The organism is Stenotrophomonas sp. As-7 (assembly GCF_030291015.1).
In the GTDB taxonomy this organism is placed as follows: domain Bacteria; phylum Pseudomonadota; class Gammaproteobacteria; order Xanthomonadales; family Xanthomonadaceae; genus Stenotrophomonas; species Stenotrophomonas lactitubi.
On the sequence record NZ_CP127405.1, the window covers coordinates 2,691,079 to 2,919,335 of the forward strand.

Annotated in this window: 212 protein-coding genes, 7 tRNA genes and 1 pseudogene (2 of these 220 only partly in view); 111 read left to right on the forward strand and 109 right to left on the reverse strand. The window is 66.5% G+C overall.

Annotation, left to right across the window (positions count from 1 at the left end):
• On the forward strand, positions 1-248 hold the 3' portion of the coding sequence (locus QP457_RS12330) for a PAS sensor domain-containing protein (RefSeq protein ID WP_032128130.1). The gene continues 181 nt to the left of window position 1, outside the view; only the last 248 of its 429 coding nucleotides appear in the window; the start codon falls outside the window, past its left edge; its stop codon occupies positions 246-248.
• Positions 245-1,780, forward strand: a complete 1,536-nt coding sequence (locus QP457_RS12335) for a sulfite reductase flavoprotein subunit alpha (protein ID WP_205404310.1) — start codon at positions 245-247, stop codon at positions 1,778-1,780. The genes QP457_RS12330 and QP457_RS12335 overlap by 4 nt, the downstream gene beginning before the upstream one ends.
• Before the next feature lie 151 nt (positions 1,781-1,931).
• Here the strand turns inward: QP457_RS12335 and QP457_RS12340 are convergent, their stop codons facing one another.
• The 19 genes from QP457_RS12340 to moaA form a co-directional block, all read right to left on the reverse strand.
• On the reverse strand, positions 1,932-2,600 hold the full coding sequence (locus QP457_RS12340; RefSeq protein WP_205404311.1) for an ATP-binding cassette domain-containing protein: 669 nt from the start codon (positions 2,598-2,600) through the stop codon (positions 1,932-1,934).
• Positions 2,590-3,273 (reverse strand): molybdate ABC transporter permease subunit, encoded by a 684-nt coding sequence (gene modB / locus QP457_RS12345; RefSeq protein WP_205404312.1) that lies wholly within the window; start codon positions 3,271-3,273, stop codon positions 2,590-2,592. The genes QP457_RS12340 and modB overlap by 11 nt, the downstream gene beginning before the upstream one ends.
• A 3-nt stretch (positions 3,274-3,276) precedes the next feature.
• Positions 3,277-4,020 (reverse strand): molybdate ABC transporter substrate-binding protein, encoded by a 744-nt coding sequence (gene modA, locus QP457_RS12350; protein ID WP_205404313.1) that lies wholly within the window; start codon positions 4,018-4,020, stop codon positions 3,277-3,279.
• A gap of 20 nt (positions 4,021-4,040) precedes the next feature.
• Complete coding sequence (locus QP457_RS12355) at positions 4,041-4,817, reverse strand: helix-turn-helix domain-containing protein (protein ID WP_089235841.1); 777 nt, start codon at positions 4,815-4,817, stop codon at positions 4,041-4,043.
• An 11-nt stretch (positions 4,818-4,828) separates the two neighbouring features.
• Positions 4,829-6,043, reverse strand: coding sequence for a coproporphyrinogen III oxidase (locus QP457_RS12360; protein WP_205404314.1), 1,215 nt, complete (start codon positions 6,041-6,043; stop codon positions 4,829-4,831).
• Between the two features lie 97 nt (positions 6,044-6,140).
• Entirely contained in the window at positions 6,141-7,472 is a 1,332-nt protein-coding gene (locus QP457_RS12365; protein WP_205404315.1) for a nitrate/nitrite transporter, read from the reverse strand.
• Positions 7,473-7,496: 24 nt separating this feature from the next.
• Complete coding sequence (locus QP457_RS12370; RefSeq protein WP_205404316.1) at positions 7,497-8,396, reverse strand: peptidylprolyl isomerase; 900 nt, start codon at positions 8,394-8,396, stop codon at positions 7,497-7,499.
• 3 nt (positions 8,397-8,399) lie between these two features.
• Positions 8,400-9,107 carry a respiratory nitrate reductase subunit gamma gene (narI, locus tag QP457_RS12375; RefSeq protein ID WP_205404317.1) on the reverse strand — a complete coding sequence of 236 codons (708 nt, stop codon included), beginning with the start codon at positions 9,105-9,107 and terminating at the stop codon, positions 8,400-8,402.
• A complete protein-coding gene (gene narJ, locus QP457_RS12380; protein WP_205404318.1) occupies positions 9,104-9,784 on the reverse strand; it encodes a nitrate reductase molybdenum cofactor assembly chaperone in 681 nt (226 codons plus the stop codon). Before narJ ends, narI begins: the two co-directional genes overlap by 4 nt.
• Positions 9,784-11,328 (reverse strand): nitrate reductase subunit beta, encoded by a 1,545-nt coding sequence (gene narH / locus QP457_RS12385; protein ID WP_089235846.1) that lies wholly within the window; start codon positions 11,326-11,328, stop codon positions 9,784-9,786. The genes narJ and narH overlap by 1 nt, the downstream gene beginning before the upstream one ends.
• Positions 11,328-15,071: a nitrate reductase subunit alpha gene (locus QP457_RS12390; RefSeq protein WP_205404319.1), complete on the reverse strand. Its 3,744-nt coding sequence runs from the start codon at positions 15,069-15,071 to the stop codon at positions 11,328-11,330. Before QP457_RS12390 ends, narH begins: the two co-directional genes overlap by 1 nt.
• 69 nt (positions 15,072-15,140) lie before the next feature.
• A complete protein-coding gene (locus QP457_RS12395) occupies positions 15,141-16,559 on the reverse strand; it encodes a NarK family nitrate/nitrite MFS transporter (RefSeq protein ID WP_205404320.1) in 1,419 nt (472 codons plus the stop codon).
• A gap of 144 nt (positions 16,560-16,703) precedes the next feature.
• Positions 16,704-17,069 (reverse strand): hypothetical protein, encoded by a 366-nt coding sequence (locus QP457_RS12400; protein ID WP_205404321.1) that lies wholly within the window; start codon positions 17,067-17,069, stop codon positions 16,704-16,706.
• Positions 17,066-17,563, reverse strand: a complete 498-nt coding sequence (locus tag QP457_RS12405; RefSeq protein WP_240196429.1) for a molybdenum cofactor guanylyltransferase — start codon at positions 17,561-17,563, stop codon at positions 17,066-17,068. Before QP457_RS12405 ends, QP457_RS12400 begins: the two co-directional genes overlap by 4 nt.
• 144 nt (positions 17,564-17,707) lie before the next feature.
• Positions 17,708-18,187 (reverse strand): molybdenum cofactor biosynthesis protein MoaE, encoded by a 480-nt coding sequence (locus QP457_RS12410; protein WP_205404322.1) that lies wholly within the window; start codon positions 18,185-18,187, stop codon positions 17,708-17,710.
• Between the two features lie 3 nt (positions 18,188-18,190).
• The gene (locus QP457_RS12415) at positions 18,191-18,451 is read right to left on the reverse strand and encodes a MoaD/ThiS family protein (protein ID WP_049463966.1); all 261 of its coding nucleotides are present in this window, start codon (positions 18,449-18,451) and stop codon (positions 18,191-18,193) included.
• Positions 18,451-19,704 carry a gephyrin-like molybdotransferase Glp gene (gene glp, locus QP457_RS12420; protein WP_205404323.1) on the reverse strand — a complete coding sequence of 418 codons (1,254 nt, stop codon included), beginning with the start codon at positions 19,702-19,704 and terminating at the stop codon, positions 18,451-18,453. Before glp ends, QP457_RS12415 begins: the two co-directional genes overlap by 1 nt.
• Positions 19,701-20,699: a bifunctional molybdenum cofactor biosynthesis protein MoaC/MoaB gene (moaCB, locus tag QP457_RS12425; protein WP_205404324.1), complete on the reverse strand. Its 999-nt coding sequence runs from the start codon at positions 20,697-20,699 to the stop codon at positions 19,701-19,703. Before moaCB ends, glp begins: the two co-directional genes overlap by 4 nt.
• An 8-nt stretch (positions 20,700-20,707) precedes the next feature.
• The gene (moaA, locus tag QP457_RS12430) at positions 20,708-21,688 is read right to left on the reverse strand and encodes a GTP 3',8-cyclase MoaA (RefSeq protein WP_100552695.1); all 981 of its coding nucleotides are present in this window, start codon (positions 21,686-21,688) and stop codon (positions 20,708-20,710) included.
• A 194-nt stretch (positions 21,689-21,882) separates the two neighbouring features.
• On the opposite strand from moaA, the gene QP457_RS12435 reads away from it, so the two are divergent.
• Positions 21,883-22,287 carry a ribonucleotide reductase subunit alpha gene (locus QP457_RS12435; RefSeq protein ID WP_089235854.1) on the forward strand — a complete coding sequence of 135 codons (405 nt, stop codon included), beginning with the start codon at positions 21,883-21,885 and terminating at the stop codon, positions 22,285-22,287.
• On the opposite strand, the gene QP457_RS12440 is transcribed toward QP457_RS12435, so the two are convergent.
• Entirely contained in the window at positions 22,281-22,610 is a 330-nt protein-coding gene (locus QP457_RS12440; RefSeq protein ID WP_089235855.1) for a hypothetical protein, read from the reverse strand. The genes QP457_RS12435 and QP457_RS12440 overlap by 7 nt on opposite strands.
• Positions 22,611-23,170: 560 nt before the next feature.
• On the opposite strand from QP457_RS12440, the gene QP457_RS12445 reads away from it, so the two are divergent.
• Positions 23,171-23,545 (forward strand): hypothetical protein, encoded by a 375-nt coding sequence (locus tag QP457_RS12445; protein ID WP_205404325.1) that lies wholly within the window; start codon positions 23,171-23,173, stop codon positions 23,543-23,545.
• Positions 23,546-23,671: 126 nt separating this feature from the next.
• Here QP457_RS12445 and QP457_RS12450 read toward each other — a convergent pair whose 3' ends face one another.
• Positions 23,672-23,983, reverse strand: coding sequence for a hypothetical protein (locus QP457_RS12450; RefSeq protein WP_205404326.1), 312 nt, complete (start codon positions 23,981-23,983; stop codon positions 23,672-23,674).
• 28 nt (positions 23,984-24,011) lie between these two features.
• Positions 24,012-24,200 carry a hypothetical protein gene (locus tag QP457_RS12455; RefSeq protein ID WP_205404327.1) on the reverse strand — a complete coding sequence of 63 codons (189 nt, stop codon included), beginning with the start codon at positions 24,198-24,200 and terminating at the stop codon, positions 24,012-24,014.
• 553 nt (positions 24,201-24,753) lie between these two features.
• On the opposite strand from QP457_RS12455, the gene QP457_RS12460 reads away from it, so the two are divergent.
• The 3 genes from QP457_RS12460 (at position 24,754) to QP457_RS12470 (ending at position 26,429) form a co-directional block, all read left to right on the forward strand.
• Positions 24,754-25,374 (forward strand): hypothetical protein, encoded by a 621-nt coding sequence (locus QP457_RS12460; protein ID WP_240196401.1) that lies wholly within the window; start codon positions 24,754-24,756, stop codon positions 25,372-25,374.
• A gap of 117 nt (positions 25,375-25,491) precedes the next feature.
• A complete protein-coding gene (locus QP457_RS12465) occupies positions 25,492-25,860 on the forward strand; it encodes a hypothetical protein (RefSeq protein WP_240196402.1) in 369 nt (122 codons plus the stop codon).
• 38 nt (positions 25,861-25,898) lie between these two features.
• Positions 25,899-26,429, forward strand: a complete 531-nt coding sequence (locus tag QP457_RS12470; RefSeq protein ID WP_205404420.1) for a nuclear transport factor 2 family protein — start codon at positions 25,899-25,901, stop codon at positions 26,427-26,429.
• A 23-nt stretch (positions 26,430-26,452) separates the two neighbouring features.
• Here the strand turns inward: QP457_RS12470 and QP457_RS12475 are convergent, their stop codons facing one another.
• Positions 26,453-27,268, reverse strand: a complete 816-nt coding sequence (locus QP457_RS12475; RefSeq protein WP_205404329.1) for a helix-turn-helix transcriptional regulator — start codon at positions 27,266-27,268, stop codon at positions 26,453-26,455.
• 77 nt (positions 27,269-27,345) lie between these two features.
• Between QP457_RS12475 and QP457_RS12480 the strand changes: the two genes are divergently transcribed.
• From QP457_RS12480 to QP457_RS12500, 5 genes are all read left to right on the forward strand, one after another.
• On the forward strand, positions 27,346-29,280 hold the full coding sequence (locus QP457_RS12480; protein ID WP_205404330.1) for an FUSC family protein: 1,935 nt from the start codon (positions 27,346-27,348) through the stop codon (positions 29,278-29,280).
• Positions 29,281-29,284: 4 nt separating this feature from the next.
• On the forward strand, positions 29,285-29,500 hold the full coding sequence (locus tag QP457_RS12485) for a DUF1656 domain-containing protein (protein WP_205404331.1): 216 nt from the start codon (positions 29,285-29,287) through the stop codon (positions 29,498-29,500).
• Positions 29,497-30,381: a biotin/lipoyl-binding protein gene (locus tag QP457_RS12490; protein ID WP_205404332.1), complete on the forward strand. Its 885-nt coding sequence runs from the start codon at positions 29,497-29,499 to the stop codon at positions 30,379-30,381. The genes QP457_RS12485 and QP457_RS12490 overlap by 4 nt, the downstream gene beginning before the upstream one ends.
• Complete coding sequence (locus tag QP457_RS12495; RefSeq protein ID WP_286040601.1) at positions 30,378-31,826, forward strand: efflux transporter outer membrane subunit; 1,449 nt, start codon at positions 30,378-30,380, stop codon at positions 31,824-31,826. Before QP457_RS12490 ends, QP457_RS12495 begins: the two co-directional genes overlap by 4 nt.
• Before the next feature lie 110 nt (positions 31,827-31,936).
• Positions 31,937-32,233: a hypothetical protein gene (locus tag QP457_RS12500; protein WP_108266058.1), complete on the forward strand. Its 297-nt coding sequence runs from the start codon at positions 31,937-31,939 to the stop codon at positions 32,231-32,233.
• Positions 32,234-32,276: 43 nt separating this feature from the next.
• Here QP457_RS12500 and QP457_RS12505 read toward each other — a convergent pair whose 3' ends face one another.
• The 4 genes from QP457_RS12505 to QP457_RS12520 are packed head-to-tail and all read right to left on the reverse strand — an operon-like array spanning position 32,277 to position 34,486.
• Positions 32,277-32,816, reverse strand: a complete 540-nt coding sequence (locus QP457_RS12505) for a GNAT family N-acetyltransferase (protein ID WP_205404333.1) — start codon at positions 32,814-32,816, stop codon at positions 32,277-32,279.
• Positions 32,817-32,829: 13 nt separating this feature from the next.
• Positions 32,830-33,363 carry a tail fiber protein gene (locus QP457_RS12510; protein ID WP_100552708.1) on the reverse strand — a complete coding sequence of 178 codons (534 nt, stop codon included), beginning with the start codon at positions 33,361-33,363 and terminating at the stop codon, positions 32,830-32,832.
• A gap of 37 nt (positions 33,364-33,400) precedes the next feature.
• Complete coding sequence (locus QP457_RS12515; protein ID WP_205404334.1) at positions 33,401-33,931, reverse strand: tail fiber protein; 531 nt, start codon at positions 33,929-33,931, stop codon at positions 33,401-33,403.
• A gap of 30 nt (positions 33,932-33,961) precedes the next feature.
• Positions 33,962-34,486: a tail fiber protein gene (locus QP457_RS12520; RefSeq protein WP_205404335.1), complete on the reverse strand. Its 525-nt coding sequence runs from the start codon at positions 34,484-34,486 to the stop codon at positions 33,962-33,964.
• A 296-nt stretch (positions 34,487-34,782) separates the two neighbouring features.
• On the opposite strand from QP457_RS12520, the gene QP457_RS12525 reads away from it, so the two are divergent.
• Positions 34,783-39,855 (forward strand): putative Ig domain-containing protein, encoded by a 5,073-nt coding sequence (locus QP457_RS12525; RefSeq protein ID WP_205404336.1) that lies wholly within the window; start codon positions 34,783-34,785, stop codon positions 39,853-39,855.
• Between the two features lie 117 nt (positions 39,856-39,972).
• Here the strand turns inward: QP457_RS12525 and QP457_RS12530 are convergent, their stop codons facing one another.
• Positions 39,973-40,890: a M14 family metallocarboxypeptidase gene (locus QP457_RS12530; protein WP_205404337.1), complete on the reverse strand. Its 918-nt coding sequence runs from the start codon at positions 40,888-40,890 to the stop codon at positions 39,973-39,975.
• Positions 40,891-41,034: 144 nt separating this feature from the next.
• Between QP457_RS12530 and QP457_RS12535 the strand changes: the two genes are divergently transcribed.
• From QP457_RS12535 to QP457_RS12560, 6 genes are all read left to right on the forward strand, one after another.
• Complete coding sequence (locus QP457_RS12535) at positions 41,035-41,688, forward strand: DUF3348 family protein (protein WP_205404338.1); 654 nt, start codon at positions 41,035-41,037, stop codon at positions 41,686-41,688.
• A 10-nt stretch (positions 41,689-41,698) separates the two neighbouring features.
• Entirely contained in the window at positions 41,699-43,963 is a 2,265-nt protein-coding gene (locus tag QP457_RS12540; RefSeq protein ID WP_205404339.1) for a DUF802 domain-containing protein, read from the forward strand.
• Positions 43,960-44,619: an OmpA family protein gene (locus QP457_RS12545; protein WP_180167278.1), complete on the forward strand. Its 660-nt coding sequence runs from the start codon at positions 43,960-43,962 to the stop codon at positions 44,617-44,619. The genes QP457_RS12540 and QP457_RS12545 overlap by 4 nt, the downstream gene beginning before the upstream one ends.
• Positions 44,609-44,986 (forward strand): DUF2894 domain-containing protein, encoded by a 378-nt coding sequence (locus tag QP457_RS12550; protein WP_205404340.1) that lies wholly within the window; start codon positions 44,609-44,611, stop codon positions 44,984-44,986. The genes QP457_RS12545 and QP457_RS12550 overlap by 11 nt, the downstream gene beginning before the upstream one ends.
• Before the next feature lie 374 nt (positions 44,987-45,360).
• Positions 45,361-47,661, forward strand: a complete 2,301-nt coding sequence (locus tag QP457_RS12555; RefSeq protein ID WP_205404341.1) for a TonB-dependent receptor — start codon at positions 45,361-45,363, stop codon at positions 47,659-47,661.
• Between the two features lie 22 nt (positions 47,662-47,683).
• Complete coding sequence (locus tag QP457_RS12560) at positions 47,684-49,168, forward strand: esterase-like activity of phytase family protein (protein WP_205404342.1); 1,485 nt, start codon at positions 47,684-47,686, stop codon at positions 49,166-49,168.
• 97 nt (positions 49,169-49,265) lie between these two features.
• Here the strand turns inward: QP457_RS12560 and QP457_RS12565 are convergent, their stop codons facing one another.
• The 9 genes from QP457_RS12565 to QP457_RS12605 all read right to left on the reverse strand — a co-directional run bounded on the left by QP457_RS12565 (position 49,266) and on the right by QP457_RS12605 (position 60,372).
• Positions 49,266-50,030 carry a 2,3-dihydro-2,3-dihydroxybenzoate dehydrogenase gene (locus tag QP457_RS12565; protein WP_205404343.1) on the reverse strand — a complete coding sequence of 255 codons (765 nt, stop codon included), beginning with the start codon at positions 50,028-50,030 and terminating at the stop codon, positions 49,266-49,268.
• Positions 50,021-53,899, reverse strand: a complete 3,879-nt coding sequence (locus tag QP457_RS12570) for a non-ribosomal peptide synthetase (RefSeq protein ID WP_205404344.1) — start codon at positions 53,897-53,899, stop codon at positions 50,021-50,023. The genes QP457_RS12565 and QP457_RS12570 overlap by 10 nt, the downstream gene beginning before the upstream one ends.
• Positions 53,896-54,153: a phosphopantetheine-binding protein gene (locus QP457_RS12575; protein WP_099818699.1), complete on the reverse strand. Its 258-nt coding sequence runs from the start codon at positions 54,151-54,153 to the stop codon at positions 53,896-53,898. Before QP457_RS12575 ends, QP457_RS12570 begins: the two co-directional genes overlap by 4 nt.
• Positions 54,153-54,785, reverse strand: coding sequence for an isochorismatase family protein (locus QP457_RS12580; RefSeq protein ID WP_205404345.1), 633 nt, complete (start codon positions 54,783-54,785; stop codon positions 54,153-54,155). Before QP457_RS12580 ends, QP457_RS12575 begins: the two co-directional genes overlap by 1 nt.
• Complete coding sequence (locus tag QP457_RS12585) at positions 54,785-56,437, reverse strand: AMP-binding protein (protein WP_205404346.1); 1,653 nt, start codon at positions 56,435-56,437, stop codon at positions 54,785-54,787. The genes QP457_RS12580 and QP457_RS12585 overlap by 1 nt, the downstream gene beginning before the upstream one ends.
• Complete coding sequence (locus tag QP457_RS12590) at positions 56,434-57,627, reverse strand: isochorismate synthase (protein ID WP_205404347.1); 1,194 nt, start codon at positions 57,625-57,627, stop codon at positions 56,434-56,436. The genes QP457_RS12585 and QP457_RS12590 overlap by 4 nt, the downstream gene beginning before the upstream one ends.
• Positions 57,624-58,820 (reverse strand): MFS transporter, encoded by a 1,197-nt coding sequence (locus tag QP457_RS12595; RefSeq protein ID WP_205404348.1) that lies wholly within the window; start codon positions 58,818-58,820, stop codon positions 57,624-57,626. The genes QP457_RS12590 and QP457_RS12595 overlap by 4 nt, the downstream gene beginning before the upstream one ends.
• A 152-nt stretch (positions 58,821-58,972) precedes the next feature.
• On the reverse strand, positions 58,973-59,302 hold the full coding sequence (locus tag QP457_RS12600) for a DUF3817 domain-containing protein (RefSeq protein ID WP_230109969.1): 330 nt from the start codon (positions 59,300-59,302) through the stop codon (positions 58,973-58,975).
• Positions 59,303-59,436: 134 nt separating this feature from the next.
• On the reverse strand, positions 59,437-60,372 hold the full coding sequence (locus tag QP457_RS12605; protein WP_205404349.1) for a TIGR03571 family LLM class oxidoreductase: 936 nt from the start codon (positions 60,370-60,372) through the stop codon (positions 59,437-59,439).
• Between the two features lie 54 nt (positions 60,373-60,426).
• On the opposite strand from QP457_RS12605, the gene QP457_RS12610 reads away from it, so the two are divergent.
• The 5 genes from QP457_RS12610 to QP457_RS12630 all read left to right on the forward strand — a co-directional run bounded on the left by QP457_RS12610 (position 60,427) and on the right by QP457_RS12630 (position 64,289).
• Entirely contained in the window at positions 60,427-60,906 is a 480-nt protein-coding gene (locus QP457_RS12610) for a GNAT family N-acetyltransferase (protein WP_205404350.1), read from the forward strand.
• Positions 60,907-61,004: 98 nt separating this feature from the next.
• Positions 61,005-62,528 carry a thioredoxin family protein gene (locus QP457_RS12615; RefSeq protein ID WP_205404351.1) on the forward strand — a complete coding sequence of 508 codons (1,524 nt, stop codon included), beginning with the start codon at positions 61,005-61,007 and terminating at the stop codon, positions 62,526-62,528.
• Between the two features lie 221 nt (positions 62,529-62,749).
• A complete protein-coding gene (locus QP457_RS12620) occupies positions 62,750-63,379 on the forward strand; it encodes a superoxide dismutase (protein WP_180167292.1) in 630 nt (209 codons plus the stop codon).
• On the forward strand, positions 63,376-63,951 hold the full coding sequence (locus tag QP457_RS12625) for a flavin reductase family protein (protein WP_100552729.1): 576 nt from the start codon (positions 63,376-63,378) through the stop codon (positions 63,949-63,951). Before QP457_RS12620 ends, QP457_RS12625 begins: the two co-directional genes overlap by 4 nt.
• A complete protein-coding gene (locus tag QP457_RS12630; protein WP_205404352.1) occupies positions 63,951-64,289 on the forward strand; it encodes a tetratricopeptide repeat protein in 339 nt (112 codons plus the stop codon). The genes QP457_RS12625 and QP457_RS12630 overlap by 1 nt, the downstream gene beginning before the upstream one ends.
• Before the next feature lie 4 nt (positions 64,290-64,293).
• Here QP457_RS12630 and QP457_RS12635 read toward each other — a convergent pair whose 3' ends face one another.
• Both QP457_RS12635 and QP457_RS12640 read right to left on the reverse strand, forming a co-directional pair.
• Positions 64,294-65,442, reverse strand: a complete 1,149-nt coding sequence (locus tag QP457_RS12635; protein WP_100552731.1) for an acyl-CoA desaturase — start codon at positions 65,440-65,442, stop codon at positions 64,294-64,296.
• 13 nt (positions 65,443-65,455) lie between these two features.
• On the reverse strand, positions 65,456-66,565 hold the full coding sequence (locus QP457_RS12640; protein WP_205404353.1) for a ferredoxin reductase: 1,110 nt from the start codon (positions 66,563-66,565) through the stop codon (positions 65,456-65,458).
• A gap of 53 nt (positions 66,566-66,618) precedes the next feature.
• Between QP457_RS12640 and fabR the strand changes: the two genes are divergently transcribed.
• The 3 genes from fabR (at position 66,619) to QP457_RS12655 (ending at position 70,157) form a co-directional block, all read left to right on the forward strand.
• Positions 66,619-67,275 (forward strand): HTH-type transcriptional repressor FabR, encoded by a 657-nt coding sequence (gene fabR / locus QP457_RS12645; RefSeq protein WP_033831321.1) that lies wholly within the window; start codon positions 66,619-66,621, stop codon positions 67,273-67,275.
• Positions 67,276-67,471: 196 nt separating this feature from the next.
• Positions 67,472-69,631, forward strand: coding sequence for a TonB-dependent receptor (locus QP457_RS12650; protein ID WP_205404354.1), 2,160 nt, complete (start codon positions 67,472-67,474; stop codon positions 69,629-69,631).
• Positions 69,621-70,157 (forward strand): thioredoxin-like domain-containing protein, encoded by a 537-nt coding sequence (locus QP457_RS12655; protein WP_205404355.1) that lies wholly within the window; start codon positions 69,621-69,623, stop codon positions 70,155-70,157. The genes QP457_RS12650 and QP457_RS12655 overlap by 11 nt, the downstream gene beginning before the upstream one ends.
• 150 nt (positions 70,158-70,307) lie before the next feature.
• Here the strand turns inward: QP457_RS12655 and mntR are convergent, their stop codons facing one another.
• Complete coding sequence (mntR, locus tag QP457_RS12660) at positions 70,308-70,772, reverse strand: manganese-binding transcriptional regulator MntR (protein WP_099818714.1); 465 nt, start codon at positions 70,770-70,772, stop codon at positions 70,308-70,310.
• Between the two features lie 116 nt (positions 70,773-70,888).
• On the opposite strand from mntR, the gene QP457_RS12665 reads away from it, so the two are divergent.
• Positions 70,889-72,220 carry an Nramp family divalent metal transporter gene (locus tag QP457_RS12665; protein ID WP_205404356.1) on the forward strand — a complete coding sequence of 444 codons (1,332 nt, stop codon included), beginning with the start codon at positions 70,889-70,891 and terminating at the stop codon, positions 72,218-72,220.
• A gap of 89 nt (positions 72,221-72,309) precedes the next feature.
• Here QP457_RS12665 and QP457_RS12670 read toward each other — a convergent pair whose 3' ends face one another.
• The 4 genes from QP457_RS12670 to QP457_RS12685 all read right to left on the reverse strand — a co-directional run bounded on the left by QP457_RS12670 (position 72,310) and on the right by QP457_RS12685 (position 76,579).
• Positions 72,310-72,636 carry a thioredoxin family protein gene (locus tag QP457_RS12670; protein WP_089235895.1) on the reverse strand — a complete coding sequence of 109 codons (327 nt, stop codon included), beginning with the start codon at positions 72,634-72,636 and terminating at the stop codon, positions 72,310-72,312.
• Positions 72,608-73,087 (reverse strand): flavodoxin, encoded by a 480-nt coding sequence (locus QP457_RS12675; protein ID WP_240196432.1) that lies wholly within the window; start codon positions 73,085-73,087, stop codon positions 72,608-72,610. Before QP457_RS12675 ends, QP457_RS12670 begins: the two co-directional genes overlap by 29 nt.
• A 13-nt stretch (positions 73,088-73,100) precedes the next feature.
• Positions 73,101-74,141, reverse strand: coding sequence for a ribonucleotide-diphosphate reductase subunit beta (locus QP457_RS12680; RefSeq protein WP_025878567.1), 1,041 nt, complete (start codon positions 74,139-74,141; stop codon positions 73,101-73,103).
• Between the two features lie 110 nt (positions 74,142-74,251).
• On the reverse strand, positions 74,252-76,579 hold the full coding sequence (locus tag QP457_RS12685; protein ID WP_240196433.1) for a ribonucleoside-diphosphate reductase subunit alpha: 2,328 nt from the start codon (positions 76,577-76,579) through the stop codon (positions 74,252-74,254).
• Positions 76,580-77,060: 481 nt separating this feature from the next.
• On the opposite strand from QP457_RS12685, the gene QP457_RS12690 reads away from it, so the two are divergent.
• The 3 genes from QP457_RS12690 (at position 77,061) to QP457_RS12700 (ending at position 81,203) form a co-directional block, all read left to right on the forward strand.
• Complete coding sequence (locus QP457_RS12690) at positions 77,061-78,038, forward strand: zinc-binding dehydrogenase (protein ID WP_205404359.1); 978 nt, start codon at positions 77,061-77,063, stop codon at positions 78,036-78,038.
• A gap of 87 nt (positions 78,039-78,125) precedes the next feature.
• Positions 78,126-78,410, forward strand: coding sequence for a hypothetical protein (locus QP457_RS12695; RefSeq protein ID WP_286040602.1), 285 nt, complete (start codon positions 78,126-78,128; stop codon positions 78,408-78,410).
• 171 nt (positions 78,411-78,581) lie between these two features.
• Positions 78,582-81,203: a TonB-dependent receptor gene (locus QP457_RS12700; protein ID WP_286040603.1), complete on the forward strand. Its 2,622-nt coding sequence runs from the start codon at positions 78,582-78,584 to the stop codon at positions 81,201-81,203.
• Between the two features lie 98 nt (positions 81,204-81,301).
• Here the strand turns inward: QP457_RS12700 and betT are convergent, their stop codons facing one another.
• Positions 81,302-83,281, reverse strand: a complete 1,980-nt coding sequence (gene betT / locus QP457_RS12705; protein ID WP_099818721.1) for a choline BCCT transporter BetT — start codon at positions 83,279-83,281, stop codon at positions 81,302-81,304.
• A gap of 152 nt (positions 83,282-83,433) precedes the next feature.
• Positions 83,434-83,814, reverse strand: coding sequence for a VOC family protein (locus tag QP457_RS12710; protein ID WP_100552740.1), 381 nt, complete (start codon positions 83,812-83,814; stop codon positions 83,434-83,436).
• A gap of 136 nt (positions 83,815-83,950) precedes the next feature.
• Between QP457_RS12710 and QP457_RS12715 the strand changes: the two genes are divergently transcribed.
• Together QP457_RS12715 and QP457_RS12720 are read left to right on the forward strand one after the other, a co-directional pair.
• Positions 83,951-84,469 (forward strand): sigma-70 family RNA polymerase sigma factor, encoded by a 519-nt coding sequence (locus tag QP457_RS12715; RefSeq protein WP_180167306.1) that lies wholly within the window; start codon positions 83,951-83,953, stop codon positions 84,467-84,469.
• Positions 84,466-85,413 (forward strand): FecR domain-containing protein, encoded by a 948-nt coding sequence (locus QP457_RS12720; protein ID WP_205404362.1) that lies wholly within the window; start codon positions 84,466-84,468, stop codon positions 85,411-85,413. The genes QP457_RS12715 and QP457_RS12720 overlap by 4 nt, the downstream gene beginning before the upstream one ends.
• A 157-nt stretch (positions 85,414-85,570) precedes the next feature.
• Here the strand turns inward: QP457_RS12720 and QP457_RS12725 are convergent, their stop codons facing one another.
• The 3 genes from QP457_RS12725 to QP457_RS12735 form a co-directional block, all read right to left on the reverse strand.
• Positions 85,571-86,329: a DNA adenine methylase gene (locus tag QP457_RS12725; protein WP_180167690.1), complete on the reverse strand. Its 759-nt coding sequence runs from the start codon at positions 86,327-86,329 to the stop codon at positions 85,571-85,573.
• A 147-nt stretch (positions 86,330-86,476) separates the two neighbouring features.
• Positions 86,477-87,592 carry a tail fiber domain-containing protein gene (locus QP457_RS12730; RefSeq protein ID WP_180167691.1) on the reverse strand — a complete coding sequence of 372 codons (1,116 nt, stop codon included), beginning with the start codon at positions 87,590-87,592 and terminating at the stop codon, positions 86,477-86,479.
• Positions 87,593-87,597: 5 nt separating this feature from the next.
• Complete coding sequence (locus tag QP457_RS12735; RefSeq protein WP_205404364.1) at positions 87,598-89,568, reverse strand: hypothetical protein; 1,971 nt, start codon at positions 89,566-89,568, stop codon at positions 87,598-87,600.
• Here QP457_RS12735 and QP457_RS12740 point away from each other — a divergent pair.
• From QP457_RS12740 to QP457_RS12825, 18 genes are all read left to right on the forward strand, one after another.
• Positions 89,567-89,797 carry a hypothetical protein gene (locus tag QP457_RS12740; protein WP_205404365.1) on the forward strand — a complete coding sequence of 77 codons (231 nt, stop codon included), beginning with the start codon at positions 89,567-89,569 and terminating at the stop codon, positions 89,795-89,797. The genes QP457_RS12735 and QP457_RS12740 overlap by 2 nt on opposite strands.
• A gap of 15 nt (positions 89,798-89,812) precedes the next feature.
• Complete coding sequence (locus QP457_RS12745; protein WP_205404366.1) at positions 89,813-90,736, forward strand: hypothetical protein; 924 nt, start codon at positions 89,813-89,815, stop codon at positions 90,734-90,736.
• A 41-nt stretch (positions 90,737-90,777) separates the two neighbouring features.
• A complete protein-coding gene (locus QP457_RS12750; protein ID WP_286040604.1) occupies positions 90,778-92,544 on the forward strand; it encodes a hypothetical protein in 1,767 nt (588 codons plus the stop codon).
• A complete protein-coding gene (locus tag QP457_RS12755) occupies positions 92,541-93,716 on the forward strand; it encodes an AAA family ATPase (protein ID WP_205404368.1) in 1,176 nt (391 codons plus the stop codon). The genes QP457_RS12750 and QP457_RS12755 overlap by 4 nt, the downstream gene beginning before the upstream one ends.
• Positions 93,717-93,718: 2 nt before the next feature.
• Complete coding sequence (locus tag QP457_RS12760) at positions 93,719-93,961, forward strand: hypothetical protein (protein ID WP_205404369.1); 243 nt, start codon at positions 93,719-93,721, stop codon at positions 93,959-93,961.
• A complete protein-coding gene (locus QP457_RS12765) occupies positions 93,961-94,257 on the forward strand; it encodes a hypothetical protein (protein WP_205404370.1) in 297 nt (98 codons plus the stop codon). Before QP457_RS12760 ends, QP457_RS12765 begins: the two co-directional genes overlap by 1 nt.
• A gap of 7 nt (positions 94,258-94,264) precedes the next feature.
• Positions 94,265-94,648: a hypothetical protein gene (locus QP457_RS12770; protein WP_205404371.1), complete on the forward strand. Its 384-nt coding sequence runs from the start codon at positions 94,265-94,267 to the stop codon at positions 94,646-94,648.
• A complete protein-coding gene (locus QP457_RS12775; RefSeq protein ID WP_205404372.1) occupies positions 94,638-94,946 on the forward strand; it encodes a hypothetical protein in 309 nt (102 codons plus the stop codon). The genes QP457_RS12770 and QP457_RS12775 overlap by 11 nt, the downstream gene beginning before the upstream one ends.
• Positions 94,943-95,425, forward strand: coding sequence for a hypothetical protein (locus QP457_RS12780; RefSeq protein ID WP_205404373.1), 483 nt, complete (start codon positions 94,943-94,945; stop codon positions 95,423-95,425). Before QP457_RS12775 ends, QP457_RS12780 begins: the two co-directional genes overlap by 4 nt.
• A 250-nt stretch (positions 95,426-95,675) precedes the next feature.
• Entirely contained in the window at positions 95,676-96,299 is a 624-nt protein-coding gene (locus tag QP457_RS12785; RefSeq protein ID WP_205404374.1) for a DUF3164 family protein, read from the forward strand.
• Entirely contained in the window at positions 96,292-96,591 is a 300-nt protein-coding gene (locus QP457_RS12790) for a hypothetical protein (protein ID WP_205404375.1), read from the forward strand. The genes QP457_RS12785 and QP457_RS12790 overlap by 8 nt, the downstream gene beginning before the upstream one ends.
• Positions 96,581-96,772, forward strand: a complete 192-nt coding sequence (locus QP457_RS12795; RefSeq protein ID WP_205404376.1) for a hypothetical protein — start codon at positions 96,581-96,583, stop codon at positions 96,770-96,772. Before QP457_RS12790 ends, QP457_RS12795 begins: the two co-directional genes overlap by 11 nt.
• Before the next feature lie 23 nt (positions 96,773-96,795).
• Positions 96,796-97,227 (forward strand): hypothetical protein, encoded by a 432-nt coding sequence (locus QP457_RS12800; RefSeq protein WP_240196403.1) that lies wholly within the window; start codon positions 96,796-96,798, stop codon positions 97,225-97,227.
• Positions 97,227-97,613 (forward strand): DUF2528 family protein, encoded by a 387-nt coding sequence (locus tag QP457_RS12805; protein ID WP_205404377.1) that lies wholly within the window; start codon positions 97,227-97,229, stop codon positions 97,611-97,613. Before QP457_RS12800 ends, QP457_RS12805 begins: the two co-directional genes overlap by 1 nt.
• Positions 97,613-98,515 (forward strand): recombination-associated protein RdgC, encoded by a 903-nt coding sequence (locus tag QP457_RS12810; protein ID WP_205404378.1) that lies wholly within the window; start codon positions 97,613-97,615, stop codon positions 98,513-98,515. Before QP457_RS12805 ends, QP457_RS12810 begins: the two co-directional genes overlap by 1 nt.
• A 3-nt stretch (positions 98,516-98,518) precedes the next feature.
• Entirely contained in the window at positions 98,519-98,986 is a 468-nt protein-coding gene (locus tag QP457_RS12815; RefSeq protein WP_205404379.1) for a regulatory protein GemA, read from the forward strand.
• Complete coding sequence (locus QP457_RS12820; protein ID WP_205404380.1) at positions 98,983-99,339, forward strand: Mor transcription activator family protein; 357 nt, start codon at positions 98,983-98,985, stop codon at positions 99,337-99,339. Before QP457_RS12815 ends, QP457_RS12820 begins: the two co-directional genes overlap by 4 nt.
• Before the next feature lie 145 nt (positions 99,340-99,484).
• The gene (locus QP457_RS12825; protein WP_205404381.1) at positions 99,485-102,445 is read left to right on the forward strand and encodes a TonB-dependent receptor; all 2,961 of its coding nucleotides are present in this window, start codon (positions 99,485-99,487) and stop codon (positions 102,443-102,445) included.
• A 103-nt stretch (positions 102,446-102,548) separates the two neighbouring features.
• Here the strand turns inward: QP457_RS12825 and QP457_RS12830 are convergent, their stop codons facing one another.
• Together QP457_RS12830 and QP457_RS12835 are read right to left on the reverse strand one after the other, a co-directional pair.
• On the reverse strand, positions 102,549-102,872 hold the full coding sequence (locus QP457_RS12830) for a multidrug efflux SMR transporter (protein WP_108268048.1): 324 nt from the start codon (positions 102,870-102,872) through the stop codon (positions 102,549-102,551).
• Entirely contained in the window at positions 102,872-103,225 is a 354-nt protein-coding gene (locus tag QP457_RS12835) for an SMR family transporter (protein ID WP_032975306.1), read from the reverse strand. The genes QP457_RS12830 and QP457_RS12835 overlap by 1 nt, the downstream gene beginning before the upstream one ends.
• Before the next feature lie 159 nt (positions 103,226-103,384).
• Between QP457_RS12835 and QP457_RS12840 the strand changes: the two genes are divergently transcribed.
• Positions 103,385-104,236 (forward strand): LysR family transcriptional regulator, encoded by an 852-nt coding sequence (locus tag QP457_RS12840; protein WP_033831329.1) that lies wholly within the window; start codon positions 103,385-103,387, stop codon positions 104,234-104,236.
• Between the two features lie 95 nt (positions 104,237-104,331).
• Here QP457_RS12840 and QP457_RS12845 read toward each other — a convergent pair whose 3' ends face one another.
• Positions 104,332-105,252 carry a M14 family metallocarboxypeptidase gene (locus tag QP457_RS12845; RefSeq protein WP_205404382.1) on the reverse strand — a complete coding sequence of 307 codons (921 nt, stop codon included), beginning with the start codon at positions 105,250-105,252 and terminating at the stop codon, positions 104,332-104,334.
• A 131-nt stretch (positions 105,253-105,383) separates the two neighbouring features.
• Here QP457_RS12845 and QP457_RS12850 point away from each other — a divergent pair, with 131 nt between their 5' ends.
• The 3 genes from QP457_RS12850 (at position 105,384) to QP457_RS12860 (ending at position 110,104) form a co-directional block, all read left to right on the forward strand.
• Positions 105,384-107,465, forward strand: a complete 2,082-nt coding sequence (locus QP457_RS12850; protein WP_205404383.1) for a TonB-dependent siderophore receptor — start codon at positions 105,384-105,386, stop codon at positions 107,463-107,465.
• Positions 107,466-107,528: 63 nt separating this feature from the next.
• On the forward strand, positions 107,529-109,295 hold the full coding sequence (locus tag QP457_RS12855) for a chloride channel protein (RefSeq protein ID WP_240196404.1): 1,767 nt from the start codon (positions 107,529-107,531) through the stop codon (positions 109,293-109,295).
• A 92-nt stretch (positions 109,296-109,387) separates the two neighbouring features.
• On the forward strand, positions 109,388-110,104 hold the full coding sequence (locus QP457_RS12860) for an MgtC/SapB family protein (RefSeq protein WP_205404385.1): 717 nt from the start codon (positions 109,388-109,390) through the stop codon (positions 110,102-110,104).
• Between the two features lie 43 nt (positions 110,105-110,147).
• On the opposite strand, the gene QP457_RS12865 is transcribed toward QP457_RS12860, so the two are convergent.
• Positions 110,148-110,552, reverse strand: a complete 405-nt coding sequence (locus QP457_RS12865; RefSeq protein ID WP_205404386.1) for a MerR family transcriptional regulator — start codon at positions 110,550-110,552, stop codon at positions 110,148-110,150.
• Positions 110,553-110,616: 64 nt separating this feature from the next.
• On the opposite strand from QP457_RS12865, the gene QP457_RS12870 reads away from it, so the two are divergent.
• Positions 110,617-111,444, forward strand: coding sequence for a class I SAM-dependent methyltransferase (locus QP457_RS12870; RefSeq protein WP_205404387.1), 828 nt, complete (start codon positions 110,617-110,619; stop codon positions 111,442-111,444).
• Positions 111,445-111,528: 84 nt separating this feature from the next.
• On the opposite strand, the gene QP457_RS12875 is transcribed toward QP457_RS12870, so the two are convergent.
• The 4 genes from QP457_RS12875 to QP457_RS12890 all read right to left on the reverse strand — a co-directional run bounded on the left by QP457_RS12875 (position 111,529) and on the right by QP457_RS12890 (position 119,155).
• A complete protein-coding gene (locus tag QP457_RS12875) occupies positions 111,529-111,819 on the reverse strand; it encodes a hypothetical protein (RefSeq protein ID WP_170929478.1) in 291 nt (96 codons plus the stop codon).
• 121 nt (positions 111,820-111,940) lie between these two features.
• Positions 111,941-112,777 (reverse strand): OmpA family protein, encoded by an 837-nt coding sequence (locus tag QP457_RS12880; protein WP_100552751.1) that lies wholly within the window; start codon positions 112,775-112,777, stop codon positions 111,941-111,943.
• Between the two features lie 62 nt (positions 112,778-112,839).
• Positions 112,840-117,411, reverse strand: a complete 4,572-nt coding sequence (locus QP457_RS12885; RefSeq protein ID WP_205404388.1) for a YadA-like family protein — start codon at positions 117,409-117,411, stop codon at positions 112,840-112,842.
• Positions 117,412-118,174: 763 nt separating this feature from the next.
• Positions 118,175-119,155 carry a helix-turn-helix domain-containing protein gene (locus tag QP457_RS12890; protein WP_180167317.1) on the reverse strand — a complete coding sequence of 327 codons (981 nt, stop codon included), beginning with the start codon at positions 119,153-119,155 and terminating at the stop codon, positions 118,175-118,177.
• 691 nt (positions 119,156-119,846) lie between these two features.
• Between QP457_RS12890 and QP457_RS12895 the strand changes: the two genes are divergently transcribed.
• The 13 genes from QP457_RS12895 (at position 119,847) to QP457_RS12955 (ending at position 132,435) form a co-directional block, all read left to right on the forward strand.
• Positions 119,847-120,029: a Flp family type IVb pilin gene (locus QP457_RS12895; RefSeq protein WP_025878547.1), complete on the forward strand. Its 183-nt coding sequence runs from the start codon at positions 119,847-119,849 to the stop codon at positions 120,027-120,029.
• 100 nt (positions 120,030-120,129) lie between these two features.
• Positions 120,130-120,675 carry a prepilin peptidase gene (locus tag QP457_RS12900; protein ID WP_205404389.1) on the forward strand — a complete coding sequence of 182 codons (546 nt, stop codon included), beginning with the start codon at positions 120,130-120,132 and terminating at the stop codon, positions 120,673-120,675.
• The gene (locus QP457_RS12905) at positions 120,672-121,145 is read left to right on the forward strand and encodes a TadE/TadG family type IV pilus assembly protein (protein WP_205404390.1); all 474 of its coding nucleotides are present in this window, start codon (positions 120,672-120,674) and stop codon (positions 121,143-121,145) included. Before QP457_RS12900 ends, QP457_RS12905 begins: the two co-directional genes overlap by 4 nt.
• A 24-nt stretch (positions 121,146-121,169) precedes the next feature.
• Positions 121,170-122,228: a Flp pilus assembly protein CpaB gene (gene cpaB / locus QP457_RS12910; RefSeq protein WP_205404391.1), complete on the forward strand. Its 1,059-nt coding sequence runs from the start codon at positions 121,170-121,172 to the stop codon at positions 122,226-122,228.
• An 18-nt stretch (positions 122,229-122,246) separates the two neighbouring features.
• Positions 122,247-123,605 (forward strand): type II and III secretion system protein family protein, encoded by a 1,359-nt coding sequence (locus tag QP457_RS12915; protein WP_205404392.1) that lies wholly within the window; start codon positions 122,247-122,249, stop codon positions 123,603-123,605.
• A 28-nt stretch (positions 123,606-123,633) separates the two neighbouring features.
• A complete protein-coding gene (locus QP457_RS12920) occupies positions 123,634-124,890 on the forward strand; it encodes a fimbrial protein (RefSeq protein WP_205404393.1) in 1,257 nt (418 codons plus the stop codon).
• A complete protein-coding gene (locus QP457_RS12925; protein WP_180167321.1) occupies positions 124,875-126,224 on the forward strand; it encodes a CpaF family protein in 1,350 nt (449 codons plus the stop codon). Before QP457_RS12920 ends, QP457_RS12925 begins: the two co-directional genes overlap by 16 nt.
• Positions 126,225-126,226: 2 nt before the next feature.
• The gene (locus QP457_RS12930) at positions 126,227-127,171 is read left to right on the forward strand and encodes a type II secretion system F family protein (RefSeq protein WP_100552757.1); all 945 of its coding nucleotides are present in this window, start codon (positions 126,227-126,229) and stop codon (positions 127,169-127,171) included.
• Between the two features lie 28 nt (positions 127,172-127,199).
• Positions 127,200-128,129, forward strand: a complete 930-nt coding sequence (locus QP457_RS12935; RefSeq protein WP_180167323.1) for a type II secretion system F family protein — start codon at positions 127,200-127,202, stop codon at positions 128,127-128,129.
• A gap of 5 nt (positions 128,130-128,134) precedes the next feature.
• Positions 128,135-129,019, forward strand: a complete 885-nt coding sequence (locus QP457_RS12940) for a tetratricopeptide repeat protein (protein WP_205404394.1) — start codon at positions 128,135-128,137, stop codon at positions 129,017-129,019.
• Positions 129,016-129,471, forward strand: a complete 456-nt coding sequence (locus QP457_RS12945) for a DUF3613 domain-containing protein (protein ID WP_180167325.1) — start codon at positions 129,016-129,018, stop codon at positions 129,469-129,471. The genes QP457_RS12940 and QP457_RS12945 overlap by 4 nt, the downstream gene beginning before the upstream one ends.
• 8 nt (positions 129,472-129,479) lie before the next feature.
• Entirely contained in the window at positions 129,480-131,630 is a 2,151-nt protein-coding gene (locus tag QP457_RS12950; protein ID WP_205404395.1) for a TadG family pilus assembly protein, read from the forward strand.
• A 100-nt stretch (positions 131,631-131,730) separates the two neighbouring features.
• A complete protein-coding gene (locus QP457_RS12955) occupies positions 131,731-132,435 on the forward strand; it encodes a DUF2968 domain-containing protein (RefSeq protein WP_180167327.1) in 705 nt (234 codons plus the stop codon).
• Positions 132,436-132,491: 56 nt separating this feature from the next.
• Here the strand turns inward: QP457_RS12955 and QP457_RS12960 are convergent, their stop codons facing one another.
• Positions 132,492-132,881: a DUF4124 domain-containing protein gene (locus QP457_RS12960; protein ID WP_205404396.1), complete on the reverse strand. Its 390-nt coding sequence runs from the start codon at positions 132,879-132,881 to the stop codon at positions 132,492-132,494.
• Between the two features lie 192 nt (positions 132,882-133,073).
• Between QP457_RS12960 and QP457_RS12965 the strand changes: the two genes are divergently transcribed.
• On the forward strand, positions 133,074-133,898 hold the full coding sequence (locus QP457_RS12965) for an alpha/beta hydrolase (RefSeq protein ID WP_205404397.1): 825 nt from the start codon (positions 133,074-133,076) through the stop codon (positions 133,896-133,898).
• 123 nt (positions 133,899-134,021) lie between these two features.
• On the opposite strand, the gene QP457_RS12970 is transcribed toward QP457_RS12965, so the two are convergent.
• The 7 genes from QP457_RS12970 to QP457_RS13000 all read right to left on the reverse strand — a co-directional run bounded on the left by QP457_RS12970 (position 134,022) and on the right by QP457_RS13000 (position 140,805).
• The gene (locus QP457_RS12970; protein WP_205404398.1) at positions 134,022-135,668 is read right to left on the reverse strand and encodes an MFS transporter; all 1,647 of its coding nucleotides are present in this window, start codon (positions 135,666-135,668) and stop codon (positions 134,022-134,024) included.
• Positions 135,662-136,945 (reverse strand): alginate export family protein, encoded by a 1,284-nt coding sequence (locus QP457_RS12975; protein ID WP_205404399.1) that lies wholly within the window; start codon positions 136,943-136,945, stop codon positions 135,662-135,664. Before QP457_RS12975 ends, QP457_RS12970 begins: the two co-directional genes overlap by 7 nt.
• Positions 136,924-138,771: an amidohydrolase gene (locus QP457_RS12980; protein WP_180167470.1), complete on the reverse strand. Its 1,848-nt coding sequence runs from the start codon at positions 138,769-138,771 to the stop codon at positions 136,924-136,926. The genes QP457_RS12975 and QP457_RS12980 overlap by 22 nt, the downstream gene beginning before the upstream one ends.
• A gap of 119 nt (positions 138,772-138,890) precedes the next feature.
• Positions 138,891-139,316 carry a DoxX family membrane protein gene (locus QP457_RS12985; protein WP_180167332.1) on the reverse strand — a complete coding sequence of 142 codons (426 nt, stop codon included), beginning with the start codon at positions 139,314-139,316 and terminating at the stop codon, positions 138,891-138,893.
• A gap of 2 nt (positions 139,317-139,318) precedes the next feature.
• Complete coding sequence (locus QP457_RS12990; protein WP_205404400.1) at positions 139,319-139,981, reverse strand: hydrolase; 663 nt, start codon at positions 139,979-139,981, stop codon at positions 139,319-139,321.
• Positions 139,978-140,358, reverse strand: coding sequence for an AraC family transcriptional regulator (locus QP457_RS12995; protein WP_240196406.1), 381 nt, complete (start codon positions 140,356-140,358; stop codon positions 139,978-139,980). Before QP457_RS12995 ends, QP457_RS12990 begins: the two co-directional genes overlap by 4 nt.
• Before the next feature lie 114 nt (positions 140,359-140,472).
• On the reverse strand, positions 140,473-140,805 hold the full coding sequence (locus tag QP457_RS13000) for a hypothetical protein (protein WP_205404401.1): 333 nt from the start codon (positions 140,803-140,805) through the stop codon (positions 140,473-140,475).
• A gap of 96 nt (positions 140,806-140,901) precedes the next feature.
• On the opposite strand from QP457_RS13000, the gene QP457_RS13005 reads away from it, so the two are divergent.
• Together QP457_RS13005 and QP457_RS13010 are read left to right on the forward strand one after the other, a co-directional pair.
• Positions 140,902-143,934: a sensor histidine kinase gene (locus QP457_RS13005; RefSeq protein ID WP_205404402.1), complete on the forward strand. Its 3,033-nt coding sequence runs from the start codon at positions 140,902-140,904 to the stop codon at positions 143,932-143,934.
• Positions 143,927-144,580 carry a response regulator transcription factor gene (locus QP457_RS13010; protein ID WP_180167336.1) on the forward strand — a complete coding sequence of 218 codons (654 nt, stop codon included), beginning with the start codon at positions 143,927-143,929 and terminating at the stop codon, positions 144,578-144,580. Before QP457_RS13005 ends, QP457_RS13010 begins: the two co-directional genes overlap by 8 nt.
• A gap of 548 nt (positions 144,581-145,128) precedes the next feature.
• Here QP457_RS13010 and QP457_RS13015 read toward each other — a convergent pair.
• Positions 145,129-146,325, reverse strand: a complete 1,197-nt coding sequence (locus tag QP457_RS13015) for an MFS transporter (protein ID WP_205404475.1) — start codon at positions 146,323-146,325, stop codon at positions 145,129-145,131.
• Between the two features lie 93 nt (positions 146,326-146,418).
• Here QP457_RS13015 and QP457_RS13020 point away from each other — a divergent pair, with 93 nt between their 5' ends.
• The gene (locus tag QP457_RS13020; RefSeq protein WP_100552775.1) at positions 146,419-147,348 is read left to right on the forward strand and encodes a LysR family transcriptional regulator; all 930 of its coding nucleotides are present in this window, start codon (positions 146,419-146,421) and stop codon (positions 147,346-147,348) included.
• Between the two features lie 32 nt (positions 147,349-147,380).
• Here the strand turns inward: QP457_RS13020 and QP457_RS13025 are convergent, their stop codons facing one another.
• Together QP457_RS13025 and QP457_RS13030 are read right to left on the reverse strand one after the other, a co-directional pair.
• Positions 147,381-148,829: an amidohydrolase family protein gene (locus QP457_RS13025; protein ID WP_205404474.1), complete on the reverse strand. Its 1,449-nt coding sequence runs from the start codon at positions 148,827-148,829 to the stop codon at positions 147,381-147,383.
• 50 nt (positions 148,830-148,879) lie between these two features.
• Complete coding sequence (locus QP457_RS13030; RefSeq protein WP_205404473.1) at positions 148,880-149,581, reverse strand: ankyrin repeat domain-containing protein; 702 nt, start codon at positions 149,579-149,581, stop codon at positions 148,880-148,882.
• A gap of 94 nt (positions 149,582-149,675) precedes the next feature.
• Between QP457_RS13030 and QP457_RS13035 the strand changes: the two genes are divergently transcribed.
• Complete coding sequence (locus QP457_RS13035; protein ID WP_205404472.1) at positions 149,676-150,557, forward strand: LysR substrate-binding domain-containing protein; 882 nt, start codon at positions 149,676-149,678, stop codon at positions 150,555-150,557.
• Positions 150,558-151,146: 589 nt separating this feature from the next.
• Here the strand turns inward: QP457_RS13035 and QP457_RS13040 are convergent.
• Positions 151,147-152,307, reverse strand: a complete 1,161-nt coding sequence (locus tag QP457_RS13040) for an amidohydrolase family protein (RefSeq protein WP_205404471.1) — start codon at positions 152,305-152,307, stop codon at positions 151,147-151,149.
• A gap of 184 nt (positions 152,308-152,491) precedes the next feature.
• On the opposite strand from QP457_RS13040, the gene QP457_RS13045 reads away from it, so the two are divergent.
• Positions 152,492-153,133 carry a hypothetical protein gene (locus QP457_RS13045; protein WP_205404470.1) on the forward strand — a complete coding sequence of 214 codons (642 nt, stop codon included), beginning with the start codon at positions 152,492-152,494 and terminating at the stop codon, positions 153,131-153,133.
• Between the two features lie 27 nt (positions 153,134-153,160).
• Here QP457_RS13045 and QP457_RS13050 read toward each other — a convergent pair whose 3' ends face one another.
• Both QP457_RS13050 and QP457_RS13055 read right to left on the reverse strand, forming a co-directional pair.
• Positions 153,161-153,793, reverse strand: coding sequence for a hypothetical protein (locus tag QP457_RS13050; RefSeq protein ID WP_205404469.1), 633 nt, complete (start codon positions 153,791-153,793; stop codon positions 153,161-153,163).
• 111 nt (positions 153,794-153,904) lie between these two features.
• Positions 153,905-156,631: a TonB-dependent receptor gene (locus QP457_RS13055; protein WP_205404468.1), complete on the reverse strand. Its 2,727-nt coding sequence runs from the start codon at positions 156,629-156,631 to the stop codon at positions 153,905-153,907.
• A 219-nt stretch (positions 156,632-156,850) separates the two neighbouring features.
• Here QP457_RS13055 and QP457_RS13060 point away from each other — a divergent pair, with 219 nt between their 5' ends.
• Entirely contained in the window at positions 156,851-157,456 is a 606-nt protein-coding gene (locus QP457_RS13060) for a GNAT family protein (protein WP_205404467.1), read from the forward strand.
• Here QP457_RS13060 and QP457_RS13065 read toward each other — a convergent pair.
• Complete coding sequence (locus tag QP457_RS13065; RefSeq protein WP_205404466.1) at positions 157,453-158,217, reverse strand: CDP-diacylglycerol diphosphatase; 765 nt, start codon at positions 158,215-158,217, stop codon at positions 157,453-157,455. The genes QP457_RS13060 and QP457_RS13065 overlap by 4 nt on opposite strands.
• Positions 158,218-158,295: 78 nt before the next feature.
• Positions 158,296-158,958, reverse strand: a complete 663-nt coding sequence (locus QP457_RS13070) for a decarboxylase (protein WP_205404465.1) — start codon at positions 158,956-158,958, stop codon at positions 158,296-158,298.
• A gap of 168 nt (positions 158,959-159,126) precedes the next feature.
• On the opposite strand from QP457_RS13070, the gene QP457_RS13075 reads away from it, so the two are divergent.
• Positions 159,127-159,420, forward strand: a complete 294-nt coding sequence (locus tag QP457_RS13075; protein ID WP_025878511.1) for a hypothetical protein — start codon at positions 159,127-159,129, stop codon at positions 159,418-159,420.
• Between the two features lie 49 nt (positions 159,421-159,469).
• Here QP457_RS13075 and QP457_RS13080 read toward each other — a convergent pair whose 3' ends face one another.
• From QP457_RS13080 to QP457_RS13115, 8 genes are all read right to left on the reverse strand, one after another.
• The gene (locus tag QP457_RS13080) at positions 159,470-160,336 is read right to left on the reverse strand and encodes a hypothetical protein (protein WP_205404464.1); all 867 of its coding nucleotides are present in this window, start codon (positions 160,334-160,336) and stop codon (positions 159,470-159,472) included.
• A gap of 128 nt (positions 160,337-160,464) precedes the next feature.
• Positions 160,465-161,070: an SMI1/KNR4 family protein gene (locus QP457_RS13085; protein ID WP_205404463.1), complete on the reverse strand. Its 606-nt coding sequence runs from the start codon at positions 161,068-161,070 to the stop codon at positions 160,465-160,467.
• 92 nt (positions 161,071-161,162) lie between these two features.
• Complete coding sequence (gene dld / locus QP457_RS13090; protein ID WP_205404462.1) at positions 161,163-162,869, reverse strand: D-lactate dehydrogenase; 1,707 nt, start codon at positions 162,867-162,869, stop codon at positions 161,163-161,165.
• Positions 162,866-164,005, reverse strand: coding sequence for an FMN-dependent L-lactate dehydrogenase LldD (lldD, locus tag QP457_RS13095; RefSeq protein ID WP_100552785.1), 1,140 nt, complete (start codon positions 164,003-164,005; stop codon positions 162,866-162,868). The genes dld and lldD overlap by 4 nt, the downstream gene beginning before the upstream one ends.
• A gap of 4 nt (positions 164,006-164,009) precedes the next feature.
• Positions 164,010-164,774, reverse strand: coding sequence for a transcriptional regulator LldR (gene lldR, locus QP457_RS13100; protein ID WP_180167350.1), 765 nt, complete (start codon positions 164,772-164,774; stop codon positions 164,010-164,012).
• Between the two features lie 52 nt (positions 164,775-164,826).
• Entirely contained in the window at positions 164,827-166,485 is a 1,659-nt protein-coding gene (lldP, locus tag QP457_RS13105; protein WP_205404461.1) for an L-lactate permease, read from the reverse strand.
• Between the two features lie 178 nt (positions 166,486-166,663).
• Entirely contained in the window at positions 166,664-167,113 is a 450-nt protein-coding gene (locus QP457_RS13110; RefSeq protein WP_100460309.1) for an MgtC/SapB family protein, read from the reverse strand.
• A gap of 147 nt (positions 167,114-167,260) precedes the next feature.
• Positions 167,261-168,019: an SDR family NAD(P)-dependent oxidoreductase gene (locus tag QP457_RS13115; protein ID WP_205404460.1), complete on the reverse strand. Its 759-nt coding sequence runs from the start codon at positions 168,017-168,019 to the stop codon at positions 167,261-167,263.
• 127 nt (positions 168,020-168,146) lie between these two features.
• On the opposite strand from QP457_RS13115, the gene QP457_RS13120 reads away from it, so the two are divergent.
• The gene (locus tag QP457_RS13120; protein WP_205404459.1) at positions 168,147-168,479 is read left to right on the forward strand and encodes a hypothetical protein; all 333 of its coding nucleotides are present in this window, start codon (positions 168,147-168,149) and stop codon (positions 168,477-168,479) included.
• A 91-nt stretch (positions 168,480-168,570) separates the two neighbouring features.
• Positions 168,571-169,524 carry an AraC family transcriptional regulator gene (locus QP457_RS13125; protein WP_205404458.1) on the forward strand — a complete coding sequence of 318 codons (954 nt, stop codon included), beginning with the start codon at positions 168,571-168,573 and terminating at the stop codon, positions 169,522-169,524.
• 91 nt (positions 169,525-169,615) lie between these two features.
• Here the strand turns inward: QP457_RS13125 and QP457_RS13130 are convergent, their stop codons facing one another.
• The 3 genes from QP457_RS13130 to QP457_RS13140 all read right to left on the reverse strand — a co-directional run bounded on the left by QP457_RS13130 (position 169,616) and on the right by QP457_RS13140 (position 173,473).
• Positions 169,616-171,526 carry a CocE/NonD family hydrolase gene (locus QP457_RS13130; protein ID WP_205404457.1) on the reverse strand — a complete coding sequence of 637 codons (1,911 nt, stop codon included), beginning with the start codon at positions 171,524-171,526 and terminating at the stop codon, positions 169,616-169,618.
• Positions 171,527-171,728: 202 nt separating this feature from the next.
• Positions 171,729-172,115: a DUF4440 domain-containing protein gene (locus QP457_RS13135; protein WP_205404456.1), complete on the reverse strand. Its 387-nt coding sequence runs from the start codon at positions 172,113-172,115 to the stop codon at positions 171,729-171,731.
• Positions 172,115-173,473, reverse strand: coding sequence for an MFS transporter (locus QP457_RS13140; RefSeq protein ID WP_205404455.1), 1,359 nt, complete (start codon positions 173,471-173,473; stop codon positions 172,115-172,117). The genes QP457_RS13135 and QP457_RS13140 overlap by 1 nt, the downstream gene beginning before the upstream one ends.
• Before the next feature lie 105 nt (positions 173,474-173,578).
• Between QP457_RS13140 and QP457_RS13145 the strand changes: the two genes are divergently transcribed.
• On the forward strand, positions 173,579-174,484 hold the full coding sequence (locus QP457_RS13145; protein ID WP_205404454.1) for a LysR family transcriptional regulator: 906 nt from the start codon (positions 173,579-173,581) through the stop codon (positions 174,482-174,484).
• A gap of 102 nt (positions 174,485-174,586) precedes the next feature.
• Here QP457_RS13145 and QP457_RS13150 read toward each other — a convergent pair whose 3' ends face one another.
• On the reverse strand, positions 174,587-177,382 hold the full coding sequence (locus QP457_RS13150; protein WP_205404453.1) for a glycoside hydrolase family 3 C-terminal domain-containing protein: 2,796 nt from the start codon (positions 177,380-177,382) through the stop codon (positions 174,587-174,589).
• Positions 177,383-177,718: 336 nt separating this feature from the next.
• On the opposite strand from QP457_RS13150, the gene QP457_RS13155 reads away from it, so the two are divergent.
• Together QP457_RS13155 and QP457_RS13160 are read left to right on the forward strand one after the other, a co-directional pair.
• A complete protein-coding gene (locus tag QP457_RS13155; RefSeq protein WP_099821515.1) occupies positions 177,719-178,153 on the forward strand; it encodes a glyoxalase in 435 nt (144 codons plus the stop codon).
• A 124-nt stretch (positions 178,154-178,277) separates the two neighbouring features.
• Complete coding sequence (locus tag QP457_RS13160; RefSeq protein ID WP_205404452.1) at positions 178,278-178,982, forward strand: AraC family transcriptional regulator; 705 nt, start codon at positions 178,278-178,280, stop codon at positions 178,980-178,982.
• An 8-nt stretch (positions 178,983-178,990) separates the two neighbouring features.
• On the opposite strand, the gene QP457_RS13165 is transcribed toward QP457_RS13160, so the two are convergent.
• On the reverse strand, positions 178,991-179,869 hold the full coding sequence (locus QP457_RS13165; protein ID WP_240196437.1) for a sterol desaturase family protein: 879 nt from the start codon (positions 179,867-179,869) through the stop codon (positions 178,991-178,993).
• A 106-nt stretch (positions 179,870-179,975) separates the two neighbouring features.
• Between QP457_RS13165 and QP457_RS13170 the strand changes: the two genes are divergently transcribed.
• The 7 genes from QP457_RS13170 to QP457_RS13200 all read left to right on the forward strand — a co-directional run bounded on the left by QP457_RS13170 (position 179,976) and on the right by QP457_RS13200 (position 188,767).
• A complete protein-coding gene (locus QP457_RS13170) occupies positions 179,976-180,926 on the forward strand; it encodes a LysR family transcriptional regulator (protein WP_205404451.1) in 951 nt (316 codons plus the stop codon).
• 92 nt (positions 180,927-181,018) lie between these two features.
• Complete coding sequence (locus QP457_RS13175) at positions 181,019-181,669, forward strand: DsbA family protein (RefSeq protein WP_205404450.1); 651 nt, start codon at positions 181,019-181,021, stop codon at positions 181,667-181,669.
• 36 nt (positions 181,670-181,705) lie between these two features.
• Positions 181,706-182,713, forward strand: a complete 1,008-nt coding sequence (locus QP457_RS13180; RefSeq protein ID WP_205404449.1) for a cyclase family protein — start codon at positions 181,706-181,708, stop codon at positions 182,711-182,713.
• A gap of 315 nt (positions 182,714-183,028) precedes the next feature.
• On the forward strand, positions 183,029-183,643 hold the full coding sequence (imuA, locus tag QP457_RS13185; RefSeq protein WP_205404448.1) for a translesion DNA synthesis-associated protein ImuA: 615 nt from the start codon (positions 183,029-183,031) through the stop codon (positions 183,641-183,643).
• A 9-nt stretch (positions 183,644-183,652) separates the two neighbouring features.
• A complete protein-coding gene (locus QP457_RS13190) occupies positions 183,653-185,062 on the forward strand; it encodes a DNA polymerase Y family protein (RefSeq protein ID WP_205404447.1) in 1,410 nt (469 codons plus the stop codon).
• Between the two features lie 5 nt (positions 185,063-185,067).
• Positions 185,068-188,178 carry an error-prone DNA polymerase gene (locus QP457_RS13195; RefSeq protein ID WP_205404446.1) on the forward strand — a complete coding sequence of 1,037 codons (3,111 nt, stop codon included), beginning with the start codon at positions 185,068-185,070 and terminating at the stop codon, positions 188,176-188,178.
• A gap of 82 nt (positions 188,179-188,260) precedes the next feature.
• Complete coding sequence (locus QP457_RS13200) at positions 188,261-188,767, forward strand: hypothetical protein (RefSeq protein ID WP_205404445.1); 507 nt, start codon at positions 188,261-188,263, stop codon at positions 188,765-188,767.
• Between the two features lie 10 nt (positions 188,768-188,777).
• Here the strand turns inward: QP457_RS13200 and ptsJ are convergent, their stop codons facing one another.
• Positions 188,778-190,061, reverse strand: coding sequence for a transcriptional regulator PtsJ (gene ptsJ / locus QP457_RS13205; RefSeq protein WP_205404444.1), 1,284 nt, complete (start codon positions 190,059-190,061; stop codon positions 188,778-188,780).
• Between the two features lie 75 nt (positions 190,062-190,136).
• Here ptsJ and QP457_RS13210 point away from each other — a divergent pair, with 75 nt between their 5' ends.
• The 10 genes from QP457_RS13210 to QP457_RS13255 all read left to right on the forward strand — a co-directional run bounded on the left by QP457_RS13210 (position 190,137) and on the right by QP457_RS13255 (position 198,579).
• On the forward strand, positions 190,137-190,910 hold the full coding sequence (locus tag QP457_RS13210; RefSeq protein ID WP_205404443.1) for a YggS family pyridoxal phosphate-dependent enzyme: 774 nt from the start codon (positions 190,137-190,139) through the stop codon (positions 190,908-190,910).
• Positions 190,907-191,620 (forward strand): glutamine amidotransferase, encoded by a 714-nt coding sequence (locus QP457_RS13215; protein WP_205404442.1) that lies wholly within the window; start codon positions 190,907-190,909, stop codon positions 191,618-191,620. The genes QP457_RS13210 and QP457_RS13215 overlap by 4 nt, the downstream gene beginning before the upstream one ends.
• Complete coding sequence (locus QP457_RS13220) at positions 191,605-191,829, forward strand: hypothetical protein (protein ID WP_032975245.1); 225 nt, start codon at positions 191,605-191,607, stop codon at positions 191,827-191,829. The genes QP457_RS13215 and QP457_RS13220 overlap by 16 nt, the downstream gene beginning before the upstream one ends.
• Positions 191,830-191,897: 68 nt before the next feature.
• On the forward strand, positions 191,898-192,425 hold the full coding sequence (locus QP457_RS13225) for a hypothetical protein (RefSeq protein WP_205404441.1): 528 nt from the start codon (positions 191,898-191,900) through the stop codon (positions 192,423-192,425).
• On the forward strand, positions 192,422-192,961 hold the full coding sequence (locus QP457_RS13230; RefSeq protein ID WP_099784561.1) for a hypothetical protein: 540 nt from the start codon (positions 192,422-192,424) through the stop codon (positions 192,959-192,961). The genes QP457_RS13225 and QP457_RS13230 overlap by 4 nt, the downstream gene beginning before the upstream one ends.
• Positions 192,962-193,102: 141 nt before the next feature.
• Positions 193,103-193,612, forward strand: a complete 510-nt coding sequence (locus QP457_RS13235; protein ID WP_205404440.1) for an RNA polymerase sigma factor — start codon at positions 193,103-193,105, stop codon at positions 193,610-193,612.
• On the forward strand, positions 193,609-194,532 hold the full coding sequence (locus QP457_RS13240; protein ID WP_205404439.1) for a FecR domain-containing protein: 924 nt from the start codon (positions 193,609-193,611) through the stop codon (positions 194,530-194,532). Before QP457_RS13235 ends, QP457_RS13240 begins: the two co-directional genes overlap by 4 nt.
• A gap of 79 nt (positions 194,533-194,611) precedes the next feature.
• Positions 194,612-197,086: a TonB-dependent receptor gene (locus QP457_RS13245; protein WP_205404476.1), complete on the forward strand. Its 2,475-nt coding sequence runs from the start codon at positions 194,612-194,614 to the stop codon at positions 197,084-197,086.
• Positions 197,073-197,873 (forward strand): ChaN family lipoprotein, encoded by an 801-nt coding sequence (locus QP457_RS13250; RefSeq protein WP_205404438.1) that lies wholly within the window; start codon positions 197,073-197,075, stop codon positions 197,871-197,873. Before QP457_RS13245 ends, QP457_RS13250 begins: the two co-directional genes overlap by 14 nt.
• On the forward strand, positions 197,866-198,579 hold the full coding sequence (locus QP457_RS13255) for an energy transducer TonB (RefSeq protein ID WP_205404437.1): 714 nt from the start codon (positions 197,866-197,868) through the stop codon (positions 198,577-198,579). Before QP457_RS13250 ends, QP457_RS13255 begins: the two co-directional genes overlap by 8 nt.
• On the opposite strand, the gene QP457_RS13260 is transcribed toward QP457_RS13255, so the two are convergent.
• The 8 genes from QP457_RS13260 to QP457_RS13295 all read right to left on the reverse strand — a co-directional run bounded on the left by QP457_RS13260 (position 198,576) and on the right by QP457_RS13295 (position 208,588).
• Complete coding sequence (locus QP457_RS13260) at positions 198,576-199,010, reverse strand: RidA family protein (protein WP_049464364.1); 435 nt, start codon at positions 199,008-199,010, stop codon at positions 198,576-198,578. The genes QP457_RS13255 and QP457_RS13260 overlap by 4 nt on opposite strands.
• Positions 199,011-199,124: 114 nt before the next feature.
• The gene (locus QP457_RS13265) at positions 199,125-200,027 is read right to left on the reverse strand and encodes a cation diffusion facilitator family transporter (protein ID WP_205404436.1); all 903 of its coding nucleotides are present in this window, start codon (positions 200,025-200,027) and stop codon (positions 199,125-199,127) included.
• A gap of 28 nt (positions 200,028-200,055) precedes the next feature.
• Entirely contained in the window at positions 200,056-202,344 is a 2,289-nt protein-coding gene (locus QP457_RS13270; RefSeq protein ID WP_205404435.1) for an Orn/Lys/Arg decarboxylase N-terminal domain-containing protein, read from the reverse strand.
• A 20-nt stretch (positions 202,345-202,364) separates the two neighbouring features.
• Positions 202,365-203,717, reverse strand: a complete 1,353-nt coding sequence (gene adiC / locus QP457_RS13275) for an arginine/agmatine antiporter (RefSeq protein ID WP_205404434.1) — start codon at positions 203,715-203,717, stop codon at positions 202,365-202,367.
• Between the two features lie 78 nt (positions 203,718-203,795).
• The gene (locus QP457_RS13280; RefSeq protein WP_205404433.1) at positions 203,796-205,238 is read right to left on the reverse strand and encodes a DcaP family trimeric outer membrane transporter; all 1,443 of its coding nucleotides are present in this window, start codon (positions 205,236-205,238) and stop codon (positions 203,796-203,798) included.
• Between the two features lie 520 nt (positions 205,239-205,758).
• Positions 205,759-206,601: a thiol:disulfide interchange protein DsbG gene (gene dsbG, locus QP457_RS13285; RefSeq protein WP_180167381.1), complete on the reverse strand. Its 843-nt coding sequence runs from the start codon at positions 206,599-206,601 to the stop codon at positions 205,759-205,761.
• A 30-nt stretch (positions 206,602-206,631) separates the two neighbouring features.
• Complete coding sequence (locus QP457_RS13290) at positions 206,632-207,435, reverse strand: TlpA disulfide reductase family protein (RefSeq protein WP_205404432.1); 804 nt, start codon at positions 207,433-207,435, stop codon at positions 206,632-206,634.
• An 85-nt stretch (positions 207,436-207,520) separates the two neighbouring features.
• Positions 207,521-208,588: a helix-turn-helix domain-containing protein gene (locus QP457_RS13295; RefSeq protein WP_180167383.1), complete on the reverse strand. Its 1,068-nt coding sequence runs from the start codon at positions 208,586-208,588 to the stop codon at positions 207,521-207,523.
• Between the two features lie 183 nt (positions 208,589-208,771).
• On the opposite strand from QP457_RS13295, the gene QP457_RS13300 reads away from it, so the two are divergent.
• From QP457_RS13300 to QP457_RS13330, 7 genes are all read left to right on the forward strand, one after another.
• Entirely contained in the window at positions 208,772-209,170 is a 399-nt protein-coding gene (locus QP457_RS13300; protein ID WP_205404431.1) for a heavy metal-responsive transcriptional regulator, read from the forward strand.
• 143 nt (positions 209,171-209,313) lie between these two features.
• Positions 209,314-209,389 (forward strand) — tRNA-Ala (locus QP457_RS13305).
• A 53-nt stretch (positions 209,390-209,442) separates the two neighbouring features.
• Positions 209,443-209,518 (forward strand) — tRNA-Glu (locus QP457_RS13310).
• Positions 209,519-209,701: 183 nt separating this feature from the next.
• Positions 209,702-209,777, forward strand: a tRNA-Ala gene (locus QP457_RS13315).
• 49 nt (positions 209,778-209,826) lie between these two features.
• A tRNA-Glu gene (locus tag QP457_RS13320) sits at positions 209,827-209,902 on the forward strand.
• 44 nt (positions 209,903-209,946) lie between these two features.
• Positions 209,947-210,022 (forward strand) — tRNA-Ala (locus QP457_RS13325).
• A gap of 49 nt (positions 210,023-210,071) precedes the next feature.
• Positions 210,072-210,147: transfer RNA gene (locus QP457_RS13330), tRNA-Glu, on the forward strand.
• 63 nt (positions 210,148-210,210) lie between these two features.
• Here the strand turns inward: QP457_RS13330 and QP457_RS13335 are convergent.
• Positions 210,211-210,627 (reverse strand): GNAT family N-acetyltransferase, encoded by a 417-nt coding sequence (locus QP457_RS13335; RefSeq protein ID WP_100552850.1) that lies wholly within the window; start codon positions 210,625-210,627, stop codon positions 210,211-210,213.
• 78 nt (positions 210,628-210,705) lie between these two features.
• Between QP457_RS13335 and QP457_RS13340 the strand changes: the two genes are divergently transcribed.
• On the forward strand, positions 210,706-211,662 hold the full coding sequence (locus QP457_RS13340; RefSeq protein ID WP_205404430.1) for an SOS response-associated peptidase family protein: 957 nt from the start codon (positions 210,706-210,708) through the stop codon (positions 211,660-211,662).
• Positions 211,663-211,671: 9 nt separating this feature from the next.
• Here the strand turns inward: QP457_RS13340 and QP457_RS13345 are convergent, their stop codons facing one another.
• Positions 211,672-212,052 (reverse strand): response regulator, encoded by a 381-nt coding sequence (locus tag QP457_RS13345; RefSeq protein WP_205404429.1) that lies wholly within the window; start codon positions 212,050-212,052, stop codon positions 211,672-211,674.
• Positions 212,053-212,192: 140 nt separating this feature from the next.
• Between QP457_RS13345 and QP457_RS13350 the strand changes: the two genes are divergently transcribed.
• Together QP457_RS13350 and QP457_RS13355 are read left to right on the forward strand one after the other, a co-directional pair.
• Positions 212,193-212,278: transfer RNA gene (locus tag QP457_RS13350), tRNA-Leu, on the forward strand.
• An 81-nt stretch (positions 212,279-212,359) separates the two neighbouring features.
• Complete coding sequence (locus QP457_RS13355; RefSeq protein ID WP_205404428.1) at positions 212,360-212,926, forward strand: GNAT family protein; 567 nt, start codon at positions 212,360-212,362, stop codon at positions 212,924-212,926.
• Positions 212,927-212,944: 18 nt separating this feature from the next.
• On the opposite strand, the gene QP457_RS13360 is transcribed toward QP457_RS13355, so the two are convergent.
• Both QP457_RS13360 and QP457_RS13365 read right to left on the reverse strand, forming a co-directional pair.
• Entirely contained in the window at positions 212,945-214,786 is a 1,842-nt protein-coding gene (locus QP457_RS13360) for a methyl-accepting chemotaxis protein (protein WP_205404427.1), read from the reverse strand.
• A 254-nt stretch (positions 214,787-215,040) separates the two neighbouring features.
• The gene (locus QP457_RS13365) at positions 215,041-215,334 is read right to left on the reverse strand and encodes a hypothetical protein (RefSeq protein ID WP_205404426.1); all 294 of its coding nucleotides are present in this window, start codon (positions 215,332-215,334) and stop codon (positions 215,041-215,043) included.
• A 160-nt stretch (positions 215,335-215,494) separates the two neighbouring features.
• Here QP457_RS13365 and QP457_RS13370 point away from each other — a divergent pair, with 160 nt between their 5' ends.
• Complete coding sequence (locus tag QP457_RS13370; RefSeq protein WP_180167389.1) at positions 215,495-216,583, forward strand: DUF5694 domain-containing protein; 1,089 nt, start codon at positions 215,495-215,497, stop codon at positions 216,581-216,583.
• Between the two features lie 57 nt (positions 216,584-216,640).
• On the forward strand, positions 216,641-217,600 hold the full coding sequence (locus QP457_RS13375) for a right-handed parallel beta-helix repeat-containing protein (protein WP_205404425.1): 960 nt from the start codon (positions 216,641-216,643) through the stop codon (positions 217,598-217,600).
• Here QP457_RS13375 and QP457_RS13380 read toward each other — a convergent pair.
• The 10 genes and pseudogenes from QP457_RS13380 to phaE form a co-directional block, all read right to left on the reverse strand.
• Complete coding sequence (locus QP457_RS13380; RefSeq protein WP_240196434.1) at positions 217,546-217,854, reverse strand: hypothetical protein; 309 nt, start codon at positions 217,852-217,854, stop codon at positions 217,546-217,548. The genes QP457_RS13375 and QP457_RS13380 overlap by 55 nt on opposite strands.
• A 62-nt stretch (positions 217,855-217,916) precedes the next feature.
• The gene (locus QP457_RS13385) at positions 217,917-220,118 is read right to left on the reverse strand and encodes a PAS domain S-box protein (RefSeq protein WP_205404424.1); all 2,202 of its coding nucleotides are present in this window, start codon (positions 220,116-220,118) and stop codon (positions 217,917-217,919) included.
• A 203-nt stretch (positions 220,119-220,321) separates the two neighbouring features.
• A complete protein-coding gene (locus QP457_RS13390) occupies positions 220,322-222,715 on the reverse strand; it encodes a Tex family protein (RefSeq protein ID WP_205404423.1) in 2,394 nt (797 codons plus the stop codon).
• Positions 222,716-222,922: 207 nt separating this feature from the next.
• Positions 222,923-223,138: a hypothetical protein gene (locus QP457_RS13395; RefSeq protein WP_025879252.1), complete on the reverse strand. Its 216-nt coding sequence runs from the start codon at positions 223,136-223,138 to the stop codon at positions 222,923-222,925.
• A 410-nt stretch (positions 223,139-223,548) separates the two neighbouring features.
• Positions 223,549-224,471: pseudogene (locus QP457_RS13400) on the reverse strand (IS110 family transposase).
• Between the two features lie 654 nt (positions 224,472-225,125).
• Positions 225,126-225,578, reverse strand: a complete 453-nt coding sequence (locus QP457_RS13405; protein ID WP_100552859.1) for a hypothetical protein — start codon at positions 225,576-225,578, stop codon at positions 225,126-225,128.
• Positions 225,575-225,778 (reverse strand): PspC domain-containing protein, encoded by a 204-nt coding sequence (locus QP457_RS13410; protein ID WP_089235996.1) that lies wholly within the window; start codon positions 225,776-225,778, stop codon positions 225,575-225,577. Before QP457_RS13410 ends, QP457_RS13405 begins: the two co-directional genes overlap by 4 nt.
• Positions 225,779-225,828: 50 nt before the next feature.
• Entirely contained in the window at positions 225,829-226,197 is a 369-nt protein-coding gene (locus tag QP457_RS13415) for a YfeK family protein (protein WP_205405849.1), read from the reverse strand.
• Positions 226,194-227,261 carry a class III poly(R)-hydroxyalkanoic acid synthase subunit PhaC gene (locus QP457_RS13420; RefSeq protein WP_100552861.1) on the reverse strand — a complete coding sequence of 356 codons (1,068 nt, stop codon included), beginning with the start codon at positions 227,259-227,261 and terminating at the stop codon, positions 226,194-226,196. Before QP457_RS13420 ends, QP457_RS13415 begins: the two co-directional genes overlap by 4 nt.
• Positions 227,262-227,264: 3 nt before the next feature.
• A protein-coding gene (phaE, locus tag QP457_RS13425) for a class III poly(R)-hydroxyalkanoic acid synthase subunit PhaE (RefSeq protein ID WP_205405857.1) crosses the window boundary here: on the reverse strand, positions 227,265-228,257 show its 3' portion. It continues 66 nt past the right edge of the window; only the last 993 of its 1,059 coding nucleotides appear in the window; the start codon falls outside the window, past its right edge; it ends in the stop codon at positions 227,265-227,267.

Here is a 228,257-nt window from a genome sequence, read left to right on the forward strand (position 1 = left end):
CCAAGGCCGTCTACAAGGACATGTGGGACACCATCAAGGCCGGCAAGACCTGGACCGGCATCGTGCCGAACCTGGGCAAGGGCGGCGTGCTCTACGTGGTCGACACCACCGTGCAGCCGCTGTTCGATGCCGAGGGCAACATCACCTCGTACATCAGCATCCGCCGCGTGGTGAACGACCTGATGCAGAACTACGACCTGGTCGAGTTCAGCAAGGAAAAGTTCGACGACTTCTACGAGGCTGCGTGAACGCCATTCCCACACGCACGCCCATCAGCCGGCTGCTGGTGGGTTTCGCCTCCGAGTCCGGCAACGCCCGCGCCCTGGCCCAGCGCCTGGGCGCGGACCCGGACCTGCAGCCGCATGGGCCGCAGGTCCTGCCGTTCAATGACATCGATGTGGCCAGCCTCGGCCACGGCGATGTGCTGCTGGCCATCTCCAGCTCGTTCGGCGACGGCGAGCCGCCGGCCAATGGCGAGAGCTTCTTCGAGTCGCTGCGCCAGGCGCCCGCCCTGCCCGGACTGCGCTATGCGGTGTTCGGCCTGGGGGATACCGGCTACCCCAGCTTCTGCGGCTTCACCAAGGCGCTGGATGCAGCACTGAGCGAGCGTCAGGCGCAACCGCTGCTGCACCGTGTCGACGCTGATCTGGGCTACGAGCAGTTCTTCCAGCAGTGGCGCCCGGTGTTGGGTCAGGTACTGGAGGGCGATGCGGCTGCGGGCCAGGATCTGCGCCTGCAGGTGAAGGCCTATGGCGAAGACAATGCCTTCAACGCCCGCATCGTCGAACGGCGACGTCTGAGCCATGGTGACCCTGCGGCCTGGCACCTGCAGCTGGACATCGCCGGCAGCGGCATGGTCTACCGGGCCGGCGACACCCTGCATCTGGTTCCGGAAAACGATCCCGCATTGCTGCAGGCACTGGCCAGCTGGTTGGGTGATTCCGGCGCCGTCGACGCCCTGCGCGACCGCGAGCTGCGCCTGCTCAGCAAGGGCGTGCTGCGCGAGCTGGCAAAGCTGGGCGGCAGCGACGTACTGAAGGGCCTGCTGAAGATCAGCCAGAAGCGTGAACTGGACGCCTACCTGCATGGCCTGGACCTGCTGGATGTGCTGCAGGACCACGCCAGCCCAGGCAGCGTACCACTGGCCCGCCTGCGTGAACTCCTGTCACCACGCCTGCCCCGCGCCTATTCCATCGCCTCGCATCCGCACGACGATCAGCTGAGCCTGTGCGTGCGCGAAGTGCGCTACACCCTGCGTGGCCGCGAACGATTCGGCACTGCCACCGGCAGCCTGCTGCACGGCGGCGACACAGCCCGCGTGTACTGCCGCTCCAATCCGGGTTTCCACCTGCCCGACAGCGGCAACGCGCCCCTGCTGCTGATCGGCACCGGTACCGGCATCGCGCCGCTGATGGGCCTGATGCAGGAACTGCAGGCTACCGGCGATGCACGCGAGGTCCATCTGGTGTTCGGCGAAAAGCATCGCGAGCACGACTTCCTGTACCGCGAGCAGCTGCAGGACTGGCAGGCGCGTGGCGTACTGGCTGGCCTGCACACCGCGTTTTCGCGCGATGCGGCGCAGAAGGTCTATGTGCAGCATGTGCTGCAGCAGCAGGCCGCGCAGATGCAGGATGTCCTGGCCCGTGGCGGCCACATCTACCTGTGTGGCAACAAGAGCCACCTGGAAGGCGCGGTGCGTGCAGCCATCGACGCGATCGGCGGTGAAGGCCATTGGGACACTCTGCGCGGCGAGGGCCGCACCCACTGCGAGCTGTATTGAGGCGCCTCGCCCAGGGGTAGAGCCGGCCGCTGGCCGGCTGCTCTTGGCGCTACGAAGCAGCCGGCCAGCGGCCAGCACTACCGCCGCTCCGGCGCATGAATATGCAACGCGCCAGGGTCTGCCGGGCATGGCCCGGCACTACCATCACAGGTCAGCCGCCGACGATGCGCCCGTCCACTACCCGTGCCACCTGCTGGCCGAACACCGCTACGTCCTGCGGATCGTGGCTGATCAGCAACAGCGGAATACCGGTTTCATCCAGCACGGTTTCCAGCTCCTGACGCAGGTGCTGGCGCAGGTCGTGATCGAGCGCTGCGAACGGTTCGTCCAGCAACAGCGCCTGCGGCCGCGTCACCAGCGCACGCGCCAACGCCGTACGCTGGCGCTGGCCACCGGATACCTGTGACGGCAGCAGATCCGCCACATGCTCGATGCGGAACGCCTGCAACCACTGCTCCACTGCATCGACGCGAGTGCTGCGCTGCGGATTCAACCAGCCCCGCTGCAGCCCGAACGCCACGTTCTGGCGCACGCTCAGGTGCGGGAACAGCGCGTAATCCTGGAACACATATCCCAGGCGACGACGCTGCGGCGGCAGGTCAATCCCTGCACCTGCATCGAACAACGTCTGCCCGTGCAGGCGCACATGTCCGTGCTCCGGGCGCAACAGACCGGCCACCGCTTTCAGCGTCAGGCTCTTGCCGGCGCCGGAAGGCCCGAACAGCACCACCTGCCGCTGCGTGCACTGCAGTACCACGTCCAGTTCGAAGGTCTGGCCGGATGCCTGCAATCGCCGCTGTACCTGCAGGTCAAGCCACATCGCGCAGCTCCCGGCGGCGCCCGCCCACCAGCCGTGCGGCCAGCAGCAGGATCACGATGCATACCACCGACGTCAGGATCACCAGCGCATTGGCCTTGCCATCCTGCCCCGCCTGCACCGCTTCATAGATGGCGATCGACAAGGTCTGCGTACGGTCGGGAATGCTGCCGGCCACCATCAGCGTGGCGCCGAACTCACCCATCGCCCGTGCGAACGCCAGCAGCAGGCCGGCCAGAATCCCGCGCCAGGCCAGCGGCAGGGTGATGCGGAAGAACACCGCGGCTTCGGAAACACCCAGCGTGCGTGCAGCCTGCTCCAACTGACCATCAACTTCTTCGAATGCGGCGCGCGCCGGCTTGAACACCAGCGGCAACGACGCTACCGCAGCAGCGATCACCGCCGCCTGCCAAGTAAATACCAGATTGATACCGAACCACGATTGCAGCCAGGCACCGATCGGGCCATTGCGCCCGATCAGCACCAGCAGGTAGTAGCCCAGCACCGTGGGTGGCAACACCATCGGCAGGGTCAGTATCGAATCCAGCAGTTCCCGGCCGGGAAAGCGCCGTCGCGCCAGCAGCGCGCCAAGTGCCACGCCTGCCACAAGATTGATCGCGGTGGCCCAGCCGGCCACCTTCAACGACAATCCCAGTGCGCTCCAGTCCAGGTCCATCCGTCAGGGCTTGCCGAACCCGTGCTTCTGCAGGATCGCCTGGCCCTGCGCCGAACGCACGAACGCCGCGAAGCGCTTGGCTTCCACCGGCTGCGTGCTGGCCTGCACCACCGCGAGCGGATAGGCGATGCGCCCGGCAACCGGAACGTCGAACGCGCGCCGCACGCGATCCGGCATCGCCTGCGCGTCGGTAGCGTAGACAAAGCCCGCATCCACCTCGCCCCGTGCCACGTAATCCAGCGACTGCCGCACGTTCTGCGTACTGATCACCTTGCCCTGCACGGCCGGCCACAGCTTTGCGGCCTGCAGCGCACCCTGCGCGTAGCGGCCCACCGGCACGCTGTCCGGGTTGCCCAGTGCGATGCGCTGGACCCCGGCACCCGCCAGATCGGTCAGTGCGCGCGGCGGCGCCTTCGCCTGTGGCGGCACCACCACCCACAGCGCGTTCACTGCGAAGACCGCACGCGTACCCGCTGCCAGCAGCTTCTGCTGCGCCGCCTGGTCCATCGTTGTTTCATCGGCCGAGGCGAACACATCCACCGGCGCGCCCCGCGCGATCTGCTGCAGCAGCACGCCGGAGGCAGCAAAGTTGAAGTCGACCTTGCTGCCCGGGTTTGCCTTCTCGTAGGCGGCGCCCAGCTCGCGGAAGCTCTCGGTCAGGCTGGATGCCGCCGACACGGTCAGGTTGCCGGCCCACGCAGGCAGCGTGACCAGCAGACCCAGAAACACCATTGCGCATCGCTTCATCGTCGGCTCCCTGGCCAGGTTCAATCGGGGTCGTTCTCATCTGCAACGGCCAGCGCCGCCAGCCGGTCGGGTTGCAACAGCAGGATCTCGCGCTGCTTCACCGCAATCACGCCGTCATCGCTCAGCCGCCGCAGCACGCGACTGGCCGTCTCCGGCGCCATCCGCAGATAGTTGGCGATCTCGGTGCGGGCCATGGTCAGGTTGAAGCGGGTCGCGGAAAAACCACGCCGTGCATAACGGGCCGACATATCCAGCAGGAACGCGGCCATCCGCTCTTCGGTGCGGTGGTTGGCCGCCAGCGTGGCAACCTTGCCGATCTCCGCACTGAGCAGGCTGAACAGCTTCGCCTGCAGCCCCGGCATGCGGGTGGCCAGCAGGCTCAGCTTGGGGAACGAAATACGGCACAGGTGCACCGTATCCAGAGCCACCGCATTGCAGGGGAAGCGCGAGCCATGAATCGCGTTGAGCCCGATCACCTCGCCCGGCAGCGCAAAGCCCAGCACCTGCTCGTTGCCTTGGCTGTCATCGACGAAGGTCTTTACCATGCCTGCGCGCACCGCCGCGATGGAATCGAAAGCCTCTCCCGCGCGGAAAATGTAGTCGCCCGCATGGAACGGCCCTACATGGTCAACCAGCACATGCAGCTCGCCCAGCGCCGTCTTGTCATAGCCCTGCGACATGCACGCATCGGAGAAGGCACAGGTGCTGCAGAAATGCAGCGCATCGCCATCATCGGCGGCGGCGGGATTCGGCGTGGTGCGGCCGGGTCTGGCCTGGGAAGGCGGAGTCGAAGACATCGGGACAGCACTCAAGCGATGGCGGCCGCCGGCCGGAAGCATGCGGCCATCATACGCCACAGCAACCGCCCTTCCTCGGCCAGGCGCAGCACGCGGCCGTCCCAACGCGCCCAGCCACGCGCGAGCAGCGGTGCGAGTGCGGGCAGGGTCTCGGCGAAGCATTCATCGAACGGAACATCATTGCGCCACTCGAAGGCGGCAGCATCCAGCGCATGGTCGCAGGCGATGCTCTGCGCGACCTCGGCAGCCAGGCGTTCCCCCTCGGACAGGATCAGGCCCGCGGCAACGCCCACATGCCCCGCCTGCAGGCGGGCCTGCCAGCGCGCCAGGTCATCCTCCGTCCGGTAGAACACCTCACCGATCTGGCTGCACGCCGCCAGGCCGATGCCGATGAAATCGCTGCGATCGCGGCGCGGCACGCCGGCCAGATCGCAATGACGCTGACCGTCGCCCGGGCCATTCGGGTCCGGCAGGTCGCCGCGCTGGTGATGGTCGCCACCGATACCCACATAGCCCGCCTCGCGCAGCAATCGCCACGCCTGCAGCCAGCGTTCCGATGAGGGATGCTCAGGCAGCACGCACGGCGCCGGCAGCAGCACGCGCTCGGGCGCAGCTGCCAGCACGGCCTGCAATCGCCCGATGAATCCCGCATCCTCCGCCGCAGGCACACGCAACTGGTAGTAGCGCGCGGTAAAGCCCGCGTCGCGCGCCTGCGCCAGCAGTCCCGGGCCAGGTGCATCGGCGCGATCGATCACGTTCAGCCGGGTGCAGCCCACCGCGCGCAGTTCTGCCGGCGCCACGGCGCTGCCGGCATCCAGCCGCACCTCCACCTGCGGCCGGGCCACGGTGCGCAGGTGCCGCGGCACTGCATCCAGCAACTGCCCCAGCAGCGACGGCGGCAGTGCTTCGGCAAGGCCCAGCTGCAGCACCATCGCCACCACCTCACGGTCCTCGGCCAGAGCATCAGCCTGCAGGCGCAACGCGGCCAGCAACGTGTCCAGATAGCGTTCGGCCGGCACGTCGCGGCCCATGCGGCCGGTCTGGAAACCCAGCGTCAGCCCACGCGGAATCAGGTGCTCGTTGCTGGCGCGCACGGCGGCACGCCAGCCGCTTTCACCGAAGCCGGCACTGAACTGGTCGGGCGGCGGAAACAGCACGTGGCGGGGTTGCCGCAGCAATGCCGCCTGCAGCGCCGTGTCCTCGCTCGCATCAACATGGAAGCTCATGACGGTCATCCTCGCGCGTTCCTCTTCGCACAGCCCTGATCGAAATCAAGCGTGATGCATTGCCCTGAGGTTGCCGGCCAGCGGCCGGCACTACCGTTCAGGTGCCGCGCGCACGATCGACCGCCGCCGCATCGATGGCCTCCGGCAGGTCGGTCTCGCGATCGATCTGCGGGAAGTGTCGACGCTCCATCCGGCGGATGGCGAAGTGCATCCACGCCAGCGCGGCGGATACCACCACGAACAGCAGCATGAAACAGCTGCTCCAGATACCCAGCGCATCGTTCAACGCACCGAACACGATCGGCAGGATGAAGCCACCCAAGCCACCGATCATGCCCACCACGCCACCCACCGCCCCCACGTGCCGGGGGTAATACACCGGGATGTGCTTGTAGACCGCAGCCTTGCCCAGCGACATGAAGAAGCCCAGCACGAACACCAGCACGGTGAACATCACCACGCCGATGGCCAGGTGGAAGTGGATCGGACCATGGATGCCCTTCACCACGTACTCGGTATCCGGGTAGGCCAGCAGGAACGTACAGATGGCCGACACACCGAAGGTCCAGTACATCACCCGGCGCGCCCCCATCCGGTCCGACATCCAGCCGCCCACCACGCGGAACAGGCTGGCCGGGATCGAATAGCACGCCGCCAGCATGCCGGCGGTGCCGACGTCCATGCCGTACGCGCCCACCAGGTAATGCGGCAGCCACAGCGCCAGTGCCACGAAGCCACCGAACACGAAGAAGTAATACATCGAGAACCGCCACACCTGCAGATTCTTCAACGGTGCCATCTGCTCGGCGAACGGCACCGGCTTCACCCCGTCACGGCGGCGCTGCTCCAGCGAGGGGTCTTCCTTGCTGAACAGGAAAAACAGCACCGCCGTGATCGCCAGTGCCACCGCCCACACCTTGGCGACCATCATCCAGCCCGCCGCCACCATCACCATCGGTGCCAGCAGCTTGGTGACCGCCGCACCGATGTTGCCGGCACCGAAGATGCCCAGCGCCGTGCCCTGCTTGCTGGCCGGGAAGAACTTGGACACGTAGGCCACGCCCACCGAGAAATTGCCACCGGCGATGCCCACGCACAGCGCGGCGAACAGGAATTGCGGGTAGGTGTGCGCATGGGTCAGCATCCAGGTGGCGACCGCGCCACACAGCATCACCAGCGCCATCACCTTGCGGCCACCGAACTGGTCGGACCAGATGCCCAGGAACACACGGCTGACCGAGCCGGTCAGCACCGGGGTGGCGATCAGCAGGCCGAACTGGGTGTCGGTCAGGCCCAGCTGCTCGCTGATCTGGATACCGATGATGGAAAAGATCATCCACACCGCAAAGCACACGGTGAACGCGAACGTGCTCAGCCACAGCGCACGCTGCTGCTGCCCGGCACTGGCGGGGGCAAGGGCCTGGTTCATGCAACCTCCTTCCTCAAGAGTGGGTCAGCCGATTTCGGCTTCGGCTTCGATCTCATCCAGCCCGCGTACCGGGTAGCGCCCCTGCAGCTGCAGCAGGTAGGCCTGCACTTCGCGTTGGCGCACCTGCAGCTCCAGGTAGTCACGGATCTGCGGCAGCACTGCGTCGAACGGCAGCGGCTGCCCCTCCTCGCGCCCATCGATGCTGACCACGTGGTAGCCCCAGCGTGATTCCACCGGGAAGCCGGCCAGGCCCTCGCGCAGGCGGAACACCTGGCGATCGAACTCCGGCGTGGTCTGCCCACGCTGCAGCCAACCCAGGTCACCGCCCTCGCTGCTCGACGGGCAGCGCGAATGGCGCAGTGCGAAGTCGGCGAACAGGTGCGGCGCTTCCTTCAATTCATTGGCCAAGCGCTCGCCCTCGGTACGCGCCTCCAAGCGCCCAGCCACATCATCGGCCGGCGCGGCCAGCAGGATATGGCGCAGGCGTACGCGGTCCGGCGAGCGGAATCGTTCCGGGTTCTGTTCGAAATAGCGTCGGCAGTCCTGGTCGGTCGGCACCCGGTCTTCAATCGCGTCTTCCAGCAGTTGCTGGATCAGCACCTCCTCATCGCTGACCCGGCCGCCGGCTGGCGCCAGCAGGCCCAGGCGCTGTGCTTCCAATCGCAGCAGTTCACGCACGACCAGTGCGCGTGCCGCCTCGGCACGCGACTGTTCCGGGCGCAGCGCCCGATGGTGCTGCATCTCGCGAGCGATGTCGGCCTCGCTGATCGCCGTGTCCTCCACGAACAACCTGCACGGTGCCGGTTGCCCAAGCGAGCGCGGACCCTGCTCTGCCCCGTCATGCTGGTGCTGGTGGGCCTCGGCCGGAACAGGCTGGGTGGAATCGATCACGGTGATCGGCAGGAACTTCGGCAGGCTGCCCATGGCTTACTCCCGCGGTCCGTAACGCAGCGCCGCCTGGCGACGGCGCACCACCTGGTATGGCCGCCACAGATAGCTGACCGGAATGCTCCAGACGTGCACCAGACGGGTGAACGGCGCGATCAGGAACAGGGTGAGGCCCAGGAAGATGTGCATCTTGTAGACCCAGCTGACGCCCTCGATGTAGTCAGCGGCACCGGCACGGAAGGTCACGATGTGCTGCGCCCACTCGGCCAGCTGCACCATTACCCCACCGTCCAGATGTCCGGCCGACACCCGGATGCTGTACAGGCCAAGACAGAGCTGGGCGAACAGCAGCACCAGCACCAGGGTGTCACCGAAGCTGCCGGTGGCGCGCACGCGGGCGTTGGTCAGGCGGCGCACCAGCAGGATGCTGATGCCGATGAAGCACAGTGCACCGAACACGCCGCCCACCACCATCGCCAGCATCTGCTTCTGCGAGGAGGTGATGAAGTGCTCGTACACCGCGTGTGGGGTCAGCAGGCCCACCAGATGACCACCCAGGATGGCCAGGATGCCGATGTGGAAGCAGTTGCTGCCGATCCGCATGCCCTTGTCCGACAGCATCTGGCTGGATCCGGTGCGCCAGGTGTACATGGCCTTGTCATAGCGCGCCCAGCTGCCGATCAGCAGCACAGCCACGGCGATGTATGGGTAGTACTGGAAAGCGAATTGATGCAGGTAGTAGTTCATGGCTGGACCTCTCGATGCACAGGGCGGGCCGGTGAGCGTGTCGGTGGCTTGCAGTCTTCGGCAGGAGCTTCGGCGCCGAAACGCACGGCTTCCTCTTCCCACAGCTTGTCCATCGCCTCGGCCGTATCGTCGCGGGGCTCTTCGCTGGCGCGTTGCCGCAGCGCCTCCAGGTTGACCTTGCCGTCGCCGGCCTCCACCAGGATCTCCAGCAGCGGCACATGTGGCAGCTCGCGCTCGGCGGCGCGCGCGGCCAGCATCCCGGCGATATGGCCGATGTGGTGCAGCCATTCGCGTGCTTCGCTCTGCGGCTGGTGGGCCAGGAACTCCAGCAGCAGCGGCAGGTAGTCCGGCAGTTCGCGTGCATCCAGCTCGAAGCCGTGCTTGCGGTAGGTTTCCACCAGATCGACCATGGCCTGGCCACGGTCACGCGATTCGCCGTGAATGTGTTCGAACAGCAGCAGGCTCATCGAACGGCCGCGGTCGAAGGTTGCCAGCCACGCGGCCTGCGCATCCAGCGGATCGCTGTCCAGCAACTGCTGCACGAAGCCGCGCAGCTGCCTGCGCCGCGGCGGCGTCAGTGCCACCTCGTCACAGGCCGCCAGCAGTTCCCCGCCGTGCTGCCACAGTTCCTCGCGGGGGTAATCCAGCAGCACCCCCACCAGCTTCAGAACGCTCATCAGACCACCTCCTTGCGGCGGTGGTTGGGCCCGTTGTTCACCACGAAGCTGGTGCTCTTGCGCTGGCCGAACAGGTCGGCCGGGCTGTCGCCGTTGCAGCCGTTGCCGAAGGTGAAGCCGCAGCCGCCGCGTTCGCCGAAGGCGTCGTTGGCGTACTCGCGGTGAGCGCTGGGAATCACGAAACGGTCCTCGTAGTTGGCAATGGCCAGGTAGCGGTACATCTCTTCAACCTGCGCCACGGTCAGTCCGGCCTGGTCCAGCACCGCGGTATCTTCAACGCCGTCCACGTTCTTGGCCCGGCGCCAGGCACGCATCGCCATCAGGCGTTCCAGCGCCCGCACCACCGGTGCCTCGTCACCGGCCGTCAGCATGTTGGCCAGGTAGCGCACCGGAATGCGCAGCGAGGCCACGTCCGGCAGCTCGCCGCTCATGCCGATGCGGCCACGTTCGGCGGCCGACTGGATCGGCGACAACGGCGGCACATACCAGACCATCGGCAGCGTGCGGTACTCCGGGTGCAGTGGCAGCGCCAGCTTCCAGTCGATGGCCATCTTGTACACCGGCGACTGCTTGGCCGATTCCAGCCAGCTGTCCGGAATGCCTTCCGCGCGTGCGGCGGCAATCACCGCCGGGTCATGCGGGTCCAGGAAGATGTCCAGGTGAGCCTGGTACAGGTCCTTTTCGGCGGCCACCGATGCGGCTTCGGCAATGCGGTCGGCGTCGTACAGCATCACGCCCAGGTAGCGGATGCGGCCGACACAGGTTTCCGAACATACCGTCGGCTCGCCCATCTCGATGCGCGGGTAGCAGAAGATGCACTTCTCCGACTTGCCGCTCTTCCAGTTGTAATAGATCTTCTTGTACGGGCACGCAGACACGCACATGCGCCAGCCACGGCACTTGTCCTGGTCGATCAGCACGATGCCGTCTTCCTCGCGCTTGTAGATCGCGCCCGATGGGCACGCCGACACGCACGCCGGGTTCAGGCAGTGCTCGCACAGGCGCGGCAGGTACATCATGAAGGTCTTTTCGAAGGCGCCGTAGATTTCCTTCTGCACTTCATTGAAGTTGTAGTCGCGCGAGCGCTTGCTGAACTCCGAGCCCAGGATCTCTTCCCAGTTCGGGCCCCACTCGATCTTCTGCATGCGCTCGCCACTGATCAGCGAGCGCGGCCGTGCGGTCGGTTGGTGCTGGCTGTCCTTGGCGGTGTGCAGGTTCTGGTAGTCGAAGTCGAACGGCTCGTAGTAGTCGTCGATCTGCGGCAGGTCCGGGTTGGCGAAGATCTTGGCCAGCATCCGCCAGCGCCCCCCTGCGCGCGGCACCAGCTTGCCGCTGCCGGTACGCACCCAGCCGCCGTTCCACTTCTCCTGGTTCTCCCATTCCTTCGGATAGCCGATGCCCGGCTTGGTTTCAACGTTGTTGAACCAGGCGTACTCAACACCCTCGCGCGAGGTCCAGACGTTCTTGCAGGTGATCGAGCAGGTGTGGCAGCCGATGCACTTGTCCAGGTTCAGCACCATCGCGATCTGTGCACGGACCTTCATCACACCACCTCCTTGGCAATTGCAGGAACACTTTCACCATCCAGCCAATCCACCTTGTCCATCTTGCGCACGATCACGAACTCGTCGCGGTTGGTGCCGCAGGTGCCGTAGTAGTTGAAACCGTAGGCCAGCTGCGCGTAGCCACCAATCATGTGGGTCGGCTTGAGCACGATGCGGGTCACCGAGTTATGGATGCCGCCGCGGGTACCGGAAATCTCCGAGCCTGGCACGTTGATGATGCGTTCCTGGGCGTGGTACATCATCGCCATGCCCGGCATCACGCGCTGGCTGACCACCGCTCGCGCGGCGATCGCGCCGTTGACGTTGAACAGCTCGATCCAGTCGTTGTCGACGATGCCTGCACTGCGCGCGTCGTCCTCGCTGATCCACACGATCGGACCACCGCGCGACAGCGTCTGCATGATCAGGTTGTCGCTGTACGTGCTGTGGATGCCCCACTTCTGGTGCGGGGTGATCCAGTTCAGCACGATCTCTTTGTTGCCGTTCGAGCGCTGGTTGAGCAGCGGCTCGATGGTGCGGGTGTTGACCGGCGGCCGGTAGCTCATGAAGGCCTCGCCGAAATCGATCATCCACTCATGGTCCTGGTAGAACTGCTGGCGGCCGGTCACCGTGCGCCACGGAATCAGCTCGTGCACATTGGTGTAGCCGGCGTTGTAGCTGACGTTGTCGTCTTCCAGCCCGGACCAGATCGGTGAAGAGATGATCTTGCGCGGCTGCGCCTGGATGTCACGGAAGCGGATCGCCTCGTGTTCCTTACCGACCGCCAGATGGGTGTGCTCGCGGCCGGTGAAGCTGCCCAGCGACGCCCACGCCTTCACCGCCACATGGCCATTGGTTTCCGGGGCCAGGTGCAGGATCACCTCGGCCGCATCAATGGCGGTCGAGATGGCCGGCCGGCCCTGGCTGACGCCCTCCTCGTGCACGGTATGGTTCAACTTGCCGAGGAATTCCACCTCGTGCTTGGTATCCCAGTTCATGCCCTTGCCGCCATTGCCGTGCTTGTCCAGCAGCGGCCCCAGCGAGGTGAACTTGCGATACAGGTTCGGGTAGTCGCGCTCCACCACCGTCATCGACGGCATGGTCTGGCCGGGGATGGCCTCGCATTCGCCCTTCTTCCAGTCGGCCACGCCGAACGGCATGCCCAGCTCGTTGGGGGTGTCGTGCAGGGTCGGCACCAGCACCAGGTCCTTCTCCACGCCCAGCACGCCGGGCGCCATCTCGCTCACGGTGCGCGCAACCTCCTTGAAGATGTCCCAGTCACTGCGCGATTCCCACGCCGGGTCCACCGCCTTCGACAGCGGATGGATGAACGGATGCATGTCCGAGGTGTTGAGATCGTCCTTCTCGTACCAGGTGGCCGTTGGCAGCACGATGTCCGAATACAGCGCAGTAGTGCACATGCGGAAGTCCAGCGTCACCAGCAGGTCGAGCTTGCCTTCCGGCGCCTCGTCGCGCCACTTCACTTCCTCCGGCTTCACCGCGCCCATCTCGCCCAGGTCCTTGCCCTGCAGACCGTGGCGGGTACCCAGCAGGTGCCGCAGCATGTACTCGTGGCCCTTGCCCGACGAACCCAGCAGGTTCGAGCGCCAGATGAACATCATCCGCGGGTGGTTCTGCTGCGCGTCCGGATCGGCAAAGGCGAAGTCCAGGGAACCGTCCTTGAACTTGCCCAATGCGTAATCGGCAGGGGCCACACCAGCCGCTTCGGCCTCGCGCACCAGCTGCAGCGGATTGCGATCCAGCTGCGGCGCGCTGGGCAACCAGCCCATGCGCACGGCACGCAGGTTCAGGTCGGCCAGGCTGCCGCTGTACTTGCTGGCGTCGGCCAGCGGTGACAGCAGCTCGTCCACCTGCAGCTTCTCGTAGCGCCACTGCCCCGTGTTGAAGTAGAAGAACGACGTGCCGTTCATATGGCGCGGCGGCTTGCTCCAGTCCAGGCCGAAGGCGAGCGGTTGCCAGCCGGTCTGCGGGCGCAGCTTTTCCTGGCCCACGTAGTGCGCCCAGCCGCCACCGGTCTGGCCCACGCAACCGCACATGATCAGCATGTTGATCAGGCCGCGGTAGTTCATGTCGTTGTGGAACCAGTGGTTCATGCCTGCGCCGACGATGATCATCGAACGGCCATGGGTCTTATCGGCGGTACGCGCGAACTCGCGGGCGATCTCGATCACCTCGCCACGCGGCACGCCGGTGATGCGTTCCTGCCAGGCCGGCGTGCCCGGCACGTTCTCATCGAAGCTCGTGGCGACATTGGCGCCGCCGAAACCGCGGTCCACGCCGTACTGCGCCAGCAGCAGGTCATAGACCGTCGCCACCAGCGTCTCGCTGCCATCGGCCGTGGCCAGGCGGCGCACGGGGATGTTGCGGTCCAGTACTTCCTCGGCCGGGGCGGCGGTCCAGCCGTCACTCTCGATGCCACCGAAATACGGGAAGCTGACCGCCTCGATGCCATCGTTGGCGTCGGACAGGCTCAGCCGGAGGTGCGTCTCCGCACCGTTGCTGGCCTTCTCCTCGATGTTCCAGCGCCCCTTCTCGCCCCAGCGGAAACCGATCGAACCGTTCGGCACCACGATCTGGCCACTGGTCTCGTCGTAAGCGAGGGTCTTCCAGTCCGGGTTGTTGGCCTCGCCCAATCCACCCAGCTCGCTGGCGCGCAGGAAACGCCCGGCCACCAGCCGGCCATCGGCGCGACGCTCCAGGCGCACCAGCATCGGCATGTCCGAGTACTGGCGGCAGTAGTCCTGGAAGTACTGCGACGGCGAATCCACATGGAACTCGCGCAGGATCACGTGGCCGAAGGCGAACGCCAGCGCGGCGTCAGTGCCCTGCTTGGGGTGCAGCCAGTGATCGGTCAGCTTGGCCAGCTCGGAATAGTCCGGGCAGATCGAGACCGTCTTGGTGCCGTTGTAGCGTGCCTCGGTGAAGAAGTGCGCATCGGGTGTACGCGTCTGCGGCACGTTCGAGCCCCAGGCGATGATGTAGCGGCTGTTGTACCAGTCCGCCGATTCGGGTACGTCGGTCTGCTCGCCCCAGATCTGCGGCGAGGCCGGCGGCAGATCGCAGTACCAGTCATAGAAGGACAGGCAGGCACCGCCCAGCAGCGACAGGTAACGCGCACCGGCGGCGTAGGACACCATCGACATCGCCGGAATCGGCGAGAAACCGACCACGCGATCCGGTCCGTACTGCTTCACCGTGTACAGGTTGGAGGCCGCGATGATCTCGTTGGCCTCTTCCCAGTTCAGCCGCACGAAACCGCCCATGCCGCGCCGGGTCTTGTACGAGCGTGCCTTTTCCTTGTCCTCCACGATGCTGGCCCACGCATCCACCGGCCCCTGGGTCCTGCGCGCTTCGCGCCACAGGCGCAGCAGCGTGCCGCGGATCAGCGGATACTTCAGGCGGTTGGCGCTGTACAGGTACCAGGAATAGCTGGCGCCACGCGGGCAGCCACGCGGTTCGTGGTTGGGCAGGTCCGGGCGCGTGCGCGGGTAATCGGTCTGCTGGGTTTCCCAGGTCACCAGGCCATTCTTGACGTAAATCTTCCAACTGCACGAACCGGTGCAGTTCACACCGTGGGTGGAACGCACGATCTTGTCGTACTGCCAGCGCTGGCGATAACTGTTCTCCCAGTCACGGCCTTCGCTCTTGGCAAACCCATGGCCATCGGCAAAGGGCTGGGGGTCACGCTTGAAGAACTGCAAGCGATCAAGGAAATAACTCATCGGGGGTCTCCCTTTGCGGACATCTGCATCGTGGCTGTGTGTGTCATCTGGCTGCGGTGCGTTTTCATGTCAGCAGGGCGTCTCTGCGCCGCGCCGGTAGTACCACCACCAGGTCACGGCCAGGCAGGTGACATAGAAAACGACGAACCCGTACAGCGCCATGTCGGGGCTGCCGGTCAACGTGATCGAAGAGCCATAGCTCTTGGGAATGAAGAAGCCGCCGTAGGCACCGATCGCACCGGAGAAGCCCACGACCGCGGCCGACTCGATGCTGGCCTGGTGCGCCGACGCGGCCTTGCCCTCAGCATTGGCCCCTGCCGACAGGCGCTCATGCAGCGTGCGGAAGATCACCGGGATCATGCGGAAGGTGGTGCCGTTGCCGATGCCGCTGAGCACGAACAGCGCCATGAAGCTGAAGAGGAAGCCGTAGAAATTGCCACCCTGGCCATCGCTGGGCAGGAAATGCAGCACGCCGAACACCGCCGCGATCATCAGCGCGAACACCCAGAACGTCAGCCGCGCACCACCCCAGCGGTCGGCCATGCTGCCGCCCACCGAGCGCATCAGCGCACCCAGCAGGGGGCCGATGAAGGCGTAGGCCAGCGGGTTCACGGCGGGGAACTGGCTCTTCACCAGCATCGGGAAGCCGGCCGAAAAACCGATGTAGGAACCGAAGGTGCCGATGTACAACCAGCACATCAGCCAGTTGTGCTTGCGGCGGAAGATCACCGCCTGTTCGGCGAACGAGGACCGGGCGCTGGTCAGGTCGTTCATGCCGAACCAGGCCGCCACCGCGCAGATCGCAATGGCCGGCACCCAGATGAAACCGGCATTCTGCAGGTACAACGGCGCGCCGCCCTCCACCACCGGTTGCGGCGCACCACCGAGGGCACCAAACACACCCGCCGTGATCACCAGCGGAATCACCGCCTGTGCCACCGACACGCCGACATTGCCCAGGCCGGCATTCAGGCCCAGCGCCAGTCCCTGCTTCTGCTTGGGATAGAAGAAGGAAATGTTGGACATCGACGAGGAGAAGTTCGCCCCACCAAAGCCACACAGGATCGCGATCACCACGAACACCCAGTAGGGCGTCGCCGGGTTCTGCACCGCAAAGCCAAGCCAGATCGTCGGTACCAGCAGTGATGCGGTGGACAGCGCCGTCCAGCGGCGACCGCCAAAGATCGGAATCACGAACGAATAGAAGATGCGCAGCGTCGCGCCGGACAGGCTGGGCAGTGCCACCAGCCAGAACAACTGATCGGTGCTGAAGCCGAAGCCGATCTTCGGCAGGCTGATGGTCACCGCCGAGAACAGTACCCAGACCGAGAAGGCCAGCAGCAGCGAGGGAATGGAGATGACCAGGTTGCGGGTGGCGACCCGCTTGCCGGTGCGCTCCCAATAGCCGGGATCTTCCGGCGTCCAGTCGCTGATGACGCGACCAGGACTGGCAGTGCTGCGGACAACAGGATCGCTACCGACGGTCATACATGGCTCCAAGGCTGTGGAATGACGTGGGTACTGCTTTCAAGTTGTAACCCGTCGTCATGCAGCCATTAGGCCGTGCAGCAGCAACGACGGGGTTGATCTGGATCAATCAGGCGCGGGTTTCCCCCTCGCCCCTGACAAATGTCAAACCGATGATGCGGAACTGCGGCGGGTCACCCCGCGCTGGCGCACGCTGTCGCGCACATCCACATCGAACTGCAGCTGCAGCGTGGTGCCGTCGTCCAGGTACAGCGCAAAGGCCAGGCCATCACGGCACGGCAGGCGCCCGGCCAGGTCCTCCACGGAAGACCGGGGCAGTACCAGCCGGCAATCGGTGCCGCTGTCGAGCAGCACGGCCGATTCGCCACCATGCAGCGAAACAGCCGTACCCCAGCCGCCACTGCCGCCGAACCGGGTCAGGTTCTCCACCGTCTCACCGGCCAGCAGCTGCGCCAGTTCGGCTTCGTCCAGGCGCAGGCGCATTGTCTGTTCTTGCAACTGCACCTTCATGAGGCAACGTCCTCCCATTGGGTGGGGGTATTGCAGTTGACCAGGGCGCTTTCATCAGCGTGGGCCAGGCGCAGGGTCTGCGCGTCCAGCCGGTGTTGCAGGGCCTGCAGGGAACGCGGACCCAGGGGATCGTGGATCATGTTTTCGAGGATCGTGCGACTTTCATTGTCCACATTAAACAGCATCGGAAGCGGATGCCCGTCAAAGATCGTGCAAGCGCTGCGATGCCCGTCACGCAATTGCTGCAGCAGATCCGGGGTCAGCCGGGGCGTATCCACCGGCACCACCCAGGCGGGGCCATCGGGCATCTGCATTGCCACGCTGAACAGGCCGCCCAGCGGCCCGCACCGTGTGATCTGGTCAGGCACGCCGCCGAAGGCCGGATAGCGCCCGCTCACCCAGACGCGGTCTGCCCCGGCCAGCCGCAACGTGCCGCGCATGTGCTCCAGCAGCGTGCGCCCCTGCCAGGGCAGCAGCGCCTTGTCGCGGCCCATGCGACTGGACAGGCCACCGGCCAGCACGATGCCGGCGATGGTCGTGTTCACGCGGAAAACCCCAGTAGAGCCACGCCATGCGTGGCTGCTTCTGCCGGGCGCGCGGAGAAGGCCCCATCCGCGCACGGCGTGGATCTACTGGGGTCAATGGTGGTGCTCATGTGCCGGTTCACTGTCGGCGTGGCACAGGGTGCAGCCTTCGCTCCATTCACTGTCGCCGTCCTCGTAGTGTTCCTGCTTCCAGATCGGGCATTGGTGTTTCACCGCCTCGATCAGCTGCCGGCACGCCCTGAACGCTTCATCACGGTGCGGGCTGCCTGCGGCCACCACCACCGCCACATCGCCAATGCCCAGGCGCCCCTTGGCATGTGCCACGTACAACTTCAGCTTCGGCCCGAACGTCGCCTCGATCTCCGCCGCCAAGCGCTGGATCTCATTCAGCACCAACGGTTCGAACAGGTCATAGGTGATGCCGGTCACCGGCCGCCCCACATTGAAGTCGCGTACCTTGCCGATGAACACATCGATGCCGCCGAATGCCGGGTCGGACACCGCTGCGATGCCTTCGGCCGGATCGATGGCGCGCTGCGCGCGGTCCACCACTTTCGCAGTCACGTCGCTCATGGCTCAGCCCCCACTCACCGGCGGCAGGATCGCCACCTTGCCATCGGCGGGCAACGCTTCGTGGTCACGCAGCACGCGCTGCTGGTCGGCGAAGGCCGAATAGTCCAGCAACCCGGCGCGGAAACCGGGAAAGCGCACCGGCAACAGTTCACGCAACGCCTGGCGAAGATCGGCCACGGTGCCACCGGCCACCTCCAGCGCGATCTCGCGGCTGGCATCCAGATCGGAAAACGCACCGAACAGCTGCAGATTCACCTGTTTCATCATGATTCCTGGTTAGCCAGCTGCAGCGGGTCCTGATGGCCCCAGCCCTGCACGCGCACCGGTGTGCCGGCCGTGGCCAGGTCACCCTCGCCCTCCAGCACCACCCAGGCATTGGCCTGCAGCATGGATTTCAAACGGAACGATTCCTGGCCCGCCAGCACGCGTGCACTCAAGCGCCCCTGCGCGTCCACTTCCACCCGCGCCCGCGCGTGGAAGCGCAGGCCCGGCGGCTTGCGCACGTCGGCCTGCAACGGCAGCTGCAGCAGCGGCTCGGCGGCAAGGCCCAGCAGGCGCCGCAGCACCGGTTCAACGAAGAAGCGCTGCCCCACCGCCGCCGACACCGGGTTGCCCGGCAAACCGAAATACAGCGCGCCATTGGGCAGCACTGCAAACAACAGCGGCTTGCCCGGGCGGATCGCCACCTTATGGAACACGATCCGGGCGCCACGCGCGCGCAGCGCATCGGGAATGAAATCGTAGCGGCCGGCCGACACCGCGCCGGTACTCACCAGCACCTGTGCCCCTGCCGCCAGCGCGTCATCCAGCACTGCATCAAAGGCAGCCACCTCATCGCCCACCGTGCCCTGCCACACCACGTCGGCACCGGCGGCCTGCAGGCGGCCGATCAGATAGGGCCGATTGCTGTCACGGATCTGTCCGGAGTCCAGCGCCTGCGCCGCTTCGGTCACCAGCTCCTTGCCGGTGGCAATGACAGCGACCTTCGGCCGTGCCACCACCGCCACCTCGGCCACGCCGATCGCATGCAGCAGGGTGCGTGCATTGATGTCCAGCGCCTGCCCGGCCTGCAGCACGCGCTCGCCCTCTTCCACATCCTGTCCACGCAGGCGCACGTTCTGGCCAGGCTTCACCGCGCTCTTCAACGCAATGCGGGTCGGCCGGCCATCCTCGCTGGCGAGGATCTCCACGTTCTCGATCGGCACCACCGTATCCAGCCCGACCGGCATGCGCGCGCCGGTCATGATTTCCCATGCGCCCTCGCCGCCCTCGGCACCGGCATCGCCTGCGGCCTGCCAGCCCTGCACCGCAAACGCGGTACCGCTTTCGAAGGGCGTGCCATTGGCGCGCAGCGCGAAGCCGTCCATCGCCGAATTGTCGAACGGCGGCAGCGACTGCCCGCTGATGATGTCCGTGGCCAGGATGCGACCACCCGCCTCATGCAGTGTCAGGCGCTCGGCCGGCAGCGGTGTGGCCGCCTCCATCAGGTGCTGCAGCGCTTCGCTGTAGGCGATCATGCGTGGCCACCGCCATCGACCATCGCCAGCGCGTGGCCCAGCACAGGCGCCAGAATGTCCAGGCACTGCGCAGCCGCGCGCGGGCTGCCCGGCAGTGCAAATACCAGCATGTCATCCAGCTGCACCACCTCGGCACGGCTCAGCCAGGCCATCGGCGTGTGCTGCGCACTCAACGCGCGCACCATCTGCGCCAGGCCGTGCACCGGTCGCGCGTTCAACGAACGCAGCGCTTCCGGGGTCAGGTCGCGCGGGCCAAGCCCGGTGCCGCCGGTACACAGGCACAGGCGTACGCCCTCGCCCGCCAGCGCGCGCAGGCGGCCCGCAAGCGGTTCGACGCCATCGGGCAGTACCTCGGCAGCCACTACCTCGCCACCGAGCGACTGCAGCCCGCTCACCAGCTTCGGGCCGGACTCGTCGGCATAGGTGCCCTCGCTCGCGCGATCGCTCAGGGTGATCACCGCACAGGCCGCACCGTTGAGGCCCTTGGGCGGGCGCGGCCGGAAGCGCTCGCGCTCACCCTCGTCAATGCCATCCGGATGCAGCCACAGGCCGCGCTTGCCGCCTTCCTTGAACAGCAGGCGGATGCCCTCGATACGCAGCGCCGGCTCCACCGGCTTGCTCAGGTCGTACAGGGTCAGCAGTGCGGCGTTCACCCCGGCCAGTGCTTCCATCTCCACACCGGTGCGGGCCTCGCTGGCACACTCGCACCACACGCGGATCGACTGCCGTTCCGGCACCGGCGCGCAGTACACCTGCACCAGCTCCAGCGGCAGCGGGTGGCACAACGGCATCAACATCGAGGCCATCTTTGCGCCCTGCAGGCCGGCAATCTCGGCCATCACCAGCGCATCGCCCTTGGGCAGGCGGCGCTCGACAATCAGCGGGTAGGCCACCGGTCCGGCATTCAGCTCGCCCACCGCCACCGCGCGGCGGCGGGTAACGCGCTTGTCGCGCACATCGGCCATGTGGAAGGCCGCGTTCAATTCACCACTCATCGTGCTCCTCATCCTCCGATCGACGCCAGATGCGGGGTCAACCCGGTCTGGCCCTGGTGCAATCCGTGCCCGGCCGCTTTCAGGCCAAGCTGTGTGGTGATGCGTGCCAGCAGCGCGTCCTGGTCGTCGTCGCTCTGCAGCAGCGGGCGCAGCGGCACGCCGAATTCGCCGAACAGGCACAGCCGCAGATCGCCCTTGGCGGTCACCCGCAGGCGGTTGCAGCCCTTGCAGAAGTCACGCGAATACGGGGCGATGATGCCCACCGTGCCGCGATGCTGCGGGTGGCTGAATTCACGCGCCGGGCCGGCATCGGCCGCGCGCGGGCGCTCGTGCCAACCGGCGGCATGCAGCTGGTCGATCACGTGTTCGGCACGCAGGTGGTGCCGCTGGAAATAGGCTTCGTTGTCGCCAGTACGCATCAGTTCGATGAAGCGCACGCTGAAGGGACGGTCGCGCAGGAAGTCCATCCACTTCGGCAGCTCGTCGTCGTTCAGGCCGCGCAGCAGCACTGCATTGAGCTTGATGGCGGGCAGGCCCAGTGCCTGCGCCATCTCCAGCCCCTGCTGGATTTCCGGCAGGCGGTCGTGGCCGGTGATGGTGCTGAAGCGCTCGCGCTGCAGGCTGTCCATGCTCACGTTCAGCGCGGTCAGGCCGGCGCGGTGCCAGCCCGGCAGGCGACGCGGCAGCAGCGTGCCGTTGGTGGTGATGGCCACCTTGCGGATGCCCGGCACGGCCGCCACCGTGGCGATGATTTCGTCCAGGTCCTTGCGCAGGCTGGGCTCACCACCGGTAAGACGGATCTTGGTCATCCCCAGCATGGCAAACGCGCGCACCAGGCGCGCGATCTCGTCCACCGCCAGGAAGCGCGGGCGGCCATCGGCCTGGTAGCCATCGGGCAGGCAGTAGCTGCAACGGAAGTTGCAGGCCTCGGTCAACGACAGGCGCAGGTAGGGAAAGCTGCGCCCGAATCCGTCGGTGAGTTGGCTCATGGCTGGTCCACCTTGTTGTTCCACCGTCTTGCCTGTGCCCGGAACGGCCCGGATACCCTCGCCTGCTGAGACTGACGCCAGCCTACGCGGCAGGCATTGGCAACGGGATGACTTAAATCAATCGCCGCCGGCCACGCCGCGCGGGCGTTGTGGCAGCATGCGGCTTTCCGTGCCGTGTGCGTGTGACAGCCATCATGATGATGAACGATTTCCAGCAATTGCTGCAGGCCGCCGGCGAACAGGCCGAACCGCAACGCCTGCTGTTCGTATTCGCCCGCGCCGACCTGCCCGAATCGCCCACCGACGACCAGCGTGACCGGCATGACCGCCGCGAAGGCGGCACCCTGTCGCCGGTGCTGTGCGTGGACAAGCTGCCGGCCGAGGTGCCCAGCTTCCAGGCGTTGGCCAGCGAGTCCACCACCACCGGTGTGGAGTGGGACATGGTGTTCGTGGCGGCAATGGATGGACGTGCGGGCTTCGCACCCACCACCGACGAGGCCACGCGCCCGCTGCGGCTGATGGTCAACGCCATCAACGACGGCCAGATCGGCCGCTTCGCCGCCTTCGACCGCAGCGGTGAGCCGATCCAGTTCTATTGAGCCACCAGCTGCAGGGTCAGGAAGAAGATCACCAGCACCGTGTTCAGGCCCCAGGCCACGGTCAGCCCGCGCGCAGCAACGCCCAGGTTCGGGGTGCGCGCGGTAGGTGCTGCGCGCCAGACCGCGGGGATGATCCAGCCGGTATAGAGCAGCAGTACGGCGAACACCGCCAGCACCAGCGTGGTGCGCTGGTTGGCCAGGGCCCAGAGGGCAACGGCCCAGAGAATGTTGCTGGGGATGACCCCCTGCAGCCAGAAGACGTTCCAGAGGCGTGAACGGCCTTGGGTGTCGGGCGTGGGGTGCAGAGACGCGGTGGCTGTCATAAGTCTCCTTGGTGTTTAGGAAACGTGCTGGGCAAGCCTGCGCCCGGTGGCTGGGAACGTCAAGGCACGACGGAATCGGTAGCGCCGGGCCGTGCCCGGCGGAATGCATCCGGGTTCACTGTGATGTCGCCTTCGCCCCGGCCGCCCTGCTCTCTTCATGCCCACAACCACGACACCTGTCGCAGATTGCCTGGTCACGGTGGACCATCGCGGCAGCCAGCGCTGCCGGTACTTAACAGCGTGGTTCAATGCCGAAAGCGTCTTCAATCGCGAGCTATTTACAACTCGTCTGATTGGCATTGCACAGCGACGCGGGCTCAGATGGCGTGCCACCGAAAACGGGTGGCCGGGTTTCGAATCCCGTGTTGGCGTTGAGTGATTGCGCTTGCCAGCCGGCGTCTACATTCCGTGGCGCCGGCTGGCAATCCGTCTGCCGGCTATGGCGGGCGGTGCGTGGGGGCGTTCGCGCCCACCGGCTTGACGTCAACCCGGATTCGAACCACGTACCGTCCGCCACCTCTTGTGTGGCGGCTACCGATTGCCTTGCACGGAGCCTCGCCATGAACGGATCTGATCTTCCCCACCTGCACGCCTACCGTGACCCGGCCAATGCCGATGACCTGGCAGAGGCTGTGCCCTGCGCGGATGCGAATACCCTGATTGCCAACCTGAAGCGTATCGGCAAAGGCGCTGCGGCCGACGGGCAGCCCTGGCCGGAGCGGCATCAGTTGCCGGGGCGCTGCATGGCGCTGGCCGATGCCGATTGCGCATTGGCCGGGTTGCGGGTGGTGCAGGAGGTGCTGCTGGCGGCGGAGCGGACCCGGCAGAACGGCGAGCCCGAGGACTACGTGGGCGACCGGGTGATGGAAGGGCTGATGTTGGCGTGCCTGGCGTTGAGTGCGCAAGCTGTGGGGCGATTGCAGGTGGAGCGTTGAACGGGACTCGCTTGGAATGCACCTTGTGCCTCCAGGCTCAGCAGCGAACGGCAAAAAGCCCACCGGTACTGCAGCCCCATTTTGTCTCGCGTTTTCCTCCGTTTCAACAACAGCGTTGCCCCACGCTCACTCGCTTGCCGCCCTCTTTCCGGATAGAGCAACCAGGAAGATCAGAACAAGTGCGATGCACACTGCCACGTTGAATAAGAGGATGGGGCGTATGGCGAGGTAGAGCTCACCGACTCCCAAGGCATAAGAACCATGATTGGACTGCGAGCCCAGCGCTCTGGCAATGATCTGAATCCACACAAGCGAAGCTATCTGGACCGCAATGATTCCAATCGCGGAGAAGAGCCTTCTGGTGGGAGTTCTACCAACCATTGCGAAATACGCGAGCACCAAGAGGGCCGCATAGAAAACAACCAACATCCAAGTCATCCCACCTCCCCTGCGGAAACTTCAGCGCTCACGCACCCAGTGCTCGCCGGACATTGGCCAGACCTTCTCTGGCGCGATGAAACCGTTTGCTGCGCCTTGGCAAGCCACGGTCAACACCTCTTTCCACCGCCGGCATGAATCCATGCACGCCGATGTAGCGATCATACGATCCATTGGCGCTGACACGATGTTCGATCGTCAGCTGATGCTCCAACATCATGGGCGATCTGTACTGACGGAAACGGAGCCGTCCTCCCCCATCCAGACGTTCACATACGAATCTGGCGGAGGTATGCGATTGATCGACGATCCCGCAGGAAGAATCTCCCAGTTGGTGATCGAGCCGCAGACTGTTCTATGAATCAACCTGCGACCATCCAACCCCCGTCTGGCGAGCTCGGCAACAACCACTTCAGGAGGGTGGCGATCAAAGCCCTTGTAGGCAGTGCAGGTCTTTCCCGTCTGACCCATGGGGTACGTTGAACTCTCCACCTCGTCCCGGCACCCCGGCTGGGCCAGGACGAGCAGGAGGGTGATCAGTAGCCGAATGCATCGCATTGCCTGCCGCTCCTTCGAAGCGTACATCCCACACTGGACAGCCCTCTCTGGACGACATTCCGTGCGGATGAAGACGGATTCCCCATATAGGCACGAGTATAGACAACGGAAGCGGTTGCCGATCCTGTTCGGGGTCAGATCCTCTTTCCAAAATGTGCCCCACCCAATATCCGTGATAGCGTGCGCCATCACAGTTTCCAACAGGTGCAAGGATGCGCAGCAGGATTGGATATGCCCTGGTCATCACCTCCGCTTTCCTGGCGGCGGACGCGACGGCAGCACAGCCGGCCGCAACTCCCAGCGATCGGGCCCAGGACTTCGTGCAGACACAGGCGATTTCGGCGCGCTGCCAGAAAATTCTGCCGGGCCTGAAACTACAGTTGCAGGACGGCCGCGAACGGTGGCTGTCGACCTTCGAGCCCGCGCAGCTTCAGGTGGCACAGACGTACGCCGCCAGCAAGGAGGGGAAGAAGCTCGAGAAGGACGTAGAACGTGACGCCTCCCGTGCTTTCGGCCGCAATACGCTGTCTGCCGCCGCGACCTGCATCAGCCTGCTGGGCGAGTATTCGCCGGCCCATCCGCTGCCGACAGGCTCGGCAATGCCAGCCGAGAGAGTGCAACATTACATGTTCCATTTCGCGCCGATGGCACTGGCAAGGCTGCAATGCGCGCGTCTGGACGGGATCGATGTGGCAACGCAGGCGGACGGCACAGAAACCTGGCAATACCGGGCCTGCGGCCGAGTGGAGACCGTGCGCATGGTGCCGGCCGCGCAATCGTGGTCGATGACCGATGCGGATCGAAACCGTCTTTTCGAGGCATTGACCCGGTAGGTCGCGAGGCAAGGCATGGCAGCAATGACGTTCCGACAACTCGCCAGAAGCAGCATGAGACCGCCCATCCTCTTCGCACTCTGCTTGATACTCACCTCCTGCGATCTGGATCTGGTGATGGACAGCTCCTACGCCACGAAGCAGGAAGCCGTCGATGCCGAGATGATTACCAAGGGCTGGATTCCCGCGTGGGTGCCCGAGGAGGCGACCGACCTGCGCGAGGTGCACGACCTCGATTCAAACGTGAGCGCGCTTGCCTTCAGCAAACCACGCAGCAAGCAGTTGTTGTTGCCGCCCGGTTGCCGGCCCGTCAACCACAGCGCTACCCAGCCGGCGCTGTTCAATCGAAGCTGGTGGCCGAGTGAGACCGCTCTGAAGCGCTCCTATACCTTCTTTCGTTGCGAGCCCGAATTCGGCAAGTCGATCTTCGTCGCAACAAGCAGCACAGGCAATCGCGTGCTCTTCTGGCGCACGTACGCTCGCTGATGCGCATGCCCGCCCTCCCCTTCAACCCGACACTACAGATGCACATTCCAGGAACGGTCCTCACCACCCTCGCCCTTTGCCTGTTGCCCTGCCTTCCGGCCTACGCAGAGCAAAGTACGCCTGCCGATGTGCAAGCGATCGAACAGGTGATCGAGTCCTTCCGCACCTCGCTGATCAACAAGGACAAACCGACGTACATGAGCTTGTTCTTCTCGGATAGACCGGAAGACATCGGCTGGCAGTTCGTGTCCGAAGACCGGCGATTGGCAGACATCCGCACGGCCAAGCCCGATGCGATCAAGGCACGAAAGATCCCATCGAACAACTTCATTTCGCTCATCGATGAGGCCGTGGCCACTGCAGAGCCACGAGAGGATAAGTTCTTCAACACGAAGATCGAAACAGACGGCGATGTGGCATCGGTGTCGTTCGACTACAGCTTCCACGCCAATGGTGTGAAAGGAAACTGGGGCAGGGAAATGTGGCAGCTGGTCCGCACCGAGCAGGGCTGGAAGATCTTTTCAGTGATCTATTCGATACGCGACAAACGCAGCTCCGCGGAGAGCTGATACTTCCTTTCAGCCAATCAACGTCAATCGCCACGAGCAGCAGAATCCTGATTCCGCAGCCGCGCGGCAAAGTACCGCGTAGGCGACTGCCCCAGCGCTTTCTTGAACATCGTGATGAACGCTGTCACCGACTCGTAGCCCAGGCTTTCAGAAACCCGCTGCACCGACGCGCCACCTGCAAGCTCGCGAATCGCAACGAGCAGATGCAGCTGTTGCCGCCAGCGCCCGAACGATAGACCGGTTTCCCGATCAATCAGGCGTGTCAACGTGCGCTCGCCCAGCGCCAGGCGTTTGGCCCATTCACTGATGGTGCTGCGGTCCGCCGGATTGGCCGACAGCGCCGCAGCCAGCGCACGGATCTTGGGGTGATCGCTCACCGGCAGGTACAACCGCTCGGCCGGCATCTGCACCAGTTCGTCCAGCAGCACCCGCGCCAGCCGCTCGACGTGCCCGCCGCGCGGGTAGTCCTGCGGCACATCGGCCAGGTGCAGGATCATCTCGCGCACCATCGGTGAGATCGACAGCGTCACGCAGTGCAGCGGCAGGCCGACGACGCCCGGCTCGACGAACAGATAGCAGAGGCGCGCGTTCGCCGTGGCGCGATTGCTGTGCGGCATGCTGCCGGGAATCCACACGCCGCACTGCGGCGGCACGATCCACAAGGCATTGGCCACCTCGCAGGTCACCGCGCCATGAAGCGCCAGGATCAGTTGTCCCTTGCGGTGGTCGTGCACCGGAATCTCGGCATCGTGGTCGGCCACCTGCAGACGGCTGGCCACTGCCGGCCGATCCGTCGCGTCCGGGTCCAGATCAAAGCCAGGCAGCGAGATGCGAGTCATTCTCAATGACCAGATTCAGCGATAGGCTGGCATTCTAGCGAAATTCGGCTGCAGGCCTCGCTGAATACGATGGCGGCATGCAGATTCCCGCCCCCACCCGCCCCTGGCTTTCGCGCCCCAGTGCGCTGCTGACGTCGCCCGCATTGAAGGTCGACCGCGAAGCGGTGCTGTTCTCGCTCAAGTGCCTGCTCGCCGCGATCCTCGGGCTGTATGTCTCACTGCGCATCGGCCTGACCCGCCCTTTCTGGGTGATCGGCACGGTCTACCTGGTGTCGCAGCCGTTCTCCGGCGCAACGCTCAGCCGGGGCCTGTTCCGCCTGCTGGGCACCGTCGGCGGCGCGGTTGCTACGGTGCTGCTGGTGCCCCGGTTCGCCAACGCGCCTTTGGTACTGAGCGTGGTGCTGGCGGCCTGGATGGGCCTGTGCCTGTACCTGGCCATGCTCGACCGCACACCGCGTGCGTATGCCTTCCTGCTGGCCGGGTACACCACCAGCCTGATCGGTTTCCCGGCGGTGATGGTGCCCGGTGAAGTCTTCACCATTGCCATCACCCGTGTGCAGGAGATCTCGATCGGCATTCTTGCGGCAACGCTGGTCCACGGGCTGGTGCTGCCACGCCGGGTCTCGCCGCGTGTGCACGCGCGTGTGGCGTCGATCCTCGGCGATGCGGAACGCTGGACGCAGGACATGCGCGCAGGCGCCAGGGACACGGTACTGGCGGAGGACCGCTCCAAAGTAGCCGCGGACCTGCTCGAACTGCACACGCTGTCCATCCACCTGCCGTTCGACAGCGCGCACGGCGTTGCCCAGGTGCAGATCCTGCGCGCACTGCATGACCGGATGCTCGATGTGCTGATGCTGTCCAGCGCGGTGGATGAATCGATGGCCCAGCTGCGCGCGCAGCCTGCTGGCACGGCAGCATGGCCGGACGTGCTGCGTGCAGCGCTTTGCAGACGTCAGGCCGAACTCGATGCTGCGCATCACGACTGCCGGCTGCTGGAAGATCAGCTGCATGCCGCCCGCCCGGACTGGCGCCGGCGTGTGCCCGTGCACCTCGCCAGCAAGGCGAACGGCCATGTGCTGCATCGTGATCACCGGGTCGCCCTGCGCAGCGCTTTGGGTGCCTTCGTCGGCATCGTACTGAGCTGCGCGCTGTGGATCGCTACCGCGTGGTCCGATGGTGCAACCGCCGTCTCCATCATCGGCACCGCCTGCGTGTTGTTCGGGACCGCCGAGGCACCTGCGGGGCATGTCATGCGTTACCTGATCGGGTCGACCATCGGCGTGGTCATTGGGCTGTTCTACGCACTGGTGATCTTTCCGGGCCTGTCCGATTTCGTCGGCCTGGCCATGGCGCTGGCGCCCGCGCTGCTGGTGTGTGGCTCGTTCCTCGCCCGCCCACCGTTCATCATGGCGGCGTTGGGCGTAGTGCTCACCTTCCCGCTCATTGCAGGATTGGGCGCGACCAATGCCAGCAACATCGTGGGTGCGCTCAACAGCGGCGTCGCGCTGTTCGTCGGCACGGCGGCGGCGCTGTGCAGCATGTCGCTGTTGCAGACCCTGGACAGCAATCGCAGCCGCGCGCGCCTGCAGGATGTGATCAGGCGGGACATCGCGCGTCGGGCGGCCGGGCAGGTGCGAAATGCCAGCGACTGGACCAGCCGCATGGTGGATCGGCTTGCGCTGCTTGCTCCTCGCCTGCGCGGCCGTGCGGATGCGGCCCGCACATTGCGGACGATGTTTGCAGACATGCGCGCGGCCAGTGCTGTGGCCGAACTGCGTGTGATCGGCAGGACGCTCAAGGACCGGAGCAGCCGCGAGTGTCATGCGCTGCTGATGCACAGAGCCACCGCCCACTTCCGCGCTCCCACTCCGCGCATGGTGAATGCGCCGCTGCTGGAATCGCTCGAGAACACACGCTACGCCATCCTCGCTGGCAACCCACCCGAAACCGAGCGCGTTCTCGCGCTGCTCTCCGGCCTGCGCCGCGACCTGCTCGTTCATGAGGACTGATGCGATGTTCTCCGATATCTCCATCGATGGCGTCTTCGTTCCCGGCCTGCTGGCGGTGGCGCTCATCGCGCTGGCCCTGTCGATGATGGCCTCGCGGCTGCTGGCAAGCCTCGGCATGTACCGCCTGTTCGCCTATCGCCCGCTGGTGGGCCTTTCGTTGTTCGTGATCTTGGCAGAGCTGTTGATCCAGCTCGCGCCCCTGTTAGAGAAACTGAAATGAAACACGTGCTGAGTGTCCTTGGCCGCTGGAGCGCAACGCTCTGCCTGTTCGCCGTCGCGGTCATCGCTGCCCTGTCCCTCTGGAACCGATACGAAACGCAGCCCTGGACGCGCGATGGCCGGGTACGCGCGGATGTGATCCGCGTGGCATCGGACATGGGCGGACTGGTGACCCAGGTGCTGGTGCAGGACAACCAGCGGGTGAAAGCCGGGCAGCTGTTGCTGGTGCTGGACCAGCCGCGCTACGCCGCTGCGCTGGAGAGGGCCGATGCCGCTGTGAGCAGCGCGCAGGCCACGCTCACCCTCGCCCGCCGTGAATCGAAACGGGATCTGGCGCTGGGCAACCTGGTCGCCTCGGAGACACGCGAGCGCAATACGGCCAAGGTTGATACCGAAGTTGCCGGTCTGGCGCAGGCCCGCGCGGAGCGGCGGGTGGCACTGTTGAACGTGCAGCGCACCGAAGTGCGCGCCAGCGCCGATGGCACCGTCACCAATCTCGACCTGCACCCGGGTGACTTCCTGCAGCCGGGCGCGCAGGCTCTGGCCCTGATCGACAGCAGCAGCCTGAGGATCGAAGGCTATTTCGAAGAAACCAAGCTCAACTGCATCAACGAGGGCGATGCCGCGGTCGCCCACCTGATGGGCGATGGTCGCGACGTGCGTGGGCATGTGGAGAGCATCGCCGCCGGTATCGCCGACGACCAGCGCTCGAGCACCCACAACCTGCTGCCGTCGGTCGCGTCGACCTATACCTGGGTGCGGCTGGCGCAGCGGATACCCGTCCGCATCCGCCTGGATGACGTTGCACCGGCTACCCGCCTGATTGTCGGCAGAACCGCCAGCGTGACCATCACTCCGCGCGCGCAGGGGGCCTGCAAGTGATCGGCAAAGCATCGCGCACAGGTGTGCTCGCCTGTGCACTGTCGCTGGCGGGCTGCGTGTCCGGCCCCGACTACACACTTCCGGCCAACGCTGTCGCCGCCGCCCCGGCGGCCCGCCGCGCATTCGTATCGGGGCACGAGGCTGCCTACATACAGGCCGAGCCGCCGGACCGCTGGTGGCAGCTGTACGACGATCCACGGCTCGATGCCTACGTCAGCGAAGCGCTGCGGGCCAACACCGACCTGCGCGCGGCCGACGCCAACCTGCGGCGCGCCACGGCGATGGTGCTGCAGGTCCGGGCCGAGGGCTCGGTAGGCACCGACGCCGACGCATCGGCCACGCTGGCCCGCGCCGGGGGATACACCTCGCCCTCCTCGCCACCGCAGGTGTACGCGCTCGGCATCCACCTGTCCTACCCGCTGGATCTGGCCGGTGGCATCCGCCGCGCCATCGAGGCCGCCAGTGCGGATGCAGAGGCCGTCGCTGCAGCGCGCGACCAGGTTCGGGTGGTTGTCGCCGCTACCGTCACCCGCGCGTATGTCGGCATCTGTTCGACCAACCTCACCCTGGCGGCGACGCAGCGTGTGCTCGATACGCAGCGCGCCACGTTGGACGCCACCACCCGCTTGGCCAACGGCGGACGCGGAACCGAATTCGACGTGAGCCGGGCGCGCGCGGCGGTCAACCGCAGCGCCGCGGCGGTGCCGCATCTGGTTGCCGAGCGGCAGGCAGCCCTGTTCGAACTGGCAGCGCTGATGGGCCGACTACCAGCGGACTACCCGCAGGACGTCGCCAACTGCCAACAACCGCCGCGCCTGCAGCAGCTGATTCCTGTCGGCGATGGCAGCCAGCTGATCCAGCGTCGCCCGGATATCCGTGCGGCGGAGCGTAGCCTGGCGGCCGCCACTGCAATGATCGGCGTGGAAACGGCGGCGCTGTATCCACAGGTGAGTATCGGCGCGTCCGCTGGCATGGCAGGTTCATTCAAGAAGCTGCTGGGCAGCGACAGCATCGGCGCGTCCATCGGACCGCTGCTGTCGTGGCGCTGGCCGAACCGCCGCACAACCCACGCACGGATCGACGCTGCCGGAGCCAACGCCGATGCTGCATTGGCATCGTTCGATGGCGCGGTGTTGGACGCGTTGCGGCAGACCGAAACCGCGCTGTCGGCGTATGCACAGGAGATCGATCGCGAGCGCAGCCTTGCCCTGGCCCGCGACGACGCGGCACGTGCGAGCGACCAGGCCGGGCAACTGTACCGGTTCGGCAGGATCGGCTTCCTCGATGTGCTGTCTGCCGAGGCCGCGCTCGCCGATGCAGAATCCGCACTCGCAGCGTCGCGTGCGCAGCGGGTGGACCGTCAGGTAGATCTGTTCCTGGCGCTGGGCGGGGGTTGGGCCGAGGCAGGCAATCGGACACTCGCCTCGGGTCGTACACAGGACTGATGGACCAGCGGTTCACGTGCGGCCAACCATGCCTGCCGGAAACTTCCGCAACACACTTGCATCGAGCGTACCGCGCGGCGACGATGCGGTTCGGTTTAGGGGAACCCTGCATGGAACTGCTGACGCTCGACCATTTCGCCCGCCACGTCGATCAGACCTTCTCGGCGGTCATCAACGACGGCGAGGTTCCGTTTGTGCTTGTGGAGGCGCGAGCGTTGAATCCATCGCAACTGCCGCCGGGCGCGGCGCGTGTGCCGTTTTCGCTGTTGTTCCGCAACGGCTCGGCCTTCCTGTTCCCGCAGCAGATCTATCAGATGCGCCATGCCGACATCGGTGAGGTGGGCATATTCCTGGTGCCGGTCGCGCGTGAGCAGGCCGGATTCCTGTATCAGGCGATCTTCAACTGAGAATGTGAGCCCGCGGCCAGGCTTGCGGCGGCGTGTCGCCGGCTCAGCCCGGTGCCCAACGCAGCAGCAGATGCGAGCCTTGATCGTGGATCAGGGCAAAGCCCGCACGCCGGTACAGGCGCTGCGCAGCGACGTTGTCAGCCTGCACGTGCAGGGTCACGCCGCGACCCAGCGCGGCGGCCTCGCCCTGGCTGTGAGCAATCAGGGCCGCGGCCACACCGTGACCGCGCTCACCGGGAAACAAGCAGATATCGACGATCAGGTGATCCGGCGCACTGCGCTGCAGGTAGTAACGGCCCACCACCACGCCGTGGCGTTCGATGGCCAGGAAATCAGAGTCGCTGTAGTGCGCCTGGTAGTGCTGGTGCTGCAGTGCGAACTGGCTATCCAGAAACGCGCGCTTGCTCGCTTCGGGCCAAGGCACTGCCGCCAGTTCCTCCGCGCGGGTGCTGGCGTACAGTTCGCGCAGCCAGCTCAGGTCATCGTCGCACAGCGGCCGCAAAGCGTACCCGCGCTCGCCAAGGAGCGCGGGGACGGCCAGGCGGTCGTCGCGGCCCGCCGGAAACGAAGTGAGCTGCGACATCGCTTGCATGTTGTCAGCCAAAGCTGGGGAACACCCCCTCCAACGCGATGCAGAAGTTCGTCGCGAGGTAGGGCTGGCGGTTTTCGTGGGGCTGGCCGCCGCCAGACGGACCGATCATTTTGGGACTGAACTGTGCGTTGGCGGTGGCGCTGGGCACGAACGGTGCACCTGAGGTCGGCAGACCCAGGTAGTTGCCCGCGACCGGGGTGCCGGTGCGCTTGGTCTGGTCAGGCTGGTTGTAGATCGTCAGGGAGTGGCTGTGCGACGGCATCTCCACAGTGTTCAACGTCACCGAATTGCTGCCATAGGCCTCGCCGATGGTGTGCGGGGTCAGGCCAGGGCCCTGGCCCTGTTCGGTAGCCGCGCGGTTGACGAAGTTGGGCAGCTGGAAATTCGTTCGTCCGTCGCCACCATACTGGGTGCCCAGCAGCGAAAACAGAGCAGTGTTCTGCTGGATCGGCAGGGTGACGCCGTTGCAGCTTGCCCAGCCACGCGGCGGGAAGTTGAAGCCGAAGATCTGGATTTCGCCGATGAAGGGTTCGGTCATGGTCGTGTCCTGGAAGCGGGTATGCGCGGGTGACGACTCAGCTCTGCGACGGGAAGATGCCCGCCCACGCGATGCAGAACTGCACCGTGAGCGTAGGCATCTGGTTGTCGTGCGGCTGGTTGCCACCCATGCTGACAACTGCATTGGGCGACATGACCGCAGCATTGGCGCCGGTGATATCGGTGACATACATGGTCTCGCCCGACAGCGCCGCCGGCAGCACGGTAGCGCCAACCGCACCGGTGGTTGCCAAGGCCGTGGTGGCCATCAGCGACGGGGTATGCTGGGGCAACTGCGTCTGCAGCAGGGTGACACTTTCGCTGCCCGCCTTCTGCCCCATTACGTAGGCGCTCAATCCCGGACCGCGGCCTTGATGGATCGGCACGCAGCCGCGCAGGTCGGGCACACCAAAAGTGGTGGCGCCGTTACCGCCGTACGTGGTGCCGATCAAGGTGTACAGCACTTCGTACTCGGCGATCGATTGAAGCGAACCGTCGCATGCGAACCAGCCGTTGGGCACGCGCGCAAAACCGAACATCCGGATTTCTCCGATGTAAGGGGTGCTCATGGGGAACTCCTGTAATGGGCTTCGGAAGAATCAGTTGCGCGACGGGAAAATGCCGTTCAGTGCGATCACGAAATTGATCACGGTGTAGGGCTGCAGGTTCGCGTGCGGCTGGTTGCCACCGCCCGGCCCCACGCCATTCAGCGGAACCAGGGTGCCGTTGGCAGGTCCGAAGATTGCACTGCCGCTGGTGCCATACAGGCCGCCGGTAGGATTGCGCGCCGTACCTGCAGTGGTGGTGCCATTGACCACCGGGCTGTGGGCCGGAACCTGGGTGGGCAGCAGGGTAACGCTCTCCACGCCGCCCACTTCCCCTTGGATGTAAGGCGCAGGATTCCAGCCCCCATCCGCCGAAGGACCGGCGCCCACCGGGGTACGCGATTGCAGATTGGGCAAGGCGAACGTGGTTCTGCCGTCACCGCCGTACATGGTCCCCAGCAGAGAAAACAGCGCCTGATTCTGGGCAATGGAAAGCAACTGTCCGTTGCAAACGGCAAATCCCTTGGGCGCGAACGCGAACCCCGTGAGCATTATCTGCCCGAGGAATACCTGGGTCATACCTTTTCCCCCGAAAGGTTGGTGGCACGGACGTCATGTCCGCTGCCGCCGCTACTCTCGCTCACTCTCCACACGCCGTACAAGCGAAATCTTTGTGCGAATGCAATATTAACCATTCATGAATATATAGGCACTTTCTTTTTCACGCTGAATCCTGCTTGAATGATTGGCAGCAGTTCGCAAGGGGTGCGGTACCGGGTCCAGCCCGGTGTCCGCGGACAGGGGTAAGGTCTCGCCGTTCTGGCTCTATGTCCCTGGGGACGGTCGAGCCCGTGCGGTGCCAACAGGGGCAGAACATGCATCAGTCATCAGCGCAACGCGTGGAGACGCCGCGTGCGCGTTCGCACGCTTTCTTTTCATCGTTCTGCTCCTGGTTCGTCGTCGCGCTGTTGTGCGCGGGCAGCCTGTGGCCGCAGTTGGCGACGGCAGCCTCATCGACGTTCTGCCCGACGCTGAGCATGTCGGTGGCCAACGGTGGCTCGCAGACAATCGACATCAACCACTGTCACGGCGGCTTTGGTATCGCCGCAGGCACGGCAGCAACTCCGCACGGCAGCCGCACGGTAGGTTTGCAGTCGGGTGCCAACCTGCCGCTGACCTACACCCACAACGGCGACAGTGCCTCCACCGATACCTTCGTCATCCAGGACGACTTCGGCGGTGACATCACTGTCACCGTAACGATCGCTCCGGCGTCGGCCATCACCCTAGTCGCCACGCCCGCGGTCAACCTGACGGTGGGCGTGCCTTTCAGTACCAGCCTCAGTGCAAGTGGTGGCACCGGCCCCTATACCTACAGCCTGGACAGCGGCTCCATTCCGCCGGGGCTGAGCCTGAGCGGAAACACCATCAGCGGTACCCCGACCCAGCGCGGCGCCTACGCCTTCACCATCCGCGCCACCGACAGCGCCTCTGCCAGCGGCGTGCGCAGCTTCAGTGGTTCGGCAGCCAACCCGACCCTTACCATCGCGCCGGCGACGCCCTCTGCGGCGCAGGGCCTTGCCTACTCGGTGACCTTCACTGCCAGCGGTGGCGTGCCCGGCTACACGTTCGCGTATGAAAACGGCACCCTGCCGCCCGGCCTGAGCCTGAGCGGCGCGACCCTGAGCGGCACGCCCACCACCCAGGGCAGCTATACCTTCGGCATCCGCGTCACTGACAGCAGCACCGGCACCGGCAGCTATGCCGAGGTCAAATCCGTGACCCTGCAGGTGCTTGCGCCGCCGACCATCTCGATCAGCCCGGCCACCATTCCGGGCGCAACCGTCGCCGTGGCCTACAGCCAGACCCTCAGCGCCAGCGGCGGCACTGCGCCGTATGGCTTCGCCATCACCGCAGGTGCCCTGCCCGCAGGGCTGAGCCTCAACACCAGCACCGGCGCACTGACCGGTACGCCGTCCGCCGCCGGCGCCTTCAACTTCACCGTGACCGCGACTGACGCCAACAGCTTCACCGGAAGCCGCGCCTACACCCTGGTGGTGGCACCGCCGGTGATCGTGATCGCGCCGACCACGCTGCCCAATGGCACCGTCGCGGTGGCTTACAACCAGACTGTCAGTGCCAGCGGCGGCATCGCGACGTACGGCTATGCGATCACCGCAGGCGCATTGCCAGCAGGCTTGTCGCTCAATGGCAGCAGCGGCGTCATCAGTGGTACACCGACTGCCGGTGGCACCTTCAACTTCACCGTGACCGCCACCGGCAGCAGCACCGGCACGGGTGCGCCGCACACCGGCTCCCGGGCCTATGCGCTGGTGATTGCTCCGCCGACCGTCACTCTGCCGGCAACTACCCTGGCCAACGGCACCCAGGGTGTGGCCTATAGCGCCATGTTGAACCCGGCCAGCGGCGGCGCGGGGGCGTACAGCTATGCAGTGACCGCCGGGGCGCTGCCACCGGGCGTCGCGCTGAACGCTTCCTCGGGTGCGCTGACAGGCACGCCGACGGCAGCGGGCATCTTCAATTTCGCGGTAACCGCCACCGACAGCAGCACCGGCAGCGGGCCCTACAGCTCGGCGCCACGTGGCTATTCGCTGCAGATCCTCAACAGCCCGCCGGTGGCCAACCCGGTGTCGGCGAGCGTGGCCTACAACAGCAGCGCCAATCCGATCACACTGAACATCACTGGCGGCGTGCCGACCTCGGTGGCCATCGGCACTGCGGCGGCTCACGGCAGTGCCATCGCCAGCGGCACCACCGTCACCTACCAGCCCACCGCGGGTTACGCGGGCCCGGACAGCTTTACCTACACCGCAACAAACAGCGCCGGCACCTCGGCGCCCGCAACGGTCAGCATCACGGTCGGCAACCCGACCATCACCGTGACTGCGGGCGGCCCGATGAGCGCGCAGGTCGGCGCCAGCTACAGCCAGACCTTCACCTGGAATGGTGGCACCGCACCCTACGGCAGCTTCGCTGTCACCGGCCTGCCGGCGGGCGTGAGCATCAGCGGCACCACCGCCAACAGCGTGACCGTAAGCGGCACGGTGACCGCGGCCGGCAGCTTCAACCTCGTTGCCACTGCCACCGACAGCAGTACCGGCAACGGGCCGTTCACGACCGGCCAGAGCTTCACGCTGACCGTTGGCGCGCCGACCCTGGGCATGACCCCGGCGCCGGGCAACCTGCCGATGAACTACGGCGTGGCCACCACCATCAATTTCGCCAGCAGCGGCGGCATCGCGCCGTACAGCTACGCACTGGTCGCCGGCTCGCTGCCGGTGGGGGTCACCCTGACGTCGGCCGGTGTGCTCAGCGGTACGCCGACCGTCCCGGGCAACTACAACATCGCCGTGCGCACCACCGACTCCAGCACCGGCGCGGGAGCGCCGTTCTCGCTGCAGCAGAACTACACCATCGTGGTCGCCACGCCGGCAATCGCCATCGATCCGCCCAGCCTGCCCAACGGCAGCGTAGGGGTGGCCTACAACGCGCAGTTGAGTTCCAGCGGCGGCGTTGCGCCATACAGCTACGCGCTGCTCAGTGGTGCGCTGCCGATCGGCATGTCCTTCACCTCCGCCGGCGCACTGACGGGCATCCCCCGATCGGATGGCAACTTCAGCATCACGGTGCGCTCCACCGATTCCAACGGCCAGACCGCCAGCCGCGTGTACACCTTCACGATCACTCCGGCGACCGTGGTACTGACACCCGCCACCCTGCCCAGCGGCACGGTGGGCACGGCCTATTCGCAGAGCCTGAGCAGCAGCGGTGGCATCGCGCCGTATACCTATGCGATCGCCTCCGGTGCCCTGCCCCCCGGCATTTCCTTCAGTTCGGCGGGTGTGTTCAGCGGTACGCCGACCACGGCCGGCAGCTATACCGCAGTGGTGCGTTCCACCGACGACGCCGGCTACAACGCCACCCAGAGCTACAGCATCGTCATCGCCGACGCGGTGCCGGTGGCAGTGGATGACAGCGCCACCACGCCATCGCAGCAACCGGTGACGATTCCGGTAACGGCGAACGACGGCGGAGTGATCACCTCGATCGCCGTGGCAGGCGCGCCGGCACATGGCACCGCCACCGTCAGCGGCGTGACGGTTGTCTACACGCCAACGGGCACCTACTTCGGCGCGGACAGCTTCACCTACACCGCCACCGGCCCAGGCGGCACCTCGGCCCCGGCCACGGTGTCGATCACCGTCAACGCGCTGCCGGTGCCTGCGGGGCAGCCGCGCGCGGCTGTCGCCACCGTGGCAGGACAGCCGGTGACCATCGACACCACGGTGGGTGCCACCGGCGGTCCGTTCACCGGTGTGACCCTGGTGACGCAGCCGGCCACCGGCACCACGACGGTGACCGGTACCAACATCACCTACACGCCGCTGGTCACCGCCTCGGGCACCGCGAGCATCGTCTACACATTGAACAACGCCTATGGCGCTTCGGCTCCGATCACCACTACGATCACCATCAATCAGGTGCCTGTGGCGGTCTCGCGTCGGGTCAGTGCAAATGCGGGTGTTGCGGCGGTGGTCGAGCTGACGACCGACGCCACCGGAGGCCCGTTCACCGCAGCCACCCTGGTGTCGCTGTCACCGGCCACTGCCGGCACTGCCACCATCGCACCTTCCGGTAGCGGCGCCAGCGCGGGCTATCGCCTGACCTTCATCCCGGCGGCTACGTTCGCCGGTACCGCCACGGCCACCTTCACGTTGGCAAACGCATTCGCGACCTCGGCGCCGGCGACCATCGACTTTGATGTAATCGGCCGACCGGACCCGACCCTGGACGCGGAAGTGATGGGCCTGCTGGGTGCGCAGACCGCTTCCACCCGTCGCTTCGCCACTGCGCAGATCGGCAACTTCCAGCGCCGCATGGAAGGCCTGCATGGTGCTGGCAGAGGGGAGCGCTTCGAGAACGGGCTGAGTTTCAGCGTCGACCGCGATCGTCGCTGCCAGGATGAGGTGCGACGCATGCCCGGCGGCGATTGCCGCCAGGTCACCGCGCTGGACGAATCTGTTCTGAGGGACGACGTTGCTGTCGCGCCCGTCGGCGGGGATCGCGGCAAACGTAGCAGCGCTGGCGATAACGGCGCCCTGACCCTGTGGACCGGCGGTTCGATCAACAGCGGTGATCGCGATGGTCGCTCGGGCAGCGCCGGCTTCGACTTCCAGACCAGCGGCATCAGTGCTGGTGCCGATACCCGCGTGAACCAGTCGTTCGCCTTCGGCGCCGGTATCGGCTACGGCCGCGACACTACCGACGTCGGTCACAACGACACCCGCAGCCACGGCGAGAGCTACACCCTGGCTGCGTACGCCAGCTATCACCCGGGCCAGTACTTCTTCGTTGATGGCCTGCTGGGTTATCAGTTGCTGTCGTTCGATTCGCGCCGCTACGTGACTGCCAATGGCGCGATGGTGCAAGGTGACCGCGACGGCAAGCAGTGGTTCGCCTCGCTGTCGGTCGGTGGCGACTACCAGCGCGACCGGTTGTCGGTGAGCCCGTACGCGCGCCTGGATCTGGCCCGCGCCACATTGAACGGCTATACCGAACGCGGCGACGCCATCTACGCCCTGCGCTACGAGGACCAGGATGTGGATACCACCACCGCCAGTCTGGGCGTGCACATGGACTATCGCTTCCCGGTCCGCTTCGGCACGCTGTCGCCACAGGTGCGGTTCGAGTACCAGCACGACTTCCAGGATGCCAGCTCGGTGACGATGGGCTACGCCGATCTGCCGGGCGGTCCGTTCTACCGCGGCGAAATCGACGGGCTCAAGCGCAACCGGTTCGTGTTCGGTCTGGGTGCGGTGCTGCAGACCGAGCGCGACCTCAGCCTGCGGATCGAGTACCGCGGCCTGTTCGGCAGCAGCGAAGACACCGACCACGGTGTGCAGCTGAACCTGGAAAAGAAGTATTGATCACGTGGGGCGCGGCGACGCGCCCCACCCTCCCGCCGGTCGTGCATGTCGAAGGCACCGGCTGATCCTGCCGCCGATCAAGCCGGCCGGGCGTGGCCCGGCGCTACGGCACAGCCATCAATTGGCCAGGGCGAAATCCAACCCCGCACACACCGCCGCCCCTTGGGCGTCGTTGCATTCCTGCGGGTTGGTGCGCGGGCTGTCCGGGTACACCTCAGTGGTGGTGGCATACAGCGCATCGGTGAAGCCGGCACATGCACCGATGGAACGCGACTCGCCCCACACCACGCCCGGCGACTGCAGCGGCATGCCCACCAGATTGCCTTCGGCGTCGGCCGGGGCAATGTGGGTGATCGGGGCCACGGCGGCGATCAGTGCCTTCTGGAATTCGTGCTGCGGGTCTTCGCTGTTGCCGATCACATAGAAGCCATCGGGAATGGTGTCGCGCTCGAACGGCTTGCCGTCGCGGGCGCAACGAGCCGGGTCGAACTCGTGCAGGTCACTGTCGGTGGTCTCGTGCAGGTCCAGGTGGACGCGGATGTTGGCCTTGCGTTCGGCCACCCAGCGCATCAGCGAGGCGGCTTCCTCGATCAGGCCGCCGTCACGGAAACTACGGTTGGGGTCGATGGCATTGGGATTCCAGCGCTGGATGCGCTCGTAGCCCCACGGGCTCACGCACGGGGCGACGATCAGGTTGAAGCGGCCCAGGTAACGCTCGGCGTGCTGTTCCAGGAACTGCAGGGCGCCATGCACGCCGCTGGTTTCATAGCCATGCACGCCGCCGGTGACCAGCGCGGTGGGCAGAGCCGGGTTCCAGTCGTGGTTCACCACCGCAAACAGCGGGTAGTGGTCCGGGGCGTAGTCCAGCTGGCCGTACTGGACCACGTCGAAGCGCTCGTCCAGCCGTTCCAGCGCGGTCACCACGTCTTCATGGTAGCTGCGCTGCCGCTGCTGGCGGGCCCGCCACTGCGCGCGTTCGGCGTCGCCCCAGGGCTGTCCGGGGGTGCCGATCGGGTAGAACTGCGCAACGGTCATCTCAAGCTCCAGAAGTCGGGGTGCGGTGGTACAGCCGACCATTTTAAGCCCTGTGGCCCGATCGTTGCTGCCCCTCCGCCCCGCCTTCATACGGCCGGCTTCATCTGGTTGTAAAATCAACGGTTTTTGGCCCCCACCCCCTTGATGGCGAACGCAGCGCAGCCGGTCCTGGGTGGACCGGACTTCCTCCGTCTGCTCGCCCGTCTCAGCGACGGCGCGATGCCGGCCTCCAGTCCCGCCCTGACCGATCGCCTCGGCCAGTGGGTGGACTGGAGCCGTGCCGTGGCCCTTGCTGGGGCGCTGGATGGCCGCCTGGCTGAACCGGCCGAGGCCGCCGAAGCGCTGGATGATCTGCTGGCCGACTGCGCCCAGGCCGAAGCGAGCCTGTTGGCCTCGCTGAGCGAGGATGCCGAGGCCGAGCGCCTGCTGGACCTGGCCGAGGCCGCTGCGGCACCCAACTTCGCTTCGCTGCGGCAGCGCTACCGCGTGCTGCAGCAGGCCATCCAGACCGCCACCGGCCGCCTGCGCGGCCGCCTGCGTGACCAGCTGGTGCTGGCATCACCGGAGCTGGCGCGGCTGGCCGAGATCGATGCGGTGATGGAACAGACCTTGAGCCCGCGCGAGCACAGCCTGCTCGCCACCGCCCCAGCAGTGCTGGGTGCCCGATTCGAACGCGTACACGGCCAGCCCGGCTGGCGCGCGTCCTTCCGCCACGACATGCGCACGCTGCTGCTCGCCGAGCTGCAACTGCGCTTCCACCCGATCCAGGGGCTGCTTGCCGCCCTGCGCTCACACTGACCGGAACACCATGTCCAGAACTGTTTTCCACGTCCTTGTCTTCCTTGCTGGCCTGCTGGCCGTGTGCTGGATCGGTGTCGGCTATGTCTCGGTTCACCCGCTGGGTGCGGCCGTGGCCGCGATCATTGCGGCCTGCTACATCGCCGGTGGCGTGGAGCTGTACCGCTACCGGCAGGCCAGCAATGGCCTGCGCGCCGCGCTGAATGACGTTTCGCTGGCCAAGGACAGCCTGGCGCCGTGGCTGGAGCGTGTGCCGCTGAGCCTGCGCAACGCCGTGCGACTGCGCGTGGAAGGCGAGCGCACCGCCCTGCCCTCGCCGGTGCTGACCCCCTATCTGGTGGGCCTGCTGGTGCTGCTGGGCATGCTCGGCACGCTGCTGGGCATGATGGACACCCTGCGCGGCACGGGCCTGGCCCTGCAGAGCGCTACCGACATGGCCGCCATCCGCGGCTCGCTGGCCTCGCCAGTGCAGGGCCTGGCGGTGGCGTTCGGCACGTCCATCGCCGGTGTCGCCAGTTCGGCCATGCTGGGCCTGTTGTCGGCGCTGCTGCGCCGCGACCGCCTGCAGGTGGTGCAGCAGCTGGACCGCGCCATCGCCACTGACCTGCATCCGTATTCGCAAGCCTGGCAGCGCGCCGAGTCGCTGCGCCTGCTGCAGTCGCAGTCCGCTGCGCTGCCTGCGCTGGTCGATCGCCTGCAGGCGATGACCAGCACCTTCGAACAGCACAGCGCGGCCGCCAATGAGCGCCTGCTGGCCGGCCAGGCCGAATTCCTGGCGCAGAGCCAGGCGTTGCAGGAACGCCTGGCCACCTCGCTGCAGCAGTCGCTGCGCGAAGGCGCCGAAGCCAGTGCCGCCGCCATCGGGGGCGCGCTGCAGCCGATGGCCGAAGCCACGCTGGCCGGTCTGGCCAGCCACGGCCAGGCGCTGCATTCGCGCGTCGAACACGCGGTGCAGCAGCAGTTGAACGGCCTCACTGAAGGCTTCGAGCGCAGCCGTGTGGCCACCGAGGCCAGCTGGGCCAACGTCGTGGCCGAGCAGACTGGCGCGCAGCAGGCACTGGTTTCTGAACTACGCCAGCATCTGCAGGCCTTCAGCGAAGGCCAGAGCGCGCAGAGTGAAGCGCTGGTGGTGCGCATCGGCGAGCGCCTGCAGGCCGACGCCAGCGGCAACGCCGACGCCTGGCGTGCCGCTGCCGAACAGCAGCATGCATTGAACAATGAACTGGTCGAGCGTCAGCAGCAGGCACTGCAACGTGCCAGCAGCCACCTGGACGAACGTGCGCAGGCGCTGCTGCAGGCGCTGGATGAGCGCCACGCCGCCGGCCAGTCGCTGCTGCAGGACCACGAACAACAGCGCCTGCAGGACTGGCAGGCTGCACAGGCCGCCACCGCCACGGCGCACGCCGAACTGCAGGCGGGCCTGGATGCACGCGAACAGCAGCGTCAGGCACGCTGGGACGCGGTGAGTACCGAGCTGCAGCAGGCGCATGCCGCGTTGCAGGCCCAGCTGGTGGCCGCGGACGAACAGCGCCTGCAGCGCTGGAGCGACGCACTGCAGAACGTTTCGACCGACCTTGCCGCGCGCCTGCAGGCCGATGGCGAACGCTTGTCCACGCAGCAGCAGCAGGTGTGCGACACGCTGGCGCAGACCGCGCAGCAGATCGGCGAGAACGGCCGCGCACAGGCCAGCGCCACGCTGGCCGAAGTCTCCACCCTGCTGCAGACCGCGGCCGAGGCGCCGAAGGCCGCCGCCGAGGTCATCAACGAACTGCGCAGCACCCTGTCCGAAAGCCTGGTGCGCGACAACGCGATGCTGGAGGAGCGTGGCCACCTGCTGGCCACCGTGCAGACCCTGCTGGAGGCGATCAACCACGCCTCGCACGAGCAGCGCACGGCCGTGGACGCGCTGGTCGGTGGTTCGGCTGAACTGCTGGAACGCGTCGGCAACCGCTTCACCGACCACATCACGGCCGAGACCGGCAAGCTCGATGGCATCGCCACCCTGCTCAGCGGCAGTGCCGGCGAGGTGGGCCAGCTGGCCGGCACCTTCGGGTCTGCGGTCGAACAGTTCGGCACCGCCTCGGCGGAGCTGTCGGGACGCCTGGAACAGATCGGTGGCGCACTGGATGCCTCGCTCGCGCGTAGCGATGAGCAGCTGGCGTACTACGTGGCGCAGGCGCGCGAGGTGGTCGACCTCAGCCTGCTGTCGCAGAAGCAGGTGATGGAAGAACTGCAGCAGCTGGCCGCGCGCCGCGGCAAGGCCGGCAGCGCATGAGCGACGAGCTGGAGGTCGATGGCGGCTCGCACGCCCCGATCTGGGCGGCATTCGGCGATCTGATGTCGGTGCTGCTGGGTGCGTTCGTGCTGATCCTGGTCGGCGTGGTTGCCGTGCAGCTGGAGCTGTCGCAGCGGCTGGACCAGGAGGTCAAGCAACGCCAGGCCGAGGCCAAGCGCCTGCAGACCCTGGAACAGGCGCTGGCCGGCCCGCTTGCCGCCGGCCGCGTGACGCTGGTGGACGGTCGCATCGGCATCAGCGGCAACGTGCTGTTCGCGCTGAACTCCGATCAGCTGCAGCCGGAGGGCCAGGAGCTGCTGCGCAGCCTTGCCGGGCCGCTGGCGGCGTACCTGGGTTCGCGCGAAGAAATCCTGATGGTCAGCGGCTTCACCGATGACGCGCCGGTACGCCAAGGCAACCGCCGCTTCGCCGACAACTGGGAGTTGTCGGCGCAGCGCTCTCTGACGGTGACCCGGACGCTGATCGCCGACGGTGTACCGGCCGATGCGGTGTTCGCCGCTGCGTTCGGCAGCGAGCAGCCGGTCAGTTCCAATGCCAGCGAAGATGGCCGCGCGCGCAACCGCCGCGTGGAGATCGCGCCGATTCCCAAGCCCAAGGCGGCTGCACCGGGTGAAAAGAGCGGCGATGGCAGCTGAGTCCTCGCCATTGGATGGACTGCGTGCGCTGGTGCGCGAACTGGATGCCGGCTCGCGTGCACTTGCGCACTATCCGCAGGTGCCGATGCTGGAAGAGGTGCGCCGAGAGTGGTCCGAACTGCGCAGCGAGCTGCAGGTGCGCCGCTCGCTGCGCACCGAGGCCCCTGCCGACGGCGGCCCGCTGAACTCGGCAGTGCTGGTGCAGCGCATGCTGGACACGATGCAGGCAACCAGCCCCGGGTATCTGCGCCACTTCATCGACTACGTCGATACGCTGTCGTGGCTGCAGGCGTTGCAGGATGGTGCAGCCAGCGTTGCGGATACCGCAAAGCCGAAACGCACACGCAAGCCACGCAAGGCGGATTGAGCGCGCGTTGACGCCGACCTCGATCGGCACTTCTGGACACGGCAATCTCGATCCGCGCTTCTGGTAGATGCCAACCTTGGTTGGCGCTCCACAAACCGGGTAGCGCAGCGTCCATTCGACGCTGCGCATGCCAACCTAGGTTGGCATCTACCACAGCAGTGCGCCGGTCGATCCAACGTTCAAAGCAGTGCCGCCACCCGGCCCAGTCGCAAGCACAGATGACGATGTCACCAGACAGTCATCTGTCTAGCGCACCATTTTCACGTTGATCGAACGGCGCCTCCGGCGTCTGTGATCGCATCGCGTGTTTCCCCTTTCATCTGCCTGAGCTCCGTTTCCACGCGGCGGCTCGCGCCTGCCTGAGTGCCTGCTCCATGACCAAGACCCTGTTGGCTGCTGCGTTGTCCCTTGCCCTTGCGCCGATCGCATGGGCGCAGCAGGCGCCGTCGGCCACCGACCTCGATGCGGTCTCAGTCATCGGCAGTGGCGAGGCGCGCCAGGTGCAGCGCATCACCCGCGAGAAACTGGACATCCTGCCGCCTGGCACCAGCCTGCAGAAGACCCTGAACCTGCTGCCCGGCGTCAACGCGCAGTCGGCCGACGCGCTGGGTACCAACGAACAGTCGATGACCCTCAGCCTTCGCGGCTTCAACGCCACTCGGCTGGGTTACACGCTGGACGGCGTGCCGCTGGGCGACGGTGCGTACAACAACTACAACGGCCTGACCATCAACCGTGCGTTGATCAGCGAGAACATGGCAGGCGCCGAACTCGCGGTGGGCATCGGCAGCCTGGGCACGCCGTCCACCAGCAACCTCGGCGGCACCATCTCCTATACCTCCGACCGGCCGGCGCAGGAACTGGGCGGCCGCGTGGTGCAGACCTTTGGCAGCGATGCCAACCGCCGCACCTTCGTGCGCGTGGACAGCGGCGAGTACAACGGATTCTCCGGCTACGTGTCGGGCATGAACGCGGTCTCGGACCTCTGGAACGACCAGACCGCGTACAACACATCCACCACCAGGCAGTTCAACGCCAAGGGCGTGTGGAACTTCGGCAGCGGCCAGATCACCGGCTTCGTCGACACCTCGCGCACCAGCCAGGCCGACTACTTCTACCTGTCCAAGGACGAGATGTCCCGCGGCCTGGGCTGGGACTGGGGCGGCTACGCACCGGACTGGAACAAGGCCGTGGCCAAGGCCTACTGCAACACCGCCAGCCTCAACGCGAAGAAGTGCGACAACAGCGGTCCGGACAGGGACGCCGACGGCGCCTTCACTGCCGGGCAGATCCTGCGCGATGACAACCTGTACTACCTGGCCGGCGACTTCTTCCTCGCCGACGGCTTCACCCTGCGGGCGCTGGGCTACCACCACGACGACCGTGGCGAGGGCCACAACTGGAACAGCGGTGCCTGGTCGAACAAGGGCACGGCGCAGGAAATTCCGATCATCTTCCGCAACACCATCTACACCATCGACCGCGATGGCGGCACGCTGTCGTTCGACTGGGAGCTGGGGGCGCACCGCATCGAAGGCGGCGTCTGGTACGAACGCAACACCAGCAGCGCCGAACGCTACCAGACTGCGGTGGACGGCCCCCGCGACCTCAGCGGCATGAACACCCTGCCCTCGGATGTGGGTGTGTTCGCCCAGCGTACCCGTTGGAAGACCCACCAGTTCTTCCTGAAGGACACCTGGCGCCTGCTTGACGATCGTTTGACCCTGGAGTTCGGCGCCAAGAGCCCGCATGCCACCTCCGACGCGCAGGCACTGCCCGGCGATGCGAAGACACCGATCTCGCCGAGCTCGAACAACCAGTTCGCCACCGGTTCGCTGAAGGCCAGCAAGAACTTCCTGCCAAGCGTTGGCGCCAACTTCCGCCTCAGCGAGCATCACGAAGTGTTCGCCAGCTACGCCGAGAACATCGCCATGTTCCAGGGCGGCTTCAAGCTGGGCCCACAGGCGGTCAGCCAGGCCACCTGGAACGCGCAGGGCAACCTGGAACCGGAAGAATCGCGCTCTCTGGAAGCGGGCTACCGCTTCGTCACCGACACCCTGCAGGCATCGGTCGCTGCCTACAGCGTGCGCTTCGACAACCGCCTGCTGCAGTACAACCCCTGCGACTCGCGGCAGGCGGTCGGACCGACCTGCGGCAACCGCTTCTACAACGTCGGCGGCGTCGACAGCCGCGGTGCCGAACTGACCGTGCTGTGGACACCGAACGAGCACTTCAGCTGGTACACCTCGGCATCGCTGAACCGCTCGACGTATGCCTCCAACTACGTCCAGGCTGGCGTCGAGCAGCAGATCAAGGGCAAGATCCAGACCGACACGCCCAAGCAGCTGCTGGCCACCGAGATCACCTGGCGCGACAACGGCTGGTTCGCCAGCCTGCGCGGCAAGTACACCGGCGAACGCTTCTACACCTATACCAATGACCAGGGCTTCGGCGGCTTCACCGTGTTCGACCTGGCCGGTGGCTACGATTTCGGCCAGGTCGGCTTCGCCAAGGGCATGCGCCTGTCGCTGAACGTCACCAACCTGGGCGACAAGCGCTACGCCAGCAACCTGGATTCGAGCGTATTCGCACCCAGCGACCCGTCGGGCAAGTTGTATGTGTTCCATGCGTCGGCACCGCGCCAGGTGTTCGGTACCATCGACGTCCGCTTCTGATCGCCGGCCGAGGAGTCCATCGATGTCCGCTACTGCCCTGCTGCTGGCTGCGCTCTCGGTCAGCGGCTACAACGCACCGCATGAAGCCCGCGGCATGCCACCACGCGCGGTGGACGTAGGCAGCTTCACCTACGTGGACAAGGGATTGGTCGCCGCCGGGCGATTGCCGGCAGGCACCGTGGACTTCCTTGGCGATACGCTGGGCTCGTTCTCGTCGTTGGCGATACAGCCGGGCACGTGGCGGCGCACCGCGCGTGGCTACCAGGGGGTGCTGTGGACGCTGCCCGACCGCGGCCGCAACGATCCGGAGGCCGGCCTGTTCTACGACTACGCCGGCCGCCTGGAACGCATGAAGCTGCGCATCGACTGGCCGCAGGGAACGTCCAAGGGCTTCGGCGTGGTGGCGATGACGCCCGACAAGGGCCTGGTGCTGAAGGACTACAACGGCCAGCCCTTCACCGGTGCCGACCCCGGTGATCACACGATCAACCAGCGTGGCGTGGTGCTGCCCTCGCCCGCCGTGGGCCCGGGGGCCGGCAAGGTCGCGCTCGATGCGGAATCCCTGCAGTTCACTGCCGACGGCCACTTCTACATCGGCGACGAGTACACCGCCAACGTCTACTACTTCGATGCACAGGGCCGGCTGCAGGGCGTGATCGTGCCGCCGCTGGCGATCCGGCCACAACGTGATGGCAAGCCTGCCTTTGGATCGCTGACTCCACCGCAGACCGGGCGCCGCAACAACCAGGGCGTGGAAGGCATGAGCCTGTCGCCCGACGGCACGCGGCTGTTTGTTGCCCTGCAGAGTGCGCTGATCCAGGACAGCGCGGTGGGCAATGCCGCCGGCCGCATCAATACCCGCGTACTGGTCTACGACGTGTCGGCCAACCCGACGCCGACGCAGCCGGTCGGCCATCACGTGATGGTCCTGCCCGCCTATGCCCATGACGGCAAGGGCAAGCTAGACCGTACCGCTGCACAGAGCGAGCTGCGTGCATTGGACAACGCGCGATTCCTGATGCTGGCGCGCGATGGCAATGGCCTGGGCAAGGATGGCGATGACCCGATCGTCTATAAATCGGTGCTGCTGGTGAACGTGGCGCAGGCATCCAATCTGGTGGATACGGAATATGAGACCGGCACGGCATCGGTGCTGGCCGATCCGGCTGATGCGATCTTGAAGAACGGCATCGTGCCCGCCAACGTCAAAGAGGTGCTGAACCTGCTCGACCGGCCACAACTGGCCCGGGCCGGGCTGGACCTGGATACAGGGCGCGGCCCGCACCCGGGACTGCTGTCGGAGAAATGGGAAGCGATGGACGTATTGCCGGCGCTTGATCCAGAGCACCCCAACGACGTATTGCTGCTGATCGGCAACGACAACGACTTCATCGCCCGCAGCTGCCGCATGCAGGGCGAGCACTGCGACAGTGCGTACGACAACGACAACCGCGTGCTGGTCTATCGGCTCACCCTGCCGCAGCCACTACCCGTCACGCCACGATAGATTCTGTAGAGCCGAGCCCATGCTCGGCTGCTCTGCACGGAATGTTCCCGCATTGAGTAATAAGCCGAGCATGGGCTCGGCTCTACAGAGTGCATTCCTACCCGCGCAGCGTGGCGCCACCATCCACGTACAGGTCACTCATCGCTACGTGGCCGGCCTGCTCGGACAGCAGGAACATCACCGCTTGTGCGATGTCCTCCGGCGTGGCCAGCTTCCGCAACGGAATGCCCGCCTTGTAGGTGGCGGGATTGCCAGCGATCACCCGCGCCGCGCCCTGCTCGTCTTCCCACATGCCGGTCTGCATCGGGGTCAACGTGGAGCCCGGCGCAACGATGTTGCAGCGGATGCCCAGCGGCGCCAACTCCAGGCCCAGACAGCGGGTGAACATCGTCGCTGCCGCCTTCGAGGCGGCATAGGCGGCCATGCCGTGCCGTGGCACGCCCGCCGCGTTGGAGCTGACGGTCACGATGGCGCCTTGCCTGCGCGGTGACATCACCCGCGCCAGTGCGCGACCGACATGGAACACACCATCGGCATTGACCGCGAACACCCTGCGCCAATCCGCGTCGCTGGTGTCCACGACTTCGCCGACATGCAGCACGCCGGCCACGCTGGCCGCCAGCGTGATCGGTCCCACCGTGGCTTCCACCTGGTCGATCAGGGCGTCCACGGCTGCACCGTCGGTAACGTCAAGTGCGAAGGCCTGCACGCGCCCATCGTCGGTCGCCAGCGCAGGCCGCTCACGATCGGTCGCCACCACCCGGCACCCTGCGTCCAGCAGCTGCCCCACCAGTGCCGCGCCGATACCGCCGGCTGCGCCGGTCACCAGCGCCACGTTTCCTTCAAAACCCGTCAACTGCACGTTGCATTCTCCTGTTGCCTGTCCCACTGCTGCAGACGCGCCGATAGCCAGGGTGCCAGCTGTGCCACGGCATCACGCCCGGTCAGTTCGGCGTGCAGGAACGGCAGCTCGATGGCATCCACCTGCAGCGCATGGGCCTTCCACAGTGCGGACTGCAACTGCGGCCGTGCCTGATGATCGCGTCCGGCGCGCACATGCGCCAGCGTTCCCACGAAGGGTCGGTGCTGGTGTTCGCGGATCAGTCGATTGGTTCCGGTCACCGCCCGCACCACACCGTCGAGCACCACCTCGGGCAGGCTGCCCAGCGCGCTGCCGCCACGCCGCAGGAAGGCGAGGATGCGCGCGCGGTCGTCCAGCTCGGGATGCGCGTCAGGATCGTGCCCGGCGATGGCCAACAGCGCCCGCAGCGCCGCGATCGGGTCGGGCTCCGGTTCGGCACGCCAGCATTCGCTGGGATAGGCATCGAGCAGCACCAGTTCGCCGACCTCGCGGCCGATGTCGTGCAGACGCACCGCCATCGCCTGCGCAAGGATGCCGCCGACCGACCAGCCGAGCAGATGGATCGGCCCCTGCGGCTGCAGCGTGATCACCCGCTGCACATAGTCGTTGGCCATGGCCTCGATGCTGCCTGGCAGCGGTTGCGTGGGATCGAGTGCAGGTGATTGCAGCCCGTAAACCGCGCGCGTTGGCTGCAACGCCCGCGCAAGCGCGCGGTAGTTCCATGCAATGCCGCCGGCCGGGTGCAGCACGAACAAGGGCGCCACGGTTGGCTCGTCGGACGCAGACAGCGCAATCACCGGTCCCAACGCGTGATCGGCACGTGCCGGAGGCTCAGCAATGCGTGCCGCCAGCGCGGCAACGGTTGGCTGCGCGAACAGCGCGCCGAGGCCCAGCTCGCAACGCCAGCGCTGCTCGATGGCCAGCAGCAGGTGCACGGCCGAAAGCGAGTCGCCACCGAGACTGAAGAAATCCACATCGACGGCCACGGGCGATTCACGCCCCAGCGCCTGCGCGAACAACCCGGCCAGTTCCTGCTCCAGCGGCGTGCGCGGTGCCTGCCCTGCGACTTCCTGCTGCGGCGGCTTCGGCAGCGCAGCGCGATCCAACTTGCCATTGGCAGTCACCGGCCACTGATGCACGCCTACGAACGCAGACGGCACCATGTAGTCGGGCACCCGCGTCAGCAGATGACTGCGCAGCACCGCTGCATCCGCCTGAGTCGACGGCACATAGGCGACCAGCCGCGCCTCGCCGGGAAGATCATCGCGCAACAGCACTTCCACCCGGTCCATGCCAGGCAGCTCGCGCAACGCCGCTTCGATCTCGCCGAGTTCGATGCGCAGGCCGCGCAGTTTCACCTGGTGGTCGCTGCGCCCCAGGTATTCGACAGCACCGTCGGCCCGCCAGCGCGCCACGTCGCCAGTACGATAGATGCGTTCACCCGGCAGGAACGGATCGGCCAGGAAGCGCTCGGCCGTCAGATCGTCGCGGCCGAGATAGCCGCGCGCCAACTGCACACCACCAAGGTAGAGGTCACCTGCCACGCCCACCGGCACGGGCTGCATCCGTGCGTCCAGCACATACAGGCGGGTGTTCCAGACCGGGAAACCGATCGGCACCGGGCGCGAGCAATCATCGGCCGACGCCGGCCACCAGCTCACATCCACAGCAGCTTCGGTCGGCCCGTACAGGTTGTGCAGTTCGGATTGCATCCTCGCGTGGAAGCGATCACGCAGGGCGGCATCCAACGCCTCGCCACTGGTGAACACGCGCCGTAGCTGCAGGTCCTGTGAGGCCGGTGCAGCCAGGAACGCATCCAGCATCGACGGTACGAAATGCGCGGTGGTGATGCCATGCACGCGGATCAATCGCGCCAGCTCGGTCGGGTCGCGGTGTGCGTCCGGCCCCGCCAGCACCAGCGTCGCGCCACACAGCAGTGGCAGGAAGAATTCCCAGACCGATACGTCGAAGGTTGCCGGGGTCTTCTGCAGAATCCGGTCGTCGGCACCGATGCCGTAGTGCTCGCGCATCCATAGCAGGCGATTGGCGATGGCGCGGTGCTCGATCACCACGCCCTTGGGCTCGCCGGTCGAACCGGAGGTATAGATCACATAGGCCGCATCGTCGCCCATCGGGCCCGGCCAGGGTGCGGCGAAGCTCACATCGGTCCACTGCTCCGGCGGCAGCACCGGTTCGTCTGCCATCCGGGACTGCGCGCTGGCCTCTGCCAAGACACAGACCGGTTGCGCCGACGCCAGGATGCGCGCCAGTCGCTCAGTGGGATGGGCAAGGTCCAGTGGCAGGTACGCGCCGCCTGCACGCAGTACCGCCAGCAGCGCCACCACCAGTTCCAGCGAACGCGGCAGCGCTACCGCGACGATGGTGCCCGGCCCCACGCCCAGCGAACGCAGCTGCGCGGCCAGTGCGAAGCTGCGCGCCTCCAGCGTGGCATGATCCAGCGTCGTATCACCGAACACCAGCGCCGGTGCCGACGGATCACGGTCCATGCCCTGCTGCAGCAGTTCGACCAGGGTGGTGTCAGGCAGCGGATGGGCGGTGGCATTGAAGCCATGCAGGACCTGCCTGGACTCTTCCGGCGTGGCCAGCGGCACCGCCGCGATGTCTTCGGCCTGCAGCGCCGCCGACACGAAATGCAGCAGCCGCCGGGCATGCGCCTTCACCTCGTCCAGATCGTACAGGGCGGGGTTCGCTTCAATCTCCAGATCCAGCAGGGTCTGTCCATCGCCACGGAAGCCCAGTGTCAAATCGTCCACCGGCCCGGTGCTCAGCACCTCCAGCGAGGCCCGCACACCCGGCAGCGCCAGCGGCTTGTAGAAGGGCTGTACGTTGATCAACGGCCCATGCAGGCGGTGCTGTGCGCCGACCAGCCCAAGGTCACGACGCAACTGCTCGCCACGGTAGCGGCCATGCTTGCGGCCCTGGCTAAGCTGGCGCCCGATGCGCCGGCAGAATTCCTCGACGCTGTCCTCGCCGCCCGCCACCCGCAGCGGCAACACGTTCATCACCATCGCCGGCACCCGCGCCGCAACGCTGCCCAGGCGCGCCATGTAGGGCACGCCGAGCACCACTTCCCCGGACGCGCTCATACGGCGCACATACTCGGCGGCTAATGCAGCGAGCACATCCGGCCACGGCTGCAGCCACGCTGCCGAAACCTGCAGCAGGCGGTCGCGGAAAGCAGGGTCCACCGGCTGCACCCAACGCACGGCATCGTCACTGGCAGCGGCGGTTCCGGCCAGGCCGGTGGAGGCCGGCGCGCCCTGCAGTGCCTGCAGCCACCACTGCCTGTCGGCGTCGCGGCGCGCATCGCTGCGATAGCTGGCATCGTCGGCCAGCACGCCCGCCAGCGCTGGCAACGCGCTACCGGTGCGGCCCGCATACAGTGCGCATACACGGTCAGTAAACAGCGCCATGCCATAGCCATCGGTGGCCAGGTGATGCACGCGCAGGTACCAGGCCCAGCGCTGGCCGCCCAGGTTGAACAGCACCTGCTGGCTCAGTCGGTCGCGGGTCGGATCAACTACGCTGGAGCGATCGGCCTGCATCGCGGCGCGTGCCGTCTGCTGCGGATCGGCCGCAGCAGCAACATCGCGCAGCTGCAGTGATGGCACCCGCGCGGATTCATGCCATTGCACCGGCTGGCCGTCCTCGGCCTCGGCGAAACGCAAGGCCAGCGCCTCGGCCTCGGCCGCGGCCTGATTGGCGGCGGCAGTGAACGCCACTACATCCAACGGACCCTCGATCCACACCGCATGCGCGGTATTGAATGCAGGGTTTTCCGGTGCAAGGCGCTGGGCAAACCACAGCCCGGCCTGCGCCTCGGTCAGCGGCAGCGGCGATCCGTTCATGCCGTCTGCGAAGCCTGCAGCTGCTGCACCACCGCCCACCATTGGCGCAGCGTGGTGTGTTCGGCCAGCTGCGAGAACTCCAGTGGCAGCCCGGTGTTGCCCCAGGCCAGCACCAGGCCCAGCATGCGCATCGAATCCAGATCCAGATCGATCAGGTTGTCATCGTCACCGATGTCGGCCGCCTGGCAGTCCAATACGCGGGCGACGTCGGCGCGCATGCGCTCCAACGTCAAGGTTTCGGTCGTCGCGTTCATCACAATGCTTCCAGCAGCTTGTCGGTGGTCATCGGTACGCCGCAGGTGCGGGCAATCCAGTGCAGCGCCTGATCGTGGTCGGCACCCGAGAAATCAGCCACGGCATCGGCAGCGATGAAGGTCTCTATGTCGCGCTGGAACGCCTCCACCGCCGTGGCGGTGCATCCGATGTGCGCGTACACGCCGGTGATCAGCAGCTGATCGCGGCCACGCACGCGCATCAGCGTTTCCAGATTGCTGCGCTGGAATGCGCTGTAGCGGTGCTTGACCAGCACATGCTCGCCCGGCGCAGGTGCCAACGCGTCGATGATCGGCTCGTGGTCGGCACGACGGCCCATGCCCGGGCCCCACAGGTCTGCCTGGAGGCCGCGGTCACGGCGGTCCTGGTCGCCGTGCTGGGCGGTGTAGAAGACGGGAATGCCGTGTGTACGGCAATGCCCAAGCAGCCGCGCGATGTTGTCCACTGCCGGCCGCAGCGGCGCATTGCCCGCATCGAAGGCGGCAAGGAAATAGCGCTGCATGTCGTGCACCAGCAAGGCAACACGATCACGCTGGGGGCGCCAGGCGCCACGCGCCTGCGGCAGTTCCGCGGCGGTCGGCAGGGAATACGGGGCAATACGGGGCAGCGCCATCAGCGCGTTCCTCCTGTCTGCTGCAGATGACGCGCACGCAGCTGCGCGCGCAGTTCGCGGCGGCTGATCTTGCCAACCGCCGTGGTATCGAAGCTGTCCACGAAAACAATCTGATCGGGCACCTTGAACGCGGCCAGGCCACGTCCACGCATCCACGCCTTCAGCGCCGGTGCCTTGATCGCCTCGCCCTGCTGGATCACGAAGGCACAGCTGCGCTCGCCCAGATAGTCGTCGGGAATGGAGACCACGGCAGCATCGAACACGCTGGCATGGGCCAGCAGATGGTCTTCGATCTCCTCGGCAGAGATCTTTTCGCCCGCCCGGTTGATGTGGTCGCCGGCACGGCCCTGCACCACCAGGTAGCCTCCGGGCAGCTGCTGCACGCGGTCACCGGTGCGATAGAAGCCATCGTCGGTGAACGAGCGCGCATTCGCCGCCGCATCGTTGTGGTAACCGCGGATGGTATACGGGCCCCGCGTGAGCAGATGGCCGACCTCGCCTTCTGCAACTGGATTATCGTGGTCATCGACCACCCGCACCTCGTCATCGACGCTGATCGGCCGCCCCTGGCAGGCCACGATCAGTTCCTGCGGATCATCCAGCCGGGTGTAGTTGACCAGGCCTTCGGCCATGCCGAACACCTGCTGCAACGTGCATCCAAGGCCATCAATGACCCGCCGTGCGGCCTCCGGCACCAGCTTGGCGCCACCAACCTGCAGGACCTGCAGGCTGGACAGATCGTGCTTGCTGGTCGCCGCCGCCTGCGCCCACAGCAGCGCCAGCGGCGGTACCAGACCACAGCAGGTCACCTTCTCGCGCGCGATCAGCGGGAATGCCGCATCCGGGCCCGGGCCCGGGCTGAGCACCACGCGGGCGCCGGCGTACAGCGCACCGAAGAAACCCGGTGAACTCATCGGGAAGTTGTGTGCCGCTGGCAGCGCGACCAGGTACACGCTGTCGCGGTCTATACCGCAGATTTCGTTGCTGGCGCGGAACGAGTAGATGTAATCGTCATGCGTGCGCGGAATGAGCTTTGACAGCCCGGTGCTGCCACCGGAAATCTGCAGGAACGCCACCGACTGCGGATCAGGATCGGCCGGCAGCTGGCTGCGGTCGCCCTGCAGCGAGTCCAGCGCGACGAACTCGGCCGCATCACCATCGATCAGCACGTGGCGCACCGCCGGCACGTCCGCCTGCAGCGCGCGCGCCAGGCCCCGATGATCGAAGCCCTCATGTACATCGGTGCTGATGTAGGCACTGGCCTCGGCCTTGCGGGCGAAGTGGGCCAGCTCGGTGATGCGATGCGCCGGCAGTGCGTACACCGGCACCAGCCCGGCGCGGAACAGCCCGCAGATGGTACTGATGAAACTGGCGCTGTTGCCCAGCTGCACCAGCACGCGCTCACCGGGTTGCAGGCCCAGCGCCAGCAGGCCGGCACCGATGCGCCCGGCCTCATGCCACAGCTGCCCATAGCTCAGGCGCACATCGCCAGCCACCACCGCGATGTCATCGGCATGACGCTCGGCGCGTTCGCGCAGGAAACCGGGGAAGGTTTCGCCACGCCAATGACCTGCAGCCCGATAGCGCGCGACCAGCGCTTCGGGCCATTGCTGCTGCAGCGGCAGGCGGGAGTCAACGGTGGACGGCGTCATGCGGATACCTCGATCAGGGGCAGCGGGTCCTGCACGCCCAGTGCGTTCAACAGCGCAGCGAATTTGGCGGCGGTCTCGGCGACCTCGGCGTCAGGCTGCGAGTCGGCGACGATGCCGGCGCCGGCATACAGGCGCAGCTGGGTGCCCTGCAGGCGCGCGCAACGGATCGCCACATACCAGTCGCCGTCACCCTGTGCATCCAGCCAGCCTACGGCGCCGGCATAGAAGCCGCGCGGTACCGGTTCCAGCGCACGGATGCGCTGCAGTGCTTCCAGCCGCGGGGTACCGCAGACGGCCGGGGTGGGATGCAGCTCGGCCAGCAGGGTCGCCGCCGAGGTGGCAGCGTCCTTCAGCGTGGCGTGGATGCGTGTTCCCAGATGCCACATGCTGGCGGTAGCGTGCAGCACCGGGCGCGGCTGCGCCTCGATGTGGCTGCACCACGGCGACAGGCCATCGACGATGGCCTCCACCACATGGCGGTGTTCGTCGTGATCCTTTGCCGATGCCAGCAGCGCCTGCGCGGCGCGCTCGTCGGCCGCCGGGTCAGCACTGCGCCGGGCCGAACCGGCAAGCGGATGCGACAGTACCTGCGCACCGCGCTTGCACAGCAGCAGCTCCGGCGTCGCCCCCACCAGCCACGCCGGTGCCTGGCCGACGTCCACCGGCAGTGGCACGGCGTAGGTCGCCACCGAAGGATCGGTGCCCAGGCGGGCCAGCAGCATTTCCGGCGACAGCGCCTGCTGCGTGTGCGCCACCAGGCTGCGCGCCAGTACCACCTTGTGCAGCGCCGGGTTGGGTGTGCGCATCACGCTGACCGCGTCGGCCACCGCCGCTGCATAGTCCTGCGCGGACGGCTCAGCGGTCAGCACACCGGCCAACGCCGGCGCCACCTGTGACTGCACAGGCAATGCTGGCAACAGTCGCTCGGGCTGGTACAACGCATCATCGGCACGCGGCTCGAACGGCACCGCGCCGACCAGCAGGCCCGGGCCACCGCGCTGCTGCGCGAAGAACGTCGCCACGCGCTCGGCCAGCGTGGCCAGCGCGCCCGCCGGCAAAGGTGCGCGGCAGCCCCGCGCGTGCATCTGCTGATCGGCCTGCCGCAGCAGGAACAGCGGTGCTTCAGCGGTGGGCTCCGGCAGCATCGACGCAGCCTCCGGCCACGCGCCCTGCATCAGGGAATCGTTCATGTCGTCTCCTTCATCCGATACGCTGCGGCCAGCACGCACAGCACCAGCAGCAGCACGCCGACCAGCAGATAAGGCAGGCTGGCCCCACCGCGATACAACAGGGTGCCGAGCATCGGCCCGGCCACCATGCCCAGGCCCTGTGCCGCCGCGACCGTGCCGGCCGCCGCACCCTGTTCGTGCGCCTGCACCGCATCGGCGGCCAACGCCTGGAACGAGGGAAACACGAAGCCCATGCCGAACGCCGCGAGCGCGTAGGCCGCGGGCAACTGCCAGGTCTGCTGCACCGCGGCCACCGAGGCGAAGCCGATGCCGGCGATCAGTGCGCCGAGGATGATCCAGTGCCGGGGATGCACGTCCAGCTTCATCACCAGCCCCTGCGCAAGGATCAGGCCCACACCCACTGCAGTCAGGGCGATGCCGGCCATGCGCGCGCCTTCGGCTGCATCCAGGCCGAAGCGATCGATGGCGAAGAAGCCGACCGTGACCTGGGCGATGGTGACCGAGACCATCGCCACGAATGCAGCCATCTGCGGCAGGCGCAGCCGCGGATCGAGGCGCGACAGTGGTACGCGGTTGCGGTTGTGTGCGGCTGCCAACGGTGGCGTGGCCGGCAGGCGCCAGGCCAGCAGGCACAGCGCGAGCAGCGGCAACAGCGCAGCCACGTACAGCGCCAGCGGCAGGTTCTTGTAGGCGAGCCATCCGGCAGCAGCCGGACCCAGCACCATGCCCAGCGCGTTGGCGCTGCCCAGGCGGGCGAGGAATTTCGCACGTTGGCCGCTGGGTGCCTTGTCGGCAATCAGCGCAGCAGCGGTCGGCGGCACGGCCGCGTAGAACAGGCCGATCAGGCCACGCGCACCTACCAGCACCAGCACCGAGACCAGCACGGGCGGTATCGTCTGCAGCGCGACATCGATGAACACCGCCAGCGCGATGTAGACCACGGTGTAGGCACTCATCGCCAGCATCAGCACGCGCTTGCGGCCGATGCGGTCGCTGAGCTGGCCCCACGGGCGCGCGGCGAGCATCCACAACACACCCGCGGCCGTGACCGACAGACCGGCATGCCATTCGGACAGGCCCAGCAGGCGGACCACCGGGCCGATGACGGCGACGAAGGACATCATCGCCATGGTGCCGATCAGGGCAGCCAACACCAGCGCCGGCAAGCCGGGAACCACGGGACGTGCATGCATGGAACACCAACCGTAACCAAGGAGGGAACGCCGGGCGCCTCCGCACCCCGCGCGACGTCGCCCTGTCAGGCGGCGACGCCATCCTTAAATGATAACGGCTCGCATTTGCATTTGATACCCATTCGCTTAACGGGCATGCACCCGCAGGTGCATCACTGCCCTGCGCGTACCGACAGCAGGCCGCGACGCTTGAACCACCACTCCAGCGGCAGGGTCACCAGCGGCGGAATCGCGGCCAGCAAGGCCAGCCCCGTTGCCCACCATGGCCAGCGCAGGCGCAGCGCCGCAAACAGAGTTACCGCCACGTAGACCATGAACGCCACGCCATGCAGCGGCCCGAACAGCTTCACCAGCGCGACGTTGGCCTGCGGGCCGTACTTCAGCCACATGCCGGCCAGCAGACCGGCCCAGGTGATGGCCTCGATGAAGGCCACGATCGCGAACAGGCGTCCGGTCGGGTGCAGCGGGTTGCGGTGGGTCACGCAGGGCTCCAGCAGTGAATATCAAATGCGAATGATACGCAGATGCGAACATTCCGGACACCGAGGGCAGCGCCGGGCCATGCCCGGCGAACGCTAGAGGCGAACGTTAGAGCTGTGTCCACCAAGGTGGACACCTACCGAAGCGTGTCCGGCAGGATCTGCTCGCCGATCTCACGCAGCACCTCGTCCATCGGCCGGCCGTTGTCGACCAGGTTGAACATCACATGGGCCACGCCCTGCGCGTGCACCCGCAACAGGTAGTCGCGCAGGCCATCGCGGCCCACCTTCAGGCCCAGCGGCAGCGGCTCTGCCGGCGCAGCAGGGTCGATCTGAAGGTCCAGCAGCATCGACTGCACGAACGGCTTGGGCGCGCCACCGCGCTGGGCCAGGGCCTGCTGCCAAAGGCCAATGCGCCCTTCCTGTGCTGTCTCTTCGCGGTGATAGGTCGCCCAGCCTTCGGCTTCGCGCGCGATCCACTGCAGGCTCTGCCGTGCAGTACCGACCACCAGTAGCGGAATGCGCCTGGCCGGCGCGGGAAGTACATCGTATCCACCGGTTGCCTGCAGCACCGGCGCACGCTCGGATGGTTCGGGCGACAGCGCCGCACGCAGCAGCGACCAGCGTTCGCGGAAGGTCGCTGCCCTGCTTTGCAGATCCTCGCCGAATGCCGCGAACTCCTCAGGCCGATCACCCGAGCCCAGACCCAGCACGAAGCGCCCACCACTGATCCGGTCCAGGCTCAACGCCGACTTCGCCACCTGCAGCGGTTGCCGCAATGGCAGCACGATGGCCGCAGTGCCGATCACGATGCGTTCGGTCGCCGCGGCCAGCATGCCCAGCCACAGAAATGGATCATCCAGCGCGCTGGCAGTCGCATCCGGCCCCTGCGGCACCATCAACGGCACATCGCGGGTCCACAGTGCGGCGAAACCCAGATCGTCGGCCAGCCGCGCAATGCGTCGTGCCTCATGCGGATCGGCCAGGCCGTGTGCGGCCACTGGCGTCATCAGGCCAAGGCTGAGGCCCTGCGTTGGAAACAAGCGGGCATGGGCAGGATTGAAATCAGTCATGCCGCCAGCTTAGCGTGGGGCCTTGATGTCGTCCCGCCACAGGAAGTACAGCGCATGACCAGGATCCGCCCCGCCCACGTCGATGACCTGCCCGCGATCAGCGCGGTGTGCATGGCCGCCTTCAACGCAGCCGTTGCGCCCATGCTCACTGCCGAGGGCATCGCCACGTTCGGCACGGTGGCCGCAGCGTCTGCGTTCGCCGAGCGGCTGCAGGGCGACAACCACATTCTTGTGGCCGAACAGGAAGGCCGGGTGGTCGGCGTGGTGGAACTGAAGGCCGGCCAGCATCTGGCAATGCTGTTCGTCGCGCCGGAACTGCAGGGGCAAGGCATTGGTCGTGCCCTGCTGCAGGCGGTGCTGCCGCAGGTGCGAGGCCCGCAGATGACCGTGCGCGCCTCGCTCAACGCGGTGCCCGCCTACGAACACTATGGATTCGTGCTGGATGGTGACGTCGGCCAGTTCAACGGCCTGATCTACCAGCCGCTGGTGTTGACGGTGCCCGCTTCGGCGGGTGCGGGCCTTGGTCCGCACTGATCTCCAGCACATGCCGTGCTGCGCGGGCGACATAAGCAAACTGCATCAGCCAGCACCCTGACCGTTCCTACAATGGCCCCATCACCCTGTCCTTCGAGATGCTGCCGATGCGCGTCGCGCTTTCCATGTTGCTGCTGGCCTCGGCCCTGAGCGCCTGCTCACCCGCTTCCGCTCCGGTACCGACGGCGCAGGCGGCAGCCACCGCCCCGGCCTCCGCCATCGCCTGGCGCCAGGGCGATGTGGATGATGCCTTCAACGAAGCCGCGGAGAGTGGCAAGCCGGTGCTGCTGTACTGGGGCGCGGTGTGGTGCCCGCCGTGCAACCAGCTCAAGGCCGGGCTGTTCAAGGATCCGGCCTTCATCGCCCTGACCGGCAAATTCGTGCCGGTGTACCTGGACGGCGACGAGGAAGGCGCGCAGGCGTGGGGCGAACGCTTCGGCGTGCGCGGCTATCCGACCCTGATCGTGCTCGACCCGCAGCGCAACGAAATCACCCGCGTGGCCGGCGGCAATGACGCGGCCGAACTGACCCGGGCACTGACCGTCGCCGCCAGCCGCCGCAGCGCCGTTGCGGAAGCGCTCGCAACTGCGCTGGCCACGCCGGCCAAGCTTGGCGCCGAAGACTGGCAGGTGCTGGGCGACTACGGTTGGGAGGTGGATGCCAACCGCCTGGCCGGCAAGCGCAGCACCCAGGACGTGCTGCAGCAGCTGGCCAAGGCCGCACCCGAACCTGCGCTGCAGCGTCGCTTCGCGCTGCTCGCCATGGCTACAGCCGGGAAACCGACGACATCGCCCACCCAGGTACGCGAACTGTTGCAGGCCGTACTGGCGCAGCCGGCGGAAGTACGTCGCAACCGCGAGCTGCTGGGGTATGCCGGCGCCGGGCTGGTCAAGCAGGCCAGCGCCGGTCCAGCCAGCAGCAATGCCCTCGGCCAGCAGCTGCTGGTCGCGCTGGAACGTGCCGATGCCGCGCGTGGTGATCGTGCTGACGATGCCCTGTCACGCGCGCTGACCGAGCTGGCGCTGGCCCGCCAGCAGCAGCCCGAAGGCGCGCTGCCGGCAGCCCTGGTTGAGCGGGTGAAGCAGCGCGTGGCCGCCGCCGATGCCGCCGCCACCGACGCGCATGCGCGCCAGGCCACCATCAGCAGTGCCGTCTACGCGCTGCGACAGGTCGATGACGATGCAGGCGCAGAGGCCTTGCTGCTGGCCGAGCTGAAGCGTAGCGAGCAGCCCTACTACTACATGCCGGAGCTGGCCGAACTGGCCGAGCAGCGCGGTGATACCGCCGGCGCCCTGGAGTGGTTGAAGCGTGCCTACGAGGGCGCGCAGGGTCCTGCCACGCGCGTGCAGTGGGGTGTGTTGTACGTGGAAGGCCTGCTGCGGCTGGCGCCCGACGATGCGCCGCGTATCGAGCAGGCCACCGAGGCGTTGATCGCCGAGCTGGACAAGCAGCCCTCCGGCTACCACCAGCGAACGCGTCAGCGCTTCGAACGGCTGGCCGCACAACTGCAGGCGTGGAGTGCGAAGCACAAGGGTGCGGAGACGCTGGCACGGTTGCAGCAGCGGATGCAGACCGCCTGTGGTGATCAGGTTGATAGCGCGTGCAAGGATTGGTTGAGCTGACGCCAGACGCAGGATAAGACGGATACCGGTAGTGCCGGTGAGGGTTCCAAAAGCGGGTTCAGTAGTGCCAGCCCATGGCTGGCAGCTCGGAGTGTATGAAGCTGCCAGCCATGGGCTGGCACTACTGAAGCTTCGTTGCTGCTTGACCTCAACCAATGTTGAGGTGCGATAACAGTCTCCCCACGGCCACACCCTTGGCCTTCCCCACGGAGACTGTCTCGATGTCGTACTCGCTTCCCGCCCTCCCCTATGCCTACGACGCCCTCGAACCGCACTTCGATGCGCGCACGATGGAAATCCACCACGGCAAGCACCACCAGGCTTACGTCAACAACCTCAATGCCGCGCTGGAACAGGCGGGCCTGCCGGCGCAGCCGGTGGAAACCCTGATCGCCGACCTCGATGCCCTGCCCGAATCGATCCGCGGCGCCGTGCGCAACAACGGCGGCGGCCACGCCAACCACAGCCTGTTCTGGACCGTCCTCAGTGCCAACGGTGGCACGGCCGACGACGAACTTGCCGCGGCCATCGATCGCGACCTCGGCGGCTACGACGCCTTCAAGGAGACATTCAGCAAGGCCGCTCAGACCCGCTTCGGCAGTGGCTGGGCGTGGTTGACCGTCGATCGCGATGGCCGCCTGCAGGTCGAAAGCAGCGCCAACCAGGACAGCCCCCTGATGGGCGCAGCGGCGGGTGCCTCCGGCAATACCCCGATCCTTGCCCTGGACGTCTGGGAGCACGCCTACTACCTGCATTACCAGAACCGCCGCCCGGACTACATCGGCGCGTTCTTCAACCTCATCAACTGGGCCGAAGTCGGCCGGCGCTACCGCCAGGCCAGGGCCGCATGAACGCGGACTCTGGCGCATACGCCGGGCCGTGGGCAGGGGTCTTTCCCGCTCCGGCACCGGTGCCGTCGGTCAGCCTGCCGCCGCGTGCGCTGCGGCGGTTGCTCGGCCATTTCCCTACCGGTGTGGCGATCGTGTGCGCGCGTGATGCACAGGGAAAGCCGCAGGGTCTGACCATCAATTCGTTCGTGCCGATCTCGCTGCAGCCGCCACTGGTGCTGTGGAACCTGGCCCTGCATGCGCAGAGCCTGTCCACGTTCCAGCGCGCCACCCAGTTCGCGATCAGCGTGCTCGGCGCCGGACAGGAAGCCCTGGCGCGCCGTTTCGCCGACCCGCAGGTGCGCCATCGATTCACCGACGTGCCCTTGCTGGACGACGGCGAAGACGCGCCACCGCGTATCGCTGGTGCCGTCGTCCACCTCACCTGCACCCGCCACGCGCAGTGGCCGGTCGGCGATCACCTGCTGCTGGCCGGGCGCATCGTCGACGTGCGGGAAGAAGGCGGCGCACCGCTGCTGTTCCATCGCGGGCGCTTCCAGGCGGGTCCGGTGGAAACCCTGGTGGAGGTGCGCTGATGGACATCAACACGCTGGAAAAGATGCTCGCCGCCGGCAAGGACAGCGCGCTGCTGCGCTTCGGCCTGGGCAAAAGCTGGCTGGACGCCGGCGATCCGGTGCGCGCAGCCACCCATCTGGGGCGCTGCGTGGTGCTGGACCCGGACTATTCGGCGGCGTGGAAGCTGCTGGGCAAGGCATGGCTGGCCGGTGGCCAGCCGCAGGCGGCGCGCGAGGCGTGGCAGCGCGGGCTCAGCGTGGCCGGAAGCAAGGGCGACCAGCAGGCGCGCAAGGAAATGCAGGTGTTCCTGCGCAGGCTGGACCGCCAGTCGCCTGCGCTGTTGGCCAAGGCCGGCTGAACAATCAGCCGGCGTTGGCCGACGCCGGTGCCGGCATGATGTCCGGCATCGGCAGGCGGCGCGGCTTGCTCGGGAACGCGTGGCGCAGGATGCGCCAGACCACCTGGGTGAACTGCCGCGGCAGCGAGCCGTTGTTGTAGTGCTGGCCGTAACGGCGGCAGATATCCTTCACTTCCTTGGCGATCGCCGCATAGCGGTTGGCCGGCAGATCCGGATAGAAGTGGTGCTCGATCTGGTGGCTGAGGTTGCCCGACAGCACATTGATCACGAAACCGCCGCTGATGTTGGACGAACCGCGCAGCTGGCGCAGGTACCAGTGGCCGCGCGATTCATTGCGCAGGCATTCCTTCGGGAACGTTTCCGATTCGGCAGTGAAGTGCCCACAGAAGATGATCACGTAGGTCCAGATGTTGCGCAGGCCGTTGGCCACCATGTTGCCCAGCAACACCGGCAGGAAGAACGGACCGGCCAGCAGCGGGAAGAACACATAGTCCTTCAGCACCTGGCGGATCATCTTGCGTGCCACCGGACGGGTCTGCAGCCACATCGCGCGGCTGCTGATGCGGCCCTTGAACCAGCGGCCCAGGCGCAGATCCTGCGCAGCCACGCCCCACTGGAACAGCAGCGCGAAGATCGGCGCGATGATCGGCTGCAGCAGGTAGAACGGCTTCCAGCGCTGCTCCGGGAAGATGCGCAGCAGGCCATAGCCGATGTCATCGTCCATGCCACGCACGTTGGTGTAGGTGTGGTGGCGGAAATTATGGGTCTTGCGCCAGTTGTCGGCGGTGGCAACGATGTCCCATTCGTAGGTGTTGCCGTTGAGCTTGGGGTCGCCGGTCCAGTCGTACTGGCCATGCATCACGTTGTGGCCCAGCTCCATGTTTTCCAGGATCTTGGCCAGCGCCAGCAGCAGGGTGCCGGCGATGCAGGCCGGCCACAGCAGCGGCGCCCAGAACAACGGCGAGAACGCGCCCAGGAACAGCAGGCTTCGGCCAAGCACGCCGGACCAGCGCACAGCCGCTGCGACGCGGCGGATGTAGCGGGTGTCGGACGCGCCGAGGCTGCCGATCACACGGTCGCGGATCGCATCGAGTTCCTCACCAAACGTCTGCATCTCGGCAGGGCTCAGGGCACGGTCGGTAGCGCGGGTCATGGCAGCGGGGTCCTCAGAGATCCAGGGTCAGGTCGGTGGTCGGCGCGCTCACGCAGATCCGCACCGGCACGGCCGTTTCGGACTGGGTGTCGCCGGTGCGCAGATGGCGGGTGGTGCCACTGACGCGTTCACAGGTGCAGCTGTTGCAGATGCCCATGCGGCAGCCGTGCTTGGGCGCGATGCCCTGCGCCTCCAGGCTTTCCAGCAGCGAGCGGCCACGCGGCACGATCAGCCGCCGGCCACTGCGGGCCAGGGTCAATGCGACCTCACCCAGACTGTCGGCATCACTGAGTGCGGCCGGTGGGGTAAAGGCTTCCGCCTGGAAGCCGGCCACGTGCTGGGCCAGCCGCGTGCGCGCGGCGGCAACGAAACCGTCCGGGCCACAGGCCAGTACATGGCGCTGCGCCAGCGGGGTGTCGTCACCGGGTACGGCCAGCGTGTGGCTGTCGATACGCGCAGCCGGTATGTCGCCTTCGCGGGTGGCCAGCAGGTGCACGCGCAGGTTCGGATGCGCCGCAGCCAAGGCCAGCAGTTCATCGCGGAACTGGAACGCCGCAGCGTTGCGCTCCCAGTAGAACAGATCGACCGGCGCAGCCAGCGGGCGCTGGCAGGCGTCGCGCAGCAGGCTGCGCATGGGCGTGATGCCGCTACCGGCTGCCAGCAACAATACCGGCGCTGCGGCAGGCATGTGGAAATCACCGAAGGCCGCGTCCAGCCGGAACAGATCGCCCGGCTTGGCATGTGCGACCAGATGCTGGCTGACCTTGCCGCCTTCCACCGCCTTGACGGTAATGGCCAGCTCACGGCGGCCCAGGCGGGTCGGGCTGTAGCTGCGGCGCAATACACGCCCCTCAAGCTCAACGCCGAGGGTGACGTGCTGGCCGGCGCGCATCCCGGCCCAGTGCCGGTTGCAGCGCAGGACCAGGGTCGCGGCGCCCTCGCCGGCCGGCTCGCGCCGTACCAGGCGGGCCATCGGCTCTCGCAGGGTCCACAACGGATTCAGCTGGCCCGCCCAGAAGTCGAACAGCGACGGCGACAGCCAGCGGTACGGAGAAAGCAGGGAAGGTCGGACGACAGCGCTCATGGACGCACTATACGGCCGCACACACAGCTGTGTATACATGTGTATATTGCACCGGATTGGGTATGATTCAGCCTTGCCCCTCCGGAAGTGCCATGGCCGCCGCCACCGTTCTGTCTCCGCCTGAAGATGCCAACAGCCCGGCCCGCCGTACGGTGAGCCGCGAGGATCTGTTGGCCGCCGCGTTGAAACTGATCGGCCCGCATCGCAGCCTGTCCACCCTCAGCCTGCGCGAAGTCGCCCGCGAGGCCGGCATCGCACCCAACAGCTTCTATCGACAGTTCCGCGACATGGACGAACTGGCCGTCGCCCTGATCGACGTGGCCGGGCGCTCACTGCGCACCATCATCGGCGAAGCCCGTCAGCGCGCTACGTCCAGCGCCACCAGCGTGGTGCGCGTATCGGTGGAAACCTTCATGGAACAGCTGCGCGCCGACGACAAGCTGCTGCACGTGCTGTTGCGCGAAGGCGCGGTCGGCTCGGATGATTTCAAGCACGCGGTCGAACGCGAACTGCACTACTTCGAAGAAGAGCTGCAGCACGACCTGGTGCGCCTGGCCGCACTGGATGGCGCGGTGCTGTACAAGCCGGAACTGGTGTCGATGGCGATCACCCGGCTGGTGTTTGCGATGGGCGCTTCGGCCATGGACCAGCCTCCGGAGAACGACCCGGAACTGGTCGAACAGATCTCCACGATGATCCGCATGATCATCGTCGGCGCGCGCACTCCCGCCGCCTTCCGCCGCGGCTGACCCCTTCCGGTGCATGACCACCGGCACGCTTCCGTGCGCAGTGTGTAATGTTATAACACTCGGATTCGAGTAAAGACCCCGCTTCCGCCGCAAGCTGAAACCGCAATATAGCAATTGCTATGTTGATGAGCTTCTGCTTTCATGTGCGCCAGCCAGGTCGCCCTCGCCGCCCTCCCTCCCCAAGGACGACGCCCTCATGCACATTGCTGCCTCCCTTCTCCGCCGGCTGCCTCTGGCTGCCGGTATCGCCGCCGCCCTGCCACTGGCCGCAGTCGCTGCACCACCCTCACCCACCGAGCTGGACCGGGTGCAGGTGAAAGTCAGCACCGCCACGCGCAGCGAACGCCTGCTGTCGGACGTGCCGATCCGCACCGAAGTACTGCGCAAGGAAGACATCGCCCTGCGCGCGGCCACTGATTTCTCCCGCGCGGTGGAGCTGATCAATGGCCTGCGGGTGGAAAGCAACTGCCAGAACTGCAACACCAGCGAGGTGCAGCTGCTGGGCCTTCCCGGTGCCTACAACCAGCTGCTGTTCGATGGCATTCCACTGCTGTCCACGCTGGGCAGCGTGTACGGGCTGGAACAGATTCCCGCCGGCTTCGTCGACCGCATCGAAGTGGTCAAGGGCGGTGGTTCGTCGCTGTACGGGCCGGGCGCGGTGGCCGGTGTCATCAATCTGATTCCGCCGCTGCCTGCACGCAGCGGTGGCCATGTGCAGGTCGGCGTGGATGTGCTGAAGGGCACGCCGCAGAAAAACGCTGACGTCCGTCTGGACCTGGTCGCCAGCGAAGCCGATGCCGGACTGTCGGTGATCGCCCAGCGCAACTGGAACAGCGGCATCGACTACAACGGCGACGGCTATACCGAGATCACCCGCAAGAACCTCAAGGTCGGTGGCCTGCAGGCCTGGTATGCGCCGAATCCGGGCACGCGCCTGCGGCTGGACCTGCAGGTGACCGATGAGAGCCGTCGCGGTGGCAACCGCCTCCACCAGCCCGAACACCTGGCCAACATCGCCGAATCTCTGGATACGAACTACCGTCGTGGCAGCCTGTCCTGGGACCAGGAAGTGAACAGCGACGTCGACTTCCGTCTGGCCTACGCCTTCGCCGACATCGACCGCGACAGCTTCTACGGCGGTCTTGGCGATGTGGTCACCGATCCATCGGCGCCCGGCTACGATCCTTCGCAGTTGGACCCGAGCGTGCCCGGCAGTGCCGCATCACGCTCGTGGCGCCAGTACGGGCGCACCCACAACCCGCTGCAGTACATCGACAGCCAGTTGAACTGGCGCCTGGGTGCACACACGCTTGCGTTCGGCGTGCAGTACAAGCATGAGGGCCTGCGTGACGACAACCGCGATGGCGCCGGCCAGCGCCTGGCCGTGCTTGAGGATGCAACCTTCCACAACCTCGGCGCGTTCGTGCAGGACGAATGGAGCGTACGCGATGACGTGGACCTGGTGCTGGGTGCGCGCGTGGACAAGAGTTCGGAACTGGACAGCGCGGTGTTCTCACCGCGTATCGCCCTCGCCTGGCAGGCGACTCCCCGGCTGAAATGGCGTGCGGGCATCGCCACCGGCTTCCGTGCGCCGGAAATCTTCGTCGAGGATGTCCACGTCGATACCCTCGGTGGCGAACAGGTGCGCGTGCGCAACACCCGTGGTCTGAAGGAGGAGCGCGCGCTGACCACGCTGTTCGGGTTCGACTGGCGCTCGGACCCGGCCGACCCGGTATGGAGCTGGGATGCCACCGCGTCCTACGCACGCATCCGCGATACCTTCGCGCTGGGCGAGATCCAGCGTGGCGATGATGGCCAGCTGACACAGCTGCGCTACAACGCGTCCGGCTCGAACGTGCTGGGCATGGAAACCAACGTCGGCTGGCAGCCCTCTCCGCAATGGCGGCTGACGGCCGGTGCGTCGTGGTACCGCTCGCAGTTCCGCGCGCCGCAACGCATCTTCGATGACACCGCCGACGGCGGCGATACGGTGATCGACAGCCGCGACTACCTGAAGACGCCGCGCTGGACCGGCGTGGCCCAGCTCAGCTGGATGCCGGCCGAACCCTGGGAGACGTTCCTGGCGCTGCGCCACACCGGATCGATGCCGGTGCTCAACAACCGGCTGGGCGAACTGCACCGCACCCGCGCCTTCCTGGTCACCGATCTCGGCGCGCGCTGGCATCGCCATCTGGGCGCGCAGGCACAGCAGGAAGTGTCGGTGGCGGCCGGGGTCAAGAACGTGTTCGACCAGCGGCAGAAGGATCTGGAAAGCGGCGCGCTGCGCGACAGCGACTACGTGTACGGTCCGCGTTTCGCCCGCTCGTGGTACGTGAACCTGCGTTATGCGTTCTAGGTGGCTGCCCGCCCTGCTGCTGGCACTGGCATCGCCGGCGGCGGCGGCCGACCTGCACGCGCAGGTCTCCGCGTCGCTGATGCGGCCCGTGCCACGTTCCCTGCGGCCGGTGCAGTGGTCGCCACCGCCAAAGCTGATCGCGCTGTACTTCGGTGCCGACTGGTGCGCGCCCTGCCACGCGTTCGTGCCGACCCTGCGCGGCGTGCGCGACGCGCTGCGCGAGGCCGGCGCCGATACCGAAGTGGTGTATGTCAGCCTGGATGAAAGCGAGGCGGCGTTGCGGCGCTACATGCAGCTGCAGGACATGCCGTGGCCGGTGCTGGACCCGCGTCGCGCGAAGCGCATGCCGGCGCTGCAGGCGTTGGCCGGCCCGGCCCCGCCCAACCTGGTGCTGATCGATGCGCAGGGCACGGTGCTGGCCAATGGCTGGCAGGGGCGCCATTACCGCGGGCTGCAACCGGTATTGCAGGAATGGCGGAAGCAGGCGTGTGCTCAGGAACAGGCGCGTTGCCCGCCTGAATTGTAGAGTCGAGCCATGCTCGACTCATTTCATCACCGCGCGAACAGCAGCCGAGCATGGCTCGGCTCTACAGAAAGCAGATTCCGCGAGTAGATCCACGCCATGCGTGAATGCACTCATTCCATACCGCGCGAACAGCAGTACAGAAACCGCAACTCAGCCGCCCTCGGCCTTGCGTACGAATGCGTCGAACAAGGCCAGGGTCTGCTCACTGACATGGTGCTCGATGCCTTCGGCATCACGTCGCGCGGTATCCGGGTCCACGCCCAGCGCCAGCAGGAAGCGTTCCACGGTCTGGTGGCGCTGACGGCTGGCATGGGCCAACGCCTCGCCCTCGGGGGTCAGGAACACGCCGCGGTATGGGCGCTGCACCACCCAGCCGTCACGGGCCAGCCGTCGCAGCATCTTCGCCACGGTCGGCTGGGCCACACCCAGGCGGGTGGCGATGTCGACCTGGCGGGCCTCGCCGCCGTCGGCCAACAGGTCGGAGATCAGCTCGACATAGTCCTCCACCAGTTCCATCCGGTGTGCCTCGCGCACTTGCCGGAAGCTCTCGACCTGGCGCTCGGCCTCGATCAAGGGGGTGCTTTTCAGCGATGTCGAATCGTCCGTCTTGCCCACGCGTGTGCCTGTCCTGCAGTTGTCATCGGGTGCGAACCTGAATTCTGGACCAGTGACGCAGTAAAGACGATTGTTTCACATTGCTATGCGATATAGCAGTGGCTATATTGGCAGCCATGAACACCGTCGCACCCACCGATTCTGCGGCCCCCACTCCGGCCAGCCTGGGTGCGCTCAACGCTTCGATAGCCGTACCCGACAAAGGTCATTGGTGGTTCCGGCTGCTGGCCTTCCTTGGCCCGGGCTACATGGTGTCGGTCGGTTACATGGACCCGGGCAACTGGGCCACCGATCTGGCCGGCGGCTCGCGCTTCGGCTACCTGCTGCTGTCGGTCATCCTGATCTCCAACCTGATGGCGGTGATCCTGCAGGCGTTGTCGGCACGGCTGGGCATCGCCACCGGCATGGACCTGGCGCAGGCCTGCCGTGCGCGCTACTCCAAGCCGGTGAACCTGGCGCTGTGGGCGCTGTGCGAAGCGGCGATCATCGCCTGCGACCTGGCCGAAGTGATCGGCACGGCCATTGCCTTGAAACTGTTGTTCGACCTGCCGCTGCTGTGGGGCGCGGTGATCACCGCGCTGGACACGCTGCTGGTGCTGCTGCTGATGAACCGCGGTTTCCGCGCACTGGAAGCTTTCGTGATCGCGCTGCTGCTGGTGATCTTCGGCTGCTTCATGGTGCAGATCGCGCTGGCCTCGCCGCCGGTGATGCAGGTGCTGGGCGGTTTCATTCCGCGCGCACAGGTGGTCACGGATCCGCATGCGCTGTACATCGCCATCGGCATCATCGGCGCCACAGTGATGCCGCACAACCTGTACCTGCACTCGTCCATCGTGCAGACCCGTGCCTATCCACGCACCGATGAAGGCCGTCGCAGCGCGTTGCGCTGGGCAGTCACCGACAGCACCGTTGCCTTGACCCTGGCGCTGTTCATCAACGCCAGCATCCTGATCCTGGCGGCGTCGGTGTTCCATGCCAATGGCCGCTTCGATGTGGAAGACATCGAGCAGGCGCACCAGTTGCTGGCGCCGATGCTGGGCGTGGGCCTGGCCTCGACATTGTTCGCCGTGGCGCTGCTCGCTTCCGGCCTGAACTCCACTGTGACGGCGACACTGGCCGGGCAGATCGTGATGGAAGGGTTCCTGCGCCTGCGCCTGCCGCCGTGGCTGCGGCGCTTGATCACCCGCGCGCTGGCCATCATCCCGGTGGTGGTGGTGATCATGCTGTTCGGCGACCAGGGCGCAGTGAAGCTGCTGGTGCTGAGCCAGGTGGTGCTGTCGATGCAGCTGCCGTTCGCGATCATCCCGCTGGTGCGGATCGTGACCGACAAGGTGACGATGGGCGCGCTGGTGGCGCCGCGCTGGCTGGGCAGCATCGCCTGGGTGATCGCGCTGGTGATCGTGGTGCTGAACGTGAAGCTGCTGGTGGACACGTTCGCTGGCGGTTGATGCCAAATGCCGGGGTCGGATTCCTTGCCGCAGGCAAGGACTCTGACCCCAGTAGATCCACGCCATGCGTGGATCTGGCATGACCGGCGCTACAGGAACTCCGCGATCGCCGCTTCGATCTGCTGCGGCGACTGGAAGCCCGGCATGCGCATGCATTCGTCGCCATCACGGAACAGCGACAGCGTGGGGGTCTGCCGCAGCCCCAGCTCGCGGAAGAACGCCTCGCCCACCACCTCCAGCTGCACCCGCAGCAGGGTCGTGCCTTGCCCTGCAGTGCCGCTGGCCACCCGCTGCAGCGACATGTCCAGCATCCGGCAACCCGGGCACTGGTCCTTGTGGAAGTCCACCAGCACGCGCGGATGGTCGGCCAGCAACTGCTGGAACTGCTCAGGCGTGGTGGCGTCGATGATCTGCATCGGTGGTACTCCAGTAATGATCCAGGACCGCGTCGGTCCAGCTATTGATGGCCGTGGCATGCCGACGGCCATGTGGCATCTGTTCGATCTCCAGCGGCGGATACCCGCTGTGGAAATAGCGGATCAGCCGGTGCACCGCACCGCAGTAGTACTCCTGCCCCCACTGCGTTTCGCCGGTACCGAACACCGCCACCTGGCGCGGCCGCTGGCCGCGTTCGGCGATGCCTGCCACCCAGGCCTTCATCTCCGACGGCGTGCGCCCGGCGTTGTCGGTCCAGCAACCCAGCAGCACCAGGTCGGCCTCGTCCACCGGCAGCGGCGGGCACTGGCGCGGGTCGTCGGCGTCCTGCCAGTGCACGGCGTGGCCTGTGGCCCGGCATCGCTCGGCGATGTGGCGGCCGAGCTCGCGGGTGTTGCCACTAAGCGACGCCACCACGATCAGGATGCGCAGCGCCAGGCCGCGCTCAGAGGTCGTCGAAGCCGTTGTCGACGTTGGTCTTCTTGTAACTTGCATTGCGCATCTCGAAGAAGTCGGTCTTGGTCTCGGTGAAGTTGTCGGCGTAGGCCTTGATCCAGGGCATCACGTTGTCGGTGGTGTCGCTGTACAGGCGTTCGATGCCGAGCATGCCGGCCATCTTGTTGGCGCGGTACTTCACGTAGCGCACCATCTCATCCACGTCGATACCGTCGATGCCGTCCAGCACCTCCGCCGACCACTGTGTTTCCAGTTCAATGGCATGTTCGAACGACTGGTGCACGTAGGCGGTCAGCTCGTTGGTCTGCAGCTCCGGGTTCTCGCCGATGATGGCGCGGATCAGCTCGCTGATGAACTTGGTGTGGGCCAGCTCGTCACGGTTGATGAAGCTGATGATCTTGCCGGTGCCGTTCATGCGGTTCTGCCGCACCATGTTGTAGAAGTACGCGAAGCCGGAATAGAAGTTGATGCCTTCCAGGATCGAGGACTGGATAAGCGACTTCAGCAGGGTTTCGGCGGTCTTCTCGCGCATGAAATCGTCATACGCCCCCATGATCGGCGCGTTGCGCTTGATGATGGTCGGGTGGGTGCGGGCGATCTCGAAGATGCGGTTCTGGTTGGGAAGATCGGTGATCGATGCCAGCACGTAGCTGTAGCTCTCGTTGTGGATCACTTCCTGCTGACCGATGATCGCCGCGTTGGCGTGCGCGGCTGGGTCGGTGATGTATTCGGCGACGTTGTAGATGAAGCGCGTCTGCGGCGAATCCAGCGTGGCCAGCAGGCCGATGATGGAATCGTAGGCATTCTTCTCGCGCGCGTTGAGCTCGCCGTACTGGCGTGCATCCACCTTCATGTCCACCTCGTCGGGGATCCAGAAGTTGGTCGACAGCTCCTTGTAGGCGCGATAGAACGACGGGTAGGGAATGTCGTTCCAGTTCAGGATGCCGCTGGTGCGCCCGTTGATGATGCCGGTGCTGCGGTTGGGGTGGCGCGGTTCGAGGATCTTGATGCGGTCGAGGGGGGTTGCCATGGTCTTCTGCCTTCGTATTGCGTGCGTTGCGGATGTAGAGCCGAGCCCATGCTCGGCTGCTCTTCGCGCCTGAGCCGAGCGTGGGCTCGGCTCTACAGAGGGCGCAGCGGTCAGCTCGAGCACCACTCGCATTCGCTGATGTCGATGTCGTTGGAGCGCACGTAGTAGGTGGTCTTCAGCCCTTCCCGCCAGGCACTCAGGTGCAGCTCCAGCAGCGTGCTGGCGCGGATCGTGCTCGGCACGTAGAGGTTGAAGCTGATCGACTGGTCCACATGGCGCTGGCGGCGCGCGTTCTGCCGCACACTGGCGAACTGGTCGACCTTGTAGGCGCCCTTCTCGTAGTACGGCCAGGTTTCCAGCGATAGCCCGGGTGCAGCCACCGGCCGCCGGAAGTCCTTCTTTTCCTCGTAGTAGAACGCGCTGTAGATCGGATCGATCGACGCGGTGGAACCGGCGATCTGTGCGGTGCTCATGTTCGGCGCCACTGCCAGCAGCCAGCCGTTGCGCAGGCCGTTGCTCGCCACCTCGCGTGCAAGACTGTCCCAGGCCGCGCCGCTGTAATCGCGGTCACGGAAATAGTTGCCGTTGTGCCAGTCGCTGCCGGCGAACATCGGGTAGCTGCCCTTTTCCCTGGCCAGCTGCGCGCTGGCCTGGATGGTCAGGAAGTTGATGCGCTCGAACAGGCGATCAGACAGTTCCTCGGCCTCGGGCGATTCCCAGTGGATCGACTGCTGGGCCAGCAGATGGTGCCAGCCGAACGTGCCCAGGCCGATGGCGCGGTACTTGTGGTTGGTGATGGTGGCCTGCGGCACCGGCAGCGCATTGAGGTCGATCACGTTGTCGAGCATGCGCACCTGGATCGGAATCAACCGCTCCAGCACATCGGTGGCCAGCAGATCCTCAGGAGCGGTGATGGCACGGCCGAGGTTGATCGATGACAGGTTGCAGACCACGAAGTCACCGGCACGACGGGTGGTGACGATCTGGTCGCCGCTGACGATCTCCTGGATCATCCGCGTCGGGCTCATGTTCTGCAGGATCTCGGTGCACAGGTTGCTGGAATAGACCATGCCCGCGTGCTTGTTCGGGTTCTTCCGGTTCACTTCGTCGCGGTAGAACAGGAACGGATTGCCGGTTTCCAGCTGGCTGAGCATGATCCGCTTGAACAGGTCGATCGCCTTCACCGTGCGGCGGCTGATGCGTTCGTCGGCCACCAGTTCGGCGTAGCGGTCGCGGAAGCTGCCCTGCCCGCGCTTCTCGTCGTAGAAGTCCTGCAGGTACCAGCCCTTGGCCTGCTTCACCTCGTGCGGATCGAACAGGTACCAGTCGGCACGGCGCTCGACCGCCTCCATGAACAGATCGGGCACGCAGATCGCGGTGAACACATCGTGCGCGCGCAGGCGCTGGTCGCCGTTGTTCAGGCGCAGGTCCATGAAGGCTTCGATGTCGCGATGCCAGATGTCCAGGTACACCGCCACCGCACCCTTGCGCTGGCCGAGCTGGTCGACCGACACCGCGGTGTTGTTGAGCTGCTTGATCCATGGCACGACACCGCCGGACGAGTTGGGTACGCCGCGGATCGGCGCGCCACTGCTGCGCACGTACCCCAGGTACGCACCCACACCGCCGCCGTGCTTGGACACGCGGGCGATATCGGTGTTGGAGTCATAGATGCCCTGCAGGCTGTCATCGACGGTATCGATGAAGCAGCTCGACAGCTGGCCACCGACCTTGCCAGCGTTGGCCAGGGTCGGCGTGGCCACCGTCATGTACAGGTTGGACAGTGCCCAGTAGGCCTCCCCCACCAGCTGCATGCGCCGCACGCGGCCGCTCTCACCCGGCCCGCCCTCGTTCTGCATCAGGTACAGGGCGATGGTCAGCCAGCGTTCCTGCGGCAGCTCATACACCTCGCGGCTGCGGTCGGTGGCCAGATAGCGCGTGGCCAGCAGGTACAGGCCGTTGTAGGCGAACAGACGATCGCGCTCGGGGTCGATCATCTCGCCGGCCTGCTGCAGCTCTTCCTTCGAATAGCAGCGCAGGATGTCGTTGCTGTAGATGCCGCGGTCGGCCAGGCTTTCCTGCAGGCCCACGAAGGAGCCGTACTTCAGGCTGACGTCGTAGAAGCGGTTGCGGCTGGCGCGCTTGTACAGCCGGCGCAAGTACAGGCGTGCGGCAAACTGTTCCCATTCGGGCGCGACAAGATCGACGCGCGATTCCGCTTCGCGGATCAGCAGGTCCACCAGATCATCGGCACTGATGCTGGGCTTGCGCTCGACCATCGCCAGCACCACGCGGCGGTAGTCGGCCACATCCAGCTGCGGCAGCTCGGCGTGGATGGTGTCGATGCTGCGCAGCAGGCGTGCCGCATCGTATGGCAGGCGACGATTGCCGGCTTCCTTGGTGATCCAGGTCGGCACGCGCTCGCCGCTGGCGCGCATGGCGTCGCCGGCGCCGGCCAGGTCGGCCACGCGGAAGGTACTGTCGGTCATGGTGATGGAACTCCAGGCTCGTACGCGCGTCGGCGCCCGATGCCATGGCGGCCCTGCACGCGATACCGGCGCGCGGGGCGAACGGGTGAAGTGCCAAGGTGCAGGAACGTAGGTCGTCGGCATCTGCCTGCGCCTGCGGCCGGTATCCGGGCCGTGGGGGCGACCTGCGTCCGCACGGTGGCGGCCGCGTCGACACGGCAAGCCTTCAGGGGCGGGCCGCGGGACGTTTGCTGCATGTCCGGCGGCGGCGGCTGACCGGGAGTGACAGCCACAACATAGTGGGGATGTCCCGAGCCGTCAACACAAGATGCAGTAATCACGTCATGTCGCGACCATCGGTCGCAGGATGCCGTGTTGCACCTCCATCACCTTGTCGACGCCGCATGCGTCCCCAGTTCGGTATCACATCAACTTTTCCGGAACACCGCTCATGCGCGCTGCCCAGTACTCCTCCTTCGGCAACCCGGCCGACGTCCTTGCCGTTGCCGACGCTGCACTGCCCGAACCCGGCCCCGGCGAGGTGCGCATCCGCACCGTGCTGGCCTCGATCCACAACCACGACCTGCTGACCGTGCGTGGCCTGTACGGCTACAAGCCGACGCTGCCGGCGATCGGTGGCAGCGAAGCACTGGGCGTGGTCGATGCGCTCGGCGAGGGCGTCGATGGCCTGCAGATCGGCCAGCGTGTTGCCGCTGCCTCGGTGCATGGCACCTGGGCAGAAGCGTTCATCGCGCCGGCACGGATGGTGATCCCGATGCCGGAATCGATCCCCGACGAGATGGCCGCACAGCTGATCGCGATGCCGCTGAGCGCGCTGATGCTGCTGGAGTTCCTGCACGTTGAGCCGGGCCAGTGGATCGTGCAGAACACCGCCAACGGGGCCGTCGGCAAGTCGCTGGCGATGCTGGCAACGGCGCGCGGTGTGCATGTGGCCAACCTGGTGCGCAACGCGGAAGCGGTGGCGCAGCTGCAGGCGCTCGGCATCGATCACGTGTTCGATACCTCGGTGGACGGTTGGAAGGACCGCGTGCGCGAAGCCACCGGCGAAGCACAGGCAGCGGCCGCGGTCGATTCCATCGGTGGCGATGCCAGCGGCGAGCTGGTCGACCTGCTCGGTCACCACGGCACCCTGGTCTCGTTCGGCGTGATGAGCGGCGAGCCGATGCGCATTCCCGCCGGTGGCCTGATCTACAAGGAAGCCACGGTGAAGGGCTTCTGGGGCAGCAAGGTCAGCCAGGCGATGGCGGTGGAAGACAAGCGCAGGCTGGTTGGCGAGCTGCTGAAGCGCGCGGCCGGCGGTGAACTGACCTTGCCGGTGGAGCGGATCTTCGCTCTGGACGACATCGCCCAGGCAGCAACGGCCGGTGCGGGCTCGGGCCGCAATGGCAAGGTGCTGCTGCGCGCCTGATGTCAGCTGCGGAAAGTGCCGGGGCTGCATGTCGGCCCCGTCTCAATGGATAATGGCCACATCGCCTGTGAATTTGAAGGAACGATGTTGAGCCGAATGAATGGTCGGAAAGTTGTGCTGGAGACCTTCCTCGGGAACAGGCACCCACACGAGAACGTTCGGCCATCCGAAAACTTCTGGAAGTTGATCGGTATCACGGGAACCGTTGTTTTGGAGGAATCACAGACCTCCATGCCCGCGCATCCGCGTGGCGCCAGGGTGCTGGTTCAGTTCCCTGCCAGCATCAGGGATATGGGTCTCGCCTGCCACAACGAGGCACCGGACAGCCTTTGGATTTTCGTCTCGGATCTGGTGATCAAGCCTGCCGATTAGATTCGGTCGGTAGCCGGATGCCGTAATGGTGCGTGCACAGGCTGCGCGCTGCAGCTCGTCCCGGTCGTTAAGAACCTGTGATGTATAACTGAATGCGCTTTCGTCATTGGAAGGCGCACTGACCCGCGTGCGGTACTGACGGCTCCTCCCCCGTTTGGCGTAGTCGCTTCCATGTATCGCACCACCCTGCTTTCCAGCGCGGTCGCGCTGGCCCTCGTCGCCGGCACTGCCGGCGCCGCTGAAACCGCCGATACCGGCAAGGACAGCACCACCCTCGGCACCGTGCTGGTGACCGGCTCGAACATCAAGCGCAGCGACACCGCCGGTCCCAACCCGGTGCAGATCGTCACCCGCGAGCAGATCCTGCAGACCGGCCGCTCCACCCTCACCGACGTGCTGCGCAACCTGTCGGCCAATGCCGGCAACAGCTTCGACGAGCAGTACACCGGCAGCTTCGCTGCAGGCTCGGCGTCGATCGGCCTGCGCGGCCTGTCACCGAAGAACACGCTGGTGCTGGTCAATGGCTACCGCGTGGCCAACTTCGGCTTCGCGCTCAACACCCAGGACACCTTCGTCGACCTCAATGCGCTGCCGATCAGCGCGGTGGAGCGCATCGAAGTGCTGAAGGATGGCGCCTCGGCGGTGTACGGCTCGGACGCCATTGCCGGTGTCATCAACATCATCCTGCGCCGTGATTTCCAGGGCGTGGAGGTCGGCGGCGGTTTCGGCACCGCCACCCAGGGCGGTTTGAACGAGCGCAAGGCCAACCTGCTGGCCGGCTTCGGTGACCTCGAACAGCAGGGCTGGAACGTGCTGTTCGGGCTGGATCTGCTCAAACGCGACCGCCTCGACGCCGACCAGCGCGCGTACACCCGTGACGGCGATTTCCGCGACAAACCCGGTGGCCGCCTGGCCGGCTGGTCCACCGCTGGCGGCAACACGCTGGCCAACCCGCGCGCGCCGCAGCCGTTCTCGCCCTGCCCCGATGGCAGCGAGCTGCGTCCCTACAGTGACTTCGGCAGCACCCTGCCCGGCCAGGCCTGCGCCTTCAACGCGCAGCCGTTCAAGACCCTGCAGCCCGGCGCCGAGCGCCTGCAGGCGTCGTTGAGCGCGACCTACCGCTTCAACGACAGCATCGAAGCCTTCGCTGATGTGCTGTACAGCCACAACAAGGCCGACCAGATCTTCAGTGCGCCGCTGACGGTCGGCCCGGGCCTGCGTGCCTACAATCCCGCCACCGGCACGTTGACCGATATCGCCGCCGTGCTGCCGGTCGGCCATCCGAACAATCCGGGCAGCGCGCCGCTGCCGTTCGAATACACCTTCTTCGATCTCGGCCCGCGCCTGAAGGACAACACCCAGGTGTTCTACCGCGCCCTGGCCGGCGTGCGTGGCACCGGTGAACGCTGGGACTGGGAAGTGGCCGCACTGACCTCGCAGAGCGCGCAGCGCGAGTACGTGGACAACTTCGTGGACCGCTACGCCTTCCAGCAGATCCTGCGCGATGGCAGCTACAACTTCCTCGATCCGTCCAGCACGCCAGGCGCACTGGACGACCTGCGCCTGCAGACCAAGCGCCCAGGCTGGTACAAACTGCACTCGCTCAACATCAAGGCATCGACCTCGTTGTGGGAACTGCCGGCCGGTGCGATCGGCTTCGCCTGGGGCGCGGAATTCCGCAAGGAATCGCTGGACGCGCGCACCAGTGCGCAGGTGCTGTCCGGTACCGAGCTGCGCCCGGCGATCAACATCGTCGACGGCGAACGCCAGGTCAGTGCCGCCTATGCCGAGTTCAGCGTGCCGCTGCACCGCACGCTGGAGCTGCAGGTGGCCGGCCGCGGTGACCACTACGATGACTTCGGCAAGGCGTTCTCGCCGAAGTTCGCGCTGCGCTGGCAGCCGCTGGACAGCCTGCTGCTGCGCGGCTCGTTCTCGCGTGGCTTCCGTGCACCGTCGCTGCCGGAGATCGCACCGGGGCAGACCATCAGCTACGGCTCGGTGGTCGATCCGTTCGATCCGCTGCAGCCGGGCGGCAGCCGTGGCGTGACCAACCTGCGCACCGGCAACCCGGACCTGAAGGCCGAACGCTCGCGCAACCTCAATGTCGGCGCTGTGTGGTCACCGGATGCCGATTCCAGCATCGGCCTGGACTGGTACCGCATCGAACAGGACAACCTGGTCAAGCCGGACAGCGCGCAGTTCATCGTCAACAACCCGGACCTGTTCCCCGGCCGCGTGCAGCGCGATGCACAGGGCCGCATCCAGATCATCACCAACCAGTACGCCAACCAGGGCGAGCTGACCACCTCGGGTATCGACCTGGAAGCCAACCGTACGTTCCGCACCGATGGCTGGGGCAACTTCACCGTGGCCGGCAGCTGGACGCACCTGCTCAGCTTCAAGCAGCCGCTGGTGGCTGGACAGGCGCCGTATGACGGTGCCGGCAACAACCGCCATGGCGCCCTTCCACGCACGCGCGGTACCACTTCGTTGAACTGGGCGGTAGGTGACTGGAGCAGCACGCTGAGCCTGCAGTACGTGAGCGGCTATGACCAGCGCGTGGCCACCGCCACCAGCAATCCGGGTCTGCGCGACAAGGTCAAGCCCTACCATCAGCTGGACCTGTACGTGGCCTACGAGGGCATTCCGAAGACCACGCTGTCACTGTCGGTGCTGAACCTGACCGACAAGGATCCGCCATTCGATCCGGCCGGCGGCTCCAGCGGCTTCGACATCAGCCAGTACAACCTGCGCGGTCAGTTCGTTTCGCTGGGCGCACGTTACCGGTTCTGATTGCCGCTGTAGAGCCGAGCGTGGGCTCGGCTCTACAGGCGTGTGCGGACCAACGGTCCGCACCCATCGAAGGCCGGGCCATGCCCGGCGTGGCTGCATCAACGGCTCAGGTGCAGGAACTGCAGGTGCCGTTCGTACTGGCTGATGATGTCGTTGATGATCTGCTTGCGGTTGTAGCCGACCAGGTCGTAGTCCTGGCTGCCTTCGTACAGATGTACTTCGGCGCGGTAGTAGCGCTGGTTGCGCAGCTGCTGCGCGGCGAAGGACGGGGTCAGGTAGCCACTGAGGATCACCCGGTACAGGAAGTCCTGCTGCTCACCGTGGTTGACTGACAGCTCCATGTCGCCCGCTTCGAAGCGCGTCTGCACGTCCCAGCCCTGCTCACCCAGCTGCTCGGCCACCGCCTCCATCGCCGGCTTCACGGTGTCGTCCATGAAGCGGTACACCTGGTCGCGTACCGGGAAGTTCATGGCCTGGGTCAGGCGCTGGCGCCAGCCCTGGTGGTGGCGATCATCGCCGATCAGCGGCGATGGCCTGAACTGCTGCGCGCGCTTGCGGTGCGACTCGTCACTGAAGGCACGGGTCAGGCCCCACATCATCAACAGCAGCACCGCAGAGAACGGCAACGATGCCAGCACCACCGCGGATTTCAGCGCATCGATGCTGCCGGCCAGCAACAGGCCGGCGGTCAGCACCGCGATCACCGTGCCCCAGAACACGCGCAGCCAGCGCGGGCCATCGTCCTCCGGCGCACCGCCGTGCGAGGACAGTGTGGACAGCACCACCGCCCCGGAATCGGCCGACGTGACGAAGAAGATGAAGCTGACCAGCACGGTCACCCCGATCACCGCCTTGCTCCACGGGTAGCCATCCAGCAGCGCATACAGCACCGTCGGTGGATCATCCACCGCCAGCTGCGCCAGCTGCTGCTGGCCATGATGCAGCACCTGGTCCAGCGCGCTGTTGCCGAAGATCGACAGCCACGCCAGGGTGAAACCCAGCGGAATCAGCAGCACGCCGAACACGAATTCGCGGATGGTGCGACCGCGCGAGATACGCGCGATGAACAGGCCGACGAACGGCGCCCAGCCGATCCACCAGGCCCAGTAGAACACCGTCCAGCCGCCCAGCCATTCCGGCCGGCCACCATAGGCGTACACGTCGAAACTCTTGCCCACCACGCTGCCCAGGTAATCACCCAGGTTCTGCATCAGCGTGCTGAGCAGGTACTGGGTGGGGCCGGCGCAGAGCATGAACAGCACCAGCGCGATCGCCAGCAGCATGTTGATGTTGGCCATCCAGCGCACGCCCTTCTCCACCCCGGACACGGCCACCGCGACGGCCGCGCCCATCATCGCCACCACCAGCAGGATCTGCACCAGGTTGGAGTGCGGCACATTGAACAGGTGCGACAGGCCGGCGTTGAGATGCAGTACGCCGAAGCCCATGTCCGCGCCGATGCCGAACACCGTGGCGACAATGCCCAAGGCATCGACGGTGTAGCCGATCGGGCCATTGATGCGCTTGCCGATCAGCGGATACAGCGCCGAGCGCAGCGCCAGCGGCAGGTTGTGCCGATAGGCGAAATAGGCCATCGCCATTGCCGCCAGCGCGAACACGCCCCAGCCATGCAGGCCCCAGTGCAGGAACAGCAGCTGCATGGCCTGGCGCGCACCGGCCTCGCCCGCTGCGCCATCACCCTGCGGCGGCTGCAGGTAGTGGGTCAGCGGTTCGGAAACGCAGAAGAAGAACAGGGTGATGCTGATGCCTGCAGCGAACAGCATGCCGGCCCAGGAGAGATAGCTGAATTCCGGTTCGTCATGGTCGGCACCGAGCTTGATACCGCCGTACTTGGACAACGCCACGCCGACCACGAACACCAGGTACAGAGTCATCGCCAGCAGGTAGTACCAGCCGACGTTGAGTGCGGCCCAGTCCTGCGCCTTGACCAGCAGGCGACCGGCGCCGAGCGGGAACAGGCTGACGAACAGTGCGAAGGCAACGACGACGATCGCCGCGAAGGCGAAGACGGGCCGCAGGGTTCGCACCGGCTGATGTTGAGGCTCCAGTGCTTCCATGGGCAGCCATCTCCGGATCGATCAGAAAGTAAGCCGGCGGATTCTGGATGAACAGCAGTGGACACAGGATGAAGTCGTGGCACCGCGCAGGCATGATCCTGCCCCCATCCGTGTTACTCGCGCGCCTGCACGGCACGCGCGCCGCTCCGGCCTTACTGCATCACATGCACGGCGCACAGCTTGTTGCCGTCCGGATCACGCAGGTAGGCCAGGTACAACTGGCGCCCTGCCTTCTGCCGCACGCCAGCCGGGTCTTCCACCGCAGTACCGCCATGGGCCACGCCCGCTTCCTGCCAGGCATGCACCGCCTGTGGGTCTGCCAGCGCAAAGCCGATGGTGCCGCCGTTGGCGTGGCACGCCGCCTGGCCATCGATGGGCGGAATGACCATGAACATGCGCCCATCCTTGATGTAGACCAGCTTGCCCTCGTCATCGAACACGCCTGTGCGGGCGCCGACGGCGGTGAACAACGCATCGTAGAAGCGGCGGGAGATCTCCATGTCGTTGGTTCCGACGGTAACGTGACTGAACATGCGGGCACTCCGTTGCGGGAAAGCCCAAGTGTCGACCACCGTATCGACGACGGCAACGGCGCCGGCCGCAGCAGGTTTGTCGCGGGCGCATTCACGCGACTATAATGGGAATCATTCTCATTGCCGATTGAATCCGATGGCCGTGCCCGCCACCTCCAGCTCCGTGCTGGCGGGGTTCTACCGCGAACACCACGGCTGGCTGCTGGGCTGGCTGCGGCGGCGCACCCACAACGCCGAGTGTGCCGCCGACCTGACCCAGGACACCTTCGTACGCCTGCTCAGCCGCCGAGTGGACCCCACCGAGCTGCGCCTGCCACGCGCCTACCTGACCACCATCGCCCACGCGCTGCTGGTCAACCACTGGCAGCGTGCCGATCTGGAGCGGGCCTATCTGGCGGCGCTGGCAGCACAACCGGAGCCGGTGCATCCCTCCGCCGAAGAACGCACCCAGGCGCTGCAGCTGCTGCACGCCATCGCCGACATGCTGCAGGGCCTGCCAGAGCGGCCGCGGCGCGCCTTCCTCATGGCGCGACTCTCCGGCATGGGCTATGCGCAGATCGGCCAGCAGCTGGGCGTCTCCGAACGGATGGTCAAGAAGTACATGGCGCAGGCCATGCTGCATTGCCTGCAGCTCAGCGGCGACCTCCCGGCATGAGCCAAGGTATCGCCTCTCCGGCGCTAGAACAGGCCGCCGAGTGGTTCGCGTTGCGCCAGCAGGGCGCCTGGAGTGGCGACGATCAACGCCGCTGGGAAGCGTGGCTGCGCGAGCATGCAGAACACGCCCGTGCGTGGCAGCGGGTCGAATCCATCTGGACCTCGTTTGCTCCGCTGGCGCCGCATGCTGCCGCGCAGGCGCTGGATGCAGCGGGCCGTCGTCGTCGTCGCGCCCTGCGCGGCATCGGTGGCGCGTTGGGGCTGGGAGCGCTCTCGCTGCTCGGTCTGCAGGGCCTGCAATCGCAGCGGCAACGACTGCCGCTGCGCACCGCGGCAGGACATACCGGCGCGTGGACCCTGCGCGACGGCAGCCAGCTGTGGCTCAACGCCGACAGCGAGGTCGTCGTCGATGTCGCCGAAGGCCGTCGTGCCCTGTACCTGCTGCGGGGCGAACTGCTGCTGCAGACAGGGCATGCGCCGGCCTACCCCCATCTGCCATTGACCGTACACACGGCCGGCGCCCGCCTGCAGCCGATGGGGACGCGCTTTGCGGTCGGCCGCTGCGGACCGGACAGTCGGCTGGATGTGTTCGAAGGTGCGGTCCGTTGTCTGCCCCTGCTGGGCACGGCGCTGGACGTGGTTGCCGGTAGCGGGGCGCGCATTGGTGCATTGGGTGCACTGCAGCCGGTGGCTGCCGATCCGTTGCGCGGTGACTGGACCGACGGCCGCCTGCAGGTCACCGACACGCCATTGCTGCGGGTGGTCGATGAACTGGCACGCCATCACCGCGGTTACCTGGGCTGCGATCCGCGCGTGGCAGCGCTGAAGGTGACAGCGGTGCTGCCGCGGCTGGACAGCCTGCAGGCACTGCCGTTGCTGGCGCGCGCCCTGCCGATCCGCATCGAGCATCGCTGGCCCTGGTGGACCGTGCTGCGCCCGGCCTGATCGCGCGGTTCCCTTTTCTGCCGCTCACCGGGCAGTACAGGATGTAACGGCGCGCGATAAATCGCCCGCCCCAAGTGAGATAAACGGTGGGGCGTCCATGTTGCGCCCACCGAAATGAAATTGCGCGGGGCGAAAGCCACCCCCTGCCCCAGTCCGGCTACCAGGTCGTGTAGATCAGCTCTCGCCGCTGGACCGCGTGCCGGCCGATCGTGTATCGGATCGGCACCACCCGCACGCTGAACTGCCCAAACACGTCTCGCATCGCTGGGTGATCGTTAATGGTCAGGATGGCAGCGCCCCGCAGCGTCTTCATCTGGCTCGCCAGCTGCTGGTACTGCTCCATCTCAAAGGGGGAGCCGTACCCCTCGGTCTCCCAGTACGGTGGGTCAAGGAAGAACAACGTATCCGTCCCGTCGTACTTGGCCAGGCACTGCTGCCAAGCCAGGTGCTCGACCGTAACCTTGTGCAGGCGAAGATGTGCCGCGCTCAGGTCCTCTTCGATGCGCAGCAGGTTCAGGCCCTTACCACCCCGCCCGAAGCCAGGCGTCTGCCCCGTCGCCTTACCACCCCACGCCAGGCGCTGTAAGTAGTAGAAGCGCGCAGCACGTTGAATGTCGGTGAGGGTGTCGGGGTGCTGAAGCTGGCACCAGCGGAACATTTCCCGGCTAGTCAGAGCCCATTTGAACTGGCGGACGAACTCTTCCAGGTGGTTGGCAACCACTCGATACAGACGAACCAACTCGCCGTGGCAATCGTTCAGGACTTCAGCCCTGGCCGGATCCTTGGCGAACAGCAGCGCCGCGCCGCCGGCGAATGCCTCGACATATGTCCGGTGAGGGGTCTCGGCCACCAAGGGCAGCAGGTGTGGCAGCAGGCGGGTCTTCCCGCCCGGCCAGGGGAACAGCGTCGTGGTCATCATTCTCAGCCTCTGCGATGGATCTAGGCCAGACTCAGCCTCCCCGCGCGGGGGGCTGGGCCTTGGCCAAATAGCACGCGGGCTTTCGCGTGTGTTGCGGTGCCGGTCGATCAGTTCCAGCTGCTCGACCGGCGCCCAGTTCTTGAACTACTTGCCGAACTCAATAGCGGCCAGTCGAGTATCTAGCGCGTCGACCTTGGCGACCAGTGCATCGTTTTCCGCCGCCAGGGCTGAGACCATGAAGCACAACATCTCCTCCTTGCGGAAGCTGTATTGGTTGCCGGCCTCGCGCGCGGGCTGGACCAGTTCGCGGCCAGCCTCGACTGCAGGTTCGAGCACCTCGTCGTTATCGCCCAGCACGGCGTCCTTGGCCGGCCACTCGTGCCACTGCTCGGGCTCTGCCTCCCACTCGTCATAGCAAATGAAGGAGTAGGAGAACGGGTCAAGCCCATTGGCCTCCATCACAGCCATCACCGCCTGCACGGTTGGGCCGATGTGCTTGCGGGCCTCCTTGCCCTCCGGCTCGCAGCCATCGCCGTTCACCCGGCTTAGCCAGCGCCACACAGCCGGCAAACGGGAAATCGCCGAGCCGGCTTTGAACTCAGCCTCTCGCAATTGGCGCGGCTCGGTCTTTAGCCGGGCGTCGGAGGAGCTGATGGTGGTGTTGCCGGCGAAGAGCTGAGTCCAGAGATTGGACGGCAGCCCTAGACTCACTACGTTTGTGACGTTTGGCTTAACATTTGAGTGCGCAATCGATAGGAACTGCGTCGGCTGAGCTTCATTGGTGCTTGCGCAACCAATAAGAACATCGACGTCCCGAGCGCGAATGTCAGTTCGGCGTCGAGCATTCATAGCGCCATAGAAGAGAGTGATCCCGGTAGAAGATCCACCTGGCTGGCCATAAGTAATCTGGCCGGTAGCACTCAGGTTCCACGTGTGCTGGGAGTTCCACGTTTTGTAGCCATCGACCGTTTCATCTCCAGCGAGCCCAACCGCCTGGATCGCCGCCCTCTGCGCCGCCTGAGTGCTGGCTGCGAGGAAGGTGCGACCTACAGGGGTCACAATGTAAGTGTCCCACGCGGTCCCGGTGTAGTAGATCGACTGGTCGTTGGCGGGAGGATCCATCCCCTCCACGTTGAGCAAGCCAGCTCGAATCGCGCTGACCAGCACCTTCACGTTCTTGGTGCCTTGGAGGCCCGCAAGCAGCTCGTTGCCTGTCAGCGCATCGGCACCCGGTAGAGCGGAAATCTTTACGTCGACCATTTTCGTTACTCCAGAATCAGAGAGGCGCCAGCTTCGGTGACCAGGCGGTCGCCCGCTTCGGTGACCAGCTGCGCGCGGTACAGGAAGGTGTGCTGCAAACGCTGCCAGCTGGGGAAGCCGGCCCGGACGGCCTCAACTTCTACCCGGAGGGTCTTGCCGCCGCTGCCAACAGGCGGCTGATAACTGGCCGTGGTGCCGGCGATATCGTCTTGCCTCAGCACCTGCTGACCAGCCAGGTACCAGCGGACCGTGTAGGTAGTGCCAGGCTCAGGGCCGATGCTGGCCTGCTCTGAGTCGATCAGTTGGTCGGCCTGCAGGATGCGATCGCGGTGCGCCCAGGTGGCCACCACGGTGCCGTCTGTGCCCCAGGCCTCAACCGGATACGGGTCACCGTTGATTCGAAGCCGCCCAGGCGGATACGGCAGCGCCTGCCGACGCAGGATCGTCATCGGTATCACCGTCGCCAGGGCTGGGTTCAACTGCCCTTGGCTGGTGCGTGTGAGCAGCTTGGCCTGGATGAACTCGCCCGCGAAGTATTCGCGCCCATCAAAGCCGACGTACTCATCGGTGAACCACACCCGTGCGCCGATCGAGTGCGCAACCGGAACCGTGTCGACGCAACCACGGGCAACGGTCAGGGTCGCCGCCACCGGGTCGATCGCCACCACACGGACCAGCTCGTCATCGATCAGGGCTTCCGTCCCGACCTCGACACCGTCCAGGCTGATGCCGGCGGAAAGGCTGATCGCCGTCGTGGTGGCCGTCATCGCGGTAATCAGCAGGCCACTGGGGGCGAAATCGGCGGTGCCGACCTCCGCGTAGTCAGCGCTACCGATCCTGGTCTGCAGGGTGTACCCGAAAGCGGCCGACGTCGGTCGGACGCCGATGGAGGTCAGGAAGCCGACATTGACGTTGAGGGCGCCCACGGCAGTGGGGCCCAATGTTGCAGCCAGGTCGCGATAGCTGGCCTCCTGCACCCGCTGTACCGTCACCGGCTTGGGAGCATTGTCCGGCTCTACCCAGTCGCTGCTCTCCGGCTGGATGTAGCTGGCTGCAGCCATGCCGCTGACGTCCTGGCTGACCGTGAGCGTGTAGGAACTGTCGGTCTGCGTGCCCTCGTCGACTTCCAGGATCCGCACGGGCATCCGGACTACGCCTCGGCGTGGCCACGTCAAAGCACGCAGCTGCCCGCGCTTGAACGGGCCGGCATCGTGGCGCATGCGCACTTTGACCCGGCAGGCCAAGCTACTGACGGCCGCCACCTCGCGCGCGGCCACGCGCGAGGCCAGAGCAGCGTTCCACAGGCCGGGATAGGTCTTGCGCTGGTTGATGACACGGCCCTGCGCCTGGACATTGGCTGCGTTCTGGTAGGTGACCGCTGCGTCCTTGTTGGTGACCACGTCCCGATAGACGACGGTGACCTCGTTGACGCTGTTGTCCAGCATCGGCTGCTGCCACTCAATCACCTCCAGGATGGCGTCTGGCCCGATCTCAACCAGGGCGGCCGGGTCATAATCGGCTCGCAGCAAGACCAGTTCGGTCAACCCGCTGACCGGGTCTTCGATTCGCATCGCGCCAATGTGGTCGCACACGATGTCCATGAACTCCTTGGCGCTGGTCGACCTCGACCACTTCAGGCACAGCCCGAAACCTTCGGCCTTCAGTGTCTGCGCCGCCTGCCGGAAGCTCTCATCGTTGATGACGTCGACCGGGTGCCCCATTCCCTCAGTTCGCACCTGATAGATGATGTGGGCCGGGTTCATACCCTCATCGATCTGCACCAGGTCAGCCTGCCAGAGCCCGTTCCGCCAGCCCTTTCGCCAGCGGGAGACCTTCTTGGCCCAATTCTTGATGTAGGGATTCATGGCCGAGATCTGGCCATTGAACACGGTCGTCAGAAGGTTCCGGGCAGCCGGCCACGGGCCTGGCACCTGCGCCTGCAGGTAGGCGCTGGGCATCTGATCCGGTTCGCCCATGCGAACTTCCAGCGTGGCCGACTCAATTAAGGCAACGCCGTCAACGGTGCTGCGCGACCTGGAAGTGCTTGCCGACGAAGGCATCGTCGAGCGCATCGCCGGCCGCGATGAGTACTGGCGCCTTTCCCCCCGACTGATCCAGCTGGCTCGCGCTCATGAACAGGAGATGGCGCGCGTGCGCCAACGACTGGAAGAGACCGAACAGCGCTACTCCCGCAACCCCAACTGATCGACGAGGACCGCAATGAGCAACAGCAAGAAAGAGAACGCAGGCCGCAAGGCAGTAGCCCAAGCCGAGCCGGTTGGACCGGAGTTCATTGGCAAGACCGATGCCAACGACGCCGTGCAGATGGAAGAGTTGCGCGAGCGCCAGCTGGCCTTGGTCGAACAGTTCGGCGAGGGCCTTGCCTGGCACCCGGAACACTATGAGGCCGCCATCCGCCGTGAACTGCATCGTGGATGCGAGGCGTTCTTGCGCGCAGGCAGCTACCTGCTGGTGGCCCGCGAATGCAGCATTCACGGGGAGTGGGCCGGCATGCTCCAGCGCCTCCGCATGGAGCCGCGTCAGGCACAGCGAATGATGGAGGCGGCCCGCCGCGTGGCCACCCTGTCGAATGCGTCGACATCGACGCAATTGGTCGCTGCGGTGAATAGCGAAAGCAAGCTCATCGAGCTGCTATCGCTGCCCGAAGATCAGTTTAAGGAACTGGCGGAGACCGGCGAAACCGGCGAACTGGAACTCGATGAAGTTGGCAACATGTCCGTGCGTGAACTGCGCGAGGCAGTCCGCAATGCCCGCGCCGACATTGAGGCAAAGGACCAGCGAATCAGCAAGTTGTCCGATGACCTGAACAAGGAGCATGAGAAGACGACCAAGGCCCAACGCCGCTGGAAGACGGCCGAAGCCGATCAGCAGCTGATCATTCTCAAGCAGGCCGTCACCGAAGCCGAGCAGGCTGTCCTCGCTGCCTTGGGCAATGGCAAGGGCGGCCTTATGGCGGCGGTCCGTGCGTGCGCCACCCACGCCTCCGAGACCGACCAGGACACGGACGCAGCCGTGTTCCTCAGCGACACGATCGGCCGCCTGCTCAATGCGGTGCGTACCGTACGCGACGACGAGGAGCTGCCGCTGTCTCTGCCGCTGGTACATGACGGCTCGGAGGCCTGAGCATGTCTGCCGAGGCCCTCATCCACGCGGCAGCCGGCAAGTTGCTGGCGGCGCCGCACGGTAGCAAGAGCCGCATCGCGGCCGAGCTGGCCGAGCAGATGGGTTGCTCGGTCCAGACCGCCTACCGTCGCCTGCAACAGGTGACGGGCGGCATCAAGCCCCGCAAGAAGCGATCGGACGCCGGTGAACTCGCGCTCACCCGCGACGAGGCCGCCGCCATCGCCGCCCTGGTCGAAGAGACACGGCGCCTCACCGGCACTGGCACCTTGCCGGTCGAGAACGCCGTGGAGATTCTGCGCGCGAATGATCGCATCGAAGCACTGCGGGTCGACAAGACGACTGGCGAGCTGGTGCCGCTGAGCGTGTCCTCCATCTGCCGCGCCATTCGCGCCTACGGGTTCCATCGTGACCAGCTGGCGGCACCGACCCCGGCTGCGCGCCTGGCATCGCCGCATCCGAACCACCTCTGGCAGATCGATGCTTCGGTGAGCCGCCAGTTCTACCTGGCGGCCGACGGCACCGAGGTGATGGACAAGCGGCGCTTCTACCGTGGCAAGCCTGAGAACTTCATCAAGATCGCAGAGAACCGCCTGTGGCGTTACGCCGTCACGGACCACGCGAGCGGCGCGATCGAGGTGTTCTATGTGCTTGGTGCCGAGAGCAGCGCGAACCTGCTTTCGGCACTGATCCACGCGATGACCCGGCGCGAAATGGGCACGATGCACGGCATCCCGAAGCTGCTGATGATGGATCCCGGCAGCGCGATGGTTGCAGCGACGACCCGCAGTTTCATGTCCGCCTGCGGTATCGAAGTGATCATCAATGAGGTGGGAAATGCCCGTGCGAAGGGGCAGGTCGAGAACGCGAACTACCTGATCGAGACCCACTTCGAAGCCATGCTCAAGACCAGGGCGCCGGTCACCAGCCTGGAGGAAATGAACACCCTGGCCCAGCAGTGGGCACGGGCCTACAACGCCACCCGCATCCACACTCGCACTGGCATGACTCGACGGGATGGGTGGCTACGCATCACCCCCGAGCAGCTGCGCATCGCACCGGACGTCCAGGTGCTGCGGCAACTGGCCACCAGCACGCCGAAGGCATGCACCGTGCGTGACTGCATCATCCGCTTCCGGGGCAAGCAGTACGACGTGCGCGGCATTCCCGGCCTCATCAACGGGCAGCGCGTGGACGTGGTCGCCAACGCGCTGGAGCCGGACAACAGCGTGCGCGTGCTGATGCCTGGTGAGCAGGACAGCGCGCCGATTCACTTCGTGGCGCCGCGCCTGCAGCACGACGACTGGGGCTTCCTCGATACAGCCGCCCAGGTTGGTGCCGAGTACCGGGCTGCGCCTGAGACGCCTGCCGATGCAGCGCGTAAGGAGCTTGATCGCCTGGCGATGGGGGTCAAAACCGACGCAGAGGCGATCGCAGCGCGCAAGGCCCGCCGCATACCCTTCGGCGGCAAGGTCGACCCGATGAAGCATATCCGCGAGGCCAACGTCGCCCCAAGCCTTCCGCGCTCGGGAACCTTGGCCGAAGTCGACGCGCCGCAGGTGCTGGCGGCTCAGCGCATTGAGCCGGAAGTGGTGCGGGCCGAGCTGCCTCCGCTGAACCACGTGGAGGCAGCCATGCGCCTCAAGCCCCTGGTCGAGCGCTCCGGCAACGCATGGACCCCGGAAATGTACGCACGCACCAGCCATCGCTGGCCCGAAGGCCTGCCAGTACATGAGGTCGAGGCTTGGGCGATCGCCCTGGTCGAGCCCGAACGCGCGGGCCTGCGCGTCATCAACGGAGGTGCTGCATGACGCTGCGCCTGAAATCGATCCTGGCCAATGCCGGCATCAAGCAGGGGACGCTGGCAAAGGCGGTGTCCCTCAGCCGCCCAGCCCTCAATGCCCTGATCAATCACGGCGTGTTGCCGACTGGCTGTGACCAGCCCCGAGTCCGTTCCGCCATCTCTGTGTTCCTGCTGGAAAGCGGCGCCCCGGCCGTTGACTGGCATTTGGAGGAGGAGCCGGCGTGCGCTAACACGCCGGCCCCGGTTTCCCCACCGCAAGACCCCGATACCGCTACCGAAATCAACGACGAGGAGATTCAGATGCTACTCCGTAAGCAGACCCTGACGCCGCAGGCCCGCCGCCACTTTGGCCTGACGGCCGATCCTTTCGCCGACCCGGCCAGCGCCGATGAGGTGTTCCTCAGCGCCGATATCCGCTATGTGCGCGAGAGCATGTACCAGGTCGCGCGCCACGGCGGGTTCATGGCCGTCATCGGTGAATCCGGTGCCGGCAAGTCCACGCTACGCGAGGAGCTGCTCGACCGCATCCGTAGGGAAGAGCAGGCGATCATCGCCGTCGAGCCCTACGTCCAGGCGATGGAGGGCACCGAAAAGAACGGCAAGACCCTGCGAAGCCTGCACATCGCCGAGGCCGTCATGTCGGCCGTAGCGCCGCTGGCCAAGACCATGAGCAGCCCGCAGGCGCGCTTTGCGCAGCTGCACGCGGCGCTGCGTGATAGCGCCCGCGCCGGCCACAGCCACGTGCTCATCATCGAAGAGGCCCACTGCCTTCCGCTGGCCACGCTCAAGCACCTCAAGCGCTTCCGTGAACTGAAGGACGGCCTTCGCCCGCTGCTCTCGGTGATCCTGATCGGTCAGCCGGAACTGCAGGTCAAGCTGTCCGAACACAATCCCGAAGTGCGGGAGGTCGTGCAGCGCATCGAGATTGTGAACCTGCCGGCGTTGGACACCGAACTGGAGAGCTACCTCACTCACCGGTTCAAGCGCAACCAGCTCCCGCTTGAGCGTGTCCTGGACACGTCGGCAATTGAGGCACTGCGCGCCAAGCTGACGCCGACGCGCGGCGCAGCCTCGTTGCTGTATCCGCTGGCTATCCAGAACACCCTCGCTGCAGCGATGAATCGTGCAGCGAACTTGGGTGTGCCGACCGTCACCGCAGATGTGGTCCGGGGGGTCTGAGGATGGCGATCGCACCCACCATCGAGGGTCAGAAGTACCTGCGCGACTTCGCGGTCCAGCTGCTGCGCGACGCGGAGCTTCCGCACCGCCAAGTGACGGTTTTGCACCGCGACATTCTTCGCCGCGCAGGTATCGCGTGGCAGGACGGGCAGTGCATGGCATCGCTTCTGTCTGGCCTGTCACAGGAGCAGCTGCGCTCCCTCATCGATCAGCTTCGCGACGACGACCTGGACGAGGAGGAGTAATGGCCGCCCCATCCAGAAAGCGCTGCGCTGGCCAAGCCCGCAATCGCAAGGCCCATACCGCCAACCCGAAGCACCGTCGCAAGGTCGGGACCATCGCTTGCGTTCAGACGGTCGGCATTGCGAGGTCGGTAGGCAAGGTGATGGATCCGGCAACCGGTGCCGAGTACTCGGTCGATATCGGCATCGACGGCGGCGTGCAGATCACATCCGGCGCCACAGGACGCCGCTGGACCGCAGCCTGGGACGAGCTGATTGACCTGGCGATCGCCGCCGGCATTGATCGGGGGGCCGACTGACATGCAAATGGCCCTGCTACCGCAAGACCTGTCCCCCGAGGCGGTACTGGCGGAGCTGCAGGGCCGCCGTGGTGCCGTCAACGGCATCACCGCCCGCGACCTGGTGCACGCCGTCACGCAGCGTATCAACACCGCCGACGAGCGGCGGCTGCGCCAGATCATCGAGAAGCTGCGCCGCGATGGGCATCCCATTTGCGCCCACCCAGCGAACGGCTACCACCTGGCCGCAAGCGCGGAAGAACTGGACCGGTGCTGCGAATACCTGACCGGTCGCGCCATGACTTCCCTGCAGCAAGTGTGCGCGATGAAGCGCGTCGCCCTGCCGGATCTGTACGGACAACTCGGGCTGACCAAGCCCATAACCGACGAGGACACGAACGATGAACGTTGATCGTAGCTCTGACATGCTGTTTGCTGCCGCCAACACCGCGCGCGAACTGGAAAACGCCGGCATCGACGTGCTGGCCCATTACAGCAACGGGCGCCGCCCGGTGCTGATCATCACCCAGCCGCCGGCCGACATTGAAGGCCACCTCAAGCGCTGGGGCCCCAACGGCAGCGGCGGCCGCGATCGCGTGCTGGCGGCGGAGTACCAGGGCCTGCAGCTGGAATGGACCGAGCGTGCTCCGGTAGTTGTGACCATCCGCACCCGCCGCGACACCTTCGAAAGCCGCGAGGTGGTGCTGTGACCGCGCCGAGCGTCCGCCTGCAAGCCGCCTTCGCTGCCGTGCTTGGCACCAGCACCTTGGAGTCGCGTGAGCTGATCGACGGCGTAATGGACCACGGCTTTGAGTATCGCGGTTATGTGCAGCACGGCCTGACCAACGCGCTCAACTGCGGCATGGTAGAGCGCGTCGGCGGTCGCTTCTCCCGCCGGTACCGCCTGAATCAGGACTGGAAGATCGACCCGAAGCGGCTGGACGCTGCTCTGGCGCAGTATGCGAAGCACGCAGGCACCGCGCCGAAACGCTGCGGTTCCGAACCCCGCGCGGCGGTCGCGCCGCTGAACATCGGTCCAGCGATCAACCCTGCGCCGTTGGTGCCGTCGATCGGCACACCGTGCATGTCCCAGGAAGAACGCGAGGGCGAGCTGCCGCCCTACCTGGGCGGCCGCATCGTTGATTCCCTGCATTCGCACTTCGACCAGATCCTCGGCGGGGTGGAGTGATGGCTCGCACCGGCCGCCAGCGGTTCGACCACCTGCGGGCCATGCGCTTCGCGCTATGGGCCAGGACGCAGGACCAACGCTCCCTCACGCCTCTCCGCATCGCATGTCTGCTCGGCATTTCCGCCGACGCCGCGCGCCGATGGCGGGCCGATTGGTTCACCGCCGTCAGCCCTGTCCACGTCGAAGGCGTCCCGGAGCAGCTGCGCCCCATGCACTTCCATACCGATTCCGCCGTCCAAGGAGGCACCCAATGACCACCCACACCATTCCCGAAGGTTATCGCGAAGATCGCAAGGGACGCCTCGTTCAGGAAAGCCAGATCGCGGCAATCGACCTTGCACGCGACCAGCTGGTCGGCGAGCTGATCAATGGCGCCAGGAAACTGCATCAGCAGATGGCCGAGTTTCGCGGTACTGCCTTCGGCGATATCGCGGCGTTCGTGCAGCTCAGCGCCGAGCAGTACGGCGCCACCATTGGCGGCGACAAGGGCAACGTGACCCTGATGAGCTACGACGGCCGCTTCAAGATCGTCCGCGCAGTCCAGGACTCGATCCAATTCGACGAACGCCTGCAGGCGGCCAAGGCGCTGATCGATGAATGCCTCAACGACTGGACCGAGGGCTCGCGCGCCGAGCTGCGCACCCTGGTAAACAACGCCTTCCGTGTCGACAACGACGGCAGTATCAAGACCGGAGAGGTGCTGTCCCTGCGCCGGTTGAAGTTTGACGATCCGCGCTGGACGCAAGCGATGGCGGCGATCAGCGATGCAGTGACTGTGGTGGGCAGCAAGACCTATGTGCGTTTCTACGAGCGCGATGCACAGGGGCAGTACCAGCCCATCAGCCTGGATATCGCGGCGGTGAAGCATGTCTAAGCATGCCCTCCACGACGCCTGCTACCTGGCGGTGCTGGCCAGCGACATCGCTGACGCCACCGTACGTTCCGAGGTTGAGTTGTTCGCCTACGAGCGGCGCGACGAGAACGGCCATCCGATGTTCGACACGCGCCAGGGCGCCAGTTCCCCGGCAGACCTGCAGCGCGTCAACAACGCGATCGCCTACATCGAGCGACGCGGCACCGCCGCGTTCCCCTGGGACATGAAGCGGCGGATCGACGCGCCGACCCTGGTCCAGTTCTTCGACAAGGAGCATTCCGATGAACGGTGAACAGCGACTTTCCACGTGTTGCCCCGGCTGCGGCGCCGCCGCGCTGTTCGCGAGCCTCTCCACAGTCGAGAGCGATCCTGAGCAGCTGCTGCTGTACGTGATCTGCCAGGAGCAGGATGGCGGCTGCGGCATCGAGTACTCCTTCATCGAGCGCCTGCAGGCGCCGGGGGTGGCCGCGTGATCGCCTACTGCTGGGCCAACGGCTTGATCGAGTTCGGCGAACACCTGCCGGAACACGCAATCCTCGTTGCCAGCGGCGAAGCCGCCCAGCTGCGCAAGGTCGTCAGCGCCCGCGCCCGACACGGTCAGGGCGAGAGTCAGGGCTGCCTGCTGGTGCCCGGCGTACCCGAAGCGGCCGACCAGGCCGCGAAGGGCGACGCCCTGGGCCATTGGCTTGCTTGGTGCGCCCAGGCCCCGAAGGGCCTGCGCTGGGGTGCGATGGCCGCAGCTCCCGCGCGCCGTGATCCGCTGACCAGGAAGGCCCAAGTGATCGCAGTGATCCAAGCCGGCGGCCACATCGTTGCCGGAGACCGTCCGGGCATTCGCCGGCTGCTCGATTCGCTGGGGGAGGAAGTTCCCGCCTGGCAGACCGCCCTTACTGCCGCCTTGGCCCAACTGTTGAAGGAGAAGAACTGATGTCTGCGCAGACCACCCGTTGCCTGAGCATCCGCCGCTACAAGGTGGAGCAGGACTGGGGCGATGCTGAGGTCACCCTCGATGTCGACCATCGCGTCCTGACCACCGAACTGGCCACGCAGCTGAACACGTTCTGGACTGGGGCCGAAGAGCGTCTGGAAGCGGCCGATGGTGACGTCGTCATGGCCGTGGTCAAGATGGCGGCCGCTGAGTTCCTGGGCTGGGTGCTTGACGTGAACCAGAGCCTCAACGTCGTAGGCATGCAGAAGGAATTCGACGAGCTGGAAGGCTGGTGCGGGGCGAACGGTGCCATTCGCCTTACAGACTTCGACGGCAGACCGGACCTCGATTCAGAGCTTCTGCGCGTCACGGAGCTGGAGGCCTGATGTTCATCCGGAATCTCACGATGTTCCAGTTCTCGCCGGTGATCGACTGGTCGCAGGTGGAGAAGCTGCTGCCGCTGTCCCAGCTGCAGCCGGTGGGCGCGCTGGAGCTGTCGTCGCGCGGGTTCATTTCTCCGTATGGGCGTGAGGGCGGTGCGGCGTTGTCGCACCGCTCCGGCGCGTTCCTCTGGCTGGCGATCGGAACCGAGACCAAGATCATTCCGGCCGCGAGTGTCAATGAAATGCTGGAGACGCGGCTGCAGGCGCTGGAAGCACAGGGCCAGCGTCCAGGTGGCCGCGAGCGGCGCCGCATGAAGGACGATCTGCTGCATGAGTTGCTGCCCCGCGCCCTGGTCAAGTCGGCCCGCGTGGACATGTTCGTGGATACCCAGCGGGGCATTGCGTTCGTGGACACCAGCAGCAGCACGGCCGCGAGCGACGCAGTGTCAGAAGTAAGGGGCCTGCTTGGGAGCTTCCCGGCCAGTAGGCTCCGCGCTGCGGTCGCCCCCCGTTCCGTGATGACCGGCTGGGTCGCTGGCGAGCAGCTCCCGGCCGGTCTGTCCTTGGGCGAGGAATGTGAGCTGCGCGACCCAGTTGAAGGCGGTGCCACGATCCGCTGCCAGCACCAGGAACTGCGCTGCGATGAGGTGGAAAAGCACCTTGAGGCAGGCAAGCAGGTCTATCGGCTGGCTTTGATCATGGAGGACACCCTGTCCTTCGTGATCAGTGACGACCTGGTTATACGGAAGCTCAAGTTCCTCGACGGCGCCTTTGACTCATTGGCGGAACTGGCCGAGGACGAGCAACGGCAGGAAATGGACGCCCGCTTCGCGCTGCAGACCGGCCAGCTCAGCAGGCTGTTCGACGTCCTGCAGCTCACCTTCCAACTGGAAGAGGAGGCCTGAGCAATGGCCCGCACCCGTCCGCCAACCGACCGCCGCAAGCGCACCTTGGCGGCCATCCATGCCGCCGCCAAGGCGCTCGGCCTGGCCGAGGACGTCTACCGCGACCTGGTGCAGCGCGTGTCCGGCCAGAGTGGCCAGCCGCAGCGTAGCGCTGGCAGCTGCGACCAGCGCCAGCTGGACGCGATCGCCAACGAGCTGCGCCGCCTGGGCGGCATGCCGGCGCGGTCGGCCCGTGCCGCAGAGCGCTGGGCCGGGCGCCCGAAGGGCGATCTGGCTCCTCAGCTGGCCAAGGTTGAGGCACTCCTTGCCGACGCCGGCCGGCCTTGGGCCTACGCGCACAGCCTGGCATTGCGCATGTGCAAGGTCACCCGCATCGAGTGGTGCAACAAGGAGCAGCTGCAGAAGGTGATTGCCGCTCTCCAGTACGATGCAAACCGTCGCGCACATGCTGTACCGAAGGACGTCCCATGAGCAGGAACCTGATGGAAGCGCGCCGCAGTGAGCTTTTGGCCGATGCCGCCGCCCAGGCGGCCGACGTCGCCAAGGAGCTGGGGCTCGACCAGGACCGCGCCGACCAGGTGGGGGCAGCGGTTGCTGACCGGCTGGCCGAGAACTGGTCCGGTCAGGTGCTTTCGTTCCCCAAGAATCACGCCTTCAAGCTGAGCCAGCGAGAGCGTGAGATACTGGCCGCCCACCGCGATGGGGCCTCCTATGCGGAGCTGGCCAGGAAGTACGACATGACTGAACGCGGCATTCGTAAGCTGATCCGACGCGCCGAGCTGCGCGATCGCGACCTCCGCCAGATGGGCCTTTTCGCCCCCTGAGCCAATTGCACCACGTGCAATCTCTTTGCGAGGCGGGCTTTCAACTTCCGCCATCTTCCGGGGTCTTCCGGCTAGATATCGCAGCCTCCCCCCTGATATATCTCACCCCTGCACAACAGGAGAACCCATTGCGGAACACCGCCCCATGACGTCCCCCCGTCCCCTTCCCTCCCCTCGCCCACTGACACTGGCACTGTGCCTGGCCATCACCGTGCCTGCCGTCCTGCCAGTCAGTGCGCATGCACAGAACGCCGCCGCAACAGTCAGCCAGTGGCGCATCGCTGCCGGTCCGCTCGACCAGGCCCTCACCGCCTTCGGCCAGCAATCTGGACTCAACGTTGCCGTCGATGCGCGCCTGACCCGTGGCCTGCGCAGCCCCGGCGTGCAGCGCGCGGAGTCGGTGGATGCGGCACTGTCGCAGCTGCTGGCCGGCACCGGGCTCACCTTCCAGCGCGATGCCGATGGTGTCGTGCTGCGCCACGCGCCGGCGCGCGACAATGATGGTGCTCGCCAGATAGGCACCCTGCGTGTTGGCGGTGAGGCCAGCGAAGGCGCTTCACCGTGGGGCCTGGCCGATGCCGATGCGGTCTACCGTGACAGCGGCTCGCGCGTGCATCTGGATCGCCAGCAGCTGGAGCGATTCCGCGGCCAGTCGATCGGCGATGTCCTGGCTGGTGCGGTCGGTGTGCATACCGGCGATGTGCGCAACGGCGGCGCACTGGACGTCAACATCCGCGGCCTGCAGGGCCAGAACCGGGTGCCGGTGATCATTGATGGCGGCCAACAGGCCATCGATGTCTACCGTGGCTATGCCGGCGTGCAGCAGCGCAGCTACCTGGACCCGGATCTAGTGAGTGCGGTCAGCATCGAGAAGGGTCCGAGCCTGGCGGCGAACGCGGCCAGTGCCATCGGTGGCGTGGTGTACATGGAAACGCTCACTGCCGACGACATCCTGGACGAAGACCAGCCCTGGGGCCTGCGCGTGCGCGCCGGCGTGGCCGACAACAGCATCGACCGCACCCACGTGTTCAAGCAGGTGGCACGCGGCAACGACAACCGCAACAGCCTGCGCGATCCGCGCGACTGGAACGGCAGCGTGGCTTTCGCCCAGCGTGGCGAGGACTGGCAGTTCGTGGCGGCCTATGCACGGCGGCGCCAGGGCAATTACTTCGCCGGCCGCAACAGTGCAGACCGCTACGACGACCAGCATCTGTCCAGCGGCGGCACCGGCATGACCAGCCAGCCGGTGTCATCGATCTACCACCCCGGCGATGAAGTACTGAACACCCACACCGACAACGAATCGGTACTGCTCAAGTTCGTCTGGACACCCAACCCCGACCAGCGGCTGGAACTTAGCCACCGTTTCTTCGATTCCCGCTTCGGCGAAATCATGCCATCGGCCATCGGCCGCGTCGGCGAGTCCAACGAATGGGTGACCTACGTGGACAAGGCCAACACCATGTTCCAGTTCGAACCCGGGCGCATGCGCGTCAACGCCACTTCGCTGCGCCACCGCTACCGGCCCGAGGCGCATCCGTGGCTGGACCTGAGCAGCACGTTGTGGTTCACCACCGCCACCAGCCGCATGTTCAACAGCAACGTGGCCAACACGCCACTGTTCAAGGACTACCCCGGCGACAGCATGCCCGACACGCTGGGCGAGACCTATGGCCCCGGCCTGCAGTCGGACGTGAAGAGCCAGCGTTGGGGCGTGGACAGCAGCAACACCACCCGCTTCAGCAACGGCCTGGGCGAATGGACGCTGCGCTACGGCGCCGCCTTCCAGCATGAGGACACCGCACCGAATTCGCCGGTGCTGCCGGTGGACTTCAACAACAACCGCTACCTGCGCTCGGGCACGCGGCGCGAGGCCAGCGCCGTCGCCTCGCTGCAGTGGCAGCCGTGGGACTGGCTGTCGTTGACCGCCGGCGGGCGCTTCACCGATTACCGCACGCAGGACCGCAACCGCGTGGCCTACGTCAGCCAGTCACGCGACCTGCGCTACACGTTCGCGCGGCTGAGCAAGGACGGGCAGCTGCTGCCGGGCTGGTACAAGGAGTGGTATCCGGATGCACAGGGCGCCTATACCCTCGAGTCGCTGCGTGCCACGCCGTACGGCGACAGCACGCTGGGGCAGACCTATGACTTCGACGGCTTCCAGCGCGATCCGCGCGGTGCCAACGGCTTCTACACCAAGAAGATTCCCACCGCCTGGGGTTACCAGCCGGCGATCCGTCGTTCCGGCCATGGCTTTGCGCCCTACGCCGAAGCCCGCTTCAACCTGGATGCGGATGCCTTCTTCTACGTGAAATACGCACAAGGCTGGAAGATGCCCAGCCTGTTCGAATCGACGCTGGGCAACAGCACCTCGGCGCCGATCAACGGCCTGAAGCCGGAGAAGAACCGTTCCTGGGACATTGGTTTCAGCCTGCTCAAGCGTGACCTGTGGCGTGACGGTGACCGCCTGGCCTTCAAGGTGGCATGGTTCAAGAACGATATCGACAACGCGATCACCCGCCGCTTCGATTCCAGCAACTGGGCGTTCTATGTCGACAATGTCGACAACTACACCATCTCCGGCTACGAGCTGCAGTCCGGCTATGACGCCGGCATTGCCTACCTGGACCTGTCGGCCAGCTACTACCAGCGCGCACGCACCTGTGATGCGGCCACGGCCAAGCGCCTGCGCGACGACCCGTATGCGAAGTGGAGCAAGCTGGACACCACGCCGGACTGCGTGGACGGCGGCTTCGGTACGTCCTTCGTCAATGCGCAGAACCCGCCGAAGTACTCGATCCACAGCACGCTCGGATTCCGCTTGTTCGACCGGCGACTGGATACCGGCATCCGCCGCATCTACAACAGCGGCCCCACCCATGAACTGGACAAGCCGTGGAACACCACCGGCTCGACCGGCCTGCAGAACATCTATCTGCCAACCGCGATCTACGACTTCTATGCGCGCTGGCAGTTCACCCCACGCACGGAAGTGGAACTGGCGGTCAACAACCTGCGCAACACCTACTACATGGACACGCTGGCGATGAGCCTGATGCCCGGCCCCGGCCGGACCACCCGGCTGAGTTTCACTGCACGCTTCTGAGTACAGCAGAAACAGCAACGCCCCGGGGAATCCATCCCCGGGGCGCCTGCATGCGGCGGCTCACGCTCTGGCAGGTGCCAACCTTGGTTGGCACAGCGACGCGCTACTTCGCGGTACTGAGCAGCAACACCGCCACAGTGACCAGGCCAATGCCAACCCAACCAATCGGGCGCAGGCGATTGCCGAACAGCAGGCGACCACAGGTGGCCGTACCGATCACGCCGATCGCGCCCCACATCGCATAGGCGGTGGCCAGGTCCATGTAGCGCACGGCCTGGCCCAGCAGGGCGAAGGCGATCCAGACCAGCACGATGGCGCCGACACCCCAGCGCCAGCGACGGAAGCCATCGGACTTGGCCACCATCATGTTGGCGGCCACATCGATCAGCGCAGAGCAGATCACGAAAAACAGGGCCATCATGTTCATCAGTGCGCCTCCCCGAGGGTGACACAGACGATGCCGACCACCGCCAGCACCAGACCGGCCAGCTGCTGCAGCGACAGGCTCTCACCGAACACGCTGATGCCGACCACGGTCAGCAGGGTCAAGCCGAGGCCTTCCCACACCGCGTAGGCCACGCCGACGGCGATACGGCGCACCGACAGCGCCAGGAAGTAATAGGACAGCGCCAGCGCGGCGGCCATCACCAGATAACCGGTCCAGCCGCCATCGCGGGCGGCATGGGCCATGAAGGACGTGCCGACCACTTCGGCGACGATCGCCACGGTCAGGCAGGCCCAGGCGACGAAGGCGCCACGGGCGGGAACAGTACGGGACATGTGAAGCTCCTTGCGGGACGGGGACCGCGCCCCGTCGTCAATAGATCCACGCCGTGCGTGGATGATCCAAAACACCCGCAGACAGGGGCGACGGCGGCCAGTATCATCGCCTTTTACGGTGGTATCAAAATGGATTCCATCGACAGGAGCGATGGATCAATGCCCTATTCCCCTGAATCCCTGCAGGCCTTCGTCGAGGCCGCCGCGCTGGGCTCGTTCTCGGCGGCCGCGCGCCGGCTGCGCAAGACCCAGTCCACGGTCAGTACCGCCATCGCCCATCTGGAGGCGGACCTGGGCATGGTCCTGTTCGATCGTAGCGGCCGCTACCCGCAGCTGACCGACGCCGGCCGGCAGGTGCTGGGCCACGCGCAGGAAATCCTTGCCGCCGACGCGCGCCTGCAGCAGCTGAGCGTGCGTCTGGCCGCACCCGTGGAGCCACGCCTGACCGTGGTGTTCTCCGATGTCTACCAGCTCGATCCGGCGCAACGTGTGCTGCAGCGGTTTGCCGAGGCATTTCCGGAGATCGAACTGGAATGGCTGGATGCCGAAGGACGGGACGTACTGGAACTGGTGGATGCTGGCCGCGCCGGGCTGGGACTGCTGCCGCGCCAGGCGCAGTACCCCGATGCGCTGGTGGCCCAGCCCCTGGCCCACCACAGCGAACTGGCGGTGTACGTGGCCAGCGACCATCCACTGGCGCAGGCCGGCGTGCGCGCGGCGGCGCAGCTGGCCCGGCACCGGCAGGTGCGGCTGAGCGCGCAGGTCGACCACGCGCCGCCGATCAGCGGGCCGGCATGGACTGCGTCGGACTACCTGATGGTGATGGAGATGGCCGAGGACGGCATCGGCTGGGCCGAGCTGCCGCGTGCGTTGGTGCAGCGCTACGACCGTGGCCGCCTGCTGGAGCTGCGCGTGCCTGGCTGGCCGCGCCGCATCCACAGCGACCTGGTGTGGCGCCGCGATACGCCGCCGGGGCCGGCGGCGTTGTGGTGGGCCGAGGCATTGGGGTGATGCATCAACGGCGCCCCATCCACGCATGGCGTGGATCTACTGCACGCTGAATTGCCGCATCCACGCATGGCGTGGATGCACAGGAGGTCAGCAGATCACGGGTTGGCGAGCGCGTAATCCAGCGCCGAGCACACCGCCGCCACCTGCGCGTCGTTGCACTGCTGCGGCGTCGCCCGCGGGCTGTCCGGGTAGACCTCGGTGGTGGTGGTGTACTTCGCCCCGGTGATGCCGGCGCACAGGCCCAGCGGCACCAGCGCGTACTCGATGACGCCATGCGCGACCACCGGCGAACCGATGATCTCGCCCTTGTCGTCGGCCGGTGCGATATGGGTGACCTTCTCCACTTCGGCGACCACGGCCTGCTGGAACGCCGGCTGCGGATTCTCGCTGTCATCCACCAGGTAGAAGCCATCGGGAATCAGGCCTGGCTCGAACGGCTTGCCATCGCGCGCGGCGAGTGCGGGACGGAACTCGCTCTCGTCGCTGTCGGTGGTTTCGTGCAGGTCGATGTGCAGCACGAACTGGCCCTTCAACGGTGCGATCAGTTCGATCAGCGCCGTCGATTCGCGGGCCGGGCCGTCAGCGCGGAAGTTGCGGTTCGGGTCGATCGCATCGAAGTTCCAACGGTTGATGCGCTCGAAGCCCCATGGATTCACGCACGGCGCGACAAGCAGGTTGGCCTTGCCGGCATAGGTGTCGGCGTGTTCTTCGAGGAATTCCAGCGCGCCCAGCACGCCACTGGTCTCGTAGCCGTGCACACCGCCGGTCACCAGCGCGGCCGGCAGTGCCGGGTTCCAGTCGCGGCTGCGCAGGGCGAACAGGGTATAGGTCTCGCCTGCATAGTCGAGCTGGCCGTAAGCCACCTTGTCGAAGCGCTCGGCCAGTGCATCGATGCGCGGCAGCACTTCCTCGTCGTAACGGCGCAGGCGCTGCTGGCGCGCACGCCACTGCTCCCGTTCCGCCACGCCCCACGGCTGGCCAGGGGTTCCGACGGGGTAGAAAGCAGCAGTGGACATGGCAGATCTCAGCGGGTCAGGAGGCAATTGATCACTTTACCACCGGGTCAAAGCGCTGAACCGTGTGCCGATTCCAATGGCGAATGGAATCAGCAATAATTCTCATTTACGCCCTTCCACTGCCCGCAACGATGTCCATCCCTGCCCTGCAACCGGCCCGCCTGCCCTTGGCCGCCGCCCTCGCCCTGTGCCTGATCCCGGCTGCCAGCGCCTTCGCGCAGGACAGCGCCACCACGCTCGACAGCATCCAGGTATCGGGCAGCTGGCTGGGCACCGGCCTGCACGACAGCGTCAAGAGCTTCGCCGGCGCACGTACCGTGGTTGATCGCCAGCGCATCGAGGCCAACGGCGCCGCCAGCCTGGGCGATGCCATGCGCCGCATTCCCGGCGTGCAGGTGACCGACAACTCCGGCACCGCCGGCAGCTCGGTGTCGCTCAACATCGGCGTGCGTGGCCTGACCGGCCGCTACTCGCCGCGCTCGACCGTCCTGCTGGACGGCGTGCCGCTGGCGGTTGCGCCGTACGGGCAGCCGCAGCTGTCGTTCGCCCCGGCCAGCCTGGCCAACATCGAGTCGATCGACGTGGTGCGTGGCGGCGGTGCGGTGCGCTACGGGCCGCAGAATGTCGGCGGCATCATCAACTTCAGCACCCGTGCGATTCCGACCGCGGCCGGCCTGCACGGCGAGGCCGGCGTGCGCTACAGCGCCTACGACCACGGCGGCGGCGACAGCACTCAGTACAACGCGTTCCTCGGCGGCACCGCCGACAACGGCCTGGGCATGGCCCTGCTGTATTCCGGGCAGGACGGCCGCGGCTGGCGCCAGGGCAGCGATGACCGTTTCGACGACCTGGCACTGAAGTTCGCCTATGCCATCGATGCGCAACAGGAACTGCGCGCCAAACTCTCGTACTACGACGTGCGCTCGCTGACTCCGGGTGGCCTGACCCGCGCCCAGTACGAGACCGATCCGTTCCAGAACACCCGGCCGACCGACTTCTGGAAGGGCCATCGCACCGGCGTCGACCTGGGCTACACCAACACGCTGTCGCAGAACAGCGAGTTCGAGGTGCTTGCGTATTACAACGAAAGCAACCGCGCCAGCTCGCTGATCAACGCCGCCAACACGCAGATCACCGTGCAGCCACGCGACTACCGCGTGCTCGGCATTGAGCCGCGCTACACCCAGCGCCTGCACTGGGGCAGCAGCGTGCACGACATCACCGCCGGCTACCGCTTCCTGCGCGAGCGCGGCAATGACCGCAGCTACACGGTGGTGCGCCGCACCGGCGTGGAAAGTGCCACCACCCGCTTCGACAACGCTACCGATGCGCACTCGTTCTACGTTGATGACCGCATCGCCATCGGCCAGTGGCGGATCACCCCCGGCGTGCGCATGGAGTGGATAGACATGGACCGCCGGCAGGCCGGTGGCGGCGCAACCTTCAGCAGCCGCAACGACAAGGCCCTGCCCTCGCTCAACGTCGCCTACCTGCTGACCCCGCAGCTGACCGTGTTCGGCAACTACACCACCTCCTTCGGGCCGGTGCAGAACATCCAGCTCAACTCGCAGAGCGCGACCAATCCGCTGAACCCGGAAATCGCCAGGACCACCGAACTGGGTGCGCGCTGGCAGGATGGCGCGCTGCGTGCGGAAGTGACCGTATTCAAGATGCGCTTCGACAACCAGATCCTGCAGATTCCGGGCATCACCCCGCCCACCTTCCAGAACATCGGCGCCACCGACCACAAGGGTGTGGAAAGCGCGATCGAATACCGCTTCGCCGAGAGCAGCGCGCTGGCCGGGCTGGAGCTGTACGCGAACTACACCTGGACCAAGGCCATCCAGCAGTCCGGCGACAATCGTGGCCTGGATGTGCCGTTCTATTCGCGCGATACCGACAGCATCGGCGCCCGTTATGCGCTGGCCGGCTGGACCTTCAACGTGTCCAGCACCCACCAGAGCGGCCAGTTCTCCGATGCCGCCAACACCTGGAACGAAACCGCCGATGCGCGCGTAGGCCGCGTGCCGGGCGTACGCCTATGGAACGCGCAGGCCGCCTGGCAGCTGCCTTGGCTGGCCGACAGCGAGATTGCGGTGGGCGTGAACAACCTGGCCGACAAGCGCTGGTACACCCGCAACGTGGATGGCAACGCCGGGCGCATGGTGGCCGCACCGCGCACCTTCTACGTGCAGGGCCGCTACCGCTTCTGAGTGCGGTAACCGCCTGATGCGGTGACGGTGGCGCTCACGGTGGCGGCGTATCATGCCGCCACCATGTCGTCCGCCGCTTCGCCATCGCGCCTGCATCTGGCCTTCCAGGGCCTGCGTCTACGCCTGCGTGGCAGCGACCTGTGGTTCATCGCCCTGGCCCTGCTGGTCGGGCTGATCGCCGGTGGCCTGACCCTGTTGCAGGCCGGGCTGGCACGCACCCTGCAGACTGCGCTGTATGGGCTGGACGAGGGCATGCGCCTGAGCTCGCTGCCCGCACTGAGCTGGACCGCGCTGCTGGTACTGCCGCTGGGCGGCCTGGTGGTGGGCCTGGTCAGCCTTGCTGCAACGCGCCTCAAACGCCCCTTGCTGGACGCCGTGGAAGCCAATGCGCTGCACGGCGGCCGCATGTCGATGCGTGACAACCTGATCGTGTTGACCCAGACCCTGGTCTCCAATGGCTGCGGCGCGTCGGTCGGACTGGAAGCGTCGTACACGCAGATGGGTGCCGGCAGCGGCTCGCAGCTGGGGCGGGTGATGCGCCTGCGCCGCAACGACGTGCGCATCCTGGTGGGTGCCGGCGCGGCCGGTGCGATCGCCGCGGCCTTCGGTGCACCGTTGGCCGGGGCGTTCTACGCCTTCGAGATCGTCATCGGCGCCTATACGCCGGCGGCACTGGCGCCGGTGGCGGTAGCGGCGCTGGCCGGCGCTTTCGTTGCCGACCAGGCCGGCGTGGAGGCCTATCTGCTGCCGGCGGCATCCACCATCGACGTGCGCGCTGCCGATTATGCGATCTACGGCCTGCTCGGCTGCTGCTGTGCGATGGTCGGCATCGCGGTGATGCGCCTGATCGCCTCCATCGAGGGCACGGTCAAGCGCAGCCCGTTGCCGCTGTGGGGACGGCCGGTAGTGGGCGGCCTGCTGCTGATTCCGCTGGCGCTGGCCAGCCCGCAGGTGCTGTCGTCCGGCCATGGCGCACTGCACCTGGACCTGACCACCCATCTGCCGCTGATCTGGATCGGCGGACTGCTGACCCTCAAATGCCTGGCCTCGGGCATCTCGCTGGGTTTTGGCTTCCGCGGCGGCCTGTTCTTCGCCTCGCTGTTCATGGGCACCCTGGTCGGCACGCTGTTTGCCGGGCTGCTGGCGATGGCCACCGGCGTGCCGGTGGTCGACGCCACGTCGGCGGCGCTGGCGGGCATGGCCGCACTGGCCGCGGCAGTGGTTGGCGCGCCGATGACCATGGCCATGCTGGTGCTGGAAGGCACCCACGATTTCCTGCTGACCAGCGTGGTGATGAGCGCCGTGCTGGTGTCCAGCACCCTGGTGCGGCAATGGTTCGGCTATTCCTTCTCGACCTGGCGCATGCATCTGCGCGGGGAAACCATCAAGAGCGCGCGTGACATCGGCTGGGTGCACAACCTCAATGCCGGGCGGATGATGCGCAAAGGCGTAGCCACTGCCCCGGCCGACCTCGATGCCGCCGCCTTCCGCCAGCGCTTCCCGCTGGGCTCGGGCAGCCGGGTGATCCTGATCGACAGTGAAGGCCACTACGCCGGCATCGTGCAGATCCCGCGCCTGTTCGGCGACGGCGTAAAGCCCGAGGACGTGGTGGGTACGTTCGCCGAGAACCGCGACGTAGCGCTTGCCACCAGCGCGGATGTGGTGAGCGTGATGCAGCAGTTCGACCAGACCCAGGCCGACGAGCTGGCGGTGGTGGCCGACGATGGCCAGGTACTGGGCGTGGTATCTGAAGCATTCGTGCGCAAGCGCTATGCGGAGGAGCTGGACAAGCGCCAGCGCGAAATGATGGGCGAGCGCGTCGACGAGTAGATCCACGCCATGCGTGGATGATGTCCCTGCCGCCCCAACCCACCCACGCATGGCGTGGATCTACTGTCACCTGCGGGAGGTAGACTGCGGCCATGCGCTTCATTGAAACCTTCCAGTCCGGCCCCTTCGCCGACACCGTGGTCAGCCTGCTGGCGGCGTTCGTGCTCGGCACCCTGATCGGCGCCGAACGCCAATACCGGCAGCGCACGGCCGGCCTGCGCACCAACGTGCTGGTGGCCGTCGGCGCCGCCGCCTTCGTGGACCTGGGCATGCGTATCGCCGGCAGCGCCGAGGCCGTGCGGGTGATCTCGTACGTGGTCTCGGGCGTGGGCTTCCTCGGCGCCGGCGTGATCATGAAGGAAGGCATGAACGTGCGCGGCCTGAACACCGCCGCGACGCTGTGGTGCTCGGCTGCGGTGGGCAGCTGTACCGGTGCGGACATGCTGGCCGAAGGCGTACTGCTGACCGTCCTGATCATTGCCGGCAATACCCTGCTGCGGCCACTGGTGAACGCGATCAACCGCATCCCGATCAACGAAGCCGCCAGCGAAGCGACCTACGAAGTGCGCCTGAGCGTGGATGCCGACGCGGTGCCGCGCGTGCGCGAGCGCCTGGTCGATGCACTGGAAGCAGCGCAGTACCCCGTTGGCGACGTACAGCTGGTCGAGCACACCGATGCGCCTACCGACGTGATCGCAGTCCTGGTCAGCACGGCGGTCAGCGCCGACGAGCTGGACGTGGTGCTGGCGCGGATGGAGCAGGTGCCGGGCGTGCTGCACGCCACCTGGGAAGTCAGCACCCGCGATTGAGCGGGGATCGGCTGTTCATTCACGCATGACATGGATCTACTGCTCATCCATGCGCCACGCGCTGCTGCGCACGCAGCAGCCTGCGGAACGAGGCGCAGCGCCGTGCATCGTCAGCGTGCGGACAGGCTGCAGCCCGCCGTAACCGATCCTGCACCCTCTGCAACCCGCGTATCTGCCGCTGCAGCGCATCGGCCTGGGCCAGCAATGCCGAACAGTCCAGTGCAAGCCCTGCCCCCTGCGGCATCGCCGCGCCGATCTGCTGCAGCGACAGACCTGCTGATTGCCCCAGGCCGATCAGCGCCAGCCGTTCCAGCACCTGTTCGTGGTACTGCCGGCGCAGGCCGCGCCGCCCCAGCACCTGCAACAGGCCCAGCTGCTCGTAGTAGCGCAGGGTGGAGGCCGGTACACCGCTGCGGCGCACCACTTCACCGATATCCAGTTCCCGCATCGTGCTTGACCTCAAGTGGGCTTCAAGCGCCACCATGGTCGTACTCCCCGCGCAAGGCAAGCCCATGGCTGATTCACTCCCGCTCGATCAGAACATGCTCTGGAACGGCCCCGCTGGCGAGAACTGGGTCGCGCAGCAGGCCCTGCTGGACGGCCTGTTCCAACCGATGGCCGATGCCCTGCGCGACGAACTGCCGGCTGACGTCACGGAACTGCTGGACATCGGCTGCGGCACCGGCGCCAGCACGCTGACCGCCGCCACAGCGCGTCCGGATGCCCACTGCACCGGCGTCGACATCTCCGCACCGATGCTTGCCCTCGCCCGCCAGCGTGCCGCCTCGATCGGGCGCGACATCGACTTCATCGTTGCCGACGCGCAGCGCCATGCCTTCGCGACAGCGCGCTACGATTGGATCCAGTCGCGGTTCGGGGTGATGTTCTTCGAGGACACGCAGGCCGCCTTCGCCAACCTGCACCGTGCCGCCCGAGCCGGCGCAGGCCTGCGCTTCATCGCCTGGCGCAGCGCGCAGGAAAATCCGTTCATGACCACCGCCGAGCGCGCCCTTGCAGACCAGCTGGTGCTGCCGGTGCGGGTACCAGGTGCACCGGGGCAGTTCGCCTTCGCCGATGGCGAGCGGGTGCGTCGGCTGCTGCAGAGCGCCGGATGGCAGGACGTGGATGTATCGCCGCTGGACCTGACCTGTTTCCTCAGCCGTGACGCGCTGGCCAGCTACGTTGGCCAGCTCGGACCTGTGGGCCTGGCCCTGCGTGCGCTGCCGGCCGAACGCGCCGATGCGCTGCTGCAACACGCGCTGGCTGCGTTCGCATCGTTCATCGACGGTGATCGCGTGCGGGTGGAAGCCGCCTGCTGGATGATCCGCGCCCGCGCCTAACAACAGAAAAGGGGACGGAGGGGATCACGTCGTTCATGCCCCGGCTGTGCGGGAAACGACTTGATCCCCTCCGTCCCCTCTTCTCTACAGCGCCTCGCCTGCATCGGCCAGCCGCGATTCGATCAGCGCGTACCACTGCTCGAGCATGTCGACCAGCATGTCCAGCTCGGCGTCGGCGCGCTGCGCGCGGCCGCTGCGCAGGCAGGCCTGCGCTTCCTGCAGTTGGGTGAGGAACCCGGCAACGGTGTCGGCCTGCAGGATCAGGCCCGGCAGCCGGCGCCCGGGAATGCGCACCACCGCATGGTTGCCGAGTTGGCCGTACACGCTGAGAGTGGCTTCCGTCTTCATGGACAAGGGCAGGAATTGGGCATTCATCAGGTGCACCAGGGAAGAAACCTGCCCACCGGCAGGCGTGGAAAACGGGGGAGACGTTTCCACGTCCTGCCGGCAGAACAGGGGGGACTCGGGATGCCGGGGCGCGCCCCGGCACGGGGATTCAGTGCGGCCGCGCCACGCCGGCGATCTGCACCCGGCGGTTGGGCGCCAGGCAGGCAATCAGTTCGCGCCGGTTGCGCTGGTCGCACTGCACCAGTGGTTCCGCCGCGCCGCGACCTTCAGCGCTGATGCTCGCCGCTGATACGCCGCCCTGTACCAGGGCCATGCGCACCGCCTCGGCGCGCCGCTGCGACAGCGTCTGGTTGTAGGCAGCGCTGCCGATGCGGTCGGTGTAGCCGACCACCTGGATCGACTGCACCTGGCTGGCCTCGCGCACCTGCGCCAGCACGCCCTGCACGGCCTGCTGGCCGGTGGCACTGAGCACCGCACTGTCGAAACCGAACAGCGCATCGGCAGCCAGTCGCAGCGGCTGCTCCGGCAAGGGCGCCGGCGGTGGCGGTGCAGGCGGACGCGGCGGATCCAGTACGGCAGCGCACGATTCAGGCTTCCAGTAGCCGCCCTGGGCGATGCCCTTGTTATCGAAGCGCACCTGGAACTGGCAGGTGAAGTATTCGGCGCCCTGTGCGGTGCGGAAGTTGAAGAGGTAGTTCCACTCGCGCACACCCCACATGCCTTCATTGAAATGCGGTGTGCCCAGCAGCGTGTACAGCTGGCGCTTGCTCATGCCCGGCGCGAACCGGCGCAGGTCGGCGATATCGGGATAGATGCCTTCCTTCAGCGATGCCTTGCTGGCCTCCGGGAAGGTGACGGCAGTGCTGCCGGCGGGACCATCGGCGGCCGGTGCGTGGCTGCGGCAGGCAACCAGCAGCCCTGCGGCCAGGATCAGGCCCAGCGTGGCGGCGACGCGGCCACTGCGAGCGATGCGATGCGATTTCATGTCATTCCCCCTGTAGACGTTGCCCGCTGCGCCGGGCCGCAAGTGCGACCCGGCGCGGGCGATCACCACTGGATACCGGCACCGACGGCCACACCGGCCTCGCCGCGGCTGTTGGTGGAACCACTGAACTTGTAGATCCAGCGCCCGCCCTCGGAAACACCGGAGATGCCCAGGGCAACACCGGATTCGCCGTTGTAGCTGCCGGCAGCGATCGAGGCCATGTTGCGGCCGGCTTCGCTGGGCTGCGGCAGCGACGCGGTTGCCATCGCCGAGGCGATACCGGCCGAGGCGCGGTTGTCGGTCTTGCGCAGGTCGCGTTCGAAGCCGCCCATGCGCTCATCGGTGTAGGCCTTGGACCAGTCCAGCGTCTGCGCCATGCCCGACTTCAGCTGGTCGACGTTGACTGCGTCGGTACCGGCGGTGCCGGCGGCGACGTTGCGCACCGTGGTCGGGCCACTGCTGGTGCTGCCCAGGGTGACGCTGTTGTAGTTGGTGGTGCCGTTGGTGGTGGTGTCGTAGCGGATCGTGCCCTGCTGCGAAGCCTGCAGCTGACGCACGTTGACCGCATCCGTTGCCTGCGAACCGTCGGCCACGTTGACCACCTGGCGTTCGGCACCGGCTGCCCCCACCGACACCGTATTGGCGCGGTTGGCGACCGAGCCTGCACCCAGCGCCACCGAGTTGTCGGCCTGTGCCTGCGAACCGTTGCCCAGTGCGGTCGAGTTCGCCCCGGCAGCGGTGGAGCCGGCACCGCCTGCGGCGGAGTTGGCACCGCTGGCGGACGGATCGGCCAGGTTGTTGCTGTTGTTGGCACGGAAGCTGCCGGCGACGTTGGTGATGTTCTGGATCTTCTGGTCGGTGTAGGACTTGGACTGGTCGATGGCGTAGTTGACGCCGTTCTTCAGCTGGCCGACGTTGGTCGCGTCGTGGTCGTCGGAGCCATCGGCCACGTGGGTGACCTTGCGCTCGCTGCCGCTGCTGCCCACCGCCACTTCACCGGACGAGTTGCTGGCACCGGTCTGGCCGTAGGCACCGGTATAGCCGGTCTGCGCGCCGACGCTGGCCACCGAGCCTGCACCCAGCGCAACACTGTTGCCTGCGCTGGCATTGGCGCCGTTGCCGACCGCCACACTGCCCGCGCCCGCTGCACTGGCCTGCGGGCCGACCGCCAGCGCTTCGGCACCGGTGGCCGTCGCCGCTGCGGCAGTGGAGTTGACCGCCAGGTATGGGCTGCCGCCACCGTTGCTGATGCGCTGGTTGAGCACCCGCAGCGAGCCATCCACGGCGGAGAACGCCGCGGTGACGTTGCTGTAATCGTTGCCGGTGATGGTGCCATCGGTAGCGATAGTGGAGATGTTGAAGGTCGGCGCGGTCCACAGCCCGGTGCTGCCGTTGTACACGGTGCTGCCACCGAAGTAGCTGGCCACCGTCTGGTGCGTGCTGAACAGCTGGTCGCCGGTGATGGCATCGCTGCTGCCCGCCAGGATGCTGCCAGCAGCCACGTTGGTGACTTTCACCGGTGCACCGCCGGTACCACTGAGGGTCACGGTATCAACCACGTTGCCACTCCCATCCACGTCGTACTTCACGGCGCGCTTGTCCAGGTCATCGGTCTGGTCTGCAACGTTGGCCAGCGAATTGCTGACCGCATCGAAGGCCGTGCCGACGTCGTTGTAGCTGCCCTGGCTGACGGTGCCATTGGCGGCGACATTGTTGAGCGTGTAGGTCGGTGCGGTAACCACGCCATTGGCATCCACCGCAGCGCCGCCGCCGAGATGGGTGGCCACGGTCTGGTTGGCCGCGAACAGCTGCGCACCGTTGATCGCTTCGCTGCTGGCCGCGCTGATCTGGCCCGGGCCAAGGTTGCGCAGCGTGGTGGCCGTGCCGGACTGGCCCAGCGTAGCGCTGCCGTAGTTGACGCTGCCGTCGCCGTTGAGGTCGTAGCGCAGCGCGCCCTCTTCCGAGGCCTGCAACTGGCCCAGGTTGACCGCATCGGTGCTGGCGGTACCGGCGGCGACATTGGTGACCTGGCGTTCGGCGCCTGCGGCACCGATCGACACGCTGTTGGCACGGTCGGCCAGGCTGCCGGCACCGACCGCGATGCTGTTGGCGGCGGTTGCGCTGGCACCGGCACCGACGGCGATCGCTTCGGTACCGCTGGCCACGGCGTCAGCACCGGTCGAATTCACCCGCAGGTACCGGGTGCCGGTGTTGCGGATGTCGTTGATCTGCGTGTTGAGGTTGACCAGCGAGCCATCCACCGCATCGAAGGCGTCGGTGACGTTGTCATACAGCCCCGAGGCGACGGCGCCACCGGTGGAGATGGTGCTGATCTCGAACAGCGGTGCGGTGAACGTGCTGGTGAGCGGATCGAATGCTGCGCGTCCGCCAAAGAACTTCGCCATGGTGTCGTTGCTGGCGAACAGCTGCGCACCGTTGACCGCCTCGCTGCTGGTGGCATTGACCGCGCCGGCGGCCAGGTTGCCGATGGTGGTGGTGCCGGTGCCATTGCCGAGGGTGACACGGCGGTAGTTGGGATCGCCTGCACCATCCAGGTCATAGGTGACCGCCGCGGCGCCGACCGCATCGATCTGGCTGATGGCGCCCTTCAGCTGGGCCACGTTGACCGCATCGGTGTTGGCGCTGCCGGCCGCGAGGTTGGTGATCTGCCGCTCGCCGCCACCGGCGGTGCCTACCGACACTTCACCGGCCGACACCTGCGCGGTGGTCAGGCCATAGGCGCTGTAGCTGGCCTGGGCGCCGCGCAGTGCAGCCGAGCGGTAACCCAATGCCACCGAATTGGCCTGGTTGGAGGTGCTCTCCGCGCCGAGCAGGGTCTGCCCGTTGGCGGTGCCGCTGGCACTGTCGCCGACCACCACCGAGTGCCCCATGCGTGCCGCGTAGTCGGCGGTGGGAACGCCGGTCGGATCGGTCGGATCATTGGCGCCCGCGCCGGGGAAGGCCACGTTGGCATCGACCTTCGGCAGCTCATGGCGGGCATTGGCGCCGATCACCACTTCCTTCGAACCGTTGGCATAGGCGCCATCGCCCATCAGCACCTGGTAGTCCTGCGCGGCGTTGACCGCCCAGCAGGAGATATCGGCCAGTGCAATGTCCAGGCACTTGGCCGCCCAGGCCGGCGAATCCTTGGGCAGCAGCAGGCCCAGCAGGCCACCGGGATTGCCATTGTTGATGTTGTAGATGTAGCTGTCGGAGGTGACGCCACCGATCAGGGTCAGGTGCGAGCTGCCGCCGGTGACCGCGCCACCCAGTCCATTGAGCGTGGTACCGACCGGCGTGGCGTTGACCACCGGCAGGCCGAGCACGTTGACCGTGGAGTAGGTCTGCATGACGTTGGCCGTGCTGAGCTTGAGGTTGCCGTTGGACAGGTAGCCGGTGCCGCCGAACAGGCTGGCAGTGGTCGGGCCAAGCAGTTCGGTGACACCGCCCACCAGGCCACCGGTGCCGATCACCAGGCCCGCATTCGGGTCGGCGGCTGCGGGCGCCTTCGGGCTGGTCGGCGGGATGGCCGACGGCGAGGTCAGGCCGAGGCTGCCCAGGGTGTTGCCGACCAGACCGCCGACAGCCCCGCCGAGGTTGTTGACGGTGCCGGACAGGTCGCCGTTGAGCAGGCTGCCGACAGCGCTGCCAACGCCGTTCAGCGCAGTGCCGACACCGTTGAGCAAGCCGCCCAGGCCCAGCGCGCTGTTCTGAGCGGCGACGGTTGCGGTGCCGGCCAGCTTGAGGTTGCGATCAGCGACGAGTTCTTCGCCGTCCTTGCCCTGCACGCGCACCTTGCCCGCTACGCCGGCATCGAACGCGGCGGTGATCGCGCGGTCATCGGTGTCGCCCGGCAACTCTTCCTTGGCCGGCAGTGTGACCGCGGCGGTGGCACCGGCCTGGCCTTGTCCTTCGATATGGTTGCCGGCCACGCCCAGCTGCGAATCGACCTTGCCGTCGACGGCCGCCTTCAGCCCGGACGGCGTTGCAGTCACGGCGGTGGCAACCTGGGTGCCGGCATCGACGCTGGCAACCGGCGTACCGGCGATGCCGACATTGGCTTTTGCGGCGGCGTTGGCAGACAGACCCAGCGGCGCCTGAGCGGCCGGTGCGACGTTCGCGGCGACCGCGGTATCGACACGGGCGGCGGCGACGTTGCCGACGCCGATGTTGGCACGCACGTCGGCGCCGAGCGCCGGTGCGGTCACCTGGCGCGGCGTGGCGCCGGCGGCCAGCTTGACCTGCACGGTGGCCGGCAGGACGTCGCGCACCACCGGCAGCGAGGTCGTGCTCAGCTGCAGGCCGACGCGTGCGTTCGCACTGATCGCCGGGTTCGCCTGGGCCTGTCGTGCGGCCGCTGCCAGCGCCACTTCGGCATCCACCTTCACCGGCATCGGCTGGGTGTACTTGGCTGCCAATGCCTGCAGATCGCGCAGGGATTGGCTGGACTCTGTTGCCGCCGCAGGCCCGCTGGCCAGCACGCACAGCAGTGCCAGGGCCAGGGTGCTGGGCACCAGAAGGCTGGCACGGCGGTCGCGCGGTGCGGTACCACCGCTATCGCCGGTGGCCAGTTCCGAGGCCACAACCAGAGCATTGAGCTGGCGGTTCCATACACGCCGGTAGATGCGGTTCATGAGCATTTCCCCCGTAGGCGGACAACTTGAATGTCAGTGGACTTGCCGTTAGGCAGGTGACTGACATTTCGCGCCTTTCAGCGAGGGCTGAGCACTTCATTCCGGCAGGGCAATCGCGCATTCCGGCAAATCCACGGCCGGATTCGGCAGCCGCATATGCAAAACCGGCAGGGAGGGCTGGCCGGGCTGCGCCCGGCACCCGCAGAGGCCACGTCAAAGGCAACAGCAACGGCAAAAGCAACGGCAGAAGCTGGGTTCCTGGGGGATGGCGGGGTGGGTCCGGTTGCGGGGGACGCCGTAAATACGTCCCTGTAGGCTTGGCCGCGGCATCCATGCCGCGGACACCCCCGCAACCGGACCCACCCCGCCTTCGACAGTTTCCCGCGCGCTTTCCTGTAGAGCCGGGCCATGCCCGGCTGAGGGAAAGTCGGATCATCATTTTTCATTTAGATCGAAATAATCAATGAAAATCGAGGTTGCACTCACGCCCGCAGTGAATGCATGACAGTCAATCCAACCGCCCTCGGGAAACTGTCAGGGGTGGGGCGGTGTGGGCTTGCAGGACCGTTGGCGCCATGGATGGCGCCATCGAGCCCCCATGGATGGGTTTACGGCGTGTCCTGCAAGCCCACACCGCCCCGCCAACCCACAGAAAACCCAGAGCCGGCTGTTGCTGTTGCTGTTGCTGTGGCTGTTGCTGTTGAGGTTGCCGGCCAGCGGCCGGCACTACCGCGGGTGCCGGGCGGCAGCCCGGCCGATACCCTCAGGCCGGTTGGCCGAGCTGTGCGGGCGCGCGCATCAAGGTGTCGCGCGGCAGTTCGCCAAATACCTTGCGGTAGTTGTCGGCAAAGCGCGACAGGTCCCACAGCCCGCAACTGAGCGCGATGGCCTTGACCGAGCGCCGGTTGGAATCGGCCATCGACAGGCTGCGGCAGGCCGCACACAGCCGCAGCATCGACAGGTAGCGATTGGGCGAGGTGCCGAACAGATCCTCGAACGCATAGCGCAGGCCGCGTTCGCTGACGCCGGCGGCGTCGCAGATTTCATTCATGTAGATATTGCGCCGCAGGTTGAGGCGCATGAAGTTCTCCGCCCGCTGCGCGATCAGGTAATGCGTGCGGCGGGCGCGACTGCAGCTGGGCCGGTCGGCTGGGCCTCCACCGAGCAGCGCCTGGATATGCTCATGCAGCAGGCGCTCGGTTTCTTCCGGCTGCAGCGCACCGCCCTGCCCCAGCTGTGCATGCAGCTGCTGGTAATGGCGTACCAGAGGCATTGCATCATCGCCGAGGTTGAACAACGAAAGTGCCTGCCCCGCCGGTGGCGTGCTGCGCAGGCTCAATTCGGTCAGCTTGCGCTGCACGCGCGCGACCGGCACCAGCATCAGCGTCATCTGCGTGCCGGGGCTGAGCGTGAACTCACTGATGCCTTCGGGCATCACGGCCAGCGCCATTCCCGGCGTCAGCGGCACGCCATGGCACCAGCTCAGTGCATCGTCGGTGGTGTGCAGGTAACCGAGCATCGCCCAGTCGGGGGGCAGCATGAATCGGCCGCGACAATGGAAGCCGCAGGTGATACTGCAGAACAGGGCTTCCTCGTGAACGCGCGAAGCGAATGCCGCGCGCGGACCATTGCCATCAAGCAGCAACAGCTCCACATCGCACACGCGGAGCACGCCGCTCAGCGTGGCCAGGTCGATCGACCTGAGATCGCCGTCGTCGTTGTCTTCCACCCCACCATCGACCATGACAGTGTCGTCCCCCGTTTGGTCTGCTGCACGACCCCGCCCCCACTGCCTGACAGGGCGCTCGCCGTTTCCAAGAGCATCGTCCGTTGCCGTGATGGTCGCTGCGTAGAACGCGCGTCCATCCATGAAAATGCAAAACCTTGAATGCGAGTATGCCCGATAATCCGCGGCCGTAAACAGGATGTTTCAAGGCAGACGGATTATCGGCTGCGTGAAGAAATTGTGTGTGCGAGTGGCATGGTTTTCGCATGGGCGCAGATCGACCTCACATTATCTGCACGAGCATGAATCGTTTTGCGCAGGAACGGATTTACGTCACAGATCGTGACCGGAATATTCAGCAATTCCCCGAATCTGCCGAATTTGCATATAGGTTCCGGTTGCAGGGAACCGCCATTCAGGCAAAGTCGAATACACGGTGATCGGGCACGCAGATAGCGGCCACACCCAGGGGGACAGCATGACCATGCACCTGCGAAATACCGTTTCGACCACCGGCCCGGTGCCGTGCGGTCGCGGTTGCGCGGCCGCTGCCCTGCCCGGGAATGATCACCCTGCTTGAGCACAGCGGGATTGCCCGCCGTGCCTCCTCCGCCAGGATGGCAGAGGCCTACGGACGGTCCCGGCGGAGCCGGGCCACCGCCCATGCAGGTTTCCTGCAGCAACTGACAGGTAGAGGGAGACAACCGTCATGAACGCATCGATCCGCAAGTTCCTGAAAGAAGAAGATGGCGTGACCGCGCTCGAATACGGGCTGCTGGCCGCCGTGATCGCCGGCATCCTGATCGTGGTGGGCAGAACCCAGATCACCGCATTCTTCACCACGTTGTTCACGCGCCTGCAGGCCATCGCCACCGACGCCACCACCACCTAGCCGTCGCGCGGGGTGCAGCACCTGCGGTCGCTTCGATGGCGACCGCGGTGGCCGATGAAGGGGTCTGCAACTGTCCAATGACGGACGAAGAGGGTGTGCGATGACACTGCTGGGATTGCTGGCCATGGGAGTGTGCCTGCGGATCGCGATCAGCGATCTGTACGCCCGCCGCGTGCCCAACACCTGGCTGCTGGCTGCGTGCGCGATCGCCGTGCCACTGATCATCGCCAACCAGTTCACTGCAACGCGCACGACCTGGGCGCCCCACCTGCTGGGCGCGGCACTTGGCCTGCTGGCTCTGCTGCCGTTCTACGCGGTGCGCTGGATGGGCGCTGGCGATGTGAAGTTCTTCGCCGTGCTCGGCCTGCTGCTGGGCTGGAAGGCATTGCTGCCGGTATGGGTGCTTGCCAGCCTGGCCGCAGGCGCCCACGCCATGCTGGTGATCGTCGGACGGCAGTTGGCCGGTCACCTGCCGCTGCGCCTGCAGATGCAGGTAAATCGCGCCAGCACGCACTGGAATGGGCACCCTGCACTGCGCGAACTCCACGCTGCGCGCGCGGGGCGCCAGGGCATTCCTTACGCGGCCTACCTGGCCTTCGCTGCGATTGGCTGGGTATTGGCAACCACTTATGGAGGCGTGGCATGAAAGGGTTCGCACGTCGCCGCCAACGCGGCGTGGCCAGCATCGAATTCGCACTGATGCTGCTTCTCGGCCTGGTGCCGCTGTTGCTGTTCACCTTTTCCGGCGTGCTGATCATGGCCGCGCAGCAGACCTTGGCGACGGCCTCGGCCGAGGGCGCGCGCGCTTCGCTGCGCTATGGCAGCGCCGGCGAGCGGCGCACCGCAGCCTGCCTGGCGGCCCGCCGCTCCATGCAATGGCTGTTGCAGTTTTCCAGGCAGAACCCGGACTGCAGCGCTGGCGGCGCCGGTGCCATCGTGGTTTCGCCGCAGGCGCCCTGCGCCGGCCTGGCGACGGTGCAATGCATGACGGTGACCGTGAGCTACGACTACAACGCCCACCCCTTCCTGCCCGGCACCGCCACGCTCTACGGCTGGGTGATGGGCGCCCCCATTCGCAGCGTCGCGGTCGCCCAGCTGGACCTTGGCAGCAACTGACGATCGGTACAGGAGACGTTCTTCATGCTCAAGTTGACCCGCATCGCCGCCATCGCCCTGATTGCACTCGCGGTGCTGCTCGCCGTGGTGGCCTTCGTGATCGGCCGCAAGCCTGCGGCTTCGGCGGACAATCCGAGCACGATCGTAACGGCCGATGCGCAGACCTTCAGTGTCGTCGAAGCCACCGCGCGGCTACCTGCCGGCGAGCCGATCAGCGCCAATGGCGTACGGCTGACACAACGCAGCGCAGAAGTGCCGGGGGCGGCGGCCGACCTGGCAGCGGTGGTCGGCAAGGTGCCGGTACAGGACATCAGCGAAGGCAGCGCGATTGGCGCCAGCCTGCTCGCGCAGGGCTTCTCGCTGCAGCTGCGGCCGGGCGAACGGGCACTGGCAGTGCCGGTCGATGAGCTGGTCGCGGCAGGCAACCGCATCCTGCCCGGCGATTTCGTCGACGTGTTCCTCAACCTGCGCAGCGCCGCTACCAGCTACAACGGCCAGCAGGACATCGCACAGACGCGGTTGCTGCTGTCACGCCTGCGCGTGCTCAGCTACGGCCAGCAGGACATCGCGGCAGCGCCCACGAGCAGCCAGGGCGAGGCACCGGCCACGGCGCACAACGACTCACGCGCGGCCGATATCACCAATGGTTCCAGTGGTTCCAGCAGCACCCACAGCAATGGAAACGGCAGCGATGCCACGCAACCGGCACGCACCGCAGTGCTGGCGGTACCGGTGGCCGACGCCAACCGCCTGCTGCTCGGCGCGCAGCAGGGCAAGCTGTTCCTGGCCCTGCGCAATCCCGCCGATACCGGCCTGCCGGACCTGGCGCTGTTCCCGCAGGCACGCGGCGTGCTTGACCCGGTGCGCGGCCTGGACAACGAACAGCAGCAGGCTCTGCAGCGACCGGAGAACAACGCCTACGCAGGCCTGGATGGCGACGCACTGGCTGGCCGCGGCAGCAGCGTGCAGCGCAACGCTCACGAAACGCCGGCGCGTGCACCGGTGCAGCGCCGCTCGACACCGCGACCGGCGGGCATCGAGATCATCCGTGGCGACACCGCCGCCCCCCGTGGCTCCCTTTGACCCTTGCCGAGAGCGCACATGACTGAACGTCGCTACTGCCTACGCCCCTCTGTCCGCCAGCGCTGGCTGGCCCTGCTGCTGGTGCTGCTGGCACCGGGTGCGAGCGTGGCTGCCGACGACCTGCTGCTGCAGACCCGCGAACAGCGGCCATGGACGCTGCCAGCCGACCTGGAACGGGTCGCCATCGCCGACCCCGGCGTGGCTGACATCGTGATGCTGCGTGGCGCACGCCAGGCGTTGCTGGTCGGAAAGGCGCCGGGCACCACGACCCTGCTGCTGTGGCACCGCAAGCAGAGTGAACCGCAGCGCGTGCAGGTGCGCGTGCAGAGTGCCGTGCAGGGCGCGGCCGATACCGGCTCCAACGGGCTGGTGTTCACCCAACAGGACCATCAAGGGCTCCTGCAGGGAAGCAGCGACAGCGTGCTGGCGCACATGCAGGAACAGAAGACCGCCGTGATGGCGCTGGGCAAGGACGGCAGCCTGGCCGACGCCTCCACCATCAGCAGCGGCGGCGTGGTGCAGGTCGAGGTCAAGGTGGTCGAATTCAACAAGACCGCGCTGAAGCAGATCGGCATCAACTTCCAGAACCGCAACGGTGGTTTCGCCTATGGATTCGCCCGACCCGGTGGGCAGCTGCCAGGCAACACCGGCATCCTGCCGGGCATGAAGGAAGGCGAGTCCAGCAACGAAAGCGAATCGCCGATCTCCTCGGCGTTCCGGCTGGTGTTTGGCTCGACCAAGGGCCTGTGGAATGCCGATGTGGACCTGCTGCAGGCCAACGGCATGGCGCGCGTGCTGGCCGAGCCGACCCTCGTTGCGCTGTCCGGGCAGAGCGCCAGCTTCCTGGCCGGTGGCGAACTGCCGATCCTGGAACCGCAGGGGCTCGGCACGACCACGGTCACCTACAAGCCCTTCGGCATCGGCCTGACCGTGACGCCCACCGTGCTCTCACCGAACCGTATTGCGTTGAAGGTCGCGCCCGAAGCCAGCGACCTGGACTACACCAACGCGATCGCACTGAACGGCGTGCAGATCCCTTCGATCACCACCCGCCGCGCAGATACCACTGTCGAGCTTGGCGATGGCGAGAGCTTCGTCATCGGTGGTCTGGTCAGTTCCACCGTGGCGTCGACGGTAAACAAGATTCCCCTGCTGGGTGACCTGCCGATCATCGGTACGTTCTTCCGCAACTTCGATTACAAGCGCCAGGACAAGGAACTGGTGATCATCGTCACGCCGCGGTTGGTACAGCCGATTGCCCGCAATACCGAACTGCCGCTGCCCGGCGATCGCGAAGCCAAGCCGAACATGCCCGAATGGGGCGCGTGGCTGCTTGGCCCGATCAGCCGCGATCCGGTTCCCGGTTTCTCGCGCTGACCCACATGACGTCTCCGGTACCACGCCCATGCCCTACGCCACTGCCCTGCCGCTGCACCCGCAAGGACCACCGATGAACCTGGTCCTGTACGGGATCGACCGTGAACTGCTGCCGCGCCTGGCTGCCAAGCTGCCGCCGGCCACGGCACTGCATTGGCAGGACAGCGGCGAGCCGACCTCGGCACAGGACCTGCAGCGCGGCCCGCAGAACCTGGTTCTGCTCGACTTCCGCCCGGAGCATGCGTCGGCATCGACGGTGCTTGCCCAGCAGCTGCAGCAGACCCAGCCCGACTTGACCCTGGTGGCGGTGGGCGCCACCAGCGCCGGTCAGGTTGAAGGTGTGGTGATGGCACTGCGCGCCGGCCTGCGCGATGTGCTGGACCTGGACAGTGACAACACCGGCATCGAGGCCGCCCTGCGCCGCGCCCTGTCGCCGCGGCCCGCCGCAAGCGCACAGCAGGCGCACAAGGCCCGGCTGATCGTGCTGCTGGGCGTGCGCGCCGGCGTCGGCACCAGCACCCTGGCCGCACATCTGTCGGTGCTCGCACAGCAGACCCACGCCCTGGCCCAAGGCGATGCAGCCGTGCAGGACGGGCTGCTGATGGAGCTGGCGCAGCCGGCCGGCGACCTTGCCCTGTACCTCAACCTTGACAGCCGCTTCCACTACGAAGACGCGCTGCGCAATGCCAGCCGCATCGATGCCACCCTGGCGCGCACCGCGATGGCGCGGCATTCCAGCGGCCTGGTCCTGCTCGATCGTGCCAGCGGCAGCGATGCACTGCCGCCGTCCGACCCTGGCGCGCTGCTGCAGCGCCTGCGCAGCGTGTTTGCCAGCGTGCTGTGTGATGCTGGCGGCTGCCCGCTGCGGCAGTTGCCACCGCTGCTGCTGGACCAGGCAGATGAAATCTGGCTGGTGGCCGATGCATCGATCGCCACGCTGGTGTCGCTGGACCACGCCCTGAAGCACCTTTCCGGCCAGCGCGATCGCGAGAAGCGGCTGCAGCTGCTGATCAACCGCCACGACGACAACAGTGGCATGAGCCCCGAACAGATCGCGCGCCGCTTCGAGCTGCCGCTGCTGGCCACCCTGCCCGAGCGGCCACGGGTACGCACGGCCGCCAGCCATGGTCATCTGCTGCTGCAGGATGCGCCGCGCGACCCGTACCTGCGTGCCCTCGCCCCGCTGGTGCAACGCCTGGATCCGGCTGCCTGCCCGGTCCAGGCGCATGGCCTGCGGGAAAGACTTGCCCTTGCCCTGGGTGGATCGCAATGGAAGACAAAGTGACCCCGTTCCCGCACGTTGTCGCCCGCAACTCGGTGCCGGAACATGCACCGGGCAGCCTGCCGTTCGCACAGACCGAGCAGTACCAGAAGGTGCTGTCGGCCGCGCACGAGCATCTGCTCAACAGCATCGAAGACGAGCGCATCGACATCGACTCCTGGGCCCCTGACACCATCGCCCGCTGGGTGGAGGTGCAGACGGTCAGTTTCATCCAGGAATGGCGCATCCCCATCAACGAAGAAGAAATGCAGGTGGTGGCCGAAGGCCTGGTCAAGGAGCTGACCGGGTTCGGCCCGCTCGATGACCTGCTGCATGACCCCACCATCGAAGACATCCTGATCAATGGCTTCAAGGATGTGCATGTCTCCCAGGGCGGGCAACTCAAACGCGCGCCACAGCGCTTCACCGACGACACCCACCTGCTGCGCATCCTGCGTCGCATCATCGCCCCGCTCGGCCGCCGCCTGGATGACTCCAATCCGATGGTCGATGCGCGCCTGCCCAATGGTGGTCGTCTCAACGCGATCATCTCGCCCTTGGCGGTGGACGGGCCGATGGTGTCCATCCGCAAGTTCCGCAAGGACCCCTTCACCCCCGATGAACTGCTGGCCAAGGGCACCTTCGATGCACCGATGCAGGCCCTGCTGAAGGCGATGGTGCTGGGCCGCTGCAACATCCTGGTCTCCGGCGGCACCAGCTCGGGCAAGACCTCGCTGCTCAATGCGCTGGCCAGCTACGTGCCGGCCAATGAACGCGTCATCACCGTGGAAGACACCGCCGAGCTCTCGCTCAACCACCCGCATGTGGTGCGCCTGGAGAGCCGCATCGGTGGCGCCGAGGGCCAGGGCGCGGTCAGCATCCGCGACTTGGTACGCAACAGCCTGCGCATGCGCCCCGACCGCATCGTGGTCGGCGAGGTGCGTGGCGCCGAAGTACTGGAAATGCTGCAGGCGATGAACACCGGCCATGACGGATCGATGGCCACCATCCATGCCAACTCGCCGCGTGACTGCCTGTACCGCATCGAGATGCTGGCCGGTTTTGCCGGCTTCCAGGGCAGCGAAGACAGCCTGCGGCGCCAGATCGCCAGCGCGATCGACTTCATCGTGCAGATCTCGCGCCTGGGCAGCGGCCGCCGCGTGCTGGTGTCGATCACCGAAATCACCGGCGTCAGCGACAACCTGATCACCACCCAGGAGATGTTCCGCCACGAAGTGCAGATCGATGGCAGTGGCAAGGAAATCGATCGCTGGATCGGCCTCGGCTTCCAGCCGCATTCGCACAAGCTGGAGCCGTTCCGGCAGTTGCTGCGCGAATCCCTGTACGGAGACTTCTGAGCATGAGTACCGGCCTGCTGCTGGGTGTGCTGAGCATCGTGTCGGTGCTGCTGGCGCTGGCCGTGTGGTTGTGGGGGACGGCCAACAGCCGCGAACAGCGCCAGGCCTCCCTGCAGCATGCCGAGCAGCAGCTGGCGCGCGGCACCGGCCCTGGTGCCAGTACCACCGCCGACGCGGCGCGGCAGGCCCCGTTGCCAGCACCGGGTCGGCGCACCCTGCCTTGGGACGGACAGCTGCAACGTGCCGGCCTGACGCCGGGCTGGAAGCTGCCACTGCTGATGCTGCTGCCGGGCATCGCCCTGTCCGCATTCGCGGTGCTGCGGCTGGGCACCGCCTGGATGTTCCCCCTGACCCTGCTGCTGTACCTGCTGGGCTGCTGGCTGTGGCTGATGCGCCGCACCGGCAAGCTGCAGGCGCAGCTGCTGCACCAGCTTCCGGATTTCCTCGACAACCTGGTACGTCTGACCGCCCTCGGCAACAGCCTGCAGGCCGCCTTCCAGGTCGCCTCGATGCAGACCAACGCACCGCTGCGTGGCCTGCTCGACACCACCGTGCGCTATGCCCGTGGCGGCATGGACCTGGACCGCGCGCTCAACCTCGCTGCACAGCCCTACCGCATGGACGTGCTGAAGGTACTGGCGGTGGTGATGGGGGTGAGCGTGCGCATCGGTGGCCGTGCCGACCAGATCCTGCAGCGCATGGGCGACTTCATGCGTGACCTCGAACAGGCCCAGCAGGAACTGGCCGCGACCACGTCTGAAACCCGCATGTCGGCCTGGGTACTGGGCCTGCTGCCACCGGCCAGCGCGGTGTTGATGGCGATCTCCAGCCCCGAATTCTTCCAGCCGGTGCTGCACGATCCGCTGGGCCACAAGATCCTGTTGATCGCCCTGTGCATGGAACTGACCGGCGCCTTCCTGCTGTACCGCCTGGCCAAATCGCTATGAGTACTCCCGTCCACGCAGGAGGCATCCAATGAGCGCCAGCATCTGGTTCGTGGCCGCCCTGCTGGTGCTCGCTGCCGGCGTGGCCCTGCTGGGCCTCGGCAGCTGGGTGCGCAGCCATCGCGAGGACCGCAGCGCGGCTACATTGAAGACGGCGCTGCGTCCGCGCGAAAACGAAGACGGCGCTGCCGATGCACGCAAGGATTCGCTTGGATGGCTGGAGCAGTTCGGCCGTGGACTGAGCGGTGGCCGCCTGGAAGCCGCACTGCTGGCCGGTGAAGATCGCCTGCTGTTGGACCTGGCCGGCTGGAACACCCGCCGCGGCACCGCCATCTACCTGGGCCTGCGCCTGCTGCTGGCGGTGCTGGTGCTGGGTATTGCGTTGGCGATCAGCGATGCCACGGGGTTGTCCAGGATCATGGTGGTGATCGGCGCGCTCGCTGCCGGCCTGCTGCTGCCGAAGTTCGCGCTCAGTGCGTGGGTCAAGCGACGGCGGCGTGCCGTGAACAATGAACTACCGCTGTTGATCGACCTGCTGCGCCTGCTGCAGGGCGTGGGCTTCAGCATGGACCAGAGCCTGCAGACACTGGGCGACAAGCTGCGCGATGCGCTGCCGGTGCTGGGCGGTGAAATCCAGGAAGCGAATGTGTCCTACACCCACGGACGCACGCGCGCGCAGTCGCTGCGGCGGCTGAGCGATGTATACGGCGACGACGACCTGTCCAGCCTCGTGCAGTTGATCCTGCAGGTGCACGCGCATGGCGGTGCCGTGCAGGAACCGCTGCGCCAGTTCAGCATCCGCCTGCGCGAGCAGCGCCGCAACGCGTTGAAGGAAAAGGTCGGCAAGCTCTCGGTGAAGATGACCGTGGTGATGATGCTGACCCTGCTGCCGGCACTGATGCTGGTGCTGGCCGGACCGGCGCTGGTCGCGCTGGCCACTACCTTGTCGAAAATGGGATGACCTTCATGCCTGTCCTGCGCCCCGCCTGCCTGTTGATTGCCTTGGTTGCCGCCGCTGCCGGCTGCAGCTCCACCACGCCGAAGTACCTGCGTGCGCCAAGCCTGGCCGAGCCGACGCCGGCCCCGCAGGACAGCCGCAACGCTTATCTGGAGCTGATCCAGCGCATGCAGCAGCAGGGCGCCTGGTACGCCTCGCTGGCGCACGTGGATGCCTTCCGCCAACGCTACGGCGATACCCCGGCACTGCGCCTGCTGCAGGCCGATGCACTGCGCCAGACCGGCCAGATCGATGCGGCGCTGGCGTTGTACCGCGAACTCGGCAACGGCCCACAGGCCGCGGCCGCCGCGCATGGCATCGGCCTGATCGCCGCGCTCCGTGATGATGACGACGGCGGCGAACAGGCACTCGCACGTGCCACCCAGCTGAATCCCCTGAACACCGATTACCTGGGCGACCTCGGCTATGCACGGCTGCGCGCCGGTCGCTTCGAACAGGCACGTGAGCCACTGGCCAAGGCGCTGGAACTGTCGCCGGGCAACGCCAAGGCCACCGCCAATCTCGCCCTGTGGGCGCTGCTGCGTGACGACACGGCCACCGTCGAACGACTGGCCCAACAGGCCAGCTTCAGCGAGGAGACGCGCCGCAGCGTCGAGCAGCAGGCACAGCAGATCCGCGCGCGGCTGCAGCAACGGCAGGCAGCCGCCGCTGCTGCAGCGGCGGCTGCGACGCGACCGGTTGCTTCGGTAACCGCCAGCGCACCCGCCGCAGGCCCGCGCCTGGCCGCCGAACCCCGCCGCGATGGCCGGGACCAACGCGACCCGTCACGACTGCCGCCCTCGATGCTGGAACGCTTCGGCACCACCGACCATCCCACCGGGAACACGCCATGACCTCGACGCCGCTGATCCGCTGCCTGCTGCCGATGCTTGCCGGCTTGTCTTTCGCTGCGGTTGTGCAGGCGCAGACGCCGCAGCAACCGTTGACCGGGCAGATGCTGGGCGGTGCTGCGCCCGCGTCGACCGCCGCCCCTCTGCACAGTGAGCCGTTGGCCACCGTGGACGTATCGCCGGAACAGGCTCCGCCGCCTCCGCCAGTCCCTGCAGCCAAGCCTGATTTCGGCGGCACGCAGCTGCGGCCCAATACCTCACAGATCGGCGACACCACCCGCAGCCTGTTCCGCCTGCAGGCCTCCGGCGAGGTAGCCGGTGCCCGCCTGCCGATCCTCGGCGACCAGGCCACATCCAGCTACGCGCGTTACCTGAAGAGCTTCCAGTACGACATCCCGCAATTCTTCGAAACCGACGTCGCCAAGTCCGCAGGATCCTCCCGATCCGGACGCTGAGGTCTGCCATGAACCGAGCACGCCATATCAGCTTCAGTCGCCCGCGCGGCGGCATGTCGGTCACCATGATGCTGGTGATGATCGCGTTGCTGGCAATGCTCGGCCTGATCGAGATCGGCTTCCTGTTCTGGGCCAAGCGTGATGCACAGAAGGTAGTCGATCTTGCCGCGCTGGCGGGCGCACAACGGCTCGACCTGTGCAACGCCAGCAATGCCGACAACAGTGCGGCCCGGCAGAGCGCACTCTCGCAGAACCGCTTCCGTGGGCAGGTGCAGATCCAGTGCGGCAACTGGAATGCCAGCCGCGCAACGGCAGACCACTTCAGCCCGAGCGTGGACGCCAGCAATCCGCGCAACGCGGTGCGCGTCGTTGCCGAACGCGGCGTGCTGCCTTTCTTCGGCCAGAACCGCACGTTGCCCACCCTGCGCGTGCAGGCCGTGGCCAAGCGCTCGGAACCCACCGCGGTGTTCGCAGTGGGCTCGCAGCTGCTGCGCACCAATGGCAACTCCCCCTTGATGGCGACCCTTCGCCTGGTCGGCCTGGACGTCACCAACGCGACGGTCTTGTCCTACGACGGCTTGGCGCAGGCCACCATCACCCCGTCGGGGCTGCTGGCTGCACTGGGCATCCCGGTCACCGCTGACCTCAGCGTGGCCGACTTCAACCGGCTGCTGTCGATCAACCGCATTTCGCTGGCGCAGCTGGTCAATGCCACTGCCACGGTAGTCGGCCGCGAGACCGCCGTCGGCGTACAGCTGCAGGCGCTGTCCAACCTGGTCGGCACCCGCCTGGACATCAACCAGCTCAATATTCTGCTGGGCAGCCAGAACGGCGGCGGCGGTCTGTTCGCGCAGGTGATCTCACCGGACGGCACCATCGGCAGCGCGCTGGAATCGCAGGTCAATGTGCTGGATCTTGTCACCGCCGCGATCTCCATTGCCAACGATGGCAATGGCGTGCAGGTGCAGGGCTTGAACCTGCTGGGCATCGACGTCAAGGCCGGCGTGGTGGAGCCACCGTCGATCGCCATCGGCGGTGTCGGCGCACGCGCGTACAACGCGCAGGTGCGGCTGATGGTGGACGTCGACAGCGACCGCCTGTTCGCGATCGGTCCGCTGTTGAACCTGCTGGGTACCCGCCTGCATCTGCCACTGCACGTGGATGTGGCCAATGCGATGGGAACATTGACCAGCATCCAGTGCGGGGCGACGCCACCGACGGCCACCGTCCAGGTCGATTCCTCGGTGCTGCGCGCCTGCGTCGGCAAGGTCAACGCGGCCGATCGCTTCTCCAAGAGCAACGTCTGTGACGCGACCCTGCAGAACGAGCAGCTGTTGAAGCTGCTGGGGCAGCCCTTGATCAACGACAAGATCACCCTGCCGGCACTGACCAGCACGCAGAGCTTGACCCTGGCCGCCGGCCAGACCGGCTCGACCCGGATCAACCCATTGGCCGTCGGCACCGCCGTGTCGGATCTGGTCAACGAACTGCTGCGCGTGCTGTCAGGCATGCTCAGTTCGCCCAAGCAGGGCATGAACGCCAATGACACCGCCAAGGCATTGGCCGACCGCTATCTGCAGGCCGCCTTCCCCAGCGGCGGGCGCTACAACGTGGACCAGGTGATTCCGTTGCTGCGCGATGGCGATCCGTCGCGCAACCTCGCACCGCTGGGCAACTGGACAGTCACCAAAGGCGTACCCAAGCCCTGCCTGATTGGCCTGGGCACCTGCTGGGAAGATGGTTCAGTCTGGGCCGGTTACCGCGCCACTGTGACCGGCCAGGGCCTGGGCCTGCTCGACGGCCTGCTCGGCTCGCTGGTCGGTGGACTGCTGATCAACCGCTGCGACAGCCTGCTGGGCAACCTGATCGACTACAACGGCTGCGTGCGCACCAATCTGGCGTCCTACATCCAGACCGCGCCGGCCGGATTCCTAGATGGACAGAACGGGGGCGGGGTAACCACCCCGGGCAACAACGTGACCTGCAGCGGCCTGCTGTGCGCGCTGCTGAATCCGGTGCTGGCGGCACTCAAGCCGGTGCTCAACAGCGTCGGCACCCTGCTGACCAATACCCTGGCCAGCCTGCTAGGGCTGGAACTGGGCCGCACCGATGTCAGCATGCAGTCGATCCAGTGCAGCTCGGCGCAGCTGGTCTTCTGACCCGCGCGGGCGCGGGTTGGCGGCGCCCGTGCCCATGCTAGACTCGCGGCGGGGAACCACTTTCAACTCAACCCACACTACATCCGTGGATGGTCTAGACATGCGAGAAACTTCAGGGGGCACCGTCTTCGCCCGGTATCCGCGCGGCGCAGCTCTGCTGGCCGTGGCCATGATCGTGGTGGCGCCGTCGGCGCTGGCCGCACGTGGCGATCGCACTGCCACCACCGAGCCGGCCAAGGCCGCACCGGTGGTACGCAACACCGTCGACGAACTCAAGCAGTTGATGGATGCGCAGCAGCTCACCGAACTGCGTACCACCTACAACGGCAACTACGGCGCCAGCCTGCTGTTCAACGCCAATACCCTGACCTACTACGTGGCCCTGTTCCAGGAGAAGAACTTCTGGCGGGTGATCAAGACCGATGCCGTCGACAACGCCGAGCGTGTCTACCGCACCTTCGCGCAGCAGTCCGAACAGCTGGCGCAGGTCTACATCGACACCACCCGGCTGGAAGCCGGCAAGCGCTACACCGAGCGCCTGGTGGCCTACAACGAAGAACGCCTGCGCACCCTGCAGCAGGAAATGGAGCAGCAGCAGGCGCAGTCGGCGCAGGTCAGTGCAGCGCTGCAGCAGGCGCAGCAGCAGGCGGTCAGCCTGAGCACCGACGTGCAGAGCACCAACAGCCAGCTCGATGCGCTGCAGCGCCGGATCCAGATCCTGCAGGCCGAACAGGGCAACCCGGAGCTGAGCCTGCCCAAGCCGGATGCAGCCGCGGCGCCGGCCGCCGCCAGCGACGGACGCTGAGGCTTACCTGGCCTGTAGACCAGAACGGCACCTTCGGGTGCCGTTTTTCGTTGTGATCAACGACAGGCCTCGCGTACTGCGTCATCCAGCTGCCTGCGCTGCAGGTAATCGAGCCTGCGCGGCTTGGCCAGCGTTTTGACCTGCTGCTGGCGCGCCCGCTCGCAGGCTTGCGGGTCGGCCGTGATCGATATCAGCGCGCCCTGCGCGCGTCCGCGCCGTGGCGTCCGCCTGGTTGCGCTGCGGGCAGGCGGCACGGCCGAAGGTAGGGGCCCACGCGCCTTCGACTCGGCACTGGGCACTTCCCAGCGCCACTCCGCCCGCCCCTGGCAGGGCGTCTGCTGATAGACCGGATGCCCGCCATCGGTGCACTTGTAGACGTTGGTCTGCGCCGCTGCGACAGCTGCCAACAGCAGTCCAGGCAACACCCCCCATCTCGGCATCTTCATGACTGGCCCTCGCGCGTCCGATGGCCATGGTTGCCATCAGTACAGGCCTGCCGCCAGAGCGAGTCGCGTCAGCGCAACGAACCCGTCAATCCGCCACAGCCGTGCAATGCACACGGCATATCGTGCGCTGTACTGCCGCAGGCGCCGGCGAACCCGCAGGCGTCTTACCTCCCTTCCGCCAAGGAACCTGCAATGAGCAATTTCGTGACCGTCAATGATGGCGCCCGCATCTTCTACAAGGACTGGGGCACCGGCCAGCCTGTCGTATTCGCCCATGGCTGGCCGCTTTCGTCCGACGCCTGGGACCCGCAGATGCTGTTCATGGGCCAGAACGGCTACCGCGTGATCGCCCACGATCGCCGCAGCCATGGCCGCTCCAGCCAGACATGGGACGGCAACAACATGGACACCTACGCCGACGACCTCGCTGCCGTTCTGGATGCGCTGGACGTGAAGGACGCGATCCTGGTCGGCCATTCCACCGGCGGTGGCGAAGTGGCCCACTACATCGGCCGCCATGGCAGCACGCGCGTGGCCAAGGTGGTGCTGGTCGGCGCCGTGCCGCCGTTGATGCTGAAGACCGCCAGCAATCCGGCCGGCACCCCGTTGGACGTGTTCGACGGCATCCGCAAGGGCACCGGCGGCGACCGTTCGCAGTTCTTCAAGGACCTGGCCACGCCGTTCTTCGGCGCCAACCGTGATGGCAACAGCGTCACCGAAGGCATGCGTGATTCGTTCTGGCTGCAGGGCATGCTGGGTGGCGTGAAGGGCCAGTACGACTGCATCCACGAGTTCTCGGAAGTGGACTACACCGAAGACCTGAAGAAGATCGACGTGCCGGCCCTGATCGTACACGGCAATGACGACCAGATCGTGCCGTTCGACGCCTCGGCCAAGCTGTCCTCGCAGATCATCAAGGACGCCGAACTGAAGGTATATGCGGGTGCGCCGCACGGCCTCACCCTCACCCATGCCGACCAGTTCAACGCCGACCTGCTGGCGTTCGCACGCAGATGAGGTATCGCGGCGGCGCTCCGGCGCCGCCGCGCCTGCGGTCGTGCCGGCCACTGGCCGGCAACCCCATCAACCTCGATCGAAACCGCGTTCAGCCGGCCAGCGGCCAGCTCTACCACGGGGCCATCAGATGTCGCTGTGGTGATGAGGCGCCGCCGCCGGCAGCGGATCATGGCCGCCGACGAAATGACGCACCACCGGGGCACGCTCACCGCGGTGCAGCGCGCGCAGCGCCTCCTGGATCGCCTTGTCGTCGGCGGTGATGCGCTCATGCTGGCGCAGGTGCTCCAACCACGACGCCGCCACGAAATATTCCAGATGGATGCCCGGGGTCGCCACATCCTCGACCACGCCCCAGACCACGGCGCCATCGCGTCGACGGATCGTCCCCAGCGTGCGCATCTGCGCCTGGAACGCGGCACGGTCGGCGGCATCGATGCGATATTCGATGGTCACCAGCACCGGCCCGCGATCATTCGACACCGGTACCGACAGCTCCGGCGCTGGCCAGTGGCCGGCCGGGCTCAGGTTCAGATCTTCGGCACCGGCTATGCGCACGCGCCATACCAGCAGGCCGCCGATGACCGCGCCTGCGGCGGCCACCAGCAATGCCAGTTCCGGCGATGTGCGCTGCGCCAGCGCGCCCCAGCTCAGGCCACCGGCCGCCATGCCGGCCGAGAACACCATGATGTACAGGGCAAGCGCCCGTGCTCTCACCCAGGCCGGCACCGCGGTCTGTGCTGCAATCTGCAACGAAGACAGTACGGTGATCCAGGCGAAGCCATTGACCAGCATCACCAGCGGCAACACGTACCAGCTGCGGGTCAGGGCCAGGCCGGCCAGGCTTGCAGCCAGCGACAAGGTGGCCAGCAGCACCAGCAGGTCGCGATCGAGCTTCGCCCGCAGCTTCGGCAGCAGCAGTGCGCCGCCCACCGCACCGACGCCGATGCAGCCCAGCAGCACGCCATACTGCCCTGCCCCACCGTGCATCTGTCCGCGCACCACCACCGGCAACATCGCGTTCATCGCTGCGGCAAAGAAGAAGAAACCAGCCGATTTGATCAGTACTGCCTGCAGCCGCCCGGCACGGCTGGCATAGCGCAGACCTGCCTTCAGGCCAGCACCGAACCCTTCGGGAGGCAGGCTGGACGCCTTCGGATCGCGCTTCCAGCCCCACACCACGAACAGCATTGCCGCAAAGGTGATGGCATTGAACCCGAAGGCCCATACCGCACCCAGCTGGGCCACGATCACGCCGCCGATGGCTGGGCCGATCGAACGGGCGATGTTGATGCCGATGGAATTGAGTGCCACTGCCGAGGCCAGCATCGGCTGCGGCACCAGCTCGGAGACGATCGCCGCCTGCGCCGGCATCGCCATCGCCGCGCCGCAGCCCATGCAGAAGGTCAGCAGCACCAGCAGTTGCGGCGTCAGCAGGTCCATCGCCGTAAGCACCGCCGTCACTGCGGCCACCAGCAGCATCCAGCCCTGGGTGAACAGCAGGTACTTGCGGCGATCGACAATGTCGGCCAGGGTGCCGGCCGCCAGCGCCAGCAGCACGATCGGCACGGTGGTGGCCGACTGCACCAGCGCCACCATCAACGCCGAACCGGTGCGTTCGGCCATCACCCAGGCGGCGGCGACGTCGTTGACCCAGGTACCGATGTTGCTGGCCAGGATCGCCAGCCAGATCGAACGGAACATGCGGATCTTCAGCGGCGACCAAGCGCCATCGGCCTGTGGGGAGTGTTGTGACGCGGATGCGTTCACCATTGCCATGCTCCAACGATTGAGGCGAACAACGTGTCCTGGCCACCGGCCTGCTTCAGTGCAGGACCGGCGTCGACCCAGGCCAGCTGCAGCTGCCATTGCCAGCGGTCATTGACCTGCCAGCGGGTTTCGGATTTGTACTGGGTGCCGATGCGGCGTGCGCCACCGGCACTGCCGGGCAGCGCAGCCAACGGTGCCGGCGTGGTGTAGACCGCATCGGCGCGCCGCTGCTTCCAGGCCAGCTGTACACCCAGCTCGGTGGTCACCGCGTCATGCAGGCGCAGCGCCAGTGTCGGTTGCAGATCCATCAGGTTGGCCGGTGCCAACAGGCTGGCTTCGCTGAAATAGGCGGACTTGGGAAACAGCGCATTGAACGTACCCAGCCGACCATCCTGTGCATCTGCATCGCCGCTGGCGATATCGGCCTTCAGGCCCAGGCGCGGTTGCAGCGGCAGCCCTGCCCAGCGCCAGCCGGTATCGGTGGCCAGGGTCCACGCGCGGACGTCGAGATCGCCGGTCACGGCCCGCAGCTCACCGCCCTGCACCACCAGCTCGGTGTTCCAGTCCAGCGCACCGGACTGGCCGAACCAGCGCGCGCCCAGGGTCTGCCGCCGCTCGGTACCGCTGCCTGCGGCGAAGCGCGCGCCCTCGCGACGATAGTCCAGCAGATAGAGATCCCACTGGCTGCCGCCTGTGCCCTTGGCCGTCGTCGCATACACGCCGATCAGGTGTGCACCGCGCTCACCGCGGTCATCGAACGCACCCGCGCGGTTCTCCACTGGGCGCAGCGCGATCAGGTCCAGCGCGCCCCGCCGGCCCTGCCAACCTACCCGTGCACCATCAAACGCCAAGCGGATGTTCGGCCCATCGCGCACCGACAGCAGGCGCGAGCTGCCATAGCCCGCTTCCTGCCTGCCCAGCTGCACGTGCATGCCAGCGCCAGTCCAGCGCCAGTACGCCTGCTGTACGTCCAACGCACCGCGATCGGTACGCCCTGGACCGCCGGCCTTGCCGCGCTCGGCATGTGCACCCAGCTGCAGCTTCGCCTGCCAGTCATCGCGGGCGAAGGTCGCCGACGCCAGCGCACGCAGCAGGCCGTAGCCATCCTCGCCGCCACCAACGCCGAACCGGGTCGGGTCGTAGTACATGCCACGCAGGCGCAGCGATGCATCCCATTGCCACTGGCCATCGCCAACCACGGTACAGGCGCCACCGTCGCAGGCCAGTGCCAACGACGGCAATGCCAGTGATGCCAGGGTCAGAACGCGAAGCACGAACATCCCATCGCGCCCCAGAACGCGGTCAGGTCATCGGTTGGCGCGGCATGGCGGGCCGCATGTCCGTGCGCACCATGGGTGCTGCAGGCGGCGCCGTGATGGTGATGATGGGCCGCCGCCAAGCCGGTAGCGGCGCCGCCGACGTGGTAGCCACCGAACCGGTTCACCGGCGACCAGTCCGGCATCGCTGGAGGCAGCTGCGGCGCCAATCCGGCGTAGTCGCCGTCGCCATGCACGATGCGGCCACCCACCACGGTCAACAAGCTGGTGATGTCGGCGATCTGCGGCTCATCGACACGGAAGAAGTCCGCCGACAACAGGATGAAGTCGGCCAGCTGGCCCGCCTTCAGCGTGCCCTTCACTGCTTCGTCGCCGGAGAACCAGGCACTGCCCTGCGTCCACAAGCGCAAAGCCTGCTCACGTTCCAGCAGGTTTTCATCACCGTACAGGGCCAGACCACCGACGGTGCGCCCGGTCACCAGCCACGACAGCGCCACCCACGGGTTGTAGCTGGCCACGCGGGTGGCGTCGGTACCGGCGCCGACCGGTACGCCCTCGGCCAGCATCCGCTTCACCGGTGGCGTGTGCCGCGCCGCCTGCACGCCATAGCGCTGCACGAACGCCTCGCCCTGGTAGGCCATGCGGTGCTGCACGGCGATGCCGCCGTTCAATGCACGGATACGCTCGATGTTGCGCGGGGTGATGGTCTCGGCGTGGTCGATGAACCAGTGCAGGCCATCGAACGGCACCTCGCGGTTGACCTGCTCATAGACGTCGAGGATGCGGCTGATGCTTTCGTCGTAGGTCGCGTGGATGCGGAACGGCCAGCGCTTCTCCACCAGCAGCTTGACCACGTCGTGCAGTTCCGGCTCCAGCTCCGGCGGCAGTTCCGGGCGCGGCTCGTTGAACAGTTCGAAATCGGCTGCCGAGAACACCAGCATCTCGCCGGCACCGTTGTGGCGCAGCAGGTCATCGCCCTGGCGCGGCTGCAGCATCTCGCTCCAGCCGCGGAAATCGCTGACCTCGCTGCCCTTGTTCTGGGTGAACAGGTTGTAGGCGATGCGCACGGTCAGCTGCTGGTCGCGGTGCAGCTGCTCGATGACCTGGTAGTCCTCGGGGTAGTTCTGGAAGCCACCGCCGGCGTCGATCACCGAGGTGATGCCCAGGCGGTTCAACTCGCGCATGAAATGGCGGGTGGAATTGGCCTGGTATTCGATGGGCAGCTTCGGCCCCTTGGCCAGGGTCGCATACAGGATCAGCGCGTTCGGCTTGGCCAGCAGCAGGCCGGTCGGGTTGCCCAACGAATCGCGCACGATCTGCCCACCGGGCGGATCTGGCGTTTCCTTGGTATAGCCGCAGGCACGCAGCGCGGCGCGGTTGAGCAGCGCGCGGTCATACAGGTGCAGCAGGAACACCGGCGTATCCGGGGCGATGTCGTTCAGTTCCTGCAGGGTCGGCAGGCGCTTCTCGGTGAACTGGGTGGCGGTGAATCCCCCTACCACGCGCACCCACTGCGGTGCTGGCGTGCGGTCAACCTGCGCCTTCAGCATGGCCATCGCATCGGCCAGCGAGCGCAGGCCGTCCCAGCGCAGCTCCAGGTTGTAGTTCAAGCCGCCGCGGATCAGGTGGGTGTGGCTGTCATTGAGGCCCGGCACCAGGCGCCGTCCCTGCGCATCGATGAGGGTGGCTTCGCTGCCCCAGTCACGCATGATCTGTTCATCGCTGCCGACGGCGACGATGCGCCCCTCCTGCACGGCCAATGCCTGCGCATGCGGTTGCTGCGGATCGAGGGTGGTGATGCGTGCGTTGCGGATGACCAGCGTGCTCATGCGGCGCTCCTTGGAAGGGGATTCGATGGCGACGGCGGTGCCGCCAGCCAAGCCCAGCGCCAGCGCGGCACCGGTGGCCAGTACCACGTTGCGGCGGCCAGGATCGAGAGGGTCGTTGCTCATGCGATGTCTCCAGAAAGAACCAGGCCATCCACCGCCCATGCACCGGGCCCGGCAAGGGCGATGGCCAGCAATGCCAGCGTCCACAACAACGGATACTCGGCACCGCCGCGCATCCAGAACCATCCTTTGGGCAGTGCCAGCAGTGCGGTGAAGGCGATGAACGCGGCAGCCACGAGCGCGGCGATCCGGGCCTGCCAGCCCAGCATCACCGCGGTGCCGGCCACCACCTGCAGCAGCGCAAGAAGCAATGGCAACGGGGCCGCTGCAGGCAGACCGAAGCCACGCAGTTCGCCGGCAAAGCCCGCCAAGCCAGGCCCGTTGAACCAGCCGAACAGTTTCCCCAGCGCGTGCGGCAGCAGGAATCCTCCCGCCGCCACCCGCAGGATCAGCAAGGCCAGGTCGAGGCCATGGCCGTCGCGCACGCTCAGTGCCCGCCTTCCTGGGCGCCGAACATGGTCTTGGCGTACTGGATGCCGACGCCATAGCCGCCCGCATGGTCGCGGGCGATGCCGGTGGTCAGGTCGTAGGTTTCACCGCGCGCCCAGTCGCGCTGCAGTTCCAGCAGGTACTGCACGCTGGTGATCGGCACCGCACCGGCCTGCACCATGCGGGTGATCGCGCGTTCGTGCGCCTCTTCGCTCACATCGCCGCAGGCATCGGTGATCACATAGACCTCGAACCCCTGCTCCAGCGCCGACAGCGTCGGTCCGACGATGCAGACGCTGGTCCACAGCCCGGCCAGCACCAGCCGACGCTTGCCGATACGGTTCACCTCATCGATCACCGGCTGGTCTTCCCAGGTGTTCATCGAGGTGCGATCGAACACCGTCTGGCCCGGGAAGATCGCCGGCAGCTCCGGGAACATCGGGCCGGAGAACGACTTCTCGGCCACCGTGGTCAGCAGCACCGGCACGTTGAAGCCCTTTGCGCCCTTGCTGATCAACGACACGTTGTTGCGCAGTGCGGAGATGTCGATGGTGTGGGTGGCGAACGCCATCTGCGACTGGTAGTCGATCAGGATCAGGGCGTGGTCGGTGGGTGACAGCAGTGCCTTGGCGGGGGTGGCGGTGGCGGTGGCGAGGCTCATGGGTGGACTCCAGTGGAAGAAACAACAAGGGGACGTGCGAGCGCCGCATCGCCGGCCAGATACTGGCCGGGACTGCAGCCGGTCTCGGCGCGGAAGCTGCGGACGAAATGGCTCTGGTCGAAAAAGCCCAGATGCTGGGCCAGGCAGGTCATCGACTGCCCATGGGTCGGCAGCAGCTGCCGCGCGCGTTCAATGCGCCGTCGACGCACGTAACGCAGCGGGCTGGCACCGGTGCCACTGCGGAACAGGCGCACCAGATGGAAACGGCTCACGCAGGCGACCTCGGCCAGTTCGGTGACCCGCAGCGGCTGCGACAGGTGCTCATCGATGTAGCGCAGCGCACGCTGCAGGGCGGCCGACTGCTGGGGCGCCAGCATGGGCGTGGGCTGGGCGGGCGAAAGGACGGTAGCCATGCTCGGGCGCGCAGCGGGGGTGGCCCATGGTGCGGCGCCGCCCGTCGGCGCCCTACCCCCAACGGTCGAGGTCAACACTCACCCGATCGGGGGAGGCGGCCGTCGCAGGCGTCGCCGACCGAACAGCCGCGCGTCCAGCGAATAGGCGCCCGGTCCCAGCAGCAACAAGGCCAAAGGCAGCAGCAGCCATGGCAACGCCGCGCCCTGCCAGTAGAGCCCCGGCACCGCCAGCGCAACCGCCAGCGGCGTCAGCAGGCCGGGCAACAGCAAGCCCGTTGCCGCCAGGCACAGCCACCACGACCCACCTGCAGCGGTACCTGGCAGCAACAGCGCGCTGGCCACGCACATTCTCAGCCACAGCAATCCCAGGCCCGGGCCGCGATCGGGAAACATCACATACAAGCGCTGCATCGCCGGGCTCCATCTTCCATGTCGGCGTGATAGCCGACCCGGCTGCATCACGCCTACCCCATTCGGGTCACCTGCGCCTGCCCCGCACCTGCCAGAATGAGCACCATGCGTGGCCACATCATCCCTCTCCCGCGTCGCCTGCCGGCGCTGCTGTCGTGCCTGCTGTTGTGGATCGCCCTGCCCGTGCTCGCCGCGCAGCATCCGGTGATCAGCGACGGCATGCCCGGCTACCAGCACACCGCGTGGCGGGTGGGCCAAGGGGCGCCCGGCGATATCTGGGACATCGCCCAGGATCGTGAGGGCATGCTGTGGCTGGCGACCGGCTCGGGCCTGTACCGCTTCGACGGTCGCCGTTTCGAGCGCCAGGCGGCACCTGCGGGCGCCCGCTTCCCCTCCACCAACATGGTCACGCTCGGCCTGGACGGCGAGGGCGACGACCTGTGGATCGGCTATTTCCAGGCCGGCATCAGCCAGTTCTCGCCGCAGCGGCTGCGCAGTTTCGGGCGCGCACAGGGCGTGCCGGTGGGCGTGGTGCCGCGCTTCGCGCATGACCGCAATGGACGCCTGTGGGCGGCAGTCAACGGTGGCCTGCGCTGGTTCGACGGGCAACGCTGGCAGGCTCCGTCTGCCGATGAAGGCGTGCCACAACGTCGTGTGCAATGGCTGCTGCAGGACAGCCACGGCACCTTCTGGGTGCTGGCCGACCTGCACATCTGGAAGCGCCCGGCGGGAAAGACCGCATTTGAGAACACCGGCATCGCGGTCTCGCAGATGGCGTCCCTGGTGGAAAGCCCGCAGGGCGAGATCTGGCTGGCCGACCGCATCCGCGGCACCTCACCACTGGCCAACGCGCACGGGCTGCTGCCCCCCAGCGAGCGTGAAGCGCGGCGCATGCCGGACCTGGTCGCCTCGCGGCTGCAGTTCACTGCCGATGGCGCTCTGTGGGCCACGCTGAGCCCGCACGGTGGCGTCGCCCGCGTCACCTTCGAAGGTCAGCGTGCCGTGCGCATCGAGCGCTTCGACACGCCACAGGGCCTCACCGCGACCTCGGCGGTGCCGGTCATCGCTGACCGCGAAGGCAACCTGTGGGTCGGCACCAACCTCGGCCTCAACCGCTTCCGCGCACGCAGCGTGCAGACGCTGGCCGTCGGCCCCAGCGATCCTTACCGCTCGCTGGTACGCGGCAGCGACGGCCGCGTGTACGGCTATGGCGAAGACCTCAAGCTGTTCGACCTGCAGCGCCCGCTGCTGGCCGAAAGCGCAGCGCAGCTGCAGGCCGCCGCGCAGCGGGCGCCGACCCCGGTCTGGCAGTTCGACTGGATCAACCTCGCACGCACGGTGGGCGGCCACACCACGCGCATTCCACTGCCCGCACCGTTCACCGGCCAGCCCCTGCATGCCCTGCTGTTTGCCGACGATGACCAGGCCTGGGTCTGCGCCGGTGAGCAGGCGGTGCTGCAGTACGCGGATGACCGCTGGCGACGCGAGACGCGGCTGCCCGAACAGGCGTGCTCGTCGCTGGCGCGTGCCAGCGACGACGCGCTGCTGCTTGGCTATTCCGACGGCACGCTGCGCCGCCTCGATAACGGATCGATCGCCACGTTCGGCGCGGCACAGGGGCTGTCGGTCGGCCCGATAACCGCGCTGCTGCAGCATGACGATCTACTGCTGGTTGCCGGTGAGGCGGGCCTGGCCGCTTGCCTCGGCAACGGCCGGTTCCTGCCCGTGCGCACCAACACCACCGGCATCCTCGAAGGCATTACCGGCATGGTCGCCGATGGCCAAGGGCGGCTCTGGCTCAACGGCAGCCGCGGCCTGGTGCGGCTTGAAGTCGCTACCCTGCGCAGCGCACTGCGCGACGGCCAGCCAGTCGCCCCGCGCCTGTTCGATGCCGTCGATGGCATGCCCGGCATTGCTCTGCAGAGCGGCCCCATCCCGACCGCCGTGCTGGCCGCCGACGGCCTGCTGTGGCTGGCCACCAACCAGGGCCTGGCGTGGTTGGACACGCTGCAGCCGCACATCAACACCATGGCGCCCGGGGTACGCATCGGCGACGTGCTGTATGGCACCACCCAGACGCCGTTGCAGGAGGGATTGCGCCTGCCGGCCGGCACCTCCCAGCTGCAGATCGACTATGTCGCGCTGTCGCTGGCGCGGCCCGAGCGCAACCGCTACCGCTACCGCCTGTCCGGCGTGGACGACGGCTGGCAGGACGCCGGTGGCAGCACGCGCGCGTACTACACCAATCTGGCACCGGGTCATTACCGCTTCGAGGTGGAAGCCGCCAACGAGGACGGCATCTGGAGCCGCGCGCCAGCGATCCGCAACTTCCGGATCGCACCCACGTTCCTGCAGAGCGTCTGGTTCAAGTTGTTGTGCGTGGTGCTGGTGCTGGCCGTGCTGATGTTGGCCATCCGCATCCGCAGCGGTCAGCTCGCGATGCTGTTCCGCGCCCGCCTGCAGGAGCGCAATGGCGAACGCGAACGCATCGCACGCGACCTGCACGACACCCTGCTGCAGGGCAGCCAAGGGCTCATCCTGCGGCTGCACGCCATCAGCCAGTCCGCGCAGACGCCTGAACCGGTGCGCACCCAGCTGGAGGCGGCGATGCAGTTGGCCGAGCAGAATCTTGCCGAAGGCCGGGAACGGGTCAACGCACTGCGTGACGGACCGTTCGCCGGTCGCGACCTCGCCTCGGCGCTGGCCGATGTGCACGCCGAATACGCCGGCCAAGGCACCAACCCTCTGCGCCTGACCGTGGAAGGCAGCCCCCCGCCCCTGCAGACCGATGCCGCCGAAGAAGTGTTCCTGATCGGACGCGAGGCCATCCGCAACGCGTTGCGGCATGCGCAGGCCAGTGCCATCGAAGTGGAGCTGTCCTACGGCACGCGCTGCTTCCTGCTGCACGTACGCGATGATGGTGTCGGTATTGCCGACGAGAATGCCGGCCGCGGTCACTGGGGCATGCAGGGCATGCGCGAGCGCGCACAGCGGCTGGGCGCGGAACTGCAGCTGTGGACCCGACCGGGCTTGGGCACCGAAGTGGCGCTGTCCGTGCCGGCCCGTCGCCTGTATCACCGCCGTCCATCGCGCTGGCGCTGGCCCTGGAGCAGACCCACCCATGACTGAATCCCTTCCTCCCATCGGCGTGCTGGTGGTCGATGACCATCCCCTGCTGCGCGATGGACTGGCGGCGCTGCTGAGCACGCACGCAGACCTGCGCCTGCTCGGCGAAGCCGCCGATGGCGAAGAGGCGCTGGCCCGCTACCAGCAGCTGCAACCGGATGTGGTGCTGATGGACCTGCAGATGCCACGCATGGACGGCGTGGAAGCGATCGTGCGGATCCGCGCACTTGATCCCCGCGCCCGCATCATCGTGCTGACGACCTACCGCGGTGATGTGCGTGCGGTGCGTGCATTGCAGGCTGGGGCCAGCGCCTATCTGCTGAAGGACACGCTGCGCCACGAACTGGTGGACACCATCCGCACGGTGGCCAGCGGCCGCCGCGCACCGATACCGGCAGAGGTGGCGGCCAGCATCGCCGCGCATGTCGTGGAAGACCGGCTGTCGCCGCGCGAAACCGAAGTACTGCGCCACGTGGCCGGCGGCCTGTCGAACAAGCGCATCGGCGAACGCATGCAGATTTCCGAGCAGACGGTGAAGGCGCACATGAAGAGCCTGATGGACAAGCTGGGCGTCGGCGACCGCACCCACGCGGTCACCCAGGCGCTGCGCCGCGGAATCATCAGCCTGGATGACACCGGTCAGGAGTGAAGGGGGTTCGGCCGGGCTGCGCCCGGCACCCGCCGAATCAACGTCAAAGTCAACGTCAAAAGCGGGCTACCCGTGGCATGGCGAGGTGGGTCCGGTTGCGGGGGACGCCGTAAACCCGTCCTTGGGGGCTTGGCCGCGGCATCCATGCCGCGGACACCCCCGCAACCGGACCCACCCCGCCTTCGACAGATCTCCGCGATCTGCCCGGATGACATGACCTGCTCTTGGTAGGTGTCGACCTTGGTCGACACGTAGATCCACGCCATGCGTGGGTGCTCTTCGTTCAATTGTCGAAATATTAGATTTCGATGGAGATTCATCCAGCATGGGATGGGTCCATCAGACACCAGAAAACTGTCGAAGGTGGGGCGGTGTCGGATTGCGGGGTGTCCGCGCCATGGATGGCGCGGCCAAGCCTACAGGGACGTACTTGCGGCGTCCCCGCAATCCGACACCGCCACGCCCTCCCACGGAATGCACGCACGCTGTTGCTGTTGCTTGCGCAGTGGCCTCTGCAGGTGCAGGGCGCAGCCCTGCCGAACACCCCCTCAACGCAGGCGGATCAGCAGGCTGCCACCAGCACAGATCGTCGCCAGCCACGCCACGCCCTGCCATCCCCACTGCGCCAGCGCCAGGCTGCCCAATGCGCCGCCGCCTGCCATGCCGACGAACATACCGGTGAACAGCAACGCGTTGAGGCGACTGCGTGCCGGCGGCACCAGACCGTAGACCAGGGTCTGGTGCGCCACCAGCGCCGACTGGAAACCGAAATCGAACAGCAACGCGCTGACCACCAGCAACGGCAGCAGCGCGGCGGCCGGCAGCCATGACTCGGCCAGCAACAGGGCGAAGCCTGCCAGCGCGACGGCGATCGCCAACCGCGCTACCGCAGGGCTGCCCAAGCGATCGGCGAAGCGGCCAGCAACGGGCGCAGCCAACGCACCGGCAGCACCGGCAATACCGAACGCACCCGCGGCGGCGCTGCCCAGACCCAGGCGTGCGTGCAGCATCAGCGCCAGCGTCGACCAGAACGCACTGAAGCCCACCGCCAGCAGCGACTGGCTGGCGACGGCGCGACGCAACTGCGGCTGCTCGCGCCAGAGCGCCAGCAACGAGCCCAACAGCGCGGGGTAGCGCAGCGTGCTGGTCGCGGCGAAGTGCGGCAGTGCCCGTGCCATCACCGCGCCCATCGCCAGCACCGAGAGCGCCGCCAGGCCGAACTGCACGCGCCAGCCCCAGGCTTCGGCCACCACGCCGCTGACCACGCGCGACAGCAGGATGCCCAGCAGCAGGCCGGTCATTACCCTGCCCACCACCTGCCCACGCTGCGCATCCGGCGCCAGCACCGCAGCGGCCGGCACGATGTCCTGCGCCAGCGTGGCCATCAGCCCCACCAACAGGCTGGCAACAAGCAGCCCAGGCAACTGGCCGGCCAAGGCCGCCGCCCCCAGCGCCAACGCCAGCAGCACCGACTTCAGCAGGATCAGGTTGCGCCGGTCGAAGCGGTCGCCCAGCGGAGCCAGCAGCAGGATGCCCAGCGCATAGCCCAGCTGGGTCAGGGTCGGCACCAGGCCCACGGCGCGCTCGCCGGCCCCCAGATCCTGGGCGATCAGGCCCAGCATCGGCTGGCTGTAGTAGAGCGAGGCCACCGAGAAGCCCGCGCCAGCGGCCATGGCCAGCACCAATGATGGGGCGGGCGCAGCGCTGGGCGCAGCGGTGATGGTTGAGAGCGAGGGAGTGGACATGGGGGCATCCGGGAGAGAAGTGAGGCGTAGAGTGCCTATATTCGCTACACGTCTGTAGTAGGCTCACTTACATACTTGTCATACGTTACGCGCATGAACGACCTTGCCTTGGGTGGCGACCGCCTGGACCTGCTGCGCACTTTCCTGCGTATCGTGGACAGCGGCAGCCTTTCTGCTGCTGCCCTGCAACTGGGTACCACCCAGCCCACCGTCAGCCGTCGGCTGCAAGCCCTGGAGCGGCAACTGGGTCTGCGCCTGCTGCAACGGTCCACCCACGGCCTGCTGCTGACCGAGGACGGCCAGCGCTGCCAACGCCATGCGCAGCGGGTGGTGGACGAATGGGAAGCGCTGCAGGCCGAGCTGCACGGCCAGGCCCAGATGCTCAGCGGTCGCCTGCGGGTGATGGTGCCGCACGCATTCGGCCAGGCGCAGCTGCTGCCGACCATGCTCGATTTCCTGGCCCAGCATCCACAGTTGAGCCTGGAGTGGATCCTTGAGGACCGCCGCCCGGACTTCATCGCCGAAGGCATCGACTGCGCGGTGCGGGTCGGCACGGTCGACGAACCGCGCATGGTCGCCCTGCCGCTGGCCGAAGTACCGCGCATCGTGGTGGCCGCACCCTCGCTGGCCGACGCGGGTTCGATCACCACGCCCGAACAGGCGCAGGCATTGCCGTGGATCTCGCTGGTCACCTACTACCGCGAACGTCTGTTGCTGCACGATGCGCAAGGCCGCGCACACACGCTGTCGATCACGCCACGCCTGCTCAGCGACAACCTGTTCGTGGTGCAACAGGCCGCACGTGCTGGATTGGGCGCGGCGGTGGTTTCGGCCTGGCTGGTGGCCGACGACCTGGCCGAAGGGCGATTGGTACAGCTGCTGCCGGACTGGCAGGCACCGCCGCTGCCGGTGCATCTGGTGTTCCCTGCCGCACGACAGCAACCCCTGCGCCTGCGCGCCTTCATCGACGCGATGAAAGCCGCGCTGCCGCAACTGCATGGCATGCGGCCGGCGCCACGCTAGGCGCTGCCGGCCAGATCAACCCGGGCGTGGTTCTACTTCGCCGCGGCATTCCAGCCAGCGACCTTGGCCTTGGTGTCGGCCAGCAGCTTGTCCAGCGCCGCGCGATCGTACACATCGCCGCGCAGGATCACACTGTCGATCTTTTCGGTCGCGGCGATGTCCTGCAGCGGATTGGCCGTCAGCAGCACCAGATCGGCCGCCTTGCCCGTGGCGACACCGCCATAGCGCTGCATCTGGCCAAACCAGGCCGGGCCGGAGCGGGTCGCGGCCGACAGCGCCTGCGGTGCGCTCAGGCCCTCCTTCACGAACAGCTGCATCTCTTGGTGCAGGCCGATACCCGGGTAGTTGAACGAGTTGAGGAAGCCCGCATCGGTGCCGGCAATGATCCTCACCCCCGCTTCCTGCAGCAGCGGCAGCACTGCGGCCACCTGGTGGTACTGCGCATGGCGCGCCTCGATCTGCGCCGGCGTCGCCTTGGCCGCGCGCTCCACGCGCCAGGCGTACGTCGCACGCAGGCCCGGGCCGATGTACGCCAGATACGGATCGTTGGCGTGGTCGTCCTGGTCGAGGAAGTCGAGGATGCGGCCGCCGTTGAGCGTCGGCGTCACGAATACGCCGCGCTTGGCGAAATCACGATAGGCGTGCAGCGCGGTTTCGCGATCGAAGCTGGCGTCGAGGCGGTGGTTGGCTTCAGCGCGGTCGATGCGCCCAGCGCCAAAATCGGCGGCAATCTGCGCTTCATCCTTGCTGCCCGCCTTGAAGGCATAGTCCAGATGTTCGATCGAGGCCAGGCCTGCATCCACTGCCTGTTCCACCGTCAACGCCATCGGAATATGGCCTGAGGCCTTGAACCCCGCCTTGCGCGCGGCACTGGCCGAGTACAGGAACAGTTCCGGGGTCAGCGTGCTGTCGGTGATCTTCGCGAAATCGACCTTGTCGTGCTGCAGGCGTTCGATCGCCTTGTCCGCGTCGGCCTTGCTGCCCACCTCGATCGTGCCCTTCCAGACCGGCTTGATGCCTTCGATCTTCGCACCCGACGTCAGCAGGCGCGGACCGAACAGCGTGCCGTTGGCGATTTCGCCGCGCCACTGCAGTACCTGCTGCGGCAGATCGCCGGAGCAGTCACGGATCGTGGTGATGCCATGGGCGATGTACAGCGGCAGCAGCGCCTTGTTCTCTTCCACCAGCGCCGGGCCGCCGCCGAAATGCACGTGCATGTCCCACAGGCCGGGAATCAGGTACTTGCCCTTGGCATCGATCTGGCGGCTGCTGCTCCACTGGCTGCGTACCTGCGCATCGGGGCCGACCGCGACGATGTCCTCGCCACGGATGACCACGCTCTGCCCGGGCACACTGCGCGCGTGCTCGACATCGACCACCGTGGCGTTGCGGATCAGCAGATCGGCGCGTTCGGCGGCAAACGCCGACAGTGGTGCAACCGCAAGAAGGACGGCAAGGGACAACGGATGGGAACGGAACATGGACAGCATCCTGGTGGGCACGGCAGCGTGCGGGTGGAAGGGGGGGGGTGTCAGCGTGTCGCGCCGTGCTGGCGCAGCAGGGTTTCAATGGTGGCGTAACCGCGTTGCCGGGCATGCGCCAGCGGCGTTACGCCGTCACCATCTGCGAGTTCGGGATCGGCACCAGCATCCAGCAGCAGCTGCACGATCTGCACGTGGCGCGGACCACCATCGCCGAGCAGGATCGCCTCCAGCAGTGCAGTCCAGTGCAGGCGATTGACATGGTCCACGGCCACGCCGGCGCGCAGCAGCGTACGCACGGTAGCGACATGACCGCGTTCGGCAGCAGGAATCAGCGCGGTACCGCCATAGCGGTTGGTGCTGCGCAGGTCTGCACCGTGCGCGAGGGTCAGCGCCAGGATCTCGTCCAGGCCGCGTGCGCCAGCGTACAGGTACGCGCTGTCCTGCATCGCGTCCTTGGCATTGACGTCGGCGCCGGCCTCGATCAGCTCGCGCGCCGCGTCCACGTTGTTGCCGTGGGTGGCCAGCAGCAGGGCCGTGCAGCCCTGGCCGTCACGGGCTTCCAGATCGGCACCACCGTCCAACGCCTCGCGCACGGCCTCGGCGTCGCCGCGGCTGGCGGCATCGCGCAACTGCGCATCGGCGTCGCTGCTGGAAGTCGCCGTGCACGCTGGAATCACCATGGCCAGCAGGCACAGCAACAGCATGCGAGCCACTGCCGAACGACGCTGCCGGGAGCGAGGGTGGTGCATCGTGACTCTCCTCATGCGCGATGGCGCCGGCCATTGCCGGCCCCTGCCCTGCATGGTAGAAGTCGGCACGGGTATCCAGAAGTGAAATGTTCAAATGCAAGACAGTGCCAAATCGAATAGAACAGTGTTCGAACTGGACCTGCTGCGGGCCCTGGTGATGGTCGCCGACTGTGGCAGCTTCACCACCGCGGCCACCCGCCTGCATTCAACCCAGTCCACGGTCAGCCAGAAGGTTCGGCGCCTGGAGGAACTCGCCGGTCACCGCCTGCTCGAGCGCGGCCACCGCGACGTGCATCCCACCGATGCCGGTCACACCCTGCTGGGCTATGCCCGGCGCATGCTGGATCTGAACGAGGAGCTGGCCCAGGCATTGGCCGGCGCCACCGTGGAGACCGCGGTGCGCATTGGCGTTCCTGAAGACTTCGTCAATGCGCAGACCACGCGCATGCTCGCCGCCTTCAGCCGCCGCCACCCGCAGGTCAAACTGGAAATCAGCAGCGGCCTCAGCCGTGATCTTGCCCACGGCTTCGACCATGGCGAGCTGGACCTGGTGCTGGTCAAGCAGCGTCGCAACACCCGCCAGGCCGTGCATTGTCGGCGTGAACCCATGCACTGGATCGACAGCCTGCGCAGCAGCAGCCTGCAGCAGGACCCGCTGCCACTGGTCACCTTCCCGCCGCGCGGACTGTACCGCGACGAGATGATCCAGGCCGTCGAGGCGCTTGGCCTGCGCTGGCGCATCGCGTTCACCAGTTCCTCGCTGAGCGGCATCCAGGGCGCGGTAGCCGACGGCATCGGCATCAGCCTGCTGCCACGTCGCGCGGTCAACCGCGAACACCGCATCATCGATGGCGAGCGCGACCTGCCGGTGGTAGACAACTACGAGATCGGCCTGCTGCATCGCGCCGATGCCGATGATGCAGTGCGTGCGCTGGCCGCTGAACTCTGGCGGCAGGTACAGCGCGAGCCGGACTGAAAGGTTGGCAGGGCTGCGCCCTGCACTCACGGGTAGTGCCGGCCGCTGGCCGGCAACCTCAACAGCCGAAGCAACAGCAACAGCAACAGCAGGCTTCCTGAGGGATGGCGGGGTGGGTCCGGTGGCAGGGGCCGCTGCAAGTACGTCCATGTAAGCTCGGTCGCCGCATCCATGCGGCTCACGCCCCTGCCACCGGACCCACCCCGCCTTCGATAGATTCCCGCGATCTGTGGGAATGGCATGGCCTGCTCTTGGTGGGTGTCGAGCTTGGTCGACACGTAGATCCACGCCATGCGTGGATGCTCTTCGATCAATTGTCGAAATATTCGATTTCGATGGAGATTCATCCACGCATGGCGTGTATCTACCAGACACCGAAAAACTGTCAGAGGTGGGGCGGTGTCGGATTGCGGGGTGTCAGCCGCATGGATGCGGCTGCCAAGCCCCCATGGATGGGTTTACGGCGTCCCCGCACTCCGACACCGCCCCGCCCTCCCACGGAATGCCGCTGTTGCTGTTGCTGTTGCTGTTGCTGAGGTTGCCGGCCAGCGGCCGGCACTACCAATGGTTGTCGGGCGCAGCCCGGCCGCTACAGCCAGCGACCGTCGACCACCACGCGGCGCTCCACCGGCACCCCTGCCACCGCAGCCGGACCATGGTCGGCACGCACCGCCACGAAGGTGGCCGGAAGATCGTCTGCAATGCCGTACTGCGGCAGCCCGATCACCGCCGCCGCATGGGTGGTGACCATGTCCAGCGCCAGCATCAGGTCCGCATCGGTGTAGAAGCCGGAGCGGTAACCGAGCAGCATCGCCCGCTGCAGCAGGTCGCCATTGCCGTAGGGCCACCAGCAGTCGCGGATGTTGTCGTTACCGGCAAACACGCGTACACCCGCGTCGTGCAGTGCGCGCAACGGCGGGAACGGATGGTCGCCCGGTGCGTTGCTCATGATCGCTACGCCTGCGGCAGCCAACGCCTCACCCACCTGCAGCGCCCGCGCCAATGGCACCTCGCCCAGCGCATAAGCGTGACTGACCGCCACCCTGCCCTGCAGGCCCGCCGCGCGCGTGCGCGCCGCGATCCGCAGCAGCTGCGCCAACCCGGTCTCGCCCGGCTCGTGCAGATGGATGTCCAAGCGCACGCCATAGCGCTCGGCCAGCCCGAACAACAACGCAAGCTGGCCGTCGGCATCCCCGTCCAGCGTGCTCGGGTCGATGCCACCCAGTACTTCCACCCCTGCAGCAATCGCCTGTTCCAGCACCGCCGCCGTACCCGGGCACGACATCACCCCCGCCTGCGGGAACGCCACCAGCTGGATGCGCATGATGTCGGCACAGCGCAGCGCCGCCTCGCGCACCGCCTGCAGATGCTGCAGGCCGGTACTGCCATCGATGTCGACGTGGCAACGCATCGCCACCGTACCGAATCCGCTGCACTGGCGGATCAGCGCCTCGGCACGGTCCGCCATCGGCGCAGCAGCGGCAATCGCGGTCTTCTCCACCGCCAGGCGTTCGCGCAGGCTGTTCACTGGCTGATGCGGATGCCAGCGGTCGCCGACGAAGCTCTTGTCCAGATGGATATGGCCGTCGACCAGTCCAGGCAGAACAGTAAAGCCGGTCAGGTCGACGCTTTCGGCCTCCTCCGGTGCGGCATGGTCGCTGTTGATGCCGACGAAACGGCCATCACGGACATGGAAATGCAGCGGGGTACCGTCGCGATCGACGCCACCATGGACGAACTGCAGAGTCATCTGGATCTCCCGGAAAGCCAATACTGGCGCCATCCTGCCCGTCACCGCTGCCATCGGCCAACGAAATATCCGCATGCCATGCATTCACCGGCACGATGAATCCCGCCCGCGACCCTGCGCCGCAGGGACGCCGGATGCACGCCTGAACGGGTAACATGGGCGCCTGTTTCCGCTGTGATGCCGCATGGGCCCGTCCGACCGCCACGATCGTCTTCGCCGCTGGCAGGCCGCGTCCCTGTTGGCCGCCGCCCCGATCGCCAGCCTGTCCGCCACCGATGCCAACGCCAGCGCGCCCCTGCAGGCGCCTCCGGGCCAGCAGCGGATCGCCTCGGCTGCGCTGGTCGAGGTGCTGCATCAGCGCGTGCTGGCCGGCCAGAGCGCCACCGCCACCCTGGAAAGCTGGTGTGCCGAGCACGGCCTGGCCGAGCAGGCCCGGGTCCGCGCCGTGCGCGTACATGGCCAGGACAAGCCTGCGCCGGCCGACGTGCTTCAGGCCTTGGGCGCCAATGCCTCCACGCCCCTGCGTTACCGCCGTGTGCAGCTGGCCTGCGGCAGCCGCGTGCTGTCCGAGGCCGACAACTGGTACCTGCCCGACCATCTCAGCCCGGCCATGAACCAGGTGCTCGACACCGCCGACGAGCCCTTTGGCCGTGTGGTCGGTCCGCTCGGCTTCCAGCGCCAGACCCTCACCGACCAGACGTTCTGGCCGCCACGCGGCGAAGGCGACCGTGGCGTGATCCTGGAAGTGCGCGCCCTGCTCCGCGACCGCCAGCAGCAGCCTTTCAGCTACGTCATCGAGTCGTACCTGGTGCAGGCGCTGCCGTAGCGTTTCATCGGCCCAGCATGCCTTCGCCTACTGGGTGGTGATGCCGTTGGCAGCCGGATCGGTGGAGAACACAAAGCGCCCCGAATGCAGGTTCCGGCCCAGGGTGTACTCGGCCGTTGCGAATGCATAGACGGGCGGCGTATTGCCGTCACCGAAGGAGCGTGCCCAAGCGCTGAAGCCGTCGTCGGTCCGGCTGCGGATCTCGCCCAGGCACAGGCTGTAACCGCACGCGAACGAGACAAGGTCCGTATTTCCGTCCAGTGCGGCGGTCACCGCTGACCTGTACAGCGCGGTCAGATCCTGCGCTTCCGGGTTGCGCGCCACGTCCTGCTCGAACTGGCCGACCGCCTGTGCGAATGCTTTGTTCGAGCCGACCACCGCCTGGAATCTTTCGACGGACATCGCCCCCTCGCTCAACAGGCTCCTTTCGCCAGAGAGGAAAGCCGCACCCGATTGAGTGGCCCCCGGAGCAACGACTGCAAGCCCTGGCGAAGCGGCGGCAGTGCCGGCGGATGTCGCAGCGGAACGTGCCGGTGTCGCTGCCTCACTCCGGTCGGCAGGCGCCATCGCAGCATCCATGGCAGCAACAGGTGGTACTTCTTGCTTGCTGCTGCAGCCCGCAACTGCCAACACCACAACCATCAGATGACGAACGTCCATGCGCTGCTCCCTCCCTGGTGAGCTTGTGAGCATGCCACTCCATGGCGCTGGAAGCGAAGTGCCAGACAAAGAAAAGCCCGGCAATGCCGGGCCTTTCGTTTTCCGCTTCGATCAACGGAACCGGTAATCCAGCTCCACCCAGAACTGACGGCCATACGGGTCGTAGTTGCCGACCGGATAGAACGGCCAACCACCCCCATTCTTGTCCGCCGGCGGCCGGCTGTCGCGCAGGTTGTTGACGATCACACCCAGTGTCAGGTTCTCGCCGAACTGGCGGAACACACTGGCGTTGTAGGTCATGTACGGCGCGATGCGGCCACTGCCATCGCTCTTGGGCAACGAGCCATAGCGGTTGCCATAGATCGTCGCGGTCCAGTCGCCCTGGTTCCAGGTGATGCTGCCATTGGCCTTGCTGCGCCACTGCCAGTCATCCAGCGAATTGCGGATGTCGCGCACTTCGTCATCGGCAAACTGCTTGTACTCGTGCTCCAGCACCAGGGTGTAGGCCAGACGCGTGGTGAAGCGGCCATAGCGGCCCGCATCAAAGCGCCAGTTACCCTTCAGGTCGATGCCACGCACCGATTCGGACGCTGCATTGATCGGGTTGATCAGTACGCGGGTTACCTGGTCCGGCTGCACGGTGGCATTGGAGGGATTGCGGATCACCCGCGACAGCGCGTCCTGGCACAGCGACGAACCGATGTCGCGCGCCTCGCCGCCGAGGGTGCGACCCAGCCGGCAGTCGGCCTCATCACGGAGGATGCGGCTGGTGTCCAGGCTGGTCACCTCGTTGTCGATGCGGATGTCGTAGTAGTCGGCGCTGAAATCCAGCCCGGACAGCGGCGACCAGACCACGCCGAAACCATACGACTTGGCCGACTCCGGCTGCAGCTGCGGATTGGCGCGGTTGCTGTAGTCGATCGACAGGCCGTTGTAGTCGCAGTTGTCATACGACTGGCCGGCGGTGCGGCAGCGCCAGTAGTCGGTCATGCCCGGGTTGTAGCCACGGGTCTCGGTGGCAAACACATAGTTCATGTCCGGCGCACGGAAGCTGGTGGCCGCGGTGCCGCGGATCAGCAGGCTTTCGATCGGACGGAATTCGACACCGAAGCTCCAGGTTGCCTTGCCGAGATGCTCGCCACCGGCGCGGTACTGGTCGTAGCGACCTGCCAGGGTGGTGGTCAGCGACTGCAGCAACGGCAGCTGCAGTTCAACGCCCGCCGCATAGCGGTCACGTTCGCCACCGGCACCGATGCCGGCGCTGGTGTTCCAGAATTCACCGGTGCCCAGGCGCGGGTCCGGACGGTTGCGATAGCCCTGGCTGCCCGCTTCGACCACTGCGGCCAACGCGGCATCGCCACCCGGCAAGGCGAACAGGCGACCATTGACCGTCGCACTGAAGGTCTGCAGCCACGCCGCGTTGCGGCTTTCCTGGTAGTCGGACAGGCGACCGTACTCATCGGACGTCAGCGGCCGGAACAGGCGCGAGGGATCCGGCGCATAGACCTCAACGCCGTTTCGCACACCGAGCTGCGGACCGAGCAGGTACTCGTTGATACCGGCCAGCAGCACCGGCCGGCGCGTACGGTTCTCGTAGCGCGAGCGGCTGTAGACCGCCTCGTAGTCCCAGCCGCTGTCACCGAACTGGCCACGCGCACCGACATTGAACGACCACGAGTTTTCCAGGAAACGATTGGCGTTGCGTGGCAGGCCGCCGATTTCCTCTGGCGCAAAGCGGCGGTACCAGCTTTCCAGGTTGCCCGTGTTCTGGTTGTAGAAGTAGTTGCGTGACGAGGTCCAGGTGGGTGCACGCGTGTTGTTGTGGATCCGTGCGCTGCCCACGGCGACATCGGCGAACAGGTCGGTGCTGTCGTTGACGTGGAACGTCAGCAGGCCGTAGCCGTTGAGGTTGCGCTTCTCGGTCTGCACGGTCCAGTAGCTGGCAGCGGCCTCGTTGCTGCCGCAGTACGCGCCTTGGCGCGGGTTGTTGGCGCGGAACACGCTGCCACCGTAGATGGCCGAGGCCGCATCGCAGCCAGCGACGCCCGGATCGATGTTGCGACCGGTGGCTGCGTTGCGACGATAGGCGATGGCCGTCGGCTGTGGCGCCTTGCCGGTAGGATCATCGTCCAGCGAATCCATGAAGTCGCGCTGCCGCGCGTGGATCGCCTTGCGCACGTCCAGTTCGAAGCCGAACAGGCCTTCCCAGCGATCGCCCGAGCTGCCGCCCACCACCTGCACGCGCTGGTTGTCACCACCACCCTGCTGGGTGCCGCCGGCACGCACGTTGACGTCCACGCCGTCGAAACGGTCCTTGAGGATGATGTTGACCACGCCGGCGATCGCATCGGAGCCGTACACCGCTGATGCGCCTGCGGCCAGCACCTCGATGCGCTCGATCAACGCACTGGGGATGTTGGCCAGGTTGACCACGTTCACCGAGCCCTCGTAGGCCAGCGGATAGTCGGCCTGGCGCCGGCCATTGACCAGCACCAGCGTGCGGTTCGGGCCCAGGCCACGCAGGTTGATGGTATTCGCCGCCGGGGTGAAAGTATTGCCGAAGTCTTCGCCCTGCACGTTACCGGTGTTTTCAGTGAGCGCGCTCAACGCATCGAAGGCGTTGCGGTAGCCCTGCGCATCGATCTGCTCGCGGCTGATCACCGTGACCGGTGACGGCCCCTCGACGCTGGCACGCGGGATGCGCGAGCCGGTGACCTTCACTTCCTGCAATGAGGTGGGTGCGCTTTCCTGCGCGAAGGCCGGCAACGAGGCCAGCATCAGGGACGACAAGGCAAGCACCAGCGGACGCGGGCGCAGCGCCAGGGAAGAGGCGGACATGGGCTTCCTGGGGGAGTTGGGCGGGTGGTCCGGGACGCTGGCGACGGTGCGCGCATAACGATCCCGTAACGAAAGTGTCCTGAACGGATGGTTGCAACGGAAATGACCAGGCCTGATGGCCTTATGCCTGAACCGAATCAGACCGCAGGCGTCGGCAACACCGCGTTTGCAACTTCTTTCATTGTCCCCGTTCGCCCAGGTGCGGCATCGTCCCACCCCATGAACCGGTATTTCCCTGCTTCCCTGCCACCGCTGCGACCGGTGCTGCGCCGCCATCTCCTGCGGCTCCAGCACGGGCCCGTCGTACTGCGCCCCCTGCAGCGTTCAGACCTTTCCGCCTGGCGTCACTACCATCAGCAGGTCGAACGCAGCAGCAACCTGCCTGGCCATTTCGATGCCGAAGCCCACTTCCTCTGCGGTGTGCAGCGTTCGCAGCTGCAACACGACAACGATCATCTGCTGCTGGGCAGCTTCGATGCAGTGGGTGAGCTGCTGGACCAGCTGAATCTGCGCCTGCATTGCGCGCATGCGCGCAGCGTCGAACTGCGCTGGCTGCATGCAGCAGGCTGCCCCCGGCAACGGCAGCTGCACGCTTCGTTGCAGGCGCTGTGCACGTTCCTGTTCGAACAGGTAGGAATCCGTCGCTTGTTCGTGCTGCTGCCGCCCGATGCAGGCAGCGAACTGGTCGCTACCCTGCAGGCGCTCGGCTTCGAGCGCGAAGGCCTGCTGCGCGACCACCACCTGGATGCCGAAGGCTGGCAGGACCGCCAGCTGTACGCCCTGACTGCCCCCGTCTGGCTGCAGCGGCAGCCAACGGAAAACTAGCGCACCCGCTCCAGCGAAGCATCCGCACCGGTCAACACGCTGCAGGCATGGTCCTGCAGCTCCTCGGCGCTGGCATCGTTGCCGCTGTCCGGGTCCAGCTGCGTGGCCAGCAGGATGAAACCGGGCGCGCCGTGCACGTCCTCGTGCCCAGCCACCAGCAGACTCCATTGGCCAACCTTGTCCACGCCGCTCAGGCCATAGGCCAGCAGGTTGAGCGGATTGGCAGTCAGCGCTTCGCCGGGCAGCAGCCGCGCCTGGTACTGATGGCCGCGCAACAGCACCGGAAGTGGTGCCCACTGCGTGCCGAGGGTCGCGCGATTGTCTTCCAACGCCTGCAGAACGTCAGCGCGCAGGCAGTCGACGTGGATGTGCAGCTGGTGCTGCGAGCGACCATGCGGCGAATTCAATGCCAGGCTGGCGACGCTGCGCGGCAGCGGCTGGCCCAGCGCCTGTTCGGTGCGCGTGCGGGCCTGCCAGGCAGCGGCGAAGTAATTGGGTGCGCCACGCCGGTACAGCGCGGGGCTTTCGATGCCGCTGACCTTGTCCAGCGGCATCAGCAGGAACTGATAGTGGCCGTGCGCATCCTTGACCAGCACATCGCGGTGGTCGACAGCCGGGCGCACCTGCAGGCAATCGCCGCGTGGCGACTGTGCGCCCTGGCAATCACGCTCGATCAGGCGCCACAGCGCATCCGAATGGGCCGGCGGCGGCGCGGGGGGCACGCTGGCACAACCGGCCAGCAACATCAGGGGCAGCAGCATAAATCGCACGGCAACAACTCGCGGGATCAGGCGCGACAGGCAGCGCCGCCCGCCATTCTAGCCAGTGAGATGTGGCAATCAGTAGGTGCCGAACGGCACTTCAACCACGACCGGTGCACCCGTAGGCAGCAACTGCAGGGTATAGCGGTCCAGTGCGCCATCGTCATCGGCCAGCGGCTGACGATGGAACTGCAGGCGATAATGGGCCTCGCCCAGGCGCACCTCGCTGCCGTCGGCGTCCAGCGCGGCAGCGTCGGGCAGCAGCAGCCCGCCCAGATCGCTGTAGGCCCCGGCAACATCGGCGAAACCATAGTCGGCCAGTTCATCCACCCGCTGCATCGCATAGACATGCGGCAGGTACGGGCGCGCCGGGCTGCGGCCGTTGCTAAGATCGGTCACCCCCGCCTGCGGCAGGTGGTACTGCTCGCGCAGCGCGGCAACACCCAGCGACTCGCTGGCCACCTGCAGGCAGCACACCGTGCGCTTGCCTTCGCGGTCGAGGATGGCGAAGCGATCACCACGGGTTGCAGCCTGCGGCAGCAGCGCGAACGCCAGGTTGCGCTGCGCCGGCTGGTAACCCGCCTCGGTCTGCAGGTTGCGCCAGCCACCGAACACCGGCGCTTCGGCGGCGGGCGCTGCGACCGGTTCGGCGGCCAAGGCGGCCACTGCCATGCAAAGCAGCGACAGCACAGCCACCGCCTTCACTGCGTTCTGCCTGCCACACAAACTGCCTGCCGTCATACTGGACCCAACACCTGCACCGGACTGGCCCGGCCTGCCCACCGGCACGCTGCCGGCAACGCCGGCCACTATGCAGTGCAGCGGCCGCGCGGGCAATGACCCGAACGCTGCCGGGTTTCGCGCGGTCAGTGCTATCGTGCCGCCAATCCCCTGCGCAGGAGCGCCCGCATGACCATCCGCCTGACTCTGTTGCTGCCCGCCTCGGCCCTGTTGCTGTCGGCCTGTGTCAGCACTCCCGGCCCGGAGGTCAAGGGCAGTGGCCGCTGCGATGCCAGCCAGCTGGGCTGGGCCATCGGCCAGCCGGCCAACGAGCCGAACATCCGCCGCCTGTCCAGCGAAAGCGGCGCCGGCATGGTCAATCCCATCGGCCCGGCCACCATCACCACCAAGGACATCCGCCAGGACCGCCTGCGCGTGTTCGTGGACAAGGACAACATCATCACCGCCACCCGCTGCGAGTAAACGCGCCAGCGTCGTCGCACAGAGCCGGGCCCCTGCCCGGCTCCATGGCTCAGGGCTCGGTGTAGCCCGAGCACTCCGGCAGCGGCTGATCCGGCTGGTAAGCCCCTGAGGTGAAGCGGAAGGTACGCGTGTAGCTGCATTCCGCGTCCTGTTCGGTGCGCAGATCCTTCTTCCTCAACCGTCCCTTGGCCAGCGAGTCCCGCTGCGGTGATACCCCGGCCGGGTAGTTGCTGGCCTCGGTCCGGTAGCGCAGCACGGGCATATCCTGCCCCTCGGTTGCCAACGCAAGTTCAGCGTCGAAACTGTATTCGTCGTGGCAGGCACCGGCGCGCTGATCGAAATCGCGCTCACTGAAACAGGCCCGGATCATCTTGTTGGCCGACAACGCAACGGACAGCACGTCGGCGTCCACCTGGATGCCTCCATCGAGATGGCGGATGCGCGCCAGCTGCAGGGTCGATGCGCTGGCACCGCCACCGGAATACATCGCGCGGGCCTCCAGCAGGCCGCCGACGAGCACGTTCTGCAGTGTCGCCTGTTGCGGATCGGCCACGGTCTGGCCTGCACCCGCGCCGGGGGCCAGGCGCACGATGAAAGGCCAGACCCGCAGGTCGCCATCGTCAACCACGTTGATGGGGACGTGTCGCATCTTTGGTTCGGCGTCATCACCCGCACGCTCGGCGACTTCCAGTGCTGCCGGCTGGTCTTGGCCTGTTGCGGGCAACGCCCGCACGCACCACTGGCCATCGGCAGTGCAGTAGCGCTCGGGGTCGTCCGCTCCCTGCTCGCCCTGCAGCAATAGCGCCTCCAACCGGTTGCCTGCGGCATCCTGTTGGACGGGGGCAGCAGCCTGCGCAAGCAGCGGAGCGGACAGCAGCAGTGTGCTCAGCACGGTGCGAATAACTGTTCTCTGCATCGCAACTCCTGCGCATCGGTGCATGCCTACGGAACACGGATGGTAACGCAGAGAAGAACGGTCTTCTGCATCAATTCCGATCACGTCGCAGGCAATACAGGGAGCCACCATGAGAACGGCATCCGGGGCTATCCGCTGATGCAACGCAGAATCGCAGGGGGAGCAAAACCATCATCGGCGTCTGATTGCAGGCCGCCGTCATTCCAACGCGACTGTTGGATCCACTCCAAGGCCTTCGCCACAAAATCATCAAAAGTACGTGCGAGAAGATATTTCGTATCTTCGTCAGCCCCAAACGCAATCATCTGACCTTCAGACCCACCCGCATCGGGATCGAAGTCCAAGCCCATGTGATTTCCACCGCCGTCATGCGTGAGCGGTATCCAGCGCGCATTCGTGTACATGGACTTCACCACCCCAGGAGGGCTAGCCTCCATGAACTCAGCGCAGTCTTCGTTCATCCCGTCAGCCTCGATCTCCCGCCATCCTCGCCACTGCCGCAGGATCTCCGCTATCGAGAGCATCTGATTTCCGAAAAGAAGCCCGAACCCGTCCTGTCCGTCGTGAATCATCAGCATCTGCTTCAGCAGATCTGGCAGAACAACTCCCAACTGGGCCTCCAATTCAATCAATTCACTTTCGGAAGCTCCTGGCCGTAGCTGCATCTCATCCAGACAGTGCTTCTCGAAAAGCGACGCTCTGATGGAAACCCATATTTCATTTGCGCTCTGCATCGATCGTGCATCCGTCTATTGCAAGGGCTCAGGCTAGTGCCAAGGCGATGAGTCTGGAATACAACGAATCCGAATTTTCGAGGCGTTTGCCATCAGTGTCCGTTACAGTCGCAGCCACCCCACCCTTTCGCCTTCGACGTCTGGCCGATGCCGGGGTTGAAGGTATTGCTCGGGTCCAGCGTGCGGTAGAAGCCGGCCAGCGCCGGCTTGGCCGGATACAGGTGGCCGACATTGTGCTCGGCCGGATACTCGGCACCGCGCTGGTCCAGCAATGCCCACATCGCGTGCTCGATGGCCATCGGGTCTTCACCCTTGCGCGCGATGTAGTCCTGGTGGAACACGTGGCACAGGAAGTGGCCGTAGTACAGCTTGTGCAAGAGGCGGCCGTCGATGTCTGCCGGCAGCTGCTCGAACCAGTCGGCATCATCACGGCGCAGCGCGATGTCCAGCGCGACGATGTCCTGCACCTGCTCGCGGTGCACTTCGCGATAGCGCACGGCGGCACCGGCCACGGCGAAGCGATGCAGGAACGCCTTGCGCCCTTCGTCCGCCGTGCAGTGGAAGTACCCGCCTTCATGGTCGTTGAAGAAGCCGCGCAGCCACGTCTCGGTGGCGGCCGCATCCTGTGCGGAAACCTTCAGCAGCAGGTGATGCTCGTAGCGCTGGCGGAACTCGCCCATGCGCTTGGGCAGGTGCGAAGGCAGCAGACCGGTCAGCGTCTGCATCACCCTGTCGGTCACGCCACGCAGGCCAAGCCGTTCGAACCAGCCATCGACCCGGCTCTTCAGCGCGAACGCGGCCGGCACGCGTGCGGTGCCGAGCTTGTCGATCAGCAGGAAGCTGTCCTTGCCGTAACGCTCACCGATGTCATAGGCATCGCGGTGGATGTACTCGCCGGCGATCGGCAGGCGCTCGAAGCCGGTCAGCAGCTGGCGGCGGATCGCGGTCAGGCTGTCGGTGCGGTTGCTGCCGATGTAGAAGACCTCGGCGGCCTCCTTCTCGAACGTATCCAGGCGCACGGCGAACACGGCCAGCTTGCCCGCCGATCCGGCCGCCTCGAAATGGCGGCTGGGGTCGGCATTGAAGCGTGCCGGAGTATCGGCATCCACCTTGCGTACTTCCTCGGCGTAACGCGGATCGGAGGCGGCACGGCCATCCCCATTGCTGACGTCTGCAGCTCGGTAGTCACCGTCCTGCAGACGCTGCAGGATCTGCTCGGGCGTATCGCCCAGCGCGATGCCCAGATGGTTGACCAGCTGCAGTTCGCCCCGCTCGTCAACCTGGGCATACAGCGCCAGCTCGGTGTAGGCAGGGCCACGGCGCACCAGTGCGCCACCGGAGTTGTTGCAGATGCCGCCCAGCACCGAGGCGCCGATGCACGACGAGCCGATCACCGAGTGCGGCTCGCGGCCGAGGGGTGCCAGCGTCTGCTCCAAGCGGTCCAGCGTGGCGCCGGGCAGGCACAGTACCTGCCGCCCCTCGTTCAACAGCTGGATGCCGGTCAGGCGTAGCGTGCTGATCAGCACGATCGGCCGGCCGTAGTCGTCACCATCCGGGGTGGAACCGCCGGTCAGGCCGGTATTGGCCGCCTGCAGGATGATCGCCGCGCCGCCCTGCACCGCCGCCTGCAGCACCTGCCACAGCTGCAGCAGCGAGCCCGGGCGCACCACCGCCAGCACCGGGCCGTCGCCAAAGCGATAGCCGCGACGGAAGCGACGGGTGGCCTTGTCGCCGGTCAGTACGTGGCGGTCCCCCACCGCGGCACGCAACTGCGCCAGCACCGTATTGCGATCACTCATGGCAGGCGCACCAGCGAATCACGGCCGATATCGGCGATGCGGTGTGCACCGGTCAGTGTCATCGCCACGCGCATTTCCTTGGCGATCAGGTCCAGCAGGTTGGCCACGCCGGCCTCGCCCTGTGCGGCAAGCGCGTAGACGAAGGCGCGCCCCAGCAGCACGGTATCGGCGCCCAGCGCCAGCATGCGCACCACGTCCAGCCCGGTGCGGATACCCGAATCGGCGAGGATCTTCAGGTCGCCCTGCACCGCATCGGCGATGGCAGGCAAGGCACGTGCGGTGGACAGCACACCATCCAGCTGGCGGCCGCCATGGTTGGAGACCACGATGCCATCGGCGCCGAAGGCGACCGCGTCACGTGCATCGTCCGGGTCGAGGATGCCCTTGATCACCATCGGGCCCTTCCAGAACTCGCGGATCCACTCCAGGTCCTTCCACGAAATGGACGGATCGAAGTTGCTGCCCAGCCAGCCGATGTAGTCCTCCAGGCCCGTTGGGTTGCCACGGTAGGTGGAAATGTTGCCGAGGTCATGCGGGCGTCCGCGCAGGCCCACGTCCCACGCCCAGCGCGGATGGGTGATGGCCTGGCCGATCCGGCGCATTGCAGCATTCGGACCACTCATGCCCGAGTGTGCGTCACGATAGCGCGCGCCCGGCACCGGCATGTCGACCGTGAACACCAAGGTGGTCACACCCGCCGCCTGCGCGCGCTCCAGCGCATTGCGCATGAAACCGCGATCGCGCAGCACGTACAGCTGGAACCACATCGGGCGCTGGATCGCCGGCGCGACTTCTTCGATCGGGCACACCGACACCGTGGACAACGTGAACGGAATGCCCCGGCTGTCGGCTGCGCGCGCCGCCTGCACTTCACCGCGACGGGCATACATGCCGGTCAGGCCGACCGGGGCCAGCGCCACCGGCATCGCCAGCTTCTCGCCGAACAGCTCGGTTTCCAGGCTCAGGTCGGACATGTTGCGCAGGATGCGCTGGCGCAGCGCAATGTCGGACAGGTCGGACACGTTGCGCTTCAGCGTGTGCTCGGCATACGCACCGCCATCGATGTAGTGGAACAGGAACGGCGGCAACCGACGCTCGGCTGCTGCACGGTAATCGGTGGAGGCGGAAATGATCATGGGGTCAACCGTGTGGGGAAGGCAGGCGCGAGGCCCGCGCACGCCGGGCTTCGTTGTCATCGAGGGTGCGCAGCGTGGTGTGCACGAACTCGAGGTGGGCATGTGCGGCGGCGCGCGCGCGTTCGGGGTCGCCGGCCAGCACCGCATCCATCATCTCGCGGTGCTGGTCGGACAACGGAGAGAAGGTCCTGGCCGAGGTGTACAGCTTTTCCCGGCTCTGCGAGATGTTGGTCTGCAGCAGTTCGAACAGACCACGCATCACCTGCAGCAGCACCAGGTTGTGCGACGCCTCGGCGATGGACAGGTGGAAGGCCGCGTCGGCCTCGGCTTCGCCAGTGGGGTCGTCCTTGCCATGCGCGTCCATCATGGTCTGGAACGCCTGGGCGATGCGCGCACGGTCTTCGTCGGTGGCGCGCAGCGCCGCGTGCCAGGCCGTGGCGCCTTCCAGCGCGTGGCGGATTTCCAGCACGTCGAAGCGGTATTCCGGGTCGCCCTGGAACAGCGGCAGGTATGGCACCAGGGGTTCATCCAGTGCCTGCCGTGCCCGTGCGGCGGGCTCGCTCACATAGGTGCCACCACCCACGCGCGCGGTCAGCAGACCGTGGCTGGCCAACTGTGCAATGGCCTCGCGCAGTGCCGTGCGCGAGACCCCCAGCTGCACCGCCAGCGTGCGCTCGGCCGGCAGCCTGTCGCCCGGCTGCAGCTGCCGTTCCTGCACCAGCGCACGCAGCTGCGCGGCCACCTTGTCCGAAACCCGTTGTGTGCTCATGGCGCCATTGTGGCCCGAAGCACGCCGCTGTTGGTCGGCCGGCGCTGCATGCTCAGGGAATCATCCAGGTCAGCCAGTAGGCCTGGGCCAGGGTGATCAGGCCGACCATCGTGGTGAAGATCAGGCTGTGCTTGACGGTGAAGCGGAACAGGTCCGACTCTTTGCCAGCAAGGCCCACCGCTGCACAGGCAATGGCAATGGACTGCGGCGAGATCATCTTGCCGGTGACGCCGCCGGTGGTGTTGGCTGCCACCAGCAGCACGTCGGACACGCCGATCTGCTGCGCGGTGGTCGCCTGCAGCGCCGAGAACAGCGCATTGGACGAGGTATCCGAACCGGTCAGGAACACGCCCAGCCAGCCCAGGAACGGCGAGAAGAACGGGAACGCCTTGCCGGTGTGCGCCAGTGCCAGCGCCAACGTGGCCGACAGGCCCGAATAGTTGGCGATGAAGGCGAACGCCAGCACCATGCCGATCGAGAAGATCGGCATGCGCAGTTCGCGCACGGTTTCACCGAAGGTCTGCAGCGCCGACCGCGCCGGCATGCGCAGGGCGATGATCGCGATCACCGCGGCGAGGATGATCGAGGTACCGGTGGCCGAGAACCAGTCGAACTTGTACACCGCCTCATAGCTCAGCGGCGCATCGACGATCGGCGGCATCTTCTGCACCATCTGGTCCAGGCCCGGCACCGGGATCTTCAGCACCCAGCCTTCAAGCGGGCCACCGGCTGCGAACAACGACTTGAACGGCTTGATGCTCCACACAGTGACCATCGCGGTGAGGATCAGGAACGGCGACCACGCCTTGGCGATCTGGCCAACGCTGTGGCGCGGTGCTTCCAGTGCCTGTGCCGCCGCCTCGGCGCTGGTTTCGGTATCGAAGCGGAAGATCCGTACCGGCTTCCAGCGGCGCAGGAACAGGGTCAGGCAGACCAGCGACGCCAGCGAAGCGGTGATGTCCGGCAGTTCCGGGCCGATGAAGTTGGAGGTCAGGTACTGGGCAATGGCGAACGAACCGCCAGCCACCAGCACCGCCGGCCAGGTTTCCTTGATGCCGCGCCAGCCATCCATGATCGCCATGATCCAGAACAGCACGATGATGGTCAGGAACGGCAGCTGGCGGCCCGCCATCTGGCCGATCTCGAAGGCGTCCAGGCCAGTCACCTGCCCTGCCACGATGATCGGAATGCCCATCGCACCGAACGCCACTGGCGCGGTGTTGACGATCAGGCACAGGCCGGCCGCATACAGTGGCTTGAAGCCCAGCCCGACCAGCAGCGCGGCGGTAATCGCCACCGGCGCACCGAACCCGGCCGCACCCTCCAGGAAGGCACCGAAGGCGAAGCCGACCATCAGCATCTGCAGCCGCTGGTCTTCGGTAACCGACAGGATCGAGGCGCGGATGATGTCGAACTGGCCGGTCTTGACCGAGACCTTGTACAGGAACACCGCGCCGATGATGATCCAGGCAATCGGCCACAGGCCATAGACGAAGCCGAAGCCTGCCGCGCCCAGCGCCTGCGCCACCGGCATGCGATAGAACAGCAGTGCCACGCCAAGTGCGATGGCCACGGTGATGGTGCCGGCGATCCAGCCCTTCATGCGCAGCACGGCCAGGGCAACGAAGAAGAAGGCGATCGGCAGCAGCGCGATCAGGCTCGACAACCACAGGTTGCCAGCGGGGTCGTACACGTGTTGCCAGGGCTGCATGAGGGCTCTCGACAGGAACAGGAGGTTCCCCACCGGGTGGGGGCGTCGTGCCCGTCATCATTGGTCGTACCGATTTGACCAGTGAACGGACCACAGGCGCGAATTGAACCGCCAATCCTGCGAAGAGCCTATTAGACCATAGGGCTATACGGAATTATTGGTAGTACCATTGTTGGGATTACAGCTTCTTCTCCACCCGTCGGATCAGCGCGAGCACCAGTACGCACAGCACGCTGACACCGAGTGCGATCACGTACTTGCCGATGCCCACGGCAATGCCGATGGCAGCCGCCATGATCAAGGAGCTGGCCGTGGTGAGCCCGCTGACCTGGTCCTCGCGATTGCCACGCAGGATGGTGCCCGCGGCGACGAAACCGACGCAGGCCACCACCGCTTCGATCAAGCGCACCGGGTCGACCTGCAGCAGATCGCGGTAGCGCTCCTGCTGGAAGTGTTCGGCCACCGAGTCACCGAGCCCGACGATCAGCGCAGCAGCACCGGCGATCAGCATGTGCGTGCGCAGGCCGGCAGCGTGCTTGCCCATCTCGCGCTCGACGCCCAGCACGCCGCCAAAGACCATGGCAGCGGCCACGCGCAGCAGAATGGACATGTCCTGGGTGAGTTCCATAAAGAGGCTCCGGTAGTTTCCCGGAGCGTTGCGCGGCGGCCGTGGGACGGCGGTGAAGGCGATGGCACGCCCTCTTCACCGCGCGGATTCATCCAGGCATGGCGTCGACCGGTTGATCACCGCCATGCGTACCCCGGTTGCACCCGGTTACTGCGCCAGATAGCCACCATCGATGGCGTAGTACGCACCCGTCGCGAACGAGGCATCGTCGCTGGCCAGCCAGGCCACCAGCGCGGCCACTTCCTGCGGTGTTCCCAAGCGCTTGAGCGCATGCCGCCCTTCCAGCGTTGCACGCACCTTGGCGTCCATCTTTTCAAGCAACGGCGTGTTGATGAAGCCCGGGCCCACCGCATTGATGCGGATGCCATCGGCGGCATGCTCCCATGCAGCCGTCTGGGTCAAGCCGACCACACCATGTTTGGCGGCCGCGTAGGCGGTCGAGCCGGCATAGCCCACCTGCCCCAGAATGGAGGCCATGTTGATGATGCTGCCACCACTGCCCGCCGCACGCATCGCCTGGATCTGCGCCCGCTGGCACAGGAACACGCTGGTCAGGTTCACATCCACCACGCGTTTCCAGCCATCGATCGGGTAGTCGCCACTGCTGGCCGCTGGCCCGCCGATGCCCGCATTGTTCACCGCGATGTGCACGCCGCCCAGTTCCTTCACCGTGCGCTGCACCGCCGCTTCCACCGCCGCCTCGTCGGTCACATCCAGCGCGACGCCGATGGCCTCAGCCCCCTGGCTGCGCAGCGCGGCCACTGTTGCATCCACCGCTTCCTGCTTCAGATCCCACACCGAAATGCGCGCACCGGATGCAGCGAGCGTTTCTGCTACCGCCAGGCCGATACCGGAAACACCACCGGTCACGATCGCGGTTTTTCCGTTGAGCTGGTAATCAATCATCTGTGGTCTCCATGCGTTGGGAATCGATGCGGACAGAAGCGTCCGACTCCACCGACACTACGCCTTTCTTCGTGACGAAAGCGCTGCATGGGGGATACTTGCGCGTATGCCCGGCAAAGAAACTCCCATGCGTACAGCCTGCGTTCCGCTTACTGCCGATGCCGAACGGCGGCTGGACACCGATTCCTGCCTGCCCGGCGACCTGTACGAGGTGATGCTCAGCGATTCCACGGTCGATCTTCTGTTCGACAGCGGCTTCCTCACCGCCCTCAATACCCGTTTCGGTCTGCTCTTTGACCGCTACGAAGACGAATCGATCACCCGCACCGAGCAGTTGCAGTACGCACGCGCATTGCTGCGCGAGCTTCAACTTGGCCGTAAATGCCAATCGATTGACCCGCTGGATATCGCATTCGGGCTGGCATTGGAGAAAATGACGGGAATCTATTTCTACCTCTGAAAGCGCAGGACCGATCCGCGCTGCAGGTGCACGATGGAACGTGCGGGCACATCGTCGCCGGCACCCGTCTTTTATTGTTGAGCGCCGAGCGATGTCCCGATATTTCACGTTTGCCGATTACCGCCGTTTTGGCCAGCGACACGGCTATGACTACCGTGCCGATCCAAGCCACCTGCGCGAAGAACAGTGGGCCGGCCACGGCGACCTGCACGAACAGACCCTGCGCGGGGGCATGAGCCTGCTCGCATCGGATGTGCACAACCGCATCGCCTATACCGCCACAGCGCACGAAAGGCCCGGCCTGGTCATCCGCGTGATGCTGCAGGGCCAGGTCGACGTGCAAGTTCCCAACCGCAGTGACTTCAGCCTGCGCGCAGGCACCGCAGTGACCACCAGCCACCGCGACCATGTGGCAATGGTCGGCGTCCATCCGGGCAATACGCGCCTGCGTGGCATCAGCCTGTTGGTGCCCGCCGACATGGATCCGGACGTGTTCCAGCAACCGCAACTGCAACAGGCGTTGCGCGCGCCACTGGAATGCCGCCATTGGGCCATCCCGCACGCGATGCTGCCGACCCTCGCGCAGTTGTTCGACAGCCCTTGGCAGGACGATCTGGATGCACTCTGGCGCGAAGGCGTGGCGCTGCAGCTGCTGACGGTGGGTCTGCAGGCCGATGATCTGCACGTTGAAGGTGCACGCATGCTGCGCAGCGGCCAGCGCAGCCGGCTCGAGCGCGTGCGGGCTTTCCTGCACGACGATCCCGCCCATGCGCACAGCCTGGTCGAGCTGGCCCAGTTGGCCTGCATGAGCCCCAGCGCGCTGCGCCGGCACTTCGTCCAGGAGTATGGCTGCTCGGTATTCGACTACCTGCACGAACAGCGCATGCGTCACGCCGAGCAGGGCCTTCGTGAATCCGGCTGGAGCGTGGAGCGGGCGGCGGCGGAAACCGGCTATCGTCATCCCAGCAACTTCGCCGCAGCATTCCGCAAGCGCTTCGGGCTGGTGCCCAGCCGCTGGCGCACCGGCCCTTCGAAGGTCGGCTGAAGCCCATCTGCTCTGGTAGGTGTCGACCTTGGTCGACACGCTTTCGCGTCATCGCAGACGCCGGGCATAGCCCGGCGTCATCCCCTCCGCCTCAATACACCGGCAGCTCGATGTAGCTGGCCTGCGCGGCGCTGTGCCACACCCGCTGTGTGGCCTTCTGGTAGTCACCCGGCTTGGCCAGGTAGATGTTGGGCACGTAGGTCTGCGGGTTGCGGTCGTACAGCGGGAACAGGCTGGACTGCACCTGCACCATCACCCGGTGGCCTTTCTGGAAGGTGTGGTTGGCATTGGGCAGGTCGAAGCGGTACGGCAGCACCTGGTTGGCCGCCAGCGCCTTGGGATCGCTGAAGCTCTCGCGGTAACGACCACGGAAGATCGCCAGTGACACCGGCAGCTCATAGCCACCCATCTCCGGCGTCGACGCCTCCTGGTCCGGATACATGTCGATCAGCTTCACCACCCAGTCGCTGTCGGTGCCACTGGTGGATGCCTGCAGGTTCACCACCGGCGCGCCACCGATGCGCAGGGGTGCGGACAACGGCTCGGTGATGAAGGTCAGCACGTCAGGCCGGCCATCGACGAAGCGCTGGTCCTTGACCAGCCAGGTGGTCCACATGTCGCGGTCGCCGAAGCGCACCGGGCGCGGCACGAACGGCACCGGCTTGGACGGGTCGGACACGTATTCCTCGAAGTCGCCCTCGCCCGCCGCCGGTGCCTGGAACGCCAGCTTGCCACCGGCACGCAGGTACAGCTGCTTGCTGCTGGCAGCACACGCCTTCTCGCAGCTGCGTGGCCAGCCCTGCAGGCGGTCCCAGTGGTTTTCACCGGTGTTGTAGACCAGCACCGGTGGTGTATCGGCCTTCGGCGCGCCGTCCACCAGGTACTGGTCGAAGAACGGCTTGAGCACGTCGCGGCGGAACTGCAGCGCGGTATCGCCGTCGAACTTCAGCGCCCCCAGCTGGCTGCCGTCATAGTTCACCTGGCTGTGCCGCCACGGCCCCATCACCAGGTAGTTGTGGGTATTGCCGGTATCGCGCCCTTCCATCGCCTGGTAGGCGTGGTTGGCACCCCACATGTCTTCCTGGTCCCACAGGCCCTGCAGCCACATGGTCGGCACCTTCAGCGGCGTCTTCGCCATCACCGCATCCAGCGCCTGGCCCTGCCAGAACGCATCGTATGCGGGGTGCTGTACCAGCTTCTTCCACCAGGTCAGCTGGTCCACGCCGGTAAAGCGGGCGTAGTCACCGGCCGAGCCGATGCGCAGGAAGGTGCTGTAATCGTCGTAGCCGAGCGACGGCAGTGGCGTGCCCTTGCCGCGCTTCTCGGTCTGCATGGCGAAGTAGTTGAAATTGACCTGGCGGAAGGCGCCGTAGTTGAGCCAGTCGTCGCCCATCCAGCCATCGACCATCGGGCTCTGCGGCGCTGCCACCTTCAGTGCCGGGTGCGGATCGGTCAACGCCATCACCACGGTAAAGCCTTCATACGACGAGCCGAGCATGCCGACCTTGCCATTGGTTTCCGGCACATGCTTGACCAGCCAATCGATGGTGTCCCACGCATCGGTGGAATGATCGACCTTGGTACCGTTCAGCGGCCCGCGCAGCGGCCGGGTCATCACGTAATCGCCCTCGGAGCCGTACTTGCCACGGATATCCTGGAACACGCGGATGTAGCCGCCATCGACGAACACTTCATCGCCCTGCGGCAGCAGATCGCGCATGCGCGGAGAATCGCTGCGGCTGGCGCGGCCGGCGGCGTCGTACGGTGTGCGGGTCAACAGGATCGGCGCGTTGTGGGCACCCTTGGGCACCACGATCACCGTATACAGCCTGGTGCCATCGCGCATCGGCACCATCACCACGCGCTTGTCGTAGTCGCGGCCCACATCGGGAGCGACGAAGGGTTTTCCGCTGATGTCCGGGGTCATCGGCGGCGTGTCGGCGGCCAGCACGGCGCTGGACAGGCTCAGGGCTACGGCAACAGCAACGGCACGCACACGCATGGACATCACCTCCCGGCAGGAAAGGTTCCAGCCTACTCCCGTAGCCCCCGGCAAAGCGCGTGCCTGCTTTGCATTCTGCGGCGTTTACAGGCAGGACTGATGGCACATGTGCGGGCCGCTGCCGCTGCGTTCGCCGGGCATGGCCCGGCGCTACCCGTTCGCGGACAACCACGGTAGCGCCGGGCCATGCCCGGCGGATTCATCACGCCACCGCTACCTCATGCAACGCCAGCCAGCGCCAGCGCCCGTCTTCCTGCCGCAGCACCGCCAGCGATTCCCGCCATGTGGGTTCGCCCGCGCCTACGGCATGTCCCTCGCGATAGCGCAGCACCGCCAGCGGCATCGGCGCTTCCATCGCCTGCACAGCCTCGATGGCGATCTGCAGCCCAGGTCGCGCACCGTGGCCACCCGCGAACAGCGCCTGCACTGCACTCCGGTCCAGTCTGCGTCCGGCAATGCCGACCATGCTGAAGTCCGCGCAGAAATGCGCCATCAGATCGTCCAGTGCATCGGCCGCGATCCCCGCGCGGAACCAGGCCTGCAGCTTGTCGTGCAGAAGGTGGATTTCGTGTTCGGCGGTCATGTCCATCAAGCGGTCTCGGTCGTGGAAAGGGAATGCAGCTGCGCGCGGTGCAGCAGCGCCAGCGGCAACAGGGTGAGTACGGCGGCCAGTCCCAGCGCCACGCCGGTGGCATGCGCCGGCCACCACTGCATGGCCAAGGCCAGCAGCAGCGCGATGGCGGCGGTACCCAGGCAGAAGCTGAGCTGGCGGTTGAGGTTCCACAGCGCACTGGCATCGCCCAGCGCCTCGGCGTCCACACCATGGAACGCCAGCGTCTGCGCGGTGCTGCTGCACAGGCTGCCTCCGGCGCCCATCAATGCGAACAGCATGGCGGCCAGCACGAACGATGGCTGCGATTGCAGTGCCATCAGCAGCAGACCGCTGGCCTGCAGGACCATGCCCAGCCGCAGCACCGTGCCCGGCCCGACGCGCGCCAGCAATCGCCGGCTGCCGGTGATCGCCAGTGCCGAGGCCAGCGCCCACGGCAGCATCAGGGCGCCGATCTGCGCAGCGCTGTAACCGGCGTGGTTCAACTGCAGGGTACTGGCCAGCTGGCTGCCGATGAACACGCCCGGCACTGCCAGATACACCAGCATCGCCATGCGCAGGCCCCTGTGTGACAGCAGCGACCAGCGCAGCAGCGGCTGCGGCTGCCGGCGCGCATGGCGTAGATGAGCGACAGCCAGCACTGTCGCCAGCAGCAGCAACCCTGCACCGGCGAAGCGATGGCCGGGCTCACCCAGACAGGTCAGCGCCAGCAGCAACGCGCCCAGCGCAGACATCGCGGTGGCCAGTGCATAGCCCTGCAGGCGTGGCGCACTGCGCCGGCCATCGGCTGGCATCCACGCCAGTACCAGAGCGATCGCCAGCACCGCCAGCGGCAGGCTGGCCCACAGCACGCCGCGCCAGGACAACCATTGCACCAGCAGGCCGCCAAGGGCCGGTGCCAGCGCCGGTACCAGCAACGCCACCAGCAGGATGCGCCGGGTCAGCGCACCGCGTTGTTCAGGCGTGCACTGCCGGTACGCCGCCGCCTGCGCCACCGGAATCAACAGGCCACCGGCCAGCCCCTGCAGAAATCGCCAGCCCAGCAGCCAGCCGATGGACGGCGCGGCGCCGGCCAGGCCCGCGGCCACCGCGAACAGCAACAAGGCAACCAGCAGCAGGCGACGCTCACCGCAGCGCGCGGCCAGCCACGGCGCCAGCGGAATCACCACGCTCAGGCCCAGCATGTAGGCGGTGCCCACCCAGGCCAGGGTGCCGATGTCCGCATGCAGCTCGGCCGCCAGCGCCGGGTAGGCCACCGTGGCGATGAACATGTTGACCAGGTCCAGGGCGAACACCAGCAGGAAGATCGCCTCATGGCGCAGGCGGGGGGACGGCATTGGCGGCGCTCCAGCGGGGAAGCGACCAGCATGCCGTCCGGACCTTGTTGGAAAAACACGACAACAGCTGCAACACTGTCAAACCTGCTTTGACAATGAATCGCCATGGTCAGCCTCGATCGCTTCGATATCTTCCGCGCCGTGGTCGAGGCGGGCAGCCTGACCGCCGCTGCCGAGCGCCTGGGCCTGAGCCGCGCGGTGGTCAGCTTCAACCTGAAGCGGTTGGAGCAGGAACTCGGGGTAACCCTGCTGCTGCGCAGCACCCGCCACCTGGCGCTGACCGAGGCCGGCGAACAGTTCCTGCAGCACTGCGTGCAGGCACTGGATGCTGCGCAGGCCGCGATCGATGCCGCACGCCGCGACCAGCATCAGCTGCAGGGCATGCTGCGCCTGACCACCACCCCGGAGTACGCGCAGCTGCGGCTGATTCCGGCACTGGAAGCCTTCCGCACGCAGCATCCAGCGCTGGTGCTGCATCTGTCGACCTCGCCGGCACCGGCCGACCTGATTCCCGAACGCTTCGATCTGGCGATCCGTCTCGGCCGCCTGCCGGACTCGGGACTGCATGCCAGCGAGCTGGAGCGGCATCCGTTGTGTGCAGTCGCCGCGCCCGCTTTGCTGGCTCGCCTGCCATCCGCCGATGCTGTCGATGACCCCGTACAGCTGGGCACCCTGCCACGCCTCGGCTATCCGCGCCTGGCCGATGTGCCGGTGGTCGCACCGGATGGCAGCGATGCCCTGTTCGCCACCAACCCGGGCAACGCAGTGATACGCGTGGATGGGGCCAGCAGCCTGCGCGCGTTCGCCGTGGCCGGTGCAGGTGTCACCGTGCTGCCACGCTGGCTGATCGAAGACGACCTCGCCCACGACCGCCTGCGCCCCGTTCTGCGCCAGCATCGCTTCCCGCAGCAGAGCGTCTACGCGGTGTACCCGCACAGCAACCAGCCCTCGCCGAAAGTGCGGCAGCTGATCGATTTCCTGCGCGTGTGGTTTGGTGACGACGCCGGCTGAATCCCTCGCCCGCCGGCCATGCCCGGCGAGCGCAGCGGCAACACCACAAACCAACACGGCCCCTTGCGGGGCCGTGTCTTCAAGCATCAACAACCCGCCGTATCAGCGCAGCACCTGCTCCACCAGCTGCACGTCCACGCTCTGCAGCGGCTCGGCAGCATTGCGCGACAGCTGCACCTGGTAGGTGCCGCCATCGATCTTCCATTGGCGAGCCTGTGCATCGTAATGGGCCAGGGTCTTCGGCTCGGCTTCGATGCGGATGCGGCGCTGCTCGCCCGGCTGCAGGTTCACCTTGTCGTAGCCGATCAGGCGGATCGGCGTGGTGCTGCCAGCCGGCAGCTTCAGGTACAGCTGGGCGACATCTGCACCGGCGCGCTTGCCGGTGTTGCGGATGTCGACGCTGGCGACCAGGCGCGAACCTTCCACGCTCACCTTCAGGTTTTCATAGGCGAACGAGGTGTAGGACAGGCCGTGGCCGAAGGCAAAGGTCGGGGTCAGGCCCTTGGCTGCCATCCACTTGTAGCCGACGTTGGCGCCTTCGATATCGAAATCGAACACATCGCCGAACGGCTTGGCCGGCTTGAAGCCGAGGCCATCGATGTGCGGACGCGGCAGCTGCGATTCGTCCACCACCCAGGTCACCGGCAGGCGGCCGGACGGATTGGCCTGGCCGGTCAGCAGTGCGGCAATGCCTTCACCGCCGCGGATGCCCGGGTACCAGGCCTGCAGCACCGCCGGTACCTGCGCCAGCCACGGCGTGCGCACCGGGCCGTTGGTCTCCAGCACCAGCACGGTCTTCGGGTTGGCCTTGGCCACCGCCGAAATCAGCGCGTCCTGGTTGTCCGGCAACTGCATGTCCGGCAGGTCCACGGATTCGGCTGCCCACTGGGTAGCAAACACGATGGCCACATCCGCCTGTGCGGCAGCCTTGGCCGCAGCGGCAGCATTGGTGCCGTCCACATAGGTGATGGTGGCATCCGGACGCGCGGCACGCAGCGATTCCAGCGGCGAGGACGGGTGGAAGATCACCGGGCCCGGCCAGGTGGTCGGCAGCACGCCCGGCACCGCATTGGTGCCCTTGGCAGTAACGCCCACCATCGACGAACCACCGCCACCGATCACGCCCTTGTCGGCATGGCCACCGATGATGACGATGCGCTTGGCGCTGTCGGCCAGCGGCAGCAGGCTGCCTTCATTGCGCAGCAGCACGCTGCCTTCTTCCACCGTGCGCTGGGCCACGGCGAAGCCGGCTTCTGCGTCGACCTTCTGGTGCTGCGGCGGGTTGTCGAAGTTGCCGTGCAGGAACATCGTGCGCAGGATGCGCGCCACCATGTCGTTCAGGCGCGCCTGCGGCACCACGCCGCCGTGCACGGCCAGACGCAGCGGCTCATCGAAGAACACCGCCGCATCGAACACTTCACCGGCCGACTGCTGGTCCAGCCCGGCCAGCGCCGCCTTCGAACCGCTGTGCACACCACCCCAGTCGGACATCACGAAACCGGGGAATTTCCACTCCTGCTTCAGCACCTGGTTCATCAGGTAGCCGTTCTCGCAGCCGTAGGTGCCATTGATCTTGTTGTAGGAACACATCGCAACGCCCGGACGACCGGCTTCCAGCGCGATCTCGAACGCCAGCAGATCCGATTCGTGCATGGCCTGTTCGCCGATGCGCACGTCGTGGAAGTTGCGGCGGGTCTCCATGTCGTTCAGCGCGAAGTGCTTCATCGACGAAATGACGTGCTGGCTCTGCACGCCCTGGATCACCGCGCCGACCATCGAACCGGCCAGCAGCGGATCTTCACCGGCGTATTCGAAGTTGCGGCCGTTGCGCGGGTCACGCTGCAGGTTGACGCTGCCGGACAGCAGGATGTTGAAGCGCTGCTGCCAGGCTTCGCGGCCCATCGTTGCGCCGCCGGCAAAGGCAACACCCCGGTTCCAGGTGGACGCCGTGGACGGACCCGACGGCATTGCCGTGGCGAAATCACCCGGGCGGATGCCACCCGGATTGGTCACGCCCACGCCAGCGTCGGCCGACTGCTGCGACGGAATGCCCAGGCGCGCCACGCCCGGTACGAAACCGGCCGAACCCACCGCACCTTCCGGCAGCTTGCCGCCATCCTTGCCCAGCCCGAAGTAGCTGTGCAGCATCTGGAACTTCTCGTCCTCGGTCATCGCCTTCAGCAGCAGCGCAGCGCGCGCATCAGCGGTGAGCGTGGTGTCCATCCACGGCTGCTCGCCGCCCTTGTCGGCGGCATACGCCAGGGTCAGCAGGGTTGCACGCAGCGCGCTGCCTTCCACCTTGAACGGCGCACTGCTGGCAGCCTGGAAACCATCGCTGAAATAGCTGGCATCGGCTTCCAGGGCCACGCGTGCCGGGTCGAAGCCGGCGGCCTTGGCCGATTCTCCGGCTACCGCACCGAGCAGCACGGCCGGTGCGCCAAGCCGCGAACGCGACACCAGCGCCGGCAGCTGCGTGGCACCGGCGCCCGCATCGGTGTAGACCGCCACGGCATGGCGGCCGTCATCCAGGCGCAGATAGTTCAGGCCCGGCTGGTCCGGGCCGGATTCGGCAGCGATCGGCAGCCGGGTCAACACGGCCTGGCCGTGCTGGGTCTGGCCATCATCCTTGCCGGCGGCGATGAAGCGGTACTGGTAGCCCAGGCCATCGGCCAGCAGCTGCAGCGGGTCGACCTGGCCGATGCCGCGCTGTACCTGGCGAACGCTGACCGCGTCCACCTGCAGGGTCTTCAACTGTGCAGCCAGGGCCGGCATCGCGTCCGCTGCCGGCGCCTGCTCCAGGGTCAGCACGGTGAAGGCGGCGGAGTCGGCCCAGGCCGGGGTGGCTAGTGCGGCAGACAGGGCCAGGGACAGGGCGAGCGGCTTTGTAAACGTTTTCATCGGCGGGCGTAATTCCGTTGCCAAGGCAATCGGTCCAGGGAAAGTGCCGCCGAAGGGTGCAGCGTCATGCCGCGCATGCGTTGCCGGGCAACGCCTTGCAGGCCAGAGGACGGACCGGTCTGCGCGCGGGACCCTCCTCCCGTGCGTGACAACCTGCCTGTCCGGGCCGCGCAGGGCGACCCATCATGTGAAGAGTGTGCGAGGGCGTTCATCGCTGTCAACAGGACCTAAGTCACAGGCGCTACCTGCACGATGGTTATCAGCCCATCACCGGCGGTCATCAGCGGGCCGCGCGCGGCTGCCGATAATGGATCTCCCCGGCGACGAATCGAGCCCATGACCGTACATCGCGACTTCGACCATCTCTGGCGCGACCGCTGTGACACCTCCAGCCAGCGCAGCCCGCGCGTGCTGATCCGGGTATTCGTCGCCCCCGGCGAACTGGAACGCAGCGTGGCCTTCTACGAGCAGCTGCAGGGTGTGGTCGCCGATGCCGGCTTTCCGTTTCCCGAGGCGGGCCTGCGCTTGGCGATGGTCGGTGCGTTCCTGCTGATCGAAGGCTGCGACGAGGCGCTGGCGCCCTTCACGTCGACCACGGGTACGCTGCTGGTCGACGACGTCCGTCCGTATCACGACAGACTGGTGGCCGCTGGCGCCGAGATCATCTTCCCACTGCAGGTCGTGCCCACCGGCGCGGCGTTCAATGCGGTGCATCCCGATGGCACCGTGGTCGAGTACGTGCACCATCGGCCGGATCCGCAGGGGCGCTGAGGTGGCGCGCCCCACCTCAGTAGATCCACGCCATGCGTGGATGCCTTGCACCCGGAGCCGTGCGGCACCATGACCGCCATCCACGCATGGCGTGGATCTACTGCTCTACCTGCGCCATCTACGCATGGCGTGGATCTACAATTCCACCATGTCCTCCCCCGCTCTACCCTGGAATGGCACCCTGCTGCTGGATGCACACGTTGCCGTGCTGCAGGGCCACGCCGGTGACAGCGCTGCGCATGCGCACTACGCCCATCAACTGCTGCTGAGCGAAGGCGCGCCCTGGCAGGTCGAGATCGATGGCGTGCGGAAGCAAGGCCAGCGGTTATGGCTGCCCTCCTTCCAGCCACACGCGATCCTGTCGGCTCCCATTGACGGCTGCACGGTGTTCCTCGAACCGGCGCATGCCGACCTCGAACAGATCCAGCAGCATCTGCAGTCGTTGCCAGGCAATGCCGCGCAACTGCACGAGTGGCTGCCACGGCTGAGCCGCCCGCAACCCCTGGACCGTCGCGTGCAGGCGGCGCTGGCCCGCATCACCCAGCACCTGCCCGGTCCGGTGCCCGCCGCCGATATCGCCGAGGCCGCGCATCTGTCGACCAGCCAGCTGCATCGGCGCTTCCAGTCCGAACTGGCCGTGACCCTGCGCGGCTGGGTGCTGTGGCAACGGCTGCGCAGCGCACTGGCGCATCATCTGCGCGGGCACAGCCTGACCGACAGCGCGCATGCCGCCGGTTTCGCCGACCTGCCCCACCTCTCGCGCAGCCTGCGCCGCATGTTCGGCATCGGCGCCGCGCAACTGCAGGGCCTGCAGCTGCACGCGGCCTGACTCCCCGATCAACCGCGCCTGCGCAGACCTTCCGGAAGCTCCGGCACATCACCATGCGGCAGCTCGCGGAAGGGCGCCAGCAGTTGTGCGGAATACGCCTGCGGATAGTCCGGCTGGCTGCCGATGCCCAGATCACGCTGCCCCAGCCGATAGCCCGGCGCATCGAACGCCGTTCCCAGCAGGTGGTCCCACACGGTCAGGAACAAGCCGAAGTTGACGTCGCCCGCAGTGCCATAGCGGATGTGGTGGAAGCGATGCAGCGGCGCCCATGCCATCACCCTGCCCAGCACACCCGGTCGCATGTCCACGTTGGAATGCTGCAGCAACAACTGGATCGCAATGGCAAACGCCAGCACTGCGGCCACCGGCATCGGCATTCCCAGCAACAGCAGCGGCAATACGCCACCCACTGCTTCGGCGGCCTGGTGCAGCGGGTGTTTCATCAATCCATTGAAACCGTACATGCGGGTCACGCTGTGATGCACCGCATGCAGCCGCCACAACCAGCCGATGCGGTGGCTGGCGTAGTGGACCAGGGTGATGCCAAGGTCAGCCGCGATGATCGCCACCAGCACCTGCAGCGCGAATGGCCACTGCGTCGGCCAGATGTGCCAGGGCACGATCACCGCCAGCAGCGGCACCGTGGCGATCGACAGCAGGTTCAGGCTTTCATTGACCAGCGCATGCAGGACGTCACGCAGGCGATCGCCATGGTCGTGGTTGAACGCCGGGTCGTATGGCCACATCCGCTCGGCAGCGAACGACACCGCGATGGCCACAGCCAGCAAGGCAAGCAGCCACAGCGGATCACCGTGATGGTGACCGACCCAGCCGATGGCGGCAGCAACAAAACCCAGCAGAAACAACGGGGCATACAGGCGGAGCATCCAGTGCTTCATGGGCAACCCGGGAAGTGAGGGGCCTGCATGTTGGCGGGGCGTACAGGTGGTCGGCTTGAACAAACGGCGCAATCCCCGCGTCATCCATCCACGCATGGCGTGGATCTACAATGGCGGCCTCATCGCGGCCGGGACCGGCATGGACTCCTTCACCTTGATGCGTGCCTTCCGCCGCATCGTCGAACGCGGCAGCCTGGCCCGTGCCGCCGAAGACCTGGGCCTGTCGCCAGCCGGGCTGAGCAAGCAGCTGCGTACGCTGGAAACGCATCTTGGCGTAGTACTGCTGCAGCGGACCACCCGCCGCATGAGCCTGACCGAAACCGGCCATGCCTATTACCGCGAATGCTGCCGCCTGCTCGATGAGCTGGACACCCTGGAGCGCGGCATCGCCCAGCAGCGCGGTGAAGTGAGCGGACGCCTGCGCGTCAATGCACCGCAGTCGTTCGCGCTGAGCACGCTGTCGCCGCTGCTGCCACGTTTCCTGCAGCAGCATCCGCAGCTTGCGCTCGACCTGGTGATGGAAGACCGGCTGCTCGATGCGGTCGGCGAAGGCTTCGATGTCTCCCTGCGCATCCGCGCCGAGCTGGAAGATTCGCGGCTGGTCGCACGCCGCCTGGCGTCGCTGCAGCAAGTGCTGTGCGCGGCGCCCTCCTACCTGCAGCACCATCCGGCACCGCAGGTGGTGGAGGAACTGCAGGCGCACAGCGTGCTCGGCTACAGCCTGTCCGATTCACCCGGCAGCTGGCCGCTGCTCGGCCCCGATGGTCAGGTCACGGTGACCCTGCCGACACGGGTCACCGCCAACAACAGCCTGCTGCTGCGTGACCTGCTGGTCGCCGGCGTCGGTATCGGTGCGCTGCCCTCGTTCCTGGCCGCACCCGCACTGGCCAGCGGCGAGCTGCAGCAGGTGCTGCCCGACCATCGCTATCCGCCGCGGTTCGTCTACGCGGTCTACCCCACCGCGCGCCACCTGCAACCGAAGGTACGCACCTTCATCGATTTCCTGCACGCCGAGCTGCCCGCCTGCGCCGGCCTGGATTCGTAACCGCCAGCGAAAACTGAGCTGCCCGCCGCGTGCTGTTTCGGCCCGGCGGCGACACCTACTCTGCCGCCTCCCCTCTCACGGACGGCAGGCCGATGATCGCCTTTCCTTCACTGACCACCACTGCACCGGTGGTCGATTTCTTCCATGACGTGGTCTGCGGCTGGTGCTTCGTGCTGGCCCCGCGCCTGCAGCAGGTCTCGGCCGAACTCGGCATCCAGGTCCGCCATCGCAGCTTCGTGCTTCAGGACTCGCGCGAACAGATGATCGAGGTGTTCGGCTCGATGCCGCGCGCCAAGGCCATCATCCTGCGCCACTGGGCCGACTGCGCCGCGCATGACGACAGCGCGCGCATCGACATCGACGGCATGCGCGCACAGGACTTCGAGTATCCGTCCGGCTGGCTCGGCGCACTGGCCTGCCAGACCGCCGGCATGCTCGGCGGCAACGACGCGCACGGCGCGATGTTCGATGCCGTGCAGTGGTCACACCTGCACCAGCACCGCAACATCGGCGACGCCGAAGTGCTGCTCGATATCGCCGAACACCTGGGTCATCGGCGTGGCGTCTTCGCCGACCGGATGCGCAGCGATGAGGTGCGCCAGCGCGTGCAGGCCGACCGCGCTGAAGCTGCCGCGCTCGGCATCCGCTCCATTCCAACCGTCATCACCGGCAACGGTCTGCGCCTGCAGACCCTGCCGCTGCCGCAACTGCGCCAGGCCCTGGCGCCGCTGGTCGTGGCCTGAGCCGCGCCGTTCCCCCACCCTGCAAGGAGATTTCCCATGACCCCACGTACCCTGGGCACCGCCCTGGCCCTGCTGCTGGCCGGCGCCGCCGTCAGCATTCCCGTATCCGCACACGAACGCGTTCCTTCCGGCCAGCAGGTCGGCACCAGCCCCTGGGGGCCGAAGGACGAGATCGGCCGCCTCAACCTGATCACCGAGGCATCGCGCGCGGCGATCCTGTCGCGGGTCAGCGGCGGCAAAGCCTACGATCTGGCAACCGAGTACTACGTCGGCATGCCCAGCTGGCAGGATGCCGGCGACCCGCACTACCAGTTCTGGATGACCCACACCCCGCGCGGCACGGTGATGGACGACCCGATGGGCGTGGGCGAGACGATGAACCTCACCCGCAGCTACACCGGCACCGCGTTCTCGATGTACAGCCATACCGGTACCCACATCGATGCGCTGAATCACTTCGGCATCCATGGAAAGATCTGGAATGGCTTCGAGGCCGACAAGCACCTCGGCGACCGCGGCTGGAACGTCACCGGCATCGAGAAATTCCCGCCGCTGATCGCCCGTGGGGTGCTGATCGACGTGGCCGGTGCCAAGGGCATGGACATGCTGCCGGACAGCTACCGCGTCACCCGCCAGGACCTGAAGGATGCGCTGGCGCGCCAGCACGTGCAGTTGCAGCAGGGCGACATCGTGCTGATCCGCACCGGTCGCATGCGCCTGTTCGAACAGCCCAAGGCGTACATGGCCAACCCGCCGGGCATGGGCCTGGATGCGGCGCGTTTCCTGGTCGAGGACAGCGGCGCGATGATCGTCGGCGCCGACAACCTCAGCTTCGAGACCTTCCCCTCCGAAGTGTCCGACGACTACGTGCCGCTGCACACCTACCTGTTGGCGCAGCAGGGCGCGCCGATCATAGAACTGGTGGCGCTGGATGAACTGGCCCGTGACAAGGTCTACGAGTTCGCCTTCATCGGTGGCCCGCTGAAGATCCGCGGTGGCGACGCCGCCCCGCTGCGCCCGGTGGCCCTGCCGGTCCGCCCATGACCCGATAGCGCCGGGCCAGGGTCCGGGGTGCCGGCCTTGGTCGGCACCGCATTTCCCCCATCCACGCATGGCGTGGATCTACTGCGGCCAAGCCAGCCACTCCCCGGTAGATCCACGCCATGCGTGGATGCTTTACCTCCTTCAGCAAGCTGAAACCCCACCCTCCGATTTCATTAGTAATATTACTCATAAGCAGAGTAGCATGTCCGGTCTCAGCCCCTGATACCGGCCTGTCGATACTCGCTCCATGCCCACCGTTTCCGCCCACTCCTGCCGCTTCCTGCCAGCCCGGCGCCTCTCTCGGAGGACCGGCTGATGGGCGCCGTCGTCGCCCTCGACCGCCTGCTGGACGGCCGCCAGGTCTGGCGCGGGCCGGCACGCCAGGGGCAGGCCAGCGGCCATCTGGCCAGTGGCCACCCGGCGCTGGACGCGCGCCTGCCCGGCAGTGGCTGGCCGGCCAGCGGGCTGTGTGAAGTGCTGCAGGCCGCACCCGGGGTCGGCGAACTGGCCCTGGTCTGGCCGGCGCTGGCGAAACTGAGCCAGCGCGAACGGCCGATCGTGCTGGTCGCCCCGCCCTACCGCCCGCATGCCCCGGCATGGGCCGCTGCCGGGCTCGACCTGGCCCAGCTGCAGATCATCCACGCCGCACCGAAGCAGGCCCTGTGGGCGACCGAGCAGTGCCTGCGCTCTGCTGCCTGCGCCGCCGTGCTGTGCTGGCCGCAGCAGGCTGACGATCGCGCCCTGCGCCGCCTGCAGGTTGCTGCCGACAGCGGCCAGTGCCTGGGTTTCGTGTTCCGCGAGGCCCGCGCCGCCCGCAACCCCTCCCCGGCCAGCCTGCGCCTGCAGCTCGACCACGGCCAGGCGCGGGTGTTGAAGTGCCGCGGCGGGCTGCCACCGGCGCAACCGTTGCCGCTGGCCATCGCCCACTGAGGCCGCGCCATGCACTGGGCCTGCCTGTTGTTGCCGCAGCTGGCGCTGGACAGCGTGCTGCGCCTGCAGCCGGATCCGCAGCGGCCGCTGGTGCTGCTGCAGGGGCCGGCGCAGCGTCGTGTGCTGCGTGCGGTCAGCCCTGCCGCGCGGGCAGCGGGGCTGCGCCCGGGCATGCTGCTGTCGGCCGCGCAGGTGCTGGTGCAGGACCTGCAGCTGCACGACTACGATCCCAGCGCCGAACAGCACACCCGGCAGTTGCTGGCCAGCTGGCTGTATGCCACCAGTTCGCTGGTCAGCCTCGATTTTCCGCATGCGCTGGTGCTGGAGATCGGTGCCAGCCGTGCCCTGTTCGGCGATTGGCTGACGATCGAACAACGCCTGCGCAACGGCCTGCACGAACTGGGCTTCCGCCATCGCCTGGTCGCCGCCCCCAACCCGCATGCCGCGCGCGTGCTGGCCAATGTGCACGATGGCCTTGGCATCGACGCGCAGCAGTTGCCCGCCGCACTGGCGCAGCTGCCACTGGCGCGTAGTGGCCTGCCCGTTGATGCGGTGACCGTGCTGGCACGCTCCGGCCTGCGCACGCTGGGCGCGGCCTTCGACCTGCCACGCGAAAGCCTGGCCCGCCGCTTCGCCCCCGAGGTGCTGCAGCAGCTGGATGCCGTGCGCGGCTTGGGCAACGCGCCGTTGCGCTATTACCAGCCGCCGGACCGGTTCGATGCGCGCATCGAATTCGAATACGAGATCGAATCCAGCCAGGCCCTGCTGTTCCCGCTGCGGCGCCTGCTGCTGGACCTGGCCGCGTTCCTGTGTTCGCGCGATGGCGGCGTGCAGCGTTTCGACCTGCATTTCGAACACGACCTGCTGCCGGCCAGCGTGCTGACCATCGGCCTGCTGGCCCCCGAACGCGATGCGGCGCTGCTGTTCGAGATCGCGCGCAACCGCATGGAAGGCTTCGCCCTGCCCGCCGGCAGCCGTGCATTGCGCCTGCAGGCCGAGCAGCTGCCACCGTTCGTGCCTGCCGCACGCGATCTGTTCGACACGCGTCCAGCGCAGGCGATGCCATGGACCCAGCTGCGCGAGCGCCTGCGTGCCCGCCTTGGCGATGACGCCGTGCAGCCGCTGGCCGTGCAGGCCGACCACCGCCCCGAGCGCGCCAGCGGCACCCAGCCACCGGCCAAGCCACCGGCGTACTGGCCGCTGCGCCCCGGCTGGCTGCTGGATACGCCGCAGCCGCTGCGCGATCCGCGCCTGCGCATCGTCGCCGGGCCGGAGCGGATCGAATCGGGCTGGTGGGACCAGGCCGACGCACGCCGCGACTATTACGTGGTGGAAACCGCGCAGGGCCAGCGTGGTTGGGCCTTCCGCACGCGCAATGATCCGCATGCACCGTGGATGCTGCACGGCTGGTTCGGTTGATCCCCATGCACACCGACCTGCCCGGGTACGCCGAGCTGCATTGCCTGTCGGCCTTCAGTTTCCAGCGTGGCGCCTCCATCGCCGAGGAGCTGTTCGCACGCGCTGCCGGACAGGGCTATCGCGCACTGGCGATCACCGACGAGTGCTCGTTGGCCGGCATCGTGCGCGCCTGGCAGGCGGCGAAGACACACGGCGTGGCGCTGATCGTCGGCGCCGAATTCCAGGTTGAAGACGGGCCGAAGCTGGCCCTGCTGTGCACCGACCAGGCGGCCTATGCCGGGCTGTGCCAGCTGATCACCACCTGCCGGCGACGAGCGGCCAAGGGCGAATACCGCTGCCTGCGCGAGGACCTGCATGGACTCCCCGAGGGCCTGCTGTGCCTGTGGCTGGACAGGCAACCGGCGGCCACCGAACTGGAACTGCTGCGCCGTTGTTTTCCGCAGCGCCTGTGGCTGGCGGTGGAGCTGCATCACGAACACGACGACACGCGCCGGCTGCACCAACTGCAGGCCTTCGGCGAACGCCACCAGCTGCCGCTGGTCGCCAGTGGCGACGTGCACATGCACGTGCGTCGGCGCCGCGCCCTGCAGGACACGCTGACTGCGATCCGCCACCGCTGCAGCGTGGCCGAGGCCGGCTGGCGGCTGTTTGCCAATGGCGAGCGCCATCTGCGCCCACGCACCGCACTTGCCCAGCTGTATCCGCCCGAACTGCTGGCTGAAACCCTGCGCATCGCCGAACGCTGCCACTTCACCCTGGACCAGCTGAAATACACCTACCCGCGCGAACTGGTACCCGAAGGCCACGACCCGGACAGCTGGCTGCGCGCCTTGGTCGAGAAAAATATTCCCTGGCGTTGGCCAAAGGGCATCGAGCCCGCGCAACGTGAGCAGATCGAACACGAGCTGGACCTGATCGCGAAGAAACAGTACGCGTCCTACTTCCTCACCGTGCAGGACATCGTAGGTTTCGCGCGCAGCCAGGGCATTCTGTGTCAGGGGCGCGGTTCGGCGGCCAATTCGGCGGTGTGTTTCGTACTGGGCGTGACCGAGATCGACCCGGCGCGCAGCAACCTGCTGTTCGAGCGCTTCATCTCCGCCGAGCGTGATGAACCACCGGACATCGACATCGACTTCGAGCACGAGCGCCGCGAGGAAGTGCTGCAGTACGTGTTCAACCGCTATGGCCGCGAGCGTGCCGCGTTGACTGCGGTGGCGATCAGCTACCGTGGGCGCAGCGCGATCCGCGATGTCGCCCGTGCGCTGGGCCTGCCGATGGACCAGGTCAACGAACTGGGCGCGGCGATGGATCATTGGGGCGGCAACATTCCGCTGCCGGAAACCCTGCGCGAGCGCGGTTTCGATCCGGAAACACCGTTGATGCGCCGGTTGCTGGCATTGACCGCCGAGCTGATCGATTTTCCGCGCCACCTGTCGCAGCATCCGGGCGGCTTCGTGATTTCCGAACACCCGCTGTCGACGCTGGTACCGGTGGAAAACGCGGCGATGGCCGACCGCACCGTTATCCAGTGGGACAAGGACGACCTGGACGCCACCGGCCTGATGAAGGTCGACTGCCTGGCGCTGGGCATGCTCACCGCCATCCGCAAATGCCTGGCGATGCTGCAGCAGCATGGCCTGCATGCAGGGCGGATGGATGCCATTCCTTCCAAAGATGCCAGGACCTACGACATGATCTGCGCCGCCGACACCATCGGCGTGTTCCAGATCGAATCGCGCGCGCAGATGGCGATGCTGCCACGCATGCAGCCGCGCAATTTTTATGACTTGGTGATCGAGGTAGCAATCGTGCGCCCGGGCCCGATCCAGGGTGACATGGTCCACCCCTACCTGGAACGTCGGCGGATCCTGCGCGAACAAGGGCCGGATGCGTTGAACGATCCGGACAATCCACTCTATCCCGCCCGGTTGGAGCGCGTATTTGCCCGCACGCTCGGTGTGCCGTTGTTCCAGGAACAGGTGATGCAGCTGGCAGTGGATGCGGCTGGCTACACCGCAGGCGAAGCCGATGCCCTGCGCCGTTCGATGGCCGCCTGGAAGCGTCGTGGCGGCCTGGAGCCGCACCGCGAAAAGCTGCTGACCGGCATGTTGGAAAACGGCTTCAGCCTGGAATATGGCGAACACCTGTTCGAGCAGATCAAGGGCTTCGGCGATTACGGTTTTCCGGAAAGCCACGCCGCCAGCTTCGCCCTGCTCACCTATGCCAGCTGCTGGCTGAAGTGCCATCACCCGGCCGCGTTCGCCGCCAGCCTGATCAACAGCCAGCCGCTGGGCTTCTACAGCCCCGACCAGCTGCTGCAGGATGCGCGCCGGCATGGCATCACGGTACTGCCGGTGGACGTGCGCCACAGCGACTGGGACTGCACGCTGGACTTCGGCAAAGGCGCGGCGGCAATCCGCCTCGGCCTGCGGCTGGTCGATGGCTGCAGCGAACCGGCCGCGCAGGCCATCATGCGCGAACGCGCGCGGCGCCCATTCGACGATGTCGGCGACCTCTGCCAGCGCACCGCACTGGATCGCCGCCAGCAGGGCCTGCTTGCCGATGCCGGCGCCCTGCGCGGCCTCAGCGGCCATCGCCACCGTGCACGCTGGGATATCTCCGGCGTGGAGAACCGCCTGCCGTTGTTCGACCAGGCCCGCGCCACCGCCGAAGCACGCGTGGCCCTGCCCCTGCCCAGCGCCTGGGAAGACATGCAGGCCGATTACCGCAGCACCGGCACCACCCTCGGCCGCCATCCGATATCATTCCTGCGCGCGCAGCTGCGAACCCGTGGCTGCCTGGATGCCGCGCAGCTGGCCAACCACGGCCATGGCCGGCGCGTACGCATCGCCGGCCTGGTACGCATGCGCCAGCGCCCGCAGACCGCCAGCGGCGTCACCTTCCTGACCCTGGAAGATGAAACCGGCATGGTCAACGCCGTGGTCTGGCGACATCTGGCCGACCGCCAGCACCACATCCTGGTAGACACGCAGCTGATGCAGATCGATGGCCGACTGGAACGCGTGGATGGCGTGCAGCATGTGATCGTGCAGCGCATGCACTGCCTGGACGAACTGCTGCAGGGACTGCGCAGCCACAGCCGCGACTTCCATTGACGATACACATCGTCACACAACGAACTGGCCACGATCGACCGGATTCCGCTATCGTCGGCCACGTCCAAGGAAGGAATACACAATGGCGCGTGCCCTGACCCTGACCACCCTGGTGGTCGCCACACTCGCGTTGCTCGTGTCCGGCTGGACCGCCTGGAACCTGCATCGCAGCCAGTCACCGCAACGCGTGATCGAAGCGCGCGGCCTGATCATCCACGATGCCAGCGGCCAGCCGCGGGTGATCCTCGGTGCACCGGTCCCCGATCCCCTCAGCCAGGGCCGCCCGCAGGGGCCGCGTGCCACCGCCCTGTCCGGCCTGATCCTGCTCGGCCCCGATGGTTCCGAGCGCGGCGGCTACGGCACCAGCGACCGGGGTGGCGAAGCCCTGCTGACCCTTGACGATGCGACCGGCACCACCGAAGTCTTCAAAGTGGTGGCCAACCCGGACCGCGGCGCCAGCCTGATGGTCAAGCACCAGAACAACACCGGCGCCATGCTGAGTTCCTGGCAGGGCAAGCCGGAGCTGGTGTTCCTCGACGACAGCGGCCAGTCCTACTACGTGCGCCCCGGCGCCAGCGCCGCGCCCTGAGCGCACACCTTCAACGCATCACCGCCGACAGGTCATCGGCCAACCGACGCTGCTGCTGCGGGCCGAGTGCCGCACAGGTGATGCGCAGCCCATGCGCCGGTGCAGACACGGCAAAGACTTCCCCCCCACGCACATGCCAGCCACGCGCCGCCAACGCCAGCACCTGCGGTGTGCTGTCGGCCGGCAGGGGCAGCCACAGGTTCAAGCCTTCCATCGGCGTGGATGTGGGCAGCCCACGCGCCTGCAACAGCGCCTGCAGACCCTGCAGCCGCTGCTGGTAGCGTTCACCGGCCGCTGCGATCTTCGCCCGTTGCTGCGCCGACTCCAACACCGCACTGACCGCATCCTGCAACAGATGGCTGACCCAGCCGGTGCCCGCCGCCAGCCGCAGACGCAGGCGCGCCGCGGTCTGCTCATCGCAGGCCAGCCAGGCCACGCGCAGGTCCGGGCCCAACGCCTTGGACAACGAACGCAGCAACGCCCACCGCCGACCGTCCATCGGCAACACCGAGTGATAGGCCTGTTGCGAGAGCAGCGCGTAGTGATCGTCGATCAGCACCGCGACCTGCGGATAGCCGGCCAGCAACTGGCGCAGCGCACGTGCACGCTTCGCGTCCAGGCTGGCACCAGTAGGATTGTGTGCGCGCGGGGTCAGCAGCACCGCGCGTGCACCTGCATCCAACGCCTGCCGCAATGATTCCACCTGCATGCCGTGCGCATCCACCGCCACCGGCAGCGGCGCGTGTCCGGCCGCACCGAGGACATTGAGGCTGCCCAGGAAACAGGGATCCTCCACTGCGATGCGGTCCCCCGGCAGCAGCCACGCCGACAACAGACGCTCGATGCCATCGACCGCGCCATGGGTCAGTTCCAGCGCATAGCCCGGCGGGCAATCGGCATCCAGCGAGGCCCGTGCCAGGCGCTGCATGCGTGGATCGACCGTCTCCACCCCATACAGGCGCGAGGCCGTTGCAGCCACGCGCAGGCTGGGCAGACAGCGTGGATCCGGATTGCCGCCGGCCAGGTCATGCAGGGCCAGCCCCGGCGCACTGCCCTCGCGCGCCATCGTCGCCGGCAGGCCGCGCACCACCGTGCCGCGACGCCCTGCCGTACTGGCCAGGCCCGCCGCGTCCAGCCGCTTGTAGGCGGCAGCCACGGTATTGCGGTTGACCCCCAGCTGATCGGCCAGCTCCCGCACCGGCGGCAGCACGCTGCCCGCCGTCAGCTGACCGCTGCCGATGCCCTCGCGGATGCTGTCGAAGATCGCCTCGGCGCTGCTCCCGGTGATTTTCATTTTGTCCTATGCCAAACTATCTCTTGTCCTGTGCCAGTGTATCCCACCCTGGCCACCCCGCACCGGAGGTGCCCCATGTCCCTCGCCCCCGCCGACTGGCCCGTCGCCCAGTCCGTCGAACAGATCGCCGCCAACCTGGCCACCGTGCGCCAGCGCATCGCCAGCGCCTGTGCCCGCGCCGGTCGTGATCCGGCCAGCGTGCGCCTGCTGCCGGTCAGCAAGACCGTCGATGAAGCGCGCATCCGCATGGCCGTAGCCGCCGGTTGCCACGAGCTGGGCGAAAACAAGGTGCAGGAGGCGCAGCGCAAGGCCGAGGCCATGGCCGACCTTGGCGTGCATTGGTCAGTCATCGGCCACCTGCAGACCAACAAGGCCCGCTACGTCGCACGCTTCGCCAGCGAGTTCCAGGCGCTGGACAGCCTGCGCGTGGCCGAGGTGCTGCAGCAGCGGCTGCTGCTGGAGAACCGCACGCTGGATGTGTTCGTACAGGTCAACACCTCGGCCGAGCCCAGCAAATACGGCCTGGAGCCGGCCGCGGTGGCCGACTTCGTGCAGCAGCTGCCCGCCTTCGACCGCCTGCGCGTGCGTGGCCTGATGACCCTGGCCATCTTCACCCCCGAGGTAGAACGCGTACGCGCCTGCTTCGTGCGCCTGCGCGAGCTGCGCGACCAGCTGCAGCAGACGGCGCCGGCTGGACTCGACCTGTCGCAGCTGTCGATGGGCATGTCCGGTGATTTTGAAGTCGCCATCGAGGAAGGCGCCACCGTCGTCCGTGTCGGACAAGCGATCTTCGGTGCACGCTCCACGCCCGACAGCTTCTACTGGCCCGTTCCGGGAGCACCGGCATGAAGCACGCTGTTGCTCTGCAGCACGTGGCCTTTGAAGATCTCGGCACCCTGCACCCGCTGCTGCTCGCACAAGGGTGGCAGGTGCAGGTCCTGCAGGCAGGCGTGGATGCACTCGATGCCGCCGAAGATGCCGATCTGCTGGTGGTGCTGGGGGGGCCGATCAGCGTCAACGATGCAGCGGCTTATCCGTTCCTCGCCGACAGCATCGCGCTGCTGCAGCGTCGGCTGCAGCAGCAGCGGCCGACGCTCGGCATCTGCCTCGGCGCCCAGTTGATGGCGCGCGCACTGCACGCTGGCGTCGCCCCCACCGGCGGCAAGGAAATTGGTTTCGCACCGCTGCTGCTCACCGACGAAGGCCAGCGCTCGCCATTGCAGGCATTGCAGGGCATCCCGGTGCTGCACTGGCATGGCGAAGCCTTCGAGCTGCCGGTGGGCGCGCGACGCCTCGCCAGCACGCCCGCCTGTCGCCACCAAGCCTTCGCCATCGGCCACCATGCACTCGCGTTGCAATGCCATCCCGAACTGGATGCGCGCCAGTTCGAGCGCTGGCTGATCGGCCATGCGCTGGAACTGGCCGCGGCCGGTATCGATCCCGTCGACCTGCGCACGCAGGCCCGCCGCTACGGCGGGCCTCTCGCCGCCGCGGCGACCGCGATGTTCCATCAGTGGCTGCACGACCTGCCGGAGACCCGCCAATGCACTACCGCCTGACCATCCAGCACAACGGCATCCATTGGGGCCATGTCGACTGCGACGGTCCCAACGCGCTGCAACGCATTGATGCCATCGCCGCACGCCTGCCCGCTGCCGAAGGCTTCACCCTGCAACGGCAGAAGGGCATCGGCGAGGAGCGCATCCTCTCCAGCACCGCCGATGGCCTGCGCGTGCTGGCCGCGCAGATCCAGTACCGCGATCTCTGACCATCGCGCCAGGTGCCGGCCAGCGGCCGGCACTACCCGGCTACCCACTCCCATGCGAAGCTTCACGCATGTTGAAACTGTCACGCGGCACCATCGACGGCCTGCGCATTGCCCCACGCTGGCCCGCGTCACAGGTCATCGTCGAGGCCGAGGTTCTGCAGGGCCTGCTCGACGCGCAGGCCCTGCTGCCGTCCACGCTGCGTCTGCTGGTCACCCGCGGCTTCGAATGCAGCCAGGGACAGCTGGGCGGCTTCCGGCGCGTGGTCCGGCGGCTGGGCATCGCCGTGTTCCGCTGCTGCTATCGGCATCGCCATGATGAGATCGACGCCATCTTCGGCGCCAATGGCCACGATCTGGACGGGCGTCATGTGGATGTCTCGCTGATCCTGCACGGCCAGCGCCTGCGCCTGCTTCCGCTGGGCGTGTTCACTCCACTGCGCTGGCAGCAGCAGCGCGTCAGCCGCCATGCCGACGCCGTTGCAGCGGCCAAGGATGCACTGCAGCGATGCGGCTTCGATCTGCACCCCAACGCCACGGAGAGCCTGCAGATCCACTGCGACTATCGCGGCATCACGCTGGCGGAACCGTCGCGTTGATCGACGTTCCCCGCGTGTTGCAGGCAACCTGCACCGACCTTCAGCAACGGCTGGGCCGGATCGATAACCTGTCGGGCAATGGTGAACGAAGCCTCATCATCGAAGGAGAACTGCTGCGGTTCCCTTATCGTATCTACGCCGACGCCACGGACCTGTTCCGGCTCGCATCCCAACTGCAGGGTGATACGCGCGCCCTCTGCCTCTGCCTGCTCTCGCGTCACTGCGACGGACATGTACGGCAACGTGCGATCGAGACGCTGGGGCCCTCGCCGATGCCCTGGGTGCATGCCTTCCATCTCGCGTTGCTGGGTGAGTACGTAGACGAGATCGCATCAACCGTGGCGATCCAGGCGCGGCACACCGGCCTGCAGCGCTATGCCGCGCTCATCAGCGAGAACCACGCCTTCTTCGACCTCTGCCGACAACGCGCCGCCAGCTACTGGGATGCTTACTACCGCGCCCGCTACTCCACCCTGCGCCTTTTCCCTGCCCACAGACTGCTGCTGCAGATGGCCAACGCTGCGCGCTCGCCGTAGCGCTCTCTGCACCCGCCAACGCACATCCGCTCGGCACCCTGCCTCCTCGCCCATAGATGCAAATGATTCTCCTTTACTGTAAGGTAATGCCGCTGCCCTTGCCGCCGCGGGCTGTTCCCTTCCCCAGCCTTCGCCCGCCCCGTGCCCACGCCTGTCGAATCGACGGATGTCGCGCAGCTGTGCGCCGCCCATTACCGGCCGCTGCACGCCCACGTCCGTCGCAAACTCCCACAACGCAGTGACGCCGATGATGTCGTCCAGGAAACCTGGCTGCGTGTCGTCAAAGTCGCCGCCAGCGGCCTGCTCGGCAATGGCCGCGCCTATCTGTATCGCGTCGCCCACAACCTGATCGCCGACCACTATCGCCTGATCCAGCGCCGTCGCGAAGAGGCCTTGGATGACGCGCAGCTGCAGGCCATCGCCGATCCCGCCCCATTGCCCGAGCAATGCCTGCTCGATGCCGAACAACTGCGCCACCTCGATGCGATCATCGCCGCCCTGCCGCCGCGCTCGCGCGAGGTGTTCCTGCTGGCGCGCGTCGAACAGCTCAGCCTGGCCGACATCGGCCGCCAGCTCGGCATCAGCCGGCAGACCGCGCATGGCCATCTGCTGCGCGCGCTGGTGGCCCTGCAGCAGGTGCCGACCGCATGAGCCAGGATCCGATTGCCCGCGAGGCAGCGCGCTGGTGGCTGCATGCGCACGACGAACAGCGCGACGAAGCTGCCTTCACCCAGTGGTACGAGGCCGATCCACGCCACGCGGCGCAGTACCAGCACCTGTTGCGGCTGTGGCAGGCCGGTGCAGCACTGCCAAGCCTGCAACGGCAACAGCAGCGTCGCCAGCGCCGGCGCCTGCGCGAAGCCGGCATCGCCGTGCTGCTGCTGTGTGCGCTCGGCCTCTACACCCGGCACAACGCCCTCCCGCCGGAACAGACACTGCGCACGGCATCAGGCGAAATCGAAGAGGTGCGCCTGCAGGACGGTTCTCGCCTGCAGCTCTCGCCGGACAGCGAACTGGGCGTGCGCATCGATGCCAACCGGCGTGCGTTGCAGCTGCGGCACGGCCAGGCCTGGTTCCAGGTCGCACCTGATCGCGACCGTCCGTTCCAGGTGCATACGCCGCACGGTACGGTCACGGCGCTGGGTACTGCCTTCGATATCGCGGTCAACGGCGATGCCAGCGTAGTGACCGTCACCGAACACCAGGTGCGCGTGGACAGTGGCTCGGGCAGCAGCGAAGCGGCCGCCGGCCAGCAGCTGCGCTTCGATGGCACGGCGCCCTCGGCCGCGCTTGCAGCAGCCCCGGCGCAGCTGGCATGGCGCGAACGCCGGCTGGCCTGGGTCTCCGCGCCGCTGGCTGACGTTGTCCAGGATCTGGATCGCTGGCACGGCGGCCGCACCTGGATCGCCGGCGACGCACTGCGGCGGCAGCCGGTCACGGTGCTGGCCGACGCGGATACGGCCGCGCGCAGCCGCGACCAGCTGGCCGCCGAACTGCACGTGCGCGTTGTCCGTATCGGGCCCAACCTGCAGGTGTGGCTGCCGGCGAAGGCATCGTCCGATGCACGCTGAACGCATCGACCCTGACATCCGGGCCACCGCTGCGTCTTCCCAGGGTGACGACGCACTGCGTCACTCCCTGGAGCCCACGATGCTGTCCCACCGCCCCCTTGTTCTTGCGCTGTCTCTTGCCTGCGCCGGTATCGCCCCCGTGCTTGCGGCCAACGCGCAGGCGCAGGCCAGCGCAACCCGCCGCTACGATATTCCCGCCCAGCCGCTGGTCACCGCGCTGGACGCCTACAGCCGCCTCAGCGGCGTCGATCTGGTGATCGGCCGTGCCCTGCCAGCCAACCAGAGCGCACCCGCCCTGCAGGGTGACTTCGACGACACCCAGGCATTGGCACGGCTGCTGGCCGGCAGTGGCCTGCGCGCGCGCTTCATCGATGCACGCCGTGCCACCCTCGAACCGGCGCCGGCCAGCACCGGCGACGGTAGCCGTCACACCGGCCCGCTGCGCGTGCAGGGGCGCACTGCCCATGCCACGACACCGGGCACGGGTGCCAGCCAGTACATTCCGGCCACGCAGGATGGCTTCGCGCCGAAGATCGGCAGCGAGCGGGTCGCCATGGCCGAGCGCCAGGACGGCAACAGCCTGCTGCGCTCGATGCCCGGCACGCACAGCTTCCACTCGCGCAGCCAGCCCGGCCTGCAGGTCAACATCCGCGGCATGGCCGGCGCAGGCCGGGTCAACACCATGATCGACGTCGTCACCCAGACCTTCCGCAACAACGCCGGCCATGGTTCGGGCGGCCCGTTCGCCTACGTGGACCCGTTCCTGTTGGCAGGCGTCGACGTACAGCGCGGCGCGGTCAGTGGTGGCGAGGGTGCCGGCACGCTGGCCGGCAGTGCCAACTTCCGCACCCTGGACATCGAAGACCTGGTCTCCGATGGCCGCGATTGGGGACTGCGTGCAGGCTATCGGCATGGCAACAATGGCTATGGCAGCGGACGTACCTTCGCCGGTGCCTGGCGCCACAGCGAAGACGGCGGCGATCGCCAGTTCGGCCTATTGGCCGCCGCCAGCAGCAGCCGCAGCAGCGAATACGCCACCTCCCATGGCCAGAAGAACGATGCCGACCCCGGCAGCCAGCAGCCCAGCAGCTGGCTGCTGAAGGCGCGCCTGCAGCCCAGCGACCAGCACCGCCTGGACCTGAGCCACATGCGCTATGAAAACGACTTCTACCACAACTATCCCTGGCAGATTTCCGCTCGCAACCAGCGCGCCAGCTACCACTACACGCCCTACTCGCCGTGGATCGACCTGCGCGCCAGTTTCGCCGCCAACAAGACCCGGCTGTTCTACCCGCCGGTGGAAGATTCCAGCTACATCGGCCGGCGTACCCACAGCAGCCTGAGCAGCTGGAACGTGGACAACACCAGCCGTTTCGACCTCGGCGCCGTACAGGCACGCTGGAACACCGGCATCAAGCACCAGTCGGACATCTTCGTTGCCGATACCCCCACCCTGCGTGGCGCCAACCCACAAGGGCGCAGCCAACTCGACAGCGTGTTCACCACGCTGGAGCTGCAGTACGACACCTACGCACTGTCGGCGGGCCTGCGCCAGGACCGCTACAACATCCGCGGCCACGTCCCCACCTGCTCGGATGTGCCTGGGCAATGCCTGGAGATCGGAGGTGGTGGCATCGACGTCGATCGCACCCAGCATGCGCTCAGCCCCAGCCTCTCGTTGTCGGTGCAGGCCACTGACTGGCTGCAGCTGTTTGCCGAAGTCTCGCGCACCTCGCGGCCGCCGCGCGTGCAGGAAATGTTCTTCGAGAAGATCCCGCTGGAAGGCATGAGCGATGCCGACGGCGTCGGCGCCAACCCCTTCCTGCGCCGCGAGCGTTCGCGCAACCTGCAGTTCGGCGCCAACCTCAGCGCCAGCTCGCTGCTGGTCGACGGCGACCTGGTGCAGCTGTGCCTGACCCGCTTCGACAACCGCATCCGCGATTACATCAAGCCACAGTACCTGCTGATCGTGCATCCGCCGGAAGTCGAACCGTTCGTGGTACCGATCGACAGCGACCCGCAGCTCAACGCGTGGACCGACAGCCTGGAGGTGGACGACTTCAGCACCACCACGCGCTGGATGAACCATCCCGGCGTGGTGCGCATGCGCGGCCTGGAACTGGAAGCGCACTACGCCAGCGAGCACTACCACGCCACCCTCAGCTGGACCCGCTCGCGCACCAGCGCGCCGGCCATCGAATTCGTCAACCTGGAAGACATCACCGCCCTGCCCGACCGCTACTGGACGCTGGATGTCGGCGGCCGCTGGTGGCAGCAGCGCCTGCAGGCCGGTGTGCGCGCCGAGTACTCCGGCCCCACCGAAGAGGGTTACGACTTCTTCCAGACCCGCAAGACCGGCGGCACCGGCGTGCTGCTGGACTTCTATGCCAGCTTCAAGCCACAGGCCAACACCACACTGTGGCTGAACATCGAAAACCTGCAGAACAAGGCCTATGACAACAACGCCTCCATCGACAGCATCTTCAGCCCGATCCTGGACCGCGGCAACGGCCGTGGCCGTACCGTCTCGGTGGGCGTCAATGTGGCGTTCTAGCCGGCGCTGGCTGGCGCTGGGGCTGATCGCGCTGGCGGCGGCAGCCAACGCGCAGCCGATGCCCGGCAAGGTGATCGACCTGGCCAGTGGCACGGCACTGGATCCGGCCGCGTTCGTGCAGCGGGTTGCCGCCGCCGAGCGCGTGCTGCTCGGCGAGCGTCACGATATCGACGCCGACCATGAGGCAGAACGTTGGCTGTTGCAGGCATTGCACCAGAAGCGTCCGCAGGGTGCGCTGGTGCTGGAGATGATCGCCAGCGAACGCCAGCCCCGACTGCAGCGTGTGCAGCGCTGGCTGGACAAGGGCAACCGGGTAGAATCGCAACGGCTGGCCGAACTGCTGGACTGGGATCCCCGCTGGCCTTGGACACGCTATGGCGGACTGGTACAGATCGTCACCGATAGCGGCATCCGCCTGCAGGGCAGCAACCTGTCGCGCGCTGAAGTCAATACGCTGCTGGCGTCATCGCCCGAGGTGGTGTTCCCGGCCGACGGCGCGCGGCAACGGTTGTCAGCGGTGGTGCTGGCCCAGCACGCCGACGCTGCGCCCATGCTCGATGGCATGCTCGCCGTTCAGCACGCACGCGACACGCGGATGGCACGGATGCTGATGCAGTCGCCGGCACCCGCCCTGCTCGTCGCCGGCCGCTGGCATGTGCTGCGTGGCACCGGCGTGCCCGGCCATCTGCCAACCTCTGCGCCAGTGCTGGTGATCGTGCTGGCATCAGTCGACGAAGATGTGGCGAGAGATGACGCTGATCTGTTGTGGGTGGTCGGCGATGAGTGAGCGTCGGCAGCACTGGCAAGCGGTGACGATCAGTATCGGCCTGCACCTGCTGCCGTTGCTGCTGTTCGTCCACTGGGTGTCCACTCCGCCGCTGCCACCGCCTCCCGAACAGGACGCGCGCATCAGCCTGCGCCTGCTGGCACCGGCCACACCACCGCAGCCGGTGGAAGAACTGCAGGCCGAGCGCCCCAGCCAGGCGCAGCAATCGCGGGCGGCCGAAGCACGCAAAGCACCCCCGCCGCCACGCGCCACGGCGGCACCCGAAGGCAACCTCGCCGCCAGCGAGAAGAATGGCGACGGCCACCAGCCCTTGCCCGTGGCCCCGCCAGCGGCCGCGACCGATGCCCGTTCCGCACCGGCATCGATCACGGCCGCACCGCCCGCCCCGGACGCACCACCGGCGGACTTCCAGGCCGGCGCCGCCAGCGACCAGTGGGAAGCCCGCCTGATGGCGCGGCTGGAGCGTTACCGCTACTACCCCGCCGTAGCGAGGTCGCGGCGCCAGCAGGGCACCGCATGGGTCAGGGCCAGCATCAGCCGCGACGGCCACCTGCTGGCATTGCGCCTCGAGCAGCCCAGCGGACAACCGATGCTGGATGAAAGTGCGCTGCAGACATTCCGGCGCGCGCAGCCCCTGCCGCGGATTCCAGAAGAGCTGCCAGCTCCGCAGGAACTGGTGGTGCCGGTGGAGTACTACCTGCGCTAGGCGCTGTAGGCCTCGGCCTCGATCTCGAACAGCATTCCGTCCAACGCCAGCCGCGGCACCGGAATAAGCGTGCAGGTCGGTGCCGGGCGATTGGCCCAGCGCCGCCGCACCTGCCGGGCGATGATGCCCAGGCGATCCTCATCGTGGTCGACCACCAGGATCCGCAGTCGCGCAACATCGGTCAGATCCGCATGGGCCGAGCGCAGCGCGGTCTGCAGATTGTCCAGTGCCTGCGACACCTGCTCCTCGAAGCTGGGTGACAGGTTTCCCTGATCATCTTCACCACCCTGCCCGGCGATATGGATCACCCGCGCTGGCAGTCGCACCACCGCCACGTGCGAGTATCCGTTGGCACTGGGATCGTGCAGGCCAGGGGGATCGAACAGATCCAGCAGGCCATGGCTGAAGTCCGGAGTGGTCAACAGGTTCATACCGCATGCCTCGTGGGGAATGCGAGGCAGTCTGCTACCTCAACTGCTGTTGAGGTCAAACCTATTGCATGCAACAGAGCGGCCCACCGCATGCAACGATCGGCTGCAACAACATCAGGTCCATGCCGGGTCCGCGGTGAAATCGACAGTCAGCCAGAACGTGCTGCTTCGCGCGTCCATCCGCACCGCGATCTCATCGCGCATCGCATCCACCTCACCCACCGTGCCCAGCGGCGTCGACGGGGAGGTCAGGATGTGGATCTCGATGAACCGCATGCGCCCCATCTTCGCGACATGGCTGGTGAAGCCGGCATAGCCATGCTCGGCCACGAATGCCTGCATCACCTGCTGCACGCGCTCGTCCAGGTCATCGGGTGCCACCTGCAGCACTTCCCGCATGGCCTTCCACGCACTGCGCGCCGGCACCGGCAACACCGCCAGGCTGATCAACGCCAGCACGATCGAATCCAGATAGGGCACCCAGTGGTGCCACTGCCCACCGTGCAGCGCCAGCGCCAACACGAAGGCCAGCACCACCGCCAGGCTCATCAGTCCACCCAGCAGCCAGCCCCGCACATCCAGCCACAGCAATGCTGACTGCAACCTGCGGGCACGCTGCGCCACGAACGCGGCCATGCCCAGGTTGCTGGCGCTCAGCAACGCCGCCCACCACAGCGCGGGCCCGAACTTCACTTCGTGCCCGCCGGTGGTCAATCCAATCACCGCATTGGCCAGCGCGTACACGCAGGCCAACGACAGGATCACTCCACCCAGCGCCTCGACCATCGGCTCCAGGTGCCAGTAGCCATACTGGAAGCGCGGGCTGTGTTCCCGCGCCACCAGCCGCAGCACCGACAACGACACCAGGGTCAGGGCTACGTCAACCAGGCTGTAGATGCCGTCGAACAGGATGGCCTGCGATCCCACCAGCAGGCCACCGATGAAGCCGACCGCGCTGACCGCCGCGGTGACCCCGATCGAGAACTTCAGGATGCGTTGCTCGCGCGCGGTATCCATCGTTCGCCGAAGGGCCGACCGTACCGGCTCAGGCCTTCAGCACCTCCACCTTGTAGGACGGCACGTCGCCATCGCGCTCGATGATAAGGCCATGCACGTCCGACTCGAAGCCCGGGAAGCGCGCGTTCTGCTCGCGGGCGATGCGCAGCGACTGGATGATCGGCTCGTCGCGGTCGCCGAAGCGCTCGCCCGGCATGATCGTCGGGATGCCTGGCGGGTACGGCACCAGCATCGTCGCAGCGATACGGCCGCTGACCTGCTCGATGTCGACCCGCTCGATCTCGCCCTTCACCAGGTGGTTGTAGGCATCGGCCGGGGTCATCACGGGTGTCGGCAGGTCCACGTACATCTCGCGCATCACCTTGGCCACCGCGAACTCCTGGTTGAACGCATGCAGTGCGTCACACAGGTCACGCAGGCCCCAGCCGGCATAGGCATGGGGGTAATCGGCGGCAAGCGACGGCAAGGCCTGGCTCAGCGGCGCGTTGCGGTCATACAGCTCCTTGAACGCCATCAGTTCGGTAACCAGCGTGCTCCACTTGCCCTTGGTGATGCCCATCGAGAACAGGAACAGCACCGAGTACAGGTTGGTCTTCTCCACGGTGATGCCGCGGCCCCACAGGAACTTGCTCAGCACTGCAGCCGGGATGCCCAGCTTGCCCATGCTGCCGTCCATCGACAGGCCCGGCGTCAGCAGGGTCACCTTGATCGGATCGATCAGCACATAGTCATCGACCAGGTTCTCGAACCCGTGCCAATGCGCATCGGGCTGCAGGTACCATTCCTCGCGCTTGGCGACCAGCGGCGCCGGCGTATCGCGCTTGTCCAGGCTGCGCTCGACCTTCGTCGGTTGCCACACGCTGAACCACCAGTCATCGCGGCCCAGATCGTCGCGTACGTGCAGCATCGCACGGCGGAAAGCGATCGCTTCGTCGTGCATTTCCTGCACCAGCGAACGACCGGCATCGCCCTCCATCATCTTCGAGGCCACATCGCACGCGGCGATCACCCCGTAGTGCGGGCTGGTCGAGGTATGCATCATGAACGCTTCGTTGAAGCGCTCGGCATCCAGGTCGCGGCTGGCCGAGTTGCGTACATGGATCATCGACGCCTGCGAGAACGCGGCCAGCAACTTGTGGGTGGAGTGCGTGGTGAAGATGATCGCATCCTGCTCGCGCGGCTTGCCCTTGGCCATGCCGTAGTGATTTTCATAGAACGGATGGAATGCGGCGTAGGCATACCAGGCCTCGTCGAAATGCAGGAAGTCGACCGCGCTGCCGATCTCCTCAGCGATCTTCTCGGCGTTGTAGCACAGGCCGTCGTAGGTCGAGTTGGTCACCACCGCGATACGCGGCTTGGAGCCGGCCTGGTAGGCCTGGCTGGCCAGCGGATTGGCGGCGATGCGCTGCTGCAGTGCTTCCGGAGTGAACTGGTCCAGGCTGATCGGGCCGATGATGCCGTGTGCATTGCGGCTGGGCGTGAAATACACCGGCACCGCGCCGGTCATGATCAACGAATGCAGCAGCGACTTGTGGCAGTTCCGGTCAACGAACACCACGTCGCCGCGGGCCACAGTGCCGTGCCACACGATCTTGTTGGCCGTCGACGTACCGTTGGTGACGAAGAAGGTGTGGTCGGCACCGAAGTTGCGCGCGGCCTCGTTCTCGGCATCCTTGATCGGGCCGGTGTGGTCCAGCAGCGAGCCCAGTTCCGGCACTGAAATCGACAGATCGCTGCGCAGCGTGTTCTCACCATAGAACTGGTGGAAGGCGCGCCCGACCGGTGACTTGGTGAAGGCCACACCACCGGCATGGCCCGGCGTATGCCAGGAATAGTTCGACTCGGCGGCGTGATGGATCAGCGCCTTGAAGAACGGCGGCAGCAGGTTCTGCATGTAGTCTTCGGCTGCTCGCATCACCTGCCGCGAGATGAAGCTCTTGGTGTCTTCGAACAGGAAGATGAAGCCGTGGATGTACTTGAGCAGCTTGCTCGGCACCTTCTCGATGGTGCGTCGTTCGCCATACAGGAACACCGGAAGATTGGCGCGGCGCGCACTCTGTTCGCGCAGGAAGGCGGTCAGGCGCTGGAACTCGCCATCGACCTCCTCGCTGCCGTCGATCGAGATCAGCACCGCCGAAGCGGCCACGTAGGTACGGGCACCGGCACGGGCGTCATCCAGGTTCAGGCCGCACAGCACGCGCTGGTCATTGCTGCGCAGTTCTTCCACCAGCGCGCGGATGAGGATGCCGCCGATGCGCGGCGAATCGTAGTCACCATCAATGACGATGACCGGATAATCCAGGGACTTGAAATACACGTTGATTCTCCTTGTCTAACTCAGGAACGCTGCGCGCCGGCCGAAATCGCCGCCGCCTCGCGGGAACGCTGCCGCTGCTGGCGACGCTCCTCGCTGAAGAAGGGATAGAACACAGTGATGAACAGCACGAACAGGAAGGCGTACTGCACGATCGTTCCCGACGAGCCATAGATCGCCCATAGGCAGTACACGACCGTCAGGCTGGTCAGGGTCCAGAACGCACCGGTGTGCACCAGCGTGTGCGAACGTTCCACCACGAAATAGCAGGCGACGCACGAGTAGATGTACGGCAGCAGCGTCAGCACCACCGCTGCCGAGGTGATCACGTCGAACTGGGCCGAGGCGGTCTTCGAGGTGGAGGTCACCAGCACCGCCAGGGTCATCAGCACGGCCACGATCAGCACGCCCTTGACCGGCACGTCGTCCTTGTTGGTCTTGCTGAAGATGCTCGGGAACAGGCCATCATCGGACGCCGCCTTGGCGCTCTGCGCGGTCAGCAGGATCCAGCCGCCCAGCGAACCGGCGGCGCCGACGAAGGCACACAGGCTGACCAGCGCACCACCCCAACCGCCCACGGCCTTGGCCGCTGCCAGTGCGAACGGCGCGTCGGACACCTGCAGCTCGCCGTTGGGCACCATGCCCATGATCACCGACGAGCTGGCGATGTAGGCGATGGCGGCCAGGAACACACCGGCCAGGGTGGCGCGGGCCACGTTCTTCTCCGGATTCTCGACCACGCCTGCCGTCACCGACGCCGACTCCACGCCGATGAAGGCCCACAGGGTCAACGCCGCGGCACTGGAGATCGCACCGAAGTTCGATTCGCCGGACACGTTGTAGGCGCCCTTGAAGATCTCAGCATCGAAGAAGAACCAGCCGAAGATGGCGATGCCCAGGATCGGCACCAGCGCGAAGCTGGTGGTGACCGTCTGCACGCGGCTGACGAATGCTGGGCCGATCATGTTGGCAAAGCTCAGCGCCCACACCAGGATCAGCACCGCGATGCAGCGCACCAGTGGCTCGGACAGGATCGGGAAGAAGTAGCTGAAGTAGCCCACCGCCGCGATGGGAATGGCCACGTTACCGATCCAGTTGGCGAACCAGTAGATGGTATTGGTCTGGAAGCCCATGTACGGCCCGAACCAATCGCGCGCGTACGCATACGGGCCGCCTGCCTTGGGTGCCAGCTTGCCGAGCTTGGCGAACACGAACGCCAGCAGCAGCGCCCCGGCGGTGGTGATCAGCCAACCCCATATCGAGGCGGTACCAATCTTGGCCAGGCTGGAGGGCAGCAGGAACACCCCTGAGCCCATCATGTTGCCGGCGACGAGGAAGGTGGCTCCGACCACCCCGATTTTCTTTGCTTCTGCCATGACAATCTCCTGTACCTGGCATGGGCCCGGTGAACCCGGGCGTGGGGAATGGCTACGCTGGCGTGCTGCCGCTGGCGCCTACTTGATGAAGTTGTATTGCAGGCTGCCCTGCACCCGGACCGTGTCGCCGCGCGCTCCGCCCTGCTGCTGCAGGCGGCCGTACAGCAGCTCCATGCCCATCGTCCACGACGGGGCCGGGCTCCAGATCAGATTGAACACGCCGTAGCGGCTTTGCCGGAATGCATCGGTGGGCAGCGCCGCATTGCGCTCCAGGGTCAGCTGGCCGTAGATCAGGTTCGAGCGCCACAGATCCGACCAGTAATGGGTGTAGCCGACGAAGCCACCGTGCAGGTCCAGCGCATCGATGCGTCCATCGGCATCCACCACGGCATCCAGGCCGGAGCCGGTGAGATCGGCGGTGTAGCGGCTCAGGCCGCGACCGCCCAACGCGCCGAACAGCAGCAGATCGCGTTCCCCCACCGAGGCCGAGCCACTGAGCTGCGCGCCACCGGCAAAGACGCGGTCACGACGGGTATCGCCGTCGTAGGCCAGATTGCGCGCCACGACGCCCAGCTGCAGATGGCCCCAGTCGCGCTCCATGCGCGCGATGGCACTCACATCCGGCAGTCGATTGACCGCCGCCATCGCATCGCTGGCGCCGGCCAGCTCGGTGTCCGGGTCTTCGGCGGCCAGCGTCAGGGTGTTGCCCTTGCCCAGCGCAAAGCTGTGATGGATACCGGCCACCAGCAGGTAGCCGGCGCCGCCGGGGCCAGCAAAATCCAGCGTGTCGGGCAGGCTGTCCGGATCCATGAAACTGGAATAGCCATAGCCTGCGTAGGTATTGCCGAGTTGACCATAGGCGTGGCGCAGGCGGAATTCATAGCCATCGCTGCTGCCGAAGAAATCATTCTCCAGATAGAAGCGCAGGTTGCCGTGCGTGGTCGGACGCCGCGCCTCGAAGCTGAAACGCGTCTGCTTGGCGTGGATGTTGAAGTTCGAGACGTCGCGATGGTTGCCGCCTACCGGCATCGACGAGGGAATGAACTGATCCTCGTCCCCCGCCACGCGCGAATCCGCAATCGCATCGAGCTTGGCATAGCCGCCAATGCGGATCACGGTGTCGGTGCCGGGAATGGCGAAGAAGCCTTTCAGGTCCGGATCGGTGGGGCCGGCGGCGCTGTCTGGACGCGAAGCCGCCGTTGAAGGATCGGCCACCGATTCACGCTGTGGCAGCACCGGCTGCGCGACGCCAGGCACCTGGGTGGGGTGAAGGATCCCACTGGTGGTTGGCACATTCAGGGTCGACTGTGCTGCTGCGGGCAACGGCGACGACGCGGCAACGGGGGCCGCAGCTGCATGCTCTTCGCGCCGTTCAAGCTGGTCCAGACGCTGCTGCATGCCTTCCAGCGTCTGCCGCATCGCGTCGATCTCGCGACGCAACGCCTGCGCATCGTCCTGAGCATGCAGCGGCATCGCTGCCATTGCCGTCAGACACCCCAGACTCAGTACCGCCAAGCGCATTGCATCCTCCCTGGACTGAAACTCCCGCTGTGCGGCCGTACAACGCGCGTGCGCCATCCCGACCTCAACGAGCCGTTGCTGGAAATACGGGTACTGCGTGGACAACCGTTGCCAGCCTGCGCGTTGCAGGCAACAGGGCAATGACACTGTCCCGATTGCCAACACTGCGCCGGAGTCGCTCCCACTGCAGCAGTGCTGCCGAAGGGGTGGCGACCGCAGGCGTCTGGGTAACAAGCGCTGGGTGAGAGTGTCGTGAATGGCATTGCGCGCACGCCCTCTCGAGGGCGTGACGTATGCGGCATCCATAGCGCAGTGACGCTGTAATCCATGCGCCAAGGCTAGTTCGACTGTCGTTTTTGGCCTTGATTGGGATCAAAGCGAAATGCTTGATGTCAGTCACGATTCAGACGTGACATCTGTTAACGACGTGCGCAGCCCTCATCGCCGGGACTGTCGCAGAAAGCAACAGGCCCGCACGTTGCCATGCGGGCCTGTCGCTCGGTACAGCATGTCGGAGGCCTCAGCGCGGGCCGAGTACCGCCTGCAGATCGTTGCCCTGCGGTAGGCCAGCACGTCGCTGCACCTGGCCCTGCGCATCCTGGAACAGGATGCCCGGCGTACCCTGGAAGCCCATCTCCACCATCAGCACCTGGTTGGCATCCAGCTTGCCAGCGATCTCCCGGCTGATGCTGGGCAGCGGCTTGATGCCACCTCGATCGAACTGATGCTCGTTTTCCAGCAGTGCCGCACTGGGATCGCGTGCGGCCATGATCGCCGCCGCCTTGGCCGGGCTGTCCTCACGGATCACGCCGACCATGATGTGGCGCAACTGCACCTTTCCTGCGTCCACCCAGGGGCGTGCCGCCTCCCAGAACTTGTGGCAGTAAGGGCAGTTGGCATCACTGAAGGTGTACACCACGCGTGGCGCATCGGCCTTGCCGTCACGTACCCAGGCGCTGGCCTCCAGCTTGCTCCACATCTTGGCCGACATCGGCGCGGCAACCAGCTTCTCCAGCGTCTCGGCTGCAACTTCGTTGCCCTCGGCGTCGAACAGGCTGCCCACCAGCACGTGCTTGCCATCGGCGGTCACGTAAGCCGCCGCCGGCTGCTGGCCGCCGACCATGCCGGCAAAGCCGCGCAGGCCACCTGGCGCATCGAATTCGGAGACCACCTCGAAGCCATGCTTCTCGATGCCCTTCAGGACAGCCGGCAACTCGCCCTTCTTGGCAGCCGTCGATGCCGAAGCCGTTGCCGGCGCAGCGGCATCCTTGCCTGGCGGGGTCTGTGCCTGGCTGCAGGCAGCCAGCGCCAGCATGGCCGGCAGCATCAGCGTATGCGCGATGCGCGGGGAAATCGACAACATGGAAACTCCGTAGTGGGATGCCAGCGCAGGCTACCGCAGCCGGCGCAGTTTGTGTTCAAGACCGGCCTGGGTCAGCTCGCCGAGATGCAGTTCCTGCAACCTCCCCTGCGCATCGAAGAAGAGCGTGGAAGGGAAAGCCCGGACGTCCAGCGTGGTCGACGCAGCAGAAGCCTCATCCAGCAGGACGTTGCCTAGCGAGAGATGTTCAGCGGCAAGAAAGGTCTCGACCTCTCCAAGGGTCTCGCCCTGGTTGAGGAAGACGAACTGGATATCGGCATGTTTCTGCTGGGCCGTCGCCAGCACCGGCATCTCCCGGCGGCACGGGCCACACCAGCTGGCCCACAGGTTCAGTACCAGAGGCTTGCCATGAAACGTCTGCAGGTCAATCGCCCTGCCCTGCAGGTCGACCACCTGCAGCGTGGGCAGTGGCATCTGCTTTGCCTGCCAGTACGCGAGCCCCTGGCTTGCCCCGCCCCACAACAGCAACCCAACCAGAGCACCTGCCAGCACCGGCGCCCGCAACGGGCGCTGCCTGCGCAGCCGCCACAGCGCCCAGGCAAATCCAGCGCCAACAACAACGGGAAGGTGGTACCCGCCATCGGCAATCTGCAGCACGCTCCAGGGAGCTTCACGATAGAGGCTGAAATGCGCTGCGACAAACGACAGCCGGCCACACAGCAGGCCAACCAGCAACATGTCCAGCACCATCCCCGCTGCGGGCGGCCGAACCTGACCAGGCTCACCACGCGACCAGATCCGCGCAATGGCCATCGCCAGCAGCAGGAAGATCAGGATCAACACCACCGGCATCGGCACCGGCCCAACACTCGACATCAGCTCACCCGCTCTCGCCTGCACAGACCCGCATGGTCAAAGCGTCGAGCCCGCGATGCAAGCACGACGCATTGAACCTTGTTCATCAAGCGGCGCTGCGACCCAGCTGCGTGCCCGGCGAGGCGCGCAGCCCCCGCAGGCTGCCGGCCACAGCAGGCGTCAGCGGACGATCGCGGCGTTTGCTGCTGACGTGGCGACGATAGTTGGCGGGCGTCATGCCAACAATGCGCAGGAACAGCCGACGGAACGCGCTCTGATCGGCGTAACCCACACCCCAGGCAACTTCATCGATGCTGGCGCCCTGCTGCAGCAACGTCTGCGCCTTCGCCACGCGCAGCCGCTGGCAATACTCGATGGGCCGCAGTCCGGTCGCCTTCAGGAAACGACGCTGCAGGGTCCGCGGTTCCAATCCCGAAATCTCGCAGATCGCCCCCAGCGTGGCCCCACGTGCAGCCGTGGTATGCAACCAGCGCTGTGCCTTCAGCACGTCCCGGTCGCCATGGGCGAAATTGGCGCTGAATCGCTCGAGGTCCTGCTGGATGCCGACCGGCACCACTATTCCCAACTGCTGTGCCACCGCGCTGGCCACGCCCTGGCCATGCAGCCGGTACAGCAGGCGCAAGCCAAGGAAGCGCCAGGCCTGGGCGCCGCCCACGGTAAGCAGATCGCCGTCATCGACGAGTGCCCGCTCACTGGGCGCCCAGCTGCCGACCTGCACCTGCAGCGCCGGATGGCGGTTGAGGTCAGGGCCGGACACCGTACGCCCGGTCAGCAGACCGGCCCGCGCCAGCACACTCACCCCGTCACCTGCGGCGGCCAGCAGGCTGCCGCCGTCATAGTGGGCCCGCAACCAATCCAGCAGGACGTCCTCGGCACGCACCGACGTGCTGGAACTGACCTGCCCCGGCAAGGCGATCACCGCAGGAATTGCCGCGTCCAGCATCTCGGCACCGGCGATGCGGTGCACACCGGTATTGCTGGCGGGCACGATCCAGCGGGTCACCAGCACCCGCTTGCAGGGCCGCCGCTGCTGCTGTGCCAGACGATTGGCGACGTGTGCCATTTCGGCGAGCACCGATGCTGCCGACGGGTCGCCTCCGGGGTATTCAACCACCGCAACCTCGACGAATCCCTCGTTCCTGATTCCCTCCACTCCCCACCTCCTCTTCCGGTTCAGGCCGTCGAGCGGCCGGTTCAGGCGCAGGGTAGGAACTGCTTTGCCCTGAGGGATATGAAGAAAGTTGCAAAGTGTGCTGAATAGGCGGCGCGGGCAAAGCCTTGACTCTTGACCAGAGTCCAGGGATGACTATGCACGGCAGGTCCCAAGGAGTCCGCCGTGAACATTGGTCAGTTGGCACGTCAGGCCGGCGTTCCCATCGATACCGTCCGCTACTACGAACGTCAGCAGCTTCTGCCCACCGCAGCGCGCTCGGCAGGTGGCTACCGCATCTTCGGCGAGCAGGACCTGCGACGCCTGCGCTTCATCCGCCGGGCAAAGGCGTTGGGCTTCAGTCTCGATGAGATCGGTGAACTGCTTTCCCTCAGCGACCATCCTCCGCAGGACATGGGCAGCGTGCGTGACACCGCACGGATACGCCTGCAGGACATCGAACTGCGGATGGCAGAGCTGCAGCGCATGCATGGCGCGCTCTCCCAGCTGGTCGATGCCTGCCCTGGACATGGCGCCCTCGACCAGTGCCCGATCCTGGCAGCGATGACCGGGGAAGACCGCTGAACCCTTCGCTTCTGCATCGACACATGTGCTGCCCGCATGCAGAAAACGCATCTGCGCCACCGCGCGCGCTACGTGAAGAAAAGTGCAACAAAGCGCTTGCCAACCCCCGGGGGCACAGCTATTATTTCGCTCCTCAGCGACGTGGGGCCATAGCTCAGCTGGGAGAGCGCCTGCATGGCATGCAGGAGGTCAGCGGTTCGATCCCGCTTGGCTCCACCATACTTTCGGCATTAGGCCGTCGAAAGGTCGCAAAGAACATTGATGAGATCTGCGTCCCCATCGTCTAGAGGCCTAGGACATCACCCTTTCACGGTGGCGACCGGGGTTCGAATCCCCGTGGGGACGCCACTCATCATGAACAACGAGGACCCGGCCGATAACCGGGTCTTTTTTGTTCACCGCCCACCGGCATTCAGGTTGTGGCGTCGGAACGCTCCCTGCCCTTGTGGCAATGAACGGTTCGATGAAAAAGCTTCAAAAAAAGCTTCCGCAAATGTGAACAGGCAGGTATGATAGGCGGCTCGGTAACACGGGGCCATAGCTCAGCTGGGAGAGCGCCTGCATGGCATGCAGGAGGTCAGCGGTTCGATCCCGCTTGGCTCCACCACTTTCGACATTAGGCCGTCGAGAGTTCTACAACTTGAAGTTTTTCGTGCGTCCCCATCGTCTAGAGGCCTAGGACATCACCCTTTCACGGTGGCGACCGGGGTTCGAATCCCCGTGGGGACGCCAGTTTCAAAAAGGACCCTGCTCCCAGCAGGAATCCGAAGTTTCATGGGGCCATAGCTCAGCTGGGAGAGCGCCTGCATGGCATGCAGGAGGTCAGCGGTTCGATCCCGCTTGGCTCCACCACTTTCGGCATTAGGCCGTCGAAAGTTCTACAACTTGAAGTTTTTCGTGCGTCCCCATCGTCTAGAGGCCTAGGACATCACCCTTTCACGGTGGCGACCGGGGTTCGAATCCCCGTGGGGACGCCAATCTTTGAAACCCCGGCTTCGGCCGGGGTTTTTCTTTGCCTGCGATTCCGCGGTGACCGCACCTCAGAACCGGCGATACATGCCGATCGAGGCTGGCGCGGTCGGCGCAAAGCCAAACTGCGCATACAGCCGATGCGCTTCGCCATCGGCCAACAGACTCACGTACGCCGACGGCGGCAGGTTGCCCTGCATCCAGTCGCTCAGACGCTGCATCACCGCCTTGCCCAGACCCTGACCCTGCAGACGAGGCAGCACGGCGATATCGCAGACCTGCAGATGGCAACCGCCATCGCCGATGATCCGGCCCATCGCTACCAGCTCGCTGCCCTGGTAGGCACAGACGCCGAAGACGGTGTTGGGCAATGCCCGCGTCGCCGCCTCATGCGTCTTTGCGCTGAGGCCGGCCAATGCGCGCAGCTGGCAGTAGTCCTCGACCGTCGGCACCGCCTCGCGGAACTGGATCGTCTGTGGATCATTCATGCAACGTCTCCTTGAAGGTCGGGCTATCCTGCCGCATCCACGTCGCAGCCGCTGCGACCCATCTTCCGGCAGAGTCCCATGTGCTATTCCGCCCTGATCCGCGCCGACTACGCCAAGCTGGTGCGCGAGTTCGGCGCCGTCCTCTCCCTGCAGGAATTCGCCGAACTCTATGCGCATGATCCCGGCAAGAAGCGGCCGAAGACGCCGAAAGCCATGGACGATGGATTTGCAGGTGCGCGCACCGAACTGGGACGCGACATCGTGGCGAAGATCCAGCAATGGCATGCACAGGAGCGGCAGCAGCTGCAGGCCGAACTGGAACGGCAGCTTGAACGTCGCGACATCGCCAATGCGACCCTGGCCACCCGACCCACGCAGAAGGCGCGCAATGACCTGCGCGTTGCCGGCAACCGCATCGACCGCGCGCAGGCACGGCTGGACGACCTGCATCGGGAACAGCTGCTGCCGCGTGACAACCGTATTTTCCCCGGCACCTACGCACCGGTGATGGTCAGCGAGAATGGCCGGCGCGTGATCAAGCCCATGCGCTATCAATGCCGGCTGCCGGACAAGCCCGCGCGCAACGATGTGCTCTACCCGGGCACCTACAATGCGCGGCGGGACAGCCTGGAGGGCTATTGGCGCGGCGCCTTCGGGCTGCGCCACGGCGTGGTGGTGGTACAGGCCTTCTACGAGCACGTACCACGCCATGCCATTGCCGGCCGCAGCCTGCACAACGACGAGAAGGCACAGGATGTGGTGCTGGAATTCCGCCCCGACCCGCCGCGCGACCTGCTGCTGGCCTGCCTGTGGGCCGAATGGGACGGTCCGGAAGGACGCCTGCTGTCTTTCGCCACCATCACCGATGCACCATCGATCGATGTCGCCGCTGCCGGCCATGACCGGGGTGTACTGCCGATCCGCGCCGAGCATCTGGACGCATGGCTCAACCCGGATCCGGACAACCTGGCTGCACAGTACGCCATCCTCGACGACCGCGAGGACATCCGTTACGTCTACGAGGAAGCCGCCTGAGCGGCTGGGTCAGGCGTTGGCGCTGGAACGCCCAACGGCGCGAACCAAGGCCTTGGACAGTTCCGCCGACAGGTAGGGCTTGATCAGCAGCACGCCGGATTGCATCGCGACCGGCAGTTGTTCAGCGGCCATGCCGGTGGCGAGGACGAACGGCACGCCGCGCGCAGCCAGCGCCGCAGCAACCGGTTCGCTGGTCTCGTTGTGGGCCAAGCGGTAATCCAGCAGGGCCACATCAGGGGCGGCCTCTTCCAGCAAGCGCAGCGCCCCGGCAACGGACGCGGCCAGGCCTACGACCAGAGCGCCGGACTGCACCAGCTGCATCTGCAGCAGGGCTGCACTCATTTCATCGTTTTCGACTACCAGCACCCGCAGGTCCTGCAACGCTGACATAGCGCTATCGCTCCTGTGCCTGTTAAGCCTTGCCAGTATAGCCAGCAGCCAGCCGATACCGACAATTCAACGCCATTTCAGCCCCGTTCGCCCGCGCCTCTATGAACACCCGCCGCGCTCGGGTACACTAGCCCGCTGCTGCCGGTGTGGCGGAATGGTATACGCAGCTGACTCAAAATCAGCCGGGGGTGACCCCATGAAGGTTCGAGTCCTTTCACCGGCACCACGATCAAAGGCCAGGTCCACGACCTGGCCTTTGTCGTTTCCGGTCTTGCCCTGCCCGACCGACGCCGCCGACACTGGAGCGATGGCATCACACCCCACTCCAATCCTTCCCTCAGCATTCCAGGCCCACCTGCGCCAACTGGTCCCGCAGGACGCCGTCGCCTGGTCGAACTACCTGTCGCTGCCGGGCGTGATCGAGCACACCAGCTGGGGCGATGTCTCTGTAGAGGCTCTGCAGCGGCAGATCGCCGACCCTGCGCGCAGCACGCGATGCCGCCGCTGGGCGATCCTCGACAGCGACGACCAACTGCTCGGCACCGTCGGCCTCAACGACATCGACATCGAGCACCACCGCGCCGAACTGGCCTACGACCTGTCCCCTGACCACCAGGGACGCGGGCTGGCGACCGGGGCGGCGCGCGCGGTCATCGCCTGGGCGCATACCGCACTGGATTGCGTGCGCATCCAGGCCACCGTACTCGACAGCAATCTGCGATCCATTGCCGTGCTCGAACGCGCACGCATGCAACGCGAGGGATTGCTGCGGTCCTATCGCCATGTCCGTGGGCAGCCGCGCGACTTCTGGATGTATGCGCACACTCACCCGCAGCTGCATGGCGGCCAGGGCGACGACCGCGCCGCCCCATAGGCCGCGCGCGTCTGTGCCCTACACCACCCGCAGCGCCGGCGCATGCACGCCATGACCATGGCCCGCCCCTGCCCCCGCGTGCACACGGAACCCCGCCACCGTCTGCAACAGTTGCGACGACTGCTCCTCCATGCTGCGCGCAGCCGCTGAGGCCTCTTCCACCAGCGCCGCATTCTGCTGCGTGCCCTGGTCGATCAGATCCACCGCATGGTTCATCTGCTGGATGTCGTCGCTCTGCTGTTGCGCAGCGGCGCTGATCTCGGTCATCAGGTCACTGACCCGGCGCACGTCGACCACGATCTCGTCCATGGTCCGCCCTGCACTCTCGACCTGCGCCGTTCCGGCGCCGACGTTGGCAACCGACGCATCGATCAGCTGCTTGATTTCCTTCGCTGCACCCGCCGAGCGCTGCGAGAGCTCGCGGATCTCGGTGGCGACCACGGCGAAACCACGACCATGCTCACCGGCACGCGCTGCTTCCACTGCCGCGTTGAGCGCCAGGATGTTGGTCTGGAACGCAATGCCATCGATCACGCCAATGATGTCGACGATGCGACGCGAAGAGGCATTGATCACCGCCATCGTCGAGACCACTTCGTGTACCACCTGACCACCCCGTGCGGCCACATCGGCGGCGCCGCCCGCCAGTTGGCTGGCCTGGCGCGCGTTGGTCGCAGTGCGCTGCACGGTCTCGGCCAGCCCCTTCATCGACACTGCGGTCTCTTCCAGCGACGCCGCCTGCTGCTCGGTGCGCTGGGACAGGTCGTTGTTGCCTTCGGCGATTTCGCTCGCACCCACCGCAATGGTGTCCGCGGCGAACTTGATCTGACCGATGATTCCGGCCATTGCTTCGACCAGGGCATTGACGCCGCCACACAGTTCGGCGATCGGGCCGCTCTTGTCGGCCATGGCGATGCTCCGGGTCAGGTCGCCCTCCTTTGCCGACGCCACCACCTCGCGCGTCTGCGCCACGGCACGCTGCATGGCCTGGCTCTCATGCACCTGCGCGGTGATGTCGGTGGCGTACTTGACGACCTTGAACGGACGCCCGCCCGCGTCGAGGATCGGGTTGTACGACGCTTGGATCCACACTTCGCGGCCACCTTTGCCCAGCCGCCGGTACTGGCCTGCGTCGTACTCGCCAGAGCCGAGCTTTTCCCAGAACCGGCGATACTCGACACTGGCCCGGTAATCGGGCTCGACGAACAGCGAATGATGCTGGCCGCGCACTTCTTCCAGCGTATAGCCGGTGGCGGCCAGGAAGTTCGCATTGGCGGCCAGGATGCGACCATCCATGCTGAACTCGATCACCGCCTGCGATTTGTCGATGGCCGCGAGCTGCCCAGTCGACTCGGCTGCCTGCTGCTTCTGCGCCGTGATGTCTGTTGCGAACTTGACCACCTTGTATGGTCGCCCGTGCTGGTCAAGCACCGGGTTGTAGGAGGCCTGGATCCAGATCTCACGCCCACCCTTGCCGAAGCGCCGGTACTGTCCTGCATCGAATTCACCGCGGCCCAGCCGCGCCCAGAAGTCGCGGTATCCGGTACTGCGCGCGTCCTCAGGATCGACGAACAGGGAGTGATGCCTGCCCTGGATCTCATCCAGGCGATATCCCACTGCCTGCAGGAAGTTGTCATTGGCCTGCAGGATGGTGCCGTCGAGCGCGAACTCGATGACCGCCTGCACCCGATGCAGTGCAGCAACCTGGGCCTCAAGCTCGACGTGCCGCCGATGCTGCTCGGCCACCTCCGTGGCGCGGCGCTGCCTGCCCAACACCCCCCGCAGCGCGCGCAGGGGAAACCAACGGGTGAGCACTTCGGCCGGCGCCTGAGCACCTTCCATGGAGCCTGAAATAAGCATCGTCTGATCCTCGGTGTCCGGGTAGCGGTTGCGACCCGCCGGGCGGGATGCCCGGCGGCAACTTCGATTGCCTGGGACTGCAGACGCCGGAAGGCGTCACTCGAGCGACTGGCAGAAACGGTACGGCAGCTGCGATCGTCATCAAACAGCGGCGGAGCACACGGCACGGGCCGCCCATCGGAGGCAGCCTCGGGTCCGGCAGCGGGAGCCAGCAGCGGGCTCCAGAGAAGGTATCGGCGGGGCGGCCAACAACTTTAGGGAGCCAGCCCCTGGTCGGCAGCGCGCCGCAGAACCCAGCGCAGCAGCAACGTTGCCAGCACCGCCGGCAGGTAGCCCAGACTGCCGCAGACGACCAGCAGCGAGGGCTCCACCAGCGGCCCGCCACCACCGAAGATCCAGCTGCGGGTGGCGAGGACATACAGCGCGAACGGCACCAGCAGCAACGGTGCCAGGCGCACCAGGTGCCACCGCCATCTGCCTGGCCCGATCCAGCCAGCCAGTGCACCCAGCACGGCACCTGCGGCTACGATGGTGGCGATTTCATCCATGAGGCGCTTCCGGAAGTCTTCCAGCCACCATTCTGGACCAGCGCCGACGGAAAGGGGGATGCAGCAGGCGCGCAGAAGGTTGCAATGACCATCGGGACATCCCCTGCCGGCACGCTGCCGGCAGCATGCGCCCACTTACTGGATTTTCCTGGGAGGCAGCATGCTTCGACGCTTGAGCGCCATCATCATCCTCAGCCTGGGCAGTGCCGGCGCAGTGGCCAGCGACGCGGGGTTCCGTCCCAACTTCCATCCCGACCAGCTGAAGGGACCACCCGCCGGTCGCCACAACGAAGTACTGGTGCTTGGGACAGCACATCTGTCGGAACTGCCAAAGACCTTCGAGCCGGCCCTGCTGGAGCCCTTGCTGGAGCGTTTGGCACGTTGGCGTCCGGAGGCGATTGCCACCGAAAATCTGTCCGGCCTGCAGTGCGACTTCATGCGTCGCAATCCCAGCCGCTATGCCGAAAGCGTTGAAACCTACTGCTACGACACCGATGAGGCCCGCGTCGCCACCGGCCTCGACGTGCCCAGCGCCAACGCCGAGATGGGACGTCTGCTGTCGGCATGGCCTGCAAGCCCGACAGCAGCGCAGCGTCGGCACCTGGCCGCGGTGTTCCTGGCCGCTGGCGAGCGCGGATCGGCGCAGGTGCAATGGCTGCGTCTGCCTGTGCAGGAGCGCATCGCCGGCGACGGCCTGGATGCTGCGCTGGTGGAGATTCTCGACAAGAGCCTGACCCGCCGCAATGAAACCAACCTGGTGGCGGCAGTCCTCGCTGCCCGCCTGGGGCTGGAGCGCCTGTGGGCAGTGGACGACCATACCGCCGATTCGCCCACCCCGCCCGAGGACGAGAAGGCGGCACGCGAAGCGATGATGAAGGCCTGGGACAACCCGCACGCAAACGCACGGCGCGACGCCGACGAGCCGCTGTATGCAAATGTCGACAAGGTCGGTGGCGTGCTGGACCTGTACCGTGCCTACAACCGCCCCGACGTCGGCTTGCAGGCCTACCAGGCGGACTTCGGCGCGGCGCTGGTCGAGCCCTCCTCCCAGGGCTTTGGTCGCAACTATGTGGGCTACTGGGAAACCCGCAACCTGCGCATGGTCGCCAACATCCGCGAAGTGCTGGGCCAGCAGCCGGGAACGCGTCTGCTGGCGATCGTTGGCGCCTCGCACAAGGGCTATTACGAGGCCTACCTCAACATGATGCACGACGTGCAGCTGGTCAGCTCGGACGAAGTGCTGCGTTGACAGAGGAAACGCTGGGTGCGGTATCGTGGATGGGACTGTCCACTGGAAGGAACCGTTATGAAGAAATGGATCCCTGCCGCATTCGCGGCATTCGGCTTGGCCGCGGCGCTGCAGGCCGCTGCTTGTGACCTCACTCTCGACAACGGCGGCGACCTTGCTGGCGCGGTCGCCAGCGCGCCAGGCAAGAAGATCTGCCTCAGGCCAGGCCAGTACGTCGCCGGCCCGGCGCCTCTGGAGATTCCTGCCGGGACCACCATTGAAGGACTTGGAGCCACCATGGCCGAGGTGGTGGTCTCAGCCTACGGCGCACCACAGAAGGCCATAGGCCTCGGCAGCAACGCAATGCTGCACAACTTCACGCTGACGACCGGGGCAGGCGGAAACTTCGGCGTGCTGGCCTACCACCAGGACCGCGTCATCATCTGGAGTCTGGATATCGTCGGCTTCCAGATCAGCGCTGGTGTGGTTGGAGGCAATGGCGTGGAGATCTGGGATACGTTCATGCGTGGAAACGGCATTGCCGGCAATGCGACGGCGGATCCCAATCTATGGATCACCGACTCCCGCGACGTCACGATCCTTTACGGCCAGCTCACAGGCCGCAAGGATGGTCCAGGCGGCGATGGTGAGATGGCCATATACAACTCCAGCAACGTCATGATTGACGGCGCACGGGTCATCGATTCGGGGGCCAGCGCCATCTATCTAGTGAACTGTGTCGACTGCACCGTCAAGAACTCGGTGATTGAACGGCCAGGAGAATGGGGTATCGACGTCGTGCAAGGGTCACACCGATTCCTCGCCGACAACAACTACATCAACGGCGCGAACTTCGGTGGTGCGGTGTTTGAAACTTCCGGCGGCGCCACCGCAACGTTCCGCTCGAACCGATTTATTCTCAATCGACGCATGGGCGTGGGCAACTGCAACGGCATCAATGCAAAGGGAGGTACTGCAGGCGTTCAGTCGATCGGCAATACATCCATGCCGTCGGGCGATCTCTGCTCATTCCCCTGAAGCACGGGCAAGGGGGCAGAAGCCATAGGCGCCTCGCCCCTGCCCGCTTTCCACAGAACGATGCTGGCCACACATATACAGGCCAGCGTCACTACCAGCAACACCAATGCTCCGCCCTGCAGAATGGGCAGAACAGCCTGCGCGCGCAGGTCATCGCGCAGCTGCTCCAGGCGCAGGCAGGCAGCCGAGGTCAGGCACCAACCGACCAGAGCAGGAGCAAAGGCGCGCATCGCCGCCGAGTCGCAGAAGTTCATCTGATCACCTGAGGATGTGGGCGTTGGCGCAGTATTCGCCGCGCCCCTCTCACAGGTTGAGATCAGCCGTCGCCGAGGTCGCTGCCGTCCGCCGGCGAGCCGCCGGGCAGTTCACTGGTTTCGCCCTGCACCTGCACGTTGTTGCGGCCCATCGCCTTGGCCCGGTAGCACTGGGCATCGGCGGCCGCGACGGCCTGGTCCACGCTCATGCCGGCAGCAAGCGGCGCGATGCCGATGCTGGCGCCGATCCGCAGCTGATGCTGGTCCCACGGAATGGACAGGCTGGACAGGGTATGCAGCAGTTCACCACCTATGCGTGCCGCGCGCCGCGGGCTGCACCCGGACAGGATCACCGCGAATTCGTCACCGCCCAGGCGCGCCACCACATCCGAATCGCGTACACCATGACGCAGCACGCTGGCCACGGCCCACAGCACTGCGTCGCCGGCCAGGTGCCCAAAGGTATCGTTGACTGGCTTGAACCGGTCCAGGTCGATATACATCAGCGAAGCCGCCTGGCCCGTACGCTCGACCCGGGTGATCGCCTGCTGCAGGTGCACTTCGAAGCCGCGGCGGTTACCCAGTTCGGTCAGCGGGTCCATCTCCGCCAGGTGTCTCGCCTCGCGTTCCCGTGCACGCTGCTGCGTATCATCGCGCAACACCCACACGGCGCCGCGCACCTGCCCTTCGTCGTCACGCAACCAGGCCCGGGTGAGATCCACGGGCACTGTCGCCGCCCCCATCCGCAGCAGCAGGTCGGCATGCAGGTCCACGGCATTGCTTTCCGGATCCAACAGTACGCTGACGTCGAGCTGCGATTGCGGTGCGTATTCGGTGGTCAACGACAGCACGTCCTGCACGAGATGCCCGGCCAGCGACAGTGCGCCATCGCCGGCGAGCATTCGCACGGCAGCCGCATTTGCATATTCGATGCGTCCATCCAAGGCAACACTGAGCACCAGGTCAGCGACGGCATCCAAGGTGATGCGGCTGCGCTGCTCGCTTTCGAACAGGCGCTGCTCGCTGCTGCGCTGGGCGCTGACATCCTGGATCTGCGACACGAAATGCAGCGGTTCGCCGCGCTCATTGCGTACCAGCGATACCGACAGCCGCGCCCATATGGTGTTGCCTTCACGGCCCACGTAGCGCTTTTCAAGGTGATAGTGCGTGCGTCGCCCCGCCAGCAGATCCTGCACCAGGGCCAGGTCGGTCTGCAGATCGGCCGGATGGGTCAACCGCTGGAAATCGACCTGCAGCAGCTCCTCGCGCGGGTAGCCAAGAATGCGGCACAGCGCATCGTTGACATCCAGCCATCGCCCTTCCAGTGACACCAGTGCCATGCCCAGTGCCGCCGAGGTGAACGCACCGGCGAACTTGTCCGCCGCAAGACGTGCCTCAGCGCGGGCCTGCAGGATTTCAGTGATGTCGATGGCCATGCCGACATAGCCGATGCGCTCACCATCGGCGCCATCCATGCGGCTGATCGACAGGCGCACCTGGCGACGCTGGCCATCCTTGCGCAGCAGCGTCCACTGCCGCGAATACGTCTGGCCGTCGGCGCGCGCACTGAGTGCCTCGAACACGCCGGGAACCTGTCCGTCAACGGTCGCCAGCGGTCGCAGCCACGCCTGCAGTTCAACCGGGTCGTGGAAGGCGTCCAGCCGGCGCCCACCCACTACTTCAGCAGCGGTATAGCCGAGCAGCCGCTGCGCACCCGTGTTGAACAGGGTGATGGTGCCGTCGGTGTCGGTGGCGATCACCGCCACTTCGTCGGATGCATCCACCACTGCCTGCAGGCGCTGGCGCATTTCGGCCGCGTCCTGGCGCGCCCGCTGCAGTTCGGTCACATCGGCATGGGCACCGGCCATCCATAGCGGCCTGCCCTGCCCGTCCCACTCGAACACCCGTCCGCGGTCGTGGATCCAGATCCATTCGCCATTCCTGTGGCGCATCCGCAACAGGCAGACATAGTGGTCGGTGCGGCCATCGAAGTGGTCCTGCAGCGCCGCATCGGACAGCGCCAGATCATCCGGATGGACCAGCGCGATGAACGTCTTCTGGCAGATCGGCTCCAGCTCGTCCAACCGGTAGCCGACGATCTCGGCCCAGCGTTCGTTGACCCGCATCTGCCCGCTCTGGACGTTCCATTCCCAAGTGCCGGCCGCAGTGCCCTCGATGATCATCGCCAGGCGACGGCGCTCTTCGGCCAGTTCCTGCAGCCGGCGCTCCAGCAGTGCGTTGCCGCTGTTGCCCTGATCGGCCATCAGCCGCCTCCCCTGCAGACGCAGCTGCCCGCAGGCCGTGGCGAGGCGCCACAGCGGTCACGGAACAAGGCGGATGGTGCTGACGGCATGGCCTCCCCAGCGACAGCAGGGGCCCAGGCGCCCCTTCCGGCGCAAGTGTGCGCATTGCCGGGGAACATCGACAAGTCCCCCGCCCGGATCGCGCCGGGAGGGGGACGGCGGACTCAACTGCGCTTGGCCCGGGCGAACGCCTCGGCCAGGGCATTGTTGGCCGGCGGCGCGGCCGGTGCCGGGCGTCCGCCGGTGCCCGGGTTGCGCCCCTGGCCACGTCCCTGCCCTGGGTTGCCGGCGTCGCGGCGCGGCGCCTGCCCCTGGCTGCGTTCGTCACGGCTGCCCGGGCGGCTGGTGGCCTGGCCGGGCGTGTCGTCCAGACGACGGGTCAGGGCGATGCGCTTGCGCGGCACATCCACCTCCAGCACTTTCACCTTGACGATGTCGCCGGCCTTGACCACGTCGCGCGGATCTTTCACGTAGGTATCGGACAGCGCCGAGATGTGGATCAGGCCGTCCTGGTGCACGCCGATATCGACGAACGCACCGAACGCGGCAACGTTGCTGACCACACCCTCCAGCACCATGCCCTCGCGCAGGTCCTTGATGTCCTCGACGCCATCGGCAAAACGAGCTGCCTTGAACTCCGGGCGCGGATCGCGGCCGGGCTTTTCCAGTTCCTTGAGGATGTCGCGCACGGTCGGCACACCAAACGTTTCGTCGGTGAACTGCTCGGCCTTCAACCCACGCAGGAAACTGCCATCGCCGATCAGCGCCTTGATCGGGCGCGCAGTGCTGGCCACGATGCGCTCGACCACCGGGTAGGCTTCCGGATGCACCGACGATGCGTCCAGCGGCTCATCACCATCGGCGATACGCAGGAAGCCCGCACATTGCTCGAACGTCTTCTCGCCCAAGCGCGACACCTTCAACAGGTCCTTGCGACGCTTGAACGGGCCGTTGTCATCGCGGTGGCGCACGATGTTCTCGGCCACCGTCGACGACAGGCCTGACACCCGCGACAGCAGCGCCGCCGACGCCGTGTTGACGTACACGCCGACAGCGTTCACGCAGTCCTCCACGCGCGCATCCAGCGCACGCGCCAGGCGGTACTGATCCACGTCGTGCTGGTACTGCCCGACACCGATCGCCTTCGGCTCGATCTTCACCAGCTCGGCCAGCGGGTCCTGCAGGCGGCGCGCGATCGATACCGCGCCACGGATCGACACGTCCAGATCGGGGAACTCCTTGGCCGCCGTTTCCGACGCCGAGTACACCGAAGCCCCGGCTTCGCTGACCACGATTTTCTGCGGTGCGTTGTCACCCAGCGCCTTGATGGCTTCACCGGCCAGCTTGTCGGTCTCGCGGCTGGCAGTGCCGTTGCCGATCGCGATCAGCTGTACGTTGTGCTTGGTGCACAACTGCTTGATCGTCTGCAGCGACTGCTCCCACTGCCGGCGGGGTTCGTGCGGGTAGATGGTATCGGTGGCGACCAGCTTGCCGGTGGCGTCAACCACAGCGATCTTGCAGCCGGTGCGGATGCCCGGATCCAGGCCCAGCACGCTTTTCGGGCCAGCCGGCGCGGCCAGCAGCAGATCCTTGAGATTGTCGCCGAACACCGCGATGGCTTCGGCCTCGGCCTTCTCGCGGGCCTGGTTGAACAGGTCCAGCAGCAGGTGCATGTGCAGCTTGGCCCGCCAGGTCAGGCGGCAGGCATCGAGCAGCCAGCGATCAGCGGGGCGCCCCGCATCGCGAATGCCGGCGTTGTGCGCCACGCGCCCTTCAGCGTACTGATGTCCCGCCTCGGCATCCTTGCCCGGGTCCAGTTCCAGGAACAGGATCTCCTCGCGGCGCGCGCGGAACAACGCCAGCAACCGGTGCGAGGGGATCTTCGCCAGCGACTCGGCGTGTTCGAAGTAATCGCGGTACTTGGCGCCCTCGGTTTCCTTGCCCTCGGCAACGCGGGCGCGGATCACGCCCTGCTCGCTCAACCAGCTGCGCAGTTCACCCACCAGCGTGGCGTCCTCGCCCCAGCGCTCCATCAGGATCGCGCGGGCACCTTCCAGCGCGGCCTTGGTATCGGCCACACCCTTGTCGGCATCCACGAACGTGGCAGCAAAGACCTGCGGATCCCGTGTCGGATCGCCCAGCAGGCCGTCGGCCAGCGGTTCCAACCCGGCTTCGCGGGCGATCTGCGCGCGGGTACGGCGCTTGGGCTTGTACGGCAGGTACAGGTCTTCCAGCCGGCTCTTGGTGTCGGCAGCGAGGATCTCGTTGCGCAGCTCATCGCTGAGCTTGCCCTGTTCGCCGATGCTGGCCAGCACCGCCGCACGGCGGTCTTCCAGCTCGCGCAGGTAGGTCAGGCGGGTTTCCAGGTTGCGCAGCTGGGTGTCGTCCAGGCCGCCGGTGACTTCCTTGCGGTAGCGGGCGATGAACGGAACGCTGGCGCCTTCATCAAGCAAACCGACGGCGGCGCTGACCTGGGCGGTCTGGGCACCGATCTCATCGGCGATGGTCTGGGCGATCTGCTGGGCGAGCTGGCGCTGGGCGTGCTTGGCGTCGTGCATTGTTTCCGGCCTGGGCCGCATTGCGGGAAAGGCCCATTCTTGCAATGCGCGGGCGGCAGGGACAAGGCGTTGACAGAACGGCGGTTCAGGCGGCGGGTCCGGATCGGACGCCGGCATCCTGGCAAGTGGGGCTCGGACTGGCCCCGGGGCTGGGATGCCGGCGCGGACGCGCGATGGTGGGGCGCGTCCTGCCGCGTAGTGCGAGGGTCAGCGGTAGTGGCGGGCGGCACGCTGCATGACGATGTCGTCACGCAGGCTCTCAAGCGCCATCAGGCGGACCTTGCCGACACCCTGCAGTTCCATGAACCGCTCCGTGTAGAACTCCGGCCCCAGCGCGGTATCGGCGCGGGATTTGCTGAAGCCGTAGGGCACCACGCCCTTCTCGCCATCCTTGCTACCACCGACATAAAGAACGATTGCCATGTGATGTCTTCCTCCAAATTGCTACTGCGTACTGCACACGATGAGCGGTACTTGCGAGCCCATCGGGGTAGAGCTTACCGCGACCAAGCTGACTGGAACGTCACGAAGACTAATGACGATCGGTTGCATGCAGATGACTGCGGGATAGCAGCAGAATGCTTACGGATCTTTAACTTCCGACTAACGAATGGAGGGGTTTCCAGCCAACGGCGCAGCCCCTCGTGGGTGGGTTGGTTGGTCGCGGAATGCAAAAGCCGTCGCGCTGGTCGGCCGGGTTGGATTCGCGGGGGACGCCGTGAATCCGTCCCTGGAGCAACTGTGTTGAGAGAGGGGCCTCGGCCCCTCCGACAGTCACGCACGGTAGTGCCGGCCGCTGGCCGGCAGCCTTTTGGGGCACGCGCAGACTGGCTTCAGGCGGGGATCGATCCGCCTTGAGCGTCACGCATGCGGGCGTTGAGAATCACCAGCATCTTCCGCATCACCGCCACGATGGCTACTTTTCCTTCTTTGCCTCGGGCTCGCAGCGACTGGTAGAAATCGCGCAGTCGAGGTTCATGCCGCATGGCCGACATGCTGGCCATGTAAAGCACCTGACGGATCTCGGCCCTGCCGCCATGGATGCTTCGTTTGCCGCGCATGGTTCCGCTGTCGTGGGACATGGGTGCTACACCGACCAGACTGGCGATGGCCTTGCCGCTGATCTTGCCCAGCTCCGGCAGATAGCTGGCCAATACCCCAATACCGCCTGCAGGACAGGGCCCACGCCTTTCATCGACTTCAGTACCGCCAGCTGAGGTTGCTGGGCAACCTGCTCGGCAATCTGCTGTCCCAAACGCCCAACCATCCTCTGCAGGCGGCTGATGTTGGCTTGCAGCAGTCGGCGCAACTCACGATCGGTCACCATCTCCTGCTGCTGGCGCGCTACGGTCAGGGCTTCCATCGTCTGTCGACGCGCCCGCACAAATTCCCGCAGCTTTTGCTGCCAGGGCTCCAGTGGCTGATAGGCGGGCAGTTTCACCAAGGCCGCCATCTGCGCCAATGCATAGGCATCCAGACGGTCGGTCTTGGCCACCTGGCCCATTCCCTGGGCCAGCCTGCGAGCCCGCAGCGCGTTGGCACGGACCACCGCATGACCGGCGTTGTGCAGGAAGTTCAGTACTGACTGTTCGTAGCCCCCAGTGGCCTCCAGCACGATCTGGCTCACCGGATGTTTCCTCAACCAGAGATCCAATTCAGCGAAACCCGAAGCGCTATTGCTGACCTGCAGCACCTCTCCATCCGTCGTGCCGACATCCAGTTGGCGCTTGCTGACATCAATCCCGATCCCGTTCATCACCGGACTCCGTATAGTCTGGAAGGGTCGAGAGCTCCCCCGCTTGCCCAGTCTTATTACTGCGAGTGTCAGCTCCAGCAACTGTTCGGGCGGATCAAGGGAGATTCCGGCGTGGGCGCCAAGCTCCAAGGCGATCGTCGAGATCCAGGCTTACACGGCGGCCCACGCCGGCTCTCGACACCTACGCTGCCAGATTCCAATCAGATAAGGCTTGTCCGCGGCATCCATGCCGCGGACACCCCCGCGAACCCAACCCGCCCGCCCTCTGACAGATTTCTGCGGTCCGCCACCCACGGAAAAGAAAAAGAAGATCAAAAGCAAAAGCGGCTTGGCTGGCCGCTTTTTTGTAGAGCCGAGCCCACGCTCGGCTGCGTTCAAGCCAGTCCGCGAAGCCGAGCGCAGGCTCGGCTCTACACGAGCAAGCGCAGCGCGCGACCCGCTTCTGCTGTTCTTTTTCTTCTCCGTGGCTGGACGCACACGGAAACTATCAGGGGTCGGGCGGGTTGGGCGCGCGGGGGTGTCCGCGGCATGGATGCCGCGGCCAAGCCCCCACGGATGGGTTTACGGCGTCCCCCGCGCGCCCAACCCGCCCGGCCCAATCACATGATTCGCTCTACGCGACCACCCACGAGGGGCTGCGCCGTTGGCTGGAAACTACGGCCACCAGCCATGCCCGAACCGCGCGTAATGATCAGCCGCACGCTCGAACGGATTGCGCGCGCTGACGCCGCCACACAGCAGATACACCGGCAGGTACAGCGGCCCCAGCACCAGGTACTGGTACACGTGCGCGCGCTCATGGTCATCCAGCCGGATCAACGGCTCCACGCCCCACCCCGCCTGATGTGCATAGGTACGGCAGCACATGCCCAGGTCGTAGCCGGTGTGCAGGATCACGTTGCCGAGAGTGATCGCTCCGCCCGGGCCCCACGGCCAATGGTCGAAAACCACCGCGCAATCACGACCGCTCCAGCGCATCTTCGCACCACCCAGCAACCCGGCCAGACCGCCAAGCAGGCCGATCAGGGTATTGGGCACGGTCCACAGCGCGCCCAGCACCTGCAGCGCGCGCAGCCAGATCGGCCAGGGCCGGGACGCGGCGTTCAATCGGCCTCGTTGGGGATCAGCAGCCACAGCAGCAGGTAGATCAGGATGCCCGGGAAGGCGGCCGACGCCAGCGAGATCACCACGTACAGCACCCGTACCAGGGTCGGGTTCCAGCCGAAACGATGGGCGATGCCGCCCATCACCCCGGCGATCATGCGGTCGTTCAGCGAGCGCGACAGGGTGCGCGGCACAGCGTTCATGGCGAGGTCTCCCGGCTGACTGACTGCGGCCACTGTAGCGCCTGCCGTGTCTACGGCGTGCGTTGGCGCAGCGCCTGCAGGCGCGCGCCGAACCACGCCGCCGAGGTCTGTTCGGGCTGGCCGGGGCAGCGGATCCGGTACGCCTTGCCACTCATGCTGCTCTGGCTCGCCGCACGCTCGATGAACTGCTCGGCGCTGTCGACCATGTCCTTCTTCAGCAGGTAGTCGTACTTGCGCTGCAGGTGGGCACGCGCATCGGCGGGTCCGTACCAGCTGCCGTTACGCTGGAACTGGCACTGGGAGCCGTCCAGGCTGCCAATCAGCTGCGTGATCTCGCGGCGCGCTTCGGCGCTGGGCGCGGCGCCGGCAATGCCCGGTGCAAGGGCCAGCGCAAGCGCGACCAAGGGGAAATACTTCATGGCGTGCGTTCCTTCAGCCAGTTGTCGATGGTCGCCGGCACTTCGCGCTGCGCGCGGCCGGAGACGTAGATGCCGATGTGCCCACCGCGGAAACTGGATTCGGTGTAGTCCTGCGTGCCCAGCCGGCCACGCATCGCACGTGATGCATCCGGTGGCACCAGGTGATCCTGTTCGGCGTAGATGTTGAGCACGGGCAGGGTCACCTTGGCCAGGTCCACCGCCTCCTCACCGATATGCACGGTGCCGTTGACCAGTCCGTTGCCCTGGTAGAACTGCTTGATGAACTCGCGGAAGGCCTCGCCCGCCAGATCGGGCGAGTCGAAGATCCACTTTTCCATGCGCAGGAAGTCTTCCAGTGCGGCCTTGTCATCGAGGATGTCGAGCAGGCCCACGTACTTCTGCACGTTCAGGCGGAACGGCTTGAGCATCAGGTAGCTGGCATTCATCAGATCGGCCGGGATGTTGCCCAGCGTGTCCACCAGCAGATCCACGTCCACCTGCTGCGCCCAGTGCGACAGCATGTTGTCGGCGGTCTGGAAATCGACCGGGGTGACCATGGTGATCAGGTTGCCCAGCTTCTGCCGGCGCAGCGCGGCGTAGCACAGCGCGAACACGCCGCCCTGGCAGATGCCGAGCATGTCGACCGGGCCACCGCTGCGCGCGCGCAGCGCATCCACCGCGCCATCGATGTAGCGCAGCAGGTAATCCTCAAGCGTCTGGTAACGCTCGGAACGATCCGGATAGCCCCAGTCTAGCACGTACACGTCCTGGCCCAGCGCCAGCAGCTTCTGCACCAGTGAGCGATCGGCCTGCAGGTCCACCATGTACGGGCGGTTGACCAGCGCGTACACGATCAGCAGCGGCGTGCGCCGGACCGGTGCGTTCTCGCCAACGAAGCGATACAGCACCACCTTGCCATCGCGCCAGACTTCCTCGCGAGCGGTGGCGCCATAGTCGACATCCTCCACCTGCGGCAACAGCTTCAACCCCTCCATCAGCTTGCGCTGCATGGCCAGGGTCTCCTGCATCAGGTCATCGGCATTGAAGCCCAGCGGTCCTTTCATGGCTTACGACTTCTGCGTGGTGGTGCGGGAGGTGGCCTTCTTCGCTGGCGCCTTCTTTGCTGGCACTTTCTTCGCTGGTGCCTTCTTCGCGGCAGGCTTGCGCGCGACGGGCTTCACCCTCGCAGGAGCCGGCTGGGCCACCGGGTCGACCGCATCGGTACCGGCAAGCACCGCCACCTGCGCCTGCAGCCGGCGCAGATTGCGCTCGAGCTCGGCGATGCGACGGTGGGCGGCATCCATCTCGGTGCGGGTCGGCAGGCCGATGCGTTCACTCATCTGTTCCACCTCGCGTTGCAGGCCCGCGCGCAGGCGCATCTGCGCATTGCCCAGCGCCGCGTAGATCTGCTGGAAGGGAGCAGACATGGCGACCTTGGCGTAGGCCTCCTCGGCCACTTCGATCCACAGATCGAACATCGCCCGTGCGCTGGTCAGCTGGCTGCCGGGCTGCTCATGGTCGGCCAAGCGCTGCTCGAACAGGTCGAACGCCTCTTCCAGCGCCTGCTTGATCTGCTCGACATAGGCCTGCGAGTGATGCTGGTACTCCTCCTGCGCGCGCAGCAGTGCCTGCCACCGCGCCTGGTGCTCGCGGCCGGGCCCGAACGCCGGGCTCTGCAGCCAGGGGCCGGCCAGCGTCTGCAACTGCTGGAACCACGCCGTGAACTCCGGCGCAGCAGCGCCGGCGTGGGTGCTGCCACGGGCGCCTTGCAGCATCCACTGCAGCATGCCGTCGCCCTGCCCCTTCACCGCTTCACGCCAGGCCTGGGCAACCTCGGCACTGCTGGCATCGCGGCCGGCAAAGCGTGCAGCCACTTCCTGCATGGTGCCGTACCAGCTGCCAGCCTGTTCACGGAACCGCCGCACCGCCTCTTCCGGTGCAGCCGCACCGGTCTCGGGCAGCAGTTGACCCCACCAGTCGAACAGGTGCTTCCAACTGCCCGGGTCGTCGCCAGCGGGGGCCCCCTGCACAGTCGCGTGGCGCAGGGCATCGCCCCAGGC

Coding starts and splice junctions, on each gene's coding strand:
- QP457_RS12730 (WP_180167691.1), bottom strand. CDS start 87,592: ATGGTCGACGTAAAGATTTCCGCTCTACCGGGTGCCGATGCGCTGACA.
- QP457_RS13250 (WP_205404438.1), top strand. CDS start 197,073: ATGTGGCGTTCTAGCCGGCGCTGGCTGGCGCTGGGGCTGATCGCGCTG.
- QP457_RS12540 (WP_205404339.1), top strand. CDS start 41,699: ATGTCCAGAACTGTTTTCCACGTCCTTGTCTTCCTTGCTGGCCTGCTG.
- dld (WP_205404462.1), bottom strand. CDS start 162,869: ATGAGTGATCGCAATACGGTGCTGGCGCAGTTGCGTGCCGCGGTGGGG.
- QP457_RS12435 (WP_089235854.1), top strand. CDS start 21,883: ATGATGATGAACGATTTCCAGCAATTGCTGCAGGCCGCCGGCGAACAG.
- narI (WP_205404317.1), bottom strand. CDS start 9,107: ATGAACTACTACCTGCATCAATTCGCTTTCCAGTACTACCCATACATC.
- QP457_RS13345 (WP_205404429.1), bottom strand. CDS start 212,052: ATGTCAGCGTTGCAGGACCTGCGGGTGCTGGTAGTCGAAAACGATGAA.
- QP457_RS12370 (WP_205404316.1), bottom strand. CDS start 8,396: ATGGGCAGCCTGCCGAAGTTCCTGCCGATCACCGTGATCGATTCCACC.
- narJ (WP_205404318.1), bottom strand. CDS start 9,784: ATGAGCGTTCTGAAGCTGGTGGGGGTGCTGCTGGATTACCCCCGCGAG.
- QP457_RS13140 (WP_205404455.1), bottom strand. CDS start 173,473: ATGCCGTCCCCCCGCCTGCGCCATGAGGCGATCTTCCTGCTGGTGTTC.
- QP457_RS12950 (WP_205404395.1), top strand. CDS start 129,480: ATGAACCGAGCACGCCATATCAGCTTCAGTCGCCCGCGCGGCGGCATG.
- QP457_RS12980 (WP_180167470.1), bottom strand. CDS start 138,771: ATGAGCACGCTGGTCATCCGCAACGCACGCATCACCACCCTCGATCCG.
- QP457_RS12835 (WP_032975306.1), bottom strand. CDS start 103,225: ATGTCCCGTACTGTTCCCGCCCGTGGCGCCTTCGTCGCCTGGGCCTGC.
- QP457_RS12655 (WP_205404355.1), top strand. CDS start 69,621: ATGCGTTCTAGGTGGCTGCCCGCCCTGCTGCTGGCACTGGCATCGCCG.
- ptsJ (WP_205404444.1), bottom strand. CDS start 190,061: ATGAAAATCACCGGGAGCAGCGCCGAGGCGATCTTCGACAGCATCCGC.
- QP457_RS12450 (WP_205404326.1), bottom strand. CDS start 23,983: ATGACTTGGATGTTGGTTGTTTTCTATGCGGCCCTCTTGGTGCTCGCG.
- QP457_RS12405 (WP_240196429.1), bottom strand. CDS start 17,563: ATGGGCCGCGACAAGGCGCTGCTGCCCTGGCAGGGGCGCACGCTGCTG.
- QP457_RS12410 (WP_205404322.1), bottom strand. CDS start 18,187: ATGAGCGACGTGACTGCGAAAGTGGTGGACCGCGCGCAGCGCGCCATC.
- QP457_RS12400 (WP_205404321.1), bottom strand. CDS start 17,069: ATGAAGGTGCAGTTGCAAGAACAGACAATGCGCCTGCGCCTGGACGAA.
- QP457_RS12365 (WP_205404315.1), bottom strand. CDS start 7,472: ATGAACCAGGCCCTTGCCCCCGCCAGTGCCGGGCAGCAGCAGCGTGCG.
- QP457_RS13145 (WP_205404454.1), top strand. CDS start 173,579: ATGGTCAGCCTCGATCGCTTCGATATCTTCCGCGCCGTGGTCGAGGCG.
- QP457_RS12580 (WP_205404345.1), bottom strand. CDS start 54,785: ATGGCGCTGCCCCGTATTGCCCCGTATTCCCTGCCGACCGCCGCGGAA.
- QP457_RS12845 (WP_205404382.1), bottom strand. CDS start 105,252: ATGTCCACTGCTGCTTTCTACCCCGTCGGAACCCCTGGCCAGCCGTGG.
- QP457_RS13015 (WP_205404475.1), bottom strand. CDS start 146,325: ATGTCCACTCCCTCGCTCTCAACCATCACCGCTGCGCCCAGCGCTGCG.
- QP457_RS12880 (WP_100552751.1), bottom strand. CDS start 112,777: ATGAAATCGCATCGCATCGCTCGCAGTGGCCGCGTCGCCGCCACGCTG.
- QP457_RS12965 (WP_205404397.1), top strand. CDS start 133,074: ATGAGCAATTTCGTGACCGTCAATGATGGCGCCCGCATCTTCTACAAG.
- QP457_RS13065 (WP_205404466.1), bottom strand. CDS start 158,217: ATGCTGCTGCCCCTGATGTTGCTGGCCGGTTGTGCCAGCGTGCCCCCC.
- QP457_RS13215 (WP_205404442.1), top strand. CDS start 190,907: ATGAAGCACGCTGTTGCTCTGCAGCACGTGGCCTTTGAAGATCTCGGC.
- QP457_RS12805 (WP_205404377.1), top strand. CDS start 97,227: ATGTCTGCGCAGACCACCCGTTGCCTGAGCATCCGCCGCTACAAGGTG.
- QP457_RS12825 (WP_205404381.1), top strand. CDS start 99,485: ATGACGTCCCCCCGTCCCCTTCCCTCCCCTCGCCCACTGACACTGGCA.
- QP457_RS12355 (WP_089235841.1), bottom strand. CDS start 4,817: ATGTCTTCGACTCCGCCTTCCCAGGCCAGACCCGGCCGCACCACGCCG.
- lldP (WP_205404461.1), bottom strand. CDS start 166,485: ATGCAGCCCTGGCAACACGTGTACGACCCCGCTGGCAACCTGTGGTTG.
- QP457_RS12885 (WP_205404388.1), bottom strand. CDS start 117,411: ATGAACCGCATCTACCGGCGTGTATGGAACCGCCAGCTCAATGCTCTG.
- QP457_RS13160 (WP_205404452.1), top strand. CDS start 178,278: ATGGCGTGGATCTACAATTCCACCATGTCCTCCCCCGCTCTACCCTGG.
- QP457_RS12395 (WP_205404320.1), bottom strand. CDS start 16,559: ATGACCGTCGGTAGCGATCCTGTTGTCCGCAGCACTGCCAGTCCTGGT.
- QP457_RS12870 (WP_205404387.1), top strand. CDS start 110,617: ATGGCTGATTCACTCCCGCTCGATCAGAACATGCTCTGGAACGGCCCC.
- QP457_RS13240 (WP_205404439.1), top strand. CDS start 193,609: ATGAGCCAGGATCCGATTGCCCGCGAGGCAGCGCGCTGGTGGCTGCAT.
- QP457_RS13055 (WP_205404468.1), bottom strand. CDS start 156,631: ATGTCCGCCTCTTCCCTGGCGCTGCGCCCGCGTCCGCTGGTGCTTGCC.
- QP457_RS13020 (WP_100552775.1), top strand. CDS start 146,419: ATGAACGACCTTGCCTTGGGTGGCGACCGCCTGGACCTGCTGCGCACT.
- QP457_RS12915 (WP_205404392.1), top strand. CDS start 122,247: ATGACTGAACGTCGCTACTGCCTACGCCCCTCTGTCCGCCAGCGCTGG.
- QP457_RS12630 (WP_205404352.1), top strand. CDS start 63,951: ATGGACATCAACACGCTGGAAAAGATGCTCGCCGCCGGCAAGGACAGC.
- QP457_RS13390 (WP_205404423.1), bottom strand. CDS start 222,715: ATGCACGACGCCAAGCACGCCCAGCGCCAGCTCGCCCAGCAGATCGCC.
- QP457_RS13335 (WP_100552850.1), bottom strand. CDS start 210,627: ATGAATGATCCACAGACGATCCAGTTCCGCGAGGCGGTGCCGACGGTC.
- QP457_RS12760 (WP_205404369.1), top strand. CDS start 93,719: ATGGCGATCGCACCCACCATCGAGGGTCAGAAGTACCTGCGCGACTTC.
- QP457_RS12360 (WP_205404314.1), bottom strand. CDS start 6,043: ATGAGCTTCCATGTTGATGCGAGCGAGGACACGGCGCTGCAGGCGGCA.
- QP457_RS12945 (WP_180167325.1), top strand. CDS start 129,016: ATGACCTCGACGCCGCTGATCCGCTGCCTGCTGCCGATGCTTGCCGGC.
- QP457_RS12615 (WP_205404351.1), top strand. CDS start 61,005: ATGCTGCCGATGCGCGTCGCGCTTTCCATGTTGCTGCTGGCCTCGGCC.
- QP457_RS13025 (WP_205404474.1), bottom strand. CDS start 148,829: ATGTTCCGTTCCCATCCGTTGTCCCTTGCCGTCCTTCTTGCGGTTGCA.
- QP457_RS12465 (WP_240196402.1), top strand. CDS start 25,492: ATGGACAGCTCCTACGCCACGAAGCAGGAAGCCGTCGATGCCGAGATG.
- QP457_RS12545 (WP_180167278.1), top strand. CDS start 43,960: ATGAGCGACGAGCTGGAGGTCGATGGCGGCTCGCACGCCCCGATCTGG.
- QP457_RS12830 (WP_108268048.1), bottom strand. CDS start 102,872: ATGAACATGATGGCCCTGTTTTTCGTGATCTGCTCTGCGCTGATCGAT.
- QP457_RS13135 (WP_205404456.1), bottom strand. CDS start 172,115: ATGGACATGACCGCCGAACACGAAATCCACCTTCTGCACGACAAGCTG.
- QP457_RS12815 (WP_205404379.1), top strand. CDS start 98,519: ATGGCCCGCACCCGTCCGCCAACCGACCGCCGCAAGCGCACCTTGGCG.
- QP457_RS13410 (WP_089235996.1), bottom strand. CDS start 225,778: ATGAACGCTGTGCCGCGCACCCTGTCGCGCTCGCTGAACGACCGCATG.
- QP457_RS12440 (WP_089235855.1), bottom strand. CDS start 22,610: ATGACAGCCACCGCGTCTCTGCACCCCACGCCCGACACCCAAGGCCGT.
- QP457_RS12955 (WP_180167327.1), top strand. CDS start 131,731: ATGCGAGAAACTTCAGGGGGCACCGTCTTCGCCCGGTATCCGCGCGGC.
- QP457_RS12785 (WP_205404374.1), top strand. CDS start 95,676: ATGACCACCCACACCATTCCCGAAGGTTATCGCGAAGATCGCAAGGGA.
- betT (WP_099818721.1), bottom strand. CDS start 83,281: ATGGAAGCACTGGAGCCTCAACATCAGCCGGTGCGAACCCTGCGGCCC.
- QP457_RS12690 (WP_205404359.1), top strand. CDS start 77,061: ATGCGCGCTGCCCAGTACTCCTCCTTCGGCAACCCGGCCGACGTCCTT.
- QP457_RS12770 (WP_205404371.1), top strand. CDS start 94,265: ATGGCCCTGCTACCGCAAGACCTGTCCCCCGAGGCGGTACTGGCGGAG.
- QP457_RS13415 (WP_205405849.1), bottom strand. CDS start 226,197: ATGAAGTATTTCCCCTTGGTCGCGCTTGCGCTGGCCCTTGCACCGGGC.
- QP457_RS12535 (WP_205404338.1), top strand. CDS start 41,035: ATGGCGAACGCAGCGCAGCCGGTCCTGGGTGGACCGGACTTCCTCCGT.
- QP457_RS13075 (WP_025878511.1), top strand. CDS start 159,127: ATGACCATCCGCCTGACTCTGTTGCTGCCCGCCTCGGCCCTGTTGCTG.
- QP457_RS13125 (WP_205404458.1), top strand. CDS start 168,571: ATGTCCCGATATTTCACGTTTGCCGATTACCGCCGTTTTGGCCAGCGA.
- QP457_RS12905 (WP_205404390.1), top strand. CDS start 120,672: ATGAAAGGGTTCGCACGTCGCCGCCAACGCGGCGTGGCCAGCATCGAA.
- QP457_RS12895 (WP_025878547.1), top strand. CDS start 119,847: ATGAACGCATCGATCCGCAAGTTCCTGAAAGAAGAAGATGGCGTGACC.
- QP457_RS12585 (WP_205404346.1), bottom strand. CDS start 56,437: ATGACGCCGTCCACCGTTGACTCCCGCCTGCCGCTGCAGCAGCAATGG.
- dsbG (WP_180167381.1), bottom strand. CDS start 206,601: ATGTTGTCGATTTCCCCGCGCATCGCGCATACGCTGATGCTGCCGGCC.
- moaCB (WP_205404324.1), bottom strand. CDS start 20,699: ATGAGTGGTGAATTGAACGCGGCCTTCCACATGGCCGATGTGCGCGAC.
- modB (WP_205404312.1), bottom strand. CDS start 3,273: ATGGACCTGGACTGGAGCGCACTGGGATTGTCGTTGAAGGTGGCCGGC.
- QP457_RS12505 (WP_205404333.1), bottom strand. CDS start 32,816: ATGTCGCAGCTCACTTCGTTTCCGGCGGGCCGCGACGACCGCCTGGCC.
- QP457_RS13030 (WP_205404473.1), bottom strand. CDS start 149,581: ATGCACCACCCTCGCTCCCGGCAGCGTCGTTCGGCAGTGGCTCGCATG.
- QP457_RS12650 (WP_205404354.1), top strand. CDS start 67,472: ATGCACATTGCTGCCTCCCTTCTCCGCCGGCTGCCTCTGGCTGCCGGT.
- QP457_RS13280 (WP_205404433.1), bottom strand. CDS start 205,238: ATGCGCTTGGCGGTACTGAGTCTGGGGTGTCTGACGGCAATGGCAGCG.
- QP457_RS12810 (WP_205404378.1), top strand. CDS start 97,613: ATGTTCATCCGGAATCTCACGATGTTCCAGTTCTCGCCGGTGATCGAC.
- QP457_RS12860 (WP_205404385.1), top strand. CDS start 109,388: ATGCGCTTCATTGAAACCTTCCAGTCCGGCCCCTTCGCCGACACCGTG.
- QP457_RS12390 (WP_205404319.1), bottom strand. CDS start 15,071: ATGAGTTATTTCCTTGATCGCTTGCAGTTCTTCAAGCGTGACCCCCAG.
- QP457_RS12590 (WP_205404347.1), bottom strand. CDS start 57,627: ATGAACGATTCCCTGATGCAGGGCGCGTGGCCGGAGGCTGCGTCGATG.
- QP457_RS13195 (WP_205404446.1), top strand. CDS start 185,068: ATGCACACCGACCTGCCCGGGTACGCCGAGCTGCATTGCCTGTCGGCC.
- QP457_RS12490 (WP_205404332.1), top strand. CDS start 29,497: ATGAAACACGTGCTGAGTGTCCTTGGCCGCTGGAGCGCAACGCTCTGC.
- QP457_RS12765 (WP_205404370.1), top strand. CDS start 93,961: ATGGCCGCCCCATCCAGAAAGCGCTGCGCTGGCCAAGCCCGCAATCGC.
- lldR (WP_180167350.1), bottom strand. CDS start 164,774: ATGAGCACACAACGGGTTTCGGACAAGGTGGCCGCGCAGCTGCGTGCG.
- QP457_RS13395 (WP_025879252.1), bottom strand. CDS start 223,138: ATGGCAATCGTTCTTTATGTCGGTGGTAGCAAGGATGGCGAGAAGGGC.
- QP457_RS12990 (WP_205404400.1), bottom strand. CDS start 139,981: ATGAGCCTCGCCACCGCCACCGCCACCCCCGCCAAGGCACTGCTGTCA.
- QP457_RS13155 (WP_099821515.1), top strand. CDS start 177,719: ATGACCGTACATCGCGACTTCGACCATCTCTGGCGCGACCGCTGTGAC.
- QP457_RS13110 (WP_100460309.1), bottom strand. CDS start 167,113: ATGGAACTCACCCAGGACATGTCCATTCTGCTGCGCGTGGCCGCTGCC.
- QP457_RS12995 (WP_240196406.1), bottom strand. CDS start 140,358: ATGCTGGCGCCCCAGCAGTCGGCCGCCCTGCAGCGTGCGCTGCGCTAC.
- QP457_RS13290 (WP_205404432.1), bottom strand. CDS start 207,435: ATGTCGAGTGTTGGGCCGGTGCCGATGCCGGTGGTGTTGATCCTGATC.
- lldD (WP_100552785.1), bottom strand. CDS start 164,005: ATGATCATTTCCGCCTCCACCGATTACCGTGCAGCAGCCGAGCGTCGG.
- QP457_RS12480 (WP_205404330.1), top strand. CDS start 27,346: ATGCAGATTCCCGCCCCCACCCGCCCCTGGCTTTCGCGCCCCAGTGCG.
- QP457_RS12875 (WP_170929478.1), bottom strand. CDS start 111,819: ATGAATGCCCAATTCCTGCCCTTGTCCATGAAGACGGAAGCCACTCTC.
- QP457_RS13200 (WP_205404445.1), top strand. CDS start 188,261: ATGGCGCGTGCCCTGACCCTGACCACCCTGGTGGTCGCCACACTCGCG.
- modA (WP_205404313.1), bottom strand. CDS start 4,020: ATGAAGCGATGCGCAATGGTGTTTCTGGGTCTGCTGGTCACGCTGCCT.
- QP457_RS13260 (WP_049464364.1), bottom strand. CDS start 199,010: ATGAACCTGTTGACCACTCCGGACTTCAGCCATGGCCTGCTGGATCTG.
- QP457_RS13060 (WP_205404467.1), top strand. CDS start 156,851: ATGAACCGGTATTTCCCTGCTTCCCTGCCACCGCTGCGACCGGTGCTG.
- QP457_RS12570 (WP_205404344.1), bottom strand. CDS start 53,899: ATGAACGGATCGCCGCTGCCGCTGACCGAGGCGCAGGCCGGGCTGTGG.
- moaA (WP_100552695.1), bottom strand. CDS start 21,688: ATGAGCCAACTCACCGACGGATTCGGGCGCAGCTTTCCCTACCTGCGC.
- QP457_RS12640 (WP_205404353.1), bottom strand. CDS start 66,565: ATGTATACACAGCTGTGTGTGCGGCCGTATAGTGCGTCCATGAGCGCT.
- QP457_RS12840 (WP_033831329.1), top strand. CDS start 103,385: ATGCCCTATTCCCCTGAATCCCTGCAGGCCTTCGTCGAGGCCGCCGCG.
- QP457_RS13175 (WP_205404450.1), top strand. CDS start 181,019: ATGATCGCCTTTCCTTCACTGACCACCACTGCACCGGTGGTCGATTTC.
- QP457_RS13115 (WP_205404460.1), bottom strand. CDS start 168,019: ATGATTGATTACCAGCTCAACGGAAAAACCGCGATCGTGACCGGTGGT.
- QP457_RS13180 (WP_205404449.1), top strand. CDS start 181,706: ATGACCCCACGTACCCTGGGCACCGCCCTGGCCCTGCTGCTGGCCGGC.
- QP457_RS12575 (WP_099818699.1), bottom strand. CDS start 54,153: ATGAACGCGACGACCGAAACCTTGACGTTGGAGCGCATGCGCGCCGAC.
- QP457_RS12635 (WP_100552731.1), bottom strand. CDS start 65,442: ATGACCCGCGCTACCGACCGTGCCCTGAGCCCTGCCGAGATGCAGACG.
- QP457_RS12925 (WP_180167321.1), top strand. CDS start 124,875: ATGGAAGACAAAGTGACCCCGTTCCCGCACGTTGTCGCCCGCAACTCG.
- QP457_RS13225 (WP_205404441.1), top strand. CDS start 191,898: ATGTTGAAACTGTCACGCGGCACCATCGACGGCCTGCGCATTGCCCCA.
- QP457_RS12500 (WP_108266058.1), top strand. CDS start 31,937: ATGGAACTGCTGACGCTCGACCATTTCGCCCGCCACGTCGATCAGACC.
- QP457_RS12795 (WP_205404376.1), top strand. CDS start 96,581: ATGAACGGTGAACAGCGACTTTCCACGTGTTGCCCCGGCTGCGGCGCC.
- glp (WP_205404323.1), bottom strand. CDS start 19,704: ATGATCGCCTACAGCGAAGCGCTGCAGCACCTGATGGAGGCGGCCACA.
- QP457_RS12470 (WP_205404420.1), top strand. CDS start 25,899: ATGCACATTCCAGGAACGGTCCTCACCACCCTCGCCCTTTGCCTGTTG.
- QP457_RS12510 (WP_100552708.1), bottom strand. CDS start 33,363: ATGACCGAACCCTTCATCGGCGAAATCCAGATCTTCGGCTTCAACTTC.
- QP457_RS12560 (WP_205404342.1), top strand. CDS start 47,684: ATGTCCGCTACTGCCCTGCTGCTGGCTGCGCTCTCGGTCAGCGGCTAC.
- QP457_RS12485 (WP_205404331.1), top strand. CDS start 29,285: ATGTTCTCCGATATCTCCATCGATGGCGTCTTCGTTCCCGGCCTGCTG.
- QP457_RS13245 (WP_205404476.1), top strand. CDS start 194,612: ATGCTGTCCCACCGCCCCCTTGTTCTTGCGCTGTCTCTTGCCTGCGCC.
- QP457_RS13170 (WP_205404451.1), top strand. CDS start 179,976: ATGGCGTGGATCTACAATGGCGGCCTCATCGCGGCCGGGACCGGCATG.
- QP457_RS13340 (WP_205404430.1), top strand. CDS start 210,706: ATGTGCTATTCCGCCCTGATCCGCGCCGACTACGCCAAGCTGGTGCGC.
- QP457_RS13040 (WP_205404471.1), bottom strand. CDS start 152,307: ATGACTCTGCAGTTCGTCCATGGTGGCGTCGATCGCGACGGTACCCCG.
- QP457_RS13255 (WP_205404437.1), top strand. CDS start 197,866: ATGAGTGAGCGTCGGCAGCACTGGCAAGCGGTGACGATCAGTATCGGC.
- QP457_RS13220 (WP_032975245.1), top strand. CDS start 191,605: ATGCACTACCGCCTGACCATCCAGCACAACGGCATCCATTGGGGCCAT.
- QP457_RS12900 (WP_205404389.1), top strand. CDS start 120,130: ATGACACTGCTGGGATTGCTGGCCATGGGAGTGTGCCTGCGGATCGCG.
- QP457_RS13210 (WP_205404443.1), top strand. CDS start 190,137: ATGTCCCTCGCCCCCGCCGACTGGCCCGTCGCCCAGTCCGTCGAACAG.
- QP457_RS12415 (WP_049463966.1), bottom strand. CDS start 18,451: ATGAAACAGGTGAATCTGCAGCTGTTCGGTGCGTTTTCCGATCTGGAT.
- QP457_RS12670 (WP_089235895.1), bottom strand. CDS start 72,636: ATGCAGATCATCGACGCCACCACGCCTGAGCAGTTCCAGCAGTTGCTG.
- QP457_RS13380 (WP_240196434.1), bottom strand. CDS start 217,854: ATGAACTTCTGCGACTCGGCGGCGATGCGCGCCTTTGCTCCTGCTCTG.
- QP457_RS12625 (WP_100552729.1), top strand. CDS start 63,376: ATGAACGCGGACTCTGGCGCATACGCCGGGCCGTGGGCAGGGGTCTTT.
- adiC (WP_205404434.1), bottom strand. CDS start 203,717: ATGGCAGAAGCAAAGAAAATCGGGGTGGTCGGAGCCACCTTCCTCGTC.
- QP457_RS12555 (WP_205404341.1), top strand. CDS start 45,361: ATGACCAAGACCCTGTTGGCTGCTGCGTTGTCCCTTGCCCTTGCGCCG.
- QP457_RS12725 (WP_180167690.1), bottom strand. CDS start 86,329: ATGACCACGACGCTGTTCCCCTGGCCGGGCGGGAAGACCCGCCTGCTG.
- QP457_RS12920 (WP_205404393.1), top strand. CDS start 123,634: ATGCCCTACGCCACTGCCCTGCCGCTGCACCCGCAAGGACCACCGATG.
- QP457_RS12855 (WP_240196404.1), top strand. CDS start 107,529: ATGTCGTCCGCCGCTTCGCCATCGCGCCTGCATCTGGCCTTCCAGGGC.
- QP457_RS12735 (WP_205404364.1), bottom strand. CDS start 89,568: ATGGGCGAACCGGATCAGATGCCCAGCGCCTACCTGCAGGCGCAGGTG.
- QP457_RS12960 (WP_205404396.1), bottom strand. CDS start 132,881: ATGAAGATGCCGAGATGGGGGGTGTTGCCTGGACTGCTGTTGGCAGCT.
- QP457_RS12930 (WP_100552757.1), top strand. CDS start 126,227: ATGAGTACCGGCCTGCTGCTGGGTGTGCTGAGCATCGTGTCGGTGCTG.
- QP457_RS12475 (WP_205404329.1), bottom strand. CDS start 27,268: ATGACTCGCATCTCGCTGCCTGGCTTTGATCTGGACCCGGACGCGACG.
- QP457_RS13070 (WP_205404465.1), bottom strand. CDS start 158,958: ATGACGGCAGGCAGTTTGTGTGGCAGGCAGAACGCAGTGAAGGCGGTG.
- QP457_RS13150 (WP_205404453.1), bottom strand. CDS start 177,382: ATGAAAACGTTTACAAAGCCGCTCGCCCTGTCCCTGGCCCTGTCTGCC.
- QP457_RS12970 (WP_205404398.1), bottom strand. CDS start 135,668: ATGGTGAACGCATCCGCGTCACAACACTCCCCACAGGCCGATGGCGCT.
- cpaB (WP_205404391.1), top strand. CDS start 121,170: ATGCTCAAGTTGACCCGCATCGCCGCCATCGCCCTGATTGCACTCGCG.
- QP457_RS12935 (WP_180167323.1), top strand. CDS start 127,200: ATGAGCGCCAGCATCTGGTTCGTGGCCGCCCTGCTGGTGCTCGCTGCC.
- QP457_RS12595 (WP_205404348.1), bottom strand. CDS start 58,820: ATGCATGCACGTCCCGTGGTTCCCGGCTTGCCGGCGCTGGTGTTGGCT.
- QP457_RS12610 (WP_205404350.1), top strand. CDS start 60,427: ATGACCAGGATCCGCCCCGCCCACGTCGATGACCTGCCCGCGATCAGC.
- QP457_RS13120 (WP_205404459.1), top strand. CDS start 168,147: ATGCGTACAGCCTGCGTTCCGCTTACTGCCGATGCCGAACGGCGGCTG.
- QP457_RS12680 (WP_025878567.1), bottom strand. CDS start 74,141: ATGGCAACCCCCCTCGACCGCATCAAGATCCTCGAACCGCGCCACCCC.
- QP457_RS12665 (WP_205404356.1), top strand. CDS start 70,889: ATGAACACCGTCGCACCCACCGATTCTGCGGCCCCCACTCCGGCCAGC.
- QP457_RS12865 (WP_205404386.1), bottom strand. CDS start 110,552: ATGCGGGAACTGGATATCGGTGAAGTGGTGCGCCGCAGCGGTGTACCG.
- QP457_RS12520 (WP_205404335.1), bottom strand. CDS start 34,486: ATGACCCAGGTATTCCTCGGGCAGATAATGCTCACGGGGTTCGCGTTC.
- QP457_RS13050 (WP_205404469.1), bottom strand. CDS start 153,793: ATGGACGTTCGTCATCTGATGGTTGTGGTGTTGGCAGTTGCGGGCTGC.
- narH (WP_089235846.1), bottom strand. CDS start 11,328: ATGAAGGTCCGTGCACAGATCGCGATGGTGCTGAACCTGGACAAGTGC.
- QP457_RS12940 (WP_205404394.1), top strand. CDS start 128,135: ATGCCTGTCCTGCGCCCCGCCTGCCTGTTGATTGCCTTGGTTGCCGCC.
- QP457_RS13035 (WP_205404472.1), top strand. CDS start 149,676: ATGCAAGACAGTGCCAAATCGAATAGAACAGTGTTCGAACTGGACCTG.
- QP457_RS12745 (WP_205404366.1), top strand. CDS start 89,813: ATGAGCAACAGCAAGAAAGAGAACGCAGGCCGCAAGGCAGTAGCCCAA.
- QP457_RS12620 (WP_180167292.1), top strand. CDS start 62,750: ATGTCGTACTCGCTTCCCGCCCTCCCCTATGCCTACGACGCCCTCGAA.
- QP457_RS12530 (WP_205404337.1), bottom strand. CDS start 40,890: ATGACCGTTGCGCAGTTCTACCCGATCGGCACCCCCGGACAGCCCTGG.
- QP457_RS12820 (WP_205404380.1), top strand. CDS start 98,983: ATGAGCAGGAACCTGATGGAAGCGCGCCGCAGTGAGCTTTTGGCCGAT.
- QP457_RS12755 (WP_205404368.1), top strand. CDS start 92,541: ATGACGCTGCGCCTGAAATCGATCCTGGCCAATGCCGGCATCAAGCAG.
- QP457_RS13085 (WP_205404463.1), bottom strand. CDS start 161,070: ATGCAGAGCGCAAATGAAATATGGGTTTCCATCAGAGCGTCGCTTTTC.
- imuA (WP_205404448.1), top strand. CDS start 183,029: ATGGGCGCCGTCGTCGCCCTCGACCGCCTGCTGGACGGCCGCCAGGTC.
- QP457_RS13010 (WP_180167336.1), top strand. CDS start 143,927: ATGACTGAATCCCTTCCTCCCATCGGCGTGCTGGTGGTCGATGACCAT.
- fabR (WP_033831321.1), top strand. CDS start 66,619: ATGGCCGCCGCCACCGTTCTGTCTCCGCCTGAAGATGCCAACAGCCCG.
- QP457_RS12850 (WP_205404383.1), top strand. CDS start 105,384: ATGTCCATCCCTGCCCTGCAACCGGCCCGCCTGCCCTTGGCCGCCGCC.
- QP457_RS13000 (WP_205404401.1), bottom strand. CDS start 140,805: ATGCAGCGCTTGTATGTGATGTTTCCCGATCGCGGCCCGGGCCTGGGA.
- QP457_RS12605 (WP_205404349.1), bottom strand. CDS start 60,372: ATGACTGATTTCAATCCTGCCCATGCCCGCTTGTTTCCAACGCAGGGC.
- QP457_RS12685 (WP_240196433.1), bottom strand. CDS start 76,579: ATGCGCGCCAGCGGCGAGCGCGTGCCGACCTGGATCACCAAGGAAGCC.
- QP457_RS12550 (WP_205404340.1), top strand. CDS start 44,609: ATGGCAGCTGAGTCCTCGCCATTGGATGGACTGCGTGCGCTGGTGCGC.
- QP457_RS12515 (WP_205404334.1), bottom strand. CDS start 33,931: ATGAGCACCCCTTACATCGGAGAAATCCGGATGTTCGGTTTTGCGCGC.
- QP457_RS13385 (WP_205404424.1), bottom strand. CDS start 220,118: ATGGCCGATCAGGGCAACAGCGGCAACGCACTGCTGGAGCGCCGGCTG.
- QP457_RS12715 (WP_180167306.1), top strand. CDS start 83,951: ATGGCCGTGCCCGCCACCTCCAGCTCCGTGCTGGCGGGGTTCTACCGC.
- QP457_RS12340 (WP_205404311.1), bottom strand. CDS start 2,600: ATGTGGCTTGACCTGCAGGTACAGCGGCGATTGCAGGCATCCGGCCAG.
- QP457_RS13355 (WP_205404428.1), top strand. CDS start 212,360: ATGGCATCACACCCCACTCCAATCCTTCCCTCAGCATTCCAGGCCCAC.
- QP457_RS13045 (WP_205404470.1), top strand. CDS start 152,492: ATGGGCCCGTCCGACCGCCACGATCGTCTTCGCCGCTGGCAGGCCGCG.
- QP457_RS13370 (WP_180167389.1), top strand. CDS start 215,495: ATGCTTCGACGCTTGAGCGCCATCATCATCCTCAGCCTGGGCAGTGCC.
- QP457_RS12790 (WP_205404375.1), top strand. CDS start 96,292: ATGTCTAAGCATGCCCTCCACGACGCCTGCTACCTGGCGGTGCTGGCC.
- QP457_RS12775 (WP_205404372.1), top strand. CDS start 94,638: ATGAACGTTGATCGTAGCTCTGACATGCTGTTTGCTGCCGCCAACACC.
- QP457_RS12720 (WP_205404362.1), top strand. CDS start 84,466: ATGAGCCAAGGTATCGCCTCTCCGGCGCTAGAACAGGCCGCCGAGTGG.
- QP457_RS12525 (WP_205404336.1), top strand. CDS start 34,783: ATGCATCAGTCATCAGCGCAACGCGTGGAGACGCCGCGTGCGCGTTCG.
- QP457_RS13190 (WP_205404447.1), top strand. CDS start 183,653: ATGCACTGGGCCTGCCTGTTGTTGCCGCAGCTGGCGCTGGACAGCGTG.
- QP457_RS12710 (WP_100552740.1), bottom strand. CDS start 83,814: ATGTTCAGTCACGTTACCGTCGGAACCAACGACATGGAGATCTCCCGC.
- QP457_RS12890 (WP_180167317.1), bottom strand. CDS start 119,155: ATGGTCGATGGTGGGGTGGAAGACAACGACGACGGCGATCTCAGGTCG.
- QP457_RS12740 (WP_205404365.1), top strand. CDS start 89,567: ATGCGAACTTCCAGCGTGGCCGACTCAATTAAGGCAACGCCGTCAACG.
- QP457_RS12455 (WP_205404327.1), bottom strand. CDS start 24,200: ATGTTGGAGCATCAGCTGACGATCGAACATCGTGTCAGCGCCAATGGA.
- QP457_RS13360 (WP_205404427.1), bottom strand. CDS start 214,786: ATGCTTATTTCAGGCTCCATGGAAGGTGCTCAGGCGCCGGCCGAAGTG.
- QP457_RS12445 (WP_205404325.1), top strand. CDS start 23,171: ATGAACGGATCTGATCTTCCCCACCTGCACGCCTACCGTGACCCGGCC.
- QP457_RS13420 (WP_100552861.1), bottom strand. CDS start 227,261: ATGAAAGGACCGCTGGGCTTCAATGCCGATGACCTGATGCAGGAGACC.
- QP457_RS12975 (WP_205404399.1), bottom strand. CDS start 136,945: ATGTTCGTGCTTCGCGTTCTGACCCTGGCATCACTGGCATTGCCGTCG.
- QP457_RS13130 (WP_205404457.1), bottom strand. CDS start 171,526: ATGCGTGTGCGTGCCGTTGCTGTTGCCGTAGCCCTGAGCCTGTCCAGC.
- QP457_RS12460 (WP_240196401.1), top strand. CDS start 24,754: ATGCGCAGCAGGATTGGATATGCCCTGGTCATCACCTCCGCTTTCCTG.
- QP457_RS13365 (WP_205404426.1), bottom strand. CDS start 215,334: ATGGATGAAATCGCCACCATCGTAGCCGCAGGTGCCGTGCTGGGTGCA.
- QP457_RS13005 (WP_205404402.1), top strand. CDS start 140,902: ATGAGCACCATGCGTGGCCACATCATCCCTCTCCCGCGTCGCCTGCCG.
- QP457_RS13080 (WP_205404464.1), bottom strand. CDS start 160,336: ATGCAGAGAACAGTTATTCGCACCGTGCTGAGCACACTGCTGCTGTCC.
- QP457_RS13375 (WP_205404425.1), top strand. CDS start 216,641: ATGAAGAAATGGATCCCTGCCGCATTCGCGGCATTCGGCTTGGCCGCG.
- QP457_RS12700 (WP_286040603.1), top strand. CDS start 78,582: ATGTATCGCACCACCCTGCTTTCCAGCGCGGTCGCGCTGGCCCTCGTC.
- QP457_RS13265 (WP_205404436.1), bottom strand. CDS start 200,027: ATGGATACCGCGCGCGAGCAACGCATCCTGAAGTTCTCGATCGGGGTC.
- QP457_RS13165 (WP_240196437.1), bottom strand. CDS start 179,869: ATGCTCCGCCTGTATGCCCCGTTGTTTCTGCTGGGTTTTGTTGCTGCC.